At 39.9% G+C, this 167848-nt stretch carries 137 protein-coding genes; 74 read left to right on the top strand and 63 right to left on the bottom strand.

Annotation, left to right across the window (positions count from 1 at the left end; all coding sequences use genetic code 11):
• Positions 1–361: 361 nt before the first annotated feature.
• The 5 genes from B3600_RS08210 to B3600_RS08190 all read left to right on the top strand — a co-directional run bounded on the left by B3600_RS08210 (position 362) and on the right by B3600_RS08190 (position 9185).
• Entirely contained in the window at positions 362–3451 is a 3090-nt protein-coding gene (locus B3600_RS08210) for a SusC/RagA family TonB-linked outer membrane protein (RefSeq protein ID WP_286752660.1), read from the top strand.
• Positions 3452–3474: 23 nt separating this feature from the next.
• On the top strand, positions 3475–5220 hold the full coding sequence (locus B3600_RS08205; protein ID WP_115046555.1) for a RagB/SusD family nutrient uptake outer membrane protein: 1746 nt from the start codon (positions 3475–3477) through the stop codon (positions 5218–5220).
• 169 nt (positions 5221–5389) lie between these two features.
• Positions 5390–6691: a ribosome biogenesis GTPase Der gene (der, locus tag B3600_RS08200; RefSeq protein ID WP_112375434.1), complete on the top strand. Its 1302-nt coding sequence runs from the start codon at positions 5390–5392 to the stop codon at positions 6689–6691.
• Positions 6692–6712: 21 nt separating this feature from the next.
• Entirely contained in the window at positions 6713–8179 is a 1467-nt protein-coding gene (cysS, locus tag B3600_RS08195; protein WP_112374933.1) for a cysteine--tRNA ligase, read from the top strand.
• A 121-nt stretch (positions 8180–8300) separates the two neighbouring features.
• Positions 8301–9185: a DUF4440 domain-containing protein gene (locus B3600_RS08190; RefSeq protein WP_112375433.1), complete on the top strand. Its 885-nt coding sequence runs from the start codon at positions 8301–8303 to the stop codon at positions 9183–9185.
• A 79-nt stretch (positions 9186–9264) separates the two neighbouring features.
• On the opposite strand, the gene B3600_RS08185 is transcribed toward B3600_RS08190, so the two are convergent.
• On the bottom strand, positions 9265–10614 hold the full coding sequence (locus B3600_RS08185) for a peptidylprolyl isomerase (protein ID WP_112374932.1): 1350 nt from the start codon (positions 10612–10614) through the stop codon (positions 9265–9267).
• Between the two features lie 480 nt (positions 10615–11094).
• Between B3600_RS08185 and B3600_RS08180 the strand changes: the two genes are divergently transcribed.
• Complete coding sequence (locus B3600_RS08180) at positions 11095–12186, top strand: lactonase family protein (RefSeq protein WP_286752659.1); 1092 nt, start codon at positions 11095–11097, stop codon at positions 12184–12186.
• A 58-nt stretch (positions 12187–12244) separates the two neighbouring features.
• Here B3600_RS08180 and mnhG read toward each other — a convergent pair whose 3' ends face one another.
• From mnhG to B3600_RS08140, 8 genes are all read right to left on the bottom strand, one after another.
• Positions 12245–12595 carry a monovalent cation/H(+) antiporter subunit G gene (gene mnhG / locus B3600_RS08175; protein ID WP_046671613.1) on the bottom strand — a complete coding sequence of 117 codons (351 nt, stop codon included), beginning with the start codon at positions 12593–12595 and terminating at the stop codon, positions 12245–12247.
• Complete coding sequence (locus B3600_RS08170) at positions 12588–12863, bottom strand: monovalent cation/H+ antiporter complex subunit F (RefSeq protein WP_046671612.1); 276 nt, start codon at positions 12861–12863, stop codon at positions 12588–12590. Before B3600_RS08170 ends, mnhG begins: the two co-directional genes overlap by 8 nt.
• Positions 12860–13318 carry a Na+/H+ antiporter subunit E gene (locus tag B3600_RS08165; RefSeq protein WP_227550155.1) on the bottom strand — a complete coding sequence of 153 codons (459 nt, stop codon included), beginning with the start codon at positions 13316–13318 and terminating at the stop codon, positions 12860–12862. The genes B3600_RS08170 and B3600_RS08165 overlap by 4 nt, the downstream gene beginning before the upstream one ends.
• Positions 13319–13337: 19 nt before the next feature.
• The gene (locus B3600_RS08160; RefSeq protein ID WP_112374930.1) at positions 13338–14846 is read right to left on the bottom strand and encodes a proton-conducting transporter membrane subunit; all 1509 of its coding nucleotides are present in this window, start codon (positions 14844–14846) and stop codon (positions 13338–13340) included.
• On the bottom strand, positions 14843–15199 hold the full coding sequence (locus B3600_RS08155; RefSeq protein ID WP_046671609.1) for a Na+/H+ antiporter subunit C: 357 nt from the start codon (positions 15197–15199) through the stop codon (positions 14843–14845). The genes B3600_RS08160 and B3600_RS08155 overlap by 4 nt, the downstream gene beginning before the upstream one ends.
• Before the next feature lie 2 nt (positions 15200–15201).
• A complete protein-coding gene (locus tag B3600_RS08150; RefSeq protein ID WP_075994294.1) occupies positions 15202–15621 on the bottom strand; it encodes a Na+/H+ antiporter subunit B in 420 nt (139 codons plus the stop codon).
• Positions 15622–15677: 56 nt separating this feature from the next.
• Positions 15678–17987: a putative monovalent cation/H+ antiporter subunit A gene (locus B3600_RS08145; RefSeq protein WP_286752658.1), complete on the bottom strand. Its 2310-nt coding sequence runs from the start codon at positions 17985–17987 to the stop codon at positions 15678–15680.
• Positions 17988–18394: 407 nt separating this feature from the next.
• Positions 18395–18709, bottom strand: coding sequence for a hypothetical protein (locus tag B3600_RS08140; RefSeq protein WP_286752657.1), 315 nt, complete (start codon positions 18707–18709; stop codon positions 18395–18397).
• Positions 18710–19228: 519 nt separating this feature from the next.
• Between B3600_RS08140 and B3600_RS08135 the strand changes: the two genes are divergently transcribed.
• The 12 genes from B3600_RS08135 to B3600_RS08080 all read left to right on the top strand — a co-directional run bounded on the left by B3600_RS08135 (position 19229) and on the right by B3600_RS08080 (position 35622).
• Positions 19229–19756, top strand: coding sequence for an RNA polymerase sigma-70 factor (locus B3600_RS08135; RefSeq protein WP_286752656.1), 528 nt, complete (start codon positions 19229–19231; stop codon positions 19754–19756).
• Positions 19757–19802: 46 nt separating this feature from the next.
• Positions 19803–20960 (top strand): FecR family protein, encoded by a 1158-nt coding sequence (locus tag B3600_RS08130; RefSeq protein ID WP_286752655.1) that lies wholly within the window; start codon positions 19803–19805, stop codon positions 20958–20960.
• A 256-nt stretch (positions 20961–21216) separates the two neighbouring features.
• Positions 21217–24840 carry a SusC/RagA family TonB-linked outer membrane protein gene (locus B3600_RS08125; RefSeq protein WP_286752654.1) on the top strand — a complete coding sequence of 1208 codons (3624 nt, stop codon included), beginning with the start codon at positions 21217–21219 and terminating at the stop codon, positions 24838–24840.
• 12 nt (positions 24841–24852) lie between these two features.
• Entirely contained in the window at positions 24853–26331 is a 1479-nt protein-coding gene (locus B3600_RS08120) for a RagB/SusD family nutrient uptake outer membrane protein (RefSeq protein WP_286752653.1), read from the top strand.
• Between the two features lie 12 nt (positions 26332–26343).
• Positions 26344–27744: a substrate import-associated zinc metallohydrolase lipoprotein gene (locus tag B3600_RS08115; protein ID WP_286752652.1), complete on the top strand. Its 1401-nt coding sequence runs from the start codon at positions 26344–26346 to the stop codon at positions 27742–27744.
• A 4-nt stretch (positions 27745–27748) separates the two neighbouring features.
• Complete coding sequence (locus B3600_RS08110) at positions 27749–29068, top strand: DUF4302 domain-containing protein (RefSeq protein ID WP_286752651.1); 1320 nt, start codon at positions 27749–27751, stop codon at positions 29066–29068.
• An 87-nt stretch (positions 29069–29155) separates the two neighbouring features.
• Complete coding sequence (locus B3600_RS08105) at positions 29156–30247, top strand: hypothetical protein (RefSeq protein WP_286752650.1); 1092 nt, start codon at positions 29156–29158, stop codon at positions 30245–30247.
• A gap of 678 nt (positions 30248–30925) precedes the next feature.
• Entirely contained in the window at positions 30926–31936 is a 1011-nt protein-coding gene (locus B3600_RS08100) for a hypothetical protein (RefSeq protein WP_286752649.1), read from the top strand.
• A gap of 253 nt (positions 31937–32189) precedes the next feature.
• Positions 32190–32375 carry a hypothetical protein gene (locus tag B3600_RS08095; protein WP_286752648.1) on the top strand — a complete coding sequence of 62 codons (186 nt, stop codon included), beginning with the start codon at positions 32190–32192 and terminating at the stop codon, positions 32373–32375.
• Between the two features lie 397 nt (positions 32376–32772).
• On the top strand, positions 32773–33204 hold the full coding sequence (locus tag B3600_RS08090) for a nuclear transport factor 2 family protein (RefSeq protein WP_286752647.1): 432 nt from the start codon (positions 32773–32775) through the stop codon (positions 33202–33204).
• A 219-nt stretch (positions 33205–33423) separates the two neighbouring features.
• Positions 33424–34452, top strand: a complete 1029-nt coding sequence (locus B3600_RS08085) for an energy transducer TonB (protein WP_115046568.1) — start codon at positions 33424–33426, stop codon at positions 34450–34452.
• A 171-nt stretch (positions 34453–34623) separates the two neighbouring features.
• Entirely contained in the window at positions 34624–35622 is a 999-nt protein-coding gene (locus B3600_RS08080; RefSeq protein WP_286752646.1) for an energy transducer TonB, read from the top strand.
• Between the two features lie 69 nt (positions 35623–35691).
• Here the strand turns inward: B3600_RS08080 and acs are convergent, their stop codons facing one another.
• Positions 35692–37608, bottom strand: coding sequence for an acetate--CoA ligase (acs, locus tag B3600_RS08075; RefSeq protein WP_286752645.1), 1917 nt, complete (start codon positions 37606–37608; stop codon positions 35692–35694).
• A 184-nt stretch (positions 37609–37792) separates the two neighbouring features.
• Here acs and B3600_RS08070 point away from each other — a divergent pair, with 184 nt between their 5' ends.
• Positions 37793–38671, top strand: coding sequence for a hypothetical protein (locus B3600_RS08070; RefSeq protein WP_286752644.1), 879 nt, complete (start codon positions 37793–37795; stop codon positions 38669–38671).
• A 142-nt stretch (positions 38672–38813) separates the two neighbouring features.
• Here the strand turns inward: B3600_RS08070 and B3600_RS08065 are convergent, their stop codons facing one another.
• From B3600_RS08065 to rsmA, 3 genes are read right to left on the bottom strand one after another with little or no spacing between them, the layout of a single operon-like run.
• Positions 38814–39746 carry an NAD(P)-dependent oxidoreductase gene (locus tag B3600_RS08065; RefSeq protein WP_286752643.1) on the bottom strand — a complete coding sequence of 311 codons (933 nt, stop codon included), beginning with the start codon at positions 39744–39746 and terminating at the stop codon, positions 38814–38816.
• Between the two features lie 58 nt (positions 39747–39804).
• Entirely contained in the window at positions 39805–40989 is a 1185-nt protein-coding gene (locus B3600_RS08060) for an FAD-dependent monooxygenase (RefSeq protein WP_286752642.1), read from the bottom strand.
• Position 40990: 1 nt separating this feature from the next.
• The gene (rsmA, locus tag B3600_RS08055; RefSeq protein ID WP_046671619.1) at positions 40991–41770 is read right to left on the bottom strand and encodes a 16S rRNA (adenine(1518)-N(6)/adenine(1519)-N(6))-dimethyltransferase RsmA; all 780 of its coding nucleotides are present in this window, start codon (positions 41768–41770) and stop codon (positions 40991–40993) included.
• Between the two features lie 81 nt (positions 41771–41851).
• Between rsmA and pdxA the strand changes: the two genes are divergently transcribed.
• The 4 genes from pdxA to miaA all read left to right on the top strand — a co-directional run bounded on the left by pdxA (position 41852) and on the right by miaA (position 46116).
• On the top strand, positions 41852–42907 hold the full coding sequence (gene pdxA, locus B3600_RS08050; RefSeq protein ID WP_070560760.1) for a 4-hydroxythreonine-4-phosphate dehydrogenase PdxA: 1056 nt from the start codon (positions 41852–41854) through the stop codon (positions 42905–42907).
• A gap of 170 nt (positions 42908–43077) precedes the next feature.
• On the top strand, positions 43078–44511 hold the full coding sequence (locus B3600_RS08045) for a CCA tRNA nucleotidyltransferase (protein WP_112374904.1): 1434 nt from the start codon (positions 43078–43080) through the stop codon (positions 44509–44511).
• A gap of 45 nt (positions 44512–44556) precedes the next feature.
• Positions 44557–45150: an IS1096 element passenger TnpR family protein gene (locus B3600_RS08040; RefSeq protein ID WP_112374903.1), complete on the top strand. Its 594-nt coding sequence runs from the start codon at positions 44557–44559 to the stop codon at positions 45148–45150.
• A 45-nt stretch (positions 45151–45195) separates the two neighbouring features.
• Positions 45196–46116, top strand: coding sequence for a tRNA (adenosine(37)-N6)-dimethylallyltransferase MiaA (miaA, locus tag B3600_RS08035; protein WP_286752641.1), 921 nt, complete (start codon positions 45196–45198; stop codon positions 46114–46116).
• A 171-nt stretch (positions 46117–46287) separates the two neighbouring features.
• Here miaA and B3600_RS08030 read toward each other — a convergent pair whose 3' ends face one another.
• Complete coding sequence (locus B3600_RS08030) at positions 46288–47358, bottom strand: branched-chain amino acid aminotransferase (protein ID WP_115046575.1); 1071 nt, start codon at positions 47356–47358, stop codon at positions 46288–46290.
• A 325-nt stretch (positions 47359–47683) separates the two neighbouring features.
• Here B3600_RS08030 and B3600_RS08025 point away from each other — a divergent pair, with 325 nt between their 5' ends.
• Positions 47684–47842 (top strand): hypothetical protein, encoded by a 159-nt coding sequence (locus B3600_RS08025; RefSeq protein ID WP_156167568.1) that lies wholly within the window; start codon positions 47684–47686, stop codon positions 47840–47842.
• A gap of 191 nt (positions 47843–48033) precedes the next feature.
• On the opposite strand, the gene B3600_RS08020 is transcribed toward B3600_RS08025, so the two are convergent.
• From B3600_RS08020 to recJ, 3 genes are all read right to left on the bottom strand, one after another.
• The gene (locus B3600_RS08020) at positions 48034–49548 is read right to left on the bottom strand and encodes a GH3 auxin-responsive promoter family protein (RefSeq protein WP_286752640.1); all 1515 of its coding nucleotides are present in this window, start codon (positions 49546–49548) and stop codon (positions 48034–48036) included.
• Between the two features lie 22 nt (positions 49549–49570).
• Complete coding sequence (lptB, locus tag B3600_RS08015) at positions 49571–50305, bottom strand: LPS export ABC transporter ATP-binding protein (protein WP_028072074.1); 735 nt, start codon at positions 50303–50305, stop codon at positions 49571–49573.
• 151 nt (positions 50306–50456) lie between these two features.
• Positions 50457–52157: a single-stranded-DNA-specific exonuclease RecJ gene (gene recJ, locus B3600_RS08010; protein WP_046672806.1), complete on the bottom strand. Its 1701-nt coding sequence runs from the start codon at positions 52155–52157 to the stop codon at positions 50457–50459.
• Between the two features lie 114 nt (positions 52158–52271).
• Here recJ and B3600_RS08005 point away from each other — a divergent pair, with 114 nt between their 5' ends.
• Positions 52272–53054: an MBL fold metallo-hydrolase gene (locus B3600_RS08005; protein ID WP_286752639.1), complete on the top strand. Its 783-nt coding sequence runs from the start codon at positions 52272–52274 to the stop codon at positions 53052–53054.
• Between the two features lie 49 nt (positions 53055–53103).
• Here B3600_RS08005 and B3600_RS08000 read toward each other — a convergent pair whose 3' ends face one another.
• The gene (locus tag B3600_RS08000; protein WP_286752638.1) at positions 53104–54726 is read right to left on the bottom strand and encodes a RagB/SusD family nutrient uptake outer membrane protein; all 1623 of its coding nucleotides are present in this window, start codon (positions 54724–54726) and stop codon (positions 53104–53106) included.
• Between the two features lie 13 nt (positions 54727–54739).
• The gene (locus B3600_RS07995; protein WP_286752637.1) at positions 54740–57769 is read right to left on the bottom strand and encodes a SusC/RagA family TonB-linked outer membrane protein; all 3030 of its coding nucleotides are present in this window, start codon (positions 57767–57769) and stop codon (positions 54740–54742) included.
• A gap of 525 nt (positions 57770–58294) precedes the next feature.
• Here B3600_RS07995 and B3600_RS07990 point away from each other — a divergent pair.
• Both B3600_RS07990 and B3600_RS07985 read left to right on the top strand, forming a co-directional pair.
• Entirely contained in the window at positions 58295–58774 is a 480-nt protein-coding gene (locus B3600_RS07990; protein ID WP_046672804.1) for a cation:proton antiporter regulatory subunit, read from the top strand.
• Positions 58775–58777: 3 nt separating this feature from the next.
• Entirely contained in the window at positions 58778–60022 is a 1245-nt protein-coding gene (locus B3600_RS07985; RefSeq protein WP_112374899.1) for a cation:proton antiporter, read from the top strand.
• Between the two features lie 67 nt (positions 60023–60089).
• Here B3600_RS07985 and B3600_RS07980 read toward each other — a convergent pair whose 3' ends face one another.
• The 3 genes from B3600_RS07980 to B3600_RS07970 all read right to left on the bottom strand — a co-directional run bounded on the left by B3600_RS07980 (position 60090) and on the right by B3600_RS07970 (position 63280).
• Positions 60090–61586 (bottom strand): TlpA family protein disulfide reductase, encoded by a 1497-nt coding sequence (locus B3600_RS07980; RefSeq protein WP_286752636.1) that lies wholly within the window; start codon positions 61584–61586, stop codon positions 60090–60092.
• A gap of 198 nt (positions 61587–61784) precedes the next feature.
• Positions 61785–62114: a metal-sulfur cluster assembly factor gene (locus tag B3600_RS07975; RefSeq protein ID WP_046672802.1), complete on the bottom strand. Its 330-nt coding sequence runs from the start codon at positions 62112–62114 to the stop codon at positions 61785–61787.
• Positions 62111–63280, bottom strand: coding sequence for a glycosyltransferase family 4 protein (locus B3600_RS07970; protein WP_286752635.1), 1170 nt, complete (start codon positions 63278–63280; stop codon positions 62111–62113). The genes B3600_RS07975 and B3600_RS07970 overlap by 4 nt, the downstream gene beginning before the upstream one ends.
• A 111-nt stretch (positions 63281–63391) precedes the next feature.
• On the opposite strand from B3600_RS07970, the gene B3600_RS07965 reads away from it, so the two are divergent.
• From B3600_RS07965 to B3600_RS07955, 3 genes are all read left to right on the top strand, one after another.
• Entirely contained in the window at positions 63392–64360 is a 969-nt protein-coding gene (locus tag B3600_RS07965; RefSeq protein ID WP_112374896.1) for a polyprenyl synthetase family protein, read from the top strand.
• Between the two features lie 84 nt (positions 64361–64444).
• Positions 64445–65221: an amidohydrolase gene (locus B3600_RS07960; protein WP_046672799.1), complete on the top strand. Its 777-nt coding sequence runs from the start codon at positions 64445–64447 to the stop codon at positions 65219–65221.
• Between the two features lie 266 nt (positions 65222–65487).
• Positions 65488–65931: a MarR family winged helix-turn-helix transcriptional regulator gene (locus tag B3600_RS07955; RefSeq protein WP_046672798.1), complete on the top strand. Its 444-nt coding sequence runs from the start codon at positions 65488–65490 to the stop codon at positions 65929–65931.
• 99 nt (positions 65932–66030) lie between these two features.
• On the opposite strand, the gene B3600_RS07950 is transcribed toward B3600_RS07955, so the two are convergent.
• From B3600_RS07950 to B3600_RS07935, 4 genes are all read right to left on the bottom strand, one after another.
• Entirely contained in the window at positions 66031–67587 is a 1557-nt protein-coding gene (locus B3600_RS07950; protein ID WP_046672797.1) for an FMN-binding glutamate synthase family protein, read from the bottom strand.
• A gap of 186 nt (positions 67588–67773) precedes the next feature.
• Positions 67774–68535, bottom strand: coding sequence for a Rossmann-like and DUF2520 domain-containing protein (locus tag B3600_RS07945; RefSeq protein WP_286752633.1), 762 nt, complete (start codon positions 68533–68535; stop codon positions 67774–67776).
• Positions 68535–70994: a heme lyase CcmF/NrfE family subunit gene (locus B3600_RS07940; protein WP_286752632.1), complete on the bottom strand. Its 2460-nt coding sequence runs from the start codon at positions 70992–70994 to the stop codon at positions 68535–68537. Before B3600_RS07940 ends, B3600_RS07945 begins: the two co-directional genes overlap by 1 nt.
• A 19-nt stretch (positions 70995–71013) precedes the next feature.
• Positions 71014–71421 (bottom strand): cytochrome c maturation protein CcmE, encoded by a 408-nt coding sequence (locus B3600_RS07935; protein WP_046672794.1) that lies wholly within the window; start codon positions 71419–71421, stop codon positions 71014–71016.
• A gap of 382 nt (positions 71422–71803) precedes the next feature.
• Between B3600_RS07935 and B3600_RS07930 the strand changes: the two genes are divergently transcribed.
• Positions 71804–72763, top strand: coding sequence for a lipid A deacylase LpxR family protein (locus B3600_RS07930; protein ID WP_286752631.1), 960 nt, complete (start codon positions 71804–71806; stop codon positions 72761–72763).
• A gap of 129 nt (positions 72764–72892) precedes the next feature.
• On the opposite strand, the gene B3600_RS07925 is transcribed toward B3600_RS07930, so the two are convergent.
• Both B3600_RS07925 and B3600_RS07920 read right to left on the bottom strand, forming a co-directional pair.
• Positions 72893–74143, bottom strand: coding sequence for a dicarboxylate/amino acid:cation symporter (locus B3600_RS07925; RefSeq protein ID WP_286752630.1), 1251 nt, complete (start codon positions 74141–74143; stop codon positions 72893–72895).
• 366 nt (positions 74144–74509) lie between these two features.
• Positions 74510–74659, bottom strand: coding sequence for a hypothetical protein (locus tag B3600_RS07920; RefSeq protein ID WP_286752629.1), 150 nt, complete (start codon positions 74657–74659; stop codon positions 74510–74512).
• A gap of 57 nt (positions 74660–74716) precedes the next feature.
• Here B3600_RS07920 and mnmD point away from each other — a divergent pair, with 57 nt between their 5' ends.
• Positions 74717–75382: a tRNA (5-methylaminomethyl-2-thiouridine)(34)-methyltransferase MnmD gene (gene mnmD, locus B3600_RS07915; RefSeq protein ID WP_286752628.1), complete on the top strand. Its 666-nt coding sequence runs from the start codon at positions 74717–74719 to the stop codon at positions 75380–75382.
• A gap of 306 nt (positions 75383–75688) precedes the next feature.
• Here the strand turns inward: mnmD and B3600_RS07910 are convergent, their stop codons facing one another.
• From B3600_RS07910 to B3600_RS07885, 6 genes are all read right to left on the bottom strand, one after another.
• Entirely contained in the window at positions 75689–76423 is a 735-nt protein-coding gene (locus tag B3600_RS07910; RefSeq protein WP_286752627.1) for a hypothetical protein, read from the bottom strand.
• 527 nt (positions 76424–76950) lie between these two features.
• Entirely contained in the window at positions 76951–77640 is a 690-nt protein-coding gene (locus B3600_RS07905; RefSeq protein ID WP_112374889.1) for an SMUG2 DNA glycosylase family protein, read from the bottom strand.
• 102 nt (positions 77641–77742) lie between these two features.
• Positions 77743–78240: an FKBP-type peptidyl-prolyl cis-trans isomerase gene (locus B3600_RS07900; protein ID WP_046672788.1), complete on the bottom strand. Its 498-nt coding sequence runs from the start codon at positions 78238–78240 to the stop codon at positions 77743–77745.
• 36 nt (positions 78241–78276) lie between these two features.
• On the bottom strand, positions 78277–80277 hold the full coding sequence (locus B3600_RS07895; RefSeq protein ID WP_286752626.1) for a thioredoxin domain-containing protein: 2001 nt from the start codon (positions 80275–80277) through the stop codon (positions 78277–78279).
• Positions 80278–80354: 77 nt separating this feature from the next.
• Positions 80355–81077 carry a hypothetical protein gene (locus tag B3600_RS07890; RefSeq protein ID WP_070560716.1) on the bottom strand — a complete coding sequence of 241 codons (723 nt, stop codon included), beginning with the start codon at positions 81075–81077 and terminating at the stop codon, positions 80355–80357.
• Positions 81078–81178: 101 nt separating this feature from the next.
• Positions 81179–81454: a hypothetical protein gene (locus B3600_RS07885; RefSeq protein ID WP_286752625.1), complete on the bottom strand. Its 276-nt coding sequence runs from the start codon at positions 81452–81454 to the stop codon at positions 81179–81181.
• 236 nt (positions 81455–81690) lie between these two features.
• Between B3600_RS07885 and B3600_RS07880 the strand changes: the two genes are divergently transcribed.
• The 7 genes from B3600_RS07880 (at position 81691) to B3600_RS07850 (ending at position 92790) form a co-directional block, all read left to right on the top strand.
• Positions 81691–82305: an RNA polymerase sigma factor gene (locus B3600_RS07880; protein WP_112374885.1), complete on the top strand. Its 615-nt coding sequence runs from the start codon at positions 81691–81693 to the stop codon at positions 82303–82305.
• A 2-nt stretch (positions 82306–82307) separates the two neighbouring features.
• Positions 82308–83318, top strand: a complete 1011-nt coding sequence (locus B3600_RS07875; RefSeq protein ID WP_286752624.1) for a FecR family protein — start codon at positions 82308–82310, stop codon at positions 83316–83318.
• A gap of 18 nt (positions 83319–83336) precedes the next feature.
• Positions 83337–85907, top strand: coding sequence for a TonB-dependent receptor (locus tag B3600_RS07870; protein WP_286752623.1), 2571 nt, complete (start codon positions 83337–83339; stop codon positions 85905–85907).
• 5 nt (positions 85908–85912) lie between these two features.
• Positions 85913–86731, top strand: coding sequence for a DUF4249 family protein (locus B3600_RS07865; RefSeq protein ID WP_139144878.1), 819 nt, complete (start codon positions 85913–85915; stop codon positions 86729–86731).
• A gap of 103 nt (positions 86732–86834) precedes the next feature.
• On the top strand, positions 86835–87533 hold the full coding sequence (locus tag B3600_RS07860) for an AcvB/VirJ family lysyl-phosphatidylglycerol hydrolase (protein ID WP_286752622.1): 699 nt from the start codon (positions 86835–86837) through the stop codon (positions 87531–87533).
• 51 nt (positions 87534–87584) lie between these two features.
• The gene (locus B3600_RS07855; RefSeq protein ID WP_286752621.1) at positions 87585–90104 is read left to right on the top strand and encodes a DUF5686 and carboxypeptidase-like regulatory domain-containing protein; all 2520 of its coding nucleotides are present in this window, start codon (positions 87585–87587) and stop codon (positions 90102–90104) included.
• Between the two features lie 115 nt (positions 90105–90219).
• Positions 90220–92790 carry a flippase-like domain-containing protein gene (locus tag B3600_RS07850; protein WP_172462398.1) on the top strand — a complete coding sequence of 857 codons (2571 nt, stop codon included), beginning with the start codon at positions 90220–90222 and terminating at the stop codon, positions 92788–92790.
• A 45-nt stretch (positions 92791–92835) separates the two neighbouring features.
• Here the strand turns inward: B3600_RS07850 and B3600_RS07845 are convergent, their stop codons facing one another.
• Positions 92836–93327, bottom strand: a complete 492-nt coding sequence (locus B3600_RS07845; RefSeq protein ID WP_070561258.1) for a SixA phosphatase family protein — start codon at positions 93325–93327, stop codon at positions 92836–92838.
• 445 nt (positions 93328–93772) lie between these two features.
• Between B3600_RS07845 and B3600_RS07840 the strand changes: the two genes are divergently transcribed.
• The 8 genes from B3600_RS07840 to B3600_RS07805 all read left to right on the top strand — a co-directional run bounded on the left by B3600_RS07840 (position 93773) and on the right by B3600_RS07805 (position 101997).
• Positions 93773–95002: a hypothetical protein gene (locus B3600_RS07840; RefSeq protein ID WP_286752620.1), complete on the top strand. Its 1230-nt coding sequence runs from the start codon at positions 93773–93775 to the stop codon at positions 95000–95002.
• 73 nt (positions 95003–95075) lie between these two features.
• Positions 95076–96113: a glycosyltransferase family 2 protein gene (locus B3600_RS07835; protein WP_286752619.1), complete on the top strand. Its 1038-nt coding sequence runs from the start codon at positions 95076–95078 to the stop codon at positions 96111–96113.
• On the top strand, positions 96110–97375 hold the full coding sequence (locus B3600_RS07830) for a glycosyltransferase (protein ID WP_286752618.1): 1266 nt from the start codon (positions 96110–96112) through the stop codon (positions 97373–97375). The genes B3600_RS07835 and B3600_RS07830 overlap by 4 nt, the downstream gene beginning before the upstream one ends.
• Before the next feature lie 107 nt (positions 97376–97482).
• Positions 97483–98649 carry a glycosyltransferase gene (locus B3600_RS07825; protein ID WP_286752617.1) on the top strand — a complete coding sequence of 389 codons (1167 nt, stop codon included), beginning with the start codon at positions 97483–97485 and terminating at the stop codon, positions 98647–98649.
• Between the two features lie 4 nt (positions 98650–98653).
• Positions 98654–99463 (top strand): glycosyltransferase family 2 protein, encoded by an 810-nt coding sequence (locus tag B3600_RS07820; protein WP_083295763.1) that lies wholly within the window; start codon positions 98654–98656, stop codon positions 99461–99463.
• 24 nt (positions 99464–99487) lie between these two features.
• Complete coding sequence (locus tag B3600_RS07815) at positions 99488–100297, top strand: glycosyltransferase family 2 protein (protein ID WP_286752616.1); 810 nt, start codon at positions 99488–99490, stop codon at positions 100295–100297.
• Positions 100298–100309: 12 nt separating this feature from the next.
• Positions 100310–100978 (top strand): glycosyltransferase family 32 protein, encoded by a 669-nt coding sequence (locus B3600_RS07810; RefSeq protein ID WP_286752615.1) that lies wholly within the window; start codon positions 100310–100312, stop codon positions 100976–100978.
• A 62-nt stretch (positions 100979–101040) separates the two neighbouring features.
• Positions 101041–101997, top strand: a complete 957-nt coding sequence (locus tag B3600_RS07805; RefSeq protein WP_286752614.1) for a glycosyl transferase family 90 — start codon at positions 101041–101043, stop codon at positions 101995–101997.
• On the opposite strand, the gene B3600_RS07800 is transcribed toward B3600_RS07805, so the two are convergent.
• The 15 genes from B3600_RS07800 to B3600_RS07730 form a co-directional block, all read right to left on the bottom strand.
• Positions 101989–103107, bottom strand: coding sequence for a glycosyltransferase family 4 protein (locus tag B3600_RS07800; RefSeq protein WP_286752613.1), 1119 nt, complete (start codon positions 103105–103107; stop codon positions 101989–101991). The two genes, B3600_RS07805 and B3600_RS07800, sit on opposite strands and share 9 nt — an antisense overlap.
• A gap of 12 nt (positions 103108–103119) precedes the next feature.
• Positions 103120–104334, bottom strand: a complete 1215-nt coding sequence (locus tag B3600_RS07795) for a glycosyltransferase family 4 protein (RefSeq protein WP_286752612.1) — start codon at positions 104332–104334, stop codon at positions 103120–103122.
• Positions 104331–105356: a glycosyltransferase family 9 protein gene (locus B3600_RS07790; RefSeq protein WP_286752611.1), complete on the bottom strand. Its 1026-nt coding sequence runs from the start codon at positions 105354–105356 to the stop codon at positions 104331–104333. The genes B3600_RS07795 and B3600_RS07790 overlap by 4 nt, the downstream gene beginning before the upstream one ends.
• 3 nt (positions 105357–105359) lie before the next feature.
• Positions 105360–105965, bottom strand: coding sequence for a DUF4254 domain-containing protein (locus B3600_RS07785; protein ID WP_046672771.1), 606 nt, complete (start codon positions 105963–105965; stop codon positions 105360–105362).
• Positions 105966–106072: 107 nt separating this feature from the next.
• Positions 106073–107551 carry an NADH-quinone oxidoreductase subunit N gene (locus tag B3600_RS07780; protein ID WP_286752610.1) on the bottom strand — a complete coding sequence of 493 codons (1479 nt, stop codon included), beginning with the start codon at positions 107549–107551 and terminating at the stop codon, positions 106073–106075.
• 6 nt (positions 107552–107557) lie between these two features.
• Positions 107558–109159 carry a complex I subunit 4 family protein gene (locus B3600_RS07775; RefSeq protein ID WP_286752609.1) on the bottom strand — a complete coding sequence of 534 codons (1602 nt, stop codon included), beginning with the start codon at positions 109157–109159 and terminating at the stop codon, positions 107558–107560.
• A 3-nt stretch (positions 109160–109162) separates the two neighbouring features.
• Positions 109163–111217 carry an NADH-quinone oxidoreductase subunit L gene (locus B3600_RS07770; protein ID WP_286752608.1) on the bottom strand — a complete coding sequence of 685 codons (2055 nt, stop codon included), beginning with the start codon at positions 111215–111217 and terminating at the stop codon, positions 109163–109165.
• A 3-nt stretch (positions 111218–111220) separates the two neighbouring features.
• Positions 111221–111529, bottom strand: coding sequence for an NADH-quinone oxidoreductase subunit NuoK (gene nuoK / locus B3600_RS07765; protein WP_286752607.1), 309 nt, complete (start codon positions 111527–111529; stop codon positions 111221–111223).
• The gene (locus tag B3600_RS07760; RefSeq protein WP_286752606.1) at positions 111526–112068 is read right to left on the bottom strand and encodes an NADH-quinone oxidoreductase subunit J; all 543 of its coding nucleotides are present in this window, start codon (positions 112066–112068) and stop codon (positions 111526–111528) included. The genes nuoK and B3600_RS07760 overlap by 4 nt, the downstream gene beginning before the upstream one ends.
• 3 nt (positions 112069–112071) lie before the next feature.
• Positions 112072–112635, bottom strand: coding sequence for a NuoI/complex I 23 kDa subunit family protein (locus B3600_RS07755; RefSeq protein WP_046672765.1), 564 nt, complete (start codon positions 112633–112635; stop codon positions 112072–112074).
• A 3-nt stretch (positions 112636–112638) separates the two neighbouring features.
• Complete coding sequence (gene nuoH, locus B3600_RS07750; RefSeq protein WP_046672764.1) at positions 112639–113712, bottom strand: NADH-quinone oxidoreductase subunit NuoH; 1074 nt, start codon at positions 113710–113712, stop codon at positions 112639–112641.
• A gap of 252 nt (positions 113713–113964) precedes the next feature.
• A complete protein-coding gene (locus B3600_RS07745; protein WP_046672763.1) occupies positions 113965–115251 on the bottom strand; it encodes a citrate synthase in 1287 nt (428 codons plus the stop codon).
• Positions 115252–115441: 190 nt separating this feature from the next.
• The gene (locus tag B3600_RS07740) at positions 115442–115687 is read right to left on the bottom strand and encodes a hypothetical protein (protein WP_046672762.1); all 246 of its coding nucleotides are present in this window, start codon (positions 115685–115687) and stop codon (positions 115442–115444) included.
• Between the two features lie 126 nt (positions 115688–115813).
• On the bottom strand, positions 115814–116821 hold the full coding sequence (locus B3600_RS07735) for an SPFH domain-containing protein (RefSeq protein ID WP_112374865.1): 1008 nt from the start codon (positions 116819–116821) through the stop codon (positions 115814–115816).
• Positions 116822–116826: 5 nt separating this feature from the next.
• Positions 116827–118197, bottom strand: coding sequence for a hypothetical protein (locus B3600_RS07730; protein ID WP_112374864.1), 1371 nt, complete (start codon positions 118195–118197; stop codon positions 116827–116829).
• 335 nt (positions 118198–118532) lie between these two features.
• Here B3600_RS07730 and B3600_RS07725 point away from each other — a divergent pair, with 335 nt between their 5' ends.
• Together B3600_RS07725 and B3600_RS07720 are read left to right on the top strand one after the other, a co-directional pair.
• Complete coding sequence (locus B3600_RS07725; RefSeq protein ID WP_046672759.1) at positions 118533–118895, top strand: BlaI/MecI/CopY family transcriptional regulator; 363 nt, start codon at positions 118533–118535, stop codon at positions 118893–118895.
• Between the two features lie 4 nt (positions 118896–118899).
• Positions 118900–121110, top strand: a complete 2211-nt coding sequence (locus tag B3600_RS07720) for a M56 family metallopeptidase (RefSeq protein WP_286752605.1) — start codon at positions 118900–118902, stop codon at positions 121108–121110.
• 68 nt (positions 121111–121178) lie between these two features.
• Here the strand turns inward: B3600_RS07720 and pth are convergent, their stop codons facing one another.
• The 3 genes from pth to B3600_RS07705 form a co-directional block, all read right to left on the bottom strand.
• Positions 121179–121742 carry an aminoacyl-tRNA hydrolase gene (gene pth / locus B3600_RS07715; RefSeq protein WP_070561240.1) on the bottom strand — a complete coding sequence of 188 codons (564 nt, stop codon included), beginning with the start codon at positions 121740–121742 and terminating at the stop codon, positions 121179–121181.
• A gap of 80 nt (positions 121743–121822) precedes the next feature.
• Complete coding sequence (locus B3600_RS07710) at positions 121823–122419, bottom strand: 50S ribosomal protein L25/general stress protein Ctc (protein WP_046672756.1); 597 nt, start codon at positions 122417–122419, stop codon at positions 121823–121825.
• Positions 122420–122862: 443 nt separating this feature from the next.
• Positions 122863–123819: a ribose-phosphate pyrophosphokinase gene (locus B3600_RS07705; RefSeq protein ID WP_046672755.1), complete on the bottom strand. Its 957-nt coding sequence runs from the start codon at positions 123817–123819 to the stop codon at positions 122863–122865.
• A gap of 810 nt (positions 123820–124629) precedes the next feature.
• On the opposite strand from B3600_RS07705, the gene B3600_RS07700 reads away from it, so the two are divergent.
• The 11 genes from B3600_RS07700 to B3600_RS07650 all read left to right on the top strand — a co-directional run bounded on the left by B3600_RS07700 (position 124630) and on the right by B3600_RS07650 (position 141036).
• Entirely contained in the window at positions 124630–127644 is a 3015-nt protein-coding gene (locus tag B3600_RS07700; protein ID WP_286752604.1) for a DUF2723 domain-containing protein, read from the top strand.
• A gap of 149 nt (positions 127645–127793) precedes the next feature.
• Entirely contained in the window at positions 127794–129194 is a 1401-nt protein-coding gene (locus B3600_RS07695; RefSeq protein WP_286752603.1) for an APC family permease, read from the top strand.
• Between the two features lie 245 nt (positions 129195–129439).
• A complete protein-coding gene (gene pyrR, locus B3600_RS07690) occupies positions 129440–130006 on the top strand; it encodes a bifunctional pyr operon transcriptional regulator/uracil phosphoribosyltransferase PyrR (protein WP_115046618.1) in 567 nt (188 codons plus the stop codon).
• Positions 130007–130102: 96 nt separating this feature from the next.
• On the top strand, positions 130103–131041 hold the full coding sequence (locus B3600_RS07685) for an aspartate carbamoyltransferase catalytic subunit (RefSeq protein WP_046672752.1): 939 nt from the start codon (positions 130103–130105) through the stop codon (positions 131039–131041).
• Positions 131042–131422: 381 nt separating this feature from the next.
• On the top strand, positions 131423–134461 hold the full coding sequence (locus B3600_RS07680; RefSeq protein WP_115046620.1) for a tetratricopeptide repeat protein: 3039 nt from the start codon (positions 131423–131425) through the stop codon (positions 134459–134461).
• A gap of 6 nt (positions 134462–134467) precedes the next feature.
• Complete coding sequence (locus B3600_RS07675) at positions 134468–136210, top strand: TonB-dependent receptor (RefSeq protein ID WP_286752602.1); 1743 nt, start codon at positions 134468–134470, stop codon at positions 136208–136210.
• Positions 136211–136251: 41 nt separating this feature from the next.
• Positions 136252–137691 (top strand): SPOR domain-containing protein, encoded by a 1440-nt coding sequence (locus B3600_RS07670; RefSeq protein ID WP_286752601.1) that lies wholly within the window; start codon positions 136252–136254, stop codon positions 137689–137691.
• Positions 137692–137716: 25 nt separating this feature from the next.
• Positions 137717–138424: a MotA/TolQ/ExbB proton channel family protein gene (locus tag B3600_RS07665; protein ID WP_046672749.1), complete on the top strand. Its 708-nt coding sequence runs from the start codon at positions 137717–137719 to the stop codon at positions 138422–138424.
• On the top strand, positions 138424–138834 hold the full coding sequence (locus tag B3600_RS07660; RefSeq protein ID WP_046672748.1) for an ExbD/TolR family protein: 411 nt from the start codon (positions 138424–138426) through the stop codon (positions 138832–138834). The genes B3600_RS07665 and B3600_RS07660 overlap by 1 nt, the downstream gene beginning before the upstream one ends.
• Positions 138835–138892: 58 nt before the next feature.
• The gene (locus B3600_RS07655) at positions 138893–139720 is read left to right on the top strand and encodes an energy transducer TonB (protein ID WP_286752600.1); all 828 of its coding nucleotides are present in this window, start codon (positions 138893–138895) and stop codon (positions 139718–139720) included.
• Between the two features lie 11 nt (positions 139721–139731).
• Positions 139732–141036, top strand: coding sequence for a bifunctional folylpolyglutamate synthase/dihydrofolate synthase (locus B3600_RS07650; RefSeq protein ID WP_286709674.1), 1305 nt, complete (start codon positions 139732–139734; stop codon positions 141034–141036).
• A 113-nt stretch (positions 141037–141149) separates the two neighbouring features.
• Here B3600_RS07650 and B3600_RS07645 read toward each other — a convergent pair whose 3' ends face one another.
• Complete coding sequence (locus tag B3600_RS07645; protein ID WP_046672745.1) at positions 141150–142169, bottom strand: asparaginase; 1020 nt, start codon at positions 142167–142169, stop codon at positions 141150–141152.
• A gap of 12 nt (positions 142170–142181) precedes the next feature.
• On the bottom strand, positions 142182–142949 hold the full coding sequence (locus B3600_RS07640) for a TatD family hydrolase (protein ID WP_286752599.1): 768 nt from the start codon (positions 142947–142949) through the stop codon (positions 142182–142184).
• A 363-nt stretch (positions 142950–143312) separates the two neighbouring features.
• On the opposite strand from B3600_RS07640, the gene B3600_RS07635 reads away from it, so the two are divergent.
• Genes B3600_RS07635 through B3600_RS07625 form a run of 3 tightly spaced genes read left to right on the top strand, consistent with a single transcriptional unit; the run spans position 143313 to position 146849 of the window.
• Positions 143313–144707 (top strand): TolC family protein, encoded by a 1395-nt coding sequence (locus tag B3600_RS07635; RefSeq protein WP_231585215.1) that lies wholly within the window; start codon positions 143313–143315, stop codon positions 144705–144707.
• Between the two features lies 1 nt (position 144708).
• Positions 144709–145665 (top strand): HlyD family secretion protein, encoded by a 957-nt coding sequence (locus B3600_RS07630; protein ID WP_286752598.1) that lies wholly within the window; start codon positions 144709–144711, stop codon positions 145663–145665.
• An 11-nt stretch (positions 145666–145676) separates the two neighbouring features.
• On the top strand, positions 145677–146849 hold the full coding sequence (locus tag B3600_RS07625; protein ID WP_286752597.1) for an ABC transporter permease: 1173 nt from the start codon (positions 145677–145679) through the stop codon (positions 146847–146849).
• Positions 146850–146928: 79 nt separating this feature from the next.
• Here B3600_RS07625 and B3600_RS07620 read toward each other — a convergent pair whose 3' ends face one another.
• The 3 genes from B3600_RS07620 to B3600_RS07610 all read right to left on the bottom strand — a co-directional run bounded on the left by B3600_RS07620 (position 146929) and on the right by B3600_RS07610 (position 151743).
• The gene (locus B3600_RS07620; protein ID WP_046672741.1) at positions 146929–147951 is read right to left on the bottom strand and encodes an FKBP-type peptidyl-prolyl cis-trans isomerase; all 1023 of its coding nucleotides are present in this window, start codon (positions 147949–147951) and stop codon (positions 146929–146931) included.
• Between the two features lie 23 nt (positions 147952–147974).
• Positions 147975–148985, bottom strand: coding sequence for a DHH family phosphoesterase (locus B3600_RS07615; RefSeq protein WP_201640106.1), 1011 nt, complete (start codon positions 148983–148985; stop codon positions 147975–147977).
• A gap of 118 nt (positions 148986–149103) precedes the next feature.
• Positions 149104–151743 (bottom strand): hypothetical protein, encoded by a 2640-nt coding sequence (locus B3600_RS07610; protein ID WP_286752596.1) that lies wholly within the window; start codon positions 151741–151743, stop codon positions 149104–149106.
• 412 nt (positions 151744–152155) lie between these two features.
• Between B3600_RS07610 and B3600_RS07605 the strand changes: the two genes are divergently transcribed.
• The 5 genes from B3600_RS07605 to B3600_RS07585 all read left to right on the top strand — a co-directional run bounded on the left by B3600_RS07605 (position 152156) and on the right by B3600_RS07585 (position 158586).
• On the top strand, positions 152156–152545 hold the full coding sequence (locus tag B3600_RS07605; RefSeq protein WP_046672738.1) for a DUF423 domain-containing protein: 390 nt from the start codon (positions 152156–152158) through the stop codon (positions 152543–152545).
• Positions 152546–152785: 240 nt separating this feature from the next.
• The gene (priA, locus tag B3600_RS07600) at positions 152786–155269 is read left to right on the top strand and encodes a replication restart helicase PriA (protein ID WP_159333409.1); all 2484 of its coding nucleotides are present in this window, start codon (positions 152786–152788) and stop codon (positions 155267–155269) included.
• 235 nt (positions 155270–155504) lie between these two features.
• Complete coding sequence (locus tag B3600_RS07595) at positions 155505–156161, top strand: protein-L-isoaspartate(D-aspartate) O-methyltransferase (RefSeq protein WP_286752595.1); 657 nt, start codon at positions 155505–155507, stop codon at positions 156159–156161.
• A 131-nt stretch (positions 156162–156292) separates the two neighbouring features.
• The gene (locus B3600_RS07590) at positions 156293–158116 is read left to right on the top strand and encodes a MutS-related protein (RefSeq protein ID WP_115046637.1); all 1824 of its coding nucleotides are present in this window, start codon (positions 156293–156295) and stop codon (positions 158114–158116) included.
• Positions 158117–158184: 68 nt separating this feature from the next.
• The gene (locus B3600_RS07585) at positions 158185–158586 is read left to right on the top strand and encodes an acyl-CoA thioesterase (RefSeq protein ID WP_070561224.1); all 402 of its coding nucleotides are present in this window, start codon (positions 158185–158187) and stop codon (positions 158584–158586) included.
• 90 nt (positions 158587–158676) lie between these two features.
• Here the strand turns inward: B3600_RS07585 and B3600_RS07580 are convergent, their stop codons facing one another.
• Positions 158677–159051 carry a DUF779 domain-containing protein gene (locus B3600_RS07580; RefSeq protein WP_046672734.1) on the bottom strand — a complete coding sequence of 125 codons (375 nt, stop codon included), beginning with the start codon at positions 159049–159051 and terminating at the stop codon, positions 158677–158679.
• Positions 159052–159171: 120 nt separating this feature from the next.
• A complete protein-coding gene (locus B3600_RS07575) occupies positions 159172–160674 on the bottom strand; it encodes an aldehyde dehydrogenase family protein (protein ID WP_286752594.1) in 1503 nt (500 codons plus the stop codon).
• A 175-nt stretch (positions 160675–160849) separates the two neighbouring features.
• Here B3600_RS07575 and B3600_RS07570 point away from each other — a divergent pair, with 175 nt between their 5' ends.
• On the top strand, positions 160850–161752 hold the full coding sequence (locus tag B3600_RS07570) for an AraC family transcriptional regulator (protein ID WP_046672732.1): 903 nt from the start codon (positions 160850–160852) through the stop codon (positions 161750–161752).
• 1 nt (position 161753) lies between these two features.
• Here B3600_RS07570 and smpB read toward each other — a convergent pair whose 3' ends face one another.
• The gene (gene smpB / locus B3600_RS07565) at positions 161754–162209 is read right to left on the bottom strand and encodes an SsrA-binding protein SmpB (protein ID WP_046672731.1); all 456 of its coding nucleotides are present in this window, start codon (positions 162207–162209) and stop codon (positions 161754–161756) included.
• 411 nt (positions 162210–162620) lie between these two features.
• Between smpB and spt the strand changes: the two genes are divergently transcribed.
• The 5 genes from spt to B3600_RS07540 are packed head-to-tail and all read left to right on the top strand — an operon-like array spanning position 162621 to position 167045.
• Entirely contained in the window at positions 162621–163820 is a 1200-nt protein-coding gene (spt, locus tag B3600_RS07560; protein ID WP_046672730.1) for a serine palmitoyltransferase, read from the top strand.
• Positions 163821–163831: 11 nt separating this feature from the next.
• Entirely contained in the window at positions 163832–164953 is a 1122-nt protein-coding gene (locus tag B3600_RS07555) for a hypothetical protein (protein WP_070561222.1), read from the top strand.
• Positions 164950–165942, top strand: coding sequence for an NAD-dependent epimerase/dehydratase family protein (locus B3600_RS07550; RefSeq protein WP_070561221.1), 993 nt, complete (start codon positions 164950–164952; stop codon positions 165940–165942). Before B3600_RS07555 ends, B3600_RS07550 begins: the two co-directional genes overlap by 4 nt.
• A gap of 9 nt (positions 165943–165951) precedes the next feature.
• A complete protein-coding gene (locus B3600_RS07545; protein ID WP_070561220.1) occupies positions 165952–166644 on the top strand; it encodes a CDP-alcohol phosphatidyltransferase family protein in 693 nt (230 codons plus the stop codon).
• Between the two features lie 2 nt (positions 166645–166646).
• A complete protein-coding gene (locus B3600_RS07540; protein ID WP_046672726.1) occupies positions 166647–167045 on the top strand; it encodes a GtrA family protein in 399 nt (132 codons plus the stop codon).
• A 367-nt stretch (positions 167046–167412) separates the two neighbouring features.
• Here B3600_RS07540 and B3600_RS07535 read toward each other — a convergent pair whose 3' ends face one another.
• Both B3600_RS07535 and B3600_RS07530 read right to left on the bottom strand, forming a co-directional pair.
• Positions 167413–167610, bottom strand: coding sequence for a hypothetical protein (locus B3600_RS07535; RefSeq protein WP_286752593.1), 198 nt, complete (start codon positions 167608–167610; stop codon positions 167413–167415).
• A gap of 30 nt (positions 167611–167640) precedes the next feature.
• Positions 167641–167848 (bottom strand): hypothetical protein (locus B3600_RS07530; RefSeq protein ID WP_286752592.1); only part of this gene is annotated, 208 nt, incomplete at its 5' end.

Here is a 167848-nt window from a genome sequence, read left to right as displayed (position 1 = left end):
GGTCCCCGCTACTAAAAGAAAAAAGCCGAGGTGAATATCTTGGCTTTTTTTGTGCCCTAAATCACGCTATAATACCACCTGTTTTTCAAGATTATCTTTTTCCTGCTCGTCTAAATTTTCATTATCGACTGTCCTGAGGCTGTTAAAAAAAATTGTCTTTCGCTGTTATTTAATCGCTCTAATTTTTTGAAGTTGGATTGCGCTGTAGAATATGTGTTTATGCAATCGTTTGTTTAATTGGCGCAATCGATTTCGTTGTTGCTAAATTTTGATATACTGTCATCATCCTTTAGTTTTAGCATTCATGTACCTAAATTTTGATTAGCACGCTAATCAATTTTTAAACTAACTATTAAATATTATGATTTCAAAGATTCTCGACAATCACAAGTTGAGTCTGTTATCATTAGCTTTACTCATTACAAGTACACACAACTCGGCTAATGCTAATGGTCTTACGTTTCCAGGCAACAATATTTTGTTGAATGACGCGGTTTATCAACAAAAAGTGAATGGAAAAGTGCAGTCAACAGACGGCCCATTGGCTGGTGCAACCATTAGTGTTAAGGGGAGCGCTAAATCGACATCGGCAGGAGTAGATGGACGGTTTACCATAGATGCTAAAAATGGGGATGTACTAGTCGTTACAAGTGTTGGTTATAAGACACAGGAAGTGACGGTGACAGGACCGGTTGTTAACATCAATCTGGAGTCCAATAGTGAAGCACTTCAGGAGGTTGTTGTCGTTGGGTATGGATCACAGCAGAAAAAAGAAAGTTTGACTGGTGCCCTTCAGGCTGTTAAGGGAAACAAATTGCGTGATGTCACTACGCCATCGGTTGAAAACATGCTGAATGGTAAGGCTGCCGGTGTATATGTTGCACCAGGGGCTGGTAAACCGGGGTCAAATGGTGGTGTTGTGATTCGTGGTCAGGCAACCTTAAGTGGCACGACGAGCCCATTGTGGGTTATTGATGGTGTTATCGTCGGCTCAAGCCCAGGTGATATCAATCCAGATGACATTGAATCGTTAACGATTCTAAAAGATGCTGCCTCAACGTCAATTTATGGTTCGCAAGGTGCAAATGGCGTTGTTGTGGTCACAACAAAAAATCCTTCGGCATCCAAAACAAGTATTAGCTTTTCTACAAAAATGGGTATCAACCAGCTTTCCAATGGAAACATGGAAATGATGAATGGGGCTGAACTTTATGACTACTTTGCTTCGTTTTCAAATCCCGCTGATATCAAATTCCCGCGTTGGAATTCGGATTTGCGCAATAGCAACTTTGATTGGTGGAAGCTGGCAACAAAGACCGGATTTGTCCAAAACCACAATTTATCCATTCAGGGAGGAAATGATAAACTACAGTCTTATTTGTCTTTAGGGTACTACAACGAAGCCGGTGCTGTAAAAGGGTATGATTACGATCGTTATAACTTTAGATTACGTACCAACTATAAGCCTTTTGACTGGTTGACCATCAAGCCATCTATTGCCGGTTCGAGACGTGCGGTAGATGATCGTCAATATGATGTCAATGCCATGTATGGAAACCTACCTTGGGATAGTCCATACGATGCAAATGGAAATTTAGTGCCACACCGTTATAGTGGCTGGGTCAATAATGCAAGCACGAATTACTTGTATGACTTGCAATGGAATCATAGTGCCAATACCAATTATGAATTTATGGGTAACTTAGATTTCGATGTCAAATTAACGGATTGGTTGACCTTCTCTTCTGTCAACAATTATCGCTACAATACGTATTCTGACAGTGGTTATCAAGATCCGCGATCAAACAGCGGTGAAAGTGTAATTGGGCGTGTGACGGATTACCGCATGGAGTTTGCGCGTCGTTATACCAACCAAATCTTGCGTTTCAACAAGACCTGGGATAAACATAGCCTGAATGGATTGGCTGCATACGAATTTAACGACTACTGGACAAAAACTTTAGATGCTTACGGAACGGGTATTGTAAATGGTTTCGAGGTATTGGATGTTGTTGCAAAACCAGAACGTACGAAAGGTGGAATTTCCGAATGGGCAGTACAGTCATTCTTGTCGAATGCAAACTATGCATACGATAATAAATATCTGGCACAGGTGTCGTTTCGTCGAGATGGAGCATCCAATTTTGGTACCAATGCGAAATACGGAAATTTCTTTTCAATCAGCGGTGGTTGGAATATCAATAAAGAAGAGTGGTTCAAGGCTGATTGGGTAGATAACTTAAAACTGCGGGCGGCTTACGGATCAGTAGGTAATAGACCGAGCTCATTATATCCACAATATAGCCTTTATTCGGTATCGGCATCATCAAGCTATAATGGAATACCAGGGGCATTAATTAGCCAAATCGGTAATAAAGATCTGACTTGGGAAAAAACATACACAACAGGATTTGGTGTGGATGCAGCCTTATTTAAGAATAGGCTAAGACTTAATGTTGATTATTACGATAAGAAGACTGATAATGTGCTTTATCAAGTGCCGATCAGTGGTCTGACAGGTGTCACTTCTATCTGGAAAAATATTGGTAAGATGCAAAACCGGGGTATTGAATTGACCATCGGTGGCGATATCGTTCGCAATGATAATGTACATTGGAGTTTGGATGTTAATTTAAGTCACAATGTGAATAAATTGACGGAGCTATTTGCGACAAAAGATGCCAATGGTAATCTTGTTTCGAAACCAATTATCGCAGGGGACGGATCAGGGATAGCTGGATCGGCGCAACGTTTGCTTCAACCTGGTTATCCGGTAGATACCTATTATCTAAAAGAATGGGCTGGTGTCAATGTTGATAATGGTTTGCCGATGTGGTACAGATACGAGACAGATGCCAATGGCAATGAAACGAGGACTACAACGTCGAACTATTCCAATGCAACTTTCCGTAATGCAGGAAAAGGAAATGCAGATCTCTTTGGCGGTTTCAGTACAGCCTTAAGTTATAAGCAGTTTGATCTAAATGCCGTGTTCGGGTTCTCTTTGGGCGGTAAGTTGTATAATTATTCGCGCCAAGAATTTGACTCGGATGGAACTTATACCGATCGTAATCAGATGAAGTTACAGGATGGTTGGAGCCGCTGGGAAAAACCCGGTGATGTTGCTACTCATCCGATAGCAAGATACGATAACCAAGATAAAGGTAATTCACCGTCAACACGCTTCTTGGAAAGTAACAATTTCTTAAAAATGAGATCCTTGACTTTGGGTTACAACTTCGATCTGAAAAAGTATAACATCAAAAATTTACGTGTATTCTTAGCTGGAGAGAATTTGTTTACGATTACAAACTACTCGGGTGTTGATCCGGAGCTTCCATTGACTGAACCAGATGGTAAAGGCGGGGGTGGTCAAATGATCAGATCTACAGGCGTTTCTGTATATCCAATGGTTCGTAAATACATGTTCGGCGCAAGTGTGACATTTTAATTTTAACGTTTAGAAAATCAATAATGAAAAAGATATTAATCGGACTTTTGATCGCATCGGCAGTATCCTCCTGCGATATCGATCGTCTTCCTTATACTTCGATGGACGAAGAGAATATTGTGAGTAATCCTGATGCCATGGTAACAGGTACTTATGCGCAGTTAAAAGCTTGGTCCGACCCAATGCACCGTCTTGGTGAATACGCTGGTGATAATATGATGATCCGCGGGTCATCGACAGACGCATTTTACGAATTTATCTCCTATGCGAGAACACCTAATAATTACCGTTTGCAGAACTTCTGGGATAGCGGTTATAAAGCTATCGCGCAATCTTCGAACGTCATTAAGATGTTTGCCGAAGGTCAAAGTGAAGAGATGGATAATAAATTGGGTGAATGTTATTACATCCGTGGAATGATGTATTTTTACCTTTGCCGTGCGTTCGGGAAGCCTTATTACCAAAGTCCCGAGACAAACTTGGGTGTTCCAATTGTCAACGGTACACCTGAAGATGTATTCAATGATTTGAACTTGCCAGACCGTGCGTCTGTAAAAGATACCTATGCGCAAGCAATCAGTGATCTGAAGAAAGCAGAAGCTTTATTGAAGATCGATAAAGGGGCAGTGTATGCTTCAAAGGGGGCGGCACAAGCAATGCTTTCCCGTATATACCTGTATATGAGCGGCACGTATAAAAATCCAAATGCAGAATATGCACGTCTTTCTGTAGAATACGCAGACAAGGTGATTAATTCAGGTAAATATGTTCTATTGGCTCGTGAGCAATTCATGAAATACAATACCTTTAGACCAGAAGATAACAAAGAGACGATCTTTGCGGTGAAACGTGTCGCTTCTGAATTTTCAGGTGATGATCACTATTATGGTATTGGTGGTATGTACTCCAATATCGGTGGTATGGGCTGGGGCGAGATGTATTCCAGTGCCAAGTACATTGATTTATTAAATGAAACAGGTCGCAATGACTGGAGACCTGATCATTATACGATTGTCGATGCACGTGCGGCCTTTATTGAACCTACTTATTCCAAAGATAAGGCCGGCAAATACTCAACTGTGTTTCGATTTATCAAACAAGATATACCTGCGAAAGCCGGTGATCCTAAAACAATGAGCTATCTGCAAATTCCAGTTGTAATTAACGGAAATACTGTTGTTGCACGAGAAGTCAAAAAGATAGGTGATAATGAGGTTGTTAAAGAATATACATTGACGGCAATTAATGCTAATCAACAGACCTATTCAATTACTTATGAAGATGGCAATACCTACTCCGGTATGATCGATTACTATATTTCCTTAAACCGTGCTTATCCACAATTCTATATTGTGAAATGCTCACGTGAAGGCGAGGAGTCGCAATTGCACTCACCTGTAATCAGCCGCTTGGGTGAAATTTATTTAAATCGCGCAGAGGCTAATGCAAAATTAGGTAATTATGGTGCTGCGCTAAATGATTTAAATACCATCAGAAATCGTTCTATTGTCAATGGGGGATATACTTCAATTGATGCTACCAATGCAAGTAAACTGATCGACAAAGAGCGTCAGTTGGAATTGGCTTACCAGGCTGAACGCAGTTATGATGTGTTTCGTAATGGCTTGCCGTTAAATAGAACTTATCCTGGGCCACAAAAACAATTTGAGGATATTGTGCCGACAGATTTTAGAGTGACTTATTTTATTCCACAGGATGCGATCAATTCATATCCAGGGAAATTGACTCAGAATCCAACGTCTAATTAGGCGAATATTGATAATTTAAACCCTATAAATGGCTTTACTTCACGGTAAAGCCATTTTTGTTTTTGTGTCGCGATAATCCCTTTCGAATCCGTATCTTTGTTCCCTTAAGTATATTTTTAGCATAAAAGTGCCACCTGCTGTGATAGTGGGTGGATCAAATAAAATAAATATGGCAAATATTGTTGCAATTGTTGGTCGTCCAAATGTTGGTAAATCTACCTTATTCAATCGTCTTACAGAAAGTAGAAAAGCGATTGTTGATGACTTTAGCGGGGTGACGCGCGACCGTCATTATGAAACAGCCGAGTGGATCGGAAAGAAATTTACAGTAATTGATACAGGTGGTTTTGTACATGGTTCGGATGATGTCTTTGAAGAGGCTATTCGTGATCAGGTCTATATCGCTATTGAAGAAGCTTCGGTCGTTATATTCATGGTGGATGTCACCACTGGCATTACCGACTTGGATGACGAAATCGCTGATATTCTGAGAAGAAGTTCTAAGCCCGTGTATGTCGTGGCTAATAAAGTCGATCACGCTAAATTGCACCATGAATCGGCAGAGTTTTATGCTTTTGGTTTAGGTGAGGTTTTTAATATCTCGTCGGCTACAGGATCCGGTACAGGTGAATTGTTGGATGCTGTTGTTTCTCATTTTGAAGTGGAAGAGGAAGAAGAAGAATCTTTACCGAAATATACCATCGTGGGGCGCCCGAATGTGGGTAAATCCTCCTTGACAAATGCCTTGATCGGCAAAGATCGCAATATTGTAACGCCAATGGCCGGGACAACACGTGATTCAATCCGTATACATTACAATCAATATGGACATAACTTTTTATTGATCGATACTGCTGGTCTTCGTCGTAAGTCCAAAGTAAATGAAGATATTGAGTTTTATTCAGTGATGCGTACCATCAAAGCTTTGGAAGATTCTGATGTGACAATTTTAATGCTTGACGCACAGGATGGATTAGAAGCGCAGGACGTTAATATTTTCAACTTGGCGGAGAAGAACCGCAAAGGTATTGTCATTGTTGTCAATAAGTGGGATTTGATCGAAAAAGACAATAAGACAATGAAGGCTTTCGAAGATCGTATCAAAGAGAAAATAGCACCATTTACAGATGTGCCTATTATCTTTACTTCCGTAACCGAAAAACAACGTGTCCTTAAGGTGTTGGAAGTTGCTGATAAGGTATATGCTAATAAGACGAAAAAGATCCCTACTTCCAAGTTGAATGAAGTGATGTTGGATATTATCGAGAATTATCCACCGCCATCCTTAAAGGGTAAATATATCAAAATTAAATATGCAACACAGTTGCCTGGACGGACACCGATGTTTGCATTCTTCTGTAATCTGCCACAATACATCAAAGATCCATACAAACGTTTTATTGAAAACAAATTGCGTGAGCACTTTGACTTTACAGGTGTGCCAATTCAAATATATTTCAGACAAAAATAGATTTCCAAGCAGCGATTAAACATGGACCATAATCTCTATTTATACAATACGCTTTCGCGAACAAAAGAAAAATTCGAACCTATTCATCCCAACCTCGTTGGTATGTACGTATGTGGACCCACCGTATACAGTGATGTGCATTTGGGTAACTGTCGGACGTTTGTGTCTTTTGATTTGATTTTTAGATACTTGCGTCATCTTGGTTATAAAGTGCGTTATGTGCGCAATATTACAGATGCGGGGCATTTGGAAGGCGATCGTGATGAAGGGGATGACAAATTTGCAAAAAAAGCAAAATTGGAACAATTGGAGCCGATGGAAATCGTTCAAAAGTACACGATAGGTTTTCATGACGTATTGCGTCTTTTCAATACGTTGCCACCGAGTATTGAGCCTACTGCGACAGGACATATCTCCGAGCAGATCGAAATGATCGAACAGATTATCGAGAATGGTTATGCCTATGAGCGGAATGGTACAGTCTATTTTGATGTTGAAAAATACGTTGAAACATACGATTATACGATATTGACCAATCGTAAATTGGAGGATATGCTCAATAATACCCGTGAATTGAGTGGTCAGGATGAGAAAAAGGGGCGTTTGGATTTTGCCTTGTGGATCAAAGCAAAGCCTGAAACGATTATGCGTTGGCCCGCACCTTGGAGTGTTGGCTTTCCAGGTTGGCATATCGAATGTTCGGCCATGAGCAGAAAGTACCTAGGTGATCAATTTGATATTCATGGCGGTGGAATGGATTTGGCAGCAACCCATCATACCAATGAAATTGCACAGTCCGAAGCATGTAACCATACGAGCCCTGCCAAATATTGGATGCACACGAATATGTTGACTGTCAACGGTGCGCGTATGTCCAAATCTGCAGGGAATGGATTTTTGCCGGGCGAGCTATTTACTGGAAATCATCCCTTATTGAATAGAGGCTATTCGCCGATGGCTGTACGTTTCTTTATGTTACAGGCCCATTATAGAAGTACGTTGGATTTCTCCAATGAGGCGCTGGATGCGGCCGACAAGGGGTATAAAAGGCTGATGACTGCAATCAGTCTATTAGACAAATTGAAGGTGTCGAAAGGTGCTGATTCATTCAATTTGGCTGAAATTCGCCGTAAATGTTACGCGGCTATGGATGACGACTTTAATAGCCCTGTACTCATTGCTGAATTGTTTGAAATTGTACGTATCATCAACTCGATTTATGATGGTAAAGCGAAAGTAACGGCAGAAGGATTGGAGGGCCTTAAACTATTCATGAAAGAATTTGTAGAGGATATTCTAGGCCTTCGAAACGATCAGACTTCAGCATCCGATGATATCGATGACGTCATGAATCTGGTCATCAAGCTACGTAATGAAGCAAAAGCAAATAAAGACTTCGTCACCTCAGATCGTATTCGTGATGAGCTTAATTCTATTGGAATTCAATTGAAAGATAGTAAGGAAGGAACACTTTGGAATAAGATTTGATAGATAAGAAATCGAATTTATACAAGAGGAATGCAATGGAATATTCTTATTGGGAAAACACGTTATCTGTGGAAACCAATGGATATTTCATATCACCTTTAAAAGAAAGATCATTTTGCATATGAATTTTTGGAATAGGCTATCCGTCGTCGCATTGATGAGTGTTGCTGGTACAACACTATATGCGCAGATACCTGAGAAAGTTGGAAGCCTATTGCAGGCCGATAAGGATGCTGCTGCATTGGCGAAAGCGTCTACGCCACACCAGGCGTTTCTTTCGATCATTGATAAGGAATCTACGTTTTATGTCCCATCGGCAGTAAATGCCTATAACTATCTGAATAATAGACCAAATATTCCCGATGTTTTAAATTGGCAGCCTACCTTTGCGTTGATTGCTAAAAGTCAGGAGTTTGGTGTGACTTCGGGGTCTATGGACTTTCAGAAAGTAGGTGCAAGATTGCGCCATGGAGAATACTTGACTGTCTGGAAACGCAACAAAAAAGGTAAGTGGCTGGTCGATATTCGTGCCGAAGTTGAAAACAACGGGAACGACGGGGAGTTTGATCTTGAATATATCGAACCTACCGACTCGTGGTATCTGAAGCATCGTTCTAAAGTACGCTTAAACCAGCGTGAAGATATTGTCCTGGAGACAGACAAATTGATGTCAACCGTTTTGAAAGCCGACAATCCAACCGCATATAAGGAGTTTTTAAGTGAGGATGTCCGGTTTTTGTTCCCTTGGACCAATCCGATGGAAGGAAAGGCTAAAATGATGGCCTATCTCAAAAAACAACGCATGACGATAGAGACAGTCCCCGAAGAAGTAAAACGTTCATATAGTGGCGATTTTGCCTATACCAAGGGAACTGCAACGGTGCGACAAAAGGATAAGGTGGTGAAGTATAATTATATTCGTATCTGGCAATTGAGTGAATTAGCGAAGGATGATGTGAAGAAAGCGAACTGGAATATTCTGATCGAGATGATGTTTGAGAAATAATAGGACGATTGCAACATAAAAAAAGGGCTTGAATATATACTATTCAAGCCCTTTTTTATAGGATAAGTGTATTGTACACTTATTGTTTTTTCCATTTTTTCAATCCTTCACTCTGACCGAAATCATCACTGATATTGATGTAGGTGGTCTTCAATTTATCATCGAACCATTTGCTCAGATTACGATTGGTTTTATCCTGAACGGCGGCTTCTTTGATCTTTGTGAAATCCTCGTCCAAGTTCGCTTTGTGCGGTGGTATACGTGTTTTCAGGTAATTGAAACGGTAACCAACATCGCCCATTTTGTCTGTAAATTGCTCTGGTTTGGAGTATTCTCCCGGTTTTAGCGGATCGATCGCTGTAAATACTGATTTCTCCAAGCCATCCATAGGAATTACGGTTGTGCGGCTTGAACCCTCTTGATTTAGGATCATACCACCATTGAATTTACTCTCCTCCGCATCAGAATAATTTGTAGCGGCATGATAGAAATCCATTTTTTTGTCAACGACCAATTTATAGATACTGTCCAATTTATTTTTTGTTCGTTCTAATGCTGCAGGGCCAGGATTGATCTTCATCAGGATATGGCGTGTGTGTACCTCTTCGCCACGTCTTTCCAGCACCTGAATAATATGAAAGCCATATTTGGATTCGACAATAGGTGATATTTCTCCCGGTTTTAATTTAAAAGCCATGGCAGAGAATTCTTTGACATAATTATCACGTGTACCAAAGCCTAAATCACCGCCATAGGGGGCAGATCCGGGATCTTGAGAGTATATACGAGCCATTGTACCAAAGTCGGAGCCATCTACAATCTGTTTGCGGATACCTTCAATCTTCTCGCGCTGTTCCTTTTTCTCTGCATCGGTCAATTTGGGCATCATGACAATTTCACCGATTTCTACCTCGGTATTGAAGTAAGGGAGACTGTCTTTATTCAAGCCCTCAAAATAACGCTTTACTTCCAATGGAGTCACATCTATTTTGGAAACGATGTTTTGTCTCATTTTCTGTGCTTTTAATTGCTCGAAAACACTGGGACGCATCTCTTCTTTGTATTGTAATAAGGAACGGTTGAGGAATTTTTCAAGACGTTCTTGCCCTCCTGCCTGTTGTGACATGTGGCGCAGACGCGCATTGAGGTTGTCATCCACTTCGGTCTCGGTTACATCGATGGAGTCAATTACGGCTTGTTGTGATAATAATTTTTGGACAATTAACTGTTCCAATATACCATCTTTATAGTTTTCATCTGGTTTATTCCCTTGCGCCAACCATTGAGAATATTGCATATCCACGTCGGACTGTAAGATAATGCCCGATCCAACCGTTGCTACAACGCGATCAATAACTTGACGTTGCGCAAGACTGGCCTGAATTGATGCAAAAAGCAATAAAAACAATATATAAATGTTTTTTTTCATCCGTATAAATTATTTATGATATTTATGAGTGATCTTCATGTGTATAAATGAACTCGTTTCACTCGGTTATTTGTTCATCATTTGTTTTTTGTCACAAGCATTCACGCTGCCTTCGGCGGTATGCGTAGTATTTGTGTTCAATATATACTTTTTTGAACAACAGCACAAAATTATCAGATTATATGAATTATTCGTACTTTTATTTAACAATATTTTTGTATTCCCAATATTTTAAATGGGTGATTTTGGAATTGTTAAAATTGATGTGCTAAAATACGCATTTGCCTATTAGAAAGGACGGTTTTAACCAAATTTAACAAGTCTATTGACGATATTTACGCCTATAAAATGGCGGGGTTTTAGATCCTCACACTGCGGAATGAATGGGGAAATTTGAGTGGGATCTCGTATAATTTAGAAACAAACTTGATGTAACGGCTCATTCAACAAATGAGTAGCTACATTTATAAAATAATTTCAATGAAAAAAGCATTTGTTTATTTGATGACAATTTTACCTCTGGCTAGTTTTGCGCAACAGATTCCCATGTTTGTGGGAACATATACGAGTAAAACCGCGAGCAAGGGCATCTATATTTATAATTTTGATGTTAAAACTGGTGAAACAACCTTGTCGAGCACACAAGAAAGTAAAGATCCATCCTTTTTGGCGCGAAATAATAACTTTATTTATGCCGTTAATGAGGTTCCAAATCAAGAGGGGACTGTTTCTGCCTATTCTTTTAAGGACGGTCATTTAACTTTTCTAAACTCACTTCCTTCTGGAGGGGAGTCGCCTTGTTTTGTTGAAGTACATCCGAAGGGTAGCTTGCTCGCTGTGGCAAATTATACAGGCGGCTCTGCAGCTTTGTTTGATTTAGAAAGTAATGGTGTGTTAAGCAAAAGAGCGCGTTTAATACAACACGAGGGTAAGGGGGTGGATCCCGTACGCCAAGAAAAGCCACATGTACATTCTACTTTTTTCTCCAATAAAGGGGATAAGTTGTACGTCCAAGATCTTGGTTTGGATGAGATTTCTATTTATCCGGTGAATAAAGCGGGAAATGTCTATAGTCTTGCTGATGAATCGGAAGATGTCTTTACTCCAGCTGGAGGAGGACCACGTCATATCGTGTTTGATAAGAAAGAGAAATTCCTATATGTCGTCCTGGAAATGACCGGTCAAATTGCATCGTATAAGAAAGATGGAGATGCATGGATGTATCAAAGTACTTTTGATATCAACCCCGAAGGTTTTAAAGGAAGTAACGGTGGAGCTGATATTAAGATCTCCGCTGATGGAAAATTTCTGTATGCGACCAACCGCGGCGATGCCAATACAATAGCTACTTTTTCGGTAGAGAAGGACGGCGAATTGAAGAAAATTTCTAATCTTTCAGTGAAAGGCAAAGGACCACGCAATTTCAACCTTTCTCCGGACGGGAAATATCTTTTGGTCGCAAATCAATATACCAATAACATTGTTTTGTTTAGCCGGGATGCCAAAACGGGTTTGTTGACAGATACTGGAAAAGAAATCGCTGTACCAGCTCCTGTTTGTATTATATTTTAATCCAGAAAGGACGTTCTAATAAGAAGAAGATTTTTAGGAATAACTGTATAGGCTTTTCTTAAAAATCTTCCTTTCGACAATCTAATTTACCTTCCTTTTCGAGATCATTTAAGGTGGTACCCTTCCATGTTTTCACACGCTGTATATAAGCTGCTCTGCCAATCATGTGTGCGGCAACCGGAGCCGTTAGGATCAGAAAAAATCCAATGGCTATAGCCTTGGTTGTTACGGATACATCCGGGAAGGTCATGGCCGCACAGATGAGTAAAAGTCCCACACCCAGCGTTGCTGCCTTTACCGTAACCGAAAGGCGTAAATAAAAATCGGGCATCCGCAAGATGCCAATAGACGCAAATAGTATGGCCAATGCCCCGATGGTACTGAGTATGGCTAAAGTAATATCAATCATCTTTGCTTTGTTTTTCTAAATAAAATGAAAACGCGATCGTGCCAAGAAATGCGATCAGTGCCAAGATCATGGCAATGTCTAAAAACACTTCCTGCGACGTTCGTATACTATACACGGTAATAATGCCGATCCCGATGGTGATAATGAGATCGAGGGCAATCACACGATCAAATATCTGAGGGCCTTTATACAGACGAATAAAAGCCAGTATGACTGAAATAGTCAGGATCGGAAGGATCACATAATCAAAGTAGCTATTTAAAGTCATCTTAAGAGTTCTAAAAGTCTTCGTTCAACATTATTTTTAAGGGTAGAAACAAACTGTTCTTTGCTTTTCATGTACATGACGTGAATAAAGAGCGTTTTTTTATCTTCACTTACGTCGAGGATAAGTGTGCCGGGTGTCAACGAAATAAAGGTTGAAAGCAGGTTTATTTCCAAATCGGTTTTTGCATCCATGGGGTATTTAACAATCGCCGGTTTGATAAAAAACTTGGGTGTTATCACGTCGTAGGCAACCTGCACATTGGCGACAATCATTTCCCACAGGAAAAAAAGAATAAAACTCAATGTTTTGGGTACCCGATAAAAGTAGCGTTGATCCACCTCATTTCTGTTCATCAACCAGAGGATACCAAATCCCAACATAAAGCCGAATAGGAAGTTGGTATAGTACATCGATCCCGTCAGTGCGACCCAGATAAAGGATAACATGAGGTTCATTAAAAACTGTTTAATCATATCATTTCTGCCCTCCTAATACAGCGTTTATGTAAGGTGATGTGTCCAATAATTGTGTAGCGATCTGATCTGCGACATGGATAATTGATTCGGCGTTGAGTCCGATATATAGGGACGCTGATGCCAAAATAACGACAGGAAGTATGAGCATTGTTCTTTTATAGCCGATCATGCCCGCAAATTTATCCTCAATGATTTCCGGATCGGGGGCATCTTTCCAGAATACCTGTGCCCACATTTTGGCGATGACAAACAAGGTGATAAAACTGCCAATGATCAGAGCTCCCGCGAAAGCATACTTCTCTAGGTGAAAGGCATCTTTGAATAGATAGATTTTAGGCCAAAAGCCCGAGAGCGGTGGGATGCCCACCAGTGAAAAAAGAACAATGGCAAAAAGCAATGAGATCTTTGGGTATTGCGCATAAAGTCCGCCCAGTTTATTCATATCCATGGTACCACGGAGTTGTCGTATAACACCGGCGATGAGGAATAAATTCGTTTTGACCATGATATCATGGATCAGATAGAAAACGGCGCCCAATAAAGCCCATTTGCTATACAAGCCTAATCCGCCAATCATAAAACCAATATGGCAAACGATCAAATAGGAAAATAACCTCCGGATATTGGATTTGATCAATGCACCAAAAGCGCCCGTCAGAATAGTCAATATAGCCAGTACGATAAGGAGTTCTTTGGTAAAATGATTGGGAATAAATAATAGGGAAAAGACCCTGAACAAGGCGTAAATCCCAACTTTGGTCAATAAGCCCCCAAATGTCGCTGCTACGGCCGAAGGCGGCGTATGGTAAGAAGAGGGTAACCAGAAATAGAGTGGGAAAACGGCGGATTTAATGCCAAAACCGATCAGGAAAAATGTTGCTGTAATTTCTACTAATGCCTGATTTTGTATTTTGGGGATACGCAGGGCTAAGTCGGCCATGTTTAAGGAACCTGAAATGCCATAAAGTATGCCTATTCCGGTTAGGAAAAATGTGGAGGCCAGGATATTCATGGCCATATATTTTACAGCCCCCTCCAATTGGGATTTTCTACCCCCTAAGGTCATCAGTACAAAAGAGGAAATAATAATGACTTCAAACCATACGTACAGGTTGAAGATGTCACCTGTCAGAAAGGCGCCGTTAAGTCCCATCATCAAAAAGTGAAAGATCGGGAAATAGCCGTAGAGGATGCGCTGGCGTCCCACACCGACACAGGAAAAGATGGAGACCGCCAGCCCTGCGATTGAAGTCAGGAGAACAAGGGTACTGCTGAATAGGTCGGCAACAAAAACAATCCCAAAAGGAGCTTTCCAATTGGCCGCATTCATGGTCAAAATACCACCGTCATAAACCTTGAAGAATAGTTTAAAGGCAAGAATGAGTGCAAGCAAGCTTCCACCAACGCTCAGAAAACGTTGTGCAGTGGATTTGCGCCACAACATCAGTTGGACAATAGCAATAAATAAATGCACGATAATCGTGGCAATAATGTGGTTGTCTATCATATATCTTCTTCCTCAGGCGTGTTCAAATCATCCAGATCATCGGTACCCAGCAATGCATATACACGCTTGAGTAAAACGATGGCAAAGGAGGTCAGGCCAAAGCTGATCACGATGGCCGTTAAAATAAGGGCTTGCGGAATCGGGTCCGCATAAATATCGGTGAATACCTTCAAATCGGGACCTATAATGGGTGGTTTACCTTTAATAATATTTCCCAATAAGAAGATCAATATATTGGTACCATTGCCCAGTAACATAATACCCAGCAACAATTTCACCATGCTTCGACGCAGGATGAGGTATATTCCGGCAGCATAAAGGATGCCGATCAAGAGTACGAGTATCAGTTCCATTATTATTCTTCTTCTGTCGTTAAAGCAATTGTAAATAAAATCGTCAGGACAACGCCAATGACAACAAAGTACACACCAAGGTCAAAAAATAAGGCGGTTCCTATCATCCCGATGACGGGAATTTTCTCTTCCAGCCAAAGCCCGGTCATGACGGGATAACCAAAAAATGCAGGTAGGAACATACTGATGGCCGAAATTCCCAGTCCGATGGGGATGAGTGACAGGGGTTTGTATTGAATCAATTTCATGGTATTTTGAGGGCCAAAGGCAAAACTATGCAGGACAAAAGCAATCGAAGCAACCAGGCCGCCCACGAAACCTCCGCCTGGGTAATAATGCCCCCGGAGTAGAAGGAACACCGAGAAAAGTAAAAGTATTGGTAATAAATACCGCGTAGCGGTCTGTAATATTGTACTGTTCATTTGTTATTATTTAGCAATGAGTTGTCCGCTCATTTGTGCATCACCTTTATCTATCATTATTCTTTGTCAGAGGACTTTAAACGTAATTTTAATAAACTATATACCCCCAGTGCAGCGATACTCAATACCACAATTTCAAACATGGTGTCAAAACCTCTGAAATCGACAAGTATTACATTGACGACATTTTTTCCTTTAGCAAGCACATAGGCGTAATCGCCATAGAAATCACTGATATTTGTGGTTGTTGGTTCGTGCAGAACTCGAAGTGCGACCATGGAAAGCAAAATTCCAAAAACGATAGCGACAATGGCGTCACGAATGATGGTGCGCCGGTTGGCCAGGTTCAGGAAAGAAGGTAGTTTAAAGAGTACCAATACGAAGAGTACCACAGTAAGGGTATCGATGGTAAACTGTGTCATCGCTAGATCTGGAGCACTGTAAAACACGAAAATAAGACATATAGCATAACCTACAACACTGGTGGCTACTACGGCTGTTAAACGGGATGAGGTGCGGATGGTGAGTACAATGGCGCCGATCAAAATGCAGACTGTGGTGACTTCGTAGAAACTCACCGGAGATAAGGTTTCCCATTTAATATGGAGTGGCCCACCCAGGTATAGTTGGTAGGCGATGAGTAATTCGGCAAATAAGATAATTTTCAACAGATACGAACGCAAATAGCCGTTGTGCATTTTGCTGGTGAAAAAAGTAGAGAATAAAACAATTTCCTGAGCACATAATCGAATGATATATTCAGGCGAAATCTTATTGAAATTTGCAATCCAAGCCAATTTTTTAGCACTGGGTCTGTTTGCGAAATAAAGTAAGGTACCCGCGGCAATTGTAATAGCGCTTAATAGCAGGACTAAATTAAAGCCATGCCAGATTTTCAGTTGAAAAGTTTCCGGTTTTGCAAGTATGCTTACCGCGGTTGGCCCTGCAATCCAGTCGCCGATAAGTCCTGGGATACAGCCAAAAGCAACACCGAGGACGGCTAAAAGTAAAGGCGGGATCCACATGGCTTTATAGGGTAGGTGGATTTCATGAAATTGCTCGGGCAACTTACCCATAAAAGGTTTGATGCCGGCCATAAATCCAGCAGAGACCAGGAGTATATTGGTTGCTACTGCAGCGACGGTCAAATAGAGAAATAAATCAGGTGTGGCATGTAGTGTTGCCTCATAAATCAGATCCTTTCCAATAAACCCAAATGTAAGTGGAATACCGGCACTGGAAAGTGCCGCTAGGAAACCTGCTATAGCGACAGGCATTAATACCTTACGTAGCCCCCGTAAGATGGTAAGATCCCGCGTTCCCGTTTCATGGTCTATAATCCCCGTAATCAAGAATAAGGCAGCTTTATACAAGGCATGTACGAGTATAAAGACACTTACTGCGATAACGGCATCCTTGGTGCCTAGTCCCAACAAAAATACTAAAATACCGAGGGCGGATATGGTTGAATAGGCGAGTACTCCCTTGAGGTCTGTTCTAAAAAGCGAATGGAATGCAGCATAAAGCATCGTGAAACCACCAATGGCCATGAGGGAATACGTCCAGATCGGGTTGCCCCCAAGAATTGGTGAAAAACGGGCCAAAAGATAGATTCCTGCCTTAACCATCGTTGCCGAGTGTAAGTAGGCTGACACTGGCGTTGGCGCCTTCATGGCACCGGGTAACCAAAAATGGAAAGGGAATTGTGCTGATTTCGTAATTGCTCCAAGTGTTATGAGGGCAAAGACCAGGGGAAATAGTGGATGTTGCTGAATGAGGGATACTTTGTCGATGAGTGCTGTAATATGGTAAGTACCCGCAATATTACCCAGCAAAATAAAACCTGCCAGTAGAAAAAAACCACCCAGACCAGTAATGGAAAGTGCAGTTAATGCGCTTTTGCGCGAATCATTTTTGTCATTGTTAAATCCAATGAGAAAAAATGAGCTGATCGAGGTTAGTTCCCAAAAGATGAAGAGCAACAGCATATTGTCCGACAGGACTAGCCCCAGCATAGCCGACATAAAAAGGCAGAGGTAGCCAAAGAACCGGTCGATATACCGATGACCTTTGAGATAGGCATTCGCGTAGAAAAAGATGCAAGCTCCAATCCCAGTGATCAATAAGGCGAAAAGTAGGGATAGTCCATCTAATTTAAAATCCAGATTGATGCCTAAGGAGGGCACCCATGGTGTTGATTGCACGAAATAGGAGCTTTGACCAATAGGTACGATATACTGCGCAAAGTATAGAAATAGAAGTACCGGTAAGAATGCGAGAATAAAACCCCATCTGGTTTTTAGGAACCGACCAAATGGAACAATAAGGCTCGATGTTATTAATCCTGACAGAACAGTAAATAGCATTTAGTCTTTGTTTTAATTTTTAACCTTCAATATTTCATCGTTGCCAATGCTTATATGGCGATGAAGGTTTTTTGAAAGTTTACAATATAATAAAAAAAAGCGAAAAAATGCTAGTTTTTGATCATTTTCCCGCTATATAAAGGATGAAAAAGGGGATTTTGTTTTGGGTATTAGAATTATTTATTTTTTTTATAAAAAAGTATCTTTTTTATGGGTATTTGATAACTGGTTGGTAATTGGATGTATTAACTATTGTATTTGGAATTTATTAATGTTATTTTAGCGAGCGTTCCTATAGAATTTTGATATAATTGACTAGTTCTTGTACTAACCTTAAGTATAAGATTAATAGTAGTGTTTTATTGACCTACAAAAATGCCGCTTAATTAGCGGCATGACAAATTTTTTTATCTAGGTGACGGAATAGGATTAGGTACTGGAGGGTCTGATGGATATGGAACTTCGGGCGGAGGTGCTGTTGGACCGTATTTACAGTAATATACTGCTAAAATGAATTCTTGATTTGCAGCATTCCACGCATCAGTTTCTGAATACCCTTGAGCGATCATTCTCAAATAAGTGGAGTGTCCAGCATTTCTATGAATGTCCTCACAGCTTCCTGGCATATAAGGTCCCGGGTTATGGCCGTCTGAACTAGCCGAGGACAAATTAAGTCCTCCTAAAAATACCATCATTAAAATGGTGAAAAAACTTTTTTTCATAATTTATTGGTTTTTTTTTATATAAATTTAAATTACAAAAAAAAATAGAAAAGTAATACACTGGGGTAATAAATTAAATTTTGACTTATTGATTCCACACATTCAATGTTGCCTAAATTTATACGGAACGATAATTTTTATAAGATTATAGAATGTTATTATTCAGATTTTTGGATTAATTATAAGTGATTCATCTCTAAAATGGCTGTTATATTTCAAATTTAAGGCTCATTTTTTAACAATTTTATAGTAGTATAGTGAAATTTATTGATATGTATCTTTTATATTTTTCAGATTCAGTTGAAATTTTACTCTTAAGGCCATTTATTTTTGCTTTAAATTGTCACAAGCGGATAGCCTTGTGATGTAAGGGGGCATAAGTTAATTTTTTTTTGTACTTTTTTGGAAATTATAAAATATAATTTCCATTTTTATGAAACAATTATTACGTGAATCGAGCAAGGTACACATTATGCCCTAAAATAACCGCTTTTAAGTGGTAAGAGAAGAGATTTAACTATGCAGAAGGAAGAAGTATTGTTTAAGACGCACTATAATGGACTTTGCCATTTTGCATGGAAGATTGTTGGTGACCTTTCTGTTGCAGAAGATCTGGTACAAGACTCTTTTATTGCGTATTTCAAAAATACCGATCAAGTCAGCGATAATAATATTGCTATTAAGAATTACTTATACAGTTCTGTCCGTTTTGGCTGTTATAATCATATCCGTCATGAAAAAGTGCGACAAAAGTATTGGAATGTCGTTGGTTTTACCGAAGAAGATAATACGGCGCTTGAATTGAATATGATTCACAGTGAGGTCATTCAGGAAATATATAAAATTATTGAGGAAATGCCTTTTGCCTGTCAACAAGTTTTTCGGCTCGGTTATCTCGAGGGGTTATCCAATCTTGAAATTACACGAGAGCTACAAATTAGTATCAATACCGTAAAAACACAGAAGCAGCGGGGTATGAAAATGTTGCTCAAGCGTTTGAATCCCGAATTTATTCCGCTTATTATTTTTTTGTTAAAAAATATTTAAATTCTTGTCACCCTTTTCTTTGTCTTAGGTTTCTTTATTGTAATTGATGAAAGAAAACACAAGACATATCACTGAATTAATACAGAAATTCCTTTATGGCCAATTGACTGCGGAGGAAAATGTACAACTTGATGAATGGCTCAATGCCAGTTCACAGAATAGACAGCTTTTAGAGTCCTTCCGGAAGGCAAAAAATATAGAAGAAGATTTAGCCGTTATACGGCAATTGGATGCAAATAAAGCATGGCACAAGCTGAACAATAAAAAAACTAATGGAGTGAGGCCTTACGGAAAATGGTCCTTAGGCATTGCGGCATCCATTGTATTTTTATTGGGAAGTTTCTTATTATGGCAAGGCGATCTTTTTCAATCCGGTTCCGATCATAAAAATGCAATAGGTTCAGAAAAACAAGATATTGCCCCTGCAACAAGTGGTGCGGTATTAGTGCTGGCTGACGGCACCAAGGTTTCTTTAAATAGTGATTCCACTAAAACCTTAACTAAAAACAATAGTTTAATCGGAAACAGCAATGAGCTCGTCGTAAAACAAACGGATCAAGCCATTCCATTGCAGTATAATTCTCTTATTGTGCCCAAAGCAAGTTTTTATAAAATGACCTTGGTCGATGGCACTAAGGTGTGGGTAAATGCGCTATCTCAATTGAAGTTTCCAGCACAGTTTTCACCTCATGAACGCCGAGTTTTTTTGGAGGGAGAAGCCTATTTTGAAGTTGCCCCTAATGCAGCGCAACCTTTTATTGTAGAATCCAGAGGGAATGAAATTAAGGTACTGGGAACGCATTTTAATATTAACGCCTACTCCGATCAGGTGCGTACAACGTTGGCTGAGGGCAGAGTCGAGGTTCGGCAGAATAATCAGTTTGTTGAGTTATTACCTGGTGAATACGCTTCTTCTTTTAAAGATAATTTGGTCAAAGGGCGGGCAGACCTAGCACATGATCTTGCTTGGCACAACAATGAGTTTTATTTCAAGAAGGAAACGATTACGAATATTGCACATCAACTATCGCGTTGGTATGATCTCGATGTTACCTTCCGAGGAGACGTGCAGCTGGACAAGGAGTATACCGGAAGTATCGAGCGTGATGTAAAACTGTCTCAAGTATTGGAGATGTTATCCTATGTCAGTAACCTAAGATTTGAAGTAGAAGGCAATAAATTGATTATTGCTACGAAAAGTTAAGGATTAACAATTTATAAAGAAGTAAATAGCACGCCTATGATAAAATAATACATCAAAAGCAATGACCTAAAAAAAGAGAACAGGAATGTTGCAGCATCCCTGTTCAGAAAAAGATGTGATCATCAGGTCCTAAATCTAAAAATGAACAATTAAATCCCAATTAACCACAAAGTGTAAATGTATGAATAACTTACCACTTAGCAAAAGGTGGTCCTTGATCCCTCAAGACCCACGATTTTGCAAACCATTACGTATTATGAAAATTAGTACATGTCTTCTATTCGCATTTGTGACGGGTGTGCACGCTAAGAGCACGGCACAAAAGGTCACGTTGAATATGAAAAATGCCCGTATTGAAGAAGCGCTCTCTGCCATCTCCAAGCAGTCTCATCTCCGTGTGCTGTATAGTGAAAACCTAAATTCCAAAGCACGGATTTCGGTCAATGTCAAAAATGCGTCAGTCGAAGAAGCGCTGAATGCCGTTTTGAAAAGCAATAATATTGAATATAAAATTATTGCTAATACCATTTCGGTCAATAGTAATTTGATTAACACTATTACGCCGTCTTCTATTGAACTGCAGCAGCAATCGATTACAGGGACTGTTAGAGATAAAGACGGAAAAGGATTGAGTGGCGCTACAGTAACGGTCAAAGGAACATCAGTTTCCACCCAGACAGATGAGCAAGGGCGTTTTAAAATTAATGCACCATTGAATGCAACCTTGGTCGTCAAATATATCGGTTATTCAAGTGCGGAGATTGCTGTAGAAGGTAGAACAACCGTTCCCATCGTACTGAAATCTCTGGATAATCAATTGGATGTGGTTGATGTTGTTGCCACAGGTTATCAAAATATCGATCGCAAGCTATTTACGGGAGCAAGTACAAAAGTAAATGCTAAGGATGCTGAACGGAGTGGTGTTCCCGATGTTTCTCGGATGTTGGAAGGACAAGTTGCTGGTGTATCCGTTCAAAATGTTTCTGGTACTTTTGGAGCAGCTCCTAAAATTCGTGTTCGTGGAGCAACGTCTTTGTCTGGTGACAATAAACCACTATGGGTTGTAGACGGTATCATCTTAGAGGATATGGTGAATATCTCAAATGAAGCCTTATCCACTGGAGATGCCAGTACGTTGATCGGATCTTCGGTAGCGGGATTAAACCCTGACGATATTCAGGATTTTACTATCCTCAAAGATGCTGCAGCAACCGCGATGTACGGTGCCCGGGCGATGAATGGTGTTATCGTTGTAAATACCAAAAAGGGCAAAAATACCGAGGGGAAGCCAAATGTCAACTATTCGGGGACGTTTACGACCTATTTAAAACCGAACTATAACCAATTTGATATCATGAATTCAGCAGAGCAGATGTCTGTTTTGTTGGAAATGGAGAATAAGGGTTATTATAACCATAGTTCAGTAGCTAATGCATCGAATGGGGGAATCTTTGCCAAAATGTATAACCAAATGTATGCTTATGATCCGAATACAGATTCATTTGGACTAAAAAATACGGTTCAGGATAGGTTGAACTATTTAACGCGTTATGCCCAAGCTAACACGAACTGGTTTGATGTCTTATTCAAAAATTCGCTATTACAAGAGCACTCTATTAGTATTTCTACAGGAACATCAAAAGCACAGACTTACTTTTCGACAAGTTATACGAATGATAGTGGTATGACCCTCGGTGATAACGTACAGCGTTATACCGCTAATATGCGTAACAACTTTCAATTAAGTGACAAGTTTAGTGCTGAATTATTGGTCAATGGATCCATTCGCGATCAGCGTTCTCCAGGAACATTGACACGTCAGTCAGACCCTGTATATGGTAAGTATTCACGCGATTTTGACATCAACCCGTATTCTTACGCTTTGAATACAAGTCGTTTGATAACACCTTATAATGAGGATGGTAGTTTGGAATATTTCACCCGAAACTATGCTCCATTCAATATTATCAATGAATTGGAGAATAATTATCTTAATTTAAACATGATGGATTTGAAGGTCCAGGGAGGAATCAAATATAAGTTTCTTCCAGACTTCACTTATTCTGCCAATGCAGCCTATCGTTACGCTAAATCTGAACGGCAACATTATATCAGGGACAATTCCAATATGGCTATGTCATTTCGTGCCAACGATAATCCTACGGTTAATGAAGGCAACATTTTCTTATATGATGACCCGGATTTTCCAAATGATCCGAAAGTAGTTGTGTTACCTGAGGGAGGTTTTTTCAATTCGGTAATCAATAATATTAAATCCTATTATTTTAGACAGGATTTAGAATTCAATAAAACGATTGAAAAACATAAGATCAATGTGTTTTCTACCATGGAGTTGCGGACTGCCGATCGCCAAAATTCCAATTATGATGGTGTAGGTTATCAGTATGAAAATGGTGGTCTTGTCAATCCAAATTACCGTTATTTCAAAAAGGCCATCGAAGGTGGGGATCCATATTTTGGCATGGGCTATGGAAAGGATCGTCAAGTTGGATTTGCGGCGCGCGGCGCCTATAATTATAATGATAAATATAGTGTGAACGGAACATTCCGATACGACGGATCCAATAAAATGGGGAAATCTCGTACAGCAAGATGGCTCCCTACTTGGAACATATCCGGTGCATGGGATATTGATAGTGAGAAATTTTTTGAATCCGTGAAACCCGTGGTTTCTGGAGCGAGAGTCAGAGGTACCTATGGTTTGGTTGCCAATATGGGGAATGCAAGCAACTCTGCAGCTGTATTTTATAGTACAATTGCTAAACGCCCATATGAAAATGAAAAAGAATCGTTGATCTATAATGATGGTTTAGCAAATGACCAATTGACTTGGGAGAAGTTGTACGAATTAAATATAGGGGCCGATTTAGCCTTTTTTAATAAAGTGGATGTCACCTTCGATTATTATAAACGAAATATTTTCGATCTGATAGGTACGATCAGAACCTCGGGTATCGGTGGTGAATATGAGAAGAATGCCAATTATGGTAAAATGAAAGCTCATGGTTTCGAATTGACAGTCGCAGGTAATCCGGTTAAAACCCAAGATTTCAAATGGCGGACTCAATTTAATTTTGGAATCAACAAAAATGAAATCACTGAACTGGAGGTAAATCCAAATATTTGGTCCTTGGTGAAAGCTGAGGGGGGAGCGATGAAAGGTTATGCACAGCGCGGACTATTTTCACTTCAGTTTGATGGCTTGAATCCCCAATATGGATACCCTACTTATGTGGGTGTAGAAGGTGAAAGAAATGAGACCTATATTTGGCTTCAAGACAATACTGTGGATTATCTGAAATATCACGGACCAGTAGATGCAACATTTACAGGGGGATATTATAATAATTTTAGTTATAAAAACTTTACTTTATCTGCCTTATTTACATTCTCTGCAGGGAACTTTGTTCGCTTACAACCAACCATTTCGGCTACTTATGATGATATGACTTCGATGTCAAGGGATATTACCAATCGTTGGATTATGCCGGGTGACGAAACGCGTACCAATATACCTTCTATTTTGGATGCATTTTCAAGAGGTGCAAGAGTGTATGCAGCAGATGGATCTACAGTTGATGCCGTATATCCCTATAACGCCTATAATTACTCAACAGAACGTGTTGCGAAGGGTGATTTTATACGCTTAAAGAATATCAGTTTGTCATATCAAATTCCTAAATCAATTACTTCTAAACTTAAACTAAGTACAGCATCGGTTGCCTTGGTTGGAAATAATATTGCACTGCTCTATTCAGATAAAAAGCTTAATGGTGCAGATCCGGAGTTTTTCAACAATGGTGGGGTAGCCATGCCTATTCCTAGACAATATACTTTTTCGCTAAAAGTTGGATTTTAATAGACCCTAAAAATGAAAAGAAATAAAAATATAATATTCGCACTTGTATGTGGTATCGTTGTTTTTTCGTCCTGTAATAAATTTCTTGACGAAGAACCAGATATGCGTACAGATATAAACACCGTAGAGAAAGTCGCCCAATTAGTCGGATCAGCATATCCAGGGTACGATTATTTAGCGATGTCTGAAACTTATTCGGACAATGCGGTGGACAAGGGCCCCAATGTAGGGCATAACAATGAACCATTTGTTAGTCTTTATAATTGGAAAGATATCATTGATGATGGTACAAATACACCGACACAGTATTGGAAAACTTGTTATGAAGCCATTAATAATGCCAACCAGGCACTAGCGGCAATAGAGGAGCATCATATGGGTGTTGACGCCAATCCTTATAAAGGTGAAGCTTTGGTAGCCCGTGCTTACTGTCATTTTATGCTGGTTACTTTTTTTGCACAGGCCTATGAGATCGGAAAAGCGAATTCTTCCCCAGGTGTTCCATATATTTTAAAACCTGAAACAGATGTATTGCCCAAATATGAGCGTGGTACGGTGGCATCCGTATACGAAAATATTCAGAAAGATTTAGAGGAGGGCATCACACTATTGGAGGGCGGTGTATGGCAAGTGCCAAAATACCATTTCACTCCGGCGGCAGCGCATTTATTCGCTTCCCGATTCTTTCTTTTCAAAGGAGATTGGGATAAAGTGATTGCCCATGCGAACGTAGCGGTGCCAAATGGAGCTTACTTGACTTACTTACGGCCTTGGAATACCACATTGAGAAATTATACATCAGAAGAATTTCGTACCGAATTGACAAAAGCCGATAAGAACTATAATATTCTGCTGGCAAACACCTATTCAAATTATCAAAGAAGTAATGTGGGGGGGAATCCACGCTATGGTTTCGGTACAGCAATTTTCAATGGTGTTTACAATAAAAGCACCGCTTGCGGCGCTCCATTTTACAATAAAGGTCTGCGTTGGTCGGATAACAACTATACGACTTATGTATTTAAGGAGTACTTCTATTATACGAACGTTGCAGCAGGGATTGGTTACCCGTATATCATGCAACCTTTGTTCATTGCGGATGAGGGTTTGATGAATAGAGCTGAGGCGTATATCCAGAAAGGAGACTTTACCAACGCGCTGAAAGATTTGAATGAATTTGTAAGTGTACGTGTGGTGAACTACAATAGTGCGACTCATGCTGTGACGGCAGAAAAATCAAAAACCTATTTCAACGCTTCGGATGATAAAGATGCTTTATTGAAGACTGTACTCCAGTTTAAGCAAATTGGTTGGTTGTGTGAGGGGATGCGTTGGTTTGACATCTTGAGACACCGCATTCCTGTGGTGCATAATCATATTGATGTAAGTGGTGCAGAGACTTTTGAAACATTGTCGCCGGAAGATCCGCGAAGGGTATTCCAGATCCCACAAGAGAGTACATTGGCTGGTATCGAGTTGAACCCTAGATAATCATAACAAATTATGAAAAGATTTTTTAATTACATGATATGTGTTTTTGCTCTGGGCAGTTTGCTTTCCTGTAGCAAAGACAACGACAACCTAACTGTAGATCTGACAAAATATAATCCAGATATTACAGCACAGAATGATGTGGACAAATGGTTGACCAGCAATTTGGTCAATCCCTATAATATTGAAACAGTCTATCGTTTCGAAAGAAATTTTACGGATGTCAACCGGGATATTTCTCCTGTTGCCCTTGGTCAAGTAGAACCCATGATGAATGCAGTCCTGACGACCTATCTGCAGCCCTACGAAAAGATTGGTGGAAAGACATTTATTAAAAAATACACACCAAAACAATTTGTACTTTACGGATCTCCATCCTATAATACCAATGGATCCATTACGCTCGGCACTGCGGATAACGGTAGACGGATTGTATTGTATGAATTGAATAGCTTGGACTTTAATAATCCTGCTGCGGTAAAACGACCTGTACGTACAATCCATCATGAGTTTACACATATTCTGAATCAGAATATTGTTATTCCGCCAGCATTTGAGCAAATAAGCAAAGCGGATTATACAGCCGATTGGACAGGAGCTGCAAATACGCCAGCATTAGCAAAGAGTTTAGGTTTTGTATCCCAATATTCCAGGAGTTCGTTCGGTGAAGATTTTGCTGAAATGAATGCCCATTTGCTTGTTGAAGGACAGGTTTGGTTTGACAATTACTGTGCAACAACAAGTCCATCAGCGGCGGCAAAATTGAGGGAAAAGGAGAAACTTGTGGTGTCCTATTTTAAAGATTATTATAATATCGACTATCGTGCATTACAGGCGGAGGTACAGCGTGTGTTGAAAGAAGGATATGGTGCGACAGATCCAGTAGATCAAACGAAGACATTTAAGGCTTATCTGATCGGGAACAAGGTGGCGTCATTTACTTTTAACCCGACAGCGTCACATTATGTAACTTATGGTAAATCGAGTTCGTTCCAGACTGTTTACGACAATTATAAGAACGCGATGGCAGCAGAGGAATGGGCGGTACAAAGTGTTCAGTTCATCTTTGCAAGTGCTACTAAAATGACCTTTAGATCTACATTTAAATATGGGACTAGTACCTATAATGCCGATTACGATTTTAATATGTCGGTAGATTACGCTACTGGTAAAACACAGTTCACGAAGGCACTGCCTGAGGGGGCCGGTACAAATTATACGTACGGTGCTGATTCTTCTGTTAAACCCGCTTTCGAACGTTTTATCCTCCCATATTTAACAAATCGGGTATTTGTAGCTTCATTCTTCCCGACAGCCATGACGGCATCCGATCCTGATTTTGGGAAATTTGGCGGGTTCTATGTAGACGGGACAGCAAGCAATTATTTTTATGGTCCTATTGTTTTAAAATAAATAGATGAAAAAGATATTTTATATAGCACTTTTGAGCATCCTGTTTTTGGGCTGTTCAAAAGAAAAGACCGAGTTTGTTTTCGGTGAAGCACCTGAGGAGCGAATCTCGGAGGAACTGGCACAGTGGAAATCAGCTCTCGTCTCGGCACCGAATGGCTGGATTGCTGGCATGGGCACATCGGCTAAAGGTGGCTATGGTTTTTATATGAAGTTTGCTGATGATGATAAAGTGTCAATGTATAGTGATTACAATGCAGCATCCGCTAAAACAAGTCAGACTTCAACCTATCGCCTTAAGTGGGGAATGAAGGGAACATTGATCTTCGATACCTACAATTATTTGAGCATAATGCAAGATCCTGTACCGGGTGTTGCAGGTGGTGCAGCCGGTAAGGGGTATCAAAGCGATGTGGAGTTTGAGTTTGCACGGCTTTCAGGTGATTCTGCTATTTTTACAGGAAAAAAATACCAGAATACGCTCGTATTAGTAAAAGCTACTAAGACACAGGAAGAACAATTTCAGAAAGGAGATTACGAGACTAGCATTGCCAAGTTTAATTCATTTTTCAATACCAATGCCTATTTGAAATTGAGTATTAACAACGTCGTGCAACAGGTAGCCTTTGATTTGGCCAACAAATCATTGTCATTTACCTCGTTACAAGAAGATGGAGCATTTAATGCTAAATCTGCGAAATTCTATTATAGTATGAATACCATTGAAATACTTGATGGTCTAGTAATCGATAACATTGCTATGAAGAGCTTCTCGATTTCTGCTAATGGAACACTTGTGGCATTGGATGTCGCTGGGAAAGAATATAACATTGAGGTTGTGGATAAACCTGTGTTTCCTTTTGAGTTGTATTTTAACTACAATAAGACATATAATGCTATTTACATTGAAGGTAGCAAAATGCCAGCCGGAGTAACGTCAGATTTTAATATCTTATGGAATAATCAGATTGCTAATTACACCGCGAATGGCGTTTCCATGATTTCCATGACATTTAGGCTCATTAGCTCTAAACAGGCAAAGTTGGAAGTCTGGTTCCAGTCTGGTACAACTAATTATTTAGCGGATGCTTCTTATGATTATGTCATCAGTGGTAATACAATCAAACTATCTAATTATGTACCATCGGTATCAAATGCGAACTGGAATAATGGCTGGGTAATAACGGCGATAAAAAATTATTTCATTGATGCAGAGTTTGAAATGGCTTGGGTAGCCAGTTCTACCTCGAAGTCAGCGATGATTGGTGGCTTGATTAAGAAAAATACACCGACTTCATTTTTCTATGGAAACGTGAAAAAGATGTAGTGAAAGGTAGTTATTAAGGAGAGTACTCATGTACTCTCCTTTTTTTAATAATTTAATTATTAATATATCTGATTTGTAAAAATGGTTATGAAAAAAGTATTGTTCACTAAACTGATATTTGGGATATTGTGCTTACTCTCAGCTTGCACAAAGTCAACAATTGTTAAGGATCAGAATGAGATGGAATCCCAGGGGCTGGCTCACTCAAAAAGGATGTCCAATAGTGCAGGAAGTAATATAGACTTGTGTGGTGTAAAGTATTCAGATTCGACCTTAAGAATTCTACGTGGAAGAAATAGCTTTGATCTTGTCTTAACTAATGGGTTTAGGGATAGCTTGTTAAGGTTTTCTGTTGGTCGGTCAACAGGCTGTTCTAATTCACCTAATAATCCTCAAAGTGTTGCTCCGCAACCCTGGGCTCCTGTTCCAGTTGACGTTAATAGAAATTTCTTTTCACCTAGTCAGGTTTTTGACTTTTTAGAACTAATTCCGGTGAGTAATGGTGGTCAAAATGGAAAAAATGCATTAATAAATGCTTATCATGCAGCACTAAATTCTTTCCAAGATGTGCCTACTAATTTTGAGAAAACGATAGCTATTATTAAAAAAATTAAAGATTTAGGTTACGAGTCTATATATGATTATACATATCCTATTATAGTTGATGCTCCTCAGAATCGATATAGAGAGTCTATAATTCTAGCGGCAATAAATTATGTAATTGGAGCCTCTCCAATATCTGCAGAAGTTTATAATAGTAATTTTCTTTTACCCAATCAACCTATTATTTCATATCCAACAACAAACCAAATTGGATGGATCAAAATAAATAAAGCGAATGAAGCAGATCAGGATCCCCCAATTATTAATATACCCACTTCTCAAATCGCCGATATCGATCTAAATATTTTTTCTTTTGGGGATGAAATAGGAAGAATCGAAAATATCATTAATGGCCATGAACCCGCTTATTTTACAACAATTTATTTCTTTCAGGGACGGTACTATCACGATGTTTTTTTTGAGAAACTACTGCCTTCGGGGTTTTATACATCAAACAGCCATACAATATACGAGGTATCCAATGGAGCCTTTGTCAGATTGTTTAGTTTAAATCCATGTCCGAGTTGCCCATTTAATAATTTACCTCCTTTACTAAATCCATTTGGATCGCTTTAAAACTAAAAAATTATATTGACTGTTGTTACAAGGGTGTGTATTTTTTAATGAACAGTGTTTCCTAGTTGTGTAGTATATATGTATATTGTATTAACTAAATAAGAAGTAGTTTAATCACTACTTCTTATTTATAACTTTTGATTTTTCCGGGAAAAATATAGTCACCAATAGTCAGCACTTATAGATTTTAATGAAAACACACCGCAAATTATTTTTTATCTACTGCCTGATCATGTTAGTAATCATAATAACTCAGCAACTTATTGACGTTTACTTTCGAGATGAAGTGACAGAATTCACGGTCAGTAGAATAGTTGCAACAGTTGTGTATTTGATAATCGGAGCGTTTGTGCTCACATTTGTGGAAATAAAAACTAAAGAAAATAAAGATTTCCCTGACAAAAGTGGCAACTAGAGCGGGACGACAGATAGGGTAAAAGCGAGCTATAAGATCGAAGGGGGTACCAGCACTTTTCAATTGGAACCATTACCGGTCGCGCACAAGTTAACTTATCGTTATACTTTTGTGAATGGACTACTTGAACTCGTTGTAAATGATATAGATAGCGATTCGGATGGAGAGCCTGTGATTCATAAAGAAGTATGGATGTTGCAGAAAGCAAAATAATGCGATAACTTAGCGTATTGCCTAATTTTTGAAAATCTATTAAAGCTCCAATGAAACGGACCATTGTCATCCTGTTGATTTTTATAAATACATTTGCCGTGCAAGCGCAACAAAAGGCCAGAGCATTTCTATTTACGAAACCACATAAGATCGTCGAGAACACTAAGTATTGCAAAATAAGCCTATACGACGCAAGAGAGATAAAAGATAATCTCGGCGTTATACAAGTCGGTATGTTGAACGCTAACCGGTTGCTGGTGGCAGATCCATCATTGGAAAAGCAATTGCAAAACCAATTAGAACAAATGACATCAGGCCATAAAGCTGATGGGGAATTACTGATGCGGTTGGAGAAGTTCTGCATGGCCGAATTAACGGGAGCTTTTTCCGAAAAGGGATTTTTGGATTTTAGAGCGATATTATTTTGTAAGGAGGCTAATGGAGATTATTTACAGGTTGCCCGTATTGATACGTCGATCGTTGTGAAAGGGATGGATGTAACCAAAGCGACTTTGGCGCGTGCAAGCGAGGTGGTCAATAACCTGATCTTTGATGCTTTAACCAAAAACGGCGATACGACAAAAAGCTACAGTTTCACTGAAATCGAAAATTACGACTATATTCAAAAGAAACAATTAGCACTTTACAATGCCACAGATTTGAAAGATGGGTTATATCTGACCTATGATGAGTTTGCCCATCAAACACCATCCGGAGGAGAAGCTCAATTGAAAGATGGTGATTTATACTTAGGATTCTTTAAAGAAGATGAAAAAGGGAAGCTTAAAAAGATAAAACCAAAGGATTATTACGCAGTAGTGCATACTGGGCATCCATTTGTTTCAAGTCAAGAGCAGTTTTATGCACTAAGCAAGGAGGATAATGATTTTATTTTTGTTGGACCAGTTAAGGAAACGGCTTCTGCAACCAATGTCGTTGTGGCTTCCGTGTTACTGGGTGCAATAGGAGGTGCGTTGGTAGCAGGCCCTGAAACAAACTACTATACGCAGAAACTCGATTATGCAAATGGTAGCTTTATTCGGCTGCTGAATAAACAATAATATGTATCTCTTATTTACATCGTAAAAAGCTTTCGGCCGAGCATAGTATATCGTCTTATATTTCGTTTAAAATTTGATGTGTTCGAAGTTTTCCACAGCTTGTTAATAACATTGTGGAAAACGTTCTTACTCCAGAGTAGTTAAATAGTGTTCATAGTTGCTGAAATGGATTAAAGGTATAAATTGAATGAATTTACCTTTATATATTAGATGTCTTTTGTATTTTAAGTTGTACTATATTAACCCTTAACTAATGAAAACCAAATTTATACTTGTTTTAATATTGTCCTTCATCGTCTGCTTTTCAATAGCATCTGCTATATACTATTTCCTGGATGAGAAGTCTTCCATTGGTGATTCCTTATTTGTAGGTTTTATCTCGAGCAGTGTCGTGGTTTCTTTATTCTCAAAATTCGACACTGCGGAACGGCGTACATAATCATACTTTTTCTAATACCAACTCCATCCCAACTTATGGTCAACTCCCCACTATAACCACTTTGTGTGCATAGGAGTTCACGTTGAGTCTATCTTCTAAGGGGCTTTCATTGTGTAGAAATTCTTCCTACATTTTGCTTACACTCTAGCTGCTTTCCAGTTATAAAAGTGATCTTAATCTTTACGCATATTTTTTCCTAGCGGAGCGGATATCCATTTACCGCCCCATTACCTCCATTTACCGACTTTTTTATTCTGTTGATCTAAATGTAATAAAATGGGATGCTGCGTTGTCTTACTTTTGAATCAGAATCTTAAAGGAAATGATGCAACAAAATCAACTTCCTTGCGACAATAAGAAAAGAGATAAAAAACTAACAATATAAAGTATAGCAATTATGAAAACTTTAGTAAAGACATTCGCAGCAGCAGCATTGATTACACTATCAACTTTCGCAATGGCAGCAGCTGACCCTGGTAAAGCATTGAACCTTTCCACAGCCGATTTGGCTATCGATAGCTACGTGTCAGTAATGACAGAAGGTGCATCTCAGGGCGTAGAAAAATTGTTTGCATCCGAATTCAATCAAAAAGTTCAGGGAAAAGCTACACGTACCAATAGCCGTTCGGAAGTCATTTCCTTCCTGAAAAAGCAAAAAGGTGAAAAATTGAACTGCAGCACAAGTACTGAGGTCCTTGAGGAATCTGAAAACTATATGGTAGCGCGTATCACCATGAAGTTTGACGATTTCACGAAAACAGATCTAGTGACATTAATCAATGAATCGGGAACCTGGAAGGTTACAAGCTCCGTAAACTCCTATAAATAGAAACTGTTTAATTAAATTCATATGTTTATTTTAGCCACGTCGGGATGATGTGGCTTTTTTGTGTTTAATGCTTTTTTATGCTGGTTAATCTTAATGTGCTTTAAAACTTATCAACATCGTTATTAACATTGTGTGGAAAACTGTTTATGGGTCAGTGTTGAAAAGACCATCAAATGAATTGTGTAAATTGCCTCCTACATTTATTATACTGCGCATTTTATGAAATATTATTTAAATCAATTGTCAAAATTCGCTTGCCTCATTGTACTAATGATTTCTTGCCTGCAGACTACTGTAGCCCAAGATATCGACACAACATTTCATAAAAAAGATGGGGAAGAGATAACAGCGAAAGACCCCGCTTATTTTAAACGTATCATTCGTCCTGTAAGCGAACAAAACAAAAAATATTATGTAGTCGAAGAGTACTATATCAATAGCAACACGATTAAGTTAAAAGGAACCAGCAAAGACGCTGGTTTTCCATTTAGATTTCAGGGTCAGAAATCTCAGTTTAGCTTTCAAGGTCAGAAATCACAGTTTTACGAAAATGGAGTGTTAAGGAGCCTGGAAAATTTCAGTGAAAAGAGTGAACTGATAGATTCTGCATACTATTGGTACCCAAGCGGTAAGCCTGAATTGACGGTGTTTTACCCAAGCTCATTAAATAAAAGAGGCGATCGGATGGCAGAAGATCCTATTTATGTGGCTTATTTTGACTCTTTAGAGAATAAAACCTTGTCGGATGGAAATGGTTTAATTCGTTTACGCGAAGGCGGTGACGATGATGTTGAAGAAGGGAGGATGGTCAATAATTTGCGTGATGGAGAGTGGAAAGGACGGGCAGATAATGAAACTTTTGTCGAAACATATAAAAAAGGAAAATTATTAAAGGGTAGTAAAATCAAAGAAAATGGGGAGCTCATAAACTATGATGCGAAAACTTATTTTGTGCAACCGGAATACCCTGGAGGTATATATAAGTTATTGACTTTTATTGCCAAAAATTACGAATATCCCAAAGAAGCCGTCAAAAATGGGGTAAATGGTTTAGTAGAAATAGATTTTGTGGTCGATAGGGATGGTCACATCGAAGATATAAAAGTAAAGAGTGATTTAGGATTTAATACTGGTGAAGCTGGTATCCGAGTTGTAAAAATGCTTAAAAAATGGAAACCGGGTATTCGGAGAGGTGAGCCCGTAAGAGTGGGTTATACCTTGCCCATACGGCTAAATCTTGCGCGTTGATGATGATGACCGTAGCTTTTTATGTTATCCACAATGTTATTAACATAATGTGGATAACATAAAAGAAGTGTTTTGCAATCCCCCTGGCGATAAAATTAAACATTATTTAACCTATTAATTTTTTAATTAATCTCGATATTTCTTATTATTACCGTTGCATTAACAATTATTATGAAGTATTATTTAGACTTTTCGACGAAACTTATTTGTTTTTTTCTATTGAACCTGTGCGGATTGAGGCTTTCGGCACAAGTTACTTTTACCACTTATCATAAGAAAAATGGGGAGGAGACGAAGAAGCAAGACTCGGCTTATTTTTTAAGAGCAATTCAGATCGATGCGGCGGGAAAGGATAAAGTGTATCGAATAGCGGAGTATTATCTACGCAATGACTCGCTAAAGTTAAATGCGATAAGTAAGAGTGGGAACGCACCTTTCAATTTTCTAGGTAAAAAATATGAATTCTATGAAAATGGCACACTCAAAAGTCTTGAGAACTTTAACGATGAGAGTAAATTGATCGATTCCGCATTTTATCTATACCCCAACAATAGGTTGAAAATGGTCGTATTTTATCCAAGCGAACTTAAGAAGAAAAAAGTGCTGGTGAAGAAGCCGATCTATGTGGTGTATTATGACTCTTTAAACACTAAAAAGTTAGAAAATGGAAATGGTATTATTCGTTTTAGTATAGATGAAAAGGAAGAAACTGAAGAAGGTCAGCTGGTCAATAATATGCGTGAAGGGGAGTGGCGAGGAAAGAGCGGTCGTGATTCCTTTGTAGAGTATTATAATGCAGATAAATTACTGTCAGGCACCAAAACAAAAGAAAATGGTGTCGTCATTCCATATGATTCTACGACCTATAAAACGCAACCCGAATATCCTGGAGGCACCAAGGAAATGTTGTATTTTGTGGCAAGAAATTATGAATATCCAAAACAAGCCATGATGAATGGTGTAAGTGGTACTGTAGAAATAGCGTTCATTATAAATCAACACGGCCGAATAGAAGATTTGAAAGTAAAGAACGATTTGGGTTTCGGTACAGGGGCGGCTGGTATACAGGTCGTAAAAAAGCTTAGAGACTGGAAACCCGGTATCCTCCGTGGTGAACCTGTGCGGGTTGGCTATACATTGCCTATAAGGTTAAATTTGAGTGGGATATAATCAAAAGTATCTAAAAAAATAACAGCCTTCGATTTTGGACGGCTGTTATTTTTTTAGATACTTTATATGCTATTTTCTCAAAGCTGCAGCGCCTTTGATGATTCCTTCTACAACGGCAGGATCCTGAAGTGTCGAAGTATCACCTACATTGGCGATATCGTCTTCGGCAATCTTGCGCAAGATACGACGCATGATCTTTCCTGAACGTGTTTTTGGTAGATCATCAACAAATTGGATGATGTCTGGTTTAGCAATTGGGCCAATAATGCGTGAAACGGTTTCCATGATATCCTTTTTGGTGGCTTCTGCATCGGTATGGTGATTCGCAATGACATAAGCATAGATACCCTGTCCTTTTACGGGGTGCGGATACCCAACAATGGCAGATTCAACCACGTCAGCGTGCATATTAATGGCATTTTCCACTTCTGCTGTACCAATGCGGTGACCCGAAACATTTAATACATCATCTACACGGCCTGTGATTTTGTAATAGCCCTCTGGACTACGGAAACATCCATCGCCCGTAAAATACATATCTTTATACGTCGAGAAATAGGTTTGACGACAGCGGTCATGATCGCCCCATGTCGTGCGTAACATACCTGGCCATGGGAATTTAATACACAGATTGCCAGTTACGTCATTGCCTTCGATTTCTTTTCCATTCTCATCCATCAAAGCGGGTTGAATGCCCGGCATCGGGAACATCGCATAACTTGCTTTTTCTGGTGTTACTCCGGCCAATGAAGTGATCAAATGGCCTCCATTCTCTGTCTGCCAATAGGTGTCAACAATAGGGCAATTCTTTTTACCAACTTTTTCGTTAAACCAGTTCCAGGCTTCTTCGTTGATTGGTTCGCCTACAGATCCCAAAACACGTAAAGATGAAAGGTCGTTTTTGTCGACAAATTCGTCCCCAAAAGCCATCAATGAACGCAAAGCAGTAGGGGATGTATAGATAATATTGACTTTGAACTTATCAACGATATCCCAATAACGGCTCGCATCCGGGAATGTTGGAATACCCTCAAACATTAAAGAAGTAGCTCCTTGTGATAACGGTCCGTAAACGATGTAACTGTGTCCTGTAATCCAGCCGATATCCGCTGTACAGAAAAATACATCGTTTGGCTTATATTGGAAGGTATTCATAAAGGTATAGCCTGTATACACCATATAACCACCACAAGTGTGTACTACACCCTTAGGTTTACCTGTGGATCCCGATGTATAAAGGATGAATAAATTGTCCTCAGCATCCATCTCTTCTGCTGGACATGCTGGATTTCCCTGTGTTTCTACTTTTTTGATCTCATCTTCCCACCATACGTCACGTCCTTTGATCATCGATACCGGTGTACGCGTACGTGTTAAAACAATTACTTTTTCAACAGTGTCACATTGCATTAAAGCATCGTCCACAATGTTTTTTAAACCAATGGTTTTATTGCCGCGGTAACTACCATCTGAAGTGACGATCAGTTTGCATTCCGCATCGACGATACGATCCGCGATAGATCGTGCTGAAAAACCTCCAAACACCACCGAGTGGATAGCGCCGATACGAGCACAGGCTAATACAGCAATAACCAATTCAGGAACCATTGGCAAGTAAATACATACCCGGTCTCCTTTTTTGATGTTATTATTTTTAAGTACGTTGGCAAATTGCTCTACCTTTTGTAGTAATTGCTTATAGGAAAGAATGCGGTGCGCTTCATTGGGATCATTAGGTTCCCAGATGATGGCTGGTTTATCACCATTAGCATAAATATGGCGATCTAGACAGTTTTCTGTAATATTTAATTTAGCACCCTCAAACCATTTGACATTGGGTTCCTCAAAGTTCCAGTTCAGCACTTTATTCCACTTTCTCTTCCAGAAAAAATGATCTGCAATGCTCGCCCAAAACTCCTCAGGTTGTTCTACACTTCGCTTATATTCACTTTGATATTCTTCAAATGATTTTATTTGTAGGCTCATCGTTATTAGGATTATTATGAATTATTTTAATTTATATTGTTATCGTTGCGAAATTGTTTTTGATATTTCGATTTCGGTGTACAATTTAGCGGTTTTTGCCCATTTTATCAAAAAATTGATGTTTAATATAATGTTAAACTACTTTTATCTATAAGATTGTTATCTTGCATCAAGATTTTTCAAGATGTCTTTTCTAAGAAAGCTATTCTATATTACAATCTATACAAATCTTCTGATCGCCATGGCGGCCATGGCACAATGCGCATTGACTTATATCATATTTGAACGGTCTATCAATTGGTATATCGTTTTAGTAGAAGGAACGGCGACCTTGCTACTCTATAATTTTAGCCTGTGGTGGTCCAAACCGAAGCACCCAAAAGAATCAAAATTCCCCCGGACACGCTGGATCTTTAATCATGAATGGGTCATGTGGTTAAACAATGGTATCGCTTTGCTTGTGCTTGGTTATTGCTTGTGGTTTATTCATGTGTATTCCTTTTTGTTTTTGGGATTTATTGGAATCCTGAGTCTACTATACGGAATGCCTCTATTTACCTTCCGTGACCGCAAAGTGGGGCTTCGACAGATACCCGGGGCCAAGATTTTTCACATTGCCCTGGTCTGGGTCTGCAGCAGTGTGGTGCTCCCTTATGTGGAACTAGCCAACATCGGTGTCACAATAGATCAGTGGGTTTTTATTGCGCTCTGCGGATTGAAGTTTATATTTTTGGTTATCTGTACATTGCCTTTCGATATTCGGGATATCCAACAGGATTCCTATTATCATCTACGCACTTTACCTAATATGCTGGGCGAACAAAAAGCTAAAAATCTAACCTATGGACTATTAGGCCTGCATTGTGTTTTGATCTTGACCGTGCCTTATACAGCACCTATTAAAATCGGATTGATTCTGACCAACGTACTCATATTTGCCTTGCTTAAGTTGGCTGTTTTCAAAACAAAAGACCATTACCACTACGCTTATCTACTGGACTGTAGCTTGGTGCTTCAGTTTCTGATTGTTGTTGTTGTCGGTATCTTTAGCCCCGGAACCTGATTTTTTAGACCTTTCAAGAGCAATGGCTTACTTTACTCTCCTGTACCTGTATGAATAGGGGATGCTTAATTGATTACTTGCTCGCTTGCTCGCATGATTGATTGATTGATTGAAGATTTTGGCAAATAGCTCTTTGCCAAAATTAAGACGCCAAAAAGGCGATGATCTTATCTGCGGCGATTTCCGACAATTTATAATAACTTTCAAAGGTCCATCCGGCAACATGCGGCGACAAGATTACATTGTCTCTACGGATAAGATCTGCATACCAGCTCTGTTCGGCGAGTTTTGGGAACTTTTCTACGGGCAACACATCAAATGCTGCTCCGATAATGGAACCGGAATCAAGGCCGTTAAGCACTGCTGGAACTTGTACAATACCGCCTCGGGCACCAAGTAAGAAGAAAATGGGTTTCTCAAATTTTGCCAGATAATCCACATCAATCATACCTCTTGTTTCATCCGTTAAGGGGATATGGAAACTTATCACATCGGCTTCTTTGCAGATCTTTTCCATGTCTGCTGCCGATGCATATTGATCCGTATAGTCGATTCGATATTTATCATAGGCAAGTACCTGTACATCAAAGCCGGATAATTTTTTTGCCATGGCCACACCATTGTGTCCATAGCCGATCAAACCTACAGTACGCCCCTTAAGTTCATATCCACGATTGGCCTCACGCAGCCACTGCCCAGATCGTATTTGTTGGTCACCACGATTCAAATTGTTCATTAGACTAAGCAACATACCGATCATATGTTCACCTACAGCATCCCGATTGCCTTCATTGGCCGGAATTAACAGCACGTCTCTTTGCGCAGCAATTGTATCGTCGATATTGTCCATCCCAGCACCAGCACGAGCGATAAAGCGGAGGTTTGGTGCCAAGTCAAAAAAAGCTTTATCTACCTGAAATTTGGAACGGATAACCATACCCGAGTAATTAGCGATGATTTTTTCAGTTTCTTCTCGGCTGATATCAGGTTGATAATTGTAGGCGATCCCCGCCTGTTCGAATTTCTCAAGCATGATTTCATGAATGTCGTCGACGATCAAAATAGTAGTTTTCATTCAATTTTTTTTTATGTGGCACTGATCAGTGAATACCGTTGCTGTGTAGTACGATGATTTAGATCCCAGCGTCATGATTATGGTTGATCTGCATAAAATCTACAGACAGTAATTTATTTAACTGTTGTTGTTTCATGCGATTGGGCATTATTTTCATGCCAAAATTTCGCATTCCTATCAGGAAAGGATTTTCCCATTGCGCTATTTTTCCTATCCTCCAGGAAGTATTACAGATATAATTTACCCTATCCAATCGTCTTTTTTCGAATCGTTGGAAAGCCAAATTAACGGAAGCTGAGGTTTGGAGTTCATCCACGAGAACAGCAACATCTTCAATAGCCTGACAGGCTCCCTGGCCCAAGTTGGGCGTCGTCGCATGTCCAGCGTCACCCAATAACAAGATATTGCCAAAAGCGAGTTGTTGAAGTGGTGTGATGTCAATAATGTCATTTGCGATTAGTTCGCTATCTTTTGTCTCCGACAGGATCGTTGGAATAGGGGCATGATAATCTTTAAAATTTTCGAGGAGCTCCTTTGTTTTCCAGTTTTTTAAGACCGGATTCTGTGCTTCTGTATTGATGCAGGCGTACCAATAGATGCGGTTATTGACAAGTGGGGTCATTCCGAAGCGTCCTTTGCTGCCCCAAGTCTCCGTTCCTTTACTGAGCTGTATGCTGCTATTGTCAATGGTTGCCCGCCAACAGGTATAGCCTGAATAACGAGGGGCCGAGCCTGGTATGAGCTGTTGTCGTAATGCTGAGTGTACGCCATCAGCAATCAAAAGAGCCTGGCCGCGTACATGACTTCCGTCTGCGAAATAAACTTGAATATCTTCCCCCTCTCGCTCAAAGGAAATGGCGCGTTTGCCGAGATGAATTTGTTCAGTGGGGATTTTGGATAGGAGAAACTGATGCAGATCAGCCCGATGGATAGCGAAGTTGTCCTGTTGATATTTCTGGCTGATTGACCTAGTGTCTGGTTCAACAAGAATATTTCCTTTTTGATCCAAGACGTTGTAGGATGCAAGGTAGTGCCCTATCGGGACGATTTCATCCTTCAATCCGAGATGTTCCAAAGCTTGCATGGCGTTGGCCGCGAGCCCGAATCCAGCACCTATGCCTTTGAGTTCAATGGCGCTTTCATAGACATGTGCTTCAATACCTACTTTTGCAAGCCCTATTGCGGCACATAATCCAGCGATACCACCGCCAATAATCATAAATGTGCTGCCGGTCGGATGCATATTAGAGACTGTTTGCTATTTCGTTTGTTAAGCCGACAAAATCATCTACTGTTAGTCGTTCTGCGCGTAGTTCGTACAGTGGGTTGTCAGACATTTTATCTTTCGGAACAACACCCGAAAGTGAGTTTCGGAGGGTCTTACGACGTTGATTGAAACCTGCTTTAACAACGCGCCAAAATAATTTCTCATCACAATTCAATTGTTCCCTGTCGTTGCGTGTCATGCGAATCACGCCCGACAATACTTTTGGCGGCGGATTGAATGCTCCCGCCTTTACAGTAAACAGGTATTCTACTTTATAATACGCCTGTAAAAAGACACTCAAGATGCCATATTCTTTACTTCCTGCTTTGGCAGTACAGCGTTCAGCGACCTCTTTCTGGAACATCCCCGCCATTTGAACAACACGATGCCGCTCATCCAAAATTTTAAAGAGAATCTGAGAGGAGATGTTGTACGGAAAATTGCCAATAACGGCCATTTTCTCGCCAAAATACTGTGAAAAGTCAAGGTTCAGGAAATCACCGTGGATCAATCGCTTACCCAATTGGGGATATTTATCGTCCAAATAAGCAATGGATTCATCATCCACATCGATCAAATAAGTTTCATAATCTTCCTTCTGCAAGAGAAAATCTGAAAGTACCCCCATTCCCGGGCCAACTTCAAGCACCTGGCTAAAACCCAATTTAGGATCCAATGCTTCCACAATCTTTTGTGCAGCATTTTTATCGTTCAAGAAATGCTGTCCTAAATGTTTTTTTGCTCTTACTGTGCTCATAGTGCAAAAGTAAAAAATAAATAAGTGAAAAGTCATTCTAAGAAAAAAATCCCTATTTTTGAATCAAAGCATTTAAACAGAATGAGCGATAAATTAAAAATCGGAATTACCGTAGGCGATATTAACGGCATTGGACTTGAAGTCATCATTAAATCTTTGGTAGATCAGCGTATGTGCGATTTCTTTACGCCAGTGGTTTACGGAAATACAAAGGTGGCTTCTTTTCACCGTAAAGCGATCGGTGTAAATGATTTTAGTTTTAACGTGATCAATGATGCTGAGCAGGCGCATTCCAAAAGAGCAAATATGATCAATTGCTGGCAGGAAGACGTCAAGATTTCGTTGGGTGAAGAAAACGAGATCGGCGGTAAATATGCTTTCCTTTCGTTGGAGAAAGCTGTTGAAGACCTGAAAGCCGGCAAGATTGATGCTTTAGTGACTGCCCCAATTAATAAGCATAATATTCAACAGGAAGGATTTCAATTTCCCGGCCATACCGAATACTTGCAGGCCAAAGTAGAGGCTGATGATGTATTGATGTTTATGGTTTGTGATGAATTGCGTATTGGCGTGGTAACAGGTCATATTCCACTGCATGAGGTTGCGGCGAATATTACCGAAGAGGCTATTCTTAAAAAGCTAGCCCTCATGAATGACTCATTGAAGAAAGATTTTTGGATTGAAAAGCCTAAGATCGCAGTTTTGGGACTAAATCCACATGCTGGCGATCATGGGATTATTGGTACCGAAGACGATCAGATCATTAGACCTACCGTAGAAAAAGCAAACGAACAGGGGATCTTCTGCTTTGGTCCATATCCTGCCGATGGATTCTTCGCAAAAGGTGCTTATGAGAAATTCGATGCGGTACTCGCGATGTACCATGACCAGGGTTTAATCCCTTTTAAGCATATTGCCAAAGGTGCCGGTGTAAACTTTACAGCTGGTTTACCTATTGTACGTACTTCGCCAGATCACGGTACAGGCTATGATATTGCTGGAAAAAACTTAGCTTCTGAAAGCTCTTTTGTAGAGGCAATTTTCTCGGCTTTACATATTGTAAAACGCCGCCGTGAACAAGCCGAATTACTTAAAAATCCACTTGCTTTCCGTAAGTTATCCAAAGATAGAGACTAAATATTCCGTCTTACTTTTTTAGGGACAAGGATAAAGAGGGTTGATTTAATCTGTAAGCTCGCCGCTTATAGTGTCAGCGTCTTTGATCCTTGTTCAATTGTCTCTAATTCCAATACAAAAAAAATTGTTACTTTTGCAAACTGTTTGGTTTTTTACCTGCTGTTCTAACTATGTACGATAATTTACAACATCCAATATTTTCAATCATTAAGGAACTCGCCGAGACAACAAATACAGAATGTTATGTCATCGGGGGGTATGTTCGCGACTATATTATGAAGCGGCCTTTTAAGAATGATGTGGATATTGTTGTCGTCGGCAGCGGCATTGAATTTGCGACTTTACTGGGTGATAGGCTACATACTAAAGTTGCTGTCTACAAGAATTTTGGTACAGCCATGCTGGTTTATGAAGGACTCAATGTGGAGTTCGTCGGTGCCCGAAGGGAATCCTATCGTGCCAACTCGCGTAAGCCTATTGTGGAAGACGGTACCTTATCCGATGATCAAAATCGACGTGATTTTACGATCAACGCGATGGCGTTTTCATTGAATAAAGCAGATTATGGTGCTTTGGTGGATCCGTTTGACGGCGTGCAAGATCTTGAACAACGTATTATTCGAACGCCTCTAGATCCGATAGAAACGTTTTCTGATGATCCACTGCGTATGATGCGGGCTATCCGTTTTGCGACACAGCTAAATTTTAAAATCACGATTGATGCAATCAAAGCGATTAGCGATACCAAAGAGCGAATAAAGATTATCTCGAAAGAACGTATTATCGATGAAATCAATAAGATTATTCTCTCACCTAAACCGTCAGTAGGTTTTAAATATCTTTTTGATACCGGTCTCCTGGAATTGATATTTCCGGCCATGTATAATTTGCACGGGGTTGATGTCATTGATGGGAAAGGCCATAAAGATAATTTCTACCACACCTTGGAAGTGCTGGATAATGTATGTGAATTGTCTGATGACCTCTGGTTACGTTGGGCAGCGATTATGCATGATATTGCCAAACCGGCAACAAAACGTTTCGATAAAAAGCTCGGCTGGACCTTTCATGGGCACGAAGATCGTGGTGCCCGTATGGTACCAAAGCTTTTTGCTGAACTAAAGTTGCCGCTCCATGAGAAAATGAAATTTGTGCAAAAGCTGGTACAATTGCATCTTCGCCCAATTGTCTTGGCGCAGGATATCGTAACAGATTCTGCTGTACGTCGTCTGTTGTTTGAGGCTGGCGATGATATTGAAGCCCTGATGATGTTATGTCATGCGGATGTGACCACAAAAAATGAGTTTAAAAAGAAGAAATATCGTCAGAATTTTGAACTTGTCAAACAAAAATTGAAGGATGTCGAAGAGCGGGACAAGGTCCGGAACTGGCAGCCGCCGATCAGTGGCGAGGATATCATGATCCTATTTGGCTTGGCACCAGGGCGTACTGTAGGGTTGCTGAAAAATTTGATTCGCGAGGCTATTTTAGAGGGCGAGATTCCAAATTCCAGAGTAGAAGCATACCAATTTTTGGTGAAAAAAGCAGGGGAAATGAACCTGACGATCAAAGAAGAAATCCCATTGGAAATTTCCAATTCTTAAAATATAGTATTAATTTTAGAGGGTTAAAAGAAGAAAATAGCAGAGATGGCAATTTATAGATTTAGAGTTACTTTTGAGGATTATGAAGATGTATATCGTGAGATCGACATGCCTTCTAAAAGCACATTTATAGACCTACATGAGGAAATCCATAAATCAACAGGTTATGCTGCAGATGCATCTTCCTCGTTCTATGTGAGCAATGATCAGTGGAAAAAGGGAACAGAGATTGCATTCAAGCCTACACAACGTAAAAAAGATGCTGAGGTATTGTTGATGGAGAATATCCGTTTAAGTAAGTTTATCGATGATCCACATCAGAAATTTTACTACGTTTACAATTTTGATCGCCCTTATGATTTCCAGGTTGAATTGATCAAGATCTTGAAGGAAGAGGATGGGAAGGACTATCCGGCGTTGTTTAAGTCTATTGGTCAGGTTCCCAAAACAATGACTGCTGCTAATTTTCCGGTCTCAGATGCTGTTGAAGAGGACGATTATGTGGAGGAAGACGATACGCAATATGGCGTCGATGATGAAGACGAACTGGATGGCTTCGACAGCGATGGCGACGATGAGGAAGAGGGCGAAGAGGGTGAAGAGCGTGAAGAATCCAGCGGCTACGAAGACGAATATTAATTAAGAAGACTTTACAGGTTCTTTCGGCCTGTGAAGTGCTATATTATGGCAAATAAAAAAACATTGATAGCCATTGTGGGGCCAACTGCTGTTGGTAAGACTACAATGGCTATTTCATTGGCACAATATTTTAAAACAGCGATCATTTCGGCTGATTCCCGTCAGTTCTATCGGGAAATGTCTATTGGTACGGCTAAACCAGATCCAGTGGAACTTGCTGCTGCTCCCCATTATTTCATTGATTCACACTCCATCACGCAGGATTATTCTGCAGGAGATTTTGAACGGGAGGCTTTACTGAAACTAGAAGAGTTATTTCAATTGCATGACGTCGTCATTATGGTAGGTGGATCAGGCTTGTTTGTACGGGCCCTATGTGAAGGATTGGATGATCTACCCAAGGCCGGAGATGAAGTGCGCGAGCGACTTAATCATGAACTTGCAGTATTGGGATTGGAGGCCTTAAAAGATCGATTGAAAAGTATTGACCCTGCATATTTTGAAACGGCGGACATCGATAATCCGCAACGTGTAGTCCGGGCGCTTGAAGTTTTTGAGGCGACTGGTAAACCGATGTCATTTTACCATAAGAAAGATGTCGAAAAAAGACCTTTTGATATTCTTACCATTGGCTTGAATATGGATCGGGCAAAGTTGTATGAACGGATCAATTTACGTGTCGATCTGATGATAAAAAATGGCTTGCTGGACGAAGTGAAAGCTTTACTTCCTTTCAGAACGAAGCCTGCATTGCTCACTGTTGGTTATGCCGAGTTGTTTGATTATCTTGATGGCAAGCAGTCTTTGGCGGAAGCGACCGAAAAAATCAAACAAAATTCGCGACGTTACGCCAAGCGACAGATTACATGGTTTAAAAAATACGGTAATACACGCTGGTTCCAACCCCAGGAAACTGCCGCTATCATTGATTTTATTCAAAAGGAGCTGAGGGGAGAACATTCCTAAGGATCTGATAGGAGAGAACTTGGGGTTATCCGCGAAGATTCAAATGAAGCATCGCAGATTCAAACCAAGCATATGGCCTGTGTTTCAAAGCATACCCATCGTATACAGGCAATTTTTAAATAGAAGAAATAAAAAAAGCCTTNNAAGGCTTTTTTTATTTCTTCTTGGAAATTACTTCACTAAATAGTTCCATCCGAATGGATCTTCTACTTTACCATAACGCAAGTCGTTGAGGTAATTCAAAACACGATTTGAAAACTCGCGGCCCGCTACTGGTGGCAAGTGATAATCTTGTCCTTCAAAACCGATACGGCTGATATCCGTAATTGTGGCTGCAGTACCAGCTGCGAAAGCTTCCGTTACTGTACCGGCTTTAATACCGTCGATTAGTTCTTGAATAGATACCTTTCTCTGCTCGGCTTTATAACCCCATTTCTCCGCCAATTCCATAATTGTACGGCGTGTCACACCGTGTAAGATTGTATCACCATGTGGTGTGATAATCGTATCGCCAATGCGGAAAATAAGGTTTGCCGTACCTGCTTCTTCAATGTATTTATGTTCAGAAGCATCTGTCCACATAATTTGGTCATAACCTTCGTCATTGGCCAATTGTGTTGGGTAAAGCGATAAGGCGTAGTTACCTGCATTTTTAGAAAAACCAACACCACCCTCTGCTGCACGTGTATAGTAGGTTTCCACTTTTAAGCTGATTGCTTTGCTATAATATGCGCCTACAGGGCCAGTGATAATGATAAATTTGTATGACTTAGAAGGGTGTACACCTAATGCCGCTTCTGTTGCGAACATAAAAGGACGGATGTACAATGATGAACCTTCTTTTGCCGGGATCCAGTTACGGTCGATGTCCAATAGTTTGCTAAGACCATCCATAAAAATCTCCTCAGGCACCTCCGGCATTTGAAGACGTGCGGCAGATTTATTGAATCTTTCCCAGTTTCTGTCCGGACGGAAGATACTCACTGTTCCATCTGCAAATTTATAAGCTTTGATTCCTTCAAAGATCGCTTGACCATAATGTAAAGCGGACATCGAAGGACTAATACTGATATCTCCATAAGGGACGATGCTGACATCTTTCCATTCACCGTCATCATAGTTTGCGACCAGCATGTGGTCGGATAAAATCTTTCCGAATTTTAGATTGTCGAAATCTACTTGCGAGAGTCTTGAATTTTGAGTTGGCTCTACGCGAATTGAATAGTTCTCTGTCGCGTTCATCTTATTATTTAATTACTTAGGCTAAGTTAGGAAAAAAATGAAATATAAGTTGCACATATACCTGTATAATTTACCAGCCTGGCTATGCCTTTTATTTCGGACAGTTGTTCCCTATTTTACTACACTTTTTTTTGAAATGGAAGAATTTCACTTCATATCTCTCGGTTATCCTGTATTAATAATTAAATGTGTTAATTTTTTATTAATTAATACACTCTTTTCATATTATGGCATAAAGTTTGGCTGTAAAGAATGCGGTCCTTTAGATGGGCATTCTGGTCCGCAGTAACGCTATAAAATCACTTATCATAAAAATAAACTTAGTATGGAATTGACGCACAGTCTAAACAAAAGTAACGAAGTAGCAGCAGGCGATAATCGCTCCTTGTTACAGGGTGATGTTGAAGTTCAGAAGAAAGGTATTTCTATGAATTTTATTCTTGGTTTTTTTGTTTTTTTATATAAAACGGCAATTAAACCTTAACAAACCTCCATTATAGTCTAAGCTTTCTTGAGCTTATCAATTAGACGAACTCACAGCAGTTCTTTAAAACAACAAAATTCAGCAATACGAGATTAGCCAAAATAAGGTTTCCAAAAATTTTGGCTAATCTCCAGCCGGAGACCGTGCTATTATTCGGTCGCTGTGCCGTATTTTTAAGTTGATATGCCGTATTATTCGGCGAGTATTTTCAGGAGCGGCTCGAGATATTCGCGGCTGTTACTCAATCTTGGAACCTTATTTTGTCCACCTAGCTTACCTCTTGATTTCATCCATTTATAGAATGTATCTTCGGGCGCATTGTGTACAATAGGTGGTCGAAGTGCCATATTCTTAAAACGTTTGGCGTCATAATCCGAATTGATTTCACGGAGTTTAGCATCCAATATTTCACAAAAACGCTTAAAATCATTGGGTTGTTGCTCAAATTCGATCACCCATTCGTGTGCTCCGGCCTCGGCATCTTTAAAATAGACCGGTCCAGCGGTATAATCTCTGATTCGTGCCTGTGTCAATTTGCTCGCTTCGGCCAAGGCTTGTTCGGCGTTGTCAACAATAACCTCTTCGCCAAAGGTGTTAATATATTGTTTGGTTCGTCCTGAGATCTGAAAGCGATAGGGAGACAATGACGTAAACCTGATGGTATCTCCAATTTTATAACGCCACAAACCCGCATTGGTTGAAATGATCAATGCATAGTTTTTTCCGAGCTCCACCTGATCCAAACGTAAGGTTGACGGATTTTCTTCGTGCATTCGTTCAGTAGGTAAGAATTCGTAATAAATACCATAATCTAGCATGAGCAGAAGATCTTCCGAATCAGATTGATCCTGTAAGCCAAAATATCCTTCTGAGGCATTATAATTCTCGAGATAATACATGTTGTCCGAAGGGATCAATTTTTGGAATTGCTCGCGGTAAGGTTTGAAGCTTACTCCGCCATGTCCATAAAATTCTAGATTTGGCCATACCTCAAGCAAGTTGTCTTTGCCTGTAATCTCAAGAATCCGCTTGGCCATAACAATATTCCATGTCGGTACGCCAGCTAAGCTCGTTACATTTTCTTTGAGTGTAATTTGGGCAATCTGCTCAATTTTCTCTTCAAAGTTTGGGTTTAAAGTAACCTCCATATTGGGCGTTCGCTTAAATTCGGCCCAGAAAGGAAGGTTACGGATGAGGATTGATGAAAGATCACCGTAGTAGGAATCCGGACTGAAATTGTTGATCTGTGAAGAACCGCCAATAACAACAGATTTTCCCGTAAATACGCGGTTTTCGGGTCTATTATGGCAGTATATTGTGAGCATATCTTTACCGCCCTGGAAGTGACACTCTTCGAGTGCTTCCTCACTAACGGGAATAAATTTGCTACGGTCAGATGTGGTGCCTGAGGACTTGGCAAACCATTTGATATCAGAAGGCCACAGGATATTCTGTTCTCCTTTTATCATACGATCAACGTAGCCCTTGATATCATCATAGTCCTGTATCGGGACGCGTTCTTTGAAGATCTCTGGCGTTAATATACTTGTATAATCGTATTTTTTTCCCCATTCCGTCGCTTCAGCAGTGGCAATTAAACTCTGAAACCATTCTTCTTGTACATCGTGTGGGTATTTCATGAAAAGTTCAATCTGGTGAATTCTTTTTTTCATGAACCAAGTAAAAATGGAGTTTAATAAGGCCATAGGGGGAGGGATTCTTTAATCTTTAAAATTTTTTCCTTCTTAATTCAAAATGTCGACCGAGATAAAATTTACGGGCAAGCTCATTATCTGCAATTTCCTCAGGGGTACCCGTCAGCATGATCTTTCCTTCGGTTAGGAGGTAGGCCCTGTCCGTAATAGATAGCGTTTCCTGTACGTTGTGGTCGGTAATTAAGATGCCGATGTTACGGGTTTTGAGCTTGGCTACAATCGTCTGAATTTCTTCTACGGCGATCGGGTCAACCCCTGCAAAAGGTTCATCCAGAAGAATAAAGGATGGATTAGCAGCTAATGCTCGCGCAATTTCGGTACGTCGACGCTCACCACCGGACAACAAATCACCTCTGTTTTTACGGACACGGTGTAAGCTGAATTCTGTGAGTAGTTCTTCCAATTTTGCCAAACGTTCTTCTTTATTCGGATAATGGATTTCTAATACTGCCAGGATGTTGTTTTCTACGGAGAGCTTCCGAAAAACCGATGCTTCCTGAGCGAGATAACCTATCCCACGTTGTGCGCGTTGATACATCGCATCCTGCGTAATCTCCTGATCGTCGAGAAATACTTTCCCTTCATTGGGCTTGATAAGACCAACAATCATATAGAATGAGGTCGTTTTTCCTGCCCCATTAGGGCCCAATAACCCGACAATCTCGCCTTGTTCCACATGGAAGGAAACATTGTTGACAACGGTACGCTGCTTATATTTTTTTATGAGATGTTCTGCCTTTAAAATCATCTTCGTGGAATGTCTTGTGTTGTATGTATCTGTTCAATAGGACTAATTAAAACCCTCACCATTCTTTCATGCCTGGTATCTAATCCAGTATGGGGGGATGCCCGACCAAATCTTGTGTAAATATATTTAATATCTTCTTACTAATGCAATACTAATACTTAATCCCTTTGATGTTGAGCTGTAAGTTTCTTTTGTTGCGCCACACATTCTCTTCAATGCTGTAGCAGATGTCGAAACTTTGCCCAGAATTGATGTGTGTGATATGTTCTGCCAGTCCAAAACCGATACAGTCAAATGAAGGAGAGTCTTCTTGAATAACCGTCATCTTGAGGTGATTGGTGCCCACAATAAAAGCCTGTCCTACTGCATTTACCTTTTTACTGAGGAAAATAGGGGATTCATTTTGGGGCCCGAAAGGTTCAAACTGCTGGAGAATACGGAAGAACTTAGCATCGATATCTTTCAATGCCAACTTTGCATCGATCAAAATTTCTTGGGTCAGCATTTCAGGACTGATACGTCGCGATACCACTTCCTCAAAACGATCCTGGAATAGCGTGACATTATCTAAGGACATCGTTAGTCCGGCAGCATATTTATGACCACCAAATTGCTCCAACAAGTCAGCGCATTCGCTTAAGGCTTCATACAAGTCAAAACCCAGTACCGAACGGCAGGAACCTGCAATATGACCATTTGTTTCGGTCAATATAATCGTCGGACGGTAATATTTTTCGGTCAGACGGGAAGCGACAATACCAATGACACCTTTGTGCCAGTCGGCTTTATACAATACCGTGGATTTTCGGCTTTTAAGAAGAACATTATCCTCAATCAGTGCAAGCGCTTCTTCTGTTATTTTGAGATCAAAGTCTTTCCGTACATTGTTTTGATCGTCTATGCTAGAACTGAAGTCTTTGGCTTCTTGCAGCGATTTGGAGATCAAAAGTTTGACGGCGTCCTTAGCATGGTCTATTCTGCCCGCTGCATTAATGCGGGGGCCGATCTGGAACACGATGTCGTTCACTGTAAAGATCTTCGTTCGATTATTGGATAAATCAATCAGTGCCTTTAGTCCGACGCAGGGATTCGTATTGAGTTTAATGAGGCCAAAGTGGCTGAGTATTCTATTTTCGCCGGTAATAGGAACAATGTCCGAAGCAATACTCACGGCCACAAGATCCAAAAACTGATAACAGGCATTGATATCCATGCCATTGGTGAGTATAAAAGCCTGAATAATCTTAAAGCCTATTCCACAACCTGAAAGTTCTTTGTAGGGGTATTCACAGTCTGCACGCTTGGGATCTAATACGGCATAGGCTTTGGGAAGTTCCTCACCGGGAAGGTGGTGGTCGCCAATGATAAAATCAATTCCTTTGCTATTTGCGTAATCTATTTTATCGATTGCCTTGATACCGCAGTCCAATGCAATAATTAAGCTGAAACCATTTGCTGCGGCATAGTCAATACCCTGTGTGGAGATTCCATAGCCTTCGGCATAGCGGTCTGGAATATAAAACTCCAGCTGGCTATGAAATTCCCTGAAAAAACTATAAACAACGGCAACAGCTGTTGTACCGTCTACGTCATAGTCTCCATAGATGAGTATTTTTTCTTTGTTGCCAATGGCTTGGATGATCCGGGTGATGGCTTTTTCCATGTCCCGCATCAAAAATGGATCGTGCAAATCCGATAATTGAGGCCTAAAAAACTGCTTTGATTCGTCAAAAGTCTCCACTCCTCTGCTCACGAGCAACTCTGCCAAGACAGTGTTGATGTTTAATTCCTCGCGCAGTTTGTTGGTTATTTTGACATCAGTTTTAGATTTTAGTACCCACCTTTTTTGCATATCTTTGCACAATATTTTAAGTGTAAATATACGTTTTAAGGCTGGACTTACCTAATTCCTAAACCCGGTATTGATCCGCTGTTGCTTAACGTGCATATTCCCAATGTTTTAAATATGGTGCAGGCTTATTCTTTATATGAAGGTTCTTTTTCAGTCGACAAAAGCAGAAAATTTATACCCTTTGATCCGTTAATAGACAAGCCCCAGGACCGGCCAGGCTCCCTATTTATTCAAGTTCACCCCTTTTTGATCGAAACTGATGCGGGACTTGTGCTCTGTGATACCGGTCTTGGCTATACCGATGACAGTGGCGTGCTACAACTGCATCATAATATCCGTAAGTTGGGTTTCAGACCAGAAGATGTAAAATATGTACTGATGTCTCATCTTCATAAGGATCATGCTGGGGGGATGGTCACATTTGAAAACGGAACCGGACGCATCGCATTTCCTGAAGCCGAATATATTGTTCAACGTGGCGAGTGGGAAGATGCTTATTCAGGCATCTCCAGTTCATATAGAACCGAGATTTTTGATGTGATTCAGCGCAGTGGAAATTTGGTTCTGGTGGAAGGTGAAGGTAGAATAAATACAGAAATCAGCTATGCGCTCAATGGTGGACATACAGCACATCATCAGTCGTTTCATATTCAAACGGGCGACCAGCACTATTTCTTTGGCGGAGATGTATTACCTGAGCCTGAAGAAATTTTCCATAACTATGTTGCCAAATATGATTTTGATGGTCGGCGCTCCAAAGCGTTGCGTCAGGAGTACTGGGCAGAAGGTGCACCAGCGGGCTGGATTTTTTTGTTTTACCATTCAAAAAATATAACCATTGGTTGTAGTCAGATCCGGGAAGATGGCACCTATAAACTGATTGAAGCAAAGTCGTAAAAGAAAAAACCTCCATGGCCTTTGGGCTCATGAAGGTTTTTTGGAAGGTTTAGTATCCCGGATTTTGTGGGAAGGCTGCACCAGTGTTACTGTCGATAACCTCTTGTGGAATAGGCCAAAGAATAAATTCTTTTTTCACCACATTTTTCGATTGTGTGTTTAATGTTTGCACGCGGCGTAAAAATACATCCTCCCCGAAACGGGCAAGGGTCATGCGACGCATTTCCTCACCAATAAGCTCGCGGGCACGTTCGTCGAGAATCAGATCCGCATTGATCGCTGCGGCATCGATTAATGACGCTTTTGCACGGGCACGGACAGCATTGATGGCATCCTTAGCTTGTGCCGGTTTATTGGCACGCCAGTATGCTTCAGCCAATAGCAGGTAAGTTTCGGCCAAACGTACTTTCACACGGTCCTTCATATTTCCTTCAAATGCAGGGTCAACAGCTGTCTTTCCGTAGAAAAATTTGGTTGTTGTCGGGAATACGTTGCCTGATTCTTTGATCGCGTCAGTAAGTACGATCTTCTTACCATAAAGTTCAGGTACGGAAGGATCGTTATAATACCAATCGCGTTTGATATTGAAAGAAGAATTTCTGACATCCTGTTTTTCATAACTATCCAGCCACCATTGATAAGGGCGTACGTGCCCAAGACCTCTTCCTCCAAGTGAGTCGGCCAAGGCAAATCCTTTTTGTTGTGAATAGAAAGGTACCCACGCGCGTTTGCTCCAATCGGTATAGCGGTCGCCGCCCCCTTGTGTATTGTATTCCAATTGGATGGCCCAGATGGTTTCTTGATTGCCGGAGCCGCGATTTTGATTGTTTTCAATAAACATATCGTGGAAATAATCCCCGGGTTTATCTTTTTCGGCACCAAAACGTTGATCGTTCAATTTAAAGTAGCCACTTTGAACCACTTTGTTGGCAGCCTCTACAGCTAAATCTGGCTGTCCAGCTTCGATATATGCTTCTGCCAGGTAGTGTAGAGCAGCCCATTTCGTCAATTTACCTTCCTGAATTGTACCTGGATTGTCGGGTAGGTTTTCACTTGCATACTTTAGGTCTTCAATCATGTGCGTTAAGATTTCAGCTTTCGGTGTACGGGTGAAATCACGACGGGGTGTTTCGGATACCTTGTCCACCCAAGGCACATCGCCGTATAAGTTGACTAAGTAGCGATAGCTATAGGCGCGGAAGAAACGGGCCGTTGCTTCTACACGTTTTGGATCGTTATCCTTGTCTGTCCAGCTGATGCCATCCTTTTTTAAAGCCTCGAGGATGGTATTGGTATTACCGATAAATCCGTAGGCATATTTCCAATAATTGCGTACATAAGACGAAGCCGGATTTAGCGTATAATTGCTGAATGGAGCCAATGTAGCGTCTGTACCTGTAGTTTTGATGGCAACGATATCCGTTCCGACCTGTAGCGCTTCCTGCGGGGTTGCTCCTTGGGAAAAGATACTACCGTTCCAGGTCAGGAATTCCATGCGGGCATAAGAGTATAAACCATTTAGTCCAGTTTCGAAGCCTTTCGTGTTAATATAGGTATTATCAGGTGACTGAAAGCTACTGGTGTCTTCATTTAAGAAGTTCTTGCTGCAGCCTGTGAAAAGTAAGCTTAGGCCAGCTAGCATTGTATATAAAGTTGTATTTCTTTTCTTCATGATTTTGATGTGTTTAGAATTGGACATTTACTCCCAATGAGAATGTTCTTGCAACAGGATAAGGACTGGCAATATTTGTCGTTGTTGGATTACCTGTGGTCGAACTCACGCTCAATGCCTCTACGTTGTAACCTTTGATTTTGGAGAATGTATAGAGGTTACGGGCGTTGATAAATGCTTTAATGGAAGAGAGATTCAATCTTTTTAGAAAATCGCCGTCAAAGGTATAGCCCAAGCTAAAGTCTCTAATTCGCCAATAGGATGAATTGATATAATAAGTATGGTTATTTACTGGCGTATATCCAGGCGATGGAATATCTGTATTGGTGCGCTCTGGCGTCCAGTAAGGCATGTCGGCAAGGTAATTGGCACCGTTGTTAGGTAAGAAACGTTCGATGTTTTTGAAATCATCTATTTTCGTTCCGCCAAAGGCTCCATTCATAAAGATTGACAGGGAGAAATTCTTGTAGGTGAAATCATTACCAATACCAAGTGTATAAGGCGATATCTTGTTCCCCATCATCGTACGGTCACTGGCGTCGATTTTACCGTCGTTGTTGAGATCTGCTAACTTGGCATCGCCAGGTTTCGCTTTAGGTTGGTATGAATTTGCGATGTCTTCGCCCTCTTGCCAAACACCAATAACTTTATAGTCGTAGAAAATACGGATAGGTTTTCCGATTAACCAGGCATTGGTCAAATCATCTTTTCCATCAGCGCGCAGTTTGGTGATTTTATTGTTGTTATAAGCAAAGGTCGTATTGACGTTCCATTGGAAATTGTCATTTTTGACCGGTATGGCATTCAAGGTAACTTCGATCCCTTTGTTTGAGGTTTCACCGATATTGGTCAAAATAGTGTTATAACCGTTCATGACAGGAACCTGTTCACTTAATAAAAGATCCGATGTCTTAGAGGAGTAGTAGTCGACCGTTCCTGAAATTCTATTTTTGAGAATACCAAAATCCAAACCAAGGTTTAATGAAGCTGTCGTTTCCCACGTTAGATTACTTCCACGGCCATTGAAATTCATCACAAGCCCTTTGACGGGGTCAAGACCATAGATGTAATCGACGTTGGTCAGACGGTCGTAAGTTTGATATGGCGATACGGCCTGATTTCCGTTTTTACCATAAGAAACACGAAGTTTTAATAAATCGAAATAATCCTGCACATTTCCTTCTTTAGAAACCACCCAAGCTCCCGCAACCGATGGGAAAAATGCATATCTGTTGTTGATCGAGAATGCACTATAACCGTCAGAACGGCCTGTTAAGGTTAATAGATAGCGATCCTTAAAAGCATAGTTGATTCTTCCCATGTAGGAAATCATTGCGGTATTTTGAAGGTTGGATTCGATCTTAAGATTTTTAGAGGCAGAGGCCATGTTGTTATATCCGGCATCTGATACAAAATCGTCTCCATTCATTCTTGAAGTTTTCAAATTTGTTTTCTGCGAGGAATAGAGACCCACGACATTAATCTTGTGGTCACCAAAGGTACGGTCATAGGTCAAGAGATTTTCCCAGGTCCAGTCCCAGAAATGCTCATTGTAAATTGATCCGGTACCATTCACGCCACGTCCTGTAACTGTATTGGAACCGTAATAGGAGTTTTCATTAATATTTCGGTAGTTGGTTCCGAATGTGGTTTTGAAACTTAATCCTTCAATAGGGAGTTTCACATCAAGCCAAGTATTCGCATAGACTGTTCTTCTGGTCTGATCCCATTGGCCTTTTTCGTCTGCAAAAGGATGTGCCCATAGTGTTTGTGCATACATCGGGTACGTTATAGCAGTACCATCGGCATCGCGGTTTTTACTGTAAGGGGAAAGTTTTACAACACTCTCGAGGTTGGGCTGTACGCCGTCGCGGTTCCCTTGAGAAGCCTGCATGGTCATTCCTAGCTTTAACCAAGAGCTTAAACTTTGATTGAGGTTCAGATTGACATTGTATCTTTCGTATGGCGTATTTTTTACAACGCCATCTTGATTTAGGTAGCTCACAGATGCATAATAATCGGATTTATCCGTTCCGCCCGAAAAACTGAGTTGATGTTCCTGAACAGGAGCGCCGCTATTGAATACTTCATCCTGCCAATTGACTTCTTCCCCTTTTTTGTATTGTTCCAATACGTTGGCAAAAAGATAATTCTCTGGGTTAAGCTGATCGCCGGTTTTTCCTTTCGAAGCCTGGTAATCACGCATAAATTGGATGTACTGTGGGCCGTTCATCAATTTAAGACGACGTTCTACACTTTGTACCCCAAAATAACCGTTATAATTGATGCGTGCTTTTCCTGCCGCACCCTTTTTTGAGGTGATGAGGATAACGCCATTTGCAGCTCTTGAACCATAGATTGCAGTGGATGAGGCATCTTTCAATACTGAGATACTGGCAATTGTATTGGAAGAGATATCACCCAGGGAACCACTAAAAGGGATTCCATCCAAGATAATGAGGGGAGCATTGGACGCGGATATCGAGTTCTCACCGCGGATATTGATAGAAGCTGTTTCACCAGGTTTGGCTGAACCGGAATTGATCGCTAGACCAGAAATCTTACCTTGAAGTTTATCGACAACATTCGGTGAATTTATTCGTTCTAGGGATTTTGCTTCCACTGTAGCGATACTTCCTGTCAAATCGCTCTTTTTCTGTTTACCATAACCTACGACCACAACTTCATCCAAAACATCCTCGGATTTTGTCAAGGTTATTTGTGCTGCTTGTGCCGCGGAGACTTCTTTCGCGGTAAATCCGATCGAGTTAAATGTTAGGATGGCACTTTTTGAACTGACGTTCAGTGAGAAGATTCCGTCTTGATTGGTTGTCGTTGCTGCCGCTTTACCTTTTTCAGAAACGGTAACCCCGCTTATTGGTTTCCCGGTTTCATCAATGACCTTTCCGGAGACGACCTGCTGAAAGGGTGAAAGACTGGTTATTGCAACTAAATTACGTGGGTTCGCTACCCCGTAAATAGGTGCCGCTAATGACAAGATTGATAATGGTGTCAGAAGGATGAGATGACTCTTTTTGACCATAGGTGTGTAATTTAGATTCAGTAAGTGTTTAATGCGGCAATTATAAAGAAATAAACCTTTGGCAATTCTATTGCTTCTTGGAACAAACGATTGCATGAACTACGAAAACGTTATAGAAATGGGTATTTGTAATGAAAATTGGAGCTAATAAAAGCTGATTTGTTCTGTTAGGAACTCGGATCGTTAATAGCCTATGTACCTCGAGCGCTTTTAGTGTTGTTCAGTTATGTCATCACGATGCCATACGTCGAAAAAAGGGATGAAATCGGTTAAAAGAGTCGTTTTTCTGCTCTTTTTTTAGTATTTTGGGGTAATTTGCTCTTTGTAGCCCATCCCGTTAGCTACCTGCGGATTCGTTTAAGATTGATTTTTTGAGTAAATTTGTGTTTTAGTAGCTAAGGGCTGATGCTGTTTTTCCTCAAAGTCTTTGTTTTTTTGCGAGAAAGAACCTTCAGCTTGCTTTTGTAATTGTGGTATACCACGTTATGAAGCTTATATTATTAGTATTTATTTAAATAGAAAATTATGTCTATTGTAAGAGAGTCCGATCTGATTGGAATTGGAAAAAAATTTCAAATTGAAACCGATGCGGGAGACAATATGGTTGTTGTTATCCATGACGATGGTAGACGGGAACTTTATCGCTATGATGACGAGGAGCATGAATCACGTTGCGTCATGACACTCAATGACGATGAATCTCGGCAGATTGCGGGTATTATCGGTGGCTTGTCTTATAAGCCTAAAGCATTGGAGACAATTGAAGTTGCTTTGGACGATTTACGCATTGAATGGTACAAAGTGGAAGGCAAAAATGAGGGTGCTGGTAAGACAATTGGAGAGCTGGAAGTTCGTCAACGTACAGGTGCATCGATTATTGCTGGGATACGGGATGATGATACGGTTATCAATCCAGGACCGTCTTATTTGATTAGCCCAGGTACCACACTTGTCATTGCTGGAAAGAAGAATAATATTAAACTTTTGAAGGAAATTTTACTGTAATTTATGCTATCACATACCTTAATTCTGGAAATTGGAATCGCTGTAGGACTTGTTGCCATTGTTGGCCTCATCGCCAATAAGCTTAAGTTTTCTGTTATTCCATTTTTCATTATTATAGGAATGGTTTTGGGACAGCACGCTCCGCAGGTTGGTCTGGTGGATTTAACATTTACAGAGAGTAAACCTTTTATCGATTTCATGGGACGGTTGGGCGTATTGTTCCTGTTGTTCTACCTTGGTCTTGAGTTTTCGGTCAATCGGCTGATTAAATCCGGTAAAGCAATCGTCACCGGCGGAACAATTTACGTCTTATTGAACTTTACCTCAGGGTTGTTGATTGGTTGGTTGATGGATATGCCATTTAAGGAGATGATGGTGTTATGTGGTATCATGACGAGTTCATCCACGGCGATTGTTGCAAAGGTGCTGACAGATCTCAAACGCACAGCCAACCCGGAGACGGAGGTCATCATGGGGATGATTATGTTCGATGACCTGTTTATAGCGATGCATATTTCTTTCCTTTCGGGCCTGATACTAACAGGAAGCAGTTCGTTTTGGACGGTAGCTGGAACTTCCTTACTGGCTTTGGGATTTATATTGGCCTTTTTGATTTTAGGCAGAAAATTGGTGCCTGCGATCGATCGCTTATTGAAGGAGAAAACTTCTGAATTATTTATATTGATCATCTTTGCCTTACTTTTTATTGTGGCAGGTTTCTCCGAAACCATCCATGTTGCGGAGGCTATCGGGGCATTGATGGCCGGCTTGGTTTTGGCAGATTCGCAATATATCAAAAAGATTGAATCGATGGTACTGCCCTATAAGGACTTTTTTGGGGCCATGTTTTTCTTTAGTTTCGGATTGTCTATTGACATTATGTCCCTTGGAGGAGCTGTCTTTTGGGCTTCGATTGCAGCGCTGGTGACGGTGATGGGGAATCTTGCTTCGGGCTATTTTGCAGCTAAATTTTCGGGTATGAAACCTAAAACTTCTTTTGATATTGGCTTTACCTTGTCTGCGCGGGGGGAGTTTTCCATTATCATGGCAAATATTGGTAAAGCAGGGGCTTTATTACCCGTTATTCAATCCTTTGTGGTCGTATATGTGCTCATTCTTTCCATTGTATCCCCACTATTGACCAAAGAGTCACGTAAGCTTTGGAAATTACTTTTCGGTGCGGATGCCAATAGTGCCAAGCCTTTGAAAAAGTTGAGCGATTTGGAAAATAATAGTCTCGGTAAATAGACAGGTTACACTCGTCCACTTAAAAGTGCTGTTCAAAAAATAGAGCAAGATTTTTAGATCAAGTTCATCAGTGGTATGACATGGCTTCTTCCAGCTGGTTGATCAACAACTCTCTTTCCATTGGATAACCAGCTTTCGAAAGCTCATAGGTTCCATCCTTTTTAATAATAAAATAAGTCGGGAAGCCATTATTACCTGTTTTGTTCATTACGTCTTCTGATAGCTCCCGGCTTGCTAAAATATGACTTCCTTCCATATTATAATAGCGGATCAGTTTTTTCCAATTGAGTTGATTTTTTAAGTCAAAGTTTGCGATATAAAGGAATTGCAGATCCTTATTTTTAAAGTGTGTTTTCAATGCATGTGCATTTTTCTCAATTTCTTCATGACAAGGGCCACACCAAGTGCCCCACATATCAACCAAAACAGTCCTTCCTTTGAATAGGCTGATTACATCATCCAACTGTTTCAATTTGCCACTGCTATCCAGAAAGACCATTTTCTCATTCAACGGTCGCTTTTCGTTGATTCGTGCTTCAGCGATCATTGGTTCGTAAAGAGAACGGTATAAACTGCTTGGATATTTAGCCTTAAAACGGTCGAAGATGGCTGTAGCATTGGTTTTTTTTGACCCACTTATCATTTGTAAGAGGTAAGCATATAGGTATTCGTTGATTTGACCTGTAAATTCCTTATTGATGATCTTTTCTTGCAATAAGTTTTCAGGATCGCTGGAGTATGCTCGTGCTCTCTGGTCTGCAGGAAATTCCGAATAATAGGTTGCAAGAAAATCACTTGACTGAGCGGTAGACCAAAGTTCTTCTTTCCTTTGTAAAAGATAATTTCCGATCAGCATTTTATATATTGGACTGATCAATGCTTCGGCATTATTCAAGGGGTGTACAGCCAGTAGACTATCCCTTTTCTGTTTCCAGATTGCCGTCAATTTTTCACCATCATCTCGTGATTCTAAATAAAACTTATGGTTACCGTAAAAATTGAGAAACAATTCTGCAGGAGCATAAGCCAGATTGTATTGTAGAACTTTTTCGAGGGTTGCCGTTGGTTTGTTTTGAGTAATATATCTCTTGGTTTCCTGGCTTAAGCTATCCATATTTTTTTGTATCGCCACAAGTAACCTATCTGGAAGCGAATCCTTCCGAAGTTCCTCAAAATAAATGTCGTCGGGGAAATAGAACGGCTGATTGTTCTCACTACCTTTACCTGTTATTGTAATCTGATCTTTACCGTCTTTTGAATCTACCCGAACATGAAGATGATCTCCGGGGGAAATGTACAATTGTTGACTCCAATTTGAATTACTGACACCTGTCACATAGAGTTTGGTGATGTGGGGAATCGTAAAAGTCTTATTAAACCGATTATTGATGAGTTTATAATTTGATGACCCAACGGATGCGATTGTATTGACCCCAATAGCATCCAGCTGTATTGTGTTCTCTTGTGGAGATGAAATATCGATCGTGAGCGTTGCTTCTTGCGTATGAGATTGATTGATAAATACAAGGAATAGTCCAAAGGAGAGAAGCAGCGGTTTTTTCATATGTTGGTTATTTCTAACTAAATATAGGAAAATTAAACTTCAAATTGCTATCTAAATATACCTAAAAAAGGTCCAATTATCTCTAATGTGGACCTTTTTTAGGTATGCATCTTTTAAAACTGTCCTCCGCATTTAATGCTCATGTGAAATCACAGTTTGTATTTTTTGATAAAGTTTTTGAGTTTCTTTCGGATTTCGCTATAAAAACCCTAACTCCAGTTTTGCTTCTTCAGACATCATGTCTTTTGTCCAGGGTGGATCAAATGTCAATTCGACCAATGCTTCTTTGACACCTGCTACAGCAGCAACTTTTTCTTGAACTTCATTCATGATTTCGCCTGCCACGGGGCAGCCAGGAGCAGTCAGCGTCATTACAATCTTTGCAATACCCTCTTCCTTCGTAATGATTTCATATACAAGCCCCAAATCCACAATATTTGCGGGTTTCAGTTCAGGATCATAAATTGTTTCCAGTACAGCTTGGATTTGTGGCGCTAGACCCAGTTTATCTAATACAATGATACTCATTTATTCCGTTTTTTATCGTGAATAGCGTCCTGATAGATCGCTAATAATTTCGCTTCATTTATTTCAGGAGTAAAATTACTAAAATAGTAAGCAATACAGGTCTTTCTTATCTCATCTTTTTCATTTGTTGTTTTTGTGCTCCACTCCGTTAAGCATTGGATAATATCGTTTTTGTTGTGGGGATCGAACGTTTGTCCTGTTTTGCCGGAGATAATCAGTTCGGGGAGCGGGCCTAAATTGGAGCAAAGCACAGCTGTTCCGACTGAATAAGCCTCAAGAATCGTAATCGGCATCCCTTCAAAACAAATCGATGGTACAAGTAAAGCCTGTGCTTTGGCTATCAAGGGAAGTATTTCTGATCTTTTTTTAAAACCGAGGTAGGAAATATTCGCCTGGTGTTTAATGCTTCTCAAAACCTCATTTTCGAGCGGACCGCCGCCGATAATTGCTAGTTGAAAATCTGTGCCGATGAAAGCATCGATCAGCTGTAATATCCCCTTTTCATCTGAAAGACGACCGACATATACAAAGTGAGCCTGCGGACCCTCTGGTGCTATTGTCGTAGGAAAGACAAAATTCGGTTTGATCGCGAATTTAGTAGGCGGAAGGTGCAATGTCGATTCAACGAATATGTTCTTTGCAAAGGAGCTTAAATTGATGTAGCGATTTACTTTTGCCCAGGTTCCAATTTTGCGGTGAAACCAGTAATTCAGTGCGAGAAGAAATGTTTTTACTATCGAGTTGTTAAATGCTTTTTGTCGGACGGCTGTCCACGGAAACTCCTCTTGGAGTGAGTCCAGAAAGAGACGGTTGTGATGGTACAGTGTCGCCGAAGGGCATAGTAAACGAAAATTGTGCAGGGTCATGACCTGGGGGACGCCGAGTTTGGCAATGGTACGCACGATAATCGGGCCTGCTGCATAATGCGTGTTGTGAACGTGAACGATGTCTGGTTTAAACGCCCGAATTATTTTTTTGACACGTTGAGCAGCGCAAATATTCCAAAAAGATCCTATTGTCTGTAGTGCACCCTGCAACCCCTTTTTATTTTGAAAGGTTAGCGTTTGGACCTCATGTCCTTGCGCGAGGAGGGAAGATTCCTGCTGAAATACAGTGTCTTCACCACCAGGATCTTGATAAAATGTATGGATAATCAGTATGCGCATAATAAAAGACTTATACAAATGTACAATTTTGAGGTGACTTCCTTTAAAGGGACAAAATTGCCATTTCTATATGATTATTGCTATATTCGCAAGATTCGATCGTAAAGATATATGCAACATTTACAACAACTCGTGATAGAGGCGATAGAGACAAGTCAATTTCCTGAAACACCATCAAATTTATATGATCCGATACGGTATATATTGACTTTGGGCGGAAAGAGGGTTCGACCAGTGCTGACATTGATGGCCGCCGAATTATTCGGCATGCAAGAGATGGAGGAAATTATCCCTGCTGCCAAAGCAGTGGAGTTTTTTCATAACTTTTCACTGATCCACGATGATCTGATGGATAAGGCTCCTTTAAGAAGAGGTAAAACGACAGTTCACGAAAAGTGGGATGCTAATATTGCCATATTGTCTGGAGACGGCTTGTTGGTCAAAGCGTATGAGGAAATTTCAAAGTGTAATCCTATTTACTTGCCTGCAACTTTGAAAATTTTGAGTAAAGTGGCTATGGAGGTATGTGAAGGCCAGCAATTAGATATGGATTATGAGAGCCGGGATTCGCTGACAATGCCTGAGTATCTTGAGATGATCCGTCTTAAAACTTCGGTGTTATTGGGCGGAGCATTACAGTTGGGGGCTATTCTGTCGGGAGCAGATGAACAGCAACAGCAGCTGATCTACGATTTTGGAGAGAACGTAGGCTTAGCATTTCAATTACAGGACGATATCTTGGATGCATATGGAGATCCAGATACCTTTGGAAAGATTGTTGGTGGTGATATCATGATCAATAAAAAAACTTTTTTATTGGTGAAGTTGATGGCAGTAATTTCGGATGATGATAAGACGGTTTTACAAGCCCTATTAAATGCCACTATAGAGACTGCTCCATCAAAAGTAGCGGATATGCTTGCCTTATACGACAAGTATGCGATTAAAACTGCGGCCGACGAGTTGAAAGATAGCTATACGCAACGGGCATTTGAAAAAATGGAAGCATTGAATGTACCAAATGATCGCAAAGAAGCGTTATTAGTGTTAGCAAATAACCTTTTGGTAAGACAGCAATAAGTATAAATTCTATTAAAATTCGTATCTTGCCATTAAATGTTTTTTTTGTAAGAAAATAATTAAATAAATTTTTAGATTACGTTCATGGAGCCTTTAAAAATCACCGTATTTCAAGCATATTTATTCTGGGAAAATATTGAGAAGAATCTAAATAATCTAGCCTTGAGACTTTCCTCATTGCGTGAGAAAACGGATGTTATTATTCTCCCCGAAATGTTTAATACAGGCTTCACGAATAATGTCGAGAAATGTGCAGAACCTGCAAATGGACCTACGACAAGATGGCTATTTGAAATGGCAAGCTCACTTAACTGTGTTGTTGCCGGTTCTTTGATTATCGAAGAAGGTGGGAAATACTATAATCGCTTTGTATGGATGTTTCCAGACGGTAAATATGTAAAATATGATAAACGTCATCTTTTCGGATTATCCAAAGAAAGCGAGTACTTTGAGCCAGGAAATGAACGTATCCTGGTCGATATCAAAGGATGGAAAATCTGCCCGATGATCTGTTATGACCTGAGATTCCCAGTCTGGTCTAAAAATCAAAACGGAGCATATGATATTTTAGTGTATACCGCCAGCTGGCCAGACAAGCGCTCAGCACATTGGAGAGCTCTTATTCCGGCACGTGCAATAGAAAACCAAGCTTATGTTGTTGGGGTAAACCGTGTTGGGCACGACGGTAATGATATTTACTATTCTGGTGGCTCTATGTGTATATCCCCTCTTGGTGACGTGGTGTATTATAAACCGGAAGATGAGGACTTGTATACCTTTACCTTAAATCCGAACGACCTGTTGGAAGCACGTGAGAAATTTCCTTTCTTAAAAGATTCCGATTCTTTTACAATCGGATAACATCCTCTAAATTAGGTACAATTGCAAGCATTTATTTTGTTTGTATCCTTTTTATTTATTAAATTCAGTCTAGTATAAATCAAATTGTTATGATTTATCAACATCTACTTATGACATGTTGATAAAATTTTGTTTGAGACAGCTATATTAAAGCGTAATTTAGGCTAACTATTAGCCAAAATACGTTTAGCTTTTTCTCAAATTGATTGAAAGACGACGTTTTATTATTAAAATAAGTTGCGTAAACAACCATAACCATTATTCATATGTTAGACCAAGATTTAGTATCACAAGAGTATTTTTATAATTTCTTAACAGGGAAATACTCAATTGCAGTTATGCGGAGATTACAGCGTAATCTCAAGGAGGCCGGGTTAAACATTACTTCTGAACAATGGAGTATCATGTATAACCTGTGGGTGGAAGAGGGGCTTACCCAGCAGGAGCTTGCTGTGCGCACATTTCGAGATAAACCAAGTGTCACTCGATTAATTAATAACCTGGAACGCGTAAATCTGGTTATTCGTGTTAATGATAAAAACGACAGACGGTCCAATCTGATCTATTTAACAAAAATCGGGCGGAAGATGAAGGATGAAGGAATGAAGCAGGCAAAAAATACAATTGAACAGGCCTTAGGGGGATTGGCCGACGATCAAATTACTTTATCAAATACGATTCTGCACCGCGTATTGTTTAATTTGAAATAAAGATATTAGCGGGTTTTATCCTGTAAGGGAACTATCAAGGTATAAAAAAAGGTCCCCTATGAATACATGGGGGACCTTCTTTTTATGAATTGCTGGCAATTAATCTTCGAAAAGTTTGCTTTCGAAATCGGTGTGGCTATTGACTAATTTACCTTCAGTACCGAAATAGATTTCCTGAAAACTGAGCGTCCGGATTGCATCTACCTTACGATAGAATTTATCTGCCGATACATCCGAAAGTGTTTTGAAACCACAAGCTTCCATAATTTCAACTGTCGCACGTAATGTGTTTCGGTGGAACTGGGCGACGCGTACATATTTGTCATTTACGTCGAGTCCTTTGTATAAATGCGGCTGTTGTGTGGCAACCCCAACCGGACAGACGTCTTCATTACATTTAAGTGCCTGAATACAACCTAAAGCGAACATCATACCGCGAGCACTATAACATGCATCTGCGCCTAAGGCAATGACTTTCAAGATATCGAAACCTGTTACGATACGGCTTGATACAATAACTTTAATGTGTTTTTTTAAACCAAAAGCAATCAAGGTTTTCGTTACAAATGCCAATGCATCGTATAGTGGCATCCCCAAGTTATCTGTAAACTCAAGTGGAGCAGCTCCCGTACCACCTTCTGATCCATCTACGGAGATAAAATCCGGGAAGATTTGCGTGTTTTGCATGGCATGACAGATGTCGATAAACTCATGTTTATCGCCGATACAAATTTTGAAGCCAATAGGCTTTCCACCGGATAGCTCGCGCAGCTGTTGTATGAAGTGCATCATTTCAGTCGGTGAAGAGAAAGCACTATGTGCTGGTGGCGACATCACGTCCGTTCCAGGAATGACGTGACGGATAGCAGCGACTTCAGGGGTGTTTTTTGCCGCCGGAAGTATACCGCCATGACCAGGTTTAGCGCCTTGCGAGAGTTTCAATTCGACCATCTTCACGTTTTCACGGTTGGATTTTTCTCTGAAAAGTTCGGGATCAAATTTTCCCTCCTTATTGCGGCAGCCAAAATAACCTGTACCGACCTGCCAGATTAAATCACCTCCATTGTTGTGGTAATCGCTGATCCCCCCTTCGCCGGTATTGTGTGCAAAGTTTTGAAGGGCAGCACCTTTATTTAGTGCCGTTATCGCTGTTTTACTCAACGCACCATAACTCATAGCCGAGATGTTGAACACACTTAAGCTATAAGGTTTTTTACAGGCTGCATTTCCTACCGTGGTACGCAGATCGTGGTTTTCGATATGGCAAGGGAAAACAGAGTGCGCAGCCCATTCATTCCCGACAGCCTGTGGATCTGTCTGCATACCAAATGCCACAGTTTCCCGTTGATTTTTTGCACGTTGGTATACGATCGAACGTTGTCTTCTGTTGAAAGGACGTCCATCCATATCCGATTCCCAAAAATATTGTCTCAACTCGGGACGAATAGATTCGAAGATATAACGAAAATATCCAACTAAAGGATAGTTGCGCAGAATGGCATGTTTGGTCTGGAAACTATGATATAACGCGATCAATAGCAACGGAAATGGGATAATAAGCAGCCAAAACCAGCTTGATGTAAATATAAATCCAAATGATACAATGATTAAATTAATCACAATCATTATTGAAAGAATGAGTTTTCTAACTTCCATAGAAAATACGATTGTTTAGTTTTAATTCGCTATTTTAATGTTTAGCCCAACTGACTATTTTATTACTCAATTAGCATTCCAAAATGCGCTTTTGGACGAAGCAAATGTACTAAAGTTCCTGAAGTAAATGGATATATTTACCCCCTGGAAGTAAGTTTTGATAAGTTTATAACCGTTTCTAACAAACTATTTTCTTTTAGTAATCTCCTGCGACAAAAGTTGATAGATTTGCTGTAAATCTGGTTTATTGCTAATAAATTGCAAATGTTTTTGCATTGTCGATACATCCTGTCGGATCGCTGGTCCTGTCTGAACTGTTATCGGAATATTATTTTGCACTTTTTCTGCCGTCTCCAGGATAATTGGTTTGATTAAATCAAAGGATAAGTTGTTTTCTTCCAGTAACTCATAAGCCATCTGATAGAGGATATTGGAGAAATTATTGACCATGACCGAGGCCAGGTGAATGGCTAAGCGTTGCGGTGAGTTACAATAGATACTCTGCGGTGCAAATGTCTGTGCAAGCTGAAGTAGCGCGGCACTATTTTCATCTGTGTTACCCTCAATGCAAAGTGGAACCGTCGAGAAATCCACTGCTTTATTTTTGGATAACGATTGTGGTGGATAGATGACGCCCGTGTTTTTAAATCCAGCCAGGGCAGCAAGATCGGTTGCTCCTGAACAGTGGACAACAATGCCTGTTAAATCCTTCGGTAGCGCTTCTACCAGCGGTAAAATAGCTTGATCCGAAACAGCAATAAGGTAGAGATCGGCATGGAGGTCGAGTTCAGACAGTAGGTCAGTTGCTGTGCAATGAAGCGCAAAAGCCAATGCGTCTGCATTGGCTTTTGTTTTACTGTAGATCTGAACGATATGCTGTCCTGTTTTTTGAAACTGTTGTCCAAAATGCGTCGCGGCATTACCGCTTCCTAAGATCACAATGTTCATTATTTAAGTGCTTTTCGTTTTTCCTCTTTATTTCTTCTCACAATGGACATGATAAAACCGATGGTCATGACAATTGTTCCACACCAGAAAAAGTTGATGTATGGGAATTTAATGGCTTTAAATACCACCCATTTCTTTTCTGGAAGTGGCTTTTGATAAACCATGATTTCCAGTTTATCCTTGTCAGGTTTAATTCCCGTAAATCTGAATTTAAGTCCTTGCTCGGTAACATCCTTGTTGAAGTCGTAAACACCACCGTCTTTAATTAAGTAAATCGGTTGTACCTCATACTGTTTGTTGTCGGCCGAAAATACTTTTATTTTCAATCCAACCATGACATCACTGGGTCCCTTTGGAATTTTCTCTAGGTGGGCCTCTTTGTTTAAGCCTTCAATGACGTAATATCCATTGCGGTAGCGTAAGGTATCGCCAATATTTACCTGATATGTTGCCGGCTCCTCGTAGTCCTCGAAACCAGTTTTATCTTCAGCAGGAACTTTGGCGTGTGTTGCTTGACTTTCAGCTGCGGCCGCTGTAATCAGTGTATATACGTCATGCGTAACATAATGTTTGGTGGCTGGAGTACCAATCAACCCCCCCATTTTCGCGTTGTTTTGTGCAAAAGGTTGCAGCACAAAATGCTCCTTCACTTTGCCTGTTTCTTCGTCGATCCGCTCGTATTTGATTTTATAGAACGTATTTGGAGCAACAATGCTATCGCCGATATAGGTAATTTTGTATTCACCCATTTGTACAGGTTCACCCTCGGTCAGGAATAAGTTGTCGCCAGGCTTTTCTACTTTGTCGAATCCCGATACAGCGATGTAACCCGTGTTGTTGACAGAGATGACTTCGTTGGTTGCCGCGGCCACCATGGCACCGATAAGTAATAAACCAAAACCGATATGGGCTACCGAAGAACCAGCCAGTTTCCATTTACCTTTGACAGCGTCACCCAATACGCGGATATTTGCCAGAATACAGAAAATACTTGCGAAGGTGATCAAAATGTAGATCAAGTTGGTATACGTCTTCGTAAAATAGACTACAGCAGCCGTTAGGATTAAAGACACAACCAACGATGCTACAGTGGAAGCCAAAAACTTGCGGCTATCGGTACGTTTGTATTTTAAGAATTGCGTAAATCCGGTTAAGATCATCACGATGACGGCAAAACCCGATTGCCATTTGTTATAATGTTGGATTGGATCCAAAGGTGGAGCTACCTTGGTGCCAAAGATCTTGTTGAACACTGGAATTGATGTTGAAGCAATGATCTGTGCACAGGCAACAGTCAATACCAAGGCGCCAATAAACATCCAGAATTCTCTTGAATAGATATCCTCATCCTTTTCTGTGATGGGCATCTCTTTCTTTTTGACGGTAAGAAAGACCACCATGATAACCAAAAAGACAACATTGAATAAGATCAATTGTCCGCTCATGCCCAGATCGGTAAAGGAGTGTACCGAAGTCTCTCCGAGGACGCCACTACGTGTCAGGTAAGATGCGTAGATCACAAGCACAAAGCTGATCATCGCCAAAAAAGTAGCGGTGAAGTAGGAGTGGCCTGAATTCTTGTAAGCAATCATGACGTGAACAGCAGCAATCAAGGTAAACCAAGGAATAATGGATGCATTTTCTACCGGATCCCATGCCCAGAATCCACCGAAGTTAAGTGCTTCGTAAGCCCAGAATGAGCCCATGATAATACCTGCGCCTAAAATCATCACGGCAAATAAAGCCCAAGGAAGTGCTGCATTGATCCATTCTTTGTAACGTTTGGTCCAAAGAGCACCTGTTGCATAAGCAAAAGGAACAATCATCGACGCAAAGCCAAGAAATAGTGTCGGTGGGTGAATCACCATCCAGTAATTTTGAAGTAAAGGGTTCAAACCATTACCGTCGGTGATTAGTGAAAGATAATTTGCTTCTCTAAAGATTGGAATATCCATTGCTTCACGCAATAAGATAAAAGGAGAGCTACCGATCCGCAGACCGAAGATTTCCACACCAATAATCATGGATGCTAAAAATGCTTGACATAACATGACGAAAGTCATAACAGACGATTCCCAGCTTTTTGCTTTAAAGAGCAAAACAGCGCCTAATACCGTTTGCCAGAACATCCAAAGCCAAAAACTACCCTCCTGACCTTCCCAAAAACTGGAAATGATGTAGTAGGTAGGGAGTGTCTTTGACGAGTGCGCCCAGGCATAATTATATTCAAAAAGGTGATTGTATATAATATAAAATAAAGTTGCACCAATCGCTACGACGGAGGCTGCATTAACCCAGAAGGCAATACGTGCAATTTTTTTCCATGAATGCTCTTCAGGGTATTTTGTTGCAAAAAAGTAACTGATACAAGATAGAAGTGCAGCACCAAAAGAAAGTACAATGAAAAATTGTCCGATCTGCCCTGGCAGCAGGTGCTCACCAACGTAATTAACGTCCATTGAAAATTGATTTTACGAATTAATTATTGAAAGCAGTAGCATTGATCTCGGTGACGACCGATTTATCGTTATATTTCGACGGACATTTCATCAATATCTTACTTGCCCTAAACACATTCCCGTCCATTTTTCCTGTCAATACAATCTGCTCTGAACGTTCAATATCTTGAGGTTTGGCACCTCTAAAAATCACTTCACATTCTGTACCATCGTTGTCACGCATGAAAAACGAAAATTTGTTGGCGTCAGTTTTGGGATCATAGTGAAGTGCTTTGTCTTTATTCAATTGACCTACCACATATAGTTCGGTTTTCTTTTCTTTAGCTTCGGTAAATGTCGAATACGTACTTGAATCAGTATAGATAACAAGTATCATGGCAATTGCGACAGCAATGATAGCGATTAGAATAATTGAACTTTTTTTCATTTGTATTTACTTATTTATAAGTGTCTGAACTCGTCGTATCAATGAGCTCGTTTCACTCGGTTTGTTTTTTTACCAGTTAATGGCTGTTCAGATCTGTCCGATATCTTTCTGTTTTTTTCGAAAGATTATTACCCAAACCTGACAACGTTATGCGCGCTAAAATCCCAAATTGTTTACATTTGACACCTAATCGAATGCAAAATTACAAATAGATTCGCTAAGAAAGGAATAATGCAACTTTTCCATATTATTTATATCTATTCTAAATAGTTTGAATTAATTGGAAAAATAAGCTAGATTCGAATGCTTTTGAATAATTTGAAGTGAAATTTGCTGTTTTGGTTCTAATGATATCGCATGAATTTTACAATTTCCTGTTAATATGAGTGTTGCTTTGCGATTTTTAGGCCTCTTTTGGGCTGTTATAGTTCCCTGTTTTTTTGTTTTTGGACAGGTGAAATTCCGTAATCAGGAAATTGCTGTTCAAAATGACAATGACGTCTATCTCCTGACCGGTCAAGACCGCTATTATACAAACGGTATCAATATAAACTATAGGATTGCGTTGCCGGGGAAACTGGATAAACAGTCTTCAAATACGGTATTGGATTTTGAAATAGGCCAGCGTATTTATAACGGTATCAGTATTATTGACTATAGACGGCAGGAAAAAAAATACGATAGACCGTTTGCAGGTTACCTTTATTTTAGTGCTGGGGTAACGCGATTTTTACCGCAGGATCAGGTCATTGAGTTCAAGACCGAATTGGCGCAGATCGGTCCTAAATCCTACGGTGAAGAAGCCCAGAAGTTTATCCATCATCTATTTGGTATGTATGAGGCAACAGGTTGGGATACGCAGCTTGGAAATTCCTTCGGTATTGATTTAAGTGCAACCTATAAAAAAGGACTATATCGCAGTCAAAACCAGCAATTTGATGTGGGAATTATCGGTGAAGGGACTATTGGACTAAATAATACCAATCTGGGGATTGCGGCCCCGTTTCGGTTGGGGAAGCTGAAATCCTATCAGGCATCGACCCTTACACATGGGCATTTGACACAAGGTAGAGCAGATAATGATAAAGAATGGTATTTTATCTATCAACCAAGCATGTCCCGTATTTTTTATAGCGCAACCGTAGAGGGCGGGAGAGGTCAAAATGATCCCATGGGTAAGCTATACATTATTGAGCCTTGGATGCTTAGTCACCGCATTGGTTTCAATTGGTCGAACCACAAGATCAATTACGGTATCAATTATATCTTCAATTCGAAAGAGCTCAAATCGGTGTTTCACCGGCATCAATATGGCGAGCTGTTTTTTGCGTACCGCTTTTGATCTGCGCGCCAATGGGTGTGATCCATATTGATCCGCCAGCCGTAGGTGTGATCTATATTGATCCGCTGCGCATTGGTAGAGCCTCCGTTGATCACCTGTCCTGTGAAATGCTTGTCGTTTGTAGCTTGTTTAGCCTGGATTTTCGGGAATAGGATCGGCCAGTTTTTGCCCGATCAATCTGCTGGTGAGCATAGCGGCTACGGTGTCTCCAGTAGCATTGAGCATTGTTGCGAGGGGATCGACCAGGGTTGCGATAATCATAATGGACGGTATCACCTCGGTTGGCATCTGATAAACCGATATAATCAGCATTTCTCCAATATAGCCACCATTAGGAATGCCGCCGGCCACAATACTGACCAATAAAGTAATTCCTACCGCCATAATTAGATTCGACGGATCAAAAAATTCCTTTCCACTTAATAAAAGCGCAACATAAATTTTAAAGATACAGGCGATTGCAGAACCATGCTTGTGCAATGTCGTGCCTAGGGGAATGACGACACTAGCGACGCTGTCGGGGATTCCAATTTGTTTGGCCGCAAGTAAGTTAGCTGGCATGGTGGCAAGGCTGCTGCAGCTGCTCAATGCAGTTAAGGAAGGTAATATGTTGTTTTGCCAATAGCGTTTGACCCCCTTAAGCCCGAATGCTAAAAAAGCGAATAAACTGAAAACCGTGAAAAAATAGAAGATTCCGAAAAAGTAATATAGCCCGATAGGTTTGGCATAAAAACCGAAGAGCTGAGGGCCTAATGTTCCAACCTGATAGGCAAAATATGCTCCCAAACCAATGGGAGCGAGGTTCATGACCATCACGAGCAGATTTCCCATCACTACATTGCCCGAGTTTATAAATTTACGGAAGGTCTCTGCAGATGTTCCAGACTTGCGCGTAGCAATGCCAACGAGGAACGAAAAGATGACAAAGGCCAGCATATTTTGACGTGATAATAAACTCGAAAATTCGCTAACGGTTAAAAAGCGGACCATTTTTTCACCCCAAGAATCATGGGCAACCGTTTCCACGATCTGAGTTGCTTGTTCGATAGGCAGGGGAGCATCGACTGGAAAGAGGTAAAGGAAGCAGATGCTTGATACTCCGGCGACAACAATACCCAATACAAATACGAATGACATCATGCCGATGATCCTTCCCAGCACACTGTCGCCATCGATATTGGCAACAGATGAGGATATGGCAAAGAATACCAAGGGTATGACGCTGACAAAGAGGAGGTTTAGAAAAATGTCGCCGATCGGTTTAAGATTGTTGACGATAGGAGGAAAAAAGATGCCGATCAAACTTCCAATACTGATTCCTAGGAGTAGAAGTAAGATACTGCCGTAGTTCTGCACAAAAGTTTTTGTAGCGTATTTCATAGGTGTATGATTAGTTATTTAGAAGGAGTTCATTCGCATGGAAGAACTGCTTATATTGTTTTTGTAATTTGGTCATATGGAGAATATCCAATGCTGTTGTATTGCTTGCGCTTGTTAGGTTTGGATATTCCATTAGGTTTTGTGAATGTTTCTTATTTAGATTGCTAAAATACTGTTTTTCTCGAATAGGTCTATTAAAACGAGCTGAATTTATGCGTGTTTGTTCATTTTTGTTTTTTCTTACTGAAAAAATCCGCTTTTTGTCGACTGGACTTTTTTTATTGAAAGCATTTCTTTATAGCGGTACCCATGCCTACTATACGCTCGGTATTGATATGCTTTTTCATTTGGAAGTCGATGTACTGGTCAATTGGTTGACATCACCTTTAGTCTACGCTGATAGATGGTCGGGCTTGCTAAAACCGTGAGGATTTTGATACGGGCATTGGCTTTTTTATCTTTGGACAGTAGCAAGATATGCATCATGGGCAGGGAGTAGGCCATTCGTTTTGGCATCGTTTCTTTGTTTGGACTCCATGTGTAAAAATTAGAACTTAACGTATTTGTATAAAAATGGAATTTGTAACGACAGGAGATGGTTCGAAAACTTTGTTTAATGCTGAAATAGGAGAATGTTATCATTCGAAACACGGTGCGGTACAGGAAAGTAGGCATGTTTTTATAAAGACAGGGCTTGACCACTACGTACAAACGACAGGAGCCGCCGACGTTGGTATCTTGGAGGTTGGCTTTGGTACCGGTTTGAATTTTCTACAAACAGCCAACTTTCTTAGGGATAAATCTTTTCAGGTGGAATACGTCGGAATTGAAGGATTTCCCCTGCCTTTGTCTACTATTGCTGCAACGGGCTATGATGCGACGGTACACCCAACTGTTTGGACAAGTTATTTGAATGCATACGAGCTGGCTTTGACGGGAAACGTGCAGATTAACGAACAATTAAAACTTCATATTGATCATACCCTGTTGATGAATTTTCAATCGGACCGCTTATTTGACGTCGTTTATTTTGATGCCTTTGCTGCAGTGCATCAGCCTGAGATGTGGAATGATGCTGCCTTGGGGCATATTGCACAGTTTGTTAAACCGGGTGGTGTTTTTGTGACTTATGCGATTACCGGGAACCTCAAACGCAGTATGAAAGCATTGGGATTTTCGATAGAAAAGGCTCCCGGAGCACCAGGCAAGCGGGAAATGCTGCGTGCCACAAAGTTGTAGCGGTTGTCTTATATAATAGCATCGGAAAGAGTTAATCATACGGATCAACATACATGACGAAAGAAATAACTACATGACGATGCCACAGATTCATTGCTAAGCAGAGTGATACAAAGCTAACACAGGTTAAAAAGCTTACATTTAGGGAATTGGAAGAGTACGAATCTAAGGGAAATTTTGTTACCTAGTGGTAAGAAAAGGCCTGTTGCGAAAAAAAAGATCTATTTTCGTCCATGAGTAATGCTGTTAAATCCAATCGATTTTATTAGGCATTGTGATAACATCAGCTTTTGAGAGTTGCACATCTTAATTACTAAACGCACCGACTATTGCAGCTGGATGAAAGCTTTTGTTATTTAATAACAGATGTTTATGGCGATGAAATCCATAATATTCGATGTTCATACCAACAAGTACGGTTGTTGCATCTTTATAGTTTACATCAAATGATAGCTGTTCTAATTCAACCATTTTGGGTCCCGTATGCAGGTTGATGGGGATCTGGGGGCTATGGATATGAATATATTGTTGCTGCTCAAAGTTGAGCATGACAATAAAGAGGTTAAAGATGAGCAGGTCGCAATTTTTTGGCTGCCGTATGTCCTTTTGTTTATCAAATTTTGGAAACTGGATTGTAAGTTGCTTATTGTCCAATAATTGGATCTGTGGATCAAAATGCATAAAGTCCTGCATATGGCATTTTTCATTGAATTGAAAATTGACCAAACGGTTTATCTTATTGCTGCGTATAGATTGTTCTTTGGATATATGGCCGCTAGGGCCGTTCACTCGCTGCAACTGAGTTACTAAGCGATTGTGCATATTGCTATCATAAAAACCCATGTGTACTTCTGCCATCGTCCGTCGTATGTAAGCGCCAATCGCACTGCTCACTCCAAAGCTTACGGAGGCGGCTTTTGTCCCTTTGGTTTGTTTTGGTTTCCGTCCTACTTTCGTCTGGACAATTGTTTTTTCATTCGATTGTCGAAAGACCACGTTCCCAACTAAGCCTTTCAGATTTCCATTTTCTATCGTTGCCATATTGTAAATATATGTATTTAAATCGCTGAAAAACAAATAGTTGTTTATTTTTAGTGGATTTAAAATTGGGCTTTGCCTCTGATTTTAATTATGGCAATCGTTGTCAAAGGCCAATTATTAAACTCATAATGAAAACGTATTTCATTCGCTACGGAATGATATGTTTGATTTGGAATTCATTCCAATCTTCTTTGGAAAACATTCGTCATAGCGTCGGATTGCTAGCATACTGCAAGCAGCATGAGTCCGTGGTGAGTCCGAGTGAAACCCGGAAATGAGGAGGTAACAGTATGGTCGGGGCATGCATCTATCTGCTTCCTGATACGAATAAGGGCGGAAATTGATTCGAAGCGACTCAAACGGATGGTCAAATCGGTTGGTTAACTCGGACTTCGTTATGTTAATATATGCATATATATCTTTTAATTTTCAAAATGTATATTATAATATTTAATTTGTTCGGAATATAGATACAAATTATTTTATGCTTTTCTAAATTTTTGTTTAGAGTTTACATGTGTGATAACCTATTCTGTGCTCAGCACGCTGATGTAATTATCGATGTAGTGCAGTTTGTCTTTGGATTTATATTGTTGTATATAGCGTGGGTGGTCTAGGACGGTCATTTTTCCAAACAACTTTTCTTCTTTGTTGATCTTAGCGAGAAAGGTTGCATTTTTCTTTCCGAGCACAAAGACCTCCTCCGTCGCTAAGCCCATAGCGATGTGTTGTTTCAATGAATCAAGCATAAAAGGGCTGACCATGTCGAAAAGTGTTTTGTCATCATAGTAGTTTGCATTGATCCAATTGTTGGGTTTCGTTTCTCGGACAATTGCCAGGGGAAAGGGTGAATTGATATAAAATTGTTTGTAGAAAATATCGGGGCCACCATAGGCTTCGATCATATCGTACATGAACACCGAAGATATTTCATGGGTATATGCAGAATGCATTTGTATGCCACATGCGCTAGCTAGTCTTTTGGTATCCGTAAAAGGAACTCCCGTTACACCTGCCCCGTGTCTGCTCGGATTAATACCAATAATGAATTTTCTTGTTAGGTTATCATTGTAATATTTGTGGTAGAACTGTTCCATCACGACCAATGTTTCGGGGTTGTCAAGGTAGGGGTTAATTACATTGAATGCCGGGGGAAGACTTCCCTGATAATGAAGATGTTTATTGAATAAAACTACTTTTTCCGCAAATGTTAGCATCGTTCGTGTGTTTAAAAACAAGATACGGTTTTTAAATAAGCAAAAAACAAAGCCGGGTGTCATCTGACATCCGGCTTTGTTTTTTAGTATCTTGAGTCAGGATTAGTGACCTTGCGTACCGTCTACACCATGCGAGTGTCCGTGAGACAACTCTTCTTCAGTAGCAGGACGTACAGTTAAGATTTCAATATCGAAATTTAATGTTTTACCAGCCATTGGGTGGTTTAAGTCAGCAACAACTACTTCTGGAGTAACCTCAGCTACTACAGCGCGGAATTGGTTTCCTTGATTGTCTTGTAAAGGCAATACTTCTCCTACTGGAGGTAAACCTGTTTCTTTGAACATATCTACTGGCAATTGTGCGAATGCTCTGTCGTCTTTTTGACCGTAAGCATCATCCGGTGCCAATTCAAATGAAATCTTATCACCAACGTTTAAGTCTGCGATGTTTTCTTCAAATTTAGGTAACATCATACCTACACCATATAAGAAATCTAAAGGTTGTTCTGCAGTTGTTTCTTCAACGAAAACTTTTTCACCGTTTTCTACTGTGTGAAGTCTGTACGTCAATGCTACGACGTCGTTTGCTTTTATAGCCATCTGATTTTGATTTTTGGAAGCCGAGGCTACCGTTTATTAAATATAATTTATTAACGCTTCTATGGAATCCTGTGGTAGACTGCAGGTCCTGTTTTTACAAAGATATGCTTTTGTCTCCTTTCCGACTCTATGTTCTAACAATGGAAGATTTTCTTCCGTACCGCCAAGAACAATTTTGTTAGGAATATAATATTTGCCGAGTTCATTTTTGAAAGCCATCGCTTTATCCCCCGTCAATGCAATTTCATTGATTCCATATATTTCTTCTAGCAATAATATTGCCCAATTTGAATAGGCCGAACCATAAGTCTTGATTTGCGGGAATACATTCGCCAGCAATTGGTCTGTAATGGCGATGTAATTTTCATCGTCAAAAAGTAAACCTAATCGTTTCAATTGGCGAACCATTGTCGACGAAGAGGACGGGATTACATTATCCATAATTTCGCTTTTCCGCGCGATAAGTTCTTCCGCCGCTATCGACGTATAGTAGAATGTTTTTTGTGATCCATCGTAAAACAATGCAATGGCCTCATCGGCAAGCTGTCTTGCTTTTGTGAGCCAATTGAGGTCAAATGTCGCTTCATATAAGGCTATAAAGGCTTCAATAGTGAATGCAAAGTCATCCAGGAAGCCTGCGATCGCTCTATTGTTATCTTTTGGTTGGTGCAATAACTGGAGGTCGTCTTGAATAAGATGTGTACAGATAAACTGGGCATTGTTTAAAGCGAGTTCAAGAAAGTGACTGTTTCCAAGACTGTGATAGGCATCTATTAGTCCTTTTAGAAATAAAGCATTCCAAGTGGTCAGCTGCTTATGGTCGAGTCCCGGACGGATCCGTTGTTCACGATAGCTGTATAATTTTTTCTTTGAAATTTTTAGAAAATCTGCCCATTCGTCAGCTGACATATTGACCTTTGCGGCTAACTGGTCTGCATTAATGGCGCAAATTGGGATGTTAGTTTTCTCTTCCGTCCAGTTCCCTGCTTCGGTGATGTTAAAATATTGGCCAAGGAGGGCCGCATCATCGCCCAATACCTCGTCAAATTCAGCTTTTGAGAAGGAATAGTATTTTCCTTCAATACCTTCGCTATCTGCATCTAAAGCGCTATAGAAACCATGGTTCGGCGCAAGCATTTCACGTTCGGCCCAGTCAATCGTTTCCTCGATAATCCGCTTATAGAATGGGTCTTGACTTTGTTGATAAGCTTCGGCATAAAGGGATAGTAATTGCCCGTTGTCGTAGAGCATTTTTTCGAAGTGGGGAATATGCCAATAATGGTCAACCGAATAACGGGCAAAGCCACCACCGATCTGGTCGTAGATACCTCCTGATCCAATTTTTTTCAACGTCAAATGAACATGATCCAGGACTTCCTGATTGTCGGCAAGCACCGCATATTTAAGCAAGAACAACCAATTGTTAGGTAGCGGAAATTTGGGTGCTTTTTGATAACCACCGTCTTTTTTATCGAACATCTCGGTCCAAGGGGCCACAATTTCATTTAAGTCGTCGATCGTGTATTGATCAGGGATGGGATTGATAGGGAGCTTCTCGGCGCGTTGGATGCCGTTGTTTAGCTTTTCGGCATAGTCAAACGCGACTTCGGGTTTCTCCGTCCACATTTTTGCAATTTGCAATAAGATATTCTGCCAGTCGTGCGGTTTGAAATAGGTGCCACCATAAATTGGTCTTCCATCGGGTAGGCAGATACAATTCAAGGGCCAGCCGCCGGCATTGGTCATCAGCTGCACCGCAAGCATATAAACTTGATCGATATCGGGGCGTTCTTCACGGTCGATTTTGATGGATACAAAAAACGTATTCATGGTTTGGGCGATGGCTGAGTTTTCAAAACTTTCACGCTCCATCACATGACACCAGTGGCAGGCCGAGTAGCCAATGCTTACAATGATGAGTTTATTTTCGTCCTTTGCTTTTTTTAAAGCTTCCGGTCCCCAGGGCATCCAATCTACGGGATTGTGTGCGTGCTGTTTAAGGTAGGGTGAATTTTCAAATTGCAATTGATTCGCCATAAGACGAAGGTAGTGAAAATCTGCATCAACTAGCATTGCCTTGTAAAACAATGCTAGTTGATGCAGATTCTTCTACATTAAAAGTGTTTAAATTGGCTAACTAATCGTACATAACCATCTTTGATACGATATTTTTTATTCTTTTCCGTATATCCGTTGAGTTCAAACTCGGCTTCCAGTAAATAAAATCCCCTATCGAGCTTTTCAAACTTCAAAATCGTAAACGTAGCGTCATCCTGGATATTATTATTCAATTGGACAGGTTTTGTCATGGATCGATTGGGAATGTACGAAAACATAGCTTCTTCCGTTTGGGGAGAAATACTTAAAAATACACCTGAAGTTTTATTTTCACGGGCATAGTCTGTGATAAATTGTTGTGGTCCTGTTGCTAATTGAAATCCATTGATAGGTTGATACACTGTTGCTCCTTCTTGCAATTTCGCGATATTGTATTTTTTAGTAAAACCAATTGTCACATTTGCTTCGCCAAGAAATGCATAATTATATTCAACGAGCAAAGAATCTTTTTCGCCATACCACCAGGTATTACCTGTGTTATAGGCAAAATGTCTATTCGGCAATTCCTGATTATAGGGTTTGATGTTAATTTGCTTATTACTGTAGCCATTAGCATATAGATCATTAGAAGCATATTTTACGCCGTCAATTGTATACGAAATACTGTCGCTCAACATGAGTTTTGCTTTTGTATTGTCATCAGGATTAACTTCAGGTTGATCTTTTTTGCAAGAAATAAAGAAAAGACCGATTACAGTGAATAAAAAAAATGATCTCATGATTGTAAAATTAAATTTGAGGTTTTTATGAAAACTATAAAAATAGCTGTTAAAATTAGCATGTAAACATGCTTTTGTTTCTCTAATATTAAAAACATGTTTTAATATTTAGGTTCTCCGATAATCCTATAATGTTCAATATTATCTTTTGGATAACCTATCAGGGCGACAGCGGTAGATCGGTTTTCCCAGATTGCTACTGTAGTGGCATTAAACTTATTTTTGAAAAGTAAATTATACTTATTATCTAGTTCAGCTTGCCCATTATTCCCTGCAGAGAGCGAAGGGCTACTATAGGTTTTACTTGCCGCTTCCAGTAAATATTCTTTTTCTTTTTCTGGTGTTAATTGTGCGGATTTATTTTTTCTTTGGTACATGAAATGAAAATAAATAAAATTAAACTTATAAAAAAGTGGTTTTTTAACATGTTTTTGTGATTATTTGTAAAAATAGAAAATTTATTTAAAATTCACTTAATTGAGTCGCGTTATTGTTTGTTTCTACGTTAAACAGTTTTGGTGACTCATTAAGTTGTAAATTAACTAGATGCATAAAATCTCCATGGAATTTGATTATTTTTACATACGTTTATTATTAGCTTTACCGAAGTCCTATGTCAAATGACGTTGACCTGCTTAAGAAGATAGTCCAAAAAGATCGCGATGCTTTTGAAGCTATTTATAAGAGCCATTTCCGTAAATTGTATAGCTTATCTTTTCGGTACGTGCGTGAGGAGGCCATCGCTGAAGAGCTCACCAACGACGTATTTATGATGTTATGGGAAAATGCAGGCAAGTTGGCTATTAGTCAATCACTGGGAGCTTACCTATCTCGTAGCGTTATCAACCTTTCGCTTACCTACCTCAAAAAGAATCAACGTTTATTGGAACGGAATAACGATTATAGCAAGGAATTGGATCTGACCGATGATGAAGATGAAACTGATCGTGCCGCACTTTACGAATCCAAGTTGTTGATGATCGAAAGTATACTGGAAGGACTGCCGCCGCAGTGTCGAAAAATCGTTCTTATGAGTAAGTACGATAAGATGAAACAACAGGAAATCGCAGATCAATTGGGAATCTCCATAAAAACGGTTAAAAATCATCTGACCATTGCCTACGATAAAATTCGGGTCGCTTTGGCCAAGCAAAAAACTTTTCTGTTGCTTCTCATTGGCTTTTTATTTTTTTCATTGGGACTTTTTGTCCAGTTTATTATCTTATAGTTATGGAAGAAAACAATACTTCAAGATTTATTCCTTATGACTTGATTCAGAAAGAGCTGGATGGGACTATTTCCGAAAGGGAAGGAGTGTTGCTTGGGCGTTGGATTTCGGAGGATGTGGAGAACCACGAGCTATACCAGGAAGTTAGAAGTATAGCTGACGACCTTATAGTACTGGAACGCTATAAAAAAGTAGATACTGGTAGCCAATGGGAAAAATTTAAAAATCAGTTGGATAAAACAGGGGATCATCAAAAACCGGAGATCGCGACAGCGGTACGAACAATCTGGAAACCCTGGATGAAATTTGTGGCTGCAGCCGTATTGTTCGTGGTCGGTTTTGCCGCTTACCTGAACTTCGACCGTTGGATGGGCAATGAAATCCGATTATATGGATCAGTAGCTCAGCAGCCTACCCTACTTCCCGATGGTTCGATCATCACACTACAGGCCGGAGCTGAAGCGATGTTCAACAAAAGGACATTTCCACAGCAAAGAACTGTCGAGCTCAAAAAGGGAAAAGCGCTATTCGATGTCAAACATCAAACAGGAAGCTCCTTTGTGGTTGATCTTGAACATAATTATGTACGTGATATCGGCACTACCTTTGAAGTCAACCTACTAAAAGATGATGTCGAAGTACTTGTTAAGGAGGGGATAGTGGCTTTAAGCAGTGGAAAAGGAGACCATGCGGAAGAGCTTGTTTTACAGAAAAATCAAAAGGGCCTTTATAAAAGACAAACAGCGTCTTTATCTAAAATTGATCTGTCGGTAGACAATGATACTGACCTAGCGCAAAAGCTGAGCTACTCAAATGTTCGGTTGGATAGTATCTGCTCAGATTTGGAAAAGCACTTTCGGGCGAATATAACTGTCGTTGGAGATAGTTTAAAAGCACGGAAGCTCAGCATGTATTTTGATGGGCAGACGCTCAATGAGATCGTTCAGATTCTTTCCAAAACCTTAAATGTGAAATGGAAAACTGGTAAAAAGGGATATAGTATCTACGAATAGACTCTTCGCGTTGCTGATATGAAAGATAGGATCCTGTATCGTCTGCTCTTTTTCTGCTGGTTAGTTATGGTTGTATGTTCGAAAGCCATGGGACAGAGCTCCCCTGCTGAATTACGGATCTCAATTGACACACATAACAAACAGATTCTTCAAATACTTGCCGAAATTCATAAAACATATGATATATCCATGTCCTATGATGAGCAGATTTTTAACAAGGACATCATCTATAGTCGTTCGTTCGACAAATCCAGTTTGGAAGAAGTCCTTAATTATTTGCTGAAAGATTCCAATGTTGGATTTACAATTATCAATAGAGCGCTGATCTTCTATGAGGAAGATAAAACTTTTACCATAAAAGGACGTGTGGTGGACAGTCTGAGCGGTGAAAACCTGATTGGTGCCACTTTGTTGATCGCGGAGAAAAACAAAAGTAGTTTAAGTAATAAATATGGGTTTTACTCACTGACATTACCTCGGGGCGAATACAGTTGTTATGTAAGTTATCTGGGCTATAAAACAAGGGCAGTCTCTTTAAATGCTACGTTAGAAAATAATTACCTGGTCATTAAGCTTGCTCCGGTAGATTTCAACTTGAGTGAGGTGGTGGTTAATGTTGATTCGTCCTTGACAGCGCAGCACATGGGAAGTTTCACAGATAAGATCAATTGGACACAAACACGAAGAAATGCTTTTTATAAAGGCGAGGCTGATATCATGAAGGTATTACAGATGCAAAATGGGATTAACGGATTAACAGAAGGTGGCAGTAATCTTTTTGTAAGGGGAAGCGGTAAAGACCAGAATCTTATTTTGCTTGATGAAGCCGTTGTTTATAATCCATCGCATCTATTCGGTTTAACCTCGGTGTTTAATTCGGATATCTTGAAGAATACACAGTTTTATAAGGATGCTATCCCTGCAAATTTAGGGGGACGTCTTTCTTCCATTATGGATATGAGTACCAGAGACGGCGATGCCAATGCTTTTCATGTTTTTGGTGGATCAAGTTTATTGATTGCCCGGGTTGGTGCTGAGGGGCCATTTATAAAAAAAGGAAAAGGTGCTTTCATTGCCACTGCACGGGGAAGTATATTAAATGCTTTTAATACAGATTATCGGCTGTTTAATGTCAAAGGTAAGTACAGTGACTATAACGTGAAGTTCAACTATACTTTTGACGAGAAAAATCGGATTTACCTTTCGGGTTACTACGGGCAAGATAAAGTTATTTCACCGAATAAGAATACCAATCGTTGGGGTAATTGGACTTCTACTTTGCGGTGGAACCATGTGCATAGTGACCGACTATTTATGAACCTTTCGGCTATATTCAGTGATTATCATAATAAATTGGATGTGAGCAAACCTGAATCGAGTGACAATCAGATCTGGTTGACACGGATACGCGACTTTAGTTTGAAATCCGATTTTACGTATTTTATGGGATTGGATCGCACCTTGGATTTTGGTCTCCAGGGAACCTTACATCGTTTTAATCCCGGGGAGATATCGCCGGTAAATTCAAATACGGAGGATAATATCTTTAGGGCCCAGGCCTATGATTATACGGGTTATGTTTCTTTTAACTGGAAGATTGATTCAGCCTTCCGGATTGTTGCGGGAATGCGGGCGAATGCCTTTTTTAATGCTTCCTTTGGACGCTATTATTTATTGGATGGCAGCTCGTATAGGCCCCTGTCGAACGATGCCGACAAGAAAAAGTCGTATTATGGTTTAGAGCCACGCCTGTCTTTGCAATATAAAATGGGCAATGATTACGCTTTCAGACTGGCTTATAATCGGAGCTATCAGTATTTGCAGTTATTACAGAACGATGAACTTGCTTTTTCCTCGTTGGAAGCATGGGTACCGGCGGGATTAAATATTAAACCACAATATGTTGACGCGATTTCTTTTCGTATCAACAGATTATTTTATCGTGGAAATATCGGACTGGAAGGGTATTGGAAGAGAATGGGCAATCAGGTCGAATTGATCGATCATGCGCAGCTTATACTCAACCCATTTATCGAAACACAATTGCGCCAAGGAAAGGGGCGTGCCTATGGACTAGAATTATCCGTCAATCAGCGTATCGGTGAGTTTTCGGGCAGTATTTTCTATAGCTGGTCCAGATCTTTTCGGAAGATCAACGGCATCAATAAAGGAAAAGAATACGCAGCCAATTTCGATATTCCACATGTGCTTAAGAGCAACTTGTCCTACGATTTGGGGAGGTCGGTGCATCTCAGTGCTTTTTATACGATTCATACAGGGAGACCTTTAACCTATCCAATAGGATTTATGGAATATGAGGGGATATATGTTCCAGTGTATTCAAGCCGTAATTCCCATCGCATGCCTACGTTTAGTCGTTTTGATCTAAATTGCTCGGTAGATTTGGAAACGATAAGGCAGCGAGAGCGAGGGAGAAGACACACCTTGAATTTTGGATTATATAATATATTTGATCAGCGCAATCCACTTTATTATAGTTTCTCCGAAGATAGCAATGGGAATTTGGCAATTCAGAAAACATCCTTTTCCGGGCGGGTTCCCTCAATTAGTTACACCATGAGATTTTGATTGATATGAGATTCTTATTGACTATAGTTGCTTGTTTTTTAGTGGTTTCCTGTCAGAAGTCAGCTGTAGACGAGGGGCAATCGTACGATATGATTGTTGAAGGCGGGATTAATACCATGTACAAAGAGCAGTATATCCAATTAAAGAAATTGGATGGGCTAAAGTCTAATTCAGGGACTATTGGGATTAGCGGAGCCACCGTCCGGGTAACCAATGGTCCCAATACGATTGAATTCAATGATTTGGGTGAAGGGCTTTACTATGGTGAGCTGTTCAACCTCAAGGACACCGTAGGAAATGTATTTCAGCTTACGATTACTTTGAATGGGAAATCATATGAAGCACAGGATCAATTGATACCCGTGATACCGATTGAAAATGCCTTTCTGCCGGTAGAAAAAAATAACTTGAATGGCAAATGGGGGGTAAAAGTCAGTAAACATCTGTTCGGGATGCGAACTTCTAATAAATGGCTTATTATGCCGCAAAAGGATTTTTCCGAAGACGATATCTCTTCTTTTCGATCTCCTTTTAGTTATAGTTATCGTTTGGGCGCGCCCAACGTACTGAACAACTTACTTGGGAAGACCTACAACTATGAAGTATCGTTGAAGGATAGTTTAATCGTCTCTAAGTTTTCTGAATCGCCACGTTACTCCCGTTTTATTTATAATCTATTTCAGGAGACGGAATGGAAAGGTTTATTGTCTGCAGTACCTGCTAATGTCGAAGGTAATATTTCGAACAATGCTCTTGGCTTTTTTTATGTGATGGACGGTGTGCGTAAATCTATTCCAATAAAGGACATTAGAACCGGTAAATAGTGTCAGAGGAAAGGATTTCACGGCGTATTTATTAATGAATCATCCCAGGTGGTCACAGGCATTGTTATTATTCAAAGCAAATATTTACACATATTATATACACATGAACACTGCACATTATAAAGCAGATAGATTATTGCTATTGCTATTTTTTTGGCTAAGTCTTGCCCTAAAACCAGTACACGCAGAAGTACTACCAAGTTACGTTATTCCACTTAAAGATGCCAATAACAAACAAAAAACAATGCTTGTATTTATTACGGGTGATGGCGGTTATAATGATTTTAGTAAAAGCCTGTTAGCTTACTTTTCGCTCGATGGATATCCTCGTTTGGTCATCGATGCAAAAAAATATTTCTGGAAAAAGAAAACACCACAAGATGCGGGCAGGGAATTTGAACGATATATTGACCATTTCAGAAAAGAATGGGACTGTGACCAGATTTATTTGATAGGACATTCATTTTCTGCGGGAGTGTTGCCCTTTGTCCTGAATAATTTTTCGGATCCATTGAAAAAAGCTATCCGGCATGTTACCTATTTATCACCCGATCAGTACGCGAGCTTTGAGGTGACCGTATCGACAATGCTCAACTGGAAACAGAAAGCCAATGGCTATGAGGTACTTGCTGAAGTGTTGAAGCTAAAGCAAATCCCTTCGACTTATGTTTTTTGTAAAGAGGGCGAAGAAGATCTCGTGAAAATGTTTCGTAATGCGGGATTAAAGGTCGATGTATTGGCTGGACCGCATAATTATAATCGTGATTTTAAGACGATTTATAATACTGTGCGATTAAGATAGCAATCGCACTAGGACTTTTTTATAAAAACCTTGTCATCCTACTGAATTTAGATGCAAGGTTTTTTTATGCAATATCGTTTCTTATTGGTTTTACTGTTCTTTACTTCTCGACTATTTGGACAAGGAGCTTCATTAACAGGAATTGTCCTCGATGCCTCATCAGCAAAACCCATTCAAGGTGTTACTGTAACGCTTTCCCACACGGCCAGATCTGTAGCAACAAATAAAGAGGGGCATTTTCAACTATCATCCGTGCCTGACAACTGGGAATTACTATTTAGTGCCGTTGGCTATAAAAAGCAGTTGTTCCCGATGAGTGTCGCACAGGGCAAGAAGGTTCTTATTATCCGTTTGGAAGATGAACAACAAAGTCTTGATGAAGTTGTCGTGAATGCGCCTAAAAAGAGGAAATACACGAATAAACATAATCCAACAGTCGATTTAATCCGTAAAGTAATTGAAAAAAGAGACGAAAATAATGCCCTAAATGGGGCAGCGGGTAGCTATCAGGAATATGAGAAGCTATCGATGTCCCTGTCTATCCAAAATCAAAAGGTGGATAAATCCCGCTTACTCAAACGTTTCGGATTCTTGAAACAGGGGATGGATACGCTAAAGTATCCGGGGAGATCGCTGGTACCCATATTCATGGATGAAAAAATCGGTCAGCGAAAATTGGATGCCGCTAAAGGTAATAACTTTGTTTTATTGGGGGAGAATCAGTCGCGCGTAGATCAGTACCTGGATGAAGACGGTATTGATGAGTATCTGGATAAAATCTATGGCGAAACAAATATCTATGATACGGATGTCTCTATTGGGAATAGACGGTTTTTGAGCCCCATAGCGACGTTGGCACCTTCGTTTTATAAATATTACCTGGTTGACACTTTGAAGGATAGTAAACCTTGGCATGCCAAAATACGCGTAGAGCCACGCAATAGGGAGGATGCACTTTTTTCAGGCTTCATCTATATCCGCTTAGATGGGAGTTATGCCTTAGATCAAGCGGAGCTGACCATCAACGAAGCGACCAATATCAATTGGGTGAAGGGGTTAAATATTGTTTTGAATTATTCGGAAAATCAAGCACATCGTTTTTTTCTGAGTAGGGGAGTCCTGACGATAGACATGGGGATTTTTAAGGATGGTATGGGTTTGTTTGGGGAGAAAGTGACCAGCAGGTCACCTTCCAGTGAAACACAGCTCGCTGTTAATGGTAAAGCATTGACACGAACAGGACCACAGAATCCGAATGGAATTGACTGGAATCTTGCGAGACCTGAGAAACTGAGTAAGCTGGAGGCGCAGGCCTTTACGAATATCGATAGTTTAAAACAATCAAAATCTTTCAAAAACCTGATGGCATTGGGTTCTTTTATCATGTCGGGGTATTATGGCCGCGGTGTTATCGAAATAGGGCCAGTACCTTCATTCTATAGTTTTAACCCTGTCGAAGGAAGCCGATTTAAATTTGGGGGCAACACAACGGATATTTTTAGCAAGACATTGGTCCTGGATGGTTATGGTGCCTATGGTACGAAAGATAGGCAATGGAAATATAATATGGGGGCTACTTACTCCCTTAACGGTGAATCGGTATACAAATTTCCGGTAAAGTTAGTCTCCGCTAAGGTTAGTAAAGAGGTGCAGGTGCCGGGCCAGGATCTCAATTTTATTGACAATGACAATTTTTTGCTTTCATTCAGAAGAGGGGAAAATGACAAAATGTTTTATCTACAGCGGAGGCAGATCGAATATTGGCAGGAGTTTGAAAACCATCTATCCTTTAAAGTGGGGTTCTTCAATCAAATCCTTAGTCCGGGTGGTATCTTAACGTATGACCGTCGCGCTTTTAGAAGAAGTAACGGCAATGAGCTGTGGACTTCTGCTTTCACCGGAGAGATTCGCTGGGCTCCACATGAGAAATTATACCAGGGAAAACGTTATCGACGTATCATCAATACGGGCCAACCAATTTTTACCTTAGCCGCACAGGTTGGTGTGAAAGGTTTATTGGGTGGAGATTATAACTACCAACGTTTCATATTAAATGCCAATAAGCGATTTTTTGCGTCCCAATTTGGTTTTGCCGATATCGTATTTGAATCGGGTATCCAATTTGGAAAGGTTCCTTATCCGCTGATGATTATTCATCGGGCAAATCAAACGTATTCGTATCAGCTCAACTCCTACAATTTGATGAATTCGATGGAATTTATGAGCGATAAATATACATCACTATTGCTTCAACATTCATTTAATGGTTTTTTTCTGAATAAAGTTCCGCTTTTGAAAAAACTGGATCTCCGGGAGATCGCGTCTGTAAAGATGCTGTATGGCGCTGTTGATGCCTCCAACAGATACACAAAAAATTTTGATGAATTGCCCAAGGATCCGCGCGAACCGCAGCTGTTCTCGCTTAATAATGGGGCCTATATAGAAGGTAGTGTTGGGCTGAGTAATATCTTTAAAATTTTACGGGTCGATCTGGTTCGCCGTTTTACGTACCTGGATAATCCGGGGGTATCTCCATGGGGTGTGCGGGCAAAGATCGGTATTGATTTTTGATGCTTGAAAAAAGACAAATTGGATTGGGACTATTTTGAGGAAATGATGTCATTAGTAAAAGTGGTTTAGAAAAACGAAATAATTGGGTTTGTCAATTCGAGAGGTAATTATGCTGATGAAAAACAAGATGTTGATCTGGAAATCCTTGTTGGGCCTATTGGTCATTTTGGGTGCTGTATATTTTTTTGCAAATCAAAGACAGGAGCTAGCATCGTCGGTAGGGCTTATCCAGTCAAGCTCGTTATTTTGGGTGGCAATCGGGATTGTGGTTTCTTTGGCTTATATCGCCATGCAAGGTTTGGTCTATGTCTATAGTTTTAAGTCTTTGCAACAAAAACTATCACTGGGTGGGGCTACCCGCCTATTTCTAAAAAGAAACTTTATCAGTGTCTTTCTTCCGGTAGGTGGATTTACCTCACTGGCTTTCTTTAAGAAAGAGGTCAATCAGGAGGGAATTGATGATGCAAACGCCAATCTTTCTTCTGTTATCTACGCCGTCATTAGTTTAGTGTCCTTATTTATCCTCTGTCTTTTTGTTTTTCTGTTTGTTGGAATCGCAGGTCTTGATATGCAAATCATCGGGATTATGCTTGTTTTTAGCGCCCTACTGCTGGGATTTGGCTGGTACTGCAGCTCATTTTACCGTGGTGGCCGAGCATACAATTTTACAGTACGTCATTTCCCTTCCGTTGCAGGTACCTGGGATGAGCTCCATAAAAAAGGCGTAGATTTTTGGGCTGTATTACAAAGTCTCCTTTGGGCAACAGCCATTGAGCTTGTCGGGATTTTACATATCTATATTGCTATGCTTGCTTTAGGTTTTGAAACATCGTTATTGGCTTGTACGGTAACCTATGCAGTCGGAACCTTGGTCTATTGTTTTTCACCGTTGATGAAGGGGGTTGGACTTATCGAGGTGTCAATGGTTGTCATTCTGTGTAAGTTTGGCTACAGCGAAGAACAGGCGATTTCTATATCCCTTTTATATCGTTTATTTGAGTTTTGGGGACCGTTGGCATTGGGTGGAATTAGTTTCTTCGTGAATAAAAACAACATCTTTGTTCGGATACTTCCATCTGTTTTTATTTTTGTGATGGGCCTTATCAATATCATCTCGGTCTTGACGCCGGCTATCCATAGCCGTATAACGGCATTAAAGCAATTTATATCTTATGATGCATTAAATTTTTCAAATGCAGCGGTACTTTTCTTCGGTATATTGTTGGTGATGTGTTCGGGCTTTTTGTTGAAGGGACTACGTATGGCTTGGTATGTTGCGGTTGCGTTATGTTCACTTTCTATTATTGCCAATCTTTCCAAAGGGTTGGATTTTGAAGAAGCCTGGTTTGCTTTTTTGGTGTTGCTGATGTTACTCTATTCATCGAAACATTACTTTGTGCAAAGTAACAGAAGGCTAAGCTCTTTAAATCTCAGCTTGGTTTTGTGGCTTATTGGGGTTGTGCTTCTGTATGGGATTACGGGCTTTTATTTCTTGAATGCGAAGCATTTTAATACGGACTTCACCATTGTAAATGCAGTGAGCAATACATTACACGGTTTTGTACTGCTCAATGGTGATGTCGCAGAGCCGCAGACAGCCATAGGACAATACTTTTTGTATTCTATCAATTTTTTTAGTGTGATCAGTCTTTCCGCATTATTCTACTGGATGGTCAACCCATGTCAGTTAGCGGAGGAAGAGGTGGATGGACAGATGGAAATCGCGCAGCGCATTTTGGAGCGTTATGGTAAATCACCTGTCGATTACTTTAAGACCTATGGCGATAAAGATCTTTTCTTTAACAAGGAGCTGACAGGCTTTATTGCGTATAAAAAATGTTATGGTTTTGCGATGGTACTCGAAGGTCCCGTTTGTGAAGATACTGAAGATGCCATGAAAGAACTGATAAATGCATTTGAACACTATTGTCGCAAATCGAGTTTAAAAACAGCTTATTACCGCGTTGACGGTAGACATTTGGGGGTTTTTAAGCAGTTGGGCAAAAAATCTTTTCTGATTGGAGAAGAGGCCATTGTCAATGTCGATAATTTTTCGCTGGAAGGAAAGAAACGCAAATCACTCCGGAATGCGGTGAATAGCATTGAAAAGAAAGGCTTTGTTTCGAATTTATATCGCGCGCCGTTATCCAATGGTTTGCTTCAGAAATTACAGGTTGTGTCGGATCATTGGTTAAGAGACATGAAGCGTTCAGAACGTGTTTTTTCTCAGGGCATGTTTGACGTTGGTAAGATTAAAAATAGCCATGTAATTACTTTGGAGGATAACGAAGGGCGCATTTTGGCCTTTTTGAATATCATTCCTAATTATGCTCCGGACGAGGCGACGTATGATCTTATCCGGAAATTGCAAGATGCACCAGGCGGAAATATGGATGTATTGATTATCCGTTTTTTAGATTATTGCAAAGAGGAAGGTTATTCTTTTCTCAATATGGGACTGGCTCCTTTTTCAGGATTTGACAAGAAAAAAGGGCTAGTTGAACGTTTGATCAGTTTTTTATATGAAAATAATCCTTACTTCCGTCAACCAAAGGGCTTAAAAGAATTTAAGGAAAAATTTGATCCCTGCTGGGTCGAGAAATTTGTGGTGTATTCACATGATTTGGATTTGATTTCAGTGCCTTTGGTGATTGATAAGGCAATGAAATCAAATGCCGGTAAGTGATCAGCAGATATTAGCTGGAAATAAGTTTGTTCTTTGAATAGAATTTTAATCAATTATTTGCACAAGATCGGCACAATTGCCACTGAGCATATGAAAGGTGAAGCCGCCATCAAGTCTTATCTCTGCACAAGATGAGGTGCGTAAGTAGGCTGCTTTTCGGGTCAGGTATTCCACCAGATCAGTCAACGTGGGATTGTGCCCAAAGAGCAGGACATGATTGACATGATCGGGGATGGCATTGATGATGGACAGCATATGCTTGTACGTACATTCATAAATTGTTTCTTCAATTTGAATATCAAAAGAAGAGGAGCCCATGACGTCTAGAAAAATACGCGTTGTTTGGAGTGCGCGATTGGCTGGCGAACTGATCACCATACTGTTTTCATCTAGGGTCAATTTTGCGGATAACTTAGCCGCAACTTGTTTGGCCTGTTGTATACCGTCGGATGTAAGCGCACGATCAAAGTCGTTTATGCCCGGAATAGTTTCGGCTTTTGCATGTCGGATGATATAAAGTTTTTTACTGTTGTCCATGATTAAAATTTTTGATTCTTAATACCAATATAGATAATAACGCTTGTTGTTCCGGTTCATTGTGTTTGCGCAATGAGCAGGCTTGCGTATGAATACAAATAATAATACAGTAAGTTTTGAAAAATATATTACATTATGAATAGTTTTTTTACCTCAAGTGATACGTTTAATATCGTGTCAAAGCTAAAGCATTGTGGTTTTTTTAGTGCCTATAACGGCAAAATGAAAGTCTTGATAACGAATTTTTTAGATTGATTTTGGGTCTTTGTTGTCTTGGTGATTTAAAAAAGAAAATCGTTGTTTTACTTTGATAAAATTATGCTAATTTCGCAGCGAAAAACAAAAATTTGTTTTATCTAGCTATTTGCCGTCAGCTTATTTTATTTATTGAAAAACATCGTTAGCCAAGTCGCATTTTTTTGTTTCTACCGTTTGATATTTACTTATGATTCGTAATTTTTTGATACTTCTCTATGGAAGTATTATTCTCGTGGCTTGCCACCGTCCAGAGGACTTTTTTGCGCAGGATGTTGAAGCTCCTATTTGGACTGTTGAACCCATTGATTCAGTTACTTTTGATAGTGATGAAGGTTTGGTCAATATACATACTGTTGCTGACGCTAATTTTAAAGGCCTAAAAAATGCCAATGATTTTATAGATATCTCGGGTGCAAATGCCAGCTATTGTCATCCGGATGTTCTCTATTTTCCAAATAAGCTGAATGGATACAAGTATTGGATGGTTTTCACGCCTTATTTTGGCGCAGTTGGAACGAATCAAAACTCAAAGAAATTTGAAAATCCAAGTGTTGTTGTATCCAATGATGGTCTTGATTGGGTAAATCCTCCGGGATTGAGCAATCCAATTATCAATGCTCCCTTTCCGACAGAAAGTTTCGGTGAAAACAAGGTTGATCCGATTCAGGGTTTCTGGTCAGATGTGGATTGGATCTACTTAAATAATCAGTTTTATCTTTACTATAGGGGTAGTTTTATCACTGCGCAGGCTTTGAAAGGCAAATGTGTGTTAAGTAATACCAATTTTGATCGATTGAAACAAAATGCACATCGCACCATTGTACAACAAACCTCTACAGATGGTATAAAGTGGTCGAATTTGAATGTCGCCTTTACCAGCAACCCTCCGTTTACGCCCAAAGATGATCATCTATTGTCCCCTTCGTTTATTCATGACGGGAAGGAGTTTTTGAGTTATGAAATTGAGCTGAATTTTAATTCGAAAAATTTTAAAGGTAAAGACCCTTCTTATGTTGTTCGTAGAACATCTACCGATGGCATTAATTTCACAGGGTTTAAAGAAAGCAAAATCATAAATTTTCTAAATAGACCCTGGTTAAAGGAGGGACGAGTGAATTCACCATGGCATATTCAGGCCACATTTGCCGATGGTTATTATTTTCTCTGTATTGCTGTGGGTGATGTGAAACGATATACCGCGGAACTATTGTACGTTGGGTATTCCAAAGATGGATTAAATTTCAAAGTATTACCGAAGCCGCTGTTGAAAAATAATGCCTATAGAAGTTCAATTTTTCCAATGGGCAGCAACGAATCTTTAATTAAAATGGGAGCAATGATCGGTAATAAATCTGGTGAGTTCAGATACCGGGAATTTACATTGAATAAAGACAGGATCGAGAAATCATTAAAATGATTTCAGCATTTAATATATCATTTCTGTTACTATTTTTGTATATTAAAGATTAATGATGGTAAAAAATGGTTGTATGGATTGTCCTCGTCCGGTTGCTGTTTCGGTAGTTATACCGGTATACAATGTCGAAAAATATTTAGACGAGACGATCCAAAGTGTGCTTGATCAGGAATTACAAGATTTCGAAATCATACTCGTTAATGATGGTAGCAGTGATTCTTCGGCTGAAATCTGTCGGAAGTATGCATCATTGGATGCTCGCATTTATTTTTTTGACCAGGAAAATTCGGGCGTTTCTGTCGCTCGAAATAACGGCCTCATTCATGCGAGCGGAGAATATGTCTATTTTTTAGATTCTGATGACACTATTGAACGCACCTTTTTGTCAGCTTCTTTAGCGATTGCTAAACAGCAAAATTTTGATTTGCTGATTTTGGGGGAGCCTTATTGTTCCCGGGCGCCACGTTTGACTGCTGTACCGACATGCGGTTTGCTGACCAAAAAGACCTTATTGGACACTTATCCCCATATCCGTTTTCCTGAAGGAATTCAGCCCTGCGAGGATGGCTTGTTTTCACATCGTCTCTTTTTGATGACCGATAAGATCGGATTCAATCCGGGCGCAGTATATTTTTATAGACAGCACGAGAATCAAAATCATACGCAAATTAATCGGCAGACGGATCGCTTATTGAAACAGATCCCAATATGGTTAGAACTATTGAAGGAGTTTTATAAGGAACATGATCTTTTTGCTTCAAAAGCCTTAAAACTAGCGCTATTTATCGAACATGAACCTTTTGAGTTTCGCTATTTAAAAATGGCATTTAATGATCGTGAGAAGGAAGAGCTTTTTAAGTTATTGCAAAATTTTATGCAAGAATATGTAAGCCTACATCTTACCAAAGCCGATAAAGAAATATTAACGGTGCCTTTTAGCTATTTTGTAGAAGCTCGAGATCATAGGGATTTTGATACGTTTTACGTAGATTATTGTAAAAGGAGAGCTGAAAAATTGAAGCGAGGCTTATTTTGGGTGAGGTTTATTCCAATTGCTGGCCTAAGAAGAAAAGTCCGTCAAAGGATCAGAAATAAGTATCTCGACGTATGAAGATTTTACTAATACAACATTTGTATTTTTTAAATGGAATAGGAGGCACGGAAAAGATATGTTCTACGTTAGCGAACATACTGAGTACAAATGGATATGTAGTGGAGATTGCAACCAATGAAAACATAAAAGGCTCCCCAGTTTTTCCGCTGCATAAGTCGGTGAAAGTGACGAATATCTTTGACGCTAATTTGGAGCAGAAGCTCGAGCTTCCTATTTATAACTATAAGGGGACGAATCCACTTTTATGGTTGAAATACAAGGCCCGCAAAAAATACAGCAAGTGGTATAACCGCCGATTGAAGCAACGGATGGGGGGGGAAGCTAAATTATTTCAATTTAATCTGCGAAAGCGGGCGATTTTATGGAAAGATTATATCGACGGACTAAAGCCGGATTTGATTATTACCATGTCCATTGGCTCACTTCTGGAGATTACTTATGGAAATACACTGTCAATCCCCATTATAGATTCGGTGAATGGAAGACCTGATTACGATTATACCAATGTTCTAGGCGGGAGAAAAGCATATATGGTTGATTTGTTAACGGCTAGTTTCGATCATCTGAATGGTGTTCAGATCTTATTTGATAGCTATCGGGATTTTCTACCGTCTAATTTTTCGGGACAACGCGACGTTATTGCCAATCCAATCCAGCAGGTAGATTCCCGCGATTTAGTTAGGCATGACCGTATCAAGGAAAGATATAAGATTATTCATGTTGGGCGTTTGGATACAGAATGTAAGCAGCAGCATGTTGCCATTGCAATTTTTGCTGGCCTGGCAAACAAATATCCCAATTGGGATTTGGAGTTTTGGGGGACAGGTCCAGACTTTGATCGATTGAATACACAAATTTGTGATCTTGGATTGGCTGAACGGGTTTTTCTGCGTGGATTCACCGAGGATCCTCTGATAAAGATGCGGGATGCGGATATTTTTATTTTCCCCAGCAAATATGAGGGGTTTGGATTAGCCTTAGCAGAAGCCATGTCAATAGGCCTGCCAAGTATTGGCTTTTCCACTTGTTCCGGGGTAAATGAATTGATCAAACATAATCAGAATGGTTTTTTAGCATTGGACGACCGGGAGATGGCCCTGTACCTCGAACAATTGATCATGGACTCTTCGCTACGTTCGAGATTTGGCGTTCAGGGCAACTTGGCAATGGAGGTGTACAGTTTTGAAAATATGGCTAAAGGGTGGTTAAATTTGGTGGAGACCGTCACAAAGCGTTTTCGGGGCGAAGGCGAGATTTAGTTGGTCCGGCAAAGAAAAATTCAAATAGAATGTGGCATTTTCCGAGAATAATTCGTATTATTTATTATAAAAGCAAATGCTGCTTTTTACCTATTCAATAAGAATAAATGCAAACAATAAAGAGAAAGAGAATATTATACTTTATGCCTGAAAATCCTAACAGTTCGAAAGCAGGCAATTTGACTAGGTGTAAGCAATTGTTAACTTATTTTAATACGATAAGTGCAAATTTTGAGATCGATTTTGTATCCTCAATTAATTGGAGAACAGGTGATGAAGCTATTTTTCAATCCGAATTTCCAAATATTAACCTGATTATTTTACCTTTTAAATCTTCCAAAAAAAATAGGATTAGTTATTTCTTTCGTGATAAATTACAAAAAGAGATTAAAAATATCTTCCACTCCAATTTGATTGATCGTGTTTCGCCATCATTTCAAAGAAGATTTGAAAAGGTTTTAAGCGATCATAAGTATGATTACGTTATTATTAGTTATGTTGAATTTGGTAGTTTGGTAAAGAATTTGATAGGATCTTATACAATTTTAGATTCGCATGATTTTCTGACGCTGCAAAATAAGACAAAGGAAAAGGAAAACTTTTCAATGCGTCAATTGGGTAAAATGTTTGGAGCTGAGTTGTCTATGATGACCTCTTTTAATGAGATATGGACATTTTCAATTGAGGAAAAATATATTTTTGAACAGTTTGCAGATAAATTTGTACGATTAATTCCGGTTTCAATGCCATCTCCTGTTATTCAAGAACGCGAAAAGAAGATAGACTTAATTTATGTGGCGAGTGATAATCCACACAATGTGTCGAGTATAAAGTGGTTTTTAGAACAAGTATTTCCGCTACTTGCACATGTTGAACTGCATGTGATTGGAAAGATTTGTGCACATATTCCAACCGTGAAAAATGTTATAAAACATGGATTGGTGGATGATCTTGCAGCATATTATGAGCAAGCTAAAGTTGCGATCTGTCCAATGCTTTCAGGGACAGGAATCAAAATAAAGGTTTTGGAAGCATTATCTTTTGGCATTCCAGTTGTAACCAATCAACGTGGTGTTGATGGATTGTTTAATAAATCAGATAATGGATGTCTTATATCGTTAGATGAACAGGCTTTTGCTTCTCATATTATTGAATTGCTCCAGGAGGATGAATTTTATAAGATAAAATCGAATCAGGCCATTGAATATATGAGAAATAATCATACCGTAAAGAAAGAGTATGAAGTCTTGGACGCTGTTTTTAACAATAGATGAATAAATGAAAATCTCTCTAATAATATCTACTTATAACTGGCCGGAGGCGTTGGCATTATGCTTGGAAAGTGTATTGCTTCAGAAGGTTCTTCCTGATGAAATACTTATCGCTGATGACGGGTCTGGAAAGGAGACAGAGCGAGTTGTGGCAGAATATAAAAGTAAGTTTAATATTCCTTTTATTCATGTATGGCATGAAGATGAGGGGTTTCAGTTGGCGAAAATCAGAAATAAAGCCATTGCTAAAGCCTCATCCGATTATATTGTCCAAATTGATGGTGATTTAATTTTGCATCCCTATTTTATTCGAGATCATCGAAAGTTTGCGCGAAAAGGATCGGTGGTACGCGCCAGCCGTATTTACCTTGATCGGGAATTTTCCGAGAAAAAATTGACGAAGCGTGATACAAAGGTAAATAGATTCGATAAAGGAGTTTCGAACTTATTCAGTGCTTTTCGTTTTCAGTTGTTATGGAAATATTTTGAATTTAATTATAAAAACAAAGGCAACGAGCGTTGGGAGATTCATGGTGCCAATATGGCCTATTGGAGAGAAGATGCCATTCGTGTGAATGGCTATAATGAAGACTTTAAGGGCTGGGGGCCGGAAGATAAAGAATTTGTCGCTAGACTTCTAAATATCAACATCAAAAAACGATTCTTAAAATTCGGCGGCATTGTGTTTCACATCTGGCATGCGATAAATGCAAAAGAGAATTTAGGCAACAACAATTGTTTGTTTGCAAAAACAAAAAAGCTAAATTTGACCTATTGTGATAACGGTATTGATAAATACCTGAAATCATCTGATTAGCACTTACGGTTTTATAGCTATTTTTTGGAAACTTCAATAATTATTACAACGTATAATAGGCCCGATGCATTGGAATTGGTGCTATTGTCTGCATTAAATCAAACAGTTTTGCCGAGTCAAGTTATTGTTGCAGATGACGGTTCTGATGATCGAACAAGACAGCTTGTCCATCGTTATGAGCAGGTTTCTGAAATTCCAATCAGCCATGTTTGGCAGGACGATTGTGGTTTTCGCGTTGCACGTATTCGAAATCAAGCGCTAGCCCAAGTAAAATCACCCTATGTTGTACTTGTCGACGGTGATATCCTTATGGCACCAAATTTTATTGAAGACCATCTAAAACTCGCCAAAGTCGGACATTTTATCCAAGGTGGAAGGGTTTTACTGAATCAAGCATTAACAGCTAAATTGTTAACTGAGTCGAATCAACTAAGGTATCCGAATATGTTTCAGGCGGGATTCGAATCTGGTCGGTTTGAAAAGAGAATAAGTAGTTTTCGTAATCTTCTTTTAGCACGATGGACTGCGAAAAACCTAGCACATAAAAGAAGCAAAGTACGCTCTTGTAATATGTCCTTCTACATGCGCGATGTCCGTGCAGTGAATGGTTTTAATAATCTTTTTGAAGGTTGGGGCCGGGAAGACAGTGAATTTGTGGAACGTTTATTCAATTATGGACTCAAAGGGCAACTAATCAAGTTTGCTGCAATTGGGTATCACTTATATCATAAGGAAGCGTCTAGAAAAGCACTACCACAAAACGATTATTTATTAGAAAAGACAAAATTAGAAAAGCTGACATCCTGCGCTGACGGACTTTCTAGTTTCCTATAGTTATTCATTATCATGGGAATTCCAAAAAATATATTTCAAACATTTAAGGATAATAAGATTCCTTGGCTTACGAAGCTCTATATTCGCTCATTTTTAAAAAAGAATAAGGATTATTCGTATGAGTTCTATGATGATCAACGGGTGAGTGACTTCTTTGCTGAACATTTTGATGAGCGCATTAATAAAGCTTATCATCGTCTTCAGATAGGGGCCGCCAAAGCAGATTTTTTTCGCTATGCTGTTTTATATATATATGGTGGTATTTATATAGATTTAGATAGTGATTTGTTAGTCTCCATCGATAAATATCTAAATAGCGATGACGTTGCAGTAATAACGCATGAGAACAATAGGAGCCTGTATGCACAATGGGCACTTATCTTTGATAAAGGACATCCTTTTTTAAAAAGAACGATGGAGCTGATTGTGGATAATATTGAACAGAATCGATTTCCACATGATGTACATGCGATGACAGGCCCAACAGTTTATACATTAGCGATTAATGAAGTTCTGAAAGAAAATCCGAATGTAGCGTATCGCTGCATTGAAGATGATTATAAAGGATTACTGAAATTTAAGTATAAATTAGGTAAACTCATGATTTATAAAGACAAATCTAACCATTGGAAGAAACTACAACTGCGTATTCCTGTTGTAAAACCTGATTCAGACTTTTAGGCTTATTTATTTTAAGGGAGAGTTATTTTTACTTATTTTTGAGGAAAAAGCATTGCACATCGATGAATTTCAAAAGAATCTTTTTGCGAAATAAAAATAATAAGATTTACTATTATATTAAAGCAATTCTTAGGGAGCTAGTTCCTGATAGTCTTTTTCAAGCCCAACTGACAAAGCGTTTAGATAGCACTTATTATCGCAAAAATGCCACATATATTGATGATAGGGTAAATTATTACAATAAGTTGGAACGGCTTGAGCCTTTAGATCAGGACGCCATTGAAATAGGCAAATATCGCGTACCAGAACGCATACGCGTTTATTATTTCGACAGTAAGGAATATTTAAGGTTTTTTAACCCCAAATTGCGGTTCAGTATTTTGCCCGGTGATATCATTCATATTCCCTCACATCCGACTTTACTCAAGAGCCGACCTATTCATGGTAATAATAGCAATGCAATAGTCTTAAATTTGGATAAAGCAAGACATTTTAATTTTCTTCAGGACGACGTGTCTTTTGATAAAAAAATAGATATGTTGGTCGGAAGGAGCGGTTTTGGACAGATTCATCGAAGTCGATTCTACCAATTGTATTATGATCATCCATTGTGCAATATCAAAAAGGCTAATCGATCTTCCGATAAGGATTATTTATCCATCGCCGGGCACCTTGATTATAAATTTATTTTGGCGCTTGAGGGAAACGATGTTGCGACAAATTTGAAGTGGATTATGTCCTCTAATTCTATTGCGGTCATGCCTATGCCGAAATATGAGACTTGGTTTATGGAAGGACGCCTAATTCCAGATGTTCATTTTATTTGTATTAAAGATGATTATTCTGATTTGGAGGAAAAATTACGGTATTTTATGGCAGATGATCATGCGGCTAGGAGGATCGTAAAAAATGCACACGAATATATTGCTCAGTTTAAAAATAAAAAAATAGAGGATATAATCGCATTAAAAGTCTTGGATAAATATTTTACGCATACCGTTCAGCCTAAATTACAATAAGGACTGATAACAGTTTATGAGTTCTGATGCAATTTTTTCATCATTAAATTTTTGCACATAGTGACGTCCTTGTGAAATCATCCTTGCACTGGTTTGAGAGTCGCTCAGAATACGTTTGATCGCTAGATTTATTTCGTCTACATTTGAAGGGTCTACATAACAAGACGATGGTCCACCAGCTTCTGGAAATACGCCCGAATTGGTTGTAATGACAGGAGTACCAGCATATAAGGCTTCGATGATAGGGATACCAAAGCCTTCAAAGATAGAAGGGTATATAAAAATTGATGCCATCGAATAAATAGTCGATAGTTCTTCAATAGTAAACCCTTGCTTTATAATGACTTTTCTTTCCAATTTGTTGGCTACAATATATCTGTTAATCTCCTCAAGATAGGGCGTTTTCTTACCAATTATTAATAATGGGATATCGATATCCTGAATAGCTTTTACAATTTGTAAAACATTTTTTCGTTTTTCAATTGAACCCACATTTAACAGAAAGTCTTTGGGTAAATTATATTTTAACCTTAATTTGTCCTGCTCGTCGTCACTTTTTGGAACCTTGAAAGCCGGATGGCAACCCTGATAGATAACCTCGATCTTATGTTCGGGAATTGCATAGTAATCGATGATATCTGATTTAGTCTGTTCACTAATTGCAATAATTTTATCCGCGTGATTAACCGCTAATTGGAATTTCTTGTTGTATATCCAACGATCGATGGGTTTATAGAGTTCGGGATAGCGTAAGAAGATTAAATCATGTATCGTGACAACAGATTTAATTCCACGAGCTTTTAAACCCCTTGGTATTTCTCCTGTAAGCCCGTGAAAGAGTTCTACACCGTCATTAAGCAGGTCAGATGCTATTCCAAAGCTTCGCCAAAGTGCGGGAAAAGCGCGGTTAAATGTGCTTTTGGGGAGACGAATTTTTTCTTCGATAAGCGCCTTCTTCGAAAGATCATTATCGTCCAATCTTGGTGTATACTTCAAATAAGTATTGTCCGGATAATATTGTTCCAGTATACGGACAAGGTCCCGACTATAATTGCCTAAGCCTGTTCGATTGAGAAAATATCGTTTAGCGTCAAATCCAATTGTTATCATGCTTGACCCGGTTTAGCTTTCTTTAAAAATGTGTTCAAATTTACTTAATACCAAATCCCAATTATAATATTTAGAAACATATTCTTTAGCTTTTGCCGCAATGATGTTCTTATCGGTATTTGGATCTTGCAAATATGTGATAATGGAACTTAGGGAGTTGAAGGAATCATAACAGAATACAGCTCCACTTTTGCGTTCATGTTCGACCATGACATCACACTTTTTGTTACCAATGACTGGTTTCCCTAAATGGAGCGCTTCTAATGTCAATAGTGATAAACTCTCAGCGAGTGAGGGATTAATAATGGCAAAGCTTTGTAGCATTAGCGCTTTTTTTTCTTCCTCGCTTACAAAACCAGTATAGATGATATCAGGATCTTGCTGAACATCCATGGTATTTTCTCCTGTAAGTACAAGCTGCAAGTCGATCTGTTTTTCCGATTTTAATTTCAGAAAATAGGCCATAAAATTGTTGATTTTCACTGGTGTAATGCGACCACAATAAAGTAAGTATGGTGATTTGATCTGATATTTGGCACTGATGGTTGTCGCAGCTGCTAAGTCATCTATTTGATTGACGCCTATGCCAACAATTGTATTTTTTGCCAGCGAATTTCTGAAAATTTCTAAACACATTTCTTTTTCACTTTCTGTATTAAAGGCAATATGATTGACTTTTGAAAATAAAAGTGTGTTGATACTTCTAAATAACATGCTCTCCATATGTGCAGTGGGAATCAGAATAGACTTCTGTGGTACAAGGAGTGATCCCAATATGGTTAGTGGGTTTTCGTAAGTAAAGAAAATGAATTTGTCGAAATCGTGTTGGAATTCCCTAATATAGTTAAGTAATGAAGACGAATAAAATGGATGTCCTTCCAAATAGGTTGATTCATCATCAACTTTGAATTTCCAAACAGGAAATAAGGAGAAAATAGGCTTTGCTAATCCCCAGCGATAGATCAATCGGCGTATCTTCCGGGCGATTTTACTTTTCTTTTCGGAACGCAAATTTTTATCGGTCACGAACCTCGTCACAGGTATTCCCTGTATAATTTCTAGGCCCGGAGTGAAATCTTCCGCTGGTTTATTTAAAAACTTAATAGTGGTGGTTAATACAGTCACGTCATGCTTTGCTGATAATCGTTCAGCTAGCATTCTACAATGGAATTCGGCTCCACCGGTGATATCCAATCCGTATCGAATGGTTATTAACCCTATCTTCATCCTATTGCTCTTATTTTTTCAATCACCATTTCCGGTGTAATTAAATCAATTGCTTCTATCCCATCACAATCACAGGGCTTGTTGCCGTACACTGAACTCGGTCTGTTGGGGTGTTCAACTTGGATGCAATCTGTTAGCTGCTGCCCGTAACCGGTGAATCCAGCATAAGGATGCGTTGCTCCCCACAAAGAAAGACACCTTACACCCATCAACGATGCCATATGAAGTCCCGAAGAGTCCATACTGATCATGAGATCTAGATTTGAAATCAAATCCAGTTCTTCCCGCAGCGAAAGCTTGCCTATGGTATTATAGGTGTTGGGAAATCGCTCCGTCCAGTTTTGCGCAATCTGGAATTCCTGTTCACCACCGCCAAACAACAAAACATCATAGCCATTGTGTGTCAATATCTCTATCACATTTTCCATCTTGGTTTGCGGAAAAATCTTATAACGATGTTGCGCAAATGGGGCAATGCCAATTTTCTTTCGATCGAAATTCGCGAACATACTAAATGCAGCTTTGGGTACATCCTGCAAATTAAGAACCAATTTATTGCTGAGTTCAAATTTGAAACCTAATGCGCGAAATACATCTGCATAACGCTCGACCGTTAGCTTTAAAGGAACCTTAATTTTGTTGTTTTCGCGGGTTAAAGCTTTTTTTTCCGCTCTGCCTTTGTCAAGTTGTTTTACTTTTACACCCGATAAGGAAAATAAAAGATCGACTACGCGGGAGCGTAAATTGAAATGTAAGTCAGCTACAGCATCTGCGCCGTATTGAGCCAGTTCTTTTTTTAGCTTGACTAATCCAAAAAAACCTTTATGAATTGTTTTGGGTTCAATCGCGTGAAACCGTACACCTTTTATTCCATCAAAAAATGGGGCAAAGAATTGCCGGCTGACCATTATGATTTCTACATCAGGGTATTGAATACAGAATTCTTTCAATACTGAGGCGACCATGGCAACATCGCCCATAGCTGAAAATCGGGTTACTATGATCCGCTGCGGTAAGGACATGTTTTATTTTCCTGATGAATATAGGACAGGGTTCAATGCCGGATCGTTATACATTTTCATCTGTTTATAGACTTTCATGTATTTATCGCCAGATGCGATGGCGGTCATCAATTCATCAATACTTTGGGATAAATCTTTTCGTTGTTCCAATAAAACGTTTAGTTTTTCCTGGCAGGAAATGATATGTGTTTCGGAAGCATCTGTGCGCAATGTTTCCTGTTCCATGTGGTAGATTTTTAGAGCCAGAATGGAAAGTCTATCAATAGCCCATGCCGGACTTTCAGTATTGATTGTCGCTGTAGAACTCGCCTGTATATCTTGAAATTTTTGCAGAAAATAACTATCAATGTACTCTACTGTATCTGTGCGATACTGATTGGATTCATCGATACGTCTTTTCCAGTATAAGCCTTCTTGAGGTTCAATAGCGGGATTACGCACAACATCTTCCATATGCCATTGTACAGTGTCAATCCAGCATTTTAAATAGAGGAGATGTTCCAGGGATTGTTTGTCATACGGGTTTTGGATTGGATGATCAATCTGATCGTATACGTGGTAATCCTGGATAGCACGCTGAAAAATTGGATTTGCTATTGCACTAATCATGTTACAAATATAAAATATATTATGGAGTTATTCTTACTATTCAACGCAGACATTAAGGGAATGAATTGGACGATAAACTTATTAAAATGAAAGAAGTTTCCTGTTTTCTAGAATGCCGAAAGTAATAAATCGGGAAAGATACCTAAGATCAACACGGCCACGGTACATAAGATTCCAATACACAAGAGTAGCACATTGAATTTAACCGCTGGAGATCCCGTATTTTCCCTTAGAAACGCATTCAGTGGTATCTTAAAATAATAAAATAGGGAGATGACAGATGTCAATGCACCCACTAGGAGTAATGCCAGCAAACTAAAGGATTGGAAGTTTTGGTATTGCTCGAATACTTTGGAAAAGACCAAAAGTTTCCCAACAAAACCCGCAGTAGGAGGTAGGCCGACCAAAGCGATTAAAACAATCGAAAAGGAAGTAAACAATAAGGGAAATTGCTTTCCTAAGCCACGATAAGATTCAATCGTGGTATTTCCTAAACTAGCTTCCAAGGCATCAATAAAGATAAATACAGCAATATTCATCAGCGCGTATATGGAAAGGTAAAATAAGAGCACATTTGACTCATTATTTTGATAAACCAATACAGCCATAAGGAGTATACCCGTATGTCCGATGGAAGAGTAGGCCATCATTCTTTTGGCATCCTGTTGACGCAAAGCGGCTAAATTACCAATCAGCATAGTTGCAATGGCGATCGCAATAATCACATAAGTCAGAAAATCGCTGAAATAAAAGGAGACATTGAGCCATGCGGATAGTATCTTGGATAAAAGTACAACGACCGCAATTTTGGGTACAGTAGCAAGATAGGTGGTAATCACTGTTGGGGCACCTTGATAAACATCCGGGCTCCAGACATGAAAGGGAAAAAAACTCAGTTTGAAACCAATACCTGTCAGCAAAAATAATAAAGCAATGCTGATCATGATCTGGGGTGCTTCCATCAATCCGGCAATGTGGCTTGGTGCGTCAAAATTCAGGTTTCCCGTGAAACCGTATAGTAAAGACAAGCCATAGAGCATAACGGCGGCACAGATGGATCCAAACAGGACATATTTTAAAGCAGCTTCGGATTGAACCTTTGTGGAAGAAAAATAGCCAACCATAATATAGGAGCTGATCGAAACGGTCTCCACAGCAATAAAGATCATCAGCCAGTTACTCGACATCGTCAGCAGGTTCAGGCCAAGAGTTGCGGTCAGTAGCACGGCGTATAGGTCGCCTAAGGGGCGATCTTGCTGCCGTTGTTGGATGAAGATACAGATGAGCATTGTCGACAACAGCATAATCAAACGTGTAGCTACGGCAAATGCATCAATATGGATCATATCAAAGAAGCCTGTTGCCTCTACCTTACTGAGTCCCTGTCCCACAAGGTAACAACCACTGAGCAATAAGCCAATGAGGGTAATGACAAAAGAGGTATTCTTCCAGTGTTTGTCAATAAAAAGACTAGCGAGGATAGTACCAATAAAAGTGACGATCAATGTCAGTTCGGGCTTAAAATAAGGAACGCTTACGATAATCTGATCGATGAAAGAACTGATATATGGACTGAATGCGAGCATGCTGAATTAGATAAATTGTTGGATAAAACTTACGAGATTCAGAACACTGGCGTTTAGGTTGTTAAATACTAATGCCGGCATAATTCCAAGTAATAGCGCGAGCGCTAGGGTAGGAAATAAGATCACTTGTTCGCGTATATTTAAGTCTGTCAGTGCATTACTCCAGGAGTCTCCGCCTTTTAAGCGAATTTGTCCAAAGAACATACGTTGCAGTGTCCAAAGTAGATAGGCCGCACTTAATAAGATACCTATGGATCCCGCCAGTGCCATCCAGCGCGGTAATCCAGTTCCTATACTCGCCGCATTGAAGGAACCGATAATGACAAAGGCTTCGCCAATAAAGGCTGAAAAGCCGGGCAGGCCTAGGGATGCAAAAAATGCGACAGCGACATAACCTGTGTATTTGGGCATAATTTGAGCTAGGCCACGGAAACTATAGATGTTTCTGTCATGTACCCGGTCATAGACCACGCCAACAAGGAAAAAGAGTGCCGCCGATAAAAATCCATGCGAAATCATCTGAAACATGGCGCCAGAAATACCTTCTGCACTCAGCGATGCAACACCAAGCAGCACAAAGCCCATATGTGAAACCGATGAATAGGCAATCATTCGTTTCAGGTCTTTTTGTGATAAGGCATTCAAAGCCCCATAAATAATGGAAACAACACCGATTAACCCAAGCCACCAATTGGATAAGGCTGCCATATCGGGAAAGATGCTGTAACAGATACGGATGATACCGTAACCACCAATTTTGAGGAGAATACCGGCAAGAATAATAGATACTGGTGTTGGCGCTTCAACGTGCGCATCCGGTAGCCAAGTATGTAGCGGAACAATGGGTACTTTAATGGCAAAGGCAAAGAAGAGCACAATGAAACCGACCAGACGAGCGGAAATGCCCAAAATCTCCTGATAACCTTCCCAGCCGAAAATAGAACCCTCAAGATAATTCTGTGGATTCATCATATAGATCATGTTGAAGGTATGTGCTCCAGTCAAGGGGTTGATTACTGAAAAATACAATCCGACGATAATCAACAACATAAATACAGACCCGAATAGGGTATATAAAAAGAATTTTATAGCTGCATATTCGCGTCTTGCACCCCCCCAGATACCGATCAAGAAGTAGAGTGGCAGTAACATGACTTCATAAAACAAATAGAATAGGAAGAAATCCAATGCGCAGAAAATCCCCATAACGGCCATATTAAGTACCATGAGCAAGGCAAAATATCCCTTCGGACTTTTCTGAATATTCCAGGAGGCACCTATAGCCATCAGCATAACGAATGCACTCAGCAATAACAAGGGCATGGAGATCCCGTCAATACCAATAAGATAATCAATCTCTAGTTTTCCTATTGATCCTAAATCTAACCGGATCCAGGAAAGCTGTTCAACAAATTGATAGCCCGCCAGATCTTGGACTCCTGTTTTGCTTGCATCAAATTGTGCATAACATATTCCGGCCAGTACAAATTGTATTGCTGTGAATGCTAAAGCAATATATTTGTAACTCGATTTATAGCGTGTTGGTAAGGCGAGAATGAGCGCCGTAGCCAATAGCGGTAAAAATATCAATAAGGATAGAATAGGCATTTCCTAAAAGAATATAAGATAAATTAAACCAAGTAAAACTGATAAAAAGACGGAATACAATGCTGTCTGTATCTTTCCATTTTGGACCAGGCGAACTTGATTGCCTGTCCAATAGGCTACAGTAGCAACCGTATTAACAAAACCATCTACAATATATTTATCTATCCACACACTTAGCTGTGAGAGGGATAAGACGATAAACTGAATCAAAGAAACGAAAGCGTCAACGATGTGACGATCAAACCAATAACAGAACTGCGCTAATTTTAATGTGCCATTCACAAAGACTGCTTGGTAAAATTCATTGATATACCCCTGGTTGAAAGCGGCTTTTAATGCCTGGCTAGCTGAGTTCAAAGGGTATTTATTTTGTACATACCATTTCCAGCCGATGATCCAGCCAATAACCGAACCAAGGAGCAGTATTGCAGGGATAATAAGGTGTGCACTATGGCTTGGTGCAAAAGCATATTCATCCAATAAAAGGCCGTCCATCAACCAGGAATCGTGATACGAAAACGGATTGAAAGAGAATACCGGAAATAGACAGAAGAGACCCAACGTAAACATCGGGATCAACATGGTCTTTGGTGCTTCATGTAGCGGATGATCATGTAGTTTGCCCTGAAGCTGTTTTAATAGTCTGAACTCTCCAAAAAAGGCTTTAAAGAGCAGACGACCGATGTAGAAAGCCGTTAAAATACTTACTAGAATTAAAATTGCAGGGATGATAAGGTATAAGTTACCTTTTGAAAGAGCCCATTCAAAGGAAGAGATGACGATACTGTCTTTGGATAGATAACCTGAAGTCAAAGGGAAGCCTGCAAGTGCTAGCGAAGCTATACACATCAGCACGAAAGTCTTTGGCATATAATGACGTAGTCCACCCATATTCCGTAAATCCTGCGGATCAAAGTCCAATTGGCTATTTGATTTGAGATGGGCCATTTCATGAATGACAGCTCCGGCAGAAAGAAATAATAGACACTTAAAGAAGGCATGCGTAGTCAGATGAAATAAAGCAGCATCCCATGTTCCAATGCCAATGCCAACCATCATAAAACCAAGCTGCGATATGGTCGAAAAAGCAAGAATACGTTTGATGTCGTATTGGCCAAGCGCGAAGTATGCGGCCAAAGCAGCGGTTATTGTGCCGATGATGGCAATAAATAATAAGGCAGATTCATTAAATAATGGAAATACAGTTGCCAGCAGAAATACACCGGCAGCAACCATGGTCGCGGCGTGAATCAACGAGGATACGGATGTAGGGCCTTCCATCGCATCAGGAAGCCATACATGTAATGGAAATTGTGCAGATTTAGCCATCGCTGCCAAGAAAAAGGCTAATCCTGCAATGGTAAGCCAAATCTGAGGTAAACTATTGACTGGAGATGTCCATAATCCTTGGGCGATTGTGGATTGATAAATCAAGCCATTGTCCCCAAAGAGATCGATTAAATTGAGGGTTTTGAACTGTGTAAATAGGATCGCAAGCCCAATTAGAAACCCGAGGTCGCCGATGCGATTGACCAAAAATGCTTTTTTATTGGCTTGTACAGCTGTTTCACGTGTGAACCAGAAGCCGATGAGGAGATACGATGCGAAACCGACTAATTCCCAAAAAACATACATCAATAGGAGGCTATCCATAATGACCAATCCCAACATCGCAAAACAAAATAAGCTAAGATACATCCAATAGCGGTGAATACCTGAATCGCCATGCATATAGGCTCTGGAGTATATATGTACGGGTAGGGCAACCGTCGGTACCAAAAAAAGCATCAACGTGCTCAAATTGTTCAGCAGGATACCAACTTTAAATGATGTTTCACCAATAGTGAACCAGCTTACTTGCATTGATACTGCCGGATTATTCCATATAGAGAACCAGGTCAATCCACCAGCGATAAAGCTGAGGATAATAGCCGTGAGAGAAACTAGGCCCGACTGGTCGCGTTTGCCTGCTATTGCTTGATATAGGAATGCCACAAATGGCGCTGCCAAGGTAAACAGTGCGGTCAGAAGGGGCGATATGTGAACAAATTGATCCAATGCTTACTTGTCTTTTAATTGGTTGATCTCATCCGGATTAATGGTTTTGTAATGTCTGTAGACATTTAATACAATAGCCAACCCCACAGCGACTGCTGCGGCTGCAAGCACAATGGCAAATAGAGCAAAAATTTGCCCGCCATAACTGACCTTATCATATTTTCCAAAGGCTACAAAGTTCAGGATGGCGGCGTTGATCATCAACTCAATACCGACCAAAATCATAATTGCATTTTTCTTGGAAAGAACCGTATAGAGCCCAATGCAAAAGATGCAGACACTGACAACTAAAAAATGCGTCAGCGTAATCATGTCGTACGCTCCTTTCTGGATAAATGTGAGGCTCCGATTAAGGCCATCATCAAAAACACGGATATAATTTCAAATGGTAAAACGTAAAAGGTCATAAAACGTAAACCAATCTGATGAATGTTATTATCTGTTGCGACAATCTCGGTGTTATTTTCCCTAGCTTGTAAAATCCACGCAGATGGTGCTTGTCGCCATTCAACAATGCCGTATAGCATAAGCAATAGGAAGCCAAGTACGATGGGAACCGTCTGCCACTTAGGCATGGTTAAGAATGAACCGCTGCTATCCTGAAGGTCTTTCAGGAGTTCTTTGTTGGAGAGCATAAAGGCAAATAACATCAATATGAGCACGCCTCCGACATACACCATAATTTGCGTGATAGCTACAAAATCGGCTAAAGCAAATAAGTAGAGTCCTGCCATAGCAAATAATACAATAAAAAACAGGAACAATGCGCGAGCGATATTTTTAAGATTGACCAGTAAAAGTGCTGAACCGATTGCTAGGATAGCAAAAGCGTAGAATAAAATACTTTCCATCTTTTATTTTTGCTTTGCTGCCTCCTTTTCAGCTTGAAACTTGGTCCATTCTGCTTTGCGCTGTGCGACCTCACTATCGGTCATATCTGAAAAACCATAGATAAGATCGGTCAGTTTTTGAGAACTGCGGTCATATTCATTGGTCATGGTAATACATTCCGTCGGACATACCACAGTACAAAGGCCACAGTACATACATTTGGCCATATCAATATTGAATTTGGCCGGATATAGTCTTTTAACGCTGCCATCGGAAGTTTTTCCAATCGCTTCCGGTGATTTGATAGCTTCGATTTCGATGCAGTCGACAGGACAAGCCTTTGCGCATAGATCACATACAATACAGTCCTCGATATCGACTTGCAATTGATAGCGGGCAACTTCGGGGATTGGCATTTTTTCACGCGGGTATTGTACGGTGACAATACCTTCTTGTTGATCAAAGTAATTGTCTTTCTTGATATTCAATTCTGTTCGCGAACGTCGGGCACCAAACAAGTGCTTAACAGTCAAAGATAAACCCTTGATTGCCGTACGAAATGCATGCGAAGCTGTTTTAAATATCATATCCTATGCTATAACTAAAATTCGCCAAATTGCAGAGATGGCCATACAAAGAAAAGCCAGCGGTGTCAATACTTTCCAACATAAACTCATCAGCTGGTCTGCACGTAACCGTGGTAATGTCCATCGAATCCACATTTGGATACCAACAATAAATAATGATTTGGCTAATGTCCAAAATATTCCCCACACTAAACCTGTGGTCCAATCGGCCAAGCGTATTGCACCTATGTTTGGTAATGGTGTATTCCAAGCGCCTAAGAAGAGAACAACTCCCAACATCGATACCAAAAACATCATGGCATACTCTGCCAAAAAGATAAAGGCAAATTGTATGCCCCCATATTCTGTATGGAAACCACCAACTAATTCAGATTCGGCTTCCGGGATATCAAAGGGTGCACGATTACACTCGGCAAGGGTAGCAATAAAGAATATGATGTAGGTAATAATCAAATGTGGGGCCTGAAAGATGTTCCAGGCGAAAAGGCCTCCGATCTCATTGACTTCCCAAAAACCAAAGAATTTAATGCTTCCATGAGTTAGAATTCCTTGTCCAATAGCAATTTCATTCAAATTTAGGGTCTGGGTTAGCATCACTACAGCAATCAGCGAAAGGCCTACCGGTATTTCATAGGATACCATCTGTGCAATGGCACGCATGGAACCCAATAAAGAATATTTGTTGTTAGATCCCCAACCTGCCATTAAAATGCCCAAAGCATCAATGGAGATGATGGCCATAATAAAGAACAAGCCTGTATGTGTATCCGCAGGGATAAAATCTTTGGCCCAGGGAATAACGGCAAAACCTGTAAATACAGCAACGAAAATAACGATAGGAGCAACTCTAAAGAGTATTTTATCGGCCGATGAGGGGGTAATTAATTCTTTTTGTAATAATTTGAGAATGTCGGCAATCGTTTGGAGACTGCCATACTTTCCTGTTTCCATCGGTCCTAGACGATCTTGTACAAATCCCGCGATCTTACGCTCGGCATATACTGCAAATAAGGTAAAGGCTGCTATAAAAGTGAAAATAGCAATGGGAACCAAGATATGTAGTATTGTTTCTAACAAGTCTTATTTATAATGATTTTTAATAAGAGACCAATGAATACGCAAACTTAACGAAAAACAGGGAATTTAGATAAGGAAAAATTAAAATATACTTAACAAGTAGATTATCGTGACAATAACGTAACGACGGTGCATCCTATAGTGTTCGAGTGGGTGGTTTCGGACAGCTGTAAAGTTCTCCATGTTGGTTGGGGTAGAAATAAAAAAAGCATCCCCGAGGGATGCTTTTTAAGGATATAAATCGAAATCGGATTAGCGATTTGAAAATTCAACGTAGTCGCGTTCTGTGTGGCCAACGTATACTTGTCTAGGACGACCGATAGGCTCTTTGTTTTCACGCATTTCTTTCCATTGTGCAATCCATCCTGGTAGACGGCCTAAAGCAAATAATACGGTAAACATATCTGCTTTGAAACCTAATGCGCGGTAGATGATACCTGAATAGAAGTCAACATTCGGATAAAGTTTTCTGTCGATGAAGTATTGGTCATTCAATGCTGCTTCTTCGAGTCTTTTAGCGATATCCAATACCGGATCTTGAACGCCTAATTTTTCCAAGATGTCATCACATGCTTTTTTGATGATCTTAGCACGAGGGTCGAAGTTTTTGTAAACGCGGTGACCGAATCCCATCAGACGGAAAGGGTCGTTTTTGTCTTTTGCTTTAGCAAGATATTTTTCAGCATCACCACCATCATTTTTAATGGCCTCCAACATCTCGATTACAGCTTGGTTTGCACCACCATGTAATGGTCCCCATAATGCATTGATACCCGATGCAACAGATGCATAAAGGTTTGCATTGGATGAACCAACGATGCGAACAGTAGATGTTGAACAGTTTTGCTCATGATCAGCATGTAAAATCAACAATTTGTGCATGGCGTCAATCACCACAGGATCGAATGTTTTTTCATCATTCACTTCTCCAAACAGCATGTTTAGGAAGTTGTCAATGTAACCAAGGTTGTTTTTTGGATAAACAACAGGATGACCCAATGATTTCTTTTGAATCCAGGAAACGATCGTTGGCATTTTTGCCAAAAGATTGATGATCGTTTGATCCTCTTCTTCGTCAGTTAAGTTAGGATTTAAAGATTCTGGGTAAAATGCCGATAATGCGCCTACTAAACACGAAAGTTGGCCCATTGGGTGAGATTTGGATGGGAATCCAGCGAAGAAGTTTTTCATGTCTTCGTGAATCATCATTTGCTTTTTGATGTCAGCTCTGAATTTTTCCAATACCTCTTTTTTGGGAAGTTCTCCATAAATCAACAAATAAGCAACTTCCAAGAAAGTCGATTTCTCTGCCAATTGTTCAATTGGATATCCTCTATATCTCAATATGCCTTTTTCACCGTCAAGGAAAGTAATCGCACTTTTCGTTGCACCTGTATTTTTGTATCCTGGGTCTAACGTAATAAATCCGCTTAGATCTCTTAATTTCGAAATATCAACTGCTTTTTCATTTTCAGTACCGACAATGACCGGAAGGTCATACGAAGTGCCGTCTAAATTTATAGATGCTTTATCTGACATGTTTATATATTATCTTATATCTGATTTGTTATGCTAATCTCACAAATTTAACTATTTGATATTTAAAATTGAAAGTTCTTTTGGAATTAAAATGACATGACTGCGTCATTTTGGATAATATTCACGAATTATTTACTTAAATAAGCAAATAATTTATTCAAATTTAACATTATCTTATTCTGCAAAAATATCAATCTATTTTTCGTTGCGCAACCTTTCCTTTGTCTTCGTAGTTGCCGTGTTTGCCCGATCCGAAAAAAGGTAGTATGACAAAACAAACCAGAATAATGGACGTTAGTGTCAGAATTCCTGTAGTCCACAATATTTTGCTGAAGTTTTCCGCCTCCAATAGCTTAATACCCCAAAGTCCCAAAAGGAAATAGGTGGCAACGAAAAGGATCACCAGGGTGAATAATATGCCGAATATATATTTCATAGCTGAATTAATTTATGGGTTGTGAATGGATTGACCTCAGTATATTGAGCTGAATCGTACCGATTTACATTTTAAAATATCTCATGGGATAGCTATCACTTTTAAGGTTGAATCTCCCGTAATACACTAGATTTTATTGAGAATCTGTTTTTTTAATGTGTCGAATTCTTCTTGGGTAATGATATTCTCACGAAGCAGCAGCTGTAGCTTTTGGAGTTTCTCGACAAAGTCACCCTCTTGCTGAATATGATCTTTGATCTCCTCTTTTTGAAGGTCGAATTGCTTTCCGAGTTCCATACCGACTCCCAGTTGTGCACCTACACCAGCAATTCCGCCTTCATTTTTAGCTGCGTCGCGTAGTGCCCGTAATTTTTCTAATTCAACATAGCTCAGACCTGCCTGTAGCGCTGCTTGATTTTGTGTGCTTAAATCGGCGATTTCTCCAATTCTTCGTTGTGTATTGGCATCAAATTGAGTTCCTAGGATTTTGAAATCCGTAATGTCGAGACCAAGGTCATTAAAGTCTTGTGTAACCGCGGTCTTGATGTCGTTGGAAAGTAATCCCAGTTGACTGTCAATCTCATTGTAACCCAGTTTCTTTTGTGCAATCTGCGCGATAATTTGTTGGGGGATCCGATTATTGATGATGTCTTGAATAACAGCTGTGTTAACCGTATTTTGATTCGCCACAATGTTTTTATAGAAATGTACAGGTTCCTTAATGAGGTAAGAGAACGTACCATTCAAGCCGATTTCTATCGGTAAATTGTAATGGGGGTCGATATATTTAATAGGTGTTCCCGTTCCCCAAGATTGATTGACAATAGCGGCTGTACGGAAAAAGTAAATGTAGAGCTTATGTTCTGATTCAAAATTTTGCCGCAAACGTGCTAAAGTAGTAAAGAATGGATGGTTGTCCGTTTTCAGATTGTATGTGCCTGCCTCGGTCAGCAAGTTTTCACCTTTTCCTTCGTAGACGAGGATGCAGCCCTGCCCTGGAGCAAGGATCAGCTTACTGGAATTTTTGATCTCATTCCTTTCAGATGGAAATTTATACCATAATATTCGGGGATCCTGGTTTTTCCACTCAATGACCTCAGAAAGCTGGTTGTTAAAAAGATTAAATAGTCCCATAGTGTTTAATTTAGTGTGTCGAATTTGGGGTTATACCCTTCAAACTTGTTGATTTGTTTGCCATTATTATCAAAATAATAATAGTTGCTCCCGTCTTTTACAATAAAACCATCCTTTAACAGGCATCCATTTCCATAAATGGACTTTAGGTCTGTGCTGATCGTTTTTTGTATGGCCCCCGTTGTTATATCCAGCAACTGGATCTGTAAGGGGTCGTCCTCAGCAGGTGTCGGCTTATACGCAATGAGAAGTGTTTTGTCATTTTGAGCAACCACTACGGGCTGGAAGTAAAGTCTGCCCGGTGTAAAGTCTTTGAAACTGATCAGACGGGCTCCTTTAAATTGCCATGGATTTATCAAGACCTTTTTGTATGGATCGCGGTCGGTAAAAATACCTGATCCGCCGTAATCCTTATCCCAGGAAAAGCGTGGGCTATCTTTGGGAAATCCATATTGATATTGGTAGCTGTACTGGATCAACTGAATTTTTTCTTCTGGGTAATAACTTGATTTACTTGAAAAGGTGAATTCCGTTTTTGTTGTTGGGTTGGGCAGCTTTTTCCTTCTTTCATCGTACAGTTGTTTATCGGGAATAGATTTGTTAATTAAGGGGTAATAAGCTAGGTTTTGTCCTTCATTGTTGACAATCTGATAGGCAGAGCCATAGTCTTCGTATTTAAATTCAACTTTAGCGATGCCTGTGCTTAAAGATGGAGCATCTTTTACATAGTTCTCTAGGACACTTTTATAAGTGAGTGTATTTCTGTCCAGCTGATAAATATATTTGGATTTGACGATGATATAAAGATGCTGATCTTCAAATACCTGAAGTTTGACGTCGCTGCTCGACAGTTCGACGGGAGTTTCCATCAAAGTCTTAACCCATTCTTTCTTACCAGTTTTTGGGTCGAAGAGCCCAATATAAACCTTATTGTCCTTGCCTTCGTCCATTCGCCCCCTGAAGGTTCCGACATTACCGACGACGACGATATGTGGCGTATTATCTTTATCCAAAAATAGCGTGTTACTTGCGTAATTCCATTCCAGCGGTTGGGCTTCTTCTTTTTTCTCTGCTGTATTGGAAGTGCTGTAAGTTGAATAATTAGACGCTGGCTTTTTGGAAAATAGAGCACTTAGGGCTCCAATGACAAACATCAGCGCAATAAAGCCCACAACAGCAAATAATACAATCCGTATGGCTTTATATTGATCTTGGTTGTTGCGTGGGTAGTTATAGTTGTGGTTGATATTGATGTCATCACTATCCAGAAAAAATTCTGTTCCACAACTATCGCATTTGTAATAATCGGGGCGTAGTGTGGTGATTTTTATACTACCACAATGCGGACATTTGATCGCTTTGATATTTTTGGCCATTTATCTTTCTTGTATTTGTTTAAACCATCTCCTTTTGGAGTGAACGGTGCGACTGATTGCTATCAATTTCACACAGCGAAAACTCCTGTTTTTTCCATTGATGAAGCGATTTATGAATGAATTTAGAATTAAAATAAACGTATAACAAATTTTTTGCCAGCTAACTTATATTCGTCGGATTTGAGTTTAAATGCGCAGGAAATGAGCTATTTCTTTTTTTTAAGGGGTTACAAAGTCCCTATTTGCGTGAAGATCACAAAGGCAATAAAAAATATTTTTTGTATTTACGAATTATTCGTAGATTAGTAGTAGATTAGAAAAAGGAAGATAAAGATATGGAAAAATTAACAGCACAGGAAGAGCAGGCAATGCAATCGATTTGGAGCCTCAATGGAGGTTTTATAAAAGAGATCTTGGATAATGTAAAAGGTGAGAAGATGCCTTATACGACTTTGGCTTCGACAGTAAAAAATCTGGAGCGCAAGGCTTTTGTGAAGGCAGTACGCTATGCCAATGCCAAACGCTATGAGCCGATGGTGAGTGAGGAAGATTATAAGGCTAAGTTTATGAATTCCTTTGTGGGCGATTATTTCAAAAATTCCTATAAGGAAATGGTTTCCTTTTTTGTACAGGAAGAAAAACTGACCGCCGATGAGTTAAAGGAGATTATGGACATGATTAAGCATAATAAATCTTAATCGCATGGAAAGTCTACTAACCTATATTATACAAGTCAATCTGTTGTTGGGTATTATCTATCTGGGATATATTGGACTGTTGAAAGGCTTGACGTTCTATTTTTTAAATAGAGCCTACTTCTTAGTAGGGGGGCTATTTGCTTTCCTGTATCCATTTTTGGATTTAAAGTCTTTGTTTGTACAGCGCGGATTGAATATGGGGGTCGTAGGCGAGCAAATTTCGCTTTATATGATGGAACCGGAGGTTCAACAGCAGCTGACATTAGGGAGGTTGGTGGAAATCGTATTTATGGCCGGTGCTGTTTTATTGTTATTAAAATTTGTATTTCAATTATTGAGTTTATTGCGAATTCATCTGAATTCGAGGTCCGATCAATGGCGGACGTATCTATTTCGGAATGTACTGATTCCTATTGTTCCGTTTTCGTTTTTGAATAAAATCTATGTCAACAAAGACCAGCATCTGGATGCTGAGCTAAAAGATATTTTTAAGCATGAGGATATTCATGTGAAAGGCCTTCACAGTTTGGATATTTTATTGTTTGAAATGATATTGGTGTGTTGTTGGTACAATCCTTTCGTCTGGCTCATGCGCAGGGCCATTCGCCAAAATTTGGAGTTCCTGACTGATCAACAGGTTCTCGATAAAGGAATTGACAAGCAGACGTACCAATACAGCCTATTGAATGTGTCCAAAAAGGGCACTTCAGTAGGATTGAGCAATCAATTTAATTTTAAACTTTTAAAACGTCGTATTATGATGATGAACAAGAAGCGATCATCGAAAATAGAGCTGAGTAAATACGCCTTTCTTTTACCCATATTTTTGTTGACAGGAGCAGCGTTTACAGTAAGTAAAGCGGAGGGTAGTATTGAGGGTGTAGTTGAGAAGGCAAATGAAACTGTATTACCTATTCCGTTGCCAACAGTTGATTTAAAATCTCAGACAGACCAATCAAATATAAAGGCTACTTCGTTAACGGATACTTTGGCTAAAGCACATCAAGTGGAGACAAAAGATTTTACGGAAATCAAGAGATCCGCTATTGATTTCTCTAAAGATCAAAAGTATTTTGTGGATAATAAATTGGTCTCTAAAGCAGAGTTTTTGGCTATTCCTGAAGGAAAACTGGCAAAGTACTGGTTTTCGAATGATAGTGATCTGATCAAGTATCGGACGAAGTCTTCAATTGATATTGCTGGCGGAGCAGTTTTGGCCAATACTGTCGAGATGCAACAACATTCGGATATAGCGCAAAAGAAATTGCGCTGTGTTATGAATGGTATTGTGCAGGAAAAAACGTTTACTGTAGATGATATCGATCCAAATGCTATAGCGTCAGTCTCGGTATTACAGGGTAAGGCTGCTATTGATAAGTATGGTGAAGATGTTGGGAAAGATGGCATCCTTGAAGTGGAATTGAAAGAAGGAGCTCATATTGGTAAAGACGCGACTAGATTGAAAGGAAATACTATTGGGATAGAGGTTCGTGCCAATGCAGACCCTAGAAGTGAACCGCTTTATATTGTGGAAGGAAAGGAAGTTAATTCAACCATTATGTCTGCCATTCCGGGGACGGAAATCCAATCGATTGATGTGATTAAAAATAATGCTGCATCAATATATGGTGAAAAAGGGAAGAACGGAGTTATTCTTGTTAAGTTGAAGAAAAATGGTTCACCAAAGATCACAAATCAGACCCTTACTTTTACTTATGATAAAAAAGAAGATGCAGGTAACGTTGACAAGATGAAGGTGAATGGAAACCTCTCGGAAGTTGTTGTGATGGGTTATAAAAAAGAAGATGCGAACGGACCCGAGCTCAAGGGCCGAGCGCAGGGAATCCCTGGAAATATCATCGGATTGACAGATGATGGATCTGGAAAAGTCGCTGCCCGTAATATTAAATTTCGCGGAGTTCATGGAGCTAAGGGCAATCCACTATTTGTTGTCGACGGAGAGATTGCCGCAGACAAAAAAATCAAAGATTTGGATCCGAATACAATTGATAACATTACGATCTTAAAAGATCAAAATGCTACTGCACTATATGGTGATCAGGCGGATAATGGCGTCATCATTGTGAACACCAAGTCTTATGTAAAGGAACACCCTGAAATATCTTCTGATGTAAAGGACCGTCTATCGGGAAAAGTGAGAAAAGTAATTAAGACTGAGTTGGGGAAGGAACAAGGTGAAGCGATTAAGAAATAGACAAGGTCGATACAATAAAAGTACAAGAGTTACACAAGAAAAAGCCGATATATTCGGCTTTTTCTGACTTATTTTGTATTCAGATTTGTCATCGTCAGCTCGATGCCGATATTGATAAAACTCTGGATCATTTTTACAGAATGGTCAATTAAAGCCGGTAGTTCGGCTTGTTCCTCTTTGTCAAAAGGACCTAGTACATAATCTACTTGTCTACCTTTTGGGTAATTATCGCCAATACCGAAACGTAAGCGCGGATAAACCTGTCCGCCACAAAGCTGTTCTATGGATTTAAGTCCGTTATGACCGGCGCTGCTTCCTTTGGGTTTCATGCGTAGCGAGCCAAATGGAATGGCCAGATCATCTACAATCACCAATACATTCTGAATTGGAACTTTGCATTGTTGCATGTAGTAGTTGACGGCCTTGCCACTTAAGTTCATGTAAGTTGTAGGTTTAATCACAGTAACATTGTGCCCCCGTTGCTTAAATTCGCTATAGTAGGCCAACTTGAGCAAGGAGAAACTGGCGCCAGCCTGTTTAACCAGCTCGTCGGCAACCATAAAACCAATATTATGTCGTGTATCGGCATATTCACTGCCAATGTTGCCTAATCCAACGATAAGATAATTCATGCTGCAAAAATAGAAATTTAATAAACAAAAAAAGCACCGAATTTCGGTGCTTTCTGTAGTATTTTAAAATCTTGCTCAGATTATTTTTTACCACCTTTAGATGCTTTAGCAGCTTCTTGTTCAGCTTGACGCAATGCACGAGACATGATTACTGATACGATTGTATCATCAGCATTGTTCAATACTTTTGCGTTTTCCAATTGAATTTGACCTACACGAACTGATTTACCAACTTCTAAAGATTCCATTGGTACGGCAATTTCTTGTGGCAAGTTTGCTGGTAATGCTTTTACGCGTAAATTACGTAATTTTTGAACTAATTTACCCCCCATTTTAACACCTGGAGAAGTTCCTGTTAATTTGATAGGGATATTCAATGATACTTCTTTATCATCAAATAATTCTAAAAAGTCAACGTGTGTAACTAAATCAGTTAATGGGTGGAATTGTGCGTCTTGAACGATAGCTCTTTTAGTTTGACCGTCAATGTTTAATTCAACAATGATTACGTCTGCAGTGTAAAGAACTGGTTTCAAATCAGCTGCGGATACAGAAAGAGCTGTTTGCTCTGTACCACCGTAAAGTACTGCTGGTACTAAACCTTGGTAACGCAATTCTTTTGCATCTCTTTTCCCTACGTTCTGTCTTACAGAACCGCTAATAGCAATTGATTTCATCTTTTAATTTTTTATAAATTTGAGGTGCAAAGATAATCTAATTTCTGATATTATCAAAAAAATACGATTGTTATTGGTTCGAGAACAGGCACTTATTCAAGGTCCTTAATCTTTCCATGTCTATGAACAGACCTATTCAACGCTACTTGGTTTAGCCTAATATATGATCAAATTAATATCAACCCTTATATTAAAACCGGTATAGAGCTCGTTTAGCAGGGAAATAACAGGGGATTAATAGGGGTTTACCCCTATTAACCCCCTATTAACCCTCTGTTATCCCCTTGTAATCCCCCTTTAAATCCCCTGCTAATATAGGAATTGAGATAAATCAATTGTTAACTTGTGTACGAGATAAAAAAGCTATAAAAAAAAAGACCTTGGCCACTGAGCTGAATGCTTTCTGTACCAAGGTCCAATATCTAGGATCTAAAACGCAAAGATTATTCTACTTCAAATAAATCAGAGATTGAAGAGTGTTGATTTACACTGGTGATTGCTTTTGCAAATAAATCAGCCGTTGATAATACTTTAATTTTAGTCGATTGTTTTGCTTTTTCTGGATCCAATTGAATGGTATCTGTTACGATCATTTCTGACAATACCGAGTTTTCAATTGTTTCATATGCCTTTCCGGATAACACTGCATGTGTACAAACGGCTCTTACGGATTTTGCACCATTTTCCATGATAAGTGCTGCTGCTTTTGAAAGTGTACCAGCAGTATCACAGATGTCATCGATCAAAACAACGTCCTGACCTGTTACGTCACCGATGATAGACATCGATTCGATTTCGTTTGCACGTTTACGACGTTTGTCACAGATAATAACTTCTGCATTGAAAAATTTAGCAAAGGTACGCGCTCTGTATGAGCCACCCATATCTGGGGAAGCAATCGTTAGGTTCGGAAGTTTTAACGATTTGATGTAAGGGACAAAAATGATAGAACCATCCAAATGGTCAACAGGGATATCGAAAAAACCTTGGATTTGTGCTGCGTGTAGGTCCATTGTCATGATACGGTGGATACCAGCTGCAGTCAACAGATTGGCGATCATTTTTGCGCCAATAGCAACTCTTGGTTTGTCTTTTCGATCTTGTCTTGCGAAACCAAAGTAAGGGACTACCGCTGTGATATAATGCGCTGAAGCTCTCTTCGCTGCATCTGTCATCAATAATAATTCAAAAAGATTGTCGGTAGGTTGGTTGGTAGATTGGATGATGAATACATCACTTCCGCGAACTGATTCATTGTAGAATGGTTGAATCTCACCGTCGCTAAAACGCGATAATGTTTTGTCTCCTAGTGGTTTCCCGTAAGATTGTGCGATTTTTTCGGCTAGTTCTGTAGTGCCAGAACCTGCAAATAGTTTAACCGTGTTGAATTGCAAAGGCATGGTTTTGTATATTTATGTTGGGTTATTGTATTGTCGTTTATTCAATATTTTTATTCCCTTACTGTTTTTTAAAGTTAAACATTAAAAAAAATGGATTGTTTTCACAATCCATATACCTTAACTTTAAAAGTTGTCCGACCTGGATTCGAACCAAGACAAACAGAACCAAAAACTGTCGTACTACCCTTATACTATCGGACAATGTCTCTAAAAAGTCAACGTTTCCGTTTTTCTCTTTTTGACGACGCAAAGATAGAGATTTGTTTTAAAAATCAAAATGTAAATTTAAAAAAATCTAAACCCTTTTATAAATAATAAGCCTTGCATATAACGCAGAAAAGGCTTGCATTTGCAAGCCTTTTCTATTGTTTGTTGTCCGACCTGGATTCGAACCAAGACAAACAGAACCAAAAACTGTTGTACTACCCTTATACTATCGGACAAACAATTCAAAAGTGATTGCTATCGTGATGATGTCGTTCACATTTGATGATGCAAATATACGGACTATTCTTATTTCTGCAAATAAAAATGAACTCAAAAGTGTATTAGGGCTGATTTTCAAAGAAATAATTTTTGTTTGCTCCTGAAAATTCAGTGTGCTAACCTTTTTTTTCGGTAAGGAGATCCCATCAACACGTTGTAAAGTGTACAAGTATACTTGGACGTGCTTTCTTTGTCGCCAATATTAGATCGCGTAATGAAATTTTTTCAATTAATATGTGTTAAAAAATCAGAATAAAGTTCATTTCTTATTAACTTATCCTTATTTTCGAGCCGTATTATAATACTTTTTACAGTTATCATTTTATGAACTATACTAAAATCAACAATCTTTTAGGATGGATATGTGCGCTAATAGCAACATTAGCGTATGTCATGACTGCCGAACGATCGACGAGCTGGTGGGACTGTGGCGAGTTTATCGCTTCAGCCTTTAAACTTCAAATTGTGCACCAGCCAGGAGCACCTTTATTCTTAATGATTCAAAATATATTCTCAAACCTTGCCGGTGGAGATGTTACACGAATTGCGTTCTGGATGAATGTAGGATCGGCGGTATGTAGTGGTCTGACCATTTTGTTTTTATTTTGGACAATTACAGCTTTAGCAAAGAAAATCGTTGTAAAGGGTGTTGATGGATCATATACATCAACCGATTTAATCAAAATATTCGGCTCGGGCGCTGTTGGTGCATTGGCTTATGCATTTACGGATACCTTTTGGTTCTCAGCGGTAGAGTCCGAAGTATATGCCATGTCTTCTTTATGTACGGCGGTTGTATTTTGGGGAATTCTAAAATGGGAAAACCACGCCGATGAAGCTGGTTCAGATCGTTGGTTGATCTTTATCGCTTACGTGATGGGGCTTTCTATAGGTGTTCACTTATTGAACCTTTTGGTGATCCCGGCAATAGCTTTGGTGATCTATTTTAAACGTTCGAAAACAGTCACGTCATCAGGAGCCATCAAAGCTTTCTTGATCGGTGTCGTTGTTTTGGCGCTCATTTTATGGGGTATCATTCAATACACCGTTAAAGCGGCAGCCTATTTTGACCTGTTCTTTGTGAATAGTCTGGGAATGGGCTTCGGTACTGGATTTAACTTATTCATGATTTTAGCGGTGGCTCTTTTCGTATATGGTATCTGGTATTCAATCAAAAAGGTCAAACCGATGCTAAATCTGATCTTGATCAGTGCAGCATTTATCATTTTTGGTTATAGCTCTTTTGCCATGATTATGGTACGTGCAAAAGCAAATCCGACGTTAAATAACAGTGATCCAGATAATGCATTTTCTTTTGTAAGCTATCTTGGTCGTGAGCAATATGCAAGTGAGCCTCTTTTAAACGGACCTACATTTGATGCGCAGGTAGTTGATGCCGAGCCGACGTATACGTACAGAAAAGACAAGGACAAGTATACAAAAGTGGAGAACGGCATGGATTATAAATACGATAAAACCATGTTTTTTCCGCGTGTCTACAGTTCACGAGATCAGGGACATATTGAATATTATCGTGATTACTTAAAAATCCCGGAAGGACAGTCGCCGACTTTTGGCGATAACCTGAAATTCTTTTTCAGTTATCAGATTGGACACATGTACGGACGTTATTTCTTATGGAATTTTGCAGGCCGTCAGAATGACCAACAAGGTCAAGGATCATTCACAGAAGGTAATTGGATTTCAGGTGCTAAACCTGTAGACCAAATGCATGTCGGTGGACAAAATGCCATTCCAGATTCATTGAAGACTGATCCTTCGAATAACAAATATTATTTCTTGCCTTTGATCATCGGTCTAATCGGTGCCTTTTGGCATTTTGGAAAGAGACAACGTGATGCGGGAATTGTGGGGCTGTTGTTTTTCTTTACAGGATTAGCAATTGTTTTATATTTAAATCAAAGTCCGCTTCAACCGCGGGAACGTGACTATGCGTATGCAGGTTCTTTTTATGCCTTTGCCATCTGGATCGGGCTTGGGGTTTTCGCTATCGCGGATTATTTAAGCAAAAAAGTGGATGGTAAAGTAGCGGCCGGTGCTGCTACAGTTGCTTGTTTATTGGGTGCTCCGGTATTGCTGGGCTTCCAAAACTGGGATGATCACGATCGTTCGGAGAAAACAACTGCACGTGATTTAGCGAAAAACTATTTAGCATCTTGTGCACCGAATGCGATTTTATTTACTTACGGCGATAATGATACCTATCCTTTGTGGTATGTACAGGAAGTTGAAAATTATCGTCCAGATGTACGCGTGGTGAACTTAAGTTTATTGAGTTCGGACTGGTATATGCGCCAGATGAAGCAAAAAGTGAATCAGGCCGAAGGTTTACCGATCAATATCGATGACGAAAAATTCAAAAAAGGCGTTCGCGAAGTGCTTTATTATCAGGATATGAAGGTTCCCGGACATGTGGATCTGGATTTGATCATGCAGATTTTATTGTCTGACGACCAGAAGAACAAATTGGAATTGAGAGGTGGTAAGTTTGAAAACTTCTTGCCAACCAAAAACTTTAGCCTTCCGGTGAATAAAGAATCTGTTCTGAAAAATAATGTCGTTCCTAAAGCTTGGCAAGAATCTATTGTCGATACCATGAGCTGGACCTACAATAGAAATTATATCTCTAGGGCAGAATTATCAATCTTAAACGTATTGTTGAATAACGATTGGAAACGTCCAATTTATTTTGCGGCAACAGTTCCAAATGATAACTACCTTGGTTTAGATAAATATCTGGTCCAAGAGGGCTTTGCACTGCGTTTAATGCCGATTGCAACTCCTTCCGGGGCGGAAGGTACATTGGTTGATACACAGTCTGCTTATAAAGACATTACAACGAAATACCAATGGGGTAATATGGCACATGCTTCGTACCTGGATCCTGAATCTTACCGCATGATTACCATGATTACAAATACCGTAATGGGTGGTACAGCGACACAGTTGATGATGGAAGGTCATAAGGACGAGGCGCGCAAAGTCGCTGTTGAAACGTACGAGAAAATGCCAAAACGTGTTTATTTAATGCGCGATATTTTAGGCTATATTCCAATTGTCAATGTGCTGTATGAAACTGGTGAAACGAAGCGTGCGAATGAGATCGTAAACCGCAATTTGAAGTTTATGACCCAAAATATGCGTTGGTACCAAGATATTGCTCAAACGAAACCTGAGCTTGAATATTCCAATATTGGAACGGCTTTACGTGCTTTGGGAGCCTATAAGAGTATTTTAGCCTCTACTTCGGAAAAACAATTGCTACAGCAAGTGACCGATTTAGAAAAATCGTATAAACAACAGTATGGTGTTGAGTAACAATTAGAGACATCATCTTACCCAAAGGAGCTGCCCTTTACTACAGGCATTCGAAAAGGAGAAATACTTTTTGATGCGATGTAGGAAAGGGCAGCTTTTTTTTGATTATTTTTTCTTAGCTTAACGCCATATAAAACCAAGCTTAAGTTATGATGAAACGTCAATTAAAATTGTGGGATGCAGTAATGCTGGTCATGGGGTCAATGATCGGAAGCGGTATTTTTATTGTATCGAGTGATATGATGCGGCAGCTGGGATCCGGATATTGGTTGGCGATAGTTTGGTTATTGACCGCATTGGCCACTGTTGCGGCGGCAATCTGCTATGGCGAATTGTCGTCGATGTATCCGAAGGCTGGTGGACAATATACTTATCTGACAGAAATATTTGGGAAGCCAATCGGCTTTTTATATGGCTGGAGCTTATTTACAGTTATTCAAACGGGGACTATAGCAGCTGTAGCTGTTGCCTTTGGTAAGTTTACGGCCTATCTCATTCCTCAGCTAAATGATGCAGCACCGTTATTTCAGCGTGGAGAGTTTAAGATTACCTGGATACAGATTGTTGCTATGGGTGTTATTATTCTCCTTACTTATATCAATACAAGAGGGATCAAGAGTGGAAAAGCTGTTCAATCTTTCTTTACCTCAGCAAAAATTATTGCCTTGATTTTACTGATTTTAGGTGGTCTGTTTTTGATTAAAGAAAATCATTTTTCAGAAAATATGGCTTATGGCTGGGACTCTTTTCAAAATTTGAAAGGTACAGGCTGGTCGCAGATCTCGGGCGGCGTACTGATGGGTGCATTAGCTGCTGCCATGGTAGGTTCTGTATTTAGCAGTGTAGCCTGGGAAAATGTAACGTTTGTTTCCGGGGAAATTGTCAATCCACAGCGTAATGTCGTTCGGGCATTGGTTATCGGGACGAGCCTGGTGATGTTGCTCTATATAAGTTGTAATTACATTTACCTGGCGGCATTAAATCGAGAGGAAATTGCTTTTGCAGCCAATGATCGGGTAGCTATTGCAGCCGCTGAAAAAATATTGGGACATAGTGGCACGGTAGCGATGGCAATTTTGGTCATGATCTCGACCTTTGGTTGTGTGAACGGACTTGCGCTTTCAGGAGCGCGTGTTTTTCAGACCATGGCAAAAGATGGACTGTTTCTGAAACAGGCGATTCCCAATAACAAATATGATGTGCCAGCACGATCATTATGGCTTCAGGGGATCTGGGCTTCATTACTTTGTCTAAGCGGACAATATGGCAACTTGCTGGATATGATATCTTTTGTTATTGTTATATTTTATATGATTACAGTGTTGGGTGTTATTATTCAACGTGTCCGGAGACCTGATTTGGAACGTTCCTATAAGACATTTCTATTTCCTGTCACTCCGATCTTGTACCTGCTGATCGGTACTGTATTTTGTGTATTATTAATTATCTATAAGCCACAATATACCTGGCCCGGCTTTATCCTTGTATTAATCGGTGTACCGGTATATTTTTTCGCACGCAATAATAAACCTACCCAGCTCGACGAATAATCTCCCAGTATAACTTAAGATGCTATGGAATTTGCTGTAAACGGTTGAAAAAGTGTGTTGTATGGGATTGCAAAACCTGTTAATATACTCGGATAATAGCTTTATAAATTTCCTTGAAAGTACGCTACACTTTGTTTAAAACGCTTTTTGTTATTGTGCAAGTTGGATGCAAATATTGAAATTAATTGCCGTTCATGGCTTCGTTTTTGTTAAAAAAAGTGTAGCTTTGCTCAAACATTCCCATAATGAAACAGTCGATTTTATTAGACGGACCAAAATTTCAAATCACAATTCAAAGACTATGTCGTCAATTGATTGAGAATCACGGTGATTTTTCAAATGCTGTCGTCATAGGTATTCAACCCCGAGGAACTTTCTTAGCGAGACGTATCGTCAAAGAGCTTGAACAAATGATCGGAAAAGAGATTTTAGTTGGCGATTTGGATATTACCTTTTATCGTGATGACTTCCGTACGAAAGGGAATACTGGTCCAATCTTAGCAAATAGCACAAATATCAATTTTATTGTAGAAGGTAAAGAGGTCATCTTTATAGATGATGTCTTATGGACGGGACGTACTATTCGTGCGGCAATGGATGCTGTACAGGCATTTGGCCGTGCAAGAAGAATAGAATTGCTTGTTTTGGTCGATCGCCGCTTCTCTAGACAGATTCCTATTCAGCCTGATTATATCGGAATACAGGTAGATTCTATTGATTCACAAAAGGTAATTGTTAACTGGAAAGAGTCAGAGGATCAGGATAGTATTATCTTGATTACGGAAAAGAAAACGTCAGCTAGCGATTCATAGCGGTGTCCTAACGATATAGCTGAAGGTTATTGGTGACCTTTGGAAATAGGCACTTTCAATAAAAAATGATTAGTAAATATTTGAATATACTATAAAATGTCATCTGTAGCAGAACAATTAAGTACCCGCCATTTATTGGGGATCAAAGATCTAAATGAGAACGATATCCAATTGATCCTGGATACAGCAAGTAATTTCAAAGAGGTATTAAATAGGCCAATTAAAAAGGTTCCGTCATTACGGGATATTACGATTGCCAACGTGTTTTTTGAAAATTCTACACGTACACGCTTGTCTTTTGAACTAGCTGAAAAGAGGCTTTCTGCGGATATCGTGAATTTTGCAGCATCCTCCTCTTCCGTAAGTAAGGGGGAGACACTCATCGATACGGTGAACAATATTCTGGCCATGAAGGTTGATATGATTGTAATGCGACATCCCTATGCCGGGGCTGGGGTATTTCTAAGTAAACATGTTGATGCACAGATTGTCAATGCAGGTGACGGAGCACATGAACACCCTACACAAGCTTTGCTTGATTCATTTTCAATTCGTGAACGCTATGGCGATGTAGCTGGTCGTAAAGTAGCTATTGTTGGGGATATCACACACTCACGTGTTGCCTTGTCGAATATCTTATGTCTTCAAAAGCAAGGTGCTGAAGTGATGGTTTGTGGTCCGACCACATTAATTCCTAAACATATTACCTCATTGGGTGTAAAGGTAGAGCATGATTTGAGAAAAGCGCTGAACTGGTGCGATGTTGCAAATATGTTACGGATTCAATTGGAGCGTCAGGATATTGCCTATTTCCCTTCCTTAAGAGAATATTCCATGCTATATGGATTGAATAAAGAGATTTTGGATTCTTTAGAGAAGCCAATTACAATTATGCACCCCGGACCAATCAATCGAGGGGTCGAAATCACATCGGATGTCGCGGACAGCGAACATTCAATTATTTTGGATCAGGTTGAAAATGGTGTTGCTGTGCGCATGGCTGTCTTGTATCTACTAGCAGGGCAACGCGGATAGTTGAAATTGGTTTCGCCCTGCGTTAATGCACGTGTGAGACTAAATAACACTGTTTTCTAATGCAACAATAGTATGCCTGACTTTATTTTTTGTCGGGCATATTTTTTGTGCAAAATTTCCGTTATAATACAGGATTATTCACAGATGTTAATAACTTTTGTGTAAAATAGCTCAATTAAAGTATAATTTAGTAAAATGAATAAAACTATCTCCCTAAGAAGTGGAGATTTGAATTGATTTTCAATAAATTTGGGGCTATCTTAAAGCCTTTCATGGCTGAGAAGCTTTTGATAAATTCGCCCGTAAAAGCAAATTTATCTCGGGTTGGAGGGAGATTCATTTACATTTGCAGATAAATAACATATTAAGGTTTCACATATTATGTATAAGAAGATTTACCAGGTGGGAGTTGCATTAACCGTTATGGCGACGCCAGCATTAGCGCAACAGACAGAATGGCAACAAATCAACAAGGCGTACAAAACAGGAATGGAATTGTATGAACGCGGAAAATTTAGTTCTGCTTCAGCCCAATTTGACCGTGTTGAAGCTTTGCGGACAAAATCCAACTTGCAATTGGACGAAACAGAGGAACTTTCTTTGTTGAAAGAGAATGTACGGTATTATCAAGCAGTTTGCGCACTGGAATTGGGCGAATCCGATGCCGAAAACCGTTTTCTGAAATACATTAAAGATTTCCCTGTCAGTGCAAATGCTAAAGCAGCTTATTTTCAAATCGGTAAATCCTATTATGCTAAAAAAGATTATGTTAAGGCCTTAGAGTGGTTTAATAAGATCGATAGCAAAAATTTAGCAGGTAAAGAAAATGTAGAATATCGCTTTAAATATGGATACGCTTCCTTTATGACTAAAGACTATAAAACGGCGAAACCATTATTTGAAGGATTGAAAGATCAAAAAACTGAATTTCAGGAAGCTTCCATCTATTATTACGCGTATCTTTCTTACTTAGACGCCGAGTATAAAACGGCGTTGAATGAATTTGAGCGTTTGAATGGATCCAAACAATTCGAAAATAGTTACCCCTATTATATCACTGCTTTGTATTTCTTGGATAAACGCTACGACGATGTATTGGATTATGCATTGCCAATTTTGTCGCGGACAAAACAAGAAAATGAAACAGAGATGTTCCGTATTATAGCGGCAACATACTTTATCAAAGGTGATTTAAAAACATCAAAAGAGTATTACGATAAATTCCAGGCACAAGATCAAGGTAAGACGCAGAATAATCAGGATAGCTACCAAATCGGTTACATCGCTTACAAATTGAAGGATTACGATAAAGCGATCACGGAATTGGAAAAAATGACCGAGCCTGACGCTTATTATCAGTCTGCGATGATTACCCTAGGTGATGCTTTCTTGAAGAAAGGCAATAAGCAATCTGCGCGTAATGCATTTTTCCGGGCTTCGAAATTGGATTTTGATCCGGCAATGCAAGAAGAGGGCTTATTCAACTATGCTAAGCTTTCGTATGAGTTGGAATTCCACCAAGTGGCTTTGGCTTCTACACAAGAATACTTGAAAACGTATCCAAAATCGAAACGTTTGGAGGAAGCGAAAACTTTACTTGCTGAAGTATTGTTGAGTACAAAAAACTACCGCGAAGCAGTTGATATTTTGGAATCTATCCCTAAACGTGGAAAAGAAGCAAACGCAGCTTATCAAAAGGTAACCTACTACAGAGGTTTGGAATATTATAACGAGCGTGCTTTTGAAAATGCAATTTCCCTATTCATGCGCTCCGAAGAGTTCCGTTATGACGAGGAAATTTACGCTTTAGCCACCTATTGGAAAGCGGAAGCCATGTACGAAGTTCGTAAATATGGTGAAGCGGTTACAAATTTCAATAAATTCTTACGCTTGCCGGGAGCTAGCAAAACGGATGTGTATGGCTATGCCAATTATGCGTTAGCCTATGCGGCTTTCCGTAATGGTAACTACAGCACGGCGGCAAATTACTTCGAGCGTTTCTTAGCGTCTGGTGGTTCGAAAGGAATTGAAATGAATACACGTAATGATGCAATTGCACGCTTAGGTGATTCTTATTTCTCTTCGAAAAACTACGGTAGAGCATTAACAGAATACAATAAGTTAATCTCTTCTAAAGCTCCTAGTCAGGATTACGCTTTATTCCAACGTGGTATTATTCAAGGATTACAAGGGGATAACAATGGTAAAATTTCAACATTGAATGCTGTTATTGCGCAATTCCCGAGTTCGAATTATGCCGACGATATTGCTTTTGAGATTCCTTATACACGTTTCTTGATGGGAGAAAGTGATCAGGCAATTGCAGGCCTTCAAACAATGGTTGAAAAATATCCGCGCAGTAGTTATGTACCACGTGCTTTGGTGACGATTGGTCTGGTTCAATATAATCAAGATAACAATGATGCTGCATTGGCAACTTTCCAACGTGTAGTTGACCAATATGCATCAACAGATGAAGCAAGACAGGCCATGCGTTCCATTGAGAACATCTATTTGGACAAAGGCGATGCAACAGGATATATCAAATATGCAACGGGAACAAATTTAGGTGACGTTTCGAAATCTGAACAAGATTCACGCTCATTCTCGACTGCGACGACTTTATTCTCCAGAGGTAATTATCAAGGGGCGGTGGAAGCTGTAAATGCATATTTCGACAAATTCCCGAAACCAAATCAAGAGAAATATGCACGTTTTGTTCGTGCTGAAAGTAACGCAGCTCTGGGTAATACAGAAGATGCATTACATGATTACAATATTATCCTGAATGACTGGACGTCTCCTTATACAGAACGCACATTGATTTCGGTTTCCAATTTATATTTGAAACAAAAGAAATATAACGAAGCGACCCAGTTGTTGAAAAAACTGGAGCTTACTTCTGAGTATAAGGCTAACTATGGTTTCGCTATAAATAACCTCATGGTCTCTTATTTTCAGATTGGGGATTATAAAGAAGCCTTAAATTATACCAATGCTGTCAAGAATTACGAGAAGTCTTCGGAAGAGGAGATCGCAAATGCTTTCTTGTATGCCGGCAAATGTTATGTGAAGCAGAATAAGAAAACTGAAGCCATGAAAGAATTCAGTTTAGCAGCATTGAAGAGCCGTACCGTCTTCGGTGCAGAAGCAAAATACAATGTTGCAGTTCTGCAATTGGAAAATAAACAATACGATGCTTGTATTAAGACAGCTATGGATCTATCTGATAATTTCTCTTCGTACGAATATTGGGTAGCGAAAAGTTTTATCACTATGGCAGATGCTTATGCAGGTAAGGGGGATACTTTCCAAGCAAAAGCTACACTTGAATCGATTGTGGATAACTATGATGCGAAAGATGATATTTTGCCAGCAGCAAAAGAACGTCTAAATAAATTGAACAACAAAAAGAAATAGGATACAATGAAGAAGTTGCAAAATAGAAACGTGAAGAAATATACTTTAGCAGCGCTTTTGATGGGCGTGGGATTGAATTCTTTTGCACAGGAAACAGGCAAGAAGAATGATCCTGAAAAACCGGTCACTATCGATTCTTTTGATGTTGTTCGTGATTATAAACCAATTCTTGCGGATGCTGTAAAAATCCGCCGCAGTCCGGATATGACCAACAAACGGGAATACCAACCCAAATTGTCCTACAACAATATTTTGGACAAGAAATTGGATATCAATACGGGTTTGAAACAATTGAATGTACAGGAGATTCCTTTTGCGCAACCTTTTGAGCATAGTAGCAACTATGTCAAATTTGGTATCGGTAACTATAACAGTATATTGGGAGAGGCTTATTTAGCTTCTGAGCAGTTTGAAAACACACGGTTTGGCTTATTTGCAAAACATTTGAGCCAAAAGGGTAATATTGACGGACAGAAGTTCAGCACACAGGATGTCGGTATCTTTGGTCGCCGTGTATTGGATGCGGTAACCGTTAAAGGTACCATCGGATACAATCGTTATGGAACAAATTTCTACGGTCAGACTTTTGACCAATCGGGAACAACTTTGTTGAATACGACTCCGGATAAACAGACTTTTACAGATATCTATTTGAATGGAGAGCTGTCAAGTAATGTGGATCCAAAAAATGAGCAGGCATTAAGCTATTCCGCAAAAGTTGATGGCTATTTGTTTAAAGATGCCTACAAAGCCAAAGAAAATTCCATCGCATTATCCGGTTATCTGAACAAACGTTTAAGTGCATTCAATGTTGGTGCAAATTTAAGCGTGACAATGAATAACGTGAAAGATAGTGCCGAGGTAAAAAATCACTTAGCAGTTATCAATCCATATATTCGTTTTAAGGGCGACAACTATAACGTAACCTTGGGGGCGAATTTAACTTCTGAATTTGGCGATAGCTCAAGATTCAATATTTTCCCATCGGTCGAGGCTGATTTTGCTTTGGCACCTGAATACATCTCTTTGTTTGCCGGAATTAACGGTGGCGTAAAACAAGCTTCTTTCCGTAGTTTCGCTAAAGAGAATCCGTATTTGGCTCCTAACGCTAAAATGATCAACTCGATTGAGAAAATGAATGTTTATGCGGGTTTGAAAGGAAATGCTGGTGCAACATTTGGGTATAAAGTGAAGGTCTTCTACAAGCAGATAGAGGGACTGCCTTTATTTAAAAATAGTGCATTTGGCGATAGTCAAAATGGTTATGTTCCTTGGGCTTTTGATGTTGTTTATGATGGCGTGATCAATAAGGCTAAACATATGGGATTGGAAGGGGAAATCAATGTACGTCTTTCACAACTGGTTAACCTGGGCGGAAAAGTGTATATAGACGATTATAAATTGAGTGATGAGGAAGAAGCATGGGGATTGCCAAAATTCCGCATGCAGGCTAATGCTCGCTTCAATATTTCCGATAAATTTTTCGTAGATGCTGAACTTTCTACACAAGGCAATACCTATGCATATATTTATGATTATAACACAGATGGCAGTCGTATTGCCAACAGTGGGCATAAGGCAACAATAGGTTCATTTGCTGATCTTAATGCAGGCGCAGAATACCGAATCAAAAAACAATTTGGTATTTTCGTCAAAGCAAATAACATTTTTGGAAAAGAATACGAACGTTATATGTATTACCCAAGATTGGGCTTTAATGTAATTGGTGGTCTTAATTATTCGTTTTAACGAATTAAGATTATAAATTTGCATCTTAAACATAGTGCGCGATGAATCTAGGCAAAAACATCAATAGTTTATTAAAACGTTATGCGGAAGTATACGTGCCCGGAATAGGTGTGTTCAAACGAATTCACTCTCCGGCTCAGTTCGATAAACAAAATAATGTGTTTTTGCCACCAATTTCTTATGTTGAACTGGACTACTCTGCTCAACATGGATTTAATATTGTTCACTACATCCAGCAACAGGAAAACTTGGGCCTAAATCAGGCGCAACAGATCTTGTCGGAAACTGTTGAGAACCTGCGGGCTGATTTGGGGCAATTTGGACAGGTCAAATTGGATGATCTTGGCTTATTGATTAGTTATGGCGCAAGTTTAGTCTTCAAACCCTTGGATCTATCTGGATTCGATTTCCAGCCCGTTACAAATCTTGTTGCACCAGAGATTGAAACAGTCGTTTCTTCTTTGGAAGAAGCGAAAGAAGAAGAACTTACGAACTTAGCTGTTGAAGATGCCTCTGTTATTGAAGAAGATCCTGTAGTGGAAGTTGATCATAACATAGAGCCTGTCGGGGAGTCTATTTCGGATACGGCAGATGATCAAGACGAAACGATCGAGGTTGAAGAGGAAACTGAAACAGCACACGAGCCGGCCGTTGTAAAGGATCCTGTATTGAATGAGACTGTACAGGAAACTGAATTGGCAAATGATCTTAATGATGATGAAACCGAAGAATCTCCATTAACAAAAGAGGAAACGGAGGAGCTTGAACCTGTGGAGGCAGCTTTGATAGCTGGTAGTAATCAATCGGTTACTCCAGAGGAAGAAATCGCTTCAAAAAAAGAAATCGGTGCTATTGCGTCGGCTAACGCCAATTCGGCATATGCACCAAATATCTATGAGGAAGAGCCGCGTAATTCAAATGCGATCTGGTATTGGATGACTGGAATTATTGTGCTGGCAATGGTTGCTGTTGCGGTCGTTTACACCAATCCTGCATTAAAGGATTCGTTATTCGGGTCGACCAAACCTGTCGTAAAGACGGCAGATACCCTTGTTCAACAAAAGCCGATCATGCCTGCTGATACCTTGTCCAATACGCAAGCCGATAGTTTAAAGCAAGTCGATTCATTGGCTAAGCGTAATGTAGCCGATTCTGTTAAAAAGACAGCAGCTGTACCAGCGACCAATGCTGCAGCAAAACCTCCGGTTCTGGAAGCAAATCCTGTGATTAAAGAGTCCATTCCTGTAGCGCAGCCCAAATATCAATTGGTAATAGGTTCTGCAAAGACAATGGCACAAGCCGAGCAGGAAGCTAAGCGTCTTCGCGAAATGGGCTACAAAACGGCACGCGCAGTAGAGGGAAAATTTAAAAGAAATAGAAAGAAAATTATCTTAAATACCTACATGACAAAATCCGAGGCAGACCTCGCTAAGAAATCTGTTGAGAAAAAGATTGAAGGTGCATGGGTAGAAACATTATAGAAACTATATAAAACTATTAATAATTATGTCATTAGTACAAGATACAGCACGGGCTGCTGTGGATTCGTTTAATCAAGCTGCACAACAACCATTACCTGCTGCTGCGCCTACAGAAAACATGAGTTTGATCGATATGATGATCAAAGGGGGATGGATTATGGTTCCAATCTTACTGTTGTTCTTTATTGGATTGGTTATCTTTTTTGAGCGTTATTTGACGATTCGTCGTGCTGCAAAATATGATAACAGCTTAATGTCGCAAGTAAAGGCAAATGTGTTGTCGGGGAACTTGGATTCAGCGTTAGCTGTAGTTCGTTCAAGTAACTCAGCTTTGGGACGCATGTTGCAAAAAGGCTTATTGCGTGTCGGCAGACCGATCAAAGATATTGAAGGAGCGATCGAAAACGTGGGTAAATTGGAAGTTGCCAAGTTAGAAAAGAACATCAATATTTTGGGTATTATTGCTGGTATTGCCCCTATGCTTGGTTTCGTAGGTACGATCTTTGGAGTAATTAAGATTTTCCACGACGTGGAATTAGCAGGTGGTATTGATATTGCTTCTGTATCTGGGGGACTATATGTAAAAATGGTATCGTCTGCATCAGGTCTTGCGGTGGGTATCTTAGCTTATTTAGGCTACCATATCCTGAATATGATGGTGGAACGATTGATTTTACGGATGGAAACGGATGCAGTAGAATTTATTGATTTATTGGATGAACCCGGAAGATAATGAACTTACGAAGTAGAAAAAATAAACCATCTGCGGAAGTACATACTTCAGCGCTGAATGATATCATGTTTTTCCTGATGTTATTCTTCCTGTTGGCTTCTGCAGTTTCTAATCCGCAAGTGGTGAAGCTATTGTTGCCAAAGTCAAGTGCGGGAGAACAATCTGTTGCTAAAAAGACCGTCACGGTATCGATTACAAAAGATTTGGGCTATTTTATTGATAAAACACCCGTTCCAATTGAAGGATTGGAGGCTGCAATTCAATCCCAAATGGCTGCAGGCGAGGAAGTGACAATTATGCTCTATGTCGATAATACGGTTCCCATTCAAAATGTTATTTCTGTTATGGATGTAGCTAATCGATTGAAGATTAAAGTGGTATTGGCAACAGAACCCAAAAAAGATAAGTAAGAATAATTAAACTTTTTGAGAGTTTATTGTTCATATGTTAATATAGGAGATTAATGCGATGAGATATCATCTTCAACATGAAGAAAATAATTTCCCCAAAGCGCTGGGGATATCGACTCTAGTCATGGCATCGTTGCTCTTGATTGGTTTTTTTGTTGTTTTTAAGGCACAGGCTCCGGATGAATATGGAATGGGGGGAATGATCGTTAATTATGGGACATCACCCGAAGGTATGGGGGATGACTATATGAGCGTTGAGGAACCTTCTGTAGATCCCAATGCGAATAATGAGCGCCCAGACCGTATCGATCCTGTCGAAACACCTACCCCAACTCCAACGCAGCAAGTTGCGGAGAAGACAGTCGCTACGCAAGATCTGGAAGATGCTCCTGCGGTAACAAAAACCGAAAAAAAGGTAGTATCAAAGGCGCCTGAAACCACCAAAGAAGTGAAGGAAGTGGCTCCGCAGGCAAACGCTAAAGCACTTTTTAAAGGGAATAAAAATAATGGTAAAGGAGCTGGTGATGGTACAGGAACAACACCTGGAAATCAGGGTTCCAAACTAGGTGATCCTTTAGCAAGTAATTATGGCGAAGGAGGATCTGGAAACGGTAACATGATGTTGTCTATTGAAAACCGAAGCTTTACGCAACGGCCAAGTATCGACGACAATGGACAGCAAGCAGGAAAGGTCGCTGTGGAGTTTAGAGTCAATAAGCAAGGGGTTATCACCTATGCGCGTGCTGGTGTAAAAGGAACGACGATCACCGATCCATCGTTATTGGAGAAATGTGAGCGTGCGGTACGTGGCGCTAGGCTAAACCAATTGCCGAATGCTCCCGACTCACAGACGGGACGGATTGTGTTCAATTTTAGATTAAGATAAAAATCATTCACATGAATGCTTATAATGAGGCAATTGAGTATCTGTATACTCGATTGCCTATGTTTACAAGGGATGGCGCCTCTGCCTTCAAAAAAGACCTTGACAATACCATCAAACTTTGCGCAGCGTTGGACGACCCACAGCGAAAATTCAAAACGTTACATATTGCTGGCACAAACGGAAAGGGATCTACCTCCCATATGTTGGCCGCTATTTTGGCCGAAGCAGGCTATAAGACCGGTCTCTATACTTCACCACATTTACTGGATTTCAGAGAACGTATTCGTGTCAATGGAAAGTTATGTGAGCAAGAATTTGTTGTCGATTTTGTCAATACCCATCGCGAGCTTATAGAAGAAGTCAGTCCATCCTTTTTCGAAATTACTGTAGCCATGGCTTTTGATTATTTCGAGAAGAAAAAGGTTGATATCGCTGTCATTGAAGTCGGCCTTGGCGGGCGTTTGGATAGCACCAATATTATTCAGCCTTTGCTGTCCGTAATTACCAATATCGGTTTTGATCACATGAATCTTCTCGGTAATACACTGGCAGAAATTGCTGCGGAGAAGGCGGGAATTATCAAAAGAGATACACCTGTCGTTATTTCGGAATATGCCGAAGAAACGGCTGCTGTGTTTGTGGATAAAGCAGCGATGGAGCATGCGCCGATACAATTCGCTTCTGACAAGTATGAGACCAAGATGCTGGCAGTCGACCAAGATTATTTAACAGTGCAGGCTATTGATCCTAACGGTCATCAAGCAACATATCAGCTCGATCTTAAAGGCTCTTATCAGGTGAAAAATCTTGCCGGCGTGTTATTAGCTGTGGATGAGTTACGTCAACTGGGCTTTGAGATCAGTGATCAACATATTCATCGCGCGCTGAAAAACGTGCAAACAAGTACAGGAATTCAAGGGCGGTGGCAACAATTGTCTAAGGATCCATTTATCATCTGCGATACAGGGCATAACGAGGACGGAATTCATGAAGTGCTCAAAAATTTGGCGACAACGGTTTATGATAAATTGCACTTTGTGATAGGGGCAATGCGTGATAAGGATTTATCCCATATGTTGCCTTATCTGCCGAAGGATGCAATCTATTATTTCTCCGCTCCGGATATGCCGCGTGCAATGCCAGCGGATGTGTTGCGAAAAGAAGCTTTGGAATTTGGTCTAGTTGGACTCGATTATCCATCCGTGGAAGCCGCGTTTGATGCAGCAAAAGAGGCGTATCAGCAAGGTAACCTAATTTTTGTTGGCGGAAGCAATTTTGTTGTTGCGGAAGTGCTGGCTAGTTTGACGCACGAATAGGAATATCACCTTTTCTCGCAAATAAATCTGCGGGAGGAATTCATAGAAATTGATCATAAAAAGGGAGCTGCATGACGCGCAGCTCCCTTTTTATACTTTTGTACCGTTGGTCATTAGTCATTGATTGTCAATTCACCACGAATATCCTTTTCAATCCAATAGGCGACTTCTTTTTGATCTTCTAACTCACCTTGAAGATACATCAATTTAGTTACTGCCGCTTCAAATGTAAGGTCGTAGCCATTGAGCACGCCGATAGATTTAAGTCCTTGTGAAGTCTCATAACGACCTAATTCAACAGACCCTACTTTACATTGTGAAATGTTGAGGATATTTTTACCTTGTTCAATGGCTTCCTTCAATAGATCCAGAAACCAGGTGTCGGTGGTTGTATTGCCCGATCCAAATGTTTCCATAACAATGGAGCGGACATCGGAATCCAGGACTGCTTTGATAGTTTGCGCAGAGATTCCCGGAAATAATTTTAATACAGCTACCCTGTTGTCCAGTTTGGTATGTAGGATAAATTCTTTATCAATATTATTTAATAAAGCATCTGTATTGTATTTGAGGTGAATACCAGCTTCGACCAATACAGGATAGTTTGGCGATCTAAAGGCCTCAAATTTGGCCGAATTATATTTAAATGAGCGATTGCCGCGGAATAATTTATTGTCGAAAAGAATACATACCTCTTGGATAATGGAGATGCCATCCTGCTTCGCCGAAGCGATTTCCAACGCTGTCATCATATTCTCCCTGGCGTCCGTTCGGATCTCACCGATAGGTAGCTGAGAGCCGGATAAAATGACCGGTTTTTGGAGTCCTTCCAACATAAAGCTCAGTACGGAGGCCGTAAAAGCCATTGTATCGGAACCGTGTAGAATAACAAAACCGTCGTAATTCGCATAGTTATCCTTAATAATTTGTGCCATTTCAATCCATATTTCAGGCTTCATGTTGGATGAATCGATAATAGGTTCGAAAGAGTGCACGGTCAGCTTATAGTCTAAGCGACTTAAATCAGGGAGATTACGTTTGATCAATTCAAAGTCGAAAGGAACGAATGTTCCTGTTTCATCTTTAACCATTCCAATGGTCCCACCTGTGTAGATAATAAAGATATTATGCATTGAGTTTTGAAATTATATACCAAATATACGTTTTGAATTTTCTGTTGTGATTTCGGCGACCTTCTCGACGGAAATCTGATGCAGATCAGCTACTTTTTGAGCGACGTAAACCAAATAGCTGCTCTCATTTTCTTTACCGCGGAAAGGGACAGGTGCCAGATAGGGTGCATCGGTCTCAAGAACGATATGCTTCAAGTCGATTTCTTTAACGACTTGATCTAAGCCCGCTTTTTTAAAGGTAACGACCCCGCCAATACCAAGGGCGAACCCTAAATCGATCGCCTGATGGGCCTGCTCCAGGCTGCCCGTAAAGCAGTGCAGAACGCCAAACAGTCTGTCGTCGTGGAGTTCTTCCAATAATTCGAACAATTCAGTAAAGGCTTCCCGACAATGGATATCGATTGGTAAATTTAATTCTTTAGCCCATTGAACCTGAGTTCGAAAGGCATCCTTTTGAATTTCAAGCGTGCTTTTATCCCAATAAAGATCCAGCCCAATCTCACCTATGGCATGGACTTTGTTTGTTTCCAAGCTCTTTCGGATGGTTTCTAACTCTTCCACATAGTTTTTCTTTACGTCGCAGGGATGTAATCCAAGCATGGGAAAACAATGTTCTGGATAAGCTGCTACGGTATCAAATACAGGTTTTATGGAAGCGCTATTCACATTCGGCAAAAAAAGGCGTTGTATGCCATTATCAAAGCAACGTTGTAGATGTTCTTGCAGTTTTTCGGTTCCTGCATGGTAATAAATGTGTGTATGTGTATCTGTAAGCAACATAGTTTTCTGCGTGGAAGCAGTGGGTTAGGGTAAAAACTTGTTTTTATTATTATCGAATAAAGTGGTAGACTTAATTACCAAAATTTCAATTCGATCTCCAAAGATAACTTATTAATTAGCAAAAATGAAAATTAATACAGGATTCCTTCGATTGAGATGAATTCCTTTTTCGTATCTTGGAAAACGCCATTAGGAGGAGGACCGCCCCTTCATGCCATGAGGACAGTAGTAACGATTATTATTGCCCCTTGGAAAGATAGGTCGTAATAAAAAGAGTCAGAAGTCAAACATACCGTAAGATTTACTGTTAAACAGATAAAAGAGGCGGTTGTTGTCCTATTTTTATAAGAATAAATGAATCATATGATGAATAAGAGGTTATGCCTGGGTTTGTTGACTTTGGCGTCGGTTATGTTTATAAACAAACTACATGCGCAATCATTGATTGACCCATCGGTAAAAGACATTATTCAAAAAGCCTTTCAGACAAATAAAGAATTGAAATTGAAGGCTTACGAAGTCGATAAAGCACGTCTGGAAGCTGATGGTGTTAAAGCAAATCGGTTGCCGCACGTCTCCGCACTCGGGCTATACGGTTATGTACATAGCAATGGGAGTATTGATATTCCTACAGTTAATATTCCTTTGTTGAACCTAGGCCTGTTTGAAGGAGCAACAGGATTTAGTATGCATGGGCAAGCTGCTTATGCGGGAGTGTCTGTAAAGCAGATTATCTTTTCCGGATTACAGATTCCGAATGGAATAAAAGCATTGCAGGAGAAAGCTGCGGCACAACAATATTTAGAATCGGCCAGTCGAGAGACACTCTCTAAGGATATTATAGCATCATTTGATCAATTAATGTTGTTGGATGAGGTGGATAAATTAATTGTAGATTCTGAAAAGCGATTAAAAAAAGAGCAGGAAAAGGTGAATAAAGCGATTCAAAATGGACTTGCAATACCTTATGATCGAGATAAATTGAAATTGGCATTACTGGAATTGGAAGAGAAAAAGGTAGAACTTTCTGGCAATCGGGATTTGTTGTGCCAAAAGATCGAACAAGAAACTGGCGTGTCTTTTCAGGAGGTTGGTGGAATTCATTATGGACTTAAACCTATATTTTTGTCAGAGCTACCACGTGATGTCGAACAAAGATCCGAATTGAAAGCGCTAGATGCTTCTTCAAAAGCGTATGAATATCTGTATAAAAAAGAAAAGGGGGGAGCTCTTCCTGCTGTCTTTGCCTTTGGATCTGCAAACTATCTGAATGTTTTCAATTCTAAACTCACGGTGAAAGACCAACCCCTGTTTGGTACAGTCAATTTGCCACTTAATTCCATCAAGGGAAGTCCCAATGTCATGGTCGGCGTAGGGGTTAAATGGGATCTCTATACCGGCGGGGAACATCACAATAAGATTAAGCAAGTCAAACTCGATCAACATATCAATACGACCAAGCGGGAAGATACGCAGGAAAAGTTAAATCTATTATTGAGCAAGAATACAGTCACCTATACGACTGGCAACCAAAAGTTGAAAGTGGGAGAACAGCAGTTGAAAGTTGCCGAAAATAACCTTTCTATGGCTGTTAAACAGTATCAAGCCGGCTTAATAGATGTTACGGAGTTGTTGGCTGCTGAAAACGATTGGTACAAAGTTAATTTGGGTTATTTTAACAATGTATTGCAGCAACGTACTGCTGCGGTCGAATTACTACATACATCAGGAAAATTATTACAAACTATACATGAGTAACATGAAGAATTTATATGGGATATTATCGCTGTTTATTTTTGTTTCTTGTACAAATCAAGTGAAGGAGAAGCCTATTGAAGGTAAGGTGGAGCGTGAGCAAGTGACGGTTGTGACAAAGGTCCCGGGAAAAATTGCGAAGCTTCTGGTTGAAGAAGGGGACTTTGTGCATGCGGGTGATACCTTGGCTATTTTGAGTATTCCCGAAGTGGATGCTAAAGAAGAACAGGCAAAAGGGGCACTACAGTCTGCTGATGCACAATATAACATGGCAGTCCGGGGCGCTACGAAAGGACAACTCGTGCAATTGCAAGCGAAGGTAGATGGACTTAAGGAACAATATGAATTTGCGAAAAAATCTATAGGTCGGTTGGATGCCCTTCTGCAGGACAGTCTTATTCCACAACAAAAGTACGACGAGACCTACGCCAAATATCAGGGAGCCAAAAATCAATATCTTGCAGCACAGGCTGAATTAGCTGAAGCAAGGGGTGGGGCTAGACAGGAAAAGCAGATTATGGCCTTGGGGCAAAAAGAACGTGCACTTGGAGCGATCTCTGAAGTCAATGTTGCTGCGCAGGAGAAATATGTCATTGCTCCACAGGACATGAGTGTGGAGACGATTAATCTGAAAGTCGGTGAATTGGCGATGGCTGGTTATCCCATTATAAATGGTTTCCTCGATCGATCGACCTATTTTAGATTCACATTGCCCGAAAATAAAATGGGGAAACTTCAAAAAGGAGAGGTCGTGGAGGTAGAAATTCCTTATTTGAATCACAAAAAGGTTAAAGCGAAGGTCATTAGTATTAAAGCCTTAAATTCGTATGCAAGCATCGCCTCAGCTTATCCTGATTTCGATCCGCAACAGGCTGTATTTGAATTGAAGGTTATCCCTGAAGATGCTGCCGGTAGCAAAGATTTGTTAACAAAAACGCTTGTGGTTCTCCATGCGAATTAAAGAGCTTGACTGTGAAAAAAATTTTAGAATTGATCCAACGAGAGTTTAAGCTCTTCTTCAATAATAAAGTGCTATTGATGCTTTTTCTGGGGGCACCTGTATTGTACGGTGTTTTGGTGGGGCACGTCTATCAACAAGGTAAGGTAACGCAGATGCCGATCATTGTGGTTGATGAGGATAATAGCCCCTTAAGCAGTTCATTTATTGATATGCTTTCCGATAATGAGAGTATTGACGTTGCCCGTGTATTACCGTCCTTATTTGATTCAAAAGATATTGCCATGCAATATGAGGCAACAACGATTGTGCATATTCCTAAGGGTTTTGCATCTGGAGTACAACAGGGACGTTTGCCCGAAATGACTGTTTTCGTAGATGGTGCCAATACGTTGACCTCCAATACAGCCATGATGGCTGTTAATGTTTGTGCCTCGACGTTGAAAGCGGGCATACAGATTCAGGCTCAAATGAAACGTGGTGTTCCCGCAATGATTGCTGCACAGCAGTACGAACCTTTTAAGACAACTTTTGTTAAGCAAAATATCCGAAGTGGAAATTACCTGTATTTTATGCTGCCGGGAGTGCTTATTACCGTGCTGCAGCAGGTCTTGCTCTTAGGCTTGGCTTTGTCTTTTTCCTCCGAATTTGAAGGTAATACATTTCCAGAGCTTGTACGTAAAATCGGTAATCCAATTGGGCTTATTCTTGTTAAGATATTACCTTATGTTTTGATGTCTATTGGTATTCTGGTTTTATATTGGGGTTTTGGTCAGTATTACCGTATGCCTTTACAGGCCGAGTTTGGGCGCTTTGTCCTGTGTACTTTCGTCTTTCTGCTCGCCGTATGTTTTATCGGTGTACTCGTCAGCATTGTCCTACCTTCGCAATTGAAATCGACAGAAGTCCTTATGGTAATTGCAACGCCAGCATTTATCTTGAGTGGCTTTACCTGGCCGTCGAGTCTAATGCCAGGATGGGTACAGGCAATAGCAAATGTAATCCCATCAACCCATTATCTACGAATTTTTAGGTTAATGTTTATTCAGCATGCTGAAAATTACCATACCGATAAGGCCCTGATCGCGTTAACCATCATTATGATCATCAGTTTTATATTGGCCGTAGTAATACTGTGGCTAAAAATACGGAAGATCAAAAAAGAAGATAAGAAGGTTAACGCATAACCAATAAAAACAGGAATAACAAAAAAGCGGTTTCATTTTGGTGAAACCGCTTTTTTGTTAACTGAAATTTACAGTCAAATTATTTTTTTGCTGCTGGAGCTTTCGTTGCAGGAGCTGTTGCCGCTGGAGCAGTAGTTCCAGTAGGCGCTACCATGCCTGGAGTTGTTGCTGTAGGAGCAGGAACTTTTCCAGGTTTAATATCCAATACTTCTACTTCAAATACTAAAGGAGCATATGGAGGGATAACACCTGAAGGGCGATCGCCATAAGCCAAAGATGAAGGAATGACTAAAGTTGCTTTTGTACCTTTGTTAAACAATTGGAAAGCTTCAGTCCATCCTGGGATCACACCATCAACACCTAATTGGAACTTTAATGCCTCATAAGGACGTTGAGGGTTGAAAACTTTCTCTTTTTTAGCTACATCTGGAAGATTTGTATCAAATACTTTTCCTGTAGTTAATGAACCTACATAGTTCACATGAATAGAATCACCTACTTTTGCATTTGTTCCTGTTCCAGGTTTCGTGATTACGTATTGAAGACCTGAAGCTGTTTTTGTTGTTTTCAAGTTTTTATCCTTGATATATTTTTCAAGTTTAGCTGGTTCAGCAGCTTTGTGTTTGTTCAATTCTTCTTCAAAATATTTCTGAACTTGTTCGCCCAATTGTTGGTCTGTCAATTTTCCTTTTTTGAAGTGTTTTTTGACTTTGATCGAATAAACAATGAATTTATCTGCAAACTCTGGTTTTGGTTGGTGTGTTTTAGCAGCCATAGAATCCAAGTTGATTTTGAATACCAAGCTATCGCCTTCACCTACGTATTTGAATAAACCAGTAGGGTCACCTGGATTTTTTGCGATGATACTATCTGGATATAATTGAACGATTTGAGGGACTCCCATGTCATATGTACTTTGCATTGTAGAATCTCTGTCCGTTTTCACAACCATGTCAAGTGCTAATAAATCGCCTGATACTGCTTTTTCTTTTGCATTATCATCTACGATTTTATACTCAAGACCACCTTCAGCCTTTTTGAATTTTTGGCATGACGTCATCAAAAGACCGGCAGCCGCGAAAAATAGAATTGCTTTCTTCATTTTCTAATGTATGTTACGATATCTTATTTTGTTAATATTTCTTTATAATTTGGTAAAACCGATTTGAATTTAGCAATCACTGCTTCGAGGCTTTCTTTCGAATTACCGCCTGAAGCGTTAAGATGCCCACCCCCATTGAAATATAATTTACAGATCTCATTGCAAGGAACTTCTCCAATCGAACGCAAAGATAGTTTAATTTGTTCATTTCTGTCAATAATTAAAGCAGCCAATCGAATTCCTTTAATTGAAAGTGCATAATTGACCAGTCCTTCGGTATCGCCGGTGATAACTTCAAACTGCGTGAGATCCGCTTTGGTTACATGGATAATGGCGGTGTTATATTCGTGGATAACCTCTAGACGATTCAGTAGACAGAATCCTAAGAATTTCAGGCGGCTTTCAGACGAACTATTATAAATCTCTTCGTGAATAGCCCAGTTTTGTGCGCCGCAATCAATGAGTGATGCAATGATGCGGTGAATTTCAGCAGTAGTCGAACGGAAGCGGAAAGAGCCCGTATCGGTCATAATACCGGTATATAGGCATGTCGCCATGTCTGCACTGATATGGTCTGGATCTTGCATCTCATGGACCAAGAAGCGATAGATCAATTGTGCGGTCGCCGCTGCGGATGAATCCCAAAAAGCGTAGTCTTCAAATCCTTCCGGATCCAAATGGTGATCAATCATACATTTGATTCCCTTCGCTTGACGAATAGGTTCACCCATTTCGTGAATACGGGCAAGACCATTGAAATCCAAGCAGAAAATTAATTCAGCTGCGTCAATCTGTTGATTGTGCAGGTCAATATCCTGTGTATAAATTTGTACATTTTCCAAGCCAGGTAGCCAATCCAAAAAAGCAGGAAAGTCTGATGGTACAATGAGATTTACCTGGTGTCCTTTCGAGGTCAACCAAAAGTACAATCCTAAAGATGAACCCAAAGCGTCCCCATCTGGTTTGTAGTGCGTTGTAATTACAATACGTTTTGGTTCAGCCAATAACTCTTTTAATTCTTCCGATTTCAGCATAGTCATATTAAGTCTGCAAACCTACTATAAAAAAATTAGATTAGACAAATTTTTTATAAAGATCTTTTAGCATCTTATAGCATTTGGTGTTGATTTTAAAAAATTGATTTTCAGGTTTTTAAAACTTATATACATAGATCTTGAAATCCCGCTTCATGCAGATTAGATAATTGGCATTGTCGCCATAGTTAATCGGTCCATAATAGAATTTTGAAAAACCTTCTACAGGGAATCCTTCCTGAACCAGGCCATCAGATCCGAAGACATAGATCATGCGATTGTCGGTTCCTACGCCAATGATATCAGATTTACCTATTCGTTTAAAAAACAACGGTCTGTTACTGGCCTCTTCGATGAATTTATATTCAAAGTAGGAAGAAGAGTCTCTTGCACTGTAGGCATTCAGTTTGTTGTTGGCTAGAATAACAAAGTCTCTGTCAGCACCACCGCTAATATCTTCAAAATTAAAGAACGCATCTTTGCCCCAGTCACCCAGTTTTATTTTTTTGGTTTCGCCCTCGAAAGGAATTTTGAAGACACTACCTTTATTGTTTGCCAAGTAGATGAAGGAGTTCTTTTCATCCGACGCTGCAACTAAACCAATTGGATTTTTAACACTTTCCCCATCGGTATCCAATGTTTTTTTATGGATGACCTTACCATTTTGATCAAAGAAATAGACGGAAGCAGTGCTTGTACCGGCAATAATATAATTGGTCTGCCCTAAACTGGTTGTTTTTAAATCGAATAAAATTCGCCCGTCCACGCTATTATTTTCAAAGCCCTCCACTTTTTTGCCGTCGAGTGTATAGGCAAGAATGCGGTCTGTTGCGGGAATGTAAATACGTTGCTCTTTATTGAAGGTGGCAATTGTAGCCCCATAAGTTGCCGAGTATGGTAATTCAACTGAAAAACCGGTTCGGTTTTTACCATCTGGCATAAAACGATATAAGCGGTTTTTTGTAACAGCGACAATACTGAGATCCTGTAACTGAACTGGCTCGCCCAAAATTTCACCTTGGAAGAGGTTCTGCCAAAGCTCTTTTCCATCCGGCGAAAATGCATGTACCGTGTGATCTTGTTCTTGAATCAGGATAAATTTGGTCTTCCCATCTTGATCTAAAATCCAAGGTTTATTGATAATTCGGTTCTCCAGTTGAGCTGTCCATTCTGGTTTTCCCCCCAGTCTCGTATCACTCTTAAAGAGTGCATATAAACTGGACGAAAATGTGCCTTGGTTGCCACTTAGCTGATAGGACCATGAATAGAAATTTTGAAAACCATATTCATCCTCATCTTTAAAGTTCTTTGTGAAATCAGCTTTTAAGTTATCCAGAATATTGCTTTTACCAGCCTTAGGTTCTAAATAGAACGTTACGTTACTGCGGCTATTCTGCAATGCTGCATGATTTTTGAAAATTGCAGTACCCGAAAGAAATTGCTTTTCCCGGAAAGATTCACGATAATCTCGCAAGATACCTGTTCGGCCAGCAACAACCATGATATTGTCTACAATAGTGAAATAGGGTCGGGTAAAGCTCTTGAAAGGTTCTCCAAATAATGCATGTAAAAGATTCGAATATTTAAATTGATAGATCGAATCCCCTACAGCAGTACTGAATTTCTTAAGATTATCGGCAAATTGTGTGGAATCCGAAATGCTAATCAAACCAATCGCATCCTGATTGTCCAGTTCCGCGAGTGCAAATTCATCGTTGAAAATTGGCGCAATAATACTGTCAAATGATACTTTGCTGTCCTCTTCAAAGTTTTTTATACTTTTCGTCAATCGAGCGTCTTCTTTTTGTTGTACTAACAAGGCTTTTAATCCGCTGCGGAAACTACGGGGATCAGAGATACTAAAGTCTATATAAGATGCTGCATTTTTAGGGAGATAGTTCCCCAGAGCTTGCACTTGAGCCGTCTGCGTGGCAAATAACTGTAAGTAGCTATTTTTGCTCGCCGTGAGATCTGTTTCACCCTTAAAGATAAAAGCATCCTTTTTGAAATTCATGTTCCAGGACGTTTGGCCCTTCAGCGAATCGATCAGGTTGAGATAGGTACCAAATTTGGATTTCATTAGTATTCGAGCAATTTGCGACAGTTGCTCATTGAAAAAATAGAGACTAAGTGGTGTGTTTTTATTATTATGGTTTACGAAGAACTCGATTTGTTTGGTACTTATTTTCTTAACCTGTTTATCAAAGATCTGGGAAAGCACCTGCTTAGAGTAGCTGGCGAAAATGATTTCGTGGGAATAGGCACAATAAAGTGTACTATCCTTAGTACCTTGATTAAGCCCATAAAATCGTTGGCCTAAGGTGTCAAAGGGTTGTATCTTGTAGTTTTTACCGACGTTTCCAAGCAATGTTGCCAGCGCGTTATTATCAATGCTTTGACCAACCTGAACGCTATATAGCGGAGTAATCTGATCTTTTTCCTGATGAAAAGACAGTAATACTTGCTGCCCCGCTACAAGAGGTGCTAGCTGTTCGCTACGTAATAATTCGTCTTTAAGACGTTCCAAATTACTGAAATTGCGTTGGCCAATAATGGCTTTAAAGAGCTCATAGTCGTTAAAGATCGTATCTACAGTCTGATCATTGGCAAAGGAGGCAATGGCTAATGTATTTTCAGGAAGATATTGTAAAGCTTTAGAATCTTGTTTATTGTTTTTATTGAAGTCTCCAAAAAGATAGATCGTGGCCGCGATGACCGCGATGAATAATATAACAGTGATGATGATTGTTTTTTTCATCCTTTTTATTTTTTTCAATGCCTGATAAGAACTCGAATAAATCGTCACTAACCCGCTGGTCGATACGATTAAAAATGCAGTTTTTAGCAGAACAACTATTTATGAGGTACTCATTTTCTTTTCAGCAGATAAGTACACTAAACTTGTTTTTTAAATGGTGATGAAGTTATCATGCGGCAGATGTTTATCAAGGATATACAAATCTTGAACCTCGTTCAAGATCTTGGCGAGCTGCACGATGCTCATGATGATTCATACGTAAAACAAACCTAATAAAAATATATGGGAAGAGATAGAAAATCGTTGCTATAATGCGCCTTTGTAATAGAAATTTAACAAAAAATTCCTTATTTTGCTCTGTTTTTAATACATTTATCGCTAGAAACTCATTTTCAGCATTCACTTTAACATAATGAATAAGAAAATCATTTTAGCCGCTTCGTTGTTGGGAGCATTAGCTGTAATATTAGGTGCCTTTGGCGCTCATGGTCTAGAAGGAAAGGTAAGTACATATCATATTGAAACTTGGAAAACTGCAAACCAGTATCATTTCTATCATACCTTCGCCCTGTTATTTTTATCTACTTTTTCGCGAGCAAAGACGTACTCGATTAAAGTATCATTTATTGCTTTCCTCATTGGTATACTTTTTTTCTCAGGGTCGTTGTATGTCTTAAGTGTGCGAGAAATAACCGGCTTTGGCAATCCGTCTATTTTAGGACCTATCACGCCTTTGGGAGGATTGTCTTTGATCGTTGGCTGGGTTGCGCTATTTATAGCAGCGCTAAAAAATAAATCGTAATCCTATTTAATTGCCTATGTCGATACGAAATCATATTCGTATTTAATCATAACAGAGCCTTCTTGAATAAATTCAGGAAGGCTTTTTTAGGTTACAATGGATTGACCAGTGATCGCTTGGCTTTCACACTCCGATGTCGCTTTGGCGCCGTATGATTGTAGACGGTTTTATGTATTGCCGGAGTCGTTTGACCGCTATTCCTGAAGGTTTTTTTGTACTTTTATACCATAATTTGAATTTATGTCCAATCCACAATCTACGATTTTTAGTGAAAGAGATACGCTGTTTGTTGATGTGGTCCTACCACTAGCATTAGCAAGAACATATACGTATCGTATTCCGGTTGACTGGAACGATCGTGTGCAGGTCGGTGTACGTGTCATCGTGCAATTTGGACGGAATAAGATCTATTCTGCGGTTGTCAAGTCCATTAGCCAGGAAGCACCAAAGCACTATGAAGCAAAGTATATTTTGGACATCATTGATGAAAAACCCATTGTCAATTTAGCTCAGTTTAAACTGTGGGACTGGCTAGCCGATTATTACATGTGTAGTTTGGGCGAAGTCATGCAGGCTGCGCTGCCCTCGGCATTGAAGCTGGCCAGTGAGACCAAAGTCGTTTCATCGATTGGGGAAGAATTTGACCGTTCCACACTATCAGATAAGGAGTATCTCATCATCGAAGCTTTGGAGGTGGCGGGAGAACTAAAAGTCAATGATATTGTGAAATTGCTGGGACAAAAAACAGTCTTCCCTATATTAAAACAATTATTTGACAAAGGAATTGTTTTGATTTCTGAAGAGATTACAGAACGATATAAACCCAAGACCAAAGCATTTTTGCGTTTTGCGCCCGACTTTCGAAATGAAGATGCAAAAAGAGAATTGTTGGACAGCTTAAATCGTGCACCAAAACAACAAGATGCGGTATTGGCATTTATGCAGCTGGTCAAAAAAACGGAGGAAATTACGCGACCCATGTTGACGGAGGCCTCAGGCTGTGGTAACGGTGCAATTACGGCTTTGATTGACAAAGGTGTTTTTGAAATAAAGGAAAAGGTTGTATCCCGGTTTCAGGGGGAAGATATCGAACTGGATGCCAATTTTCAATTTAATGAAAATCAGCAAAGGGCTTATGCCGAAATACAAGAGTCGTTTGAAGAGAAGGAAGTTACCCTGTTACATGGTGTTACTGCTTCGGGAAAAACACAGATTTATATACGACTTATCGAACAAGCAATCGCAGCGGGAAAATCAGCCCTCTATCTACTGCCTGAGATTGCGCTGACAGCGCAGATTACAGCGCGCTTAAAGTTGCATTTCGGCGATAAACTGGGGGTGTACCACTCTAAGTTTAATGATAATGAGCGTGCCGAGGTGTGGCATAAAGTCATGAAGAATGAATTTCAGGTTGTGATTGGGGCTCGTTCTTCCGTCTTTCTGCCATTTCAGGATTTAGGGATCATCATCGTTGATGAAGAGCACGAAAGCTCCTATAAGCAGTTTGATCCAGCCCCACGTTACCATGCCCGCGATACGGCCATTTACCTCGGATTTCTACATCAGACCAAAGTACTATTGGGATCCGCGACGCCTTCTTTGGAAAGTTATTACAATGCCAAAGCTAAGAAGTATGGCTTTGTGCAGCTGCTTGAGCGTTATGGCAATGCCCAATTGCCAAGTATTGAGTTGGTGAATATTCCCGAAGAAGGAAGAAAGGAAAATATGTTTTCCTATTTTTCGGGTATCTTGTTAAAGGCAATTGAAGAAGCTGTAAAAAATAAAGAGCAGGTTATATTATTTCAAAATAGACGTGGGCACACGACAATGATCCAGTGTAATACCTGTGGATTTGTTGCAAAATGTGTCAATTGTGATGTCAGCTTAACCTATCACAAGAGCTCTAATATGATGCATTGCCATTACTGTGGTCATGTGGAGCCTCCACTTCGTGTTTGTCCAGCCTGTGGAATGCCCCATATCGAAAGTAAAGGCTTCGGTACAGAACGGGTAGAGGAAGAACTTGAAATCCTGATGCCCGAAATCCGCATCGGTCGCTTGGATCTGGATTCCACAAAAGGCAAATATGGTTTCGACAAAATTATCACGGCTTTTGATGAGCATGAATTTGATGTTCTTATAGGGACACAAATGGTCGCTAAGGGGCTCGATTTCGGAAGAGTAAGCCTTATTGGTGTTGTCAATGCAGATACGATCATTAACTTTCCGGATTTCCGTTCGTATGAACGATCATTTTCGTTATTTTCCCAGGTAGCAGGACGCGCAGGTCGACGTGAAGCCGGCGGAAAAGTTATCATCCAGAGCTACACCACGAATCATCGGGTTTTGGAACAGGTGGTCAATAACGATTATGAAGGGATGTTTATGACTGAAATTACAGAACGTAAAAACTATCTTTATCCTCCTTTCTACCGTCTCATTCGGATTGATATTAAACATACGGATTTTCAGAAATGCTATGATTCGGCCAATCGTTTTGCCTCGGCGCTGCGGCAACAGTTGGGTGCAAGGGTATTGGGACCGGAGCCGCCTTTAGTTTCTCGTGTGCGGAATAATTTTATCCAGACCATTACCTTGAAGATTGAGCGAACAAATATTAGTATTGCAAAGGTCAAGGAATTGATCCGTTCGGTGCTCCTCGATTTTGAAATCGATAAAACCAATGCTGGTGTGCGCGTTCAGGTCGATGTAGACCCCTATTAGTAACAGCTATTGCCCGCATTAACTTGTAAAAACGAGCGTTCTTGGTAAACTTAAATCACGTGCGCTTATCGTTTTCTTCGCGGCCAAATTCAAGAGGTCAACGGAGGTTGAGCCTAAGGGAAAAATGATTCGGGAAATAAAGCAAATTAACTTGAAAATACGTACAGTGTTGGTATTGAATTATTTGTGATTAATTCTGTTTAATGTGCCTTTTAAAAGGTAAATTTGAAACATCATGGCGTACAAGTTTATTGATAATTATCGGGAGAAAGGTGCTCGTAAGAAATTGGTTGAACATCTAAAAAGCCGGGGCATTGCGGACCAGAAAGTATTAGATGCCATTGGCAAGGTACCACGTCACTTTTTTTTTGATGAAACATTCTGGAATCAGGCCTATAGGGATATTGCTTTTCCAATAGGTGACGGACAAACAATTTCGCAGCCGTATACCGTCGCCTATCAATCTGAACTGCTCCACGTGAAAAAAGGAGATAAAGTACTGGAAATTGGTACGGGATCGGGATACCAAACCTGTATCTTGTTGGAACTTGGCGCAGAAGTGTATACTATCGAACGTCAGGAAAACCTATATCAACGAACCATTCAAGTGTTGCCCTACATGGGCTATAAACCAAATTTCTTTTTAGGTGATGGCTCCAAGGGAATCGAAGAGCACGCCCCTTATGACAAGATTATTGTCACTGCAGGTGCGCCTTTCGTGCCAGAGGTTATGTTGAAGCAGTTGAAAATGGGCGGAATTTTTGTGATCCCTGTAGGAGACGAAAAATCGCAAAAGATGGTGACGATCATTCGGGTAGGTGAAAATGATTTTGACCGTATCGAATTGGATACGTTTCGTTTTGTGCCTTTGGTGGGTGATCAAGCTTGGTAGGAGATCCATTCAACCAGTTCCGATGGCCTCCCCCAAGGTCTGCGAGTGACAATCGAGCCCTTGTTTCATGAGCAGATGCAAAATAGCCATGATTAAATTGAAATGAACGTGAAAGAATAAATATTCACCTTATGACGCCAACTGCAATACAATATGACCAGAAGCATCGCGAAACCGCTTCAACTGTGGTCAAATTAAATAAACAAGTCAACACGCTCAGCTTGTCGCGGCTATTTGTGATACTCGGTGGCGGAGCGTTGTTATTTTATACCTTTCAACTGGAAAGCCTTCCGCTGGTTTTTTTCTGCTTTTTTGGACTATTGTTCCTATTTGCCTATCTGGTGCGGAAGCAGAGCCAGTTAGAGCTTCAGAAGAACTATTTTGAAGCTTATTTGAAAGTTTTGGCAAATGAACAGGCCCTAGCAGAAGGGAAACTAAACATGTATGACCATGGTGAGCATTTCGAAAACGGAGCTCATCCTTATAGCTCCGATATGGATATCTTTGGCACATACTCCTTATTCGCGCAGATAAATCGGGCAACGACCAAACAGGGGATTGATCTTTTGGCTTCTTGGCTTGATGCGCCTCTCCAAAGCAATCAAATTCAACGCAATCAAGAAGCATCCCAGGAACTCGAAAATGAATCCGAATGGATATGGGATTTTCAGGCAAAGCTCTTGGCCAATCTGAACCATAAATTGGATATCAAGGCATTTTTGACAAATTACTTTCAAGACCGAAATTTTCAATTCGGAAATGCTTTTATGCGATTTTATATCAAAGCAGGCCCTGTTTTATTTTTGGTCGTTTTAGCGGGCAGCTTTTTCGTGCCAAAATTGGCTGGAGTGGCAACCTTGATAGGACTATTTCATATTCTTTGGGCATTGGCCAAAGCAGGAAGTGTGAGTATGTTCTCGTCGCGAATAGACAAAATTGGTGGCGTGCTGGGATCATATGCAGATGCGATTCAATCGATCGAAGACCACGCATGGAAGTCTATTGCTATGCAGGAGATCGCCGGAGAGCTAAAACAAAACCGGGGAACAGCATCCATTTCCTTTGCCTTTAAAAAATTAGCTGGTCTTATTAACAACTTGGACGCACGGAATAATGTCTTTGTTGGGCTATTTCTAAACCTATTTCTCCTTTGGGACTTTAGACAAGTATTGGCTATTGTTGATTGGAAGAATAAATACGAAAACGAGATTCTGAATTCATTCGATACCTTGGCTAAGGTGGAGGCTGTCACTAGTCTTGCTATTTGGAAGAGAAACCATTCGTCTTATAGTTATCCAGTAATTTTGGATAATCCGCTGGAAAATAAGATTGACGCGCAAGGGTTATATCATCCACTGATCCCAAGCAGTCAGGTCGTCGCCAATGATTACAGTAGTATAGATCATCGTGTTGCTTTGGTAACAGGTTCAAACATGGCTGGAAAGAGTACATTTCTGCGGACAGTAGGTATTAATGCAATTTTGGCTTATGCCGGAGCTGCGGTTGCAGCGACTTCTTTTCAGCTCCCGATTTACAAACTAATATCCTATATGCGCATCAAGGATAACCTGAATGAAAGTACGTCGACATTTAAAGCAGAACTGAATCGGATGAAATTTATATTGGATACAGTTTCAGTACATAGCGATAGCTTTTTTCTAATCGATGAGATGCTTCGTGGAACAAATTCGGTCGACAAATATCTTGGCTCCCGTGCAATCATAAAGAAACTGGTTCGATTGGACGGTAAGGGTATGGTGGCTACACACGACTTACAACTGTCCAGTTTACAAGAGGAATTCCCGGGAGATATCAAAAATTATCATTTTGACATTCGTGTTGATGCGGGGCAGATGCTGTTTGATTATAAGCTGAAGATAGGGGAATGTAAGATATTCAATGCGTCGCTTTTATTGAAAGGTATAGGCGTGGATATTGACGAAAATATGGAATAAAAATGACGGAACTGGAGCTAGATTGGTTTACATTTGTCTCCTCTTAAATCCACTAAATAAAACAATAAATGACTTTACAAGAACGTATTGATTTATCAGAAACACATGTTTGCACGACCGTGTTCCCGTTTTTGACAAATCATCACGATACTTTGTTCGGCGGCAAGGCGATGTCCATTATGGACGAAGTATCGTTTATGGCTGCGACACGATTTTGCCGCAAAACGTTGGTGACTGTATCGACAGACCGTATTGACTTCAATAAGGCAATTCCTTCCGGAAGTATTATTGAAGCGGTCGCGCGGGTTCAAAATGTAGGCCGGACCAGCTTGAAGGTGAAGGTCGACATATTTCTGGAACATATGTACAAGGAAGGAAGAGAATTGGCCATTGAGGGTGTTTTTACATTTGTTGCCCTTGATGAAAACAGACAGCCAATTCCAGTCCTTGAAGGCTTGGATATTGAATAAAATTTTAGCTTCCGAATGCGGAAACTCGAGAGAGATTTTTTAAAATTATAACATGGAAAAGGGTCGCAGATTGCAATGCGACCCTTTTTGTCATTCGTTTCTCTTGATTGGGCTGAGGTCGTTAAGTTCTTCGGCTGTAAATAAACGATAATGAACTTTGAAAGTTTTACCCAGTGGGGTTTCCAATGAGAATCCCCCCGGACCAAATCCATCCAGCACATCGAGTGTGAAATGCGCATGTTTCCAATATTCAAAGAGATCCCGATCCACCCAAAACTCATATCCTTCGGCTAATCCGATCATGGCGTCATTTGTCCTAGGAAAATAACCTCCTTCCTCAAAACACTGTGGCTGTGTACCCTCGCAGCAACCTCCGGCCTGATAAAACATTAATTTACCATGCTTCGCTTCAAGTTCATGAATGAGCTCCCTGGCTTTTTCAGTGATGTCTAGTCTATTGATCATGGTGAAATTCGTTTATGTGTTTTAGCGTTGACGAATAGGAAATTCAGCTGAAGGGGCAGCATTTGCTCCCCCTAAACTCGGGTATCTAGCTGTTCGAAAAGAATACCCGGTACGCTTCAGTTAAAAGAAACCAAGTTTTTCTTTGCTGTAGGAAATCAACATATTCTTGGCTTGTCTGTAATGGGCAAGCATCATTTTATGGTTTTCCCGTCCAATTCCTGATTGTTTGTATCCGCCAAATGGAGCGCCAGCTGGGTAGGAGTGGTACTGATTTACCCATACACGTCCAGCTTGTATGGCACGTGGAACCTGATAAAGCTGATGTGCATCTCGGGTCCATACACCTGCTCCGAGACCATACATGGTATCGTTGGCGATGGCAATTGCTTCTTGTTCGTCTTTGAACGTGGTCACTGCAAGCACGGGGCCGAAGATTTCTTCCTGGAAAATGCGCATGCTATTATCACCTTTGAATAGGGTGGGTTTGATGTAGTAGCCTTCTTCAAAACCAGCACCAACATTGTTTTCATCTCCACCAGTCAATACTTCGGCTCCTTCTTCTTTGCCAAGTTTAATATAGGACATAATTTTGTCCTTTTGGATCTTCGATGCCTGAGCACCCATCATTGTTGTTGGGTCTAATGGATCGCCCACTTTGATCTGATTAACCCGATCGACTACTTTAGCGATAAATTTTTCATAAATGTCCTCCTGGATCAGTAAACGAGAAGGACAGGTACAAATTTCGCCCTGATTGAGTGCGAATAATACGGCTCCTTCCACTGCTTTGTCCAAAAATGCATCATCTGCATCCATAACCGAACTAAAGAAAATATTGGGCGATTTCCCTCCCAATTCTAGGGTTACCGGGATGATATTTTCAGTCGCATATTGCATGACCAAACGTCCTGTTGCTGTGGAGCCTGTGAATGCTGCTTTGGAAACCTTAGGATTGGTGACCAAGGAACGACCAAGCTCTGCGCCGAAACCGTTGACGATATTGACCACTCCGGCGGGAATCAAATCACCGATGATTTCCATAAGAATAAGAATAGATGCTGGTGTACTTTCAGCAGGTTTTAACACAACAGTATTCCCTGCAGCAAGGGCCGGAGCTAGTTTCCATACGGCCATTAGAATCGGGAAATTCCATGGAATAATCTGTGCAACAACCCCGATTGGTTCGTGTACAATCAGTGACACTGTATTGCTGTCCAATTCGCTTATGGACCCCTCTTCAGCGCGGATTACACCAGCAAAATACCTGAAATGGTCGATTGCCAATGGGATATCGGCATTTAATGTTTCACGTACCGCTTTTCCGTTGTCTATCGTTTCAACGGCGGCGATATATTCTAAATTAGCTTCAATGCGGTCAGCAATTTTATTGAGGATAATACTTCGTTCTGTAGCCGAGGTTTGTCCCCAAGTTTCAAAAGCTTTAGCGGCGGTGTCGACAGCGAGATCCAGATCTTCTTTTGTTGAATGGGCAACTTGAGTAAACACTTTTCCATCTACCGGCGAAATATTATCGAAGTATTTTCCTTGAATTGGTGCGACAAATTTACCACCAATGTAGTTGTCATATCGTTCTTTGAACGATGGTCTTTTGATTGCGCTCATATGGTTTATTTATTAATTATTTTTAATCCCTTCTTATCAAAGTTAGCCAGCAATTATTCAATGGTGTAGCAGAATTGATCCAAAACATAGCACAATTGTGGCACATAACTTTCGCTCATAGTTTATTTTATTTATTATATTTGATTGACTGCCAATTATATTTAATTGTTGCACTATGGAAAATAGGACGCTGATTCATACATTGCCATTTTCGCGGAAGGGGGAGCTCAGCACATTAGTGGAGAACCGACGCGCATTTACGTTAGATAGCTTGGAGCTTAATATCTACGAAACATATCGGATATCGCAGCATGTACCTTTATGTTTTGATGATTTGGTTATGATTAATATGATCCAGGGTAAAAAAATCATGCATTTGGAGAATGTAAAGGCTTTTGACTATCTGCCCGGTCAGATGATGGTGTTACCTGCATCGGTGGCTATGCATATTGATTTTCCAGAAGCGACCCTCGACCAGCCCACGCAGTGTACCGCTTTAACAATTCATAGAGAGAAGATAGCAGCAGTCTTAGATTATCTAAATGAGTTTTATCCAAAAGAACATGTCAATCAATGGCGGCTTGATCCGGAGTTTTTTCACCTGTACAATTCGACTGAGCTTGCCGATCTGGTGAACAAGTTGTTTCAGATCATTATTAGTGAAAATCCGTTGAAAGATGTGCTTGCAGATCTGACCTTTAAAGAGCTTACGATTCGGCTACTTCAGTCACAGTCGATGATGGCATTAAAAATTGGGAAGTCGCCCAACAAAGTACTGTTACACGTGCAGGAATTTATTCAGAAACATATTACCGAGAAAATTTCAATTGGTCTATTGGAGCGGACTGCTCACATGAGCAAAGCGAGCCTTACGCGGATGTTTAACCGTGAACTTGGACTTAGTCCAATGGAGTATGTGATCCAACAGCGTATCGAGAAGGCAAAAAAGATGCTTTTACTCACCCGTAATGTAAAGGAGTCGTGCTATGGGGCAGGATTTAACGATGTCAACTACTTTGTTCGGCTTTTTAAAAGCAGGGTAGGCATGACGCCAGGCGCATTTGTCCTGGCGCGTTAACCTAAAATTTCATCACGCGATCAAGCTCACGTTTAACATCTCTTTCTTTGATGTTTTCTCGTTTGTCAAAATCTTTTTTACCCTGTGCCAAGGCAATTTCAACTTTGGCAAACCCCCGGGCACTGATAAAGATGCGTAGGGGTACAATGGTAAAACCACGTTCTTCCCCTTTCTCTTTCAGTTTTTTTAATTCTCTTTTTGTCAATAGCAGTTGACGGTCGCGTTTTGCTTCATGGTTATAGAAAGATCCCATGGAATATTCGGCAATGTGCATGTTACGGATGTATAATCCGTCCTCAAAAAAACTACAGAAACTATCGTTAATATTTGCCTTTCCTTCGCGTATGGATTTTATTTCTGTACCCAATAATCGAATTCCTGCAATGTACTTGTCCAGTAAGTGGTATTCAAAAGAAGCTTTTTTATTTTTTATATTGATATCTGAAGATAAAGCCATATATTGTTGTATATTAGTAAGTCTATACCATTGCTATTGCAATGAACCTAAATGTAACTAATTATAGGATAATTTAAAGTTCGCAAATATAATTATTAAAATTGTCTTATTTTAAAGTAGAATTGTGTGGGGCGGATGTTAGCGGAGTATTAAAATAAAATTAACTGTTTTGGGCGATGTGTTAAAAATATGACTAAATTTAAGTGAAAGTCAGATTATGTTTTCGTATGTTTGCAACGTTTTTTGGAATTATTGTGAATATATACAACGTAGCATTTCAACTTACATTGTGGATATAGCAGATTTTTAGTCGGAGACCGAGTTTTTTATATAAAAGTCCAATTCGATAATTTTGTTTGTTACAATAACATCTAAAAGTTAGAAATAGTTTTAGAAATACCTTTTTATCGCATGAGTAAAGGAAAGTTAGGCGAGAAAATATCGCAATTTAAGATTGTTGAGGAGTTGAAAGCTAAGGGCTTATATGCCTATTTTAGACCTATTCAATCAAAACAAGATACCGAAGTAAAAATCGATGGTAGACGTGTGTTGATGTTTGGTTCTAACTCTTATTTAGGGTTAACGACTGATACACGTATTATAAAAGCAGCGCAAGATGCTTTGGAAAAGTATGGTACTGGATGTGCTGGATCTCGTTTCTTAAACGGTACGTTGGATATTCACGTGGAACTGGAAGAAAAATTATCTGCTTATGTAGGTAAAGAAGCCGCTATTCTGTTTAGTACAGGATTCCAATCAAATCTAGGGCCTTTGTCATGTCTAATGGGACGTAATGATTATATTTTGTTGGATGAGCGTGACCACGCATCAATTATTGATGGTAGCCGTTTGTCTTTTTCCAAAGTAATCAAATACGGACACAATAATATGGAGGACTTACGTGCTAAGTTATCACGCCTACCTGAGGATAGTGCGAAGTTAATTTGTACGGATGGTATCTTTAGTATGGAGGGGGATATTGTTAATTTGCCTGAACTTACGTCGATTGCCAATGAGTTTGATGCTGCAGTAATGGTCGACGATGCACACAGTTTAGGTGTTATTGGGCACAAAGGAGCTGGTACAGCTTCTCATTTTGGGCTTAATGATGATGTAGACTTGATTATGGGTACATTTAGTAAATCGTTAGCATCTTTAGGTGGATTTGTCGCAGGTGATGCAGATGTGATCGATTTCTTAAAACATAATGCCCGCTCTGTGATGTTCAGTGCTTCAATGACTCCAGCTTCGGTTGCTTCAACATTGAAAGCTTTGGAAATTATTCAAAATGAGCCTGAGCATATTGAAAAATTATGGAAAAACACAGATTATGCCAAAGCACAATTACTGGATCATGGGTTTGATCTAGGTGCTACGGAAAGTCCTATTTTGCCAATCTTTATTCGTAGCAATGAAAAAACGTTCTGGGTAACTAAAATGCTCCAAGATGATGGGGTATTTGTTAATCCAGTTGTTTCTCCAGCAGTTCCTGCGGAAGAGTCTTTGATTCGTTTTTCATTGATGGCGACACATACTTATGACCAAATCGACGAGGCTATTGAGAAGATGGTTAAAGTATTCAAACAAGCTGAAGTTGAAACATTAATATAAAATCTAATCGTATGATTCAGATTATACCCGTTGAAACAAAGAAACAAAGACGGCTGTTTATAGATTTCCCTCATAGTCTCTATGAGGGAAATCCTAATTATGTACCTGCCTTATTTCTTGAACAAAACGATTTGCTTTCCCCTGACAAGCATCCCTTTTATAAACATTCCCAAGCACAACCTTTTCTAGCTTATCGTAACGATAAGATTGTCGGTCGTATATGTGCCATCTGGAACAATAACCATAATGCTTTCAATCATGTGAATGAAGGGCAGTGGGGTTTTTTCGATTGTATAGATGATCAAGAAGTCGCAAACGCGTTATTTGAGACTGCAGAAAAATGGGTTAAAGCTAAAGGAGGGGATACGATCGTTGGGCCGATCAATTTATCAACCAATGATACCGTTGGTTTGTTGGTTGACGGTTTTGATAAGCCCCCAGTAGCCATGATGCCCTACAATTCACCTTATTACATTGACTTGATTACCAATTCAGGTTATGGACATAAAGTGGATTTGAGAGCTTATTTGGTCATGGAAAAGTCTGCGGATAAACGTTCTGTATTGCTTTTAGATAGGTTGGAAGAGCGTTTGAAAAGATCTGGCATTACATTGCGTCAATTTAATGTGAAGGATTTTAAAAACGAAGCAGCAAAAGTTCGTGACATTTATAATAGAGCATGGGATAAAAATTCGGGTTTTGTTCCGATGACAGAGGACGAATTTAATTATACGGCCAAAGATCTAAAAATGATTCTCGATCCACGTTTTGCTATCGTTGCGGAGAAAGATGGTGAGCTTGTTGGCTTTGGTCTAGGGATACCTGATATCAATCAAATCCTTATCAAAGTGAAGCGAGGACGTCTACTTCCTACGGGTATTTTTAAATTGTTATTTGGAAAGAAAAAAATCAACTTGCTTCGTGTACTCATGTTAGGGGTATTGGAAGACTACCGTAAACTTGGTATTGAAGCATGTCTGTATGGCCGAATTATAAAAGAATCAAAAGATTCTAATATCAAAGGGGCCGAATGTTCGTGGATGTTGGAGCATAATTACATGATGAACCACGCTATAGAACAAATGAATGGAGAATTGTACAAACGTTATCGTTTGTATCAAAAATCATTATGATAGAAAAAGTATTAATCACCGGAGCGAGTGGTTTTGTAGGCTATCATTTGACAAGAGCAGCGAAAGAGGCGGGGATGGAAGTTCATGCCGCGGTGAGGAAGTCAAGTGATGTTTCAGAAATTCGCTCCGTTGTAGATAAATTTGTTTATCCAGATTTCTCTGATGAAGAGTCTATCAGCGAATTACTGGAAGCGGAAAACTATACCTATGTTGTTCATGCTGCGGCAATGACTCGTGCCAAGCACGAAGAAGATCTCGAAAAGGTCAACGTTGGTTATACAAAAAACTTGGCATCTGCTTGTTTTTATTTAAAAACTCCCATCAAAAGATTTGTTTTCGTTAGTAGTCTTGCGGCAATCGGTCCTGTTAGCTACGATGCTAACCTTATCGATGAGAGCAATCCCTATCGCCCTGTTACGGCCTATGGTCGTAGTAAACGGAAAGCGGAGCTCGCCTTGGATGATTTTAGAGATCAGCCACTAACGATTTTGCGCCCCACTGCAGTATACGGCCCTCGTGAAAAAGATATTTTTATTGTTTTTAAAACAATGAATGGCGGCCTGGATGCCTATGTTGGCCGCTCTCCTCAAAAGCTTAGCTTTATTTATGTTGCTGACCTGGTGCAGGCGATCATTCATGCCTGTCGTTTTGATCAAGGAGGAAAGCAGGTGTATAACCTCAGTGATGGGCAGGTGTATGGCCGTTATGAGTTGGCTAGATTTTTCAAAGAGTTTAGCCAAAAGAAAATGATTCGTATGCATATTCCTTTTGGTGTCGTGAAGACTATCGCGGTTATTTTTGAACGATTGTATAAAAAATCTAAAGCAATACCTGTGCTATATCCGGAGCGACTGAATGAACTTACAGCTGAAAACTGGGGCTGTGATATCTCGGCGGCTCAACGTCAGCTACAATACCAACCTAAATATGATTTGAAGAAAGGCTTAATGGAGGCATTGGCTTGGTATAAAGAAAATAAATGGCTATAATCGCAGATAATGAGTGAGTTAAAAATAAATAAAAAACTTTTTCAGGATAGAAAGAGAACAAATATCTTAAGTGAACCCGAACAAAAACTTATTTCGTACCTCGTACCTCGAATTCCAAATTGGATTACCTCGGATGGACTTACGGCAATTGGATTTTTAGGCTCCTTAATGATATTGGGGAGTTTTATCTTGGCTGAATATGTTGATATTCGCTATTTGCTTCTAGGGATCCCTGGTTTCTTTGTGCAGTGGTTTGGTGATTCATTAGATGGTCGTATCGCATTCTACCGTAATAAATCCCGTCGCTGGTACGGTTTCGCGTTGGATATTGTAATGGATTGGATTAGTACGGTTTTTATAGGATTGGGGTATGTGCTGTATACCGTGGGTGATTTTAAGTATCTGGGATTTACATTGGTCGCATTGTATGGCTGGGCAATGATTATTTCTCAGCTCAGGTATAGAATTACCGATAAGTATACGATAGACGCCGGAATTTTGGGGCCTACTGAAATTCGGGTGATTATTTCATTGGTTATGTTATTTGAAGTTTTAATGCCTGGGTCTATTAATTGGTGTGTACTGTTAATTTGTATCGCACTTTTTATAATTAATACAAATGATACACGCCTACTTCTTAAATTAGGCGATGAAAAAGATAAAGCGGATAAACTGAAAAAACAACAGGAGGAGGCTATTTAGCGATGTCTTCAAAAGTTATTACTTTTTTAAAAGCTCAACTCTCCGCCTTTTTAGGCGGATTGTTTGATTTTGGAGTATACTCTGCTTGCTATAAGCTACTTCATATCAGTGCTCCTTTTTCCAATGCAATTAGTGGTAGCCTTGGTGCTGTTGTTAATTTTTTGATCAATCGATACTGGTCCTTCGGTAGTACGCAAAAGTCCGTGGGTAGTCAGTTATGGAAATTTGTGATCGTCGTCTGTGGTAGTATTACATTGAAGTCTACAGGAATTCATTTTCTGGTCGATGTATATCATGTAAACTTTTTGTTTTCGAAACTAGTTGTTGAGTTGCTTGTTTCTTTGGGTTTCAACTATACGCTTCAGCGTTTTTGGGTTTTTAAAGCTGAAGAGAAATCGTAATTTCCTTATTTTTTACGAATCAGCTTTAGCTGTTTTCAGTTCCATTTCTTTTTCTGTTTCTTTCAATTTCTCGTGCTCTTATGTTACCAAGATTTGTTTTGATAGGATGTTAGTCGAGCTGTTGGTTTAGGTTAAAAGAGCTTTTTAACAGCCTATAGTTGCGCTAATCCTGCAAGTTGCTGTTAGTGACCGATCTGTAAGGGTAATTCAACTTTGACGCTAGGTTGCATGACGAGCTGCAATATATTGCTCATTGTATAGCTGTCGTGTTTATTTCGCTTTTGTTTACTCTAGATTTTACCTAGTATAAAGTTAGCTTTTGGTTAGCCAGAACCTATACTATACCTAAACAAACCCTAACTAAACCCTAAACTAAACCTAAGTAAACAGGTAGAAAAGTATAGCTACAGAAGAAGGTATTCCGGCAGCCTGTGTTCTGCCATTGTTCTGGCCCTACCGATATCCGTCCGTCCCCTGTTATATCCTGCGTTGCTGTTTCTTTCCGACGGCACAATTTTCCGGTCTTATCAATATCCACCAGTTTATAGGCTGCGCCTATGCGCATCGTCTTCGATTGGGCGTTGAGCCGAGCGGGCTACCAAAGTGATCCCGAGCTTAAGCAGATCGAGCAATACAATGTCCATCCATGTTTCTGCTGCGGAGCCTGTATCGAGTCCGGGTTCCGCGGATGTCCGCGGTACGATCCAATTTTCAGGATCATCCATGTTTCCCCTGCGGAGCCTGTATCGAGTCCCGGTTCCCGTCCCCATTCTGTGCCGGATCCGGCCTTCCCAGCCTTCCGA

This window comes from Sphingobacterium sp. UBA2480 (assembly GCF_002341965.1).
Lineage (GTDB): Bacteria > Bacteroidota > Bacteroidia > Sphingobacteriales > Sphingobacteriaceae > Sphingobacterium > Sphingobacterium multivorum.
This window is presented reverse-complemented; position numbering and strand designations above follow the sequence as displayed.

Excerpts from the sequence above, each read along its gene's own strand:
- B3600_RS08210 (WP_286752660.1), top strand. The coding sequence starts at position 362 with ATGATTTCAAAGATTCTCGACAATCACAAGTTGAGTCTGTTATCATTA.
- B3600_RS08205 (WP_115046555.1), top strand. The coding sequence starts at position 3,475 with ATGAAAAAGATATTAATCGGACTTTTGATCGCATCGGCAGTATCCTCC.
- der (WP_112375434.1), top strand. The coding sequence starts at position 5,390 with ATGGCAAATATTGTTGCAATTGTTGGTCGTCCAAATGTTGGTAAATCT.
- cysS (WP_112374933.1), top strand. The coding sequence starts at position 6,713 with ATGGACCATAATCTCTATTTATACAATACGCTTTCGCGAACAAAAGAA.
- B3600_RS08190 (WP_112375433.1), top strand. The coding sequence starts at position 8,301 with ATGAATTTTTGGAATAGGCTATCCGTCGTCGCATTGATGAGTGTTGCT.
- B3600_RS08185 (WP_112374932.1), bottom strand. The coding sequence starts at position 10,614 with ATGAAAAAAAACATTTATATATTGTTTTTATTGCTTTTTGCATCAATT.
- B3600_RS08180 (WP_286752659.1), top strand. The coding sequence starts at position 11,095 with ATGAAAAAAGCATTTGTTTATTTGATGACAATTTTACCTCTGGCTAGT.
- mnhG (WP_046671613.1), bottom strand. The coding sequence starts at position 12,595 with ATGATTGATATTACTTTAGCCATACTCAGTACCATCGGGGCATTGGCC.
- B3600_RS08170 (WP_046671612.1), bottom strand. The coding sequence starts at position 12,863 with ATGACTTTAAATAGCTACTTTGATTATGTGATCCTTCCGATCCTGACT.
- B3600_RS08165 (WP_227550155.1), bottom strand. The coding sequence starts at position 13,318 with ATGAACCTCATGTTATCCTTTATCTGGGTCGCACTGACGGGATCGATG.
- B3600_RS08160 (WP_112374930.1), bottom strand. The coding sequence starts at position 14,846 with ATGATAGACAACCACATTATTGCCACGATTATCGTGCATTTATTTATT.
- B3600_RS08155 (WP_046671609.1), bottom strand. The coding sequence starts at position 15,199 with ATGGAACTGATACTCGTACTCTTGATCGGCATCCTTTATGCTGCCGGA.
- B3600_RS08150 (WP_075994294.1), bottom strand. The coding sequence starts at position 15,621 with ATGAACAGTACAATATTACAGACCGCTACGCGGTATTTATTACCAATA.
- B3600_RS08145 (WP_286752658.1), bottom strand. The coding sequence starts at position 17,987 with ATGCTATTTACTGTTCTGTCAGGATTAATAACATCGAGCCTTATTGTT.
- B3600_RS08140 (WP_286752657.1), bottom strand. The coding sequence starts at position 18,709 with ATGAAAAAAAGTTTTTTCACCATTTTAATGATGGTATTTTTAGGAGGA.
- B3600_RS08135 (WP_286752656.1), top strand. The coding sequence starts at position 19,229 with ATGCAGAAGGAAGAAGTATTGTTTAAGACGCACTATAATGGACTTTGC.
- B3600_RS08130 (WP_286752655.1), top strand. The coding sequence starts at position 19,803 with ATGAAAGAAAACACAAGACATATCACTGAATTAATACAGAAATTCCTT.
- B3600_RS08125 (WP_286752654.1), top strand. The coding sequence starts at position 21,217 with ATGAAAATTAGTACATGTCTTCTATTCGCATTTGTGACGGGTGTGCAC.
- B3600_RS08120 (WP_286752653.1), top strand. The coding sequence starts at position 24,853 with ATGAAAAGAAATAAAAATATAATATTCGCACTTGTATGTGGTATCGTT.
- B3600_RS08115 (WP_286752652.1), top strand. The coding sequence starts at position 26,344 with ATGAAAAGATTTTTTAATTACATGATATGTGTTTTTGCTCTGGGCAGT.
- B3600_RS08110 (WP_286752651.1), top strand. The coding sequence starts at position 27,749 with ATGAAAAAGATATTTTATATAGCACTTTTGAGCATCCTGTTTTTGGGC.
- B3600_RS08105 (WP_286752650.1), top strand. The coding sequence starts at position 29,156 with ATGAAAAAAGTATTGTTCACTAAACTGATATTTGGGATATTGTGCTTA.
- B3600_RS08100 (WP_286752649.1), top strand. The coding sequence starts at position 30,926 with ATGAAACGGACCATTGTCATCCTGTTGATTTTTATAAATACATTTGCC.
- B3600_RS08095 (WP_286752648.1), top strand. The coding sequence starts at position 32,190 with ATGAAAACCAAATTTATACTTGTTTTAATATTGTCCTTCATCGTCTGC.
- B3600_RS08090 (WP_286752647.1), top strand. The coding sequence starts at position 32,773 with ATGAAAACTTTAGTAAAGACATTCGCAGCAGCAGCATTGATTACACTA.
- B3600_RS08085 (WP_115046568.1), top strand. The coding sequence starts at position 33,424 with ATGAAATATTATTTAAATCAATTGTCAAAATTCGCTTGCCTCATTGTA.
- B3600_RS08080 (WP_286752646.1), top strand. The coding sequence starts at position 34,624 with ATGAAGTATTATTTAGACTTTTCGACGAAACTTATTTGTTTTTTTCTA.
- acs (WP_286752645.1), bottom strand. The coding sequence starts at position 37,608 with ATGAGCCTACAAATAAAATCATTTGAAGAATATCAAAGTGAATATAAG.
- B3600_RS08070 (WP_286752644.1), top strand. The coding sequence starts at position 37,793 with ATGTCTTTTCTAAGAAAGCTATTCTATATTACAATCTATACAAATCTT.
- B3600_RS08065 (WP_286752643.1), bottom strand. The coding sequence starts at position 39,746 with ATGAAAACTACTATTTTGATCGTCGACGACATTCATGAAATCATGCTT.
- B3600_RS08060 (WP_286752642.1), bottom strand. The coding sequence starts at position 40,989 with ATGCATCCGACCGGCAGCACATTTATGATTATTGGCGGTGGTATCGCT.
- rsmA (WP_046671619.1), bottom strand. The coding sequence starts at position 41,770 with ATGAGCACAGTAAGAGCAAAAAAACATTTAGGACAGCATTTCTTGAAC.
- pdxA (WP_070560760.1), top strand. The coding sequence starts at position 41,852 with ATGAGCGATAAATTAAAAATCGGAATTACCGTAGGCGATATTAACGGC.
- B3600_RS08045 (WP_112374904.1), top strand. The coding sequence starts at position 43,078 with ATGTACGATAATTTACAACATCCAATATTTTCAATCATTAAGGAACTC.
- B3600_RS08040 (WP_112374903.1), top strand. The coding sequence starts at position 44,557 with ATGGCAATTTATAGATTTAGAGTTACTTTTGAGGATTATGAAGATGTA.
- miaA (WP_286752641.1), top strand. The coding sequence starts at position 45,196 with ATGGCAAATAAAAAAACATTGATAGCCATTGTGGGGCCAACTGCTGTT.
- B3600_RS08030 (WP_115046575.1), bottom strand. The coding sequence starts at position 47,358 with ATGAACGCGACAGAGAACTATTCAATTCGCGTAGAGCCAACTCAAAAT.
- B3600_RS08025 (WP_156167568.1), top strand. The coding sequence starts at position 47,684 with ATGGAATTGACGCACAGTCTAAACAAAAGTAACGAAGTAGCAGCAGGC.
- B3600_RS08020 (WP_286752640.1), bottom strand. The coding sequence starts at position 49,548 with ATGGCCTTATTAAACTCCATTTTTACTTGGTTCATGAAAAAAAGAATT.
- lptB (WP_028072074.1), bottom strand. The coding sequence starts at position 50,305 with ATGATTTTAAAGGCAGAACATCTCATAAAAAAATATAAGCAGCGTACC.
- recJ (WP_046672806.1), bottom strand. The coding sequence starts at position 52,157 with ATGCAAAAAAGGTGGGTACTAAAATCTAAAACTGATGTCAAAATAACC.
- B3600_RS08005 (WP_286752639.1), top strand. The coding sequence starts at position 52,272 with ATGGTGCAGGCTTATTCTTTATATGAAGGTTCTTTTTCAGTCGACAAA.
- B3600_RS08000 (WP_286752638.1), bottom strand. The coding sequence starts at position 54,726 with ATGAAGAAAAGAAATACAACTTTATATACAATGCTAGCTGGCCTAAGC.
- B3600_RS07995 (WP_286752637.1), bottom strand. The coding sequence starts at position 57,769 with ATGGTCAAAAAGAGTCATCTCATCCTTCTGACACCATTATCAATCTTG.
- B3600_RS07990 (WP_046672804.1), top strand. The coding sequence starts at position 58,295 with ATGTCTATTGTAAGAGAGTCCGATCTGATTGGAATTGGAAAAAAATTT.
- B3600_RS07985 (WP_112374899.1), top strand. The coding sequence starts at position 58,778 with ATGCTATCACATACCTTAATTCTGGAAATTGGAATCGCTGTAGGACTT.
- B3600_RS07980 (WP_286752636.1), bottom strand. The coding sequence starts at position 61,586 with ATGAAAAAACCGCTGCTTCTCTCCTTTGGACTATTCCTTGTATTTATC.
- B3600_RS07975 (WP_046672802.1), bottom strand. The coding sequence starts at position 62,114 with ATGAGTATCATTGTATTAGATAAACTGGGTCTAGCGCCACAAATCCAA.
- B3600_RS07970 (WP_286752635.1), bottom strand. The coding sequence starts at position 63,280 with ATGCGCATACTGATTATCCATACATTTTATCAAGATCCTGGTGGTGAA.
- B3600_RS07965 (WP_112374896.1), top strand. The coding sequence starts at position 63,392 with ATGCAACATTTACAACAACTCGTGATAGAGGCGATAGAGACAAGTCAA.
- B3600_RS07960 (WP_046672799.1), top strand. The coding sequence starts at position 64,445 with ATGGAGCCTTTAAAAATCACCGTATTTCAAGCATATTTATTCTGGGAA.
- B3600_RS07955 (WP_046672798.1), top strand. The coding sequence starts at position 65,488 with ATGTTAGACCAAGATTTAGTATCACAAGAGTATTTTTATAATTTCTTA.
- B3600_RS07950 (WP_046672797.1), bottom strand. The coding sequence starts at position 67,587 with ATGGAAGTTAGAAAACTCATTCTTTCAATAATGATTGTGATTAATTTA.
- B3600_RS07945 (WP_286752633.1), bottom strand. The coding sequence starts at position 68,535 with ATGAACATTGTGATCTTAGGAAGCGGTAATGCCGCGACGCATTTTGGA.
- B3600_RS07940 (WP_286752632.1), bottom strand. The coding sequence starts at position 70,994 with ATGGACGTTAATTACGTTGGTGAGCACCTGCTGCCAGGGCAGATCGGA.
- B3600_RS07935 (WP_046672794.1), bottom strand. The coding sequence starts at position 71,421 with ATGAAAAAAAGTTCAATTATTCTAATCGCTATCATTGCTGTCGCAATT.
- B3600_RS07930 (WP_286752631.1), top strand. The coding sequence starts at position 71,804 with ATGAGTGTTGCTTTGCGATTTTTAGGCCTCTTTTGGGCTGTTATAGTT.
- B3600_RS07925 (WP_286752630.1), bottom strand. The coding sequence starts at position 74,143 with ATGAAATACGCTACAAAAACTTTTGTGCAGAACTACGGCAGTATCTTA.
- B3600_RS07920 (WP_286752629.1), bottom strand. The coding sequence starts at position 74,659 with ATGCCAAAACGAATGGCCTACTCCCTGCCCATGATGCATATCTTGCTA.
- mnmD (WP_286752628.1), top strand. The coding sequence starts at position 74,717 with ATGGAATTTGTAACGACAGGAGATGGTTCGAAAACTTTGTTTAATGCT.
- B3600_RS07910 (WP_286752627.1), bottom strand. The coding sequence starts at position 76,423 with ATGGCAACGATAGAAAATGGAAATCTGAAAGGCTTAGTTGGGAACGTG.
- B3600_RS07905 (WP_112374889.1), bottom strand. The coding sequence starts at position 77,640 with ATGCTAACATTTGCGGAAAAAGTAGTTTTATTCAATAAACATCTTCAT.
- B3600_RS07900 (WP_046672788.1), bottom strand. The coding sequence starts at position 78,240 with ATGGCTATAAAAGCAAACGACGTCGTAGCATTGACGTACAGACTTCAC.
- B3600_RS07895 (WP_286752626.1), bottom strand. The coding sequence starts at position 80,277 with ATGGCGAATCAATTGCAATTTGAAAATTCACCCTACCTTAAACAGCAC.
- B3600_RS07890 (WP_070560716.1), bottom strand. The coding sequence starts at position 81,077 with ATGAGATCATTTTTTTTATTCACTGTAATCGGTCTTTTCTTTATTTCT.
- B3600_RS07885 (WP_286752625.1), bottom strand. The coding sequence starts at position 81,454 with ATGTACCAAAGAAAAAATAAATCCGCACAATTAACACCAGAAAAAGAA.
- B3600_RS07880 (WP_112374885.1), top strand. The coding sequence starts at position 81,691 with ATGTCAAATGACGTTGACCTGCTTAAGAAGATAGTCCAAAAAGATCGC.
- B3600_RS07875 (WP_286752624.1), top strand. The coding sequence starts at position 82,308 with ATGGAAGAAAACAATACTTCAAGATTTATTCCTTATGACTTGATTCAG.
- B3600_RS07870 (WP_286752623.1), top strand. The coding sequence starts at position 83,337 with ATGAAAGATAGGATCCTGTATCGTCTGCTCTTTTTCTGCTGGTTAGTT.
- B3600_RS07865 (WP_139144878.1), top strand. The coding sequence starts at position 85,913 with ATGAGATTCTTATTGACTATAGTTGCTTGTTTTTTAGTGGTTTCCTGT.
- B3600_RS07860 (WP_286752622.1), top strand. The coding sequence starts at position 86,835 with ATGAACACTGCACATTATAAAGCAGATAGATTATTGCTATTGCTATTT.
- B3600_RS07855 (WP_286752621.1), top strand. The coding sequence starts at position 87,585 with ATGCAAGGTTTTTTTATGCAATATCGTTTCTTATTGGTTTTACTGTTC.
- B3600_RS07850 (WP_172462398.1), top strand. The coding sequence starts at position 90,220 with ATGAAAAACAAGATGTTGATCTGGAAATCCTTGTTGGGCCTATTGGTC.
- B3600_RS07845 (WP_070561258.1), bottom strand. The coding sequence starts at position 93,327 with ATGGACAACAGTAAAAAACTTTATATCATCCGACATGCAAAAGCCGAA.
- B3600_RS07840 (WP_286752620.1), top strand. The coding sequence starts at position 93,773 with ATGATTCGTAATTTTTTGATACTTCTCTATGGAAGTATTATTCTCGTG.
- B3600_RS07835 (WP_286752619.1), top strand. The coding sequence starts at position 95,076 with ATGGATTGTCCTCGTCCGGTTGCTGTTTCGGTAGTTATACCGGTATAC.
- B3600_RS07830 (WP_286752618.1), top strand. The coding sequence starts at position 96,110 with ATGAAGATTTTACTAATACAACATTTGTATTTTTTAAATGGAATAGGA.
- B3600_RS07825 (WP_286752617.1), top strand. The coding sequence starts at position 97,483 with ATGCAAACAATAAAGAGAAAGAGAATATTATACTTTATGCCTGAAAAT.
- B3600_RS07820 (WP_083295763.1), top strand. The coding sequence starts at position 98,654 with ATGAAAATCTCTCTAATAATATCTACTTATAACTGGCCGGAGGCGTTG.
- B3600_RS07810 (WP_286752615.1), top strand. The coding sequence starts at position 100,310 with ATGGGAATTCCAAAAAATATATTTCAAACATTTAAGGATAATAAGATT.
- B3600_RS07805 (WP_286752614.1), top strand. The coding sequence starts at position 101,041 with ATGAATTTCAAAAGAATCTTTTTGCGAAATAAAAATAATAAGATTTAC.
- B3600_RS07800 (WP_286752613.1), bottom strand. The coding sequence starts at position 103,107 with ATGATAACAATTGGATTTGACGCTAAACGATATTTTCTCAATCGAACA.
- B3600_RS07795 (WP_286752612.1), bottom strand. The coding sequence starts at position 104,334 with ATGAAGATAGGGTTAATAACCATTCGATACGGATTGGATATCACCGGT.
- B3600_RS07790 (WP_286752611.1), bottom strand. The coding sequence starts at position 105,356 with ATGTCCTTACCGCAGCGGATCATAGTAACCCGATTTTCAGCTATGGGC.
- B3600_RS07785 (WP_046672771.1), bottom strand. The coding sequence starts at position 105,965 with ATGATTAGTGCAATAGCAAATCCAATTTTTCAGCGTGCTATCCAGGAT.
- B3600_RS07780 (WP_286752610.1), bottom strand. The coding sequence starts at position 107,551 with ATGCTCGCATTCAGTCCATATATCAGTTCTTTCATCGATCAGATTATC.
- B3600_RS07775 (WP_286752609.1), bottom strand. The coding sequence starts at position 109,159 with ATGCCTATTCTATCCTTATTGATATTTTTACCGCTATTGGCTACGGCG.
- nuoK (WP_286752607.1), bottom strand. The coding sequence starts at position 111,529 with ATGATTACGCTGACGCATTTTTTAGTTGTCAGTGTCTGCATCTTTTGC.
- B3600_RS07760 (WP_286752606.1), bottom strand. The coding sequence starts at position 112,068 with ATGGAAAGTATTTTATTCTACGCTTTTGCTATCCTAGCAATCGGTTCA.
- B3600_RS07755 (WP_046672765.1), bottom strand. The coding sequence starts at position 112,635 with ATGATATTTAAAACAGCTTCGCATGCATTTCGTACGGCAATCAAGGGT.
- B3600_RS07745 (WP_046672763.1), bottom strand. The coding sequence starts at position 115,251 with ATGTCAGATAAAGCATCTATAAATTTAGACGGCACTTCGTATGACCTT.
- B3600_RS07740 (WP_046672762.1), bottom strand. The coding sequence starts at position 115,687 with ATGAAATATATATTCGGCATATTATTCACCCTGGTGATCCTTTTCGTT.
- B3600_RS07735 (WP_112374865.1), bottom strand. The coding sequence starts at position 116,821 with ATGGGACTATTTAATCTTTTTAACAACCAGCTTTCTGAGGTCATTGAG.
- B3600_RS07730 (WP_112374864.1), bottom strand. The coding sequence starts at position 118,197 with ATGGCCAAAAATATCAAAGCGATCAAATGTCCGCATTGTGGTAGTATA.
- B3600_RS07725 (WP_046672759.1), top strand. The coding sequence starts at position 118,533 with ATGGAAAAATTAACAGCACAGGAAGAGCAGGCAATGCAATCGATTTGG.
- B3600_RS07720 (WP_286752605.1), top strand. The coding sequence starts at position 118,900 with ATGGAAAGTCTACTAACCTATATTATACAAGTCAATCTGTTGTTGGGT.
- pth (WP_070561240.1), bottom strand. The coding sequence starts at position 121,742 with ATGAATTATCTTATCGTTGGATTAGGCAACATTGGCAGTGAATATGCC.
- B3600_RS07710 (WP_046672756.1), bottom strand. The coding sequence starts at position 122,419 with ATGAAATCAATTGCTATTAGCGGTTCTGTAAGACAGAACGTAGGGAAA.
- B3600_RS07705 (WP_046672755.1), bottom strand. The coding sequence starts at position 123,819 with ATGCCTTTGCAATTCAACACGGTTAAACTATTTGCAGGTTCTGGCACT.
- B3600_RS07700 (WP_286752604.1), top strand. The coding sequence starts at position 124,630 with ATGAACTATACTAAAATCAACAATCTTTTAGGATGGATATGTGCGCTA.
- B3600_RS07695 (WP_286752603.1), top strand. The coding sequence starts at position 127,794 with ATGATGAAACGTCAATTAAAATTGTGGGATGCAGTAATGCTGGTCATG.
- pyrR (WP_115046618.1), top strand. The coding sequence starts at position 129,440 with ATGAAACAGTCGATTTTATTAGACGGACCAAAATTTCAAATCACAATT.
- B3600_RS07685 (WP_046672752.1), top strand. The coding sequence starts at position 130,103 with ATGTCATCTGTAGCAGAACAATTAAGTACCCGCCATTTATTGGGGATC.
- B3600_RS07680 (WP_115046620.1), top strand. The coding sequence starts at position 131,423 with ATGTATAAGAAGATTTACCAGGTGGGAGTTGCATTAACCGTTATGGCG.
- B3600_RS07675 (WP_286752602.1), top strand. The coding sequence starts at position 134,468 with ATGAAGAAGTTGCAAAATAGAAACGTGAAGAAATATACTTTAGCAGCG.
- B3600_RS07670 (WP_286752601.1), top strand. The coding sequence starts at position 136,252 with ATGAATCTAGGCAAAAACATCAATAGTTTATTAAAACGTTATGCGGAA.
- B3600_RS07665 (WP_046672749.1), top strand. The coding sequence starts at position 137,717 with ATGTCATTAGTACAAGATACAGCACGGGCTGCTGTGGATTCGTTTAAT.
- B3600_RS07660 (WP_046672748.1), top strand. The coding sequence starts at position 138,424 with ATGAACTTACGAAGTAGAAAAAATAAACCATCTGCGGAAGTACATACT.
- B3600_RS07655 (WP_286752600.1), top strand. The coding sequence starts at position 138,893 with ATGAGATATCATCTTCAACATGAAGAAAATAATTTCCCCAAAGCGCTG.
- B3600_RS07650 (WP_286709674.1), top strand. The coding sequence starts at position 139,732 with ATGAATGCTTATAATGAGGCAATTGAGTATCTGTATACTCGATTGCCT.
- B3600_RS07645 (WP_046672745.1), bottom strand. The coding sequence starts at position 142,169 with ATGCATAATATCTTTATTATCTACACAGGTGGGACCATTGGAATGGTT.
- B3600_RS07640 (WP_286752599.1), bottom strand. The coding sequence starts at position 142,949 with ATGTTGCTTACAGATACACATACACACATTTATTACCATGCAGGAACC.
- B3600_RS07635 (WP_231585215.1), top strand. The coding sequence starts at position 143,313 with ATGATGAATAAGAGGTTATGCCTGGGTTTGTTGACTTTGGCGTCGGTT.
- B3600_RS07630 (WP_286752598.1), top strand. The coding sequence starts at position 144,709 with ATGAAGAATTTATATGGGATATTATCGCTGTTTATTTTTGTTTCTTGT.
- B3600_RS07620 (WP_046672741.1), bottom strand. The coding sequence starts at position 147,951 with ATGAAGAAAGCAATTCTATTTTTCGCGGCTGCCGGTCTTTTGATGACG.
- B3600_RS07615 (WP_201640106.1), bottom strand. The coding sequence starts at position 148,985 with ATGCTGAAATCGGAAGAATTAAAAGAGTTATTGGCTGAACCAAAACGT.
- B3600_RS07610 (WP_286752596.1), bottom strand. The coding sequence starts at position 151,743 with ATGAAAAAAACAATCATCATCACTGTTATATTATTCATCGCGGTCATC.
- B3600_RS07605 (WP_046672738.1), top strand. The coding sequence starts at position 152,156 with ATGAATAAGAAAATCATTTTAGCCGCTTCGTTGTTGGGAGCATTAGCT.
- priA (WP_159333409.1), top strand. The coding sequence starts at position 152,786 with ATGTCCAATCCACAATCTACGATTTTTAGTGAAAGAGATACGCTGTTT.
- B3600_RS07595 (WP_286752595.1), top strand. The coding sequence starts at position 155,505 with ATGGCGTACAAGTTTATTGATAATTATCGGGAGAAAGGTGCTCGTAAG.
- B3600_RS07590 (WP_115046637.1), top strand. The coding sequence starts at position 156,293 with ATGACGCCAACTGCAATACAATATGACCAGAAGCATCGCGAAACCGCT.
- B3600_RS07585 (WP_070561224.1), top strand. The coding sequence starts at position 158,185 with ATGACTTTACAAGAACGTATTGATTTATCAGAAACACATGTTTGCACG.
- B3600_RS07580 (WP_046672734.1), bottom strand. The coding sequence starts at position 159,051 with ATGATCAATAGACTAGACATCACTGAAAAAGCCAGGGAGCTCATTCAT.
- B3600_RS07575 (WP_286752594.1), bottom strand. The coding sequence starts at position 160,674 with ATGAGCGCAATCAAAAGACCATCGTTCAAAGAACGATATGACAACTAC.
- B3600_RS07570 (WP_046672732.1), top strand. The coding sequence starts at position 160,850 with ATGGAAAATAGGACGCTGATTCATACATTGCCATTTTCGCGGAAGGGG.
- smpB (WP_046672731.1), bottom strand. The coding sequence starts at position 162,209 with ATGGCTTTATCTTCAGATATCAATATAAAAAATAAAAAAGCTTCTTTT.
- spt (WP_046672730.1), top strand. The coding sequence starts at position 162,621 with ATGAGTAAAGGAAAGTTAGGCGAGAAAATATCGCAATTTAAGATTGTT.
- B3600_RS07555 (WP_070561222.1), top strand. The coding sequence starts at position 163,832 with ATGATTCAGATTATACCCGTTGAAACAAAGAAACAAAGACGGCTGTTT.
- B3600_RS07550 (WP_070561221.1), top strand. The coding sequence starts at position 164,950 with ATGATAGAAAAAGTATTAATCACCGGAGCGAGTGGTTTTGTAGGCTAT.
- B3600_RS07545 (WP_070561220.1), top strand. The coding sequence starts at position 165,952 with ATGAGTGAGTTAAAAATAAATAAAAAACTTTTTCAGGATAGAAAGAGA.
- B3600_RS07540 (WP_046672726.1), top strand. The coding sequence starts at position 166,647 with ATGTCTTCAAAAGTTATTACTTTTTTAAAAGCTCAACTCTCCGCCTTT.
- B3600_RS07535 (WP_286752593.1), bottom strand. The coding sequence starts at position 167,610 with ATGCGCATAGGCGCAGCCTATAAACTGGTGGATATTGATAAGACCGGA.